Raw genomic sequence first — 230,686 nt, 5'->3', positions numbered from 1 at the left:
TGTACGTTCAACGGTTTGTCCAAGGCGTACCGCGTGTGTGGTTACCGCGCCGGCTGGATGGTCATCACGGGCCCGCGCCGCCGCGCCACCGGCTTCATCGCAGGCCTCGACCTGCTGGCGGGAACGCGCCTGTGCGCGAATGTTCCGGGCCAGCACGCCATCCAGGTCGCACTCGGCGGCCGCCAGTCGATTTACGCCCTGACGGGTGAGGGCGGACGTTTGAAGAAGCAGCGCGACATCACAGTGAAGAAGCTCCGGGAGATTCCGGGCGTATCCGTTGTCGAACCGAAGGGCGCGATGTACGCGTTCCCGAAGCTCGATCTGGACATGTACCAGATTCACGACGACGAGCGCTTCATGCTCGATCTTCTCAAGAGCGAGAAGATCCTCATGGTCGGCGGCTCCGGCTTCAACTACCCGACCCCAGACCACTTCCGCGTAGTCACCCTGCCGTGGGCATCGCAGCTGGAGAACGCCATCGAGCGCCTCGGCAACTTCCTCTCCGACTACCACCAGCACTAGCGCGGCATTCCGGCTGCGGCCCCGTCCGGGCCCGATCGGGGCGGGCTCAGCCCACCAGCCCAGCGCGCTTTTCGCTTATCGACGCAAACACCACCCCTTCCCCGCGCGGGGAAGGGGTGGTGTTGTTGTGTGACCGGCGGCCGGTCAGCCTCAGTGAATGCTACTTGCTGGAGCCCTCACCGCTGCTGGGCTGGTCACGCCTGGACGACTGCGGTTCACCGCCAGTCGGCCGGGTCACCGTGCCGTTGCTGGAGCCTGAGCCGAGTCCTCCGATGGCGGTCTTGGCCTGGCCCGGCTCATTGAAGCACCAGTCGTAGAGCACAGCGCCTGCGGCGACGAACGCGAGGATCACGCCCGCGCCCTTGCCGATCTGCTGGACCATCGGGTCGTTAGCGACTTGCTGCAGCTGGGCGTTCGCCGCATTCACGCGGGACATGAGCTCGTTGTACTGATCGTTGTCGTGGCCCCCGCTGCCGAAGCCGAAGTCCGGCGTGCGCTTGCGGATTTCGCGCTGGATCTCAGCGTTCATCTCGTTCAGCTGCGCCTGGTACTGGCCGATGTACGGCTGGACGAACTTTCCGCCCACCTGGCCGAGGATAGCCAGCGGCAGCACCCACAGGATCGGCGAGCGCACCGCGTTGCCGAAGCAGCGCTTGATGATCTCGTCGCCGTTGGAAGACCCACCTCCCGGCACCTTCTCGGTCGTGGTGGTCGTCTCCGTCGCCTTTTCGGTCTCGGTGGACTTCTCAGTCTCGGTCGCGGTCGCTGTTGCAGTCTCCGTCTCAGTGACCGGCGGCAGAGCGCCTTCGATGTACGTGCCCTGGATCCGGATCAGCGTTTCCACGATCGCGCCGTCGGTGCGTGCGTAATCAAGCTCGACCGGGGTGACGTCACCGACGAAGTCGGGCTCCGGGATGAACGCGACAGTGCCGTTTTCCAGAACCTTCCATTCGCCCTGGCCCGGAACGGTGAGCGTCTTGCCGTCCTCGGAGAGCTCCGCAACGGTGAGTGTGCCGCCGTCGACCGGGTTTCCTTGAGCATCAAGGAGCTGGAATTTCACCGGGCTATCCGCCTGGCCATACCAATCCGCGGGCAGGCTCGGGAACATCTCGGCGGTAGTGCGGCCGAGGTCGCTGGCGTCCTTGTCGGTGCTGTTCTGCGTCGAACCCTGCGGGCCGACGGTGGATGCCGGAACAATGGTAGCAGTCGGGTACGTGATGGTCACGAATCCGGTGCCTGTGGCCGGTGCACCACTCGTCGTGTTCGCGACGTACGACACCTGTGCCGGGCTGCCCACGAATCCGGGGACTGGGGTAAAGGTGAATTCGCCCGTCGTCGGGTTCACCGTCCAGGTGCCCTGGCCGTCGATGACCAATTCCTTGCCCGCGGGGTTGCGGCGCATCGATGACCTGTACAGTCGTCAGAACCAGGATCGGCACGGTAGCGGCACTCATGGCGCTCTTGGAGATCGAGACGGTGAAGCGCGGGCGCGTAGATGTGGATCCCAAGGGTAAGTCAATCCTTGAAGTTGTTTTACTAGCAAAACATGCAACAGAATTGTGCCCAGCGGGTAGTCTCTTTCCTGTGAGGGCACCCCCCGCACACAGGCCTGTTCTCACAGGTAGTCGCAATACTTGACTGGGGCCAGGTGCGCAGGCGGGAAGGATTTTCCAGGTCGCGCCACTACCTTTTGGGGCTAGTGTCCAAGAAATCCGGGCACAAGAGCCCTTACAGAGAGCGACCGAGAGCCCACACCTCCCAACCAGCTGAGCGCCAGTCGTCCACGGTGAGGACATTGCGGCCGTCGATAAGCTTCTTGTCGGCGACGAGCTCGCCTGCATGGGTGGGGTCGAGCTTCTTGAACTCGTCCCATTCCGTAGCGAGGATCATCAGCTCGGCGTTGGTGAGGGCATCATCGAGCGAGACCGCGTAATCCAGAGTCGGGAAAACCTTGCGTGCGTTCTCCATGCCCTGCGGGTCGTAGACGCGCACCGCCGCACCAGCGAGACTCAGCTGGCCGGCCACGGCGAGAGCGGGCGAATCGCGCACGTCGTCGGAATTCGGCTTGAACGCGGCACCCAGCACGGTGATCCGGCGTCCGATCAGGGAACCGAGAATCTCCCGCGACAAATCGGTGACGCGCTGGCGGCGGCGCATATTGATCGCGTCGACTTCGCGCAGGAAGGTCAGCGCCTGGTCAGCACCAACCTCGCCGGCGCGGGCCATAAATGCGCGGATGTCCTTCGGCAGGCAGCCGCCGCCGAACCCGAGACCGGCACCGAGGAACTTGCGGCCGATGCGGTCGTCGTAGCCGATTGCGTCGGCAAGCTGGGTGACATCGGCCCCGACGATCTCGCAGACTTCGGAGACGGCGTTGATGAAGCTGATCTTGGTGGCCAGGAATGCATTGGCGGAGACCTTCACAAGCTCGGCGGTCTGCAGGTCAGTAACGATGAACGGGGTACCACTGTCCAGCGGGGTGGCGTAGATTTCGCGCGCGGTCTCCTCGGCGCGGGAATTCTCCCCGCGGGTGCCCAGCACAATGCGGTCGGGTTCGATGGTGTCCTTGACGGCGTACCCCTCGCGGAGGAACTCAGGGTTCCACGCGATCTCGACGCTTGCCCCCTTGCCGGCCTTCTCCGCCGCGGCGTCGGCGCGTTCCTGCAACGCACGTGCGGTGCCGACCGGGACGGTGGACTTACCCAAAATGAGGTGCTCACCCTCGAGGTGCGGCACGAGGCTGTCGATCGCGGCTTCGACGTACGTGGTGTCGGCGGCGTACGAGCCACGCTGCTGCGGGGTGCCCACGCCGATGAAGTGCACGTTCGCGAATGCCGCGGCCTCTTCATAATCGGTGGTGAAGCCCAGGCGGCCGGATTCGATATTGCGCTTGAGAACCTCGGGCAGACCCGGCTCGTAGAACGGCACGTCCCCGTTCTTCAAAGCGTCGATTTTCGCCTGGTCAACGTCAATGCCGAGCACCTCGTGCCCCAGCTCCGCCATGCAGGCGGCGTGCGTTGCTCCAAGGTATCCGGTGCCAATCACAGTCATGCGCATACCGGACATTATGCAAGGTTTGGGATTGTCCGTAACGACAACGCGGTTAAGGTCAGCCTAATTGGGAATGAACAAAGCGGGCACGCCGCTGGGCGCGCCCGCTTTTCGCTCTGGAGCTCTAGTGCGCGTGGCCGCAGCCGCAGTCCGCCTTCTCCTTGACCTCGTGCGGCTCGCACTCACACTCGCCCTTTTCGTGGTGGTGCTCGTGGCCGTGCTCAGCGCAGTGCCCGTGGCCCTGGCCTTCCTTGCATCCGCACTCGCACTCGCTTCCTGCGCAGTCGCACGTCATGTGGTGACCGCACTGGCAGTGGCCCGACTCGCAGTTGCACTGTGCACCGGCATCGGTGGCGTGAACATCCTTGAGGCCGAGATCGTTCTTGTCGGTGTGGCCACCGCAGCAGCCTTGGTGAGAGGTCTCGTTGGGAGTGGTCATGGTGACTCCTTGTCAGTTAGGGGTACGGAAACCGTCGCTTTGGTGAAAACGCTTTCCGTTAATGAAAACTTGTTGAAAATCAGCCTAATCAACAAAGCGCCTTCGCGCCCAAATGCACCGCGGCCGCAGGGGTGTGGGTTACCCCCGCAGGCTACTCGCGGAAGTTCAGATACGCCTTCGAAGGTGTCGGCCCGCGCTGTCCCTGGTACTTGGAACCGACGGCGGAGGAGCCGTAGGGGTTCTCAGCCGGGGAAGACATCTGGAACAACGCCAACTGCCCCACTTTCATCTCCGGCCAGAGTGTGATCGGCAGGTTGGCCACGTTGGACAGTTCCAGAGTGATGTGGCCCGTGAAGCCGGGATCGATGAAGCCGGCGGTGGAGTGGGTGACCAACCCCAGGCGGCCCAGCGAGCTCTTGCCCTCCAGGCGGCCTGCGAGGTCCGCAGGCAGCGTGAATTTCTCCAGGGTCGCGGCGAGCACGAACTCACCTGGGTGCAGGACGAACGGCTCACCTTCGGGAACTTCGACCTCGGTGGTCAGCTCCGGCATCTCCTTCTTCGGGTCGATGTGCGTGTACTTGGAGTTGTTGAACACGCGGAAGAAGCGGTCGATGCGAACGTCCACACTGGACGGCTGAACCAGGTCCGGTCTGAACGGGTCAATGCTCAGACGGCCGGAGTCGATGGCGGAACGAATGTCGCGGTCAGAAAGAAGCACGGCTTCATCTTACGGTGCCGCCCCCGGTGCGGGGCTGGCAGGGTTTTTCAGTGTCCGGCACGTGCGGTGCTACGATAATCTGCGCTGCTTTCAACCAGCCAGGCCGGCGTAGTTTAGTGGTAGAACATCAGCTTCCCAAGCTGAGAGTGCGAGTTCGATTCTCGTCGCCGGCTCCATTTGTCCTCAGTCGCGACATCGTTGACAGATCAGTCGCGACATGGTGGACAAACCGGTGTCTTGGTTTTTATTTTTCCAAGGCGCCGGTTTTGGTTTTCAGGTCAGTGGGGGTTGGCCTTTTCGCCAGTAGGCTTTTTGGTAATTGCGGGATGTGTCGATGTAGTGCTCGGCGATGGGTTCGCCGGTTTCTTTTAGTGATGTTGTGATGTGGTTGTCGGTGATGACCATCAGGACTTCTTCGCCGTAGTAGGCGCGTCCGATTCCTAGGCTGTAGAGCCTGCCGGCGTAGCGGATGGTGACTTTGCCGCTGGGGGCGACGACATCGTTGCGGACGCGCCATTCTTCTTCGGGGGTGTGGTTGGGTTCGGCCTTGGGTCCTGTTGTGTATGCCTGTTGTGGGGTGCGCCGCCCAAGTGATCTGTGGGGGCGTTCGGTGTTGTAGTAGGCGGCGAATTCGTTGAGTTGTCGTTGAAGGTGGGGGATGGTTTCGGCGGGTGGTTGGGCGTTGATCCAGCGTTTGAGTGTTTGGTGGAAGCGTTCGATTTTGCCTTGAGTTTGTGGGTGTCCTGGCCGGCCGTTTTTCTGTTGGATGCAGTTGTCGGTGAGGACTTTCTCAAAAGCGTTGCGGCCGCCTTTTCGTCCGGCTAACCGGGCGGTGAACACCAGCCCGTTGTCAGTGAGCGTGGATGCCGGTGGGCCGTAGGTGTCGATGAGGCGTTGGAGTTCTGCTGCGACTGCTGGGCCTGTAAATGCTGGCCGGGCGGTGATTGATAGCAGGTAGCGGGAGTGGTCGTCGATGAAGTCGAGGACTTCTACGCGTCTGCCGTCGATGAGGAAGAGGTAGGTGATGTCGGCTTGCCAGCATTCGTTGGGCATGGCGGCTTCAAACCTGATGTAGGAGCTGCGTGGTTTCTTTTGTGGTTGCGGGTCGACGAGTCCGGCGTCAGTGATGATGCGGCGGATCGTTGATGTTGACGGGGTGCGAAGCCCCTGCCTGTCTAGGTGGAAGGCGATGGTGTCTGGGCCTGCGTCGAGTCCTGCTTTGGTGAGTTCTTTGCGCATGTCGATGATGTAGTTGCGCAAGCTGTCCGGCACGGCATTTGGGTGGGTGTGCGGTGCGCGGGATTTCGGGGCGATGGCCTCTGCGCCGCCGGCGTCGAACTCGGCAAGAATCTTGTAGACGCGCTGGCGGGAGATGCCGAAGCGTTTGGCGACTTTGATGACTGGTTCACCTTGATCACGGACGGCTTTGACGATGGCAAGGTTGCGGTTCGGGCTGTTCATTTGTCAACGATGTCCCGACTGATCCCCGCATCGGCACCAGACGCGCGGGGGTAGCGGAAGGTGCCAACGATGTCGCGACTGAGGTGTCAACCATCACCCCAGAATGTTTCCGCCCCCTAAGTGTCAACCATGTCGCGACTGACCTGTCAACCATCAGGAATGATGTCCCAGGCACGCCGTGTCAACTATGTCATGACTTCAGACATCGTCGCCGGCTCCATTCACTCCGCCCCGTAGCTTGCAGTTTCGCAGACGCCGAGGCGTTTTGCGCGCACGGCCCTATGCTGTGGTGGTGTGAGTGTGACACAGCGCATCGGAGAAATCGTGGCCACGGCCGCCATCAGTGCACGGGCGACGGTGTCCCGCTGGAGAGAGCCCATCTTCAACATCCCCACTTTCACACCGGAGCACGACACCCCGGTGTTGTACGTGCACGGGATTCATAGTCGGGCGAGCGGTTTCCGCCGCAACGCCCGGTACTTGCGCGACCACGGCTACTGGGTGTGGGGCTACAACTACGGAAAAATGTTCTTGCCCGGCTTGTACGGCACGGGACAGCTCGAGGATTCGCTGGATGAGCTGCGTGCGGATGTCGATAGGGTCCTCGCTGTGACCGGCGCCGAGCAGGTGGACATCGTCGCACACTCGCAGGGCGGGTTGCTGACCAAGCTCTTCATCGCCACTGGCGGCGCAGACAAGGTGCGCCGAGTAGTCGCCATGGGCGCCAATTTCCACGGCACGGATATGGAGGGTGCCGCGCCGCGCATGCTCCGGAGGTTCGAGCGGCACCCGAAACTGACCAAACTCCTGCTCAGCCCTAGTGTCCCGCAGCAGCTGGCTGGCTCACCCTGGATGCGCGAACACGCCGATCCCCTGCCGGACACCGACCCGTCGGTGGTCTACACCGCGCTGTACTCCACACGCGACACCTTGGTCACGCCGAACAGCGCGTCGACACTCGAATCGGTGGACGGCGCGGATGTGGTGAACAAGGAGATTCCCGGCGCGCCGATCCACCAATTGATGATGCGGGACGCCGAGATCATGGAGCTGACCCTGTGGGGGCTGGAGCGCCCAGCCACCGCGGGCCGCTAATTAGCCACACTGCACGATCGGCTGCGGGTTGTACACCGTGGTCTGGGTCTCGCGGGAGATTTCTTTGCCGGACAGGTCGCGGACGATGCGGGTGTCGGAAGTGGTGAATCCCTGGGCGCCACCGGACGGGATGCATTCGCCGCCGGAGACGGTCTTGGGGCTCGGGGAAGTGTAGGCCCAGCGCCCGCCGTTGATGGACTCGACTTCGCGGTCCTTGACACCTTTGAGGCGGACGGTGATCTCGCCGCCGCCGAAACTGGTTTCGATCTTGACGGGATGCGGGGTGTCATTCTTGAACGCCAGGTCAATCGCGCCTTCGTAGACGGTGGCCTCACGGCCGGCCGGGTAGCGGGAAATGTAATAGGAGTGCGGCGTGTGGTCGACGTCCGTCATGCCCGCGAAGTAGGAGGCGTTGTACAGGGTGGTGGCGAACTGGGAAATGCCGCCGCCGACGGCGTTACCGGCGCGGCCGTCGATGATGATGCCGGAGGAGACGTAACCCTGGGCCGTGCCGCGGGGACCGGTGTAGCCGTTGAGGGAGAAAGTCTCGCCGGGGCTGACCACCGCGCCGTTGACGGTGTCGGCGACGATCGAGATGTTGGTGCCGGAGGCGGAGCTGTAGCCGCCGGTGGTGAACTCGCCGACAATGTCGTCGAAGGTCGCGTTCTTCGCCTGTTCTGTGGTGAAGGTAGCGGGAACCTCTTTGTACTGGGCCTCCCACGTGCGGGGCTGGTCGCCGAGGACGCGGTCGCCGAAGCCCCTCATGGTCTCCTCCCAGCGAATCTCGTTGCCGTCGACGGACGGGCTGACCTCGCCGGAGGCGGAGATAGTGGCGTTTTTGCCTTCCTTCACGGTGTCTTTGAGCTGCTCGGCGAAGATGCCCTGCGCAGCTTCGGTGTTGACCTCGGGCACGATGCGGCGCTGTTTGGGGTCGTTGCGGAAGGTGACCACTTCGCCCATCTTCTCACCGTCGATCACTGCGTCAGTCTCTTTCTGGCCTTTCAGCGTCAGTGGACCGTCGAGCGCACGGGCGACAGGACCGTCGACGGTTTCCTTGACGAGGTCCTCGCCGATGGCGGGCTCGGTGACCTCCGGCTCGATTTCGACGCCGGCGGGGTTGAGCCAGTTGGCGCTCATGGCGCGCTTGAGCTCGTCGGTGTCGATGTCCTGGCCCAGCTTGGGGTCGGTGACCTTGGGTTCACCACCTTCGATGGCGACGGCACCGTCGGCGGGTTCGACGGTGAGGTCCTTAGCCACACGCTCGACGGTGGGCGCCAGCGCGGAGTCGTCGGAGGTGGAAACGATGTCGACTTCATTGGTGCGGAACAACCCCAGCAGCCGGGTGACGGGGTTGAACGATTCTGTTCCCGCGGCATCCACGGTTGCCTGCCAGTCGGGGCCGAGACCCGCGCTGGCCGGAACGAACTCGGTCTTCTCCTCCGCAGCGGTGACGGTCACCGGCTTGTCGTTGACGTCACCGAGTTCGCTGCCGAGCTTCTCCACGGCTGCCGCGGGCGCCATCCCGCCGACCTCGACTCCGCCGACGGCGGTGCCGCGCGGGACATTGCCGCGGTTGAACGCGATGTCCGCCAGGTACAGCCCCAGCAGGATCACGATCAGGCCGATGAGGAAGCCGACGGCGACCTTCACGCCGCGGGACCCGCCGGTCCCGCGTCTAGCTTGCACACTACTCACGGGACTTAAGGGTAACGGACACAGCGGAAATGGGAGGCAATACGGCTACCGGGGGCCGTCGATAAGCTGCAGCTGGACCCGGCGAGCGGCTTCGTCGATGCGCGCGGAGGGAATCTCCCCGGCCTCCACGGCGGCGACAGTGCCGTCGATGGCTTCGCGCAGGCCGTCGCCGGAGGACCACAGCGCTTGGTCGGCACCTGCGGCGATGGCGCTGCGGACGGCATCGGGGGTGGGCATGAGGTCGGTGACCGCGCGCATGCCGGACAAGTCGTCGGTGACGGCGACACCTTCGAACGGAGCGCCGCCCGGGTAGTCGCCGGTACGCAGCATGCGGTAGACGTTCGGGTTGAGCGACGACGGGCTCTTCCCATCGCCGACACCGGGCACCACGATGTGCCCCACCATCACGGACGCGTGCGGGAATTTGGGCAGGACCGCCGCGTAGGGGGCGAGGTCGAAGACGTTGAGATCCTGGATCGGCGGAGTCTGCGCGAGCGTGTGGTGTGTGTCGCCGCTGGCACGTCCGTGGCCGGGGAAGTGCTTAAAGGTGGGCGTCACTCCGGCATCGGCGAGCCCCTGCGCGAAGAGCACAGCGACTTCGGCGACGCGCTCCGGAGAGGAGCCAAACGCGCGGTCGCCCACGACGTCGAGCCCGGCCGCGTCCACGTCGAGAAGCGGGGCGTAGTCGACATTGATCCCGTATCTCGCCAGCGCACGGCCCACATCGTAGCCGCTGCCGCGGATCACTTCCGGGGATTGTTGCGCGAGCTCGCGCGGCGGCGGGAAGGAGCCGATCACGTCCGCGTGGCGCTGCACCCGCCCGCCCTCGAAGTCGATTCCGACGGTGAACGGGCGGTTGAATTCTTTCCGCAGGGCGTTGATGTTGCGCCCTTCCTCGGTGAGCAGTGCGGGGTCTGACCAGCTGGGCAGGAACAGCCCGCCTGCGCCTTGCTCGAGCGCGGCGCGCGCCTCATCGTAATTCTTCACTCCGACGACCATCAGCGAGGCGACCCGTTCGCGCAGATCAGCAGGCAGTTCCGGCGGCGGGGTCACGGTCACCGTGTGCGTTTCGGTCTCCTCAACCGTCACCCGCGCCGGTTCGGGCCCCGCGCACGCCGCTACGAACATACAGGTCAGCGCACCGAGGGCGACAGTCGCGGACACAGTGACAGTGCGCATCGCGGTCTCCCCCTTCGTTTGCTCGCTTGCCGACGTCTCCTTCAAATCCTATCCCCCTGGTAACCTCAAGTCCCATGACCTCCGTGATCCGCACCAGCCGCTCAGACCAGTCTTGGTCCCGCCGCACGCTCGGGCCTGTGCTGGCCAGTTCGGTCACCGGTATCGTGCTCGGTGTCGTCGGTGTGGTGGGCATCGCATCTTTCTCCGGCCAGAACCAGGTGCCGTCGGGCAACGCCGTCCCGGCCGATGAAGCGGTGCTCGGCGGGCCGGAGTACGGCTCCCGGCAGTAGATGCCAGCTCTGCGCACCCTCGCCGCACGCCGCCAGCACCTGCTCGGCTGGATTGCGCTGACCCTGCTGTCGTTCCTGCAGGCCCCCGGGCGGACGGCAGCGGACACCAAATTCGACCTCACCGCCGATCCCGGCGCGTTCCTCAGCGCCGCGACGCACGCCTACACCGACCGCTTCACACTGGGGCAGATCCAGAACCAGGCGTACGGCTACCTTTTCCCCCACGGAGCATTCTTCTGGCTTACGGAGCCGCTGCCGGATTGGGTGGCGCAGCGCATGTGGTGGGCGATCGTCATGGGCACCGCGTTCTCGGGCACGGTGGTGCTGGGGCGCAGGCTGGGGTTGCGGGGGGCGTCGTCAAGCCTCGCCGCGGTGCTGTACGCGCTGAGCCCGCGCGTGCTGACGACATTGACGGCGATCTCCTCTGAAGCGTGGCCTGTCGCGCTAGTGCCGTGGACGCTCGCTCCCCTGTTCGCGCCGCAACTCCGGCGGGGCGATGTGGCTGCGGCTGTGCTCCCGGTGGCGCTGATGGGCGCGGTGAACGCGACGGCCACGATGATGGCGTGCCTGCCCGCTTTCCTTCTGCTCATCTACCGCACGGCGTGGAAACCGCTCGCTGGTTGGCTGCTCGGCGTAGCGCTCGTGTCCGCATGGTGGATCGGGCCCCTTTTGGTGCTCGGCCGCTATTCACCCCCGTTCACGGACTTCATCGAGTCCGCGTACGTGACCACGCGGTGGACGAATCTGGCCGAGGTGCTGCGCGGCACGACGTCATGGTCGCCGTTCGTCGACACGGAGCGCACCGCCGGTTTCCTGCTGGTCAACGAACCCGTTTTCGTGCTGGTCACGCTCGCTGTCGCCGCCTTCGGGCTGGCTGGTCTCGCGCTGCGGGGCATGCCGTGGCGCGGCTACCTCGCCGTGCTGCTGTGCTGCGGGGTCGCTCTGCTCGCCGCGGCGCACGGCCCGTTGGGAGGCGCGTGGCTCTCCTTTCTCGACGGCCCCGGTGCCCCTTTCCGCAACCTGCACAAACTCGACCCACTGGTGCGCCTCCCGCTGGCTCTCGGCGCCGGGTACGTGATGACCCGCGCGCGTACCCCCGTGCTGGTTGCCGGTGTGCTCGCGACCGTGCTGGCGACATCGCCGGCGTGGACGCTGCGGCTCGCTCCGGAAGGCACGTGGACTGCGGTGTCCCCGGATTGGCAGGCCGCCGCCGCATTCATCGATGCCAACGCCGCCGGCACCCGCACCCTCGTCGTCCCACAGGCGCAATTCGCGCGGCAGACCTGGGGCTGGACCCGCGACGAACCAATCCAGGGCCTGACTTCCACCCGCTTCGCCGCCCGCGACGCCGTGCCGCTCGTGGATCCTGAAGCGGTCCGCGGACTCGACGGGCAGCTCGCCGCCCTCAGCCCCGAGGCGCTCCGCGCGATCGGCGTCGGCGCCGTCGTGGTGCGCGGTGACTTGGCCTCGGGCCTGCAGCCGCCGGAGCTCAGCGATGCATTCGGAAAACCTGCCGCGTTCGGGGATGTCTCCGTCTACCTCGTTGAACCGGACCGGGACATGATGATCGCGGACGCCGGCTCCGCCCTTCCCACTGTCGCCGGCGGCGGCGAGGTCCTGCCCCTGCTGGACGCTGAATTCGGCTACTCCCCGCGCACTATCACCGCCGGTGCCGGGCAGGCCGATATCGTCACCGACACCCCCGCTCTAGCCAAGCGCAATTACGGCACCCTTATCGGCCCGACCTCCGCGCACCTGCGCGACATGAGCGAAGGCGGCGCGGTGCGCAACCGCGTCCCCGACTACCCCTCCGACGGCCGGCGTGTGCGGGTGGCGGAGACCGGCGGCACGGTCCGCGCTTCCTCGTCCGCCGCCGACGCGACCTCTTTTGGCGGCGCGAAACCCGCCGGGTCACTCACCGCCGCCGTCGACGGGCTCGACGACACCGCCTGGCACCCCACTCCCGGCGATGAGTCCCCGTGGCTCGAAGTCGCGCCCGACTCCCCCGTCAGCGAGGTCACCGTCACCGCCACCGAATCCGTGTCCGCCACAGTGAGCTGGGACGGGGGATCGCGCGAAGTCTCGTTCAAGAAAGACACACCCCTCACCGTCGACGTCGGCGCCGGCGTCAACTCGGACGCGGTCCGCGTCACGCTGGATGAGCCGGCCGGGATCAGCGAATTCGCCGCTGGCGTGGACCGCATAGTCACCGTGACCGGCACGGGCGACACCTATTTCTTCCAGCGCCTTCTTCCCGCCGACGACGTCATCCGCCGGGCCTTCACCACCAATCGCGCCGGGAAGTGGACGCTCTCGCACGCAGCGGAAATCGACGGCGAGCATTACGAGGCAGGCACCGTGGAGCTAAAGGCCGGCACGCACACCATCATCACGGACACCGAGACAGTCTCGTTGAGTCGCGGCATGCGCGGCACGGACTGGTCGCCTTTCGACGGCACCGCCGCCCCCGCCGACTCCGACCGCCTCATCCTGACCACGCGCGCCTTCAACTCAGGTCTGCGCGGAACTATCGACGGACCCGGCGGCCGCACCGAGCTGGAACCCGTCCGCGTCGACTCCGGCATGCAGGCCTTCCGCGTCCCCGCCGGCGAGTCGGGCACGTTCACCATGTCTTTCGCGGGCGAGACTTTCTTCCGCGCCAGCCTCATCTTCGGCGGCGCACTGAGCCTGCTCGCACTCGGACTGTGCGTGCTGTGGAGCTCCTCCCCACGCACCGCCTCAAGGAAACGCGGCGGCGATGCCTCATCACCAGTCACGCTCGCGGCCGCTGCCGCCGTCACCGCCGCCGGAGGCCCGGTCGGCGCAGCCGCCTTCGCTGCGACCCTGCTGATCCGCCGCTTCACACTCATTCCCCCATGGGCGCTCGCCGCCGGCTCCGCCACGGTCATGGGCCTGTGGCTGGCGCGGGCTCCGTGGCCGGCCGCGAATTACGCGGGCGACTCTGTGGCGGTGACGGTCGCAGGCTGTGTCGCGGTGAGCTGCCTCGCAGCCAGCGCATGGCGGGGACCTCGACCACCTCGTAACTGATGTAGCTCACCGCCGCCGACACCGCGACAGTGAAGGCGAGTACCAGCACGAAATCGGTGCCCCTGCCGGTGAAAAGATCCACGCCGAGCACCGGGAAAGCGATCTCCAACACCGCCACATGCCACAGGAAAATCGAGTAGGACCACCGGCCCAGCGCCCGCATGGCCGGGGCAGCGAACACCCCGTCGCTCTGAGGCGCCAGTGCGAAAGGCACGAGGAACAGCGCCGCGAAAACAGTGCCCAGAATGATCCGGGCGTTGAATTCCGCCGGGTCCGGATGCGCCAGTCCACGCGGCCCCACCCATTCTTGGCCGGCCAACCACGCGACACCGAGGGCCAGCACCGGGAACACCCACCGCGCCGGGCCACTGAAACGCAAGCCCAGCCGCACCCCAGCGCGTTCCAGCTCAGCGCAGCCCAGCCCCACCGCGAACCAGGGGGCGTAGGAGGGCGGGAAGATCTGCCAGTTCACCTGCGTGGCCTCGTCAATACCCGAGATCAGCCACGGCCAGGCCAGCCCGGCGAGCACGGCCGCGGCGAGGACTACCCCCCGCCCGCGCTGCCCCAGCACCAGGTATGCGGGCAGCACGATGTAGAACGCCACCTCGATGCACAACGACCACATCTGCGTGAGCCCGGGGATGAGCCCGTCAGGGACGTAAATCTGCACCAGGAACAGGTTGGCCAGGGCCTGCCGCAGGTTCAGGTCCGCCAGGCTCGGCAGCGCCGCCATGATGGCGCACACGCACACCAGATACGCGGGGGCGATGCGGGCGAAGCGGTTGAGAAAGTACGTCGATAAGCGTTGCGTACCTCCTCTAGCCAGCAAGAATGCGGACAGAGCGAAGAAGACGGCGACGAAATAGTCGAAGCGGGCGAATAGCGCGCTGCCCATGCCTGTCTGGAAGGAAACGTGCGTGACCACGATCCCGAGGGCGGCGACTGCGCGCAGGCCCTCGAGTTCCGGAAGGATCGTGCTGTGCTGCTTGCTAGGGTTCGAGATACTGCAAGTGTAAAGGAGGGCCATGAAGCGGCTGTACTGGTGCGTCGCCGTGTTCATCATCGGCATGGCCCTGGGGACGATGATCGCCCCGCCCATCACGTTGGCGATGAAACCGCTGGACAACGGCATCACCACGTTGACCTGGGACGGTCCCGGTGGCCCCGTCACCCAGGAGATCGAGGTCAGAGGCGCGAAGAAGGACGCCGCCGTCACGGTGCGTTCGCCGGGCGGCGAATTCAGCGACGAGATCTCCCGCTACACCGCCGAAACGTCGCGCGGCCTGGTGTTCCTTTTTCCGTTCCAGCCGGACCGGCGCAGCTTCCGCTTCTACGATCCGGCCAGCGATACGCAGGGCACCGTCGACTACGTCGGCCCGAGCCAGCTCGACGGCCTGCGCACGTACACCTACCACGGCACTTTCGACGGTGCGGACGGGGGAAAGCGCTCCGAGCGCACCCTCGAGGTGGACCGCCGCACCGGCACGCTGCTCCGCGCGACGTGGGAGACACCTGAGGGCACGTACACGCTTGACGACGCCACCGCCGCCGCCCAGCTCGCCCACGCCCACGACCGGGTCCGTGTGCTGAAGATCCTGCAGGTCCTCGCGTGGCTGGGAAAGTTCACCGCGTTTTGCGCCGCGGTCGCGGGAGTGGTGATCTTTGCGCGGCGCTAATGCCGCCCGCACCGCGCTCACCGCGTGGGGCGTGTTCCTCGTCGGCGCGCTGACCTGGCCGTTCCTGCTCGCTTTCGTCTCGCCGGGCGCCGCGTTCGCCCTGCGCGACATGATGGTCCTGCCGCACCCGGCGCTCACTCATGCCTCCCTGGGCTTCGGAGATCTCCCGGCGCGGAGTGCGCCGCAGGACGGGGTGCTGGCGGTCGTCGGCACGCTCATGCCCGCGACCTGGTTCGTCGCTCTCTTCATGGTCGCCTCGGCGAGCGCGGCAGCGTGGGTCGCCGCGCGGGTGGGCACGCACCCGTGGACGAAAGCAGCTGCGATGGCGGTCGCGGTGTGGAACCCGTTCGTCGTGGAGCGCATGCTGCAGGGCCAGTGGTCGCTGGCCGCCGCCGCGTGGCTGCTCCCCGCCGTCGCGCTGTGCCGCGGACCGGGGCAGTTGCTTGCGGTCTGGGGGGCATCACTGACACCGACAGGCGGGCTTTTCTCACTGCTCACAGGCTTATCGACGTCCCGCCGCCCCCACCTCCCCCTCTTCTCCCTCGCCTGCTGCGCGCCGTGGCTATTCCCTGCGCTGCTGGGTGGACTGGGCAGCGGCACCGCGACTGCTGAGTCTGCCTCCACGTTCGCACCGCGCGCGGAAACCCACGCGGGGACTCTCGGTTCCTTAGTCGGCCTGGGCGGGATCTGGAATGCCTCTGCCGTCCCCGCCTCCCGTTCCGCCGGCTTCGCTCTCGCCGGAATCGTGCTGTTCGCGGTCCTGTGTTTAGCCTGGCGCCACATTCCGCGCCCCCTACTGGTTCTGGCCGGCATCGGTTTCGCCGTCCCGCTCGTCTCGTGGCTCCTGCCCGGGCTGATGGCCTGGTTCGTGTCCACCGTCCCCGGCGCGGGACTATTCCGCGACGCCCAGAAATTCGTCGCATTAGCCCTGCCGGCATTCGTAGTCGCCGTCGGCCGCCTCGACCGCGTCGACCCGCGCCTGCCCATCGTGGCTCTTCTTCTCGCCTTGGCTCAAGTCCCCGACGCGCCGCGAGCCGTCGCCGCCCTGGCACCTATGCACGTAGCCGTCCCCAGCATTGACCATCAGGGGCGCGACGTGTTTTTCGACGGCCGCCCTTACCTCCTCACCCGCCCCGACGGCGCCCCCATCGTCGATCCCGCAACCAAAGCCATGAACGTCGTCGAGTCCGGCGAGCTCGTCGTCGACGGCGTGACAGTCGACGCGCCCTCCCCGCGCTGGCGAGTCGCGCAGGACATCTTCGGCACTACGCCCCGCCCGGAGCTCCCCTCCGATGCGGACTTTTCGGTACAGCTTTATTATTCGAACCCCCAGGTCGCGCTCGTCGTGCACCCCGACGGCACGGTCGAGGACACCGGCTACCCCGCCCGCGCTCTGCCCCGCACCGGCATCGCGCTGTTGGTGTTGTGGTTCCTGCTGCCGCTTTTCGCGTTCGCGCCGTTCTTCGCGCACCGTTCTTCGCGCACCGGCACCGCAGATCACCGCAGATGTGAACCCTAAAACTTAGTTACCCCAGGTCGCGGTTTGAGAGTCATTTTTGCCGACCTGGGGAAACTAAGTTTTGGGGTTAACATCCTGGCTAGCCGACGACTCGGCGAAGCAGTGAGGCGAATTTCCGGCCGGTTTCCGGCCAGGAGTAGTGGGCGGCGCGGGAACGGGCCGCGTCGCCAAGCGATGCGCGGCGGGCAGCGTCCTCGACGAGGGCACGGACGGCAGCGCGGAACTCGGCTTCGTCGTCGACGAGGATGCCGGTCTCGCCGTCGACGATGGAATCGCGCAGGCCGCCAGCTTCGCGGTAGCCCACGGTAGGCACGCCGTGCTGGCCGGCCTCGACGACGGCAATGCCCCACCCTTCCTTCGCTGACGGCATGAGGTGCAGGTCGGACCGGGCGAGCAGGGCGTGTTTGAGGTCGTCGCCGACGTGGCCGTGGAAGATCACGCGGTCACCGAGGTCGGCAGCATACGTGCGTAGCTGATCCTCCCACCAGCCGGAACCGACGATATCGAGCACGACGCCGGGCAGGTCGCGGACGGTATCGATGGCCTGCTCGATGCGCTTGTGCGGCACAAGGCGTGACAGCACGACGAGGTGAGTTTTGCCGTCGGGCTGCAAAGCAGGAAGGTCGGCGGGGACGGGGTCGACGCCGTTTTCAATGATTGCGATGTCGTCGCGGTTCACGCCGAGCGCGACTAAGTCCGCACGCGACGCTTCCGACACAGTCACGTATTGCGCACCGCGGTACACCCAGGGCGCCAGCTTCGACTCAAGGAACCAGCCCAATCGCCCGATCACGGGGCCAGCGACGGGCCATTGCTCCTTGTGGCAATGGTGGGTGAGCAGCACGACGGGTCTGCGCGTGAATAGCCGCGCGAAGAACGGAATTCCGTTTTGCGTATCGACGACCACGTCCGCCCCACTCCCCCACACCGCGAAAGGAGCACGCAGATAGACCGTGTATTTGCCGCCGAAGCGTTGGAAACGGATGCCGTCGCGAAGCGAGCGGTGCGGCGCGTCTGTGTGGCTGGCGCTGCGGTAGATCACCTCGTGCCCCTGACTGGCCAAGTACGCGCCGACGCGCTCTAGGTAGCGTTCGCTGCCACCGCCTTGAGGGTGGGTGGTGTCGCGCCAGCACAGCAAGAGGATCTTCATCCCGGCTGATCTTACGCGGGCAGGTGTTAGTGTCACTGGAATGGACATCCGGCTGGAACGCACGCGCAACTTAGCCACGTTGGAGCGCGCGGTGGATCTGTTGCGGTCGTTTCGCCTCGAGCAGACACGCCCGGACATCTTCTACCGCGAGCTCGCGGAAGACACGCATGCGCTTATCGACGCGCTAAGCCGCGACATCACCCGCACCGGCCTCACCGACAAACGGATCTTGGATGTCGGCGGAGGGCCAGGCTATTTCGCGGAGGCGTTCGGGGATAGCTGGTATGTGGGGCTGGAACCGTCGATAAGCGAAATGTCGGCGGCTGGTTTGAGCGGTTACGGCGCAGTGCGCGGCGACGGCTCAGCGCTGCCCTTCACAGATGGCGCGTTCGATGTGACGTACTCGTCGAATGTGGTCGAGCATGTGGCGGACCCGCAGGCATTGTGCGACGAAATGCTGCGCGTCACCGCCCCCGGGGGGCTCGTGGTGGTCAGCTACACCGTGTGGCTCGGGCCCTTCGGCGGGCACGAGACGGGCCTGTGGCCGCACTATGTTGGCGGCGATTTCGCGCGGCGGCGCTATGAGCGCATTCACGGGCGTCCGCCGAAGAATGTGTGGGGCGAATCGCTGTTCGCGGTCTCCGCGAAATGGGGTCTGGACTGGGCGGACAACGCGGAAAAAGCCGGCGCGACAAAAATCACCGCGTTCCCCCGCTACCACCCGGGGTGGGCCTGGTGGCTCACTTCGGTGCCGGTGCTGCGGGAGTTCGCGGTGTCGAACCTGGTGCTGGTTCTCCAGGCGTGAGACTCGGTTAGATCATCGAGCGGGACTTCTCCAGCTCGTCGAAGATCTCCTGCGGGACGCGGTCGCCGAGAGTGCCCAGGTACTCCTTGCCCTCCTCGAAGTCGGCGGCGAATTCCTCCGGGTTCACGGCGAGTGCTTCGCGGACGTCCTCGATCGGCGTGTCCAGGCCTTCGAGGTCGAGGTCCTCGGCGCGGGCGACATTGCCGGCGACTGTCTCGTCGGCCTCGACGCGGCCCTCAATGCGGTCGACGACCCACTTGAGCACGCGGGAGTTCTCGCCGAAGCCCGGCCACAGGAAGCGGCCGTCATCGCCGCGGCGGAACCAGTTGACCAGGAAGATCGACGGCATGCGGTCGCCGCCTTCATTGCCGCGGTCGATCCAGTTCTGGAAGTAGTCGCCCACGTTGTAGCCGATGAACGGAAGCATCGCCATCGGGTCGTGGCGCAGGGAACCGACCTTCGCCTCCAGGGATGCGGCGGTCTGGCCGGAAGAGAGCAGGGAGCCGATCATGGTGCCGTGGTTCCAGTCGCGGGCCTCGGTGACCAGCGGGATGGTGGACGGGCGGCGGCCGCCAAAGAGGATCGCGTCGACCTTCACGCCGCGCCAGTCGTCGAATTCCTCAGCCGCAGACGGGCACTGGGTAATGGGAACGCAGTAGCGGGAGTTCGGGTGGGCCGCCGGAGTCGTGGCCTCCGGAGTCCAGTCGTTGCCCTGCCAGTCGATGAGGTGCTCCGGCGTCTCGCCGTCCATGCCTTCCCACCAGACATCGCCGTCGTCGGTGAGCGCGACGTTGGTGAACAGGGTGTTACCCGGCTCCATGGAACGCATCGCGTTCGGGTTGGAGGCGTAGTTCGTGCCCGGTGCGACACCGAAGAAACCGTTCTCCGGGTTGACCGCGTACAGGCCGTCGTCGCGCAGCTTCAGCCACGCGATGTCGTCGCCGACGACCTCGGCCTTCCAGCCCGGGATGGTCGGGGTGATCATGGCCAGGTTGGTCTTGCCGCAGGCGGACGGGAAAGCACCGGTGACGTGGTAAGCCTTGCCCTCTGGGTCGATGAGCTTGAGGATGAGCATGTGCTCGGCCATCCAGCCCTCTTCCTTCGCCATCACGGACGCGATGCGCAGGGCGTAGCACTTCTTCGCCAGGATGGCGTTGCCGCCGTAGCCGGAGCCGTAGGACCAGATCTCCTTGGTCTCCGGGAACTGGGAGATGTACTTGGTGTCGTTGCACGGCCACGCGACATCTTCCTCGCCCGGCTCGAGCGGCGCGCCGACGGAGTGCAGGCAGTGCACAAAATCGCCGTCTTTGCCGATCTTGTCCAGGGCCTCCTGGCCCATGCGCGTCATGATGCGCATGGACATGACCACGTAAGCGGAATCCGTCAGCTGCACACCAAGCTTCGGATCCGGGTCGGAGATCGGGCCCATGCAGAACGGCACGACGTACATGGTGCGGCCCTTCATCGCACCACGGAAGCGCTCGGTCATCTCGGCTTTGAGCTCGTCCGGGGCGACCCAGTTATTGGTGGGGCCGGCGCCGTCGGCGGTCTCGGTGGCGATGAAGGTGCGGGATTCCACACGCGCCACATCGGACGGGTGGGAGCGGGCGAGGAAGCTGTTCGGACGCTTCTCCTCGTTGAGCTTGATCAGCGTGCCCTTCTCCACCAGCTCGGCGGCGAGACGGTCCCACTCTTCCTGGGAGCCGTCAGCGAAGACCACCTTGTCCGGCTGGAACAACTCGACTGCTTCGTTGATCCACTCGATCAACTGCTCGTTCTCGGTGGGGGCCTGCCCCTCCAACCCCTTCACTGCAGCGGTCATTGCTTCTCCTCTGTTTCGTCGGCGGTTCCTTAATTCAGCGTATCGGAGTAGCGCCGTGTCTTGCCCCAACTCATCAACCTCCCATTTAAGCGCCTTGAAACTACAGCCGAGCCACCCCCAAAAGAGTGTGGGTCGATCCCCACTATCGGACACTGTTCTCGCCATTAAGCTGCCTTTACTTAGGCGAGCTTCTCTTTACGCGGGGGTTGTGTGAACGTCCCCCGGCCGCTCATGCGAGGTTCCTTTTGCTTCCCCTAAGCGGGGGGCATCGCGCACAGGAATGTGAGCTGTTGGACAATAACATCGTGAACGAAAACGATCGCAGCACCGAAGGCAGCACCGGAAGGGACGGCATCGGCGAGCTTCCGTCCGGCCGCCCGCCGCAGACCGAGTTCGACACCGGCCTGGATTACCCGCGCCTGGGGTCCGTCACGTTCCGCCGCGGCACGCTGACCGACAACCAGCAGGCGCTTTTCGACGAGAACTGGCCCCGCCTCGGCAAAGTCCTTTCCACCGACGAGGCCGACCAGACCATCGATTACGACGAATGGTTCGGTCGCGCCGGCCACCCGACGATCGTGGAGATCGGCTCCGGCACGGGCACGTCGACGGCGGCGATGGCGCCGCTGGAGGCGGACACCAACATCATCGCTGTGGAGCTGTACAAGCCGGGGCTGGCGAAACTACTGGGCTCCGTGGTGCGCGGGGACATCGGTAACGTGCGCATGGTCCGCGGCGACGGCGTGGAGGTGCTGGCCCGCATGATTGCGCCGGAGTCCCTCGACGGCGTGCGCATCTTCTTCCCCGACCCGTGGCCGAAGGCCCGCCACCACAAGCGCCGCATCATCCAGTCGGGCACGCTCAACCTCATCGCCACCCGTTTGAAGGCGGGCGGTGTGCTGCACGTCGCCACCGACCACGCCGACTACGCCGAGTGGATCGACGAACTCGTCGAGGTGGAGCCGATGCTGGAGTACAAGGGCTGGCCCTGGGATGAGGCCCCGATTCTGACCGACCGCCAAGTGATCACGAAATTCGAGGGCAAAGGCCTCGATAAAGAGCACGTGATCCGCGAATACCTGTGGGTGAAGAAATGACCGATCTGCACACGACCACGCACCCCTACACCGCCGGGGCCGAACCCGGGCCGGACAACCTGCTGCTCGTGTGGGACGCACCGAACCTGGACATGGGGCTCGGAGCGATCCTGGGCGGGCGCCCGACCGCGGCCTACCGCCCGCGTTTCGACGCGATCGGCCGCTGGCTAGCCATGCGCGCCGCCGAACTCGGCGGGGAGACCGGCACCACAGTCGAACCAGAAGCCACCGTGTTCACCAATGTCGCCCCCGGCAGCGCCGATGTCGTGCGCCCGTGGGTGGAGGCGCTGCGGAACGTCGGTTTCGCCGTCTTCGCGAAACCCAAGGCCGACGAGGACTCGGACGTGGACTCCGACATGGTGGAGCACATCCGCCGCCGTCAAGCGGAAGGCGTTCTCCGCGGCGTCGTCGTGGCCTCCGCCGACGGGCAGAATTTCCACGAGCTGCTCGACGAGCTCGCCAGCGACGGTCTGCCCGTCACCGTCCTCGGATTCCACGAACACGCCAGCTGGGCAGTGACCTCACCGACTATTTCGTTCGTAGACTTGGAGGACATCCCCGGGGTGTTCCGCGAGCCGCTGCCGCGCGTCAACCTGGACCAGTTGCCGGAGGAGGGCGCATGGTTGCAGCCCTTCCGCCCATTGTCTGTGCTGCTCAACAAAGGCTAGAGCGCCAGGAGTCGAAGAAGAGGAGGGCCCGTGTTCTATAAGTGGGGCCAGTTTGCCTACCGCCACCGCCGGATCATTCCGGTGGTGGTCATCGCCATCATTCTGCTCATGCAGGTGCTGTGGGGCTCCAAATTGGGCGACCGGCTCTCCCAGGAGGGCTGGGAGGACCCGGGCGCAGACTCCACCACCGCCGCGCAGGTGGAGGAAGAGGTCTTCGGCCGCGACAGCAACGGCGACATCATCATCCTCGTCAGCGGCAACATCAACGACCAAACGGTGATGGCCGAAGCGAACCGGCAGATCACCGCGCTCAAGGAGCAGTACCCGGAGCAGATCGACCACATCAACAGCTACTTCGAAAAGCCGAATCCGCAGCTGCGCTCCGCGGACGGCACGAAGGCTTTCGCGGCGATCGGCCTGAAGGGCGACGGGGAGCAGACGCTGAAAGACTACCGCGCCATCGAGGACGCCCTCAACGACATCACATTGCCGGAGGGCGCAGACGTGCAGATCGCTGGCGCCACCGCCATCGCGGACGCGCTTGATCAGGGCATGGCCGACGACATCGCCCGGGCGGAGAAAATCGGCCTGATTTTCGTTGCTGTCATCTTGCTCTTCGTCTTCGGCGGCGTGGTCGCAGCGGCGATGCCGCTGGTGGTAGGCATCTTGTCCATCCTCGGCTCCCTGTCCGCTTTGTCGCTGCTCGCGCAGGTGCAACAGGTCAATGTCTTCTCACAGTCGGTGATCACGCTGCTGGGTCTGGGCTTGGCCATCGACTACGGCTTGTTCATGGTCTCCCGCTTCCGCGAAGAGTTGGACCAGCGCGGGGATTCCCCGGAAGATATCGAGGCGGCTGTCGCGGAGACCACCACCACAGCGGGAAAGACAGTGTTCTTCTCCGCGCTCATGATCGGTGTGGCCCTGTCGGGCCTGCTGATGTTCCCGCAGGCCTTCCTCAAATCGGTAGCGTACGGCGCGATCAGCGCAGTGGTGCTCGCGGCGATCATCTCGGTGGCGGTGCTGCCGGCGCTGTTCAGCATGTTGGGCCGCAACATCGACAAGTTCTCCGTGCGGCGGACTAGCCGGAAGGCCCGCCGCATCGAGAACACCGTCTGGTACAAGATTCCCGCGTGGGCGATGCGCCACTCCAAGCCGGTCATCGTCAGTGTTGCGGGTGCCCTGCTGCTGCTCACACTGCCGATCGTGGGCATCACCTTCGGCGGCATCAACGAGTCCTACCTGCCGCCGTCCAACGCGGTGCGACAAGCGCAGGACGATTTCAACGAGACGTTTCCCGCCTACCGCACCGATCCGGTGAAGCTCGTCGTGAAGGGTGCCAACAACGACCAGTTCGTGGACATTCTCTGGCAGACCCGCAGCGTGACCGGTTTGGCGTCGCCGATGGAGAAGACCAAGTCCACCCCCGACGGAACATTCGTCATGGCGGGCACGCTGGCTGACAGGAACGGCGGAGAAGACGTCGTCAAGCAACTGCGCGCGATCGACGTGCCGGACGGCGTGGAAGTGTACGTCGGCGGCACCCCGGCGATGGAGGTCGAGTCGATCGAGGCCCTGCTTGAGCGCCTGCCGTGGATGGCTGTGTACATGGTGCTGGCCACGTTCCTGCTGATGGCGGTGCTGTTCGGCTCGATGATTCTGCCGGTGAAGGCGGTGCTGATGAATATCCTGGGCATCGGCGCCACCCTGGGCTTCCTCACCCTCGTCTTCGTCGACGGGCTGGGTGCGGGCGTCCTCGGCTTCACCCCGGGCCCGCTCATGAGTCCGGTGCTGGTGCTCATCATCGCGATTCTGTACGGCTTGTCCACGGACTACGAGGTCTTCCTCGTCTCCCGCATGGTCGAGGCGCGCAACAAGGGCGCGGACACGGACCAGGCGATCAAGTACGGCACGGCGCACACGGGCTCGATCATCACGGCCGCGGCGCTGATCATGATCGTCGTCGCCGCGGCATTCGCGATGAGCGAGATCGTGATGATGAAGTACATCTCCTACGGCCTCATCATTTCGCTGGCGCTCGACGCCACGCTGATCCGCCTGCTCCTCGTCCCCGCCATCATGCACGAGCTGCGCGAGGACAACTGGTGGGCGCCGCGTTGGATCAAGCGCACCGCGGAATCGTTCGGGGAGGGCGGCGACACGAAAAAGCAGCAACAGCAGCAGCTTATCGACGTCCAGTCCCACCCCCGCACCGGCGACATACCCGTCGGGGAGACCGTGCTGGCGAGCCAGCACGCCCGCTCCGGTGTCTCCGCGGACGAGGACACGCAGCTCATCCCGTTCGACGAGCTCATGCGCCGGCTGAACGGGTAGCCCACACACCATGACGAACGCCCGCGCGTGGATCCGCTGGCTGGCACCGCTTGTTGTGCTGGCACTCGTCGCCGTCGCGTTCCGCGACCAGCTGCCGTTTCTGGGTGAGGCATTCGCCGCCCTGCGCGAAGCCTCTCCCGCTCCCGTCGCGGCAGCGGTGCTGTGCGCGACGCTGTCCATCCTGGCGATGGCGGTGGTGATGCGTATCCTGCTCACCAGCGACGGCGTGCGCGTGAACATGGGCAACGCCAGCGCCATCACCCTAGCCAGCAACGCCTGGTCCACCACAGTCCCGGGCGGCCCGGCGATTTCCGCGTGGCTGACCTTCAAAGTGCACCGCTCCTGGGGCGCGTCAGTGGGCCTGTGTGGCTGGTTCTTCGTCATCTCCGGAGCGATGTCGACAGTGTGGCTGGTGGTCATCGGCATCGCCGCCGTGATTTTCCTCGGCGCCCGGTTATCGGTGTGGGCGCTCATCGGCTCGCTCATTGTCGCTCTCGCCGCGATCACGGGGTTGTTCTGGGCAATCTACAACCCGCACATCCTCCGCCGCTGGGTCCGCTACCTGCCGCAGAAGGTACGCGACAAAGTCGCCGACTTCGTCGACCAGCTCGCCGCGATCCGCATGACGCCGGGCGCTTTCCTCGCCGCGGCGACGTTCTCCTTGCTCAACCGGCTCATCGACGCCACCACCCTCTACTTCTCCACCGCCGCCGTCACCGGGACACTTCCCGGCCTCACCGCAGGCCTGAACGAGACGACAGTGCAGGGCGTGGCGTTGGCGTTCATCATGACCAAGCTCGCCGGCTCAGCTCAGGTCACCCCGGGCGGCATCGGCACCGTCGAACCCGTTGCCACCGCATCACTCGTCGCGTCGGGCCTGACGCTTGTCGATGCCACCGCAGCTACCCTCATCTACCGCATCATCTCCTTCGCCCTGATCACCGCCATCGGCTGGGTCATCTACCTCTTCGCCTACGCCGGGAAGGGCTTCATGATCGGCCGTGCCGAACAGGGGGAAGGCACCGAACCCCTGCCAAATTGATCAATCAGGTCTAACGTGGCCTTATATGAACGCATTGGGTCGCAGTGTGGACTGGCAACAGGTGACTCCGGTGGGGTGGCATGCCCATCACCAAGGCGTCGATAAGCTGTTGAGCTCTTTCAACGCCGTGCCGAAGGGGCAGCGCGTGCGGTTAGCGAAGACAACGTCGAACCTCTTCCGCTCCCGTGCTGGCGGCGGGGCAGGGTTGGATGTGAGCGGACTCGGCGGGGTGATTGAAATCGACCCGGTCGACAGGACAGCGGACGTGCAGGGCATGTGCACCTACGAGGACTTGGTGGACGCGACACTGCCCTTCGGCCTCGCTCCCCTTGTCATCCCGCAGCTGAAAACGATCACGCTCGGCGGTGCCGTCTCCGGAATGGGCGTGGAATCCACCAGCTTCCGCAACGGTCTACCGCACGAATCGGTGCTGGAAATGGATGTGCTGGTCGGCACCGGCGAGATCATCACCTGCTCACGCGAAGAAAACGTGGAACTATTCCGCGCATTCCCCAATTCCTACGGTTCACTGGGCTACGCGGTGCGACTGAAGATCGAGCTGGAAGAGGTCGCGGACTTCATCGAGCTCGCCCACGTTCGGTACAGCGACCTCGCCGAATTCCAGGATGGTCTGGCACAGGCCGCAGCCGACCGAACATGGGAAGGCCGCCCCATTCACGGCCTCGACGCCGTGGCATTTTCCCCCGACGAGCAGTACATCGTGCTCGCCTTCCAGACGGATGAGGCACCAGGGGTGTCCGACTACACCCGCGACGCGATCTACTACCGCTCCCTGCAACACCCGGCAGGAATCAAACACGACTTCGTGACCATCCGGGATTACATCTGGCGCTGGGACACCGACTGGTTCTGGTGCTCCCGTGCATTCGCGGCCCAAGAGCCGACGGTGCGCAAGATGTGGCCGCGGCAACTTCGCCGCAGCTCCTTCTACTGGAAGCTGGTTGGGCTGGACAAGAAATACGACCTGGAATACCGGTTTTTGAAGAAACCGAAGAACCTGCCCCGCACAGAACGCGTCGTGCAGGACATCGAGGTCACCGATGCCCACCTCGCAGAATTTCTGCAATGGTTCTTCGACGCCAGCGACATCGAACCGGTGTGGCTGTGCCCGATCCGTCTCCGTGACGGTGTCGACGAACTCGCCGGACGTGGTCTACCCCAGTCCGAGCCGTGGCCGCTTTACCCTTTGAAACCGGGCACTACCTGGATCAACGTTGGCTTCTGGTCCGGCGTCCCAGCCGACCACGTCTCACCGGCGCAGGAGCCGGGTGCCTTCAACAAGATCATTGAGGCGAAGGTCTCCGACCTTGGAGGTCACAAATCCCTCTACTCGGAGGCTTTCTACAGCCGGACTGAATTCGAGAATCTCTACGGAGGCCGCTTACCGGAACAAATGAAAGACCGGTACGACCCCCAGCGCCGGTTCCCAGGCCTGTACGAGAAGACAGTGGAAAACGCCTAGAGCTACGTCACACCGCACCCTGAGGAGGACACAGCATGATTGCTGGCAACTTGAACAAGAATTTCACGCCCATGACCGTCGCCGAGATCGTGGACACGCTCTTTCCCGCCGGCAGCCCGTTCCGCTGGGAGGCCTTCGACGGGTCCGCCACCGGCCCCGAGGACGCTGAGCACACCGTGCGTGTGACCAGCCCGGCGGGCCTGTCCTACATCGCTACCGCACCCGGCGACCTAGGGCTCGCGCGCGCCTGGGTCACAGACGGTCTCGTCGTCGAGGGTGAGCATCTGGCTCACCCATACGGGATCTTCGACCACTTGCGCACCCTGTACGACAACTACTCCCGCCCGGATATCGCCACCGGCCTGCGCATCGCGCGGTCCCTGCGGTCCATGGGAGCGATTCAGATCCAGCCGGTCCCGGAGGCGGAACAGGCATCATGGCTGGAACGCCGTCTGCGCCAAGGCCTTTCCCGCCACTCGAAAGAGCGTGACGCCGATGTCATCTCTTCCCATTATGATGTCGGAAACGATTTCTACGAGCTGTTCCTCGGCGAATCCATGGCGTACACCTGCGCCTACTACCCCGCCCCGGACGCCAGCCTCGACGAGGCGCAGGAGAATAAGTTCCGGCTCGTATACGAGAAATTGAACCTGCAGCCGGGCGACCGCCATCTGGACATCGGCTGCGGTTGGGGTTCCATGGTGCGCTACGCTGCGCGGCGCGGCGTGAAATCCCTTGGCGTGACCCTGTCGAAAGAGCAGGCTGATTGGGCGCAGGCGAAGATCGAGGAAGAGGGACTAGCGGACCTCGCGGAGGTTCGCCACCTCGACTACCGGGACGTGGTCGAGTCTGATTTCGACGCGATCTCCTCTATCGGCCTCCTAGAACACATCGGCGTGGACAACTATGCCTCCTACTTCGAATTCCTCGCCGGCAAACTCCGTCCGGGAGGAGTCATGGTCAACCACTGCATCACCTATCCGGACAACCACAAGACCAAGAGTGGCGACTTCATCGACCGCTACATCTTCCCCGACGGGGAGCTCACCGGCTCCGGCACCGTGGTCAAGAACATGCAGGACCACGGCTTCGAAGTCTTCCACGAGGAGAATCTGCGCTTCGACTACATGCGCACCCTGCACGACTGGTGCGAAAACTTGAAGGTCAACTGGGACCGCGCAGTTGAGCTGGTCGGAGAGAACACCGCCAAACTTTGGGGCATGTACATGGCCGGTTCCGAGTGGGGTTTCGAGCACGATGTGGTCGAGCTGCACCAAGTCGTGGGCATCAAGCTCGACGAGAACGGCTCCCGCGCCGGTACCCCCGAGCGGCGCTGGTGGAACGACTCCGTTTTCTAGAATGGGGCGTATGAAGATCTCCAGGACCACCGCCATCGCCATGGACACCCTCGCCATCGCTGTCTTCGCGCTGCTTGCCCGCATCGCGCACCAGACCGACGAGATGCCGTTGAATTTCACCGGCTGGCTGTCGACGTTGTGGCCGTTCCTGGTCGGTGTGGCACTCGCCTGGGTGATCGTCACGTTCGCCGGGAAGGCGGAGGGTGCGCGCAGCGGGGTGCTCATCTGGCTGGTAACGGTCGCCACCGGCCTGATCATCTGGGGCATGAAAAATCAGCAGCTGCCGCACTGGTCCTTCATTGTCGTGGCCAGCGTGATGTCGGCGCTGCTGATGTTGGGGTGGCGCGGCGTTGCGCGCCTGATCAAGCGTTAACGCTTAGAACGGCATCTGGCCGTTGAACGGCATCTGGCCGTTTTGGATCGAGCGGACGATCCACACGATGTAGTTGATGAGCTCGGAACCGAGATCCAGAACGCTGCTGAGCATGTTTCCTCCTGCGTAGGTAGTCGGGAAATTCTGTTTCTTCCCCGACTATCGCGGCCGGCCCCGGCAGCGTTACACAACCGTTACGGATCCGGCTACAGCGGGTGAATATTGTGCTTCTTCGGCAGGTCGGCGTCGTACTTGGTGGACAGCTGGCGTAGCGCACGGCGCAGCATCAGGCGCGTCTCCGAGGGCTGGATCATGCCGTCGAGGTAGCCGCGTTCCGTGGCCACGTACGGGGAGGTCATATTCTCCTCGTAGAAGTCCATGAACATCTTCTTCATCGCGTTGCGCTGCGCTTCGTCCTCGATGGCGGCGAGTTGCTTACCTTGGATCATCACAGCCGCCGCGGCGGAGCCCATCACGGCGATCTGCGCGGTGGGCCACGCGAAATTCAGGTCGCCGGAGAGGTTCTTCGAGCCCATCACGGCGTAGGCACCACCGTAGGCCTTACGGACGATCAGGGAGATCTTCGGCACCGTCGACTGCACCACGGAGAACGCCAGCTTGGCGCCGCGGTGGATCAGACCGACCTTCTCCTGGTCCACGCCCGGCAGGTAGCCCGGCGTGTCCACGACGAAGATCAGGGGCAGGTTGTACGCGTCGCAGATCTGGATGAAGCGCGCGCCCTTGTCGGCGGCGTCGGCATCGATGCAGCCGGCGAAGTGCATGGGGTTGTTGGCCACGAAGCCGACGGGTCGGCCGTCGATACGCCCAATGGCGCAGATCAGGTTCGGAGCGTAATTCTCCTGGATCTCGAGGATTTCTTCGTCGTCGCCGAGCTGGACCAGAAGGTCCATCATGTCGTAACCGGCGTTGGTGTCGTCCGGCATGAAGCTGTCGAGCGCGGAATCGTCCAGGTCCTCGTCGGACGGGGCCCACGCCACCGGCGGCTCGTCGAATGCGCTGGTGGGCAGGTGGCCGAGCAGGTCGCGGACGAACTCGAAGGCCTCCTCCTCGCTCGGGACGGTGACGGAGACGTTACCGTTCTGCTCCTGCTGCATCGCGCCGCCGAGCTCCGCCGAGGAGACATCCTCACCGGTGACCTCGCGGATGACGGCGGGGCCGGTTACGTACATTTCAGCTTGGCCGTCGACCGCCACAATGAAGTCGGTGGTCACCGGGGCGTACACGGCGCCGCCGGCGGACTTGCCCAGCATGATGGAGATCTGCGGGGAGCGGCCCGATAGCGGCAGCTGGCGGCGGGCGATTTCCGAGTACATCGCCAGCGAGGTCACCGCGTCCTGGATGCGGGCGCCGCCGGAGTCCTGGATGCCGATGACGGGGCAGCCGACCTTGATGGCCAGCTCCATCACGTCGACCACTTTGCGGCCGAAGGTCACACCGACGGAACCGCCGTAGACGGTCTTGTCGTGGGCGTAGATGGCCACCGGCCGGCCGTCGATACGCCCGTAGCCGGTGACCACGCCGTCGGAATAGACCGCGTCGTCGTCGCCGGGGGTGCGGGCGAGCGCACCGGTTTCGACGAACGACCCTTCATCGAGAAGCGCGTTGATGCGCTGGCGGGGCGTGGTCTGCCCGGCATCGTCGCGGCGCTTGCGCGCCCGCTCGGAGCCCGGGTCCTGTGCACGCTCCAGGCGGTCGCGCAGGTCGGCGAGTTTCTCAGCGGTCGTCATCGGCATCGTCATTGTCTTAATCCACCTCGGCGATCCATTCGGCGATGTGCTTGCCCACGATCCCCACCGCGGGTTCATCCACAACTGCCAGGTGGTCGCCCGGCAGCTGCACGATAGTCAGGTCCTCCACGATAGCGGCCCAGCCACCGTCCGGGTCGATCTCCTCGTAAGCCGGCTCAAGCATGATCGCGCCGTCGTGCATGCGCTCCGCGCGGAAGAGCAGCACGGGCAGATCCACGTCGGCCCAGTCCTGCATGTCCACCTTGGCCAGGATCTGGTTGTCCACGAAGGACGCGCGCTGGTGCTCCAGCACACCCGCAGCCAAACCGTGCTCGGAAGCATCGGTGGTGGCGAGGAAATCAGCGAGCATCTGCAGCATCGCGTCCTCACCCGCGGTCTCGAGCAGCTCATACGGCACCTCGAAGTCAAGGCCGTAGGTGTCTTTCGCGAATGCGGCGTAACGCTCCCAGCGCTTCTTCGTCTCCTCAGGGGTGTCCGGCGTCGGGTTCGACGGCTGGGTGGTGTCCAGAAGGGCGATGAATTTCACCGGGATTTCAGCGTCGGTTCCCTTGCGGCTCTGCAGCTGGTGCGCGACCTCGTAAGCCAGGGCACCGCCGAAGGACCAGCCGGCGAGCACGATCGGCTGGCCGGCGGCAAGGCGCTCGATATCCGCGATATAAGCCGCGGCACGGTCTTCCAAGGTGCCTTCAAGACGCTCGATGCCATAGACCGGCACGTTATCGGGCAAGCGGCGGGTCAGCGGCTGGTAGACCACGCTGGATCCGCCGGCCGGGTGGAAGACGAAGAGGGACGGTGTGGTCTCGTCAGTGCGCTCGCGCATGACGCGGATATTGCCCTCGACCGGGCTCTCCAGACCTTCACGCACGGTGTTAGCCAGCGGCTCGAGGGTCTCGGCGGCCAGCACATCGTCGGCGCTGACCTCGATGCCGGAGCGCTCCGTCAGGTGCGCGGCGATCTGCTCGGCCTGCCCGCGGGCGATCTCCGGCAGCGGGGAGGTCACACCTGCGGCTGCCTGGCCGGCGTACTTGGCCCAGGCGCCGAAGACCATGCGCTCGGAGGCGTCGCGCGGGGCGACGCCGACGCCGGCTCCGGCATCCTTTGCCTTCTCTACGGCGTGCGCCGGGTCGCGGTGCGGGTCGTTTTCCGCCATCGGCTGGGCGCCATCGGCGTTGCCGGCGACGGCTTCCTCCACCATGGCGATGACGTCGGCGACAGACGCCTCGCGGAGCGCCTGCACCTGCAGCGGCGGGATCTGGAAGTCGTTCTCGACACGGTTCTTGATGCGCATGCCCATCAGGGAGTCGAGCCCGAGGTCGATCAGCGGAAGTTCGTCGGGCAAGTCGTCGACGTCGTAGCCCATCGATTCGGACACGATCGCGCGGAGACGCTCCTCAACGGTCTCGGTCGCCGGGTCCCACCGCACGACATCGATGTCGTCGGTGGCGCCGCGGATCAGCTGCTCGCGGGCGGCCTTCACCTCCGGCGCCGGCTGCGGTGCTTCGGTCACGCCCGGAAGCGTCGCCTGGCCCAGGTCCAGCGTGGAGGCGAAGCCTTCCGCAACGAGGATCGCGCCGTTGTAGACAGTGATGGTCAACCCGCCCAAGCCACGGCGGACCATGGTGGTCAGTTCGCCGGCTGCGGGCAGCGGCGCACGCTCCTCGACCGCGACGACGTTGGCCTTCGCATCGACCTCGGCGGCGGCGAGCTCCACGATCTGCATCGCGGAGAAGATCTGGTCGGCCGGCGCCGCGTAGACGATCGTGCCGTCCGGCAGGGTCACCTTCGCGCCGAGCGGGCCGGAGCCGGAGGAGCTCGGGCGCGCGGATGTCCACAGTTCGTTGCGGTGCAGCGGCGTGTGTGGAACGTCGGCGCGGGCACCGTCGCCGGCGAGCGCGGCGAAGTCCACCGGCATGCCGGAAACGTAGAGCTTGGCGGCGAGATCGAGCAGCGTGCCTGGCTCGCTCTCCTTGCGCTTGAGGGCGAAGAGCAGCTGGGTGTCGGGCTTGCCCACGGTGAACGCCGTGTTCATCATGCCCATGATCGCCACCGGGTTCGGGGAGATCTCCACCAGGATCGTGTGGCCCGCGGCGAGCGCGGCCTCGGTGGCGTCCTGGAACAGCACCGGCTGGCGCGTCATGCGGATCCAGTAGTCCACGTCATGGATCGTCTCGCCGACACGGTGAGTGCCGTCGACGGAGCCGAAGTGCGGGATCCGGAGCGGTTTCGGTTCGATGCCCGCGATGTCGCCGGCGAGCTCGCCGAGAATCGGGTCGAGCATGCTCGTGTGGCCCGCGCCGCGAACATTCAACTTGCGCGCGAACTTGCTCTCCTCTTCGAGCGCCGCGACCAGGTAGTCCACGGCCTTTCCGGGGCCACCCACCGTGGTCATGCCCGGGCCCGCGTAGACGGCGGGCTCGACACCGGCAGCTTCCGGGTGCTTATCGACGAAGCCCTCAAGCTCCTCCCGCGACAACTCCACCACGGCCATCGCGCCTTCCTGCTCGGTGCCCTCGACGGTCTTCTCACCCTCGCCCATCAGGCGAGCGCGGGTGCAGGCGATCAGCATGGCGTCCTCGGCGCTCAAGCCGTCGGCAGCATATGCCGCGGCAATCTCGCCCATGGACATTCCCATGGTGGCGGCCGGGGTGATGCCGTAGCTGGCCAGCAAGTCCGTCAGCGCAATCTGAATGGCGGTGACGGTGACCTGGCCGGTTTCCGTGTCGTAGGTCTGCTCGTCGTCGAGAATGATGTCCAGCATCGACCAGCCGGATTCGAACTCAACGACCTTGTCCAGTTCCTGGATCCGGGCGCGGAACGCCGGTGATAGCTCCACCAGCGGCTTGACCATCTTGCGGTGCTGGGAGCCGAAACCGGAGTAGACGAAGACCGGGCCAGCGGGCGACGGCGCATCCGCCGCCGCCACGCCCTGGGTGACCTTGCCCTCAGCGACGTAGCCGAGACGCTTGCGCGCTTCCTCCACGGTGGAGGCGGTGACCACCGCGCGGGAACGGCCGTGGTTGCGGCCGGCCAGGGTGCGGGCGACGGCGCGCAGGTCGGTGCCATCGGTCAGGGATTCCGCCACAGCGGCGGCCAACTCACGGCGGCGCGACGGCAGCAACCCCGAGACCGGCAGCAGCACCGTGTCCGGGTTGGCCGGGTCGACCAGGCCGGCAGACGGCACGCGGGCGGGAACATCGTATTCCGCCGGGTCGAAGTCGCTGACCACGATGTGGGCGTTGGTGCCGCCGAAACCGAAGCCGGACACGCCGGCAATGCGGCGGCCGGAGTACTCGGGCCACTCACGGGGATCCTCGACGACCTCAATCTTCGTCGCGTCGAAGTCGATGAACTTGTTGCCGGTGGTGAAATTCGCCGTCGGAGGAACTGTGCTGCGGGTCAGGGCCTCGATCACCTTGATCATGGCCACCACGCCAGCAGCGGACTCGGAGTGGCCGATATTCGACTTCGCCGAGCCGAGCAGCAACGGATCCGCATCGGCACGCCCCGCACCGAGCACCTGGCCGAGCGCAGTCGCCTCGATCGGGTCGCCGAGCGCCGTGCCGGTGCCGTGCGCCTCCACCAGGTCCACCGCAGCCGGGTCGATGCCCGCATCGGCGTAGGCGCGGCGCAGCACGTCCACCTGGGCCTCCGGGTTGGGGGCGGTGAGACCGTTGGAGTGGCCGTCGGAATTGGTCGCCGAGCCCTTGATCACGGCGAGGACCTCGTCGCCGTCGGCAATTGCATCCTCAACGCGCTTGAGCACGATGAATCCCGCCGCCTCCGCGCGGACGAAGCCGTCGGCATCGTCGGAAAACGCGCTGATCTTCCCGGACGGGCTGATCACGCCGAGTTCAGCGAAGGCAGTGGAGATGAACGGGGAGGCGAGGATATTCACGCCGCCGGCCAGGGCCACGTCGGATTCGCCGCCGCGCAGCGCGCGCACGGCGTGGTGGACCGATACCAGGGACGACGAGCAGGCCGTGTCCACATTCATCGACGGCCCGCGGAAATCGAAAGCGTAGGAAATACGGTTCGGGATCACCGCGCTCGACGTGCCGGTCAGCGCGTACGGGTGCGCCGAAGCCGGGTCGGAGGTGATCAGCATGCCGTAGTCGTTCGAGGACGACCCCACGAACACACCGACGGACTCCCCGCGCAGCCGGTTAGCCGGGATGTGCGCGTCCTCGAGCGCCTCCCACGCCAGCTCCAGCATGATGCGCTGCTGCGGGTCCATGTTCTCCGCCTCAAGCGGGGACAGGCCGAAGAATTCGTTGTCGAAGGTGCGGATGTCGTCCAGGTAGCCGCCCTGGATATTCTGCTCGCGCATCTTCGCCGACATCACCGGGTCCTGCGAGTATTCGGTCCAGCGGCCCTCCGGCAACGGTCCGGTGACCGACTGGCCGGAGACGAGCAGATCCCAGAATTCGTCGACATTCTGCGCACCCGGGAAACGGCCGGCGCGGCCGACGATGGCGATGTCGCCGGAGCCCAGGCCGGCTGTGCGCTGGGCGGGAAAGGCGGGACCGGACGTCGACAAGCGCTGTGCACCGGTTGCCGTCGGAGCGAGCAGGCCGTGCGCGAGTGCTTCCACCGTCGGGTACTGGTACGCGACCGTCGGGTCGAGCTTGATGTCCAGGAGCCGCTCGAGCTCGCCGGACAGCACGACCACGTCGCGCGAGGAAAGACCGAGGTTATCCAGCGGAACAGACGGATCGACAGTGTCAGCCCCCGTCGCATCGGAGATCCACGACTGCAACCAGGTGGTGAGCTCGCTTTCCGTCATGGCTTAAGCCTCACGCCCCTTCTCTCGTTCTTTCGCTGTAAATTCTTACGGCCTACTTATCGGCCTGTAAGTCCCACGCGTTAACGTCCTAGTTTTCCCGCAGGAACTTTGCGCGGTTGACCACGCGGGCAATCTTGCCAGAGCTAGAGCGCGCGATCTCGTTCGGCGCGTAGAAACGCACGATTTCCGGACTGATGCCGTGCTTGTTCGTCACCGCCGCGCGGATCGCGTCCTCGGCGAGCGCGTCGGAGGCCTCTTCCGCGCCCTCCACGCGTTCCACGAGGAGCACGAGCTTTTCGGCATCCTCCCCCGGCACCGCGAACGCCGCCACCGAATCCGGGCGGACATGGTCGGACGCCTCCATGACCGTGGCCTCAATATCCTGCGGGTAGTGGTTGCGCCCGGCGATGACCACCAGGTCCTTCAAACGTCCGGTGATGTAGAGGTGGCCCTGGTGGAAAGCGACGAGATCGCCCGTGGCCAGCCAACCGCCCTCCCCGCGCAGCGTGTTGCCGAAGGTCTTCTTCGTGTCGTCCTCGCGCCCTTCGTAGCCGGCGGCGACGTTGTCGCCCTGCAGCCACAGCTCGCCGATGGTCCCTTCTTCGACCTCCTCGTGGGTCTCCGGGTCGACGATGGCGAAGCGCATGTCTGGGACCGGCTGGCCGTTGGAGGCGAAGGGGATTCCGTCCTCGGCCTCCACAACGCGGCCGGCACCGACCTGCTCGCGGTCGAAGGTCTTGAAGAACGGACGCTCGTGAGTCTGCGGAGTGGAGACGATCAGCGTGGCCTCCGCCAGACCGTACGACGGACGGAGCACCTGCGGGTCGAGCTTCGACGGGCCGAAGGTCTCCACGAACGCATCCACCGCGGCCTTGGTCACCGGCTCGGAGCCGATGAGGAGCCCGTCCAGCGCGGAAAGATCGTAGTCACCGGGGTTCTCCGGCGCGGCATAGCGGGATGCCAAATCCAGTGCGAAGTTGGGCACGACGGTGTAGACGAACGTCTCGTCGTCGTCCTCGCGACGGTTGATCTGGTCGAGCCAACGCTTCGGCTGCTGGATGAAGTCGCGCGGCCCCATAAGCTCGAATTCAATGCCCATGATGGTGACGAAGACGGTGAGAATGATGCCCATGTCGTGGTGCAGCGGCAACCACGTGGACAGTCGCAGCGGCATCTTCAGCTCGACCGCGTCGTAGATCTGCAGCACATTCGTCAAAATCGCGCGGTGAGTCAGCACCACGCCGGCCGGCAGACGGGTGGAGCCGGAGGTGTACTGCAGGAATGCGACCTCGTCGACAGCGTCCAACTCCGTCGGCTCCGCCGGCGCGGTCCAGGACTCCGCGAGCGAATCCGGCAGCGCGTCGACGACCAGGATGCGCGGACGCTCCGCGCGCGGCACCTCGGCGAAGAACTCGCGGACCGCCTTGGCACCGGCGTTGTTGGTCAGCACCGCCGCCGCCTTCGAATCCGCCAGCACCGCGGTGAGCTGCTCGCCGTGACCCGGCTCATTCGGGTCGTACAGCGGCACAGGCACCTGGCCGGCGTAGATCGCGCCCATGAACGCGAATAGGTACTCGGGCGAATTCGCCGCCATGATGGCTACGCGGTTGCCCGGCTGGCCGGTCTGCTGCAGGCGCGCGGCGACCGCCTTAATGCGGGTGATCACTTCGTCGCGGGTGTAATCCACGGCCACGCCTTCGCGGTCCTCCGAGAAGTCCCAGTACCGCAGCTGGTGCACCTCACCGGTGCCCATTTCCTTGCTGCCCTGGTAGAGCATCTCGCACAACTGGAACAGGGACAGCTCCGGCGGCAAGGCGATCTTGTCGTCGTCGTAGAACTGGTACAGCAGCTGTTCGAGATCCATGGGGCTCCTTGGTTGTGAAAATTAGTTTTTGTTGTCGATAGTTCCGCGAATCCACTCTACGGACCATTCGCTCGCTGTGGTGCCAGGAATCACATTCGGATTTGTCGCGTACATCGCGTGCACGCCGTTCGCTGCGACGAGTTCACGCGCCCGGCCGAGCGCATCCCCGACATCCTGCGGCGCGTCGCACACCGAATCATCGGGCGCGCAGATCTCCACCGCCCGGTCGTTGAGCGCGCCGAAGCCACCGTCGCGGGCTCCCCGCATGGTCGCGCCGGGCACAACCGTCTGGACGACACGGTTCAACGGCTGTAGCGCGATCTCCGCGCCGATGCCGCCCACCGGGTTGCCCGGGTTGATGCCCACGCCGTTTTCGCGGCGTCCGTCAGCAATCATCACTGCCCCGCGCACCTTTTCCGGCGGGATCACGCCCCGCTCGTTGCCGATGTCGCTGGCGATATCGCCCACGATCACCGCGCCCTGGGAGAACCCCGCGAGCACGAAATCTGTGGACGGGCACGTCTCGTGAATGAAGCGCAGCTCCGCGTTCAGGCGGCCGGTGCCTTCGTTGCGGGAATCGTCGTAGCTCATCTCCGCGCGGCCGTGCGCCGTCTGGATGTTCTTGAACTGGGCGGTGTACGGCAACGTCCACACTCGGACATGGTTGATGTCGTACTGCTGCTGCAGCGGGTTCGTGATCGACAACATGAAGCTGTACGGATTCGCCTTCGGCGCGAACGGGTCGTCATCCTTCGACGACTCCCACGTGCCCGGGGCAGAGATGACCTCCACCTCTGGGCACCAGTCCGGCTCCGCCGCCTTGGTGGGGCCGGGTTCCGGTTTGAACGGCTGCACCGGGTCTTCGCCCGGGCCGAGCCACTGGGCCGCCCCGAACGCGATGACGCCGATGACGGCGAGAGCGGCGATGATCGTGAGAATTCTGCGGGTGCGCACGGGCGTGCGGCCCTCCTTCTAGCTTTCTAGCAGAGGTTGTCGCGTGCCGCGGATTCGATGAGCTTGGACAGCTCCTCCACCTTCAATTGCGTCGCCTGCTGCTCAATGAGCTGGCCGGCCACGGCATCACGCGTGACGGTACTTCCGCCGCAAATCGTACGACCCGTACCTATCAGTTGCTCCTCATTTCCCTCGACGTTCACTCCGCCTTGGCGTAGAGCTTCCAGGTACGCCTGGTCTTTCTCCGGACGCATGGGCGCCGCGTCCGGGGTGTTCTCCACCTCGCTGGCCGCGCCTTCACCGGCAGCCGGGTCGTCGGCGGGAGCTGCCGGCGCCGCCGCTGCCGAGCTGGACTCGGTGGCCGTTTCGGTCCCCGTTGTCTCCGTAGCCGATTCCGTGGCCGGCGCGGAGCTGGACGGCGTAGCGGTTACATCGTCGCTTTCCACGGTCGCGCCCCCGCACGCGGCGAGACTCAGCCCCGCCGCGGCGAGTACCGCCGCCATAGCTGTTTTCCGCATACTGCTCAGCTCTTCCACCTAGTTCTTGCGCTCGCGGACCTGGCCGAAGACGAGGTCCAGCGTGCCGTTCTGGAAGGAGATGGTCTTTCCGCCAGTCGGGATGTCCTTCATGTCCGTGGTCGGCCAGCCGAACTTGCCCTGCTCCCAGCCGTTCTTGCCCCAGTGGTCGAAGATCTCGCCGTAGTAGATCACGTGCGCACCGGAAGCCGGGGACCAGTAGATGTTGCCGTGCTCGAACTCCTGGAAGAAGCCGCCGTTGACCTTCTTCTCGTTGCCGGTCGGGAAGCCGAGGTCGGAGCGGGCGCCGCCCAACTCGCCGTACTTCGCGCCGATGGCGCCGTAGACCATGAAGTGGTCGGTCTTGCCGTCCTTCTCCGGGTTGCGGGAAAGGTAGCCCTTCTCGAACTTCTGCACGTAGCCGCCTCCGGCCGCCTGCGCCTCCTGCACCGGGTAACCGAGCGGGCCGCGCTCGTAGCCGGAAGCGCCCCACGCCGCGAACATGTCACCCGGGATCGCCTGGGCCCCGGTGTTCGGGGTCCAGTAGACGGAGCCGTGCTCGAAGTGGACGTAGCGTCCCTTGCCGTCCGGGGTCTTCAGCTCGCCCGTCTTCGGGAAGCCGAGCCAGCCAGCCGGGCCGCCCAGCTCGTTGTACTTAGCCAGGATGGCGCCGAACACGATCTGCGCGCCGGTCCCCGGGGACCAGAATGCGGTGCCGCCGCGGAATTCCTCAGCCTTGCCCTTGCCGCCGGCGACGTCGTATTCATTGGTCACGCAGCTGCCGATGACACCGCTCTTGGTGGCCTCAGCGATCGCACCGACCGGGGTGCAGTCGGCGCCGCGGTCCGCTTCGGAGACCTCGAGGGCATCCGCGATGTGCGGCCACGCCTGGGTCATCTCGAACTGCCAGTAGTCCCACGCGTGGACACCGGACGGGCGGTAGCGGGTGATGATGGGCACGCCCGCCTGCTTGGCGTAGCGCTCGAAGGTCTGGGAGGACATGCGGGAGATGACCTCCAGGCCCACACCGGCCGGAACTGCCGGGCCGGTGGCCACGGAACCGGGCTTGCCGTAGTCGTCCTGGCCAGAGCCGGCGGAAACGTAGACGGTCTTGCCCTTGAGGTTCTCGATTCCCAGCTTCGGGTCGTGGTCAATCCAGTCCTGGGAGCCCAGCGGACCCCACATCGCCTCCGAGTCGTAGCCGCCAGCGTCCTTCTGTGCGGCCTTGATGGCCAGCGGCATACCGGAGGTGGTGGTGTCCAAGTAGCCGGAGAAAGAACCCACGAAGTTGAACAGGTGCGGGTTGCGCTCCGCCAAGTTGACTGCGGCGGTGCCACCCATGGACAGGCCGACGACAGCGCGCTTCCCGTTGGAGCGGTATTTCTCGTTCAGCAGCGGGACGAGCTCCTTGGTCAGGAAGGTCTCCCACTTGTAGTTCTTGCCATTGTTCGGCTTCTGCCAGTCCGAGTAGAAGGAGGACTCGCCGCCCACCGGCATGATCACGTTGACGTTCTTGTCCGCGTAGAACTGCTCGATGTTGGTCTCGATGGTCCAGCCGCTCTCGTCGTCACGCGCGCGCAGACCGTCAAGCGCCCACACCTCAGGGAACTTGGCCTGCGGGTTGGAGTGCCAGTCGCGCGCCAGCAGGATCTGCACCTGGATCGGCTGCTCCGGCATCGACGGAGAGTTGATGAACACAGCGACGCGGCGTTGCGTCAGCCACTCGATGCGGTCCACGGACACGCCTTCCGGCAGGCCCGGGATCTGCGGGTGCTCATCGACCTCGATCGGGGTGCGCGGCGGCGGATCGGAAGGACGCAGACCGTCAGAGATGCCGCGGCCAGAGGACAGGGAGCTGGACAAACCAGAAGAGCTGTTCTGCGCGACAGCCGGCACGACGGCTACCCCGACAGCGAGTGCTGTGGGAACTGCGGCGACTGCGAGCAACTGGCCCTTGGTGACCTTGCGGGGAGAACGTCGGGGTGAAAAGCGCATGTTAGAGCCTTTGGTTAGTTGACGGTACAGCGGACTAACGGGCGCTCCGCCCTGGGGGTTCCCCTCCCCCAGGCCGGGCCCGGTCTTCGTGATGAAGTTTAAGTTTCACTTGAGACTTTACAGGACGACACGCCGTGAACACAGAAAAACCCTGGGAAACAATGACCTCAATTGTGTCTGAAGTCACCGTTCACCAGGGTTTCAGGCGCTCACTCTTACCAAGCGTTCATGTGCGTGAGCACACGGCCCTTCGTCTTGTTCAGCTGGTAACCGAACTGGTCCCAGTTGTGCAGACCCTGCGCCGGATAGTCGGAGGTGACGCGGAGGCCCTGGGCACGGGCCTTCGCCTCCCAGACGCGGCTGGAGATCATTGCGCCGAACTCGAGCGCTGCGCCGGCTGCCTGGTGCTCCGGCAGGTACTTCGCGTCGGCTGGGCCAGGAACGCCGGAACCGGCGGAGATATAAACATCACTGTTGCGCAGCCCCTGCATATTCAGGAACGGGTCATTGGCGAAACGGTTCGGGTTGATCATGGAACCGTACATCGCGTTCAGGTTGTAGCCGCCGGCATCCAGCAGCGCCAGGCGCAGCATCGTCTGCATACCCGGCAACGTGGTGGTCAGGTAGCCGGAGAAGGACAGCACCTGGCGGAACTGGTTCGGGTGCTTCGCGGCCAGGTTCATCGCGCCGGTGCCGCCCATGGACAGGCCGATGATGGAGTTGTTGTTCGGCGCGACACCGAAGTGCCGCTGTAGGTAGCCCGGCAGCTCACGGGTCAGGAACGTCTCCCACTTGTAAGGCTTGCCGTCGCCGTACTTCGGGTCGTTCGCCCAGTCGGCGTAGAAGGATGCCTCGCCGCCGATCGGCATGACCAGTGTGATATTCGAGCCTCCGTACACGGCGGCCGCGTTGACGTCCTTGACCCACGCGTTGGTGCGCTCCGTGGCGCGCAGACCATCGAGGAGGTACAGGCCCGCGTTGCCGCCGCGTGCGGCCGGAACAATCTGGACCGGGATGTTGCGGCCCATGGCCGGGGAATAAACATCGCATCGCTGAACCCAGTACTTCACCGGGTCCCAGGTGCAGTGACCCGTCGCATCAGGGCGTAGCCAGCCACGGTTATCTGCTGCCTCCGCGTCACCGGGAGCAGCCATCATGAGCGTCATCGCCGCGGCGACTGCCACGACGAGAGCGATCAGCGTGCGGCGCACGGAAGAAATCGCGTTCATGTGTCCACCAATCAGATAGGTCAGGAATTTTTCGGATTACACACAGGTGTATCGCAAAGCGTTACGGTGATGTTATCAACGGCTGAATTTTGGTTCCAGCTATTGAACTGGCCAGGCGATACGCTGACCGGACAAACCTACGTCTTCACCACCCTCAATGCGCGCGAGGGTCTCGTCGTCGAGGTACACCGCCGGGTCTTCGGCGATCTCCAAGGTCCGCCCTTTTGTTAACGCGAACCTCATGTTCTCGGCGAACCGGCGGGGACTCATCGGTTCACGGGAGGTGGCCAGCAACTCCGCAATCTCCGGGGTGCGCAGCGCGGCGCGCGCTTCCCGCACTTTCTGCGCGTCGATGTCGCCCAGCAGCGCCCCAGTGTCCGCAGCCGTGTCGGCGAATTTCCAGTGGCCGGGAAGGTGCTTGTCGTGGCCGATCCGGCCGCCCTCGATGCGGGGCTGGCGCGCGGCGAGAGGGGTGGCCAACCCGACGTCGTCGAGCACGCGCATATTCAGATCCGAGTTCGCGCTGACCATGCCCAAGTTGATCAGGTAGGCCGTAGGTGCGAGGTTCTGCAGGTCCGAGTCCTTGGACACGCGGTCCAGCGGAAGCCAGTCGTAGACGAACGGGTCCTTCTGCTTGAGGATGATCGCGAGCGCGCCAGAGTTCTCCTCCTCCGCTTGAGCCACGCCGTCTGTCCACCCGTTCATCAGGTCGCTGGTTAAGAAATCCTCGGCGTACCGCGGCGGGTTGCCGGATTCGCGCAGCAGCACCGCCGTCCAGAATTCGCGCTCGTCGACGATGGTGAGGTTCTCCGGGCCGTCCTCGAAAGGCTCGAAGCCCAAGTCGTGGCCACGCGCGACAACGATGCCCGCCCACAGAGCCGCCGCCGCGGCGCAGATGCCGCCCACCAGCGTCAGCGGCACCGCGGCGACCGGCAGCAGCATGGCGAACAACGGCAGGAGCACCATGCGCCCGTGCATGAAGTCGCCGCCCACGCGCACCACGTAGAGCAGGTGCAGCAGCCCGCAGCCGACCGCGACGGCCGCCACGAGCTTCTCCCGCGACGACAGGCGCAGCGCCCAGTAGATGCCGAGCGCCGCCGCGACGAGCACCGGAGCCCACAGCGCGTACGGGCTGACCGTGTCCCACACGTAGCGCGCACCTGTCCCCCAGTACGCTCCCGATGCCGACTTCGCCACCGCGGTGTGCGGGGTGAGCAGGCCGTAGTAGCCCATGCGGAAGATCTCGTAGCCCGCCGGCACCGGCAGCGCCGCCGCCAGAATCAGCCCGATCTGCTTCCAGTCGCGCCGGTTGGCCGCCAGCAGGACAATCCCGGTGATGCCGCCGTACAGCGCCAGTTCCGGTCGGACCAGCCACGACAGGCCAGCCCAGAACGCCAGCCACAGCTGCGCCCGCCCGTCAGCCGACCACCTGACCAGAAGCGCCCACCACACGCCGATCCAGGTCAGGGACAGCCCCCACTCCAGGCCGGAGGTGGCGAAATCCCGCGCAGGCGGCAGTGCCAGATAGATGAGCACACCGAACGGTGCGACGAGACCCGGGTGCACGCGCTGCCACAGCTTTCCCGACCCCATTGTCGCCGCGACCACGCCGACCACGGTCAAGATGAGCGCCAGCCACATGGCCACGTCTTCCAGCCGCATGCCGGGCACCCAGCTGAACGCCACGATGAGGTACTGCCAAAGCGTCGAGGTGTTCGTCTCCACGCGCTCGCCGATATTAAAGACAGGCCCGTTGCCCGCCAAAATATTGCGCACGGTGCGCAGGACGATCAGGCCGTCGTCACTGATCCAGCGGCGTGCCCACCCGCCTGAAAATGCGAGTACGCCCGCTAGCGCTGCCGAAACAAGCAGCGATATGCGGGCGCGTTTTTCCATGCGCGACATATTAGCCCATGGCGGGCGCAACATAGACAGCCATCACGATGGCGAGGATCCACAGCAGGGCGAGTGCCTGCAGGACGCGGTCCTCGAGCGCGATCTCATCCGGGGCGCCGCCGTTGCCGCTGTCGACTTCTGCGGCGTAGCGCAGGATGGCGATGATGAACGGCACCATCGAAATTTGGTACCAGAGTCCCTGGCCTTCATCGACGCCGTCGCTAAGCGTGAAGCCCCACAGCGCGTAGGACATGACCACCGCCGTTGCGGACAGCGTCCACACGAAACGCAGGTAGGTCTGCGTGTAGCCCTGCAACGACTTGCGGATTTTCGCGCCCGTGCGCTCGGCGAGCAGCAGCTCCGCGTAGCGCTTGCCGGAGGCCATGAACAGCGATCCGAACGCCGCGACCAGCAGGAACCACTGCGAGAGATCGATTCCAGCCGCGACACCGCCGGCCATCGCGCGGAGCATGAAGCCCGAAGAAACCAGCGCAATGTCGATCACCGGGATGTGCTTCCAGCCGAAGCAATAACCCAGCTGCAGCGCGATGTACACGCCGACGACCGTCGCCAGCGCCGGACCATCCGTGGCCAGGAACGACAGTCCGATCGCCAGCGCGATGAGCACCACCGACATGACGTACGCCAGGTTGATCGGCAGCATCCCCGAGGCGATCGGGCGGAAACGCTTCGTGGGGTGCTCACGGTCCGCTTCCACGTCGCGGGCGTCGTTGACCAAGTAGATCGAGGACGCGCCGAAGCAGAAGACGACGAATGCGAGTGCGATGTCGATGAAGGTGCGCGAGGTGAACGAATCCGCCCCCGCCGCCAACGGCGCGGCGAGAACGAGGACGTTCTTGACCCACTGCTTCGGGCGCAGACCCTTGATCATCGCGTCCGGCAGGTTCTTCGGCGGATTCTTTTTCCGGTTGTACTCGACGCCCTCGGTGTGGGGCTCGGATTTCAGAAACGGCTCGTCTACAGGCTGCGTCACGCTGTTCGCCTCTCAATGTTGATTGCGGCTCGTGCCACCCCGATGCCGAGCAGCGCGCCGGCCAGGGTGTCCGTGGGGTAGTGCACCCCCAGGACCATGCGGGAGGTCATCATAATTGGAATTCCGGCGTACGGGAGTTTCGACCCAGTGATGTCGGCCAAGTGGACCATCGCGGCGCTTGTCGACGTCGCGTGCGAGGACGGGAAGCTCATCTTCGACGGGGTTCCCACACCGATCCTCACGCTCGGGTCGTCCGGGCGACGGCGACGGACAATGCGCTTGAGCACCACCGACGCCGCGTGCGCCGTGAACGCGCCCGCCCCCATGGCCAGCCACTTGCGGCGGCGCCGCCTATCGACGGCCGCCCCCGCCCCAGCGATCCCCATCCATCCGAGGGCGTGTTCGCCGAAAAAGCTCATGCCGCGTGCCGCGGGCAGGACCCCGGGGGCGTCGAAAAGCACGCCCTGGAGCTCGTGCAGGATGCGCACCTCCGCGGAGGTCAGGGAGTTGCTATTGCTCATTGAAGATTTTCTCCCAGTTCTCGTGGCTGGTCAGCTCTGGCTTGGCTTCGCGGTATGCGCGGGTGAGCCCCGGCCACTGCTCCTTGATCTGCTTGTGCAGCGCCTTCGTCTCCTCCAGCAAGTCGCTGGCCAGCTGCTTATCGCGCTTACGGAAGGCCACGCCCGTGCCGCCGGCGGTGGACACCGTCGCGGAATCGACGCGGGACAGCGTGTACCAGCGCGCCTCCTCGGCCGTGAGGTTGAGCTGTGGCGCCTCCCAGTGCGCGCGGTCCTCGGCCTTGGTCAGGTGGCGCAGGGACTTGATGGCCCACGGGATCTTCTTAATCTTGGCCAAGCGCCCACCGATGACATGCGTGGGTACGCCCGGCGCGCCCGTCGGCGCGGGCAGGTCGGACGCGGACTCGATGACCTGAGCGTCGCTGTAGTCCTTGCGGATGCCCTGGATGCGCGGCAGCGAGGACTCGAGAATGTCGAAGAGTTGATCCGGGCCAGCGAGGAAGTCCTTCATGGCCTCGATCTGGATCGCCAGCGTCGAGTACTCCATACACATGATGTGCTTGTAGCTCGACTTCAGCATGGACTTGAGCAGGCCATTCGGGTCGCCGTCGTGGTACATCGACGCCACGATGAGGCGGTTGCGCAGGTGGAAATACGCCTGCCAGTCGATCGCGTCGTCCTTGTCCGCCCAGGCCATGTGCCAGATGGCGGCGCCCGGCCAGGTGACCGTCGGAAAGCCCGCTTTCCCTGCGCGCAATGAGTACTCGGTGTCGTCCCACTTGATGAACAGCGGCAGCGGCAGCCCCATCCGCTCCGCGACGACGCGCGGGAAGAGGCACATCCACCAGCCGTTGAACTCGACGTCGATACGCCTGTGCAACGCGCGCGACGTGATCTTACGCGGGTCGAGCTCTTCTTCCTGGGTGCCCAGGTAGCCCAGCGGATACTTGGCAAAGTCGTGGTCGTACACCGCGTGCGGCGCCGCGCCCCACATGAAGTCGGCGCGGTTGACCTGCTCGCCGGAGGTGCGCAGCTGGCTGCGATCCTGCAGGTTGAGCATCTGACCGCCCACCAGGATCGGACTTTTCGCATACCGTGCCGCCTGTACCGCGCGCAGAATCGAGTCTGGCTCGATGGCAATATCGTCGTCCATGTACAAGATGAACGGCGCATCCGTCTGGTGCAGCGCCTCGTACATGATGCGGGAGTAGCCGCCGGATCCGCCTAGGTTGCCCTGACTGAAAATCTTCAACCGGCCGCCGAGCTTATCCTCCGCCTCCGCGAAGTCCGGCTCATCCGCCGGGTGCTGGTTGCCCTGGTCCGGCATGAGCACATCCGTGATTGCCCCCAGGACCAGCGGGTCCTCCGCCAGCGCATGCAGCGCATTGACCGCGTCGCGCGGGCGGTTGAAAGTGGGGATGCCCACGGCGACCTTCTTCTCTGCAGGCGCGATCGTCGTGCCGTCCGGCAGCGTCTGTTCGCCCGGCGCGCACGGCGCGTACCAGCCAGCATTGCTTATCGACGTCTCCCCCTGCCCCGTCTCCGTCGTCACATCGAACCAGAGCCAGCCGCCGTCCTCGAAATTGCGCAGCGGCAACGGAATCTCCACCCGCTCATCGGCCGCATCGACGTTGAGCACCGAGATGCGGGTGCCGTCGTGCTTTGAGCGGTACACCGAGATCGTCGCCGCGCCTTCCACATCCATGGCCAGCACCACCGTGTCCAGCTGTGACCAGCGCCGCCAATAGGAGGCGGGGAACGCGTTGAAGTAGGTCTGGAACGAGACCTCTGCGCCTTCCGGCACACTCACACGCGAACGGTCCGGCCAGCTCACACGCTGTGTGTTCTGCTCCGACTCGATCAGGTAGAGCATTCGCACATCGTGCGGCTCACCCTTCCGGGGCAGCAGAATGCGTTGCAGGACATCGACAGCTTTCATGTCATTCACGGCCTCAAGCGTAATAGCTGCCACCGACATGCCATTCCCCGGCGCGCGGGGCCAGGACCGTAATACACGCTGAAAACCGCAGGAACTATGCAGCGCATAGCGCGCATGCTTATCGACGACACGTGCACCTGATTTCAGCGCCCCTTACCGCTATCACCTCCACCACCCGCAAAAGCGCAGGAACTATGCAGCGCATAGTGTCCGGCCCATCGTCGAAGGAGTTATCCACAGGACGAAAGGTCCGACCAGGTTCCATGGTTCACCCCGTTTTGTACAGTTCATTCAACCACCAAAACAAACCACAAAACGGCAGGTAGATACATGCGTACTCTCAAATATGATAAAGACGTAATCCTCCTCGTCGACCGAATCCGATATCTCGTGCAGTCGCTAACTAAGAGCAAGGCTGAGCTGCTCCAACTGATCTACGACTTTGATGTCAATGAATTCGCCAAGACCTTCGGCGCTTCCTCCACTTCGTCCTGGCTCGTCCGCGAATTCGGCATCGCCTTCTCCACCGCTTACGAATGGCTGCGCGTCGCCAAACAGGCCGTGCATTTCACCTTCCTCATGGACGCATTCCGCGCCGCTGAGATCGATTACTCCACGGTCCGCCTGCTGCTGAAGTACCTCACCACCGACAACGAGGTTGAACTCGTCGAACTGGCCAAGGAACTCGGCCACGAACAGATGAAGAAGTATCTCGCCGGCCACGACGCTAAGGAGCCTAAAGAGGAGCAACCCGAGCGCTACCTGCGCGTCAAGGACCTCCCCAATGGCGACGTGGCCGTTGAAGGGGTCATGAGCGGGACGGAGGGAAGCTGCTTCAAAGCCGCACTGAAGATCGGAGAAATGGCCTATTACGAGCAGGATCACGCCGAGCAGCAGGCCGCCGCCGAAGAAACCCGGCCCGCCCGCCAGACGGTGTCCGGCTACGGCATGCCGATCGGCCGTTCGCTCCTGCAGTCCTTCATGGGCATCGTGAACATGGTGCGCACCAAGGCGACGAACACGCTGCGCACTCCTGGCGCGCACGTCAACATCGTGCTGAACGCAGACGGCCACGCCTACATGCCGGCGGCGCCGAAGGTTCCTTCCGCGGCGCTGGCGAACCTCGTCGCCAATGGCATGAGCCGCCTCAACGTCTGTGATAGCTCCGGACTCATCCTCAACGTCGGCCGCGCACAGCGTTTCGCCACTGACGCGCAGGTCAACGCGCTGATGACGATGTGGGGCCACCAGTGTGCAATGCCCGGCTGCACGCACACCCGCTTCATTGAAATCCACCACATGAAGGAATGGGCAGACGGTGGAAAGACTGACTTGGACAATCTGATCCCTTTGTGCAGCGCATGTCATTCGCTAGTCACGGACGGCTGGGCACTCATCGAGCGGCATGGCAAGCAGATCTGCTTCTTCATGGGCGACGGTTCCGCCTATATTTCGGATAACCACTCCATGACGCGGCGCGATGATTCGCTGATCCCCCGCCCGCCCGTCGAGGACTGGGCGGACACCGATAACTTCGCTGATTCCCGCGAACCAGTAAAGGCATAGAGAGCAAAAAGTGAAGCGTCCTGGTTTTCGTTCCGCTTATTTAACGCCCAACGTTTGAGCGCCTGATCGTTGATAGTAAGCGTCCTCCATCTCCTGTGGAGTGATATATCCTAGGGATTGATGAAGTCGCTGGTTGTTCCACCAGTGCACCCAGCGAAGGGTGGCAATCTCGACTTCACCGACCGATGCCCACGGCCGGTGGGGATAAATCAGCTCTGTTTTGTAGAGCCCGTTGACCGTTTCAGCCAACGCGTTGTCATAGGAGTCGCCAACGGTGCCGACAGACGGATCGATACCGGCCTGGGCGAGCGCTTCACCGTAACGGATCGACACATACTGCGAGCCGCGGTCACTGTGGTGGACAAGCCCTTCTGAGCGAAGATCACCAGCGTGATACAGGGCGTGCTCAAAGGCCTCCAGCGGCAGTTCATCGGTACGCATGCTCGCCCGGGTCGCGACACCGACGATCTTTCTGGAGTACACATCGGTGATAAACGCGGTGTAGGCAAAACCAGACAAGGTGCGTACATAGGTAATGTCAGCGACCCACAACCGGTGCGGTGCGGGGGCAGTGAAATCACGGTTGACCAGGTCAGGGCGGCAATCTGGCACGTTGGCCCGAAGCGTTGTCATCGGTGTGCGGCCACGCCTGCGGCCGTAAATGCCAGCTTGCTTCATCAAACGCGCGGTCTGATCACGACCGATGTTCCAGCCGGCGCGCTGCATGGCCTTCCACATCTTGCGGATCCCGTAGACGCTGAAGTTGTCCTCGTAGACCCTCACCAATTCAGGAATAAGCAGCGCATCTGACAAACTTCTCGCCGACGGTGCTCGTGTTTTCGCTGCTCGGTAACCGCGAGAGGTGATGAACCCACATTCTGTCTTTTTCAATGTGCGACAGATAGCCTCGACCCCGAAGCGATCGCGATACGCATCGATGTATTCGATCATCTTCTGGTGGGACGGTCGAGTTCCGCCGCGAAAAAAGCTGACGCGGTTTTCAAGATCTCATTAGCCCTGCGTAGCTCCTTAATCTCTTTCCGCAGCCGCTTCAGTTCGTCAGCCGTTGACTCGCCGGCGCCAATCTCAACATCGGATGAGACCATATTCGGCTTCAGCCAATCGTTGAGCGTGTGCGCTGGAATGCCGAGCTTTTCACCGATCTCTACGGCTGCACCCCATTTCGAACACCCTTCGAGCTCAACGAGGTCCTCAGCCAAACGCACTGCCTTGGCCTTGAACTCGTCACTGTACTTCCTTGGCATGATTCCAATCCTTCTCTAGAAATGATCGGAACTAAACCCAGGACACTTCAAAGCCCCGCACCAGGACACTCCTGGGGCGGGGCAGATTCGGACCGCGTTATGCGGCAATCAGAGACCCGGAGATTTCACCGGAATCGAGGGTGCCGTCTGCGAAGCGCGCGAGCTTTTCAGCTGCGTCGCGGCCGGCGAGAACAGGAACCCAATCGGTAACGTCCGCCCGCTGCAGGTGCTCGCTCAAGATGTCGCGGAAGATCGTCTCGACGACGTGTGCGCCGAGCTCCTCATCGAACCGAGCGTGCAGGTCCTTGGAAATATTGTTGATTGCGATCATGGCATCCTCCTTTCGTGTTTCTGATTGCCATGAAATTGAAGGTGCGCCCGAGGGGTACCCCGGGGCAAGGTTTCAAGCTTTCGCTTGTTGTTAACCTGGAGTTAACTTTATCAGATAGTTGGTGAACAACAAGTATTGGCCTTTCTTGAATAAGTATGACCCGTTTGAGCAGCTCTTTCTGCATGAATATAATTAGCAAGAACGCGACCCCGGAACCTAGGTTCACAGTTCGTTAACTTTAGCGCCATTAAGCGAACGCTGCTGTTAACCTTACGGTCATTTTTTCTCGGCCGGCCGCGCCGTTTTGACGTGCTAATCTCCCGGCTGTGTTTATCGACGACTCCCCACGAAGCGGCGCTCCACCACGGCCGCGGCCAACCCGGTCCGTCGAGAAGCAATCCCGCTGCTCTACACGCTGATGGGTTTTGTCCTGCTCCGTTCGGCGTTCATGTTCCCGCTAGAGAACCCGGAAACGGACTTCACGCCGATCTGGAGCGCTGCAAACAAGTACTTCGCGAGCGAACCGGTCTTCAACTCGGACTACACGATCGACATGCCGCACTATCTCTACAGTCCGGCAGGCACCGTCCTGATCTCACCGGTAGCGCTGTTCCCCACCGAGTCCATGGCCCGTGCCGTGATGGCGTACTTGGGCGCGGCATCGATCATCGGCGCGATCGCATTGGCGTCGTGGATGGTCTCCCGCCGCTGGTTCCACGTCGCGTTTCCGCTTACCGTGTCCTTCTTCTTCATCACCCCGGAGCCGGTCCAGTGGACGTTAGCGCTGACCAATATCAACGGTTTCATGCTGCTGCTCGAGGTGTTGTTCGTGTGGTTTTCACTGCGACTGCGTGAAAAAGGTGTCGGCTGGAGGGGCCACTTCAACCGCCCGGAGGCGTGCGCCGCCGGAATCATCGCAGGTATCGCGGTGTCGATCAAGCCCCAGTTCGGTGTGCTGTTCATCGTGTCGCTGGCGTTCGCCCAAGTCGCCGTCGTCGCTGTGGCGGCGCTGGTCGCCATCGTCACATTCGCCATCGGCTGGTTCACCATCGACGAGCCCGAACTGTTTTTCACCAACCTCGTCCCCTATTTGAGCGAACCCCGTCCCCGGTTCAACGATTCCATTGGCGGGCTCGCCATCGTGCACGGCTGGTCAGATGCGACGGTGACGGCACTGACGGTGTTGACGCTCATGGGGACACTGGCGGCCGTCGTCACGCTCTAACGCTGGAAGGAAATCGACCCGGTGATGTTCAGCTTCACGGCGATCGCCGTGTGCTTCGCCGGCGGCTTCATGGTCAGCGGGCTGATGCAGAACTACTACGCGATCTGGTTCATCCCCTTCGTTCTCACTGTGCGCCGCCCACACTCCCCCATGCATTGGCCGCTCACCGTCCTGGCACTGCTCTTCACTGTGGCAAACCCGACATGGCCCGCTACCGGCAACGCTACGATCGACGAAATGGTCAAGCACATGCCGGGCTTCATGTTCATGGCCCTGCCGTTCATCATCACTGCATGGGGTCTCGCCGGGCGATCATCTGCCCCGGAGACGCGAAAGCGTCCCGCTCACTCGCGATGACCATCCGGTCGATCTCGTCGAGCACGGCATCCACGTCCGCGGGGTTGTAGCGCCGCTCCCGGCGGGCTTGCTGCATCTCCGCGGTTGCCGCCTCAAGCGCAACGCGTTGCATATCAGCGGCAGCCTGCCGAGCTTGAGCAAACGCTTTTCGACGCTCCTTCGACCCCTCCGGATCCACATGCCGCTTCTCCGCCATTAGATTCAGCCACTCTTGGACCATGTCGTAGGCTTCGGGCGCGTACTCGGAGCCATGTTGCTGCACAGCTTTTCGGGCGGCCACGTACACCCGCCGATTGAGTTCGGCGTTGACCCGGTCGCCTTGCGCGTCCGGTCCGGAGTCTAGGTCGAGTTTGCCCACCAGCCAGGGCAGAAGTAGACCGGGGATGACCATTGTGAAGGTGAGCACGCTGAGCGCAATGACGGAGAATTCGTGGTGGTACAGGGTTGTTCCGGCGGGAATCGATAGAACGAGCGCCAAGGTGACCAAGCCGCGCATGCCCGCCCAGGTCATAAGCAGCACTTCCTGCAACCGCAGCGGGGCAACGTCAGTCCGTTTCATCCGTTTCTTGAACTGGTAGAGCACCCACATGCAGGCGAAACGCACAACGAACGCGACGGCGGAGAGCGCGAGTCCGATGAGGATAGCTTCCATGACTTTGGTCCCGGCAGTGTCAATCGCGTCGCGCACACTCATCCCGATGAGTCCGAAAGCGACACCGGTGAACAGCAATTCCACCGTCTCCCAGAACGACTGACCGGAGAGGCGGTCCTCGGCGGTGAACGATGCACGTGATGACATTTCAACCGCGGCGATCACGATTGCGATAACACCCGATGCATGAATTTCCTCGGCGGCGACGAAGATTGCGAAGGGAAGCACCCACGTGAAAGCAGTCCGAATGACTGAATCGGGAACGGTGTTGACAAACATTGCCGCCAAACGGCCTGCCAATAGCCCGATAATCACGGCGGCGGCAGCAGAGTAGAGGAATTTAAGGAACCCTTCGCCGAAATCGACCTCGCCCCCAGCGACTAGGGCGCCGAGCGCCACGTTGAATGCGACGATGGAGGCCGCGTCATTGAACAGGCCTTCTGTCTGCAAAGTGCCGGTGATGCGTTTGGGAATGCCCGCAGGCCCCGCCACCGCGTCAACAGCCACTGGGTCGGGCGGGGCAATCGCCGCCGCTAGAACCATCGCCCCTGCAAGACCAATACCGGGCATGAGCCACATCGCCGTCGCCGTCAATGCCGCGACAGTGAGAAAGACCAGCACCACCGACATCACAAGCACGACGTGTACTTGAGCACGGATCATGGCCCAACTCGTGCGGCGGGCCAAAGACCACAACAAGGGCGGCAGGAACACCGGCAGGATCAGCTCAGTGTCCAAGCTCACCGTCTCGATGCCTGGGATGAACAGCACCGGGGCGACCACGATGGTGAGCAGTGCAGACCACGGCAAGCCCGTCCGTTCGCCGATCGCGGCGACAAGAGTGGTGGCAAGGAGGAGGCCGATAACGACAAGGAAGATTGTCACGCAGTCATGGTAGCGGAGCGGGCGTGACCAAGTCCCCCCGCAGGTTTAGCCCCTAGTGCCCGCGCGGCTGGTCGATGGGCTTGCCGTCCTCGAAGTAGGTGCGCACGTGGTTGTCGAAAACGGACAGGGCGGCGCCGATGGCCATGTGCATGTCCAGGTACTGGTAGGTGCCCAGACGGCCGCCGAAGAGCACCTTGTTGTCGCGGGATTCGGCGGCGGCGAGACGTCGATAAGCCTCGAGCTTCGAGCGGTCCTCGGGGGTGTTGATCGGGTAGTAGACCTCGTCGTCATCCTCGGCGAAGCGGGAGTACTCCTTGACGATGACGGTCTTGTCGTCGCCGTAATCGCGCTCCGGGTGGAAGTGGCGGAACTCGTGGATGCGGGTGTAGGGGACGTCCGCGTCGTTGTAGTTCATCACCGGGGTGCCTTGGAAGTCGCCGGTGTCGAGGACCTCCTGCTCGAAGTCGAGGGTGCGCCAGCCGAGGCGGCCCTCGGAGTAGTCGAAGTAGCGGTCGAGCGGGCCGGTGTAGACGACTGGCGCGTCGGGGCTCGCGGCGCGCAGCTCGTCGCGGACGTCGAACCAGTCGGTGTCGAGCTTGACATCGATGAGCTCGGACGAGGCCATCTTCTCCAGCCAGGCTGCGTAGCCGTCGACGGGCAGGCCCTCGTATTTATCGTTGAAGTATCGGTTGTTGAAGGTGTAGCGCACTGGCAGGCGGGAGATGATCTCCGGTGGCAGGTCGGTCGGGTCGGTCTGCCACTGCTTGGCGGTGTAGTGCTTGACAAATGCCTCGTAAAGCGGCTTGCCGATCAAGGCGATGCCGCGCTCCTCCAGGTTCGTGGCCTCAGCCGGGTCCTTGCCTTCGCGCTGTTCTTCGATGAGCGCCTTGGCTTCGTCGGGGCTGTAGTAGCGGCCGAAGAACTGGTTGATCAGGCCGAGCCCCATCGGGAATTGGTACGCCGTGCCGTTGTGCATGGCGAAGACGCGGTGCTGGTAGTCGGTGAAACCAGTGAAGCGGTTGACGTACTCCCACACGCGGTCGTTGGAGGTGTGGAACAGATGGGCGCCGTATTTATGCACCTCAATGCCTGTTTCGGGTTCCGGTTCGGAATATGCGTTGCCGCCGATGTGGGCACGCTTCTCAACGACAAGCACACGCTTGCCCAGTTCACTTGCTGCTTGCTCTGCGATGGTGAGGCCGAAGAAACCGGATCCGACGACGATGAGGTCATAAGTCATGCCTTAAAGGCTAGCGGTGAATCCCCTGCGCACCGGGCCCGCGACACGCCGAAATCACATTAACCACAGTTGTCACATACGTAGCTTAGGATCTAGATTAGTCACAGCTGTCACTATCAAATCAGGAGCGATCACCGTGAAACAACGACGTCGGCTGAATCCGTCTTCTGCCAGGAAGACTCCGGTCCTCGCGGCCGTCACCTCCGTCGCGCTCGTCGCCGCAGGCGCGTTCGGCGGCAACGAGATCCTCAAGACCCAGGACGTGAGCGGAGGCGAGGTGAATGTCACCAGTTCCACCGCTTCCTTCGGCGACGGCGAGAACGTGGTCGTCGACGATGCCGCAATCGCCGCCCAAGGCGAGGGCGACGAGAACCGCACGGTGAAGGAATTCACCCGCGACGAGGAATTCTCCATCTTCGGCCTCACCTGGACCGGCGAGCGCGACATCGCCGCCTACGTCCGCGCGCAGCGTGCCGACGGCACGTGGTCGGAGTGGTACCGCATGCAGCCAGAACCCGGTCCGGAAGGCTCGGAGATCCAGGGCACCGAGCCGATCTACGTCGAGCCGACGAAGAAGATCCAGGTGTCCACCGCCAATGTGGATCTCGGGGAGACCAACCTCGACACCGCTGAAACCGTGACTGACCAGGACGCCATCCCGGAGGTTCCGGAAGAGTCCCTGCCCAGCTCCGATGTCGTCGACGTGCCGAACGTGCCCGACTCTGCCGCCCCGGCATCGATCGGTGACCTGCCGCGCGCACTCCCGTCCAACCTCGGCGATATCGCGCCGGTGGCCGACGTCGAGGAGCTCGGCGGGGAAGCAAGCGAGGAAGCACCGGCTCCCGCTGGAGCCGGCACCAGCGCCAACGACCTGGAGGCTGTGTTCATCGACGGCGGCGAAGGCACGGCCGACGGCGGGATCGCCCCGGCGCAGTCCAACACCAACGGCATGCCGCGCGTCGTGTCCCGCTCCTCGTGGGGTGCCGGAAGCAGCAGCAACCCGACCTACACCGAGCCGGTGAAGGCGGCGACGGTCCACCACACTGCGGGCTCCAACAACTACTCCGCCGCACAGGCACCGGGCGTGGTCCGCGGTATCTGGCAGTACCACGCCGTCACCCGCGGCTGGGGCGACATCGGCTACAACGCGCTCGTCGACAAGTACGGGAACATCTACGAAGGTCGCGCCGGCGGTCTGGACCGCGCCGTGGAGGGCGCGCACGTGGGTGCGTTCAACCAGCACACCTTCGGTGTGTCCATGATGGGCGACTACAGCACGGCCAGCCCGTCGAACGAGGCGCTCCGCGCCATGGGCGAAATCATCGGCTGGAAGGCCGCGGTGGCCAAGTTCGACCCGAAGGGCAGCTCCTACCTCGAGGCGAACTTCAACTTCAGCGGATCCAAGTTCCGCGCAGGCCAGGGCAAGGAATTCCCGAACATCAACGCCCACCGCGACTTCCACTACAACGACTGCCCGGGCGACAACCTCTACGCACAGATGGACACCATCCGCAACTACGCGAAGAGCAAGTACGACCAGATCAACGGTGGAAACACCTCTGTGTGGCAGCCGTCCACGCCGAAGCAGGACGACAACACGAATACGGCTGACACGACGGGCACGACTGGCACAACCGGTGACTCGGGCAGGACTGGCACAACCGGCACTGTCGGAAACAACGACGGCACAACAACCACGATCAACAACCTGGCCAACACGTCGAGCCAGATCTCCTTCGAGAAGGTGCTTTCCGGCGACCCCGCCGCGATCGCCGCCGCTGCCGGCACGGTCGCTGGTGCGCTGCTGCTGGCAGCCGCCTCGAACGGCATGATCCCCTCCCAGGTCGCGCACATCGCGAACCTGGAGGTCCTGCCGGGCATGACGCTGAGCAGCATGCGGCCGCTGATCGGCCAGGCTATCAACCTGGTGGGCAGCGACGAAGCCAAGGAGACCTGGGGCAAGCTCGAGCCGACTCTGGGGCAGCTCGACGGAGTGCTGCAGGGTGTCGGCGGCGACCAGTACGCCATCTTCGAGAAGGGCATCGCCATCCTCACCGGCGAGGGCGAAGAAATCGTCATGCCGGAGAAGATCGCGGATGCCTGGCTGAAGCAGGGCATGGACCTAGGCCCGCTGGGTCGCCCGGTGAAGAGCGATGACGCCGCGAATAACGGCGACGTCCGAGTCGAGTTCCAGCGCGGTTCAATCTTCTACACCGCGAACACGGGCAACGTGGACGTCAACGTCGACAAGTAAAAGAGCGGCAACTAGGCGAGGTTGAGGGAGCGCTCAACCGCTTCCTCCCACCGCGCAATGAGCCGGTCCCGGTCGGGGCCGGCCATTTTGCTTTCCCAGGTGGTTTCACCGCCGAGGGTCAGCGGCGCGTCGGCCAGGCCGGCACCGACGCAGGCCGCGCTCGCCGCACCCATGACGGTTGTCTCCATGTTGTCTGGGCGGACGACATCCGCGCCGAGAACATCGGCCTGCATCTGCATGAGCAGATCGTTGCCGGTCATGCCGCCGTCAACACGCAAGGCGTCCACGGTGATGCCGGAATCGGCCTCCATGGCGCGAACTACCTCGACGGTTTGCAGGCAGGTGGCGTCGAGGGCGGCGCGGGCGATGTGGCGGCGGTCGGTGAAACGTGTGATACCGGTGATCACCCCGCGCGCGTCGGGGCGCCAGCGCGGCGCGAACAGTCCGGAGAAGGCCGGCACGATGACCACTCCCGCGGCGTCGTCGACTTGGGCGGCGAGCGTCTCCGATTCCGCTGCGGAACTGAGGATGCCAAGTTGGTCGCGCAACCACTGGATCAGCGACCCGCCGACGGCCACGGACCCCTCCAACGCGTAGACCGGCGGCTTCCCCGCCTGCTGGTATGCGACGGTGGTGAGCAGACCGTGATCGGAGAACTGCGCCTCATCACCGGTATTCAGCAGCATGAACAGCCCGGTGCCGTAGGTCATCTTGGCCTCGCCCTCGCGCAGGCAGCCCTGGCCGAAGAGCGCGGACTGCTGATCCCCCAGCACGCCCGTGATGGGAACGTCGCGGTTCCCCTTCTTACGGCGCATCGCACCGAAGGAGCCGAAGCTGGGGCGGATCTCCGGCAGAATCGAGCGCGGAACACCGATCTCTTTGCACAGGTCCTCGTCCCAGTCGAGCGTCTCTAAATCCATGAGCAAGGTGCGTGACGCGTTGGTCACATCCGTGACGTGCTGGACGCGACTGCGGGTAGTGAACAGGTCGAGCATGCCGCCCTTTTTCCCGCCGTGCGCACCGCCGGTCAGCTTCCAGATCAGCCACGTGTCGACGGTGCCGGCGAGCAGCTCGCCCTTCTCCGCACGCTCTCGGGCGTCCTCGACGTTGTCCAGAATCCATGCCCACTTCGGACCCGCCGGGTACGAATTGGCAAGCAAGCCGGTCTTGCGCATGTAGCGGTCTTTCCGCGCCCCGTCGGGCCCGAAGTCCTCTGTTCGGGTGTCCTGCCAGCAAATCGCGTTGTAAATCGGGCGGCCGGTGCGCTTGTCCCAGATCACCGCCGTTTCGCGCTGGTTGGTCAGACCGACGGCGCTGACGTCCTCGAGCTCCAAGTCGGCGTCGACAAGCGCCTCAGAGAGCGCGCGACGGGTGTTGCGCCAGATCTGCATCGGGTCGTGCTCGACCCAGCCTTCGCGGGGCATGATCTGCTCGTGCTCGAACTGCGCGGTGCCCACGACATCCCCGTCCGCGGTGGTGATGTAGCAACGGGTAGAGGTGGTGCCTTGGTCGATTGCGGCGATGAACGGCATGGGGGTTATTAAACCCTACGGCCTAGAACCATTGCTCGATGACTCGTGCGACACCGAAATCATCGTTCGAGGTGGTGGTCAGATCGGCGGCATCGTGCACGATCGGGGCGGAATCCGCCATGGCCACGCCGAGACCGGCCCAGGAGAGCATCTCGATGTCGTTGGGCATGTCGCCGAACGCGACCACCTCCGACGGGTCGACGCCCATGCCGGCGGCGATGACGGACACACCCGCGGCCTTGTTGATGCCGGGTGCGCTGACCTCGATCAACCCGTCGTTCATCGAATACGTGACGTGCGCGCGGGCGGGGTCGACGGCGGGGGCGATGACATCGAAAAGCTCGGCGGACGTCATCGCTTTGTGCCGCACGAGAATCTTCGCGGCGGGCACGGACACGAGCTCGTCCACGGTGACGACGCCGTAGCCGATGTCCCACAGATCCGTGCTGTAACCGGAAGTGATGAGGAAGCACTCGTCTTCCGGGTCGAAAGCGGAATCGCCGACCCGCTCCACACCGAAACCGAATTCGCCGCGGCCTTCGAGTGCATCCGTCGCCGTCCCCGCGATCTCCGCCAGGGTCTCCGGGTCCAGCTCGTGGCGGTGAAGCACCTCGTCGTGCGAGGGATCGTAGACCACCGCCCCATTCGCGCACACGCACATCGGGGTGAACGGCAGCTGGTCCAACACCGGAGCCAGCCAACGGTGCGGGCGCCCCGTGGCCAGCGCGACCTTCGTCCCGCCGCGGACCGCTCGAGCGAGGGTGTCGCGGAGACGCGGGCTCACTCGTCCGTTGCTGTCCAGCAACGTTCCGTCGATATCGCTCACAATCAGCTTCGGCGCCAAGGTCTACCTCCCATTTTCCAGTTCGGCGTAGCGCACACGGGCGTCGATAAGCAGCTTATCGACGTCTCCACTCAACCTCTCCGTCACCTCATCCACCGTGCCCGCTGTGTCCACCGGTTCACCGACAACGGTGACTACGGGAAGGTGCGCGCGCCCCATCTTTTTCCGGCCGCTTTTGACCCAGAAGTGCTGCGTTCCCCAGGTTGCGGTGGGGATGAGTGGTGCAGCGGAGGCTTGGGCGATGCGTGCCGCACCCGTCTTGAAGCGGGTCAACTCGAGCGTTTCCGACAGTGTTCCTTCGGGGAAGATGCCGATCAGTTCGCCTTCGCGCAGACGCTTGACCGCCTCGTCGATGCTGCTTGCCCCCAGCGACCGGTCGACCTCCACGTGGCCGACTGCCCGGGAAATGGGGCCCATGAGCCAGCGGTCGAAGAGCTCCTTTTTCGCCATGTAGCGCGTGGGACGGCGACCACACAACAGGCCCGGAAGGGCACCGGAGATGAAGTCGTAGTAGCCGATGTGGTTGCCCGCCACAATCGCCGGACCCTCCGCCGGGACGTTCTCGAGACCGTGGACGTAGAAGCGCGCGCCCTGAATGCGCAGCACCGTTGCAACGGTGCTTTTGATCGTCCGATACATGTACTCGCGCCGCCACCCGGGCTGGACCGGCGTGACTGGGGCGTCCTCCGGGATGAGGAAGACGTGGCTGTCGGCGCGGTAGCCCTCGGGCACGGACATCAGGAACCGTCCTTGGCTTTCTTTGCCTCCCGGGCCCTGCGCTTCTCCTCGCGTTCGCGGGCGAGAATCTCGTTGGCCTCGTCGAGCGTGGGTGCGGCGCCACCGAGGGATGCTGGCATCCAATCCAGGCCATCTGGGAACGGGCCGAAACGCTCGGCGTATTCCTCACGGTTGGCGGTGAGAAGCTCCTGCATGGCGGCCTTGACGCGCTTGGTGTCGCGCTCCGGGTCGCCGGTGGTCCTCACCGGTTCGCCGTAGGAGATGATGATCGGGGTTCGGGACCTGCCGAGGTTCTTCTTCAGCCCCTTGGTCAACAGGCGCTGGGAACCCCAGATCACTGTCGGGATGACGGGCACTCCGGCTTCGTCGGCGATACGCGCCGCACCGGTCTTGAACTCGGCCAGCTCGAAGGAACGCGAGATCGTGGACTCCGGGAAGATACCCACGAATCCGCCGCTGCGCAGCCACTTCACCGCTTCAGCGATGGAGGCGGCGCCAGCTGCGCGGTCCACCGGGACATGCTTCATGCCGCGCATGAGCGCGCCCACGACCTTCATGTCGAAGACCTCTTTCTTCGCCATGAAGCGCACCAGACGGTTGCCGCGCAAGTGCGGGCCGATACCGGCGATGATGAAGTCGTAGTAACCGGTGTGGTTGATCACGAACAGGGCTCCGCCGTCCACGGGGACGTTCTCGGCGCCGTTGACGTAGAACTGCAGCCCCTGGGCCTGCATGATCTTCTTGAAGCCGCCGATGATGCCCTGGTAGAACCGCTCTTTCGATTCCACCGGGTGCGGTGCGGGACGCTCGAAATCGTCCGGGACGTTGAACAGACGGTGGAACCTGCGCATGATGCTTCTACCCCTTTTCCGGCGTCAGGATGTCTTTGCCCACCCACGGGCGGAGCGCCTCAGGGACGACCACGGAGCCGTCCGCGCGCTGGTTGTTCTCCAAGATGGCCACGAGCCAACGCGTGGTTGCGAGCGTGCCGTTGAGCGTCGCTGCGGTCTGGGTCTTGCCGTCGGCGTCGCGGTAGCGGGTGCCCAGGCGGCGGCCCTGGAAGGTCGTGCAGTTCGACGTGGAAGTCAGCTCGCGGTAGGTGCCCTGGGACGGAACCCACGCCTCCGTGTCGTATTTGCGTGCGGCCGACGAGCCGAGGTCACCGGCGGCGACGTCGATAACGCGGTACGGCACCTCCACGGCAGCGAGCATCTCGCGCTCGAGGCCGAGGAGCTTCTGGTGCATCTCCTCCGCTTCTTCCGGCTTGCAGTAGGCGAACATCTCGAGCTTGTCGAACTGGTGGACGCGCAGGATACCCTTCGTGTCCTTGCCGTAGGAGCCGGCCTCGCGGCGGAAGCACGAGGACCAACCGGCATACAGCAGCGGACCGTCAGACAGGTCGATGATCTCGTCCTTGTGGTAGCCGGCCAGCGCCACCTCGGAGGTGCCCACCAGATACATGTCGTCGCGCTCGAGGTAGTAGATCTCCTCGTCGTGCGCGTCGAGGAAGCCGGTGCCCGCCATGATCTCGGGGCGCACCAGCACCGGCGGAACGACGACTGTGAAGCCGGCCTCGCGCGCCTTCTGTGCCGCTAGCATCAGCATGCCCAGCTGCATCCAGGCGCCGTCGCCGACGAGGTAGTAGAAGCGTGCGCCGCCGACTTTCGTGCCGCGCTTCATGTCGATAATGCCGAGGGCATCTCCGAGATCCAGGTGGTCCTTGACCTCGAAATCGAATTCCGGGACCTCACCGACGTGCTCGAGCACGATGAAATCTTCCTCACCGCCGGCCGGGGCACCTTCCACGACATTCGCGATGCGGTACTGCAGCGTTTCGACGTTCCCTTCCGCCGCCTTCTGCGCTTCCTCCGCTTCCTTGACCTTCTCCTTCAGCTCGTTGGAACCCTCCAGGAGTGCGGGGCGGTCTTCGGGAGCGGCCTGTCCGATCTTCTTGCCGAAAGCCTTCTGCTCGCCGCGCAGCTCATCCGCTTTCTGGATACTGGCGCGGCGCTCCTCATCGGCGGCCAGCAGCTGGTCCACCAGCGCCGGGTCTTCGCCACGGGCCTGCTGGGAGGCGCGGACAACATCAGGGTTTTCACGCAGAAACTTCAGATCGATCACGGCTACCAACCCTACCCCGTGGGATTAGCTCGTGGCCCCACATAAGGCATGATGGAAGGCATGGCTGCACAGAAATCCTCTCTGAGCACATCCGGCCTGCGCTCCATCCTGGTGGCCACGCTGGCTGGAGCTCTTAGCGTGGGCACCTACGCCGCCTCGACCGGCTACGCCGTCGACGACCAGGCAGGCGGCACCCCGGCGAACCCCACCCCGCAGACCGGCGCGACCGCGTCGGAGGAGCCCAACCCCTCCTTCACCACCGCCGATAAAGGCACGTGCCTGACGTGGGATGTCTCCCCGGATGGCTCTGTCACGGGATTCACGGAGACGGACTGCGCCAACGAGCACCGCTTCGAGGTGACCTCCCGCGAGGACCTGAACACCTACCCCACCGCCGAGTTCGGCCCGGAGGCGGAGGCACCGAACCCGACCCGCCAGGCGCAGTTGCGCGAGGAGCTGTGCCAAACAGCCTCGATCCGCTACCTCAACGGGCGCTATGACCCGGCCGGGCGCTACTCCATCGCCCCGATCCTGCCCCCTGCGGACGCATGGGCGGACGGTGACCGCACAATGCTGTGCGGCCTGCAGGAGACCGACACCGACGGAACCCCCATCCTCACCACCGGCCACGCCGCCGAGCAGGACCAGGCCCGCGTCGCCAAGCCGGGCACCTGCGAGGCCACCGACGAAGCGAATAACTTGCGCGAAGTCGACTGCGCCGAGCCGCACCACATCGAGGTCACCGACGTCGTCGACCTGGCTCCAGTCTTCGCCGACCGGACCCCGTCGCCGGAAGACCAGGACAAGCACCTCGGCGCCGTGTGCGCCAAGGCCGCCGAGAATTACCTGGGCAACGAGGAGAACTTGTACCAGTCCACCCTGCAGGTCTACTGGGGCACGATCTCCACTCAGGCCTGGGACGGCGGCAGCCGTTCCGTCAACTGCGGCCTAGTTTCCCCGAAGGACGGCAAATTCGCCTCCATCACCGGGTCGGCCAAAAACGGCCGCGAAGCGCTCAAGGTCGACGGCCAGACCCCGAAGGCCCCGCCGGAGCGCCGCCCGCTGCGCGAGGACCAGAAGCGCCAGCAAGAAGCGCAGAACGCAGGCGGTAACCCCAGCCCGGCAGCCCAGCCATGATGGAGCCGGTCAGCGACGAGGTCTTCGAGGGAATGATCAACGACGCCCTCGACGACATCCCCGAGGATGTCGCCCGCCACATGACCAACATGGTCGTGCTTGCCCGCCCCCACAACGAGGACAACCCCGAACTCCTCGGCCTCTTCGAGGGTGTGCCGCTGACGGAACAGCACTCCAACCACACCGGGTTCCTGCCCGACGCGGTGTTCATCTACAAAGACGCCCTCGAGAACATGTGCGCCGACGTGGACGAACTACGCCACGAGGTGAAAGTGACCGTCTTCCACGAGGTCGGCCACTATTTCGGACTCGAGGAGCACGAGCTTCACCACCTGGGCTGGGGCTAGCCCGACGCTCCCGGCAGCGGGTACTCCGCCCAGCGGACCACGCGCCACCGTCCGAAATCCGCGGCGGGGTCGCCCGTCGGGCCCGCGGTGGGATCGACCACCACGTACTGGCAGTTGGGCAGGTAGCTCGCCTCGGCGAAGTCCGGGTCGATCTCGCAGGCATTCGCGGCGAACGCGCGGATCGCCCCGCCGTGGGACACCGCAACGGTGGTCCCCTCCTGCGCGGCGTACGGGAGGAGTCCGCCCTTGTAGCGGGAGAGGAAGATGTCGAGGGTGTCGCCGCCGTCGATAAGCGCCTCAAGCTGGCGGCGGTAGAAACCGCGGAACGCTCCCAGGTACGCCTCGTGCGCTTCGCGCGAATTGTGCATCTCCCAACGGCCAGCGTGGACTTCATGAATGCCATCCACGGCGGGAATGTCGCTGAACCGCTCGCCGAAACCGATCTGGGCCGTCTGCTTCGCGCGCGTTGCACGCGAGGAGATCACGCGGTCGACCTCGTAGCTGTCCAGGATCTCCGCGCCCGCGCTCTTCGCCTGCTCACGCCCCAATTCTGTGAGCTCGGCGCCGGGGAGGACGGTGTCCAGCTTGTGGTCCACGTTCGAGGTGGTCTGGCCGTGACGCAGCAAGATCAGCATGATGTTCCTTCCCGGGCCGCGCGGACCCACTGTTCAGCCTGGTCGATACGATCCGGATCGACCATATGCTCCTCGCCCCCGCCGCCGAACCGCGGCCACGAACCGAGGAACGCGATGGTGGTGGTGCGCAGCCAGAGGGAGCGCAGCGCCTCCGCGACCGGCACGTCGTCGATGTGCCCGACTAGATCCACGTAGAAGTTGTACGTGTTCGCCTTCTCGCGTGTCGGGCGCGACTCGATGCGGGTGAGATCCACTCCGCGGTAAGCGAATTCCTGCAGCGCACCCACCAGTGTCCCAGGCTCGTTGGGCAATTGGAAAACCACCGAGGTGCGGTCGTTGCCGGTGCGCTGTGTGGGCACGCCGGCGCGTCCGGCGAGCACGAACCGGGTGCGCGCCTCACTCATATCCGCGATCCCCTCCGCATGCACGTCGAGCCCGAACAGGTCCGCGGCCCGGCGCGGGGCGGCCGCGACATCGGCCTCCCCGTCGGCGACAGCTTTCGCTGCGGCGGCATTCGAGGAGGCCGCCGCGAACGGCACTCCGGGCAAGTTGTCTTCCAGCCACTGGCGGACTTGGCGGTGGGCGACCGGATGCGTCGAAAAGCGGGTAGCTTCACGCAGCTGGAAGCCAGGACGGGTCATGATGGCGAAGCTGATGGGTAACTCCACCTCGCGGTAGATCATCATCCCGCCGCCCTCAACGAACGCGTCGGACGTGCTGGTCACCGCGCCGTCCACGGAATTCTCGATCGCCACAACGGCGAACTGCGCACGGCCGTCACGCACCGCGTTCAACGCGGCGGACGGCGACTCAACGGGCAACGGCGTGATCTCGCCCGGAATGTGGTCGCGGAACAGCCACAAGGCTTCCTCAGTGAAAGTCCCGGCAGGCCCCAGGTAGGCAACGCTCGTCGTGCTCATGCTCTCCCAGCCTACAGTTGACCCATGACCATCGACCGGCGCCGCCTCACACTCGAGGTTCTCCTTGTCCTCGCCGTCACTTTTGGCATGTCCGGCGTGCGCGCGGCGCTCAAGCTTATCGACGCCGCCCTGTCCCCCACCCCGCTCAACCAACAGCGCACAGTGCTTAACGACGCCACGTCGTCCCTTTCCTGGCTCGACGCCGCATTGCAACTCGCCTCAGCCGCGACCCTGCTGGCCTGGGGCGGCCTGGCCCTGTACCTGCTCGGCGCGCATCTGCCCTGGCCCCGCTGGCGCGACTGGGTATGGGGTGCCGGGTTGGCGGCGCTGATCGGCATTCCCGGCCTCGTCCTCTACGTGATGTCCCTGCAGATGGGGTGGACCAAAGAGGTCGTACCCGCGACCGACGCCGCCAAGGTGCCCCTGCTGCTTCTCTGGTCCGCCGCGAACGCCTTCGCCGAGGAGACCGTCGTGGTCATGTGGCTTCTCACACGCCTCAAGCAGCTGCGGGTTCCTGTGTGGGGCGCGATCGCCGCCTCCGCCGTCCTGCGCGGCACCTACCACCTTTACCAGGGCTTTTCTGCCGGTGCGGGGAATATCGCCATGGGTGTTATCTTCGCCTTCTACTTCCACCGCACCGGGAAAGTCTGGCCGCTCATCCTGGCCCACTTCCTCATTGACGCGGTGGCCTACCTCGGTTACCTGTTCCTCGACGTGAGTTGGCTCGGGCTGTGAACGGGTCTCCTGCCCCGCGGGTGTCGCGCGGCTGCCCCTCTACAGTGCGGTGCGGTCACAGTACTGTCCGCCTTCGCCCCGCCCACCACAGACCATAGCCACATATGTTGCACGTGTTAATGCTGTGGCGTGTGGGATCGGCGTTTAAGATGTTTTCCATGTCGCACACCCCGCACTCCAACGACCCCCGGGACAACCCCGGGGATTTCCTCGTAGGCAAGGACGGGAAACCCCTGATCGACAGGTACGGGCGCCCGATCCGGAAGCGCTCGGCAAACCAGCCAGCCCCGAGCCCCCGGCGAGAGACTGAGCGGCCCGTCAGGGAATCTGGGCGGGGGCCTGTTCGGGAACCCGTCAGGGAGACGGTACGCCCGCGCCAGCAGATGCCTCGGGAGACCAGGTACGAAGCGCCACGGCGTGAGGCTCAACGCTACGAGCCGCGCCGGACTCCGCTGGCTGACAGGGGAAACGGGGTGCGCCGTGAGGCGCCGCGGCGGGAACGCTGGGAACCGCAGCTGGAACTCTCGCCCGAGCGGCGCGTGCGCCCTGCACGCCGAGAAACTCCTCGGCGCCCCCGGCCGCGCATTCCGCGCCCCCGCGCCGGCTGCATCCCGACACTGCTGTCGCTGCTCATCGTCTTCGTGGTCGTCGGCACGCTCTTCGCCGATGCGCGTTTGACCCGGGTGGATGCGTTCCCGGACAACCCGATCGGGAACACCTCCGGCACGAACTGGCTGATCGTCGGCTCCGACTCGCGCGAGGGACTCACCGAGAAGGACGTCGAGCGCCTGGGCACCGGCGGCGACATAGGCACTGGCCGCACCGACACGATCATGCTCATGCACATTCCCAACGGCAGGAAGGCGACGCTGCTGTCCATCCCGCGCGACTCCTATGTGGAGATTCCCGGCTACGGCATGGACAAGATCAACGCCGCCTTCGCCTTCGGCGGACCCAAGCTGCTTGCGGAGACCGTGGAAAATGCCACGCACCTCCACATCGACCACTACGCCGAGGTGGGGATGGGCGGACTCGCCAAGATCACGGACGCGGTGGGCGGGGTGCAACTGTGCCCGACCGAGCCCATCGACGACCCGCTAGCCAACCTCAATATCCAGGCGGGCTGCCAGAAAATGGACGGTCCGACGGCGCTCGGCTACGTGCGCACCCGCGCCACCGCCATGGGCGACCTCGACCGTGTGCAGCGCCAGCGCGAATTCGTCGGCGCGCTGATGAAGAAAGCCCTGTCGCCGTCCGTGCTGCTCAATCCGTTCCGCCTCATTCCCCTGGTGATGCGCGGCAGCAGCATGTTCATCGTGGGTGAGGGTGACCACGTGTGGCACCTGGCACGCATGGCATTCGCGCTGCGCGGCGGGGTCAACACGGAAACGGTGCCCATCGGCGACTTCATCGACACAGAGGTCGGCAGTGTGCTCGTGTGGGATGATGCGGCCGCGGAGCAGCTCTTCGCGGGGATGCGCTAGCTGCTTTCCCGGCCGCCCCGCTAGTTGCGCGAGGTTTCAATCCCGAGCTCCGGCTCTGGGAGCTTGTGCCGGCCGGTGATGAAGTACAGCGCCACAGTGATCACGCTGAACGCGAGGCCGACGACGAAGGCGACGCGGAAGTCCGGCAACCACACCATGATGCCGAAGGTGAAGAGGATGAAGGCGATCGCGAAGTACTGGCCGTACGGGTACAGCGGAGTCTTGTAGTCGAGGGCTGCCACCTCCTCCGGCGTCATCTGGCGGCGCGAGGCGAGGTGCGCCAGCAGGATCATCAGCCACACGAAAATCGTGGCGAAGGTGGCCAGGGAAGCAATGGTGTCGAAGATGCGGTCCGGAACGAGCGTGTTGGCGACAACGCCGACCACGAGAACCAGCAGCAAAATCACCGTGGTCATGACCGGCACGTCGCGGATGGTGCGGGCCATCACGCGCGGTGCGTAGTTCTGTTTGGCCAAGCCGGTGAGCACGCGGCCCGCACCGAAGAGGTCCGCGTTGATGGCGGACAACGCGGCGGTGATGACCACGAAGTTCAGTAGACCAGCGGCCCAGTTGACGCCCAGGGTGGAGAAGATCTGCACGAAGGGCGACTCATCGCCGGTGATGGTGCGCCACGGATTGATCATCAAGATGACCAGGATGGACAGCACGTAGAACAGCAGGATACGCACAGGGACGGTGTTGACCGCCTTCGGCACAGCCGCTTTCGGGTCGGATGCCTCGCTGCCCGCCACACCGATGATCTCCGTGCCACCGAATGCGAAGAGCACGAGGATGAAGGAAGCGACCATGCCGGTGAGGCCGTTGGGGAAGAACCCGCCGTCGTTGACGAGGTTGACCGGGCCCGTGGTCTCCGCCGTGGACAGGCCGAAGACTAAAACGGCGGCACCAGCGAGAATCATGGCGATGACCGCGCCGACTTTGACCACTGTGAACCAGAATTCCAGCTCGCCGAAGGCCTTCGCACTGGCCACATTGGCGGCGCCGACGACGAGCAAGGCCGCGACGATCCACACCCACCGTGAGACATCGGGAAACCAAAATCCCATGTAAATGCCAATTGCCGTGAGGTCCGCCAACGCCACGATCACCATTTCGAAGGCGAACATCCAACCGGTCAAGTATCCGGCGGCGCCGCCCAGGTAAGCGCGGGTGTATTCGGCGAAAGAGCCGGTGACTGGGTGGTGCACCGACATCTCGCCGAGGGCACGGAGGAGGAAGTACACCACCGCGCCGCCGAGGAGGTAGACCAGCAGGACTGACGGTCCCGCCGCCTGGATCGCCCCGGCGGAGCCGTAGAACAGGCCGGTGCCGATCGCGGATCCGAGTGCGATGAAATTGAGGTGGCGCGTGCTCAATCCACTACGCCCACTACGTGCCGTCCCAGATGCCATGACCCCACCGCAGCCTAAATGGTGACCTGGCGCGACTTGATGTTCTCCAGCTGCTTACGTTCATCAGCGTTGAGCTGGGCATCGTTGTCGTACTCAGCGGCGATAGCCTCGTCGACCTTCTTGAGGGCGTCGCCGTAGGAGTCGGCGGCGACGGCCGGGTCGAGGTCGAAGACCGGGACGAGCAGACCGTGGGTGCGGAAAGCGCCGGCGAATTTGGTGTTCTCTCCGAGGTTGAGCTCACCGCGGGCGGCGATGCGGGCGAGGGCGTCGAGCATCTTGCGCTCGTCGTCCTCCGGGCGGATCCAGCGAATGTGGGCCTTGCCGCCGCCGGGGTTGACCCACCAGATGGAGCCCGGCAGGTCGGCATCGACCTCGACGGACGGGATCACCGCGCCGTTCGCGCGTGCCAGCGCCTGCTGGACCTGCGGGTTGGAGACTGCGGACTCGGTGAACCACCAGTTGAAGTCGTCGTGGGTGGTGATGTCCAGCTCAGCGGACTCGCTGATCAGGGTGTTCAGCTCGGGCTGGGAGCCGTCGGCGGCGGTGGAGTTCAGCGTCGCGCCCGGTTCGGCCTCGAGCACCCAGCTCAGGGCGTAAGCGAGGTCGCGGTTCGGGTTCTGGGAGTGGGACTGGACTTGCAGAGCGACGAAGCGCTCGCCGCCGTCCTCCTCCGGACGGCGCAGGGCGGCTCCCGCACCAGGCAGAACGGTGACGATATTCACCGGGGTGCCCTTGACATCCACCTTCGCGACGGCGGAGGGAACGAACTCCTGGAGCGCGACCAAATCGGTCTCAGCCTTCAGGCCCTTGTACGGGCGCGGGTCTTTCTGCAGTGCTTCGCGCTCGGCGGCACGGGCAGCCAGCTTCGCCTGGCGGCGGCTCATGCCCTCGGGCAGGTCTTCCTTCTTGCGGTTCTTCTTGGCCATGCCGACCAATCTACCGTGGTCAGATCAGTTCACAGTGCCTGGGGTGCGGAATGTCTCCACCGCGAGGTGCGGGTTGTCGGTGGCGAAGACATCCACGCCCTTGTCCCGGCACCAGCGCATGTGCTCGGGCTCGTTGACTGTCCACGTGTACGTCTTCAACCCGCGGTAGCCGAGCAGCTTCGGCATGCCGCGCAGGTGCACGAGAGCCGGGCCGACACCGTATGGGCGGGAGAACATCGTGCTCGTCGGGTTCCATTTCTTCTCGCGCAAACGAAACAGGTAGAAAGTCTCCAGTTCCGGGACGACGTGGGTGAAAAAGCGCATCGCGGAGTGGGAGAAAGAGATGAGGTGGACGCGGGGATCCTCCTTCATCCCGCGGTACCAGAGGGTGCGCACTGTCTGCTCGTCCACTTCGGGGCCGAAGCGGGTGGGGTGCTTCGTTTCGATGTAGATGTGCTTGTCGGGGTAGTCCTGCATGAGGTCCAGAAGTTCGTCGAGAAGCAGGAGCTGCTGCGGGTCGTCCTCGGTGCCGTAATTGAATTGGCGCAGGTCCGCGAAGTCCATCTTGGCGATGCGGCCGGCGCCATCGGAAGTGCGGTTGATCAGTGCGTCGTGGTGGACGACGAGACGGCCGTCGCGGGTGAGGCGCACATCGCACTCGATCCCGTGCACGCCGTCCATCTTCAGCGCCTCGTCGAATGCGCGGAGCGTGGATTCCGGGTGGAGCCCCGACGCGCCACGATGGGCGACGATGAGCGGGTGGGTGCCGGGTACCGAAACCTGGGCGGAGGTGGCGATGGTCATGCCTGCGAAGTCTCCCCAAAAAGCGCGTGCAACTTAATGCTCGACATTAGGTGCGCGGCGGGGGATCGAAAAGCGCTGGACGAGGAAGATACGCAAGTATCACGCGAAAATAACGCTGCGTTCACCTCTCGTTGGTTTAGGGCCGTGCACAGCGGTTCCACCCCACCGCCGCAGCCAATTTTTGCCACAATAGGGCGCATGCTCTTTACGCCGCTCGACCCTTCGTACCGCTCGTTCCGCACGCGCGTAAGCGAAGCGGCGGAGAATATGAAGGACACAGTGACCCGTCTGTGGCCGCGCCGCACTCATGCGGTCCGCGCCCCGCTCTACGCAGTGGAGTTGCTCGCGGATTTGACGCCTGTCGTGCGCATGTCGGGTTTGCGCAGGCTCCCGGATGATTTCGCGGGCGGCATTCTGGGCGCGGAGGTTGCGACGTGGAGCGCGATTTCGCCCTCGCTGCTACCCCACCCGTGGTGGGTGACCACGGCGAATGTGGCGATCTGCCAGGCTGCGGGCCACTCGGTGGGCGTGGGCGCGACGAAGGCTTTCGGCACTGTCGCGGACGCGCGGCAGTGGAAGTACCCGCGCGCTTTCCGACGCAAGGCGGCGGTCCCCGTGCAGATCGCCATGGGTGCAGTCACGGTGGCCACGTATATCTCAGCTGCTTTACGACGTTCCGAGCACGAGCGTCTCGTCGAGGACCCCACCCGGCTCGGCCCGCTGCAAACACTGGCGGGAATTGGATTGGGCTCCATCGGTTACGGTGCTCTCCTGCTGGCCGGGGAGGGAATCCAGGTCACTGCCGACCGCTTCAATTCCGAGTTGCGCCGCTGGATGCCGCCGTTGGTGTCGTGGCCGCTGGCGATCCTGGGGCTTAGCGCCCTCGGTGCCGTGCTGACCGACAAGGTGGTCGTGCGGCAGATCCTCAACACCGCCTACCGCAACGCCGACGAGCTCAACCGCGAATTCCTGCCCGGCGCGAATAAGCCGCGGGAACCAGAGCGTTCCGGGTCGCCGGACTCGCTCGAGCGGTGGAGGTACCTCGGCCGTCAGGGTCGCGCAGTGGTGGCGGGCGGACCCCGGAAGGCGGATATCGAGAAGGTGCGCGGCGGCGAGGCCAAGGAACCGATCCGAGTGTTCATCGGGCTGAAGGACCGTAGCCCAGAAGAGCAGGCGCAAATGGTGCTGCACGAGATGGACCGCACAGATGCGTGGTCGCGCAGAAACATCGCCGTGCTGTCCTCGGCGGGCACCGGGTGGATCAACGACTTCCACACCTCAGGCTTCGAATTCCTGAACCGGGGCGACTGCGCGATCGTGGCCATGCAGTACTCCTTCATGCCGTCGGCGTACTCCTACGCCTCGGACCGCGAGGTGCCTGTGCGCAGCTCCAAGGTTCTGATTTCCGCGATCAAGGAGCGCCTCGCCGGGATGCCGGAAGACGACCGGCCGCGGCTCTATGTCGGCGGGGAGTCGCTCGGCGCTTACGGCGTCGCCGACTCCTTCGAGAGCGTCGAAGCCCTGCTTGACGGCGTCGACGGCGGCGTGTTCACCGGAGCCCCCGGATTCACCAAACGCCATATTGAACTGACCAAGAGACGCGACCACGGCACTCCGGAACGTCTCCCAGTCGTCGACGGCGGACGCCACGTGCGCTTCACCGCGCACCCCGACCATTTGGTGAACACCTATGACGGCAGCGGTTACGAGCAAGATTGGGAATTCCCACGCGCAGTGTTCGCCCAGCACGCCTCCGACCCGGTGGTGTGGTGGGATTGGAAGCTCTTCGTTCGCAAACCGGACTGGCTGCGCGAACCGGGCTCGCGCGGGGTGAAAGCACCTGCAGCGCAGCATGTAGATGTGCTGCAGAACATGCGGTGGGTCCCGTTCATCACCGGCTGGCAGGTCGGCGTGGACCAGTTGACCTCGCAGCAACAGCCGGGCGGCCACGGCCACCAGTACCACGACGAGACCGTCGCCTATTGGAATGCGGTGCTGGATGCCGGTGCCGGCGACGAAGAAGTCGCGAAGATCTCCGAGTGGATCCATGCGGATTCCACACGCATCCGTGCCACCGCCGCGTCCGCTGCGAAGGAATCCGCGCAGAGCACCTTCAACCGGTCCGACACCTAAATCCCGCAGGCCACGCCCGTGGAGTGGATCGGGCAGTAGCCGTGCGGCACCTTGTGCAGGTACTGCTGGTGCTCGTCCTCGGCCAAGTAGTAGTCAACGCCTACCCGCACCTCGGTGGTGGTGGGGCCGAAGCCGGCGTCGATAAGCGACTGGCCGTAATCGCGCACCCAGCCGCGAATGAGCTCGGCCTCGTCCTCGCTGTCGGTGAAGAACGCGGAGCGGTACTGAGTGCCCACGTCGTTGCCCTGGCGGAAGCCCTGCGTCGGGTCATGCGCCTCGAGCGCGGCGCGGACCAATTCTTTCAGGCTGATTTCATTTGGGTCGTAGACGACCTCGACGAGCTCCACGTGGTTCGTCTGGCCGGAGCACACCTCGCGGTAGGTGGGGTTGGGTGTGACGCCGCCGCCGTAGCCGACCGATGTGGATTCGACTCCGTCCATGTTCCAGTACATTTTCTCCGCTCCCCAAAAGCAACCGATGCCGATGAGCAGGCGTTTCTGGCCCTCGCGCCACGGGCCGGTGAGCGGTGTGCCCAGCACGGCGTGCGGGCGCGGGTTCGGCAGGACCGGTTCACTGCGGCCGGACAGGGCGCGGTCCGGATCGACGAGTTGCGGGGAACGTCCGAAGAAGAATTCCATACTTCCCATAACTACTGCGCTGAGGCGGAGATTCCCACCGGGCCACGGCCCCGAAGCGCAAACTTCCCTATCATGGGCGGGGTACGGCGCTGAACCAGCGCGAACGAAATAGAAAGGACACAGATCATGGCTGTTTACGAGCTTCCTGACCTTCCCTACGCATACGACGCACTCGAGCCGCACATTTCGGCCGAGATTATGGAGCTGCACCACGACAAGCACCACGCGACCTACGTCAAGGGCGCGAATGCTGCCCTCGAGGCGCTCGAGGCCGAGCGCAACGGAGAGGCGAACCCGGACAAGCTGCGCGCACTGTCCAAGAACCTGGCCTTCAACCTGGGCGGCCACACCAACCACTCCATCTTCTGGAAGAACATGAGCCCGAACGGCGGCGGCGAGCCGGCCGGCGAGCTGGCTGAGGCCATTAACCGCGACTTCGGCTCCTTCGAGGGCTTCCAGAAGCAGTTCGAGGGTGTCGCCACCTCCCTGCAGGGCTCCGGCTGGGCAGTCTTGGGCTACGACCACATCGCTGGTCGTCTGATCATCCAGCAGCTGACCGACCAGCAGGGCAATATCTCCGTGGACTTCACCCCAGTGCTCATGCTGGACATGTGGGAGCACGCTTACTACCTGCAGTACAAGAACGTGAAGGCTGATTACGCCAAGGCGTTCTGGAACGTCGTCAACTGGGACGATGTCGCTGAGCGCTTCGCTAAGGCTTCTGCCTAAGCGCTTCGCTTGAACGCAGAGAACGCATCAAAGAGGACCGCGCACTGACCCAGAAAACAGTGCGCGGTCCTCTTTTCCGCTTCCCCGGGGCTGGAGGAACCCGGAGCCGGCGGTACCTGATTTTCGCAACGAGATCCGGTAATTCCGGTCCCGAAACTGATCGTAGGTTAGGCTCCCCTTACCGCACAAGGGGGTCCCGCTGTGGCCCGCGTCACGGCCGCATGCTTGGATGGTTAAGTATGGAGGAACAGACGCGGGAAGGAATCCGCAAAGGCACCGCCGAATACCGGCGGGCGAGCACTGCACTTCTCTTCGCCGGTCTAGCTATCTTCAATTCGCTGTACGCCACGCAGGCCCTCCTGCCCACGCTGACTGATGCGCTGGGTATGACTGAGGGTGAGGCGGCGCTCACCGTTTCCGCCACCACCGGCGGGTTGGCGCTGTGTGTGGTGCCGGCATCAATCCTCTCCGAGCGCTTCGGGCGGGGCCGGGTGCTGATCATCTCGGCGCTCCTGGCCACCACACTGGGCTTGTGCCTGCCGCTGGCGCAGACTGGCGGGCAGCTCATCGCCATGCGCTTCGTGCAGGGCTGCCTCATCGCCGGCACCCCGGCAGTGGCGATGACATGGATCTCCGAGGAGATCGAAGCGGATGACGCCGCCGGCGCGATGGGTCTCTATATTGCCGGCAACTCCATCGGCGGTTTGATCGGCCGCCTGGTTCCGGCATTCATGCTCGAAGTGGCCAGTTGGCGCTGGGCGTTGCTCGGCGGTGCAGTGACGGCCCTGACCTTCGCCGTGATCATGTGCATGCTCCTTCCCCCGCAGCGCCGCTTCGCGGCGAAGGCTCTCAAACCGGGCAACGAACTCGCGGCGATGCTGCGCCACCTCACCGACTGGCGGCTGGTCGGTCTGTACGCCACGGCGTTCTTCGGCATGGGCATGTTCGTCTCCGTGTACAACATGTTCGGTTTCCGGGCTGTCGACCACTTTGGCCTGCCTCCGGCCCTGGCGGGGCTCGTTTACCTGATGTACCTGTCCGGCACGTGGTCGTCGGCACGTGCCGGCGTGTACGTGAAGCAGGCCGGCCGCGGACGCGTGCTGGTCGTCGCCGCGGGCTTCATGCTGCTCGGTGCCATCACTCTCGTCAGCAGCAACCTGTGGTTCACTCTGGTGGGCCTGCTGCTGTTCACGGCCAGCTTCTTCGCCATGCATTCGGTGGCCTCCGGCTGGGTCGGCCAAGTGGCCACCCGCGACCGTGCGGAGGCCTCCAGCTCGTACGTGTTTTTCTACTACATCGGCTCCTCGGCGCTTGGCGCACTGACCGGCTGGCTGTTCCAGTTCACCGGCTGGGCCGGCTTCATCGGCATTGTCGCCGGCTTCCTGGTCGCCCTGGTGTGCATCGCCGGATGGCTGGCGCTCACTGTGAAGAAGACGCAGTGAAAAGGACGCAGTGACAATGTCGCGGCACCAGAGACAGAGCCGGATTCAGCGTAACAATCAGAACTCGGAAAGCCGAGGGATGCCCGGCGCCCCGGCGCTGAGGAACCGGCGCACGGCGGCGGTGGCGCGGCAGTCGTCGCCGTTGTAACGGATGAGCATTTCGCGAGCCTCGGCGCTACCCAGGCGCGCCTCGCGGCGGAGAGCCACGGATCGTTCGCCGTCGACATCATCGTCGTCCCAGGCAAAGCCCGCGACGGGGGCCACGATCTTCAGCCCGAGCCCCTCCGTGCCGACGAGGTGGCGGCGGACGTGGGAGAACACGTCGACCCACTCGTCGGAGGCGATGAAGGCGTGGACTTCTGCCTCGTCGACAGAATCGAAACGGCGCGCGGATGAGGTCAGCCAGTGGTTCTCCCCGCCCGCGGCATAGCAGTACGCCCGGAACGACTTGCCCTGCTCGCTGGCCTGTGCGCGGACTGTCCGCAGCCACGTCCAAAAGGCCACGAAATTCTCCTCCTCGGCGGGGTTATCCGCCCCGCCGACATCCTCCCAAGTGGCGAAGGCGCGGTATTGTTTCCCGTCGTAAGCGCCCCACAGGTACGCCCCCTGGTCGAGGTAGGCCTCCATGTCCACGTCCACCTCGACATCGGCGCGCAGATCGGGCGAGGGCTCGACGTCCGCCCGCGCCACCACCGGAATCCCTTCCCGCCAGGCACGGGCGATCTTGCTGGACTCCCCCAGGCCGGCGGCGATGGTCTCCCCCACCGTGGTGATTCCGCGCTCGCGCAGGGGGCGGGCCTTCTGGCCGGGAAAGACCAGGGAAATATCGTCCATCGCCCGCAACTCCGGCTCGCACAGCGCCCAGTAGCGGCAGCTCGCGCACTGCTTCAGCCGCAGTGGACGGGTGGGCGTGGGCTGCGCCAACGCCTCGCGGAGAGCCGGCACATAGCGGTCTCCTTCGCCCAGGTAGGCGCGTTCGCGGTCCTGGCCGACCACAGCGCCGCGGCCGTAAGCGAGGCCGGCTTCCTCCAGCAGGAGGTGGGCCAGGGCGATGCGGTAGCCGTCCACAGTGTGATGCCGGGCCTTCGCCTTCGTTTCCAGCGGTTTGCCCAGTCCCAGCCGGCGGGTGGGAATGAACTGCATCCACGACGACTGGCTGGCACGCGCGACGCGGTGGTTGGACACGATCACCGGCAAATACATGCCATCTTCCTGGCGGGCGAGAATGTCGATCTCAGCCAGCACCGGCACATCGTCGACCTCACCGGTCAAGGCCCCGTCGACGATCAAGGTGGTGCGGTCCTTCATCGCTTTGCGGGTGGCGGTCTCGCGCTCAGCCACCGGCATCGCCGGGTCGATGAAGAGGCGGGAGAAGGGCTTGCGACGGCCGTCGCCGAGCGCTCTTTGCGTAGGCAGCAACCCGATGGCGGCCGCACGCCCGGCGTCGACCTGCGGCTGGCGCTCCAGCGCATCCGGAAGCGGCGGAATGTCGGGATGGTTCAGACGTTGGCGGAGCCGGTACCTGCACCCCACGAGGTCGCTCGCCCGCACCAACGAAACGTCGCCACTTCCCATTTCTTTCACCGGGACCAAGCCTAATGGCTCGAGATAGGTAAAGTTGAACGGGACAAACAGCGACAAAGCACGACTAATCCAGGAGTACCGACCATGGGACTGTTCGAGACCATCCGCGCTTCCCGCGCAAAGACCAAGGCCGAGATCAAGGCTGCGGAGGCCCGCGCGCGCCAGCTGGCCAAGGACGAGGCCAAGCACGACAAGCGCACCGCGAAGCTCCTCGATAAGGCGGAGAAGCGGCTGCTGAAGGAAGAGAAGAAGGGCCTGAAGAACAAGCAGAAGCACGAGAAGCAGCTGGCCAAGACCGAGCTGCAGAAGATCCAGGAGGCCGGCCTGACCAAGAAGAAGGCCAAGCAGTGGGTCGGTGCTTCCCGCATTCTGCTGCCCGTCCTGATTCCGCTGGTGTACCGCGCGCTGACCGCCTACCAGGAGCGCCAGGTCAACGACCGCGCCCGCGCCGCGGGCCTGACCGCGAATGACATCGCGCGTTTCTCAAGCCAGGGCGCGGAGCTCAAGGGCCGTGTGCAGACGATCCGCCGCGAGGTCGACGGCAACGACGCGCTGGACAACAAGTTCCGCCGCGATGCCAAGGTGCGTCTCGACGAGCTGGACGCGGCCGTCAACAACGTCGAGCAGATGAACGACGCCCAGCGTCGCCTGGCGCACGAGACGATCGACCGCGACATCAACAAGCTCACCGCCGAAATCCAGGAAAAGACCCTGCGAAAGTAGTTTCCGGCTTCCTCACTCCCGAAATGCACGGCAGTTCCGCACCAGGTTTCGGTCTGAAGTTTGGACCAGCTAGTATGTTTTTACAAGTAAGTAACATGTGAAACCTTTTCGGGAAAGGGACTCATTATGGCTCGGCGTGAGGTGACCCAGTTTTACGACGACCTCGACGGTTCGGCGTTGTCGGAGTCTGAGCACCAGGCAGTTCACTTCAGCTTCAACGGCACCGATTATGTGCTCGACCTCTCCAAGGAGAACGTCCAGCGATTCCACGAGGCACTCATGCCGTTCATCGCGGCGGCGCGTGAGGTGCCGGCTGATCCGCGGACCCGCGTCGATGCCTCCCAGATCCGCGCGTGGGCGCGCAAGACGGGCATGAAGGTGGCTCAGCGCGGGAAGATTCCGTTCGAGGTCATTGACGCTTACCGTCGCGCGAACGCGTAAGTCACGCGTTCCGGCGCTTCCTTCAAGGCGTGCTGTGAATTCCGCACCGAGCGGGTTTACAGCACGCCTTGTTCGCGCGCCGAGGCCACAGCGGAGGTGCGGGAGCGCACACCGAGCTTGTCGTAGATGTGCACGAGGTGGGATTTCACGGTCGCTTCGGAGAGCATGAGCTGCTGGCCGATCTCGCGGTTGGAGGAGCCACCGGCGACGAGCTGCAGGACCTCGAGTTCGCGCGGGGTCAGCGAGGAACGAGGGCTGCGGTCGCGGGTCTGCAGGCGGCTGCGCACCACCGGCGACATCGCCTGATCGCCTTTCGCTGTTGAGCGCACCGCGGCGAGCAGGTCCGCCGGCGGAGCGTCCTTGAGCAGGTAACCGACGGCGCCCGCCTCGATCGCGCCGAGAATGTCCGCGTCGGTGTCGTAATTCGTCACCACCAGCACCTTCGGCGGATTCGCCATGGTGGCGCGGATCTGCGCGGTCGCTTCCGCACCAGTGGTCACCCGCGCGCCCTGTGCGCCGGCACCGAAGCGGAGATCCATGAGGATCACGTCGATTCCGCCTGCTTGAGCTGTCGCAATGGCCCCTTCTGCGGTGGCCACTTCCCCGACGACGATGATGTCGTCGGCGGCCTCCAGCACAGAGCGAAGGCCGAGGCGGACGATCTCGTGATCGTCGGCAAGCAAGACGCGAATCATTCTTCCTCCTCAATCTTTCGGTTGATCCTACCCTCCCCGCCGGCAGGTGCGTCCACCGGCACGGCGACGGACACCGCGGTGGGACCTCCCGGCGCGGATTCGACGATGAACTCACCGCCGAGCTCCCGCGCGCGTGTCCGCATCGCGTCCAGCCCCAAGTGCCCGAGGCCGACGGGCTTTCCCGGTTGAGCCTCGGCATCGAAGCCACGGCCGTTGTCCACAACATCGAGGCGCACCTCGCCGGGGGCGAAGGTCAAGGTCACGCGCGCACGCGAGGCGCCGGAATGCTTGACGACGTTGCCCACCGCCCCCTGCGCGATCCGCAACAGACCGGCCTCCACCCTCATCGGCAGCTTCTGGGCCGCACCGTCCACCTCGACTTCGATGTCCAACTCTCCCGCCTGGGCGAAAGAGTCGGCGATGCGCTGCAACGCCTCCGGCAACGAGGTCTCCGACAGCGGAGCCGGAGTGAGAGCGGCGATCATGGCGCGGGTCTCGGAGAGGTTGTCCGCGGCCGAGTGCCGCGCCACCTCAATGCGCTCCAGCGGGGCTTTCAGCTCCTCGTCGGACAGGCGGGTCGCCCGCAAATCGCGCTCCGCAGCGTGCAGCAGCATTTGGATGCTCGAAAGGGACTGCGCCACCGTGTCGTGAATCTCGTGGGCGAGACGCTGCCGCTCCTGGGCCACGCCTGCTTCGCGCTCGGAGGCTGCGAGGCGGTCCTGGGTGCTGACGAGCTCGTCGATAAGCGCCGCGCGTTCCGCGCTCACGCGCACGATGACCTTGAACGCGTACGTGATCATGACGACGACCAGTGCGGAGACAGCCGGTCCCATGACCCCGCCGAGGGTGAGGCCGTGAGGCACCTGCATGAGCACGGCGATGCTCAGCACAAGGAGCACACCGACTATGCCGATCCAGTTGTCGGCCGAGCGCATGAACAGGAAGAACAGAGTGAACACCCAGTACACGGCGACCGGGGTGAACATCATCGCCACGATCCACACACCGGTCAGGCCCAGCAGCCACACGAATCGCCCAACGGTGTTCCAGTGCGGCATGTTCAGCGCGCCGAAGGAGTAGACAAAACCAAAAACGACGATAAGCAGGACCAGCACCGCTCCCTGTTCCAGCGACGCCCCGACGACTCCGCCAAAAGAGACCAGCAGCAGGGAGACCGTCAGCAACGCGATGCCCACGTCGAGTGCGCGCGTGCCGGGGGCTTCGGCCCCGTTGTCCCCCGCCGGTAGCATGGCTGTCATGCAGAAAAGCGTACCCGTCCGCCCACGCACAGCCGCAGGTGCCCTTGCCTGCGCGGTAGCCGTGAGCGCCCTGACCGGGTGCTCGCCCGCCGCCGAGGAGGAGACCGGCGCGGCCCCTGCCTCCAGCGCTAGCTCCGGCCCAAACTCCAGCCCCGCTTCCAGCACAGACTCCGGCCTACCTGCCGACGCCGCACCGGAGGTGGCACGCGAAGGCATGACGGACTGCCCGTATCTGGACACCCGGTTTGTCGCGGAGACGAACGGGCAGAAGGTCTCCGCTTCCGGCACGGACACCCGTTTCGACACACCCGCTTGCGTGTACTGGTCCTACCCCGAAGAACCCCAACTGCAGGTCATCGTCCGCCATGCCGCCAGCGAGCAGGACGCCCGCGCTGTGGTCGACTGGGCTGCACCTGTGGATGTGACCGATCCGGCTGGTCAGCCCAGCGGGTGGAACGGCGGCCGCGCCGGCGGCGGGGTCGTGCCCGGCCGCGACGGTGCCGTCTACGCCGTGGCGAAAGGCACCACCGCGGTGGTGGTGCTGACCAACCAGAAAGAGTCGGTGAAGGCCCAGCTCATCGCGGAGCAAGCAATAGCGAATCTCTCGCTTTAGTATGTGAGGCATGCGCCCCTGCCTCCGTCCACCGTGGAACCGTCTCCGCGCCGCCGCTGTCCCGGCTGTGGCGCTGACAGTGGTGCTCGCACTTGCCGGCTGCGGTTCGCAGGGTGAATCGGAACGCGTCACCGTCGAGGTGCCCACGACCGTCACGGTCACCGCGGACCCCAAGGATTTGCCGTCGTCTTTCGATCTCTACGTCGCACTCGGCGATTCCTACGCGGCAATGGGCTCGGCCTCCGGCCCTTTCGACGGGCCGGAATTCTGCGCCCGCAGCACAGACAACTATCCGCATGAGCTGGCGGAGATCTACCCGGGCATCAACGAAAAACGCGGTTTCGTCGACGCGACATGCCAGGGCGCGACCACCGAGCACATCTACAACGAGCGCCACATCGACGATTCCCTGGGCGCCGAAGAAGCCGTCGAGAAAGAAGCATCCAGCCCCTCCGCAACTAGCACCTCCACGACCAGCAGACCGGAGAGCGAAAAGCTTGGCGAGAAGCTCAGGGTGCTGGGCGCTCAGATCGACGCGTTGGAGCCGGACACCGACCTGATCACGCTGTCCATCGGCGGCAACGACATCAGCTTCGGGCCGTGGAGCCGCTGCGTCAGCGGCATGCTCGAGGACCGCGGTGAAGAGGATTGCGACGACGGGCTGTACGAGGAATCCGCCCGCTCGCTTCTCGACCTCCCCGCGCGTCTCGACGACATCTACCGCCGCATCCACGAGAAAGCGCCCGACGCGACCATCATCACCACCGGCTATATGCCGATCGCCTCGCTCCAGGACGAATGCGAGGCCACCGCGGGTCTCCCCAGCGGATCCTTGAACTGGGCCGCCGGGCTGACCGTGACCATGAACGCCATGGTGCGCGACGCCGCCACCCGCAACGGCGCGCTCTACGTGCTGCCCGCCAACGCGGACTTCCACTCCGTGTGCGCACCAGTGAGCGAACGGTGGACCGACCCCACAGGCGAGGAGACGAATTCCTTCCCCGCGCACCCCACACCCGCCGGCCAGAAGGCGATGGCGGAGGCGATCGTGGACGTGCTCAAGAAACTCTGACGCCTTCGCCCACCGAGGGGGTGCCTAAACTGCGACATCGTTATAGGGCATCAGCGGTGACAACCACGGGAAAACCACGTCCATCAGCAGGAAAAACACTGCCACCAGGAGCGCGACGACGATGAGCGTCTTCACCGGCGCCGGTCCGGGCAGCGCGTGCCAGAATGCTCGGTACATGACTATTTCCCCTCTCCGCTCTGCGTTCCACCGCCGCCAGTCAGTGCCGGTGGTGGACCGGCCGATTTAACGCGCGCGTCAGTCTGCACGGCGTGAATGATCATGCGCTCCGCGTTGGAGAACTGCGGGTAGCAGGTCGTCAACGTGATCACGCGGCCCAGCTTATCCTTCTCACCCGCGGCCGCAGCCCCACTTTCAGGTGCTTCAGGCAGCGGCGCGAGCACCGAGGTGTCGGTCGGCAGCGTGATGTGGCGGCCGAGGACGTGGGCGTAACGGCCGCGCGCGACATCGTTGAGAAGCGGGCCGCGCAAACAGCTTTACGACACCGCCGTGCGCCTCTCAGCACCCTCCTCCATCGGCAAGACACGGTAGGTGAACCACTGGTTCTGGGCCTCCGCCACAATTGCGTCGCAAACGTTCAGGTGGCCCAAGTCATTGAACGGCGCTCCCTTACCCACGCGGTGTCCGGCCAGGGCGAAATTCCCCGGCTCATCCGGCATCTGCGAGTCGGTGTAGTGGCCCAGCCCAGCCAGCAGCGTGTCGTCGTCCGTTCCCTCCAGCACGGCATAGCTGTAGTCTGAGCCGAAAGCGGGAATATAGAGCTGCGCAAATGCCTCGCCCATTCCGGGGAGGTGCGTGGTACGGGGGTTGCGCCATTCGTCGTCAAGCTGCTGCTGCGCTTCCTGCTGCAATTCACCCGAGGTGATGTTGGTCTAGAATGCCTCGTAAAACGCGAAAAGCAGGAGAAGAACACCGAGGGTGATGTAGACTTCGCCGGTCACTTCCCACACGGTGACCGGGGCGCGTTCCGGGTTACCTCGCGCCCCGCGTTCCGAGATTTCCGCAGTGGAAGACACGGCATAACATTAACCCACAGTCCGCCGCACACACCTGGAGAGGAGTTCACCGCGCCCATGCTGCTCGAAGCATTTGTCTGGCCCGTTTCCGCGGTGATGAAAATCTGGCACTGGCTGCTCGCGCAGGCTTTGCACATCGCCCCCGATACCGCATGGGTGCTGTCCATCCTGCTACTCGTAGTCACCGTGCGCGGCTTCCTCGTCCCCTTCAATTGGTCCATGTACCGCTCTACTCGCGTGATGCTGATGATGCGGCCCGAGCAGGAAAAGCTCGAGGAACGCTATGGCCAATCCACTGAGCCCGAAGATGTCATCGCGCACGACAAAGCGCTCAAGAACCTGAACAAGGAATACGGGTATAACCCGATGACGGGCTGTATCCCGCCGCTCGTGCAGATCCCCTTCATCCTCGGCCTTTACCGCCTGCTCATGTGGATGTCCGTGCCGGAGAACGGACGCACGAATAGCGACATCGGACTGCTCACCCCGGACGACATCGCCAGCTTCCTGGATGCCTCCTTCATGGGCGTGCCGCTGCCGGCATACGTGTCCATGAGCGCCGAGCAATTCGCCGCTCTCGGCACCACCAGCGACGATGTGCGCGCGGTGGCCATCCCGCTGCTCATCTGCGCGCTCACCTTCACCACCATCAACACCGTTGTTTCGCAGTTGCGCACCCGCGTGCACCTGGACTGGAACAAGACGATGTCCCGCACCATGTACCGGTGGCTGTGGTCGCTGGTGGTCGTGGTGCCTGTCATGCTCGGTTTCGTGGGCATGACTGGTCTTATCCCTGTCGCGTTGCTGATGTACTGGTTCCTGGGGAACCTATGGACGCTGTCGCAGAGCGTGATCATGTGGATCCTGCTGGCTAAGAAATACCCGCTGCGCGAGGTGCATAAGGAACAGATCCACAACTCGCGCACAAAAGTCCTGGGCGAGATGCGCGAAGCAAAGCAGACCAAGAAAGCGGCGAAGCGCTCATGGCGGCGAAAGAAGCTCACCGCGCTGGTCCGCCCCTCCACCATCCCCCAGGTGCGCCGTGAGATCGAGGCCGAGAAGACTGCTCTGAAGGACGAGCGCAAAGAAGCGAAATCCGAGAAGCAGTCGCTGAAGAAAGCCCGCGACAAAGTGCGCTCCGACAACCGCAAGGCGGAGATGGAAAAACGCCTCGAAGAGCGCAAGAAGAAGAAAAACGAGAAGAAAGGTCAGGTCGAAGACCCGGCCGAGCAGTCAGATCAGATGGAATAATCCGCCGGCGGGGCGGACAGCATCTGCCGCGCCAGCTCCTTGGCCGTGAGCAGAGGCCCCTCATCGCGGCTGATCCGCGCACCGGTCATCCCGCCGTCGAGGAAGATCAGCAGCTGGCTGGCCTGCGTACCGGACGGGTAGCCGTTCTTCTTGTCCAAAAGCTCCGTTATCGTGGCGTGCATCCAGTCGCGGTGATCAACGCACGCGGCGACGATGTTGCGCTCCGAATCAGTTTCCGGGCGCGGGTACTCGGTGGCGGCGTTGACGAAGGGGCAGCCGCGGAAATCTTTCGTCGGCTCCTCGTCGATGGCCATGTCGAAAAACGCGAGGATTTTCGCGTCCGCGTCAGTCATGGAGGAAGTCCGTTCGGCCCACCGGGCGCGGTACTCGCCGTCGAGGCGCTGCAGGTACGCGATGACGAGGTTGTCTTTGGAACCGAGCAGCGAGTACAGCGAGGCCTTGGCCACGTCGGCTTCGCGAAGAATTCGGTCGATACCGATGACGCGGATGCCTTCCTCAGTGAAGAGCTTCGTCGCGGCATCCAGCAGGCGCTGGCGCGGCGCAGGCCTGTTCCGGCGGCGCGACGCCGGCTTCTTCTTCGGGGTGGCGGCGGTGTCCCGGGTCACCACATCTCTCCTTCCAGAGGTTTTGCACTCCACCACATAATAGACAAACCGGTTCGTTCACACAACGCCAGCGCATGCCACTGGCGCATGAAAAAACTCCCGCCCTCCATGAGTGGAAGAAACGGGAGCTCTCTATTTAATCCGCGCGCTTAGCGGCGGCGGCCTGTGATCATGTTCACGATCCACAGAACGATCACTGCGCCGAGGATGCAGGTAAGGAAGCTGAAGATCAGGCCCTTACCCGCCAAGTCGTCGAAGAAGAGGCTTAGTACCCATCCACCGACGAGACCACCGACGATACCGCAAGCGATATTGGCGAAGATGCCCATAGAAGCGTCGCGGTTCATGATCATGGACGCGATCCAACCAGCGATGCCGCCGAGGACGATCCAGCCAAGGAAGCCACCCAAAGAAATCATTTTGTAGTCCTCTCTTTAAAACTCACTCTTTTTACCCAACCCATTATGCCTGATTAATGTGTCACGCGGAAAAACGAACAGACCACGGCTAGATAACATTTCATCTAACCGTGGGAGCCGTTTTCATGATCTCGCCTACTTCGGCAGGCGCTCCGGGCGGACGACCATCATCGGGCACGGAGCCGCCTGCAACAGAGCGCGGGACGTGGAGCCCAGCAGCATGCCCTTGAAGCCGCCGCGGCCGTGGGAACCGGTGATCAGCAACTGAGCGTTCGCCGCCTGCTCCACCAGAGCACGGACCGGACGGTCGCGGGTGACCACCTTGGTCACCTTCACGTCCGGGAACTTCTCCACCAGCGGCGCGAGCTTCTCATCGAGCTTCGCCTGCCGCTCCTCCTCAAATTGCTTCCACTGCTCGTCACCGAGGATCGCACCGGCGACAGGATCGTGCACCTGGTTCTCCATGTAGGTGTGCACGGCTATCAGTTCGGCACCGCGGGCCTTAGCCTCCTCGAATGCGACCTCTGTCGCTTTGACCGAGACATCGGAACCGTCCACACCGACTACCACCGGCCCGTACTTCGTCTCGTCAGTAACGGAGTTGTCCTCGCGGACGACAACGACCGGGCACGCGGCGTGAGCCACAACGGCAGCGGAGACCGATCCCAGCACCATGCCGGACAGACCGCCGAGGCCGCGCGAACCCATCACGATCATGGTGGCGTCCTTGGACAGGTCCAGGAGCATGTCGATCGGCGAGCCCTCGGCAACCGTGTGGCCGATCTCCAGGCCCGGGGCGACTTCCTGCGCCACTTCGCGCGCTGCCTCGATCGTCTTCAGGCACTCGTTCTGGAGGTCGTCGAAAAGCTCCTGCGGCGGGACCATGCCCTCGGCATACAGGAATTGCGGCATCGTGTACGACGACGCCAAGCGCAGCGGAACGCCCCGTTTCTGCGCCGTATTGGCGGCCCAGCGGACAGCGTTGTTCGACGCCTCGCCGCCGTCGACAGCGACAATGACCAAGTCTTGGTGGCTCATGAGGAAGTGCCTTTCCGTAACCTACGACGTGACGCGCCTAGAGGTGGTGGTCACCTGACACTTCCATTGTAGCCCCGATTACACGGGGTCTGGGAGAGCTTAACGCGGGATATCGATCGGGCGGGCGGCCTCGGCATTCGCCGGGAACAGCACGGTGTAGATTGCCCAGAAAGCGTCTGCGATCGACTTACCGATCCCGGTGCTGAAGAAATCGGTGAGCTGGGTAACAATTGCGTCAAGGTTCATGCGTCCTAAATTAATACATATGACTCGATCTCGGAAACGCCGGCGCCAACCGCCCCTACCCCCGCGGGATGGATTGGGGGCCACACGCGCCCGTGTCCCCGACGGCGAATTCATCACCGCACAGGACTTCATCTGGCACCTCGTCTCATCACAGCGGCACAGGCACCCGGAAGACGACGAGAATGCCGTGATCGAAAGGTTCGAGCGCCACGAGGTAGTGCTTAGCGACGCCACCCCGCTCACCCCCGCCGACACCCTGGGCCCGGACACTGACGTGTATTTCTACCGCCGTCCCGCACCCGAGGAACGAGTGCCCTACGAGGTTTCGACGGTCTACGAGGACGCGAACATCATGGTGGTGAAAAAGCCGCCTTTTTTAGCGACCATGCCGCGGGCATCCCACATCACCGAAAATGTCACGGTCCGTCTGCGCCGTGCCACCGGCAACGAAGAGCTCACGCCGGCACACCGGCTCGACCGGGTGACCTCCGGTCTCATTCTGCTCACTAAGAAGGCTGAACTAAGGGGCGCCTACCAGGAACTCTTCGCCCGTCGGCAGGTAGAAAAGATCTACGAAGCAGTCGCACCCGATGTGGGGCTTCGGGCTCCACTCGTCTGGGAGCACCACATTGAGAAGAAAGAGGGGATCCTCGCCGCGCGCATTGTCCCCGGCGAAGAACCCAACGCATGCACGCATGTCGCGGAAATCACGCCTCTAACAGATAGACCGGGCTACGCGCGCTACGTGCTCAAGCCGGTAACAGGACGGACGCATCAGCTCCGAGTGCAAATGCTCGCCGCCGGCGCACCCATTGTCCACGACCCCGTCTACCCGGTTCTGTTGCCTGCCGAAGCCGAGGACTACTCGCGACCGATGCAGCTCGCCTCAACCGGGCTCTCCTTCACGGACCCATTGAGCGGAGCACACCGCAGCTTCACGACGGATGGCTGGTCGGGGCTGCCCACATAACGCGCTCGAATGCGAAAACCCCCGGGGGTTGGTTCGTTTGTTGAACTGGGCCTCGGGGGTTTGTTGTTGAGTTTTTGGTCGGCGGTAACTTACTCTCCCACACCCTCCCGGGTGCAGTACCATCAGCGCGGGTGGGCTTAGCTTCCGGGTTCGGAATGGGACCGGGCGTTTCCCCACCGCTATCAACCACCGACACACCTATTGGGGTGTCTGTCATGGTCGCAACATGGTGGTGTTGCGGGTATTGAGTTATCTGTTGTTGGCCACACACACCGGTGGTGTGTGGTGTGTCAGATACTGCATAGTGGACGCGGCATTTTTTGTTGTTGTTGTTTGTTGTTGTGTTCCCGACGATTATTTGTCGTGGTGGGTTCAACTATTGGTGTTTGTTGGTTGGTGTATTAGTACCAGTCACCTTCGCACATTGCGGTGCGTCCAGATCTGGCCTATCAACCCCATCGTCTATAGGGAACCTATGAAACCTCATCTTGAAACAGGCTTCCCGCTTAGATGCTTTCAGCGGTTATCCCTTCCGTACGTAGCCAACCAGCGGTGCTCCTGGCGGAACAACTGGCACACCAGAGGTACGTCCGTCCCGGTCCTCTCGTACTGGGGACAGCCTTTCTCAAGTTTCTGCGCGCGCGGCGGATAGAGACCGAACTGTCTCACGACGTTCTGAACCCAGCTCGCGTGCCGCTTTAATGGGCGAACAGCCCAACCCTTGGGACCTACTCCAGCCCCAGGATGCGACGAGCCGACATCGAGGTGCCAAACCATCCCGTCGATATGGACTCTTGGGGAAGATCAGCCTGTTATCCCCGGGGTACCTTTTATCCGTTGAGCGACACCACATCCACAAGTAGGTGCCGGATCACTAGTCCCGACTTTCGTCCCTGCTCGACTAGTAAGTCTCGCAGTCAAGCTCCCTTGTGCACTTACACTCTAAACACCTGATTGCCAACCAGGCTGAGGGAACCTTTGGGCGCCTCCGTTACTCTTTGGGAGGCAACCGCCCCAGTTAAACTACCCACCAGGCACTGTCCCCAACCCAGATCATGGGCCAAGGTTAAGACATCCACTACGGTCAGAGTGGTATTTCACGTGCCGACTCCACACCCACTAGCGTGAGCGCTTCACAGTCTCCCACCTATGCTACACAAACCGCAGTAAACACCAATACCAAGCTATAGTGAAGGTCCCGGGGTCTTTTCGTCCTGCCGCGCGAAACGAGCATCTTTACTCGTAGTGCAATTTCACCGGGCCTGTGGTTGAGACAGCAGGGAAGTCGTTACGCCATTCGTGCAGGTCGGAACTTACCCGACAAGGAATTTCGCTACCTTAGGATGGTTATAGTTACCACCGCCGTTTACTGGGGCTTAAATTCTCCGCTTCGAACACAAAGTCCTAACAGGTCCTCTTAACCTTCCAGCACCGGGCAGGCGTCAGTCCGTATACATCAACTTAACCGTCTTCGCACGGACCTGTGTTTTTGATAAACAGTCGCTTCCCTCTCTTTTCTGCGACCCCAACCAGCTCACCAACGCATGGGTGGATCACCGGTTGTGGCCCCCCTTCTCCCGAAGTTACGGGGGCAATTTGCCGAGTTCCTTAACCACAGTTCACCCGACCGCCTGAGTATGTTCTACTTGACTACCTGTGTCGGTTTCGGGTACGGGCCGTACACATACATCGCTAGAGGCTTTTCTCGACAGCATAGGATCACTACCATCACCCAATTCGGGTTACGCATCACGCCTCGCACACATGGCACCCGCATTTAACTAGGTGCCGTGCCGCACGCTTGCACCACAATCCACTAAGTGGCGTAGCTACCAATCTGTGTCACCCCATCACTTGACTACTACAGATCAGGCCCCACGCATCACACCCACCTGATGATCAAAGATCACCTTGGCAGATGGTCAGGGTGGTTAGTATCACCGGTTCATCATTGGGCGCATGTATACGGGTACGGGAATATCAACCCGTTGACCATCGACTACGCCTGTCGGCCTCGCCTTAGGACCCGACTCACCCTGGGAAGACGAACTTGACCCAGGAACCCTTAGTCATTCGGCGGATACGATTCTCACGTATCATTCGTTACTCATGCCTGCATTCTCACTCGCATGCAGTCCACACGCCCTTACGATCGTGCTTCACCCCACATACGACGCTCCCCTACCCAGTACAAAAATACTGCCGCGGCTTCGGCGGTGTACTTGAGCCCCACTGAATTGTCGGCGCGCAACCACTCGACCAGTGAGCTATTACGCACTCTTTCAAGGGTGGCTGCTTCTAAGCCAACCTCCTGGCTGTCTTCGCGATTACACATCCTTTTCCACTTAGTACACCCTTAGGGGCCTTAACCGGCGATCTGGGCTGTTTCCCTCTCGACTATGAAGCTTATCCCCCACAGTCTCACTGCCGCGCACACATGTCACCGGCATTCGGAGTTTGGCTGACATTGCTAAGATGATAGTCCCGCTCAACCAACCAGTAGCTCTACCTCCGGCACACCTACGCGACGCTGCACCTAAATGCATTTCGGGGAGAACCAGCTATCACGGAGTTTGATTGGCCTTTCACCCCTACCCACAGCTCATCCCCGCAGTTTTCAACCTACGTGGGTTCGCGCCTCCACAACCTCTTACAGCTGCTTCACACTGGCCATGGGTAGATCACCCCGCTTCGGGTCCAGGACATGCCACTAAAAACACACAATTAGCATTCGCTTTCGCTACGACTACCCCACACGGGTTAACCTCGCGACATGCCGCTGACTCGCAGGCTCATTCTTCAAAAGGCACGCCATCACACACTTTGAGGTGCTCTGACGGATTGTAGGCACACAGTTTCAGGAACTATTTCACTCCCCTCCCGGGGTACTTTTCACCATTCCCTCACGGTACTAAATCCACTATCGGTCACACTGAGTATTTAGGCTTACCGGGTGGTCCCGGCTGATTCACAGCAGATTCCACGAGCCCGCTGCTACTCGGGGCAAACATAGCCACCACAGGCACATGCACATTCACGTACAGGACTCTCACCTACTCCGGTGGGCCATCCCAGACCACTTCCGCTTACACACACACCACATGGACGTATCTGGCAGAACACGACCAGCTACACCCCACAACACCGCACACGCAACCCCTGCCAGGTATCACACGCACACGGTTTAGCCTCATCCACGTTCGCTCGCCGCTACTAGCAGAATCATTATTATTTTCCTCTCCTGCCGGTACTGAGATGTTTCACTTCCCGGCGTCACCCCCTGCCAGCTATGCATTCACTAACAGGTAACCGCACATAACCACGGCCAGGTTTCCCCATTCGGACACCCTCGGATCAACGCTTTGTTGACAACTCCCCGAGGCTTAACGCAGTCTCACACGTCCTTCATCGGCTCAGCATGCCAAGGCATCCACCATGCGCCCTTGAACAACAAACACACACACGAATAACCCAACACACAAACAATCAAAAAACACACACAAACAAAAAAACAAGATGCTCGCGTCCACTATACAGTTCTCACACACCACACCCACCACCACCAACCAGCCACAACGACCAGCCAGCAACCAGTGAGCCAACCAGGAACAACCACCCACACCACACACAAACGCATACAGTGCGGGCACCATGTGCTGCCCCAGACACCCAACAGTGCACCAACAATCACCATTTTTTGCTCAGCCACAACAGGTTCATGCAACCAACACACCCCACACACGCATCCACGCGCGCGGTGTGCATCCACCTGGATTTATCAAAAAAACGTCAGCAGCACCACACACGGGCACTCAACCAACAAAAAATGGGCCTACAACTGTAAACCACACAAAAAGCTCCTTAGAAAGGAGGTGATCCAGCCGCACCTTCCGGTACGGCTACCTTGTTACGACTTCGTCCCAATCGCCAATCCCACCTTCGACAGCTCCCTAACACGTTTGGGCCACTGGCTTCGGGTGTTACCAACTTTCATGACGTGACGGGCGGTGTGTACAAGGCCCGGGAACGTATTCACCGCAGCGTTGCTGATCTGCGATTACTAGCGACTCCGACTTCATGGGGTCGAGTTGCAGACCCCAATCCGAACTAAGACCGGCTTTCAGCGATTAGCTCCACCTCACAGTGTCGCTGCGCGTTGTACCGACCATTGTAGCATGTGTGAAGCCCTGGACATAAGGGGCATGATGATTTGACGTCATCCCCACCTTCCTCCGAGTTAACCCCGGCAGTCTCTCATGAGTCCCCAACCAAATGCTGGCAACATAAGACAAGGGTTGCGCTCGTTGCGGGACTTAACCCAACATCTCACGACACGAGCTGACGACAACCATGCACCACCTGTACACCAGCCACAAGGGAAACTACATCTCTGCAGCGATCCGGTGTATGTCAAGCCCAGGTAAGGTTCTTCGCGTTGCATCGAATTAATCCACATGCTCCGCCGCTTGTGCGGGCCCCCGTCAATTCCTTTGAGTTTTAGCCTTGCGGCCGTACTCCCCAGGCGGGGCGCTTAATGCGTTAGCTACGGCACGAACCCCGTGGAAGGGACTCACACCTAGCGCCCACCGTTTACGGCATGGACTACCAGGGTATCTAATCCTGTTCGCTACCCATGCTTTCGCTCCTCAGCGTCAGTTACTGCCCAGAGACCTGCCTTCGCCATCGGTGTTCCTCCTGATATCTGCGCATTCCACCGCTACACCAGGAATTCCAGTCTCCCCTACAGCACTCAAGTTATGCCCGTATCGCCTGCAACCCCGCAGTTAAGCTGCGGTATTCCACAAACGACGCGACAAACCACCTACGAGCTCTTTACGCCCAGTAATTCCGGACAACGCTCGCACCCTACGTATTACCGCGGCTGCTGGCACGTAGTTAGCCGGTGCTTCTTATCCAGGTACCGTCACTTTCGCTTCGTCCCTGACGAAAGGAGTTTACAACCCGAAGGCCGTCATCCCCCACGCGGCGTCGCTGCATCAGGCTTGCGCCCATTGTGCAATATTCCCCACTGCTGCCTCCCGTAGGAGTCTGGGCCGTATCTCAGTCCCAATGTGGCCGTACACCCTCTCAGGCCGGCTACCCGTCGACGCCTTGGTAGGCCATTACCCCACCAACAAGCTGATAGGCCGCGAGCTCATCCCACACCGAAAAAACTTTCCACCACCGACACTAAACGATGGTCCTATCCGGTATTAGACCCAGTTTCCCAGGCTTATCCCGAAGTGCAGGGCAGATCACCCACGTGTTACTCACCCGTTCGCCACTCGAGTACCCCTGCAAGCAAGGGCCTTTCCGTTCGACTTGCATGTGTTAAGCACGCCGCCAGCGTTCATCCTGAGCCAGGATCAAACTCTCCACAAAAACACCCACCAAAAAAGCGAGCATCAATCAGTAAAAGATTACTGAGCCGTGAAAAGCCCAAAACCCAACCAAAACAAACCACACCACACACCAACACAGCATGCGGCCTGGCAATCCAAAAATTACAAAAACAAACCCAAAAAAGGTTCATCAACCATTGCTGCCCCTCCGACGAGGAGAAAAGACAACAACAAAAATCCAATCAGTCATGCAACCAACCAGACGAACAACACCCCATCAATGGTTCAGGCATCATCCGACCAGCACACACCAAAAAAGGCGCATCAGCCACACAAACCAACCAAACAAAAATCATTGGCACACTATCGAGTTCTCACACAACACACGCACACCCAAACACACCCCAAAAACAAGGCCCGTTCAAAGCGGCTTAACCGACCCTACACACACCCACACAACAAACAAAACCGCCTGCCATGCAAAGCAAATGAAAGGATCCACCAGCGCTCGTTTTCCTACCGCCATCTCACCAGAACCACCGTCCGGCGGGGCGTTGTCGGTCACGCTGACTCACATAAAGCTACACACACCCAACCAACAACACAAACCAGCAGGTTATTACAGCTTTTCAAGCCTTTTGATTTGTGTGTTTCGGGTTGATCAGACCCATGAGATACCGGGCCTGAATGACAGTGCCGACAAGCGCGATGATTCCAGCTACCACCAGCGCGAAAATGACGCTAGCGTCGTGGAAGCTTTGTGCATCCGATGCCCCATTAGCGATGAAGAACATCATGTAGCCGGGAAGAATCCCCAGTTCAGTGCGCCAGATTTTCACTGCGGAACCGATAACGGCACTGGCGAGACCACCGATACCGACGGTGATCGTTGCAGCCCAGGAAAATTCAGACGGCGATGCTAGGCCCGCCACGGCGATATACGCCGCCACCGAACCCACTGCTGACACCCATGACCGCGCCAGCCACCGCCAGCGCGGCACGCCGTAGCCCGCGCCGGTTGCCGCACCGGGTATACCGAGCCCCGGCATGCAGTACGCGGAGTACCAGACAATGATCGGGAAACCGCCGAAAAGCTGGCGGAAAGTGTGGTTGCCGACGAAGTTTGACAGGTACAGAAATATGCAATGCGCAATGGCCACACCGAGAGCCCACAGCAGCTGCGGTTTGAAGATCAATTCGAATTCGAAGCTGCCACGGCCAATGTGCGAACCTGCCTTTTGGTCACTCACCACTGCATCGCCGGTTATGAATTTCCCGCCGAAGAGCACGCCTGACACCAGCGCCACGAGTGCACCGGTGATGCCGACCCAGTCCGGGCGCGCGAGTAGCGCGATGGCCGCACTGAGCACCACTGCGGGAACGACGGCCATGGCAGTGAGCTTCATGGTCCGGGACTTTGGCATCCCGTATGCCGTGTAGGCGGTGTCCTCCAACGACAGCGCACCGATCATGAATACCGTCAGCATCATCGGGCCAAAGATGACAGCCATAGGCGAATCACGGGTGACATAAAGCACCCCGAATGCAAGCATCGCAAGTATCGGGATCATCCAGATCAAACGTGTCAGCGGCGCCGCGACAAATTGATGGCGGAAATATCCGAGCAGACTTGTGTTCATCTAGGACACCTCCAAATAATGCTCGATCAGGTCGTCGAACGTGGCAGCGCGGGAATGACGCGGGGCGTCACTGATCGGCACGAGTTCCGGGCCCGCGACAGCGAATTCATCGGCGTCTTCAGGGACGCATCGCTTGACGACGACCCCGCCCCTCCCCAGAATCACCGCATCATCCAGCACTTTTGCCGCGTCGTCGATGTGGTGCGTGGCCATCACGATCGTGCGTCCTGTATCCGCCTGCTCAAGAAGGCGGCGGTAGAACACCCCCGTGTTGTGGGTGTCTAGGCCGACATAGGGTTCGTCGAGTAGCAAAACCTCCGTGCTCGACGCCAGACCGATGATGATGGAGACCATGGCGCGCTGACCGCGGGATAGTCGGCCATAGCGGGTTGCCAGGGCATCCCCCAAGACGAAATCCGCGATGAGCTCATCAGCGAGCGCACGGTCCCACGAGCGGTAACGAAGGCTGGCTCCCTTGATCACATCTTTGCCTGACCAGGAGTCCGGATATGCGGTATCGACGCCGGTCAGGCACGTGTTGTCCATGACGCGTGCGTTGTCGAAGGGGCGCTGCCCGAAGACCTCGACGGTGCCTGAGTCAGGTTTGAGCTGGCCACCGATGATCTGCAGAAGGGTGGACTTGCCCACGCCGTTGCGGCCGAGCAGACCGTGAATGCCTGGGCCGAAGTCCAGGTCGACACCCTGCAGTACATCTTTTTTGCCGAAGCTATGGGCCAAGCCCGATACATGAATTGTCATTGGTACATTCCTCTGCTTTCTGCGACGCGGTCGATGAGGTCGTGGAGATCAGCGCGGGCATAACCCAGGCGCAAGGCTTCGTCGATAAGCGGTGCGATGTAGTTGCCCGCGAAATCCTCGCGGCGCTTGCCGACGATGCGTTCCCGTGCCCCTTCCGTGACGAACATTCCGATACCGCGGCGTTTTTCTAAGACTCCTGTTTCCACGAGCAATGTCAGCCCTTTGCGCGCTGTGGCCGGATTGATGCTGTGAAATGCGGCGAGCTCGTTCATGGACGGGGCCCGCTCGCCAGGCTCGAGTTCGCCGTCCATGATCTGGTCCTGAATTAGGCGTGCGATCTGAAGGAACAGCGGTTCTGTGTCATTGCCCACCTTTCACCTCCGGTTAGTTAGTTATGTAACTAACCGTATAACCGTCGGAAGTTTTCGGCAACGCTCTACGTTGAACTGCACAGAACCTATCCCCCTCCTGCGGATTATTGCTGTTCAACGGAGAGCTGCAGCGAGACTGAAGCAAAACAGGCAGACTGGGGGGACGACAAAACGTCTTAGCTATATGAATAGATACGGATTTAGGAGCCATGCTTGAACGCACACTTGTCTTCGTCGACACGTCATACCTGCTCGCGAGCTTTTACAACTCGTGGGAGACAGGAGCGCGGTCGCAACTAGAAATCGACCTGCCTGAGGTGGTGAACGACCTTTCAGGCATGATCATCCAGCAACTCAATCAGCCGATCCACCGGCAGTTCTGGTACGACGGCATTCCTGATTCGGGTCCGCACCGCTACCAGCGCGCCCTCCGCACCTGCGACGGGGTGCAACTCCGCACCGGCCAGCTCATCGAGTGGGGTGAGCGCCGCACGCAGAAAGGCGTGGACACCCGTCTTGTCGCCGACATCGTGGTCAACGCGATGCGCGGCCAGTGCACCGATTTCGTCCTGGTCAGCGGCGATGCTGACATGATTCCCGGTGTCGAGGAAGCCACGAACGCGGGCATTCGCGTGCATCTTTACGGCTTCGGGTGGGACTCCATGTCCTCCGCCCTGCGCCACGCCTGCGACACCACGACGATCCTCGACCCCCGCGAGGACTTCGCGGAGGCCATGCAACTGCAGGTCCTCGAAGGCCCCCTGCCCCCGACCATCCGGGAGCGCCCGATGGACGACGGGGGCTTCGAGGAGGCCGAGGGCATGTGCGGCGTGCCCCGACCCGACGGCGGGAACCCGCTATCCGCGGACAGCGCCGCGGATGCCGAAAGCAGCGAAGATGCCGCAGGGAGCGGGACTCCGGGCAGCGCTTCGCCCACCGAGTGCGTGGAGACTGCCGGCGGCGACCAGGCCCCCGAGGCAGATGACCTCGCGGGCATCGAGGCGGAGGAACCCTCCGAATCCGAGACCGCGGAGCCGTCCGCCACGAAGCACCCTGGCCCGCCGTCGCCGGCGCAGGTCGCTGCCGCTACTCCGCGGACAATGCCGAAGCCGTCGATGATGGCACCGCGCCGCAAGCTCCGTTCGCGCTACGTGCCGCTGCCGGAAGAGGTGTGGACCTCGTCCGGATTCCAGACGCCGTTCGATGTGGGCCAGCAGTACGCGACCTGGTGGTACGACAACGCTGCCTCCTCCGAACAGCGCGACAAAGCGCACATGCTCTCCGGTGGCGGTCTCCCACCTGAGATCGACCGCCCGCTGTTGCAGTTCGCCTGCGAGACGCTGCACGAGTACACGCTGAGTGAGCACCAGCGCGTCAACCTCCGCGACGGTTTCCACTCCGGCATCCGCGGAGTACTGATCAACATCCGCCGGACGCAGAGCTAAAGATTCGGGTTAAGGATCAAGCGCGCGGCGACTCCCCGTCGAAACGATCGAGGCTCTCCTCGGAGGGCTCGCCGTCGGTGGCGCGGGTGTCGTTCGTGCCGGCGGTGAGCTCGCCCGCCTTCTCTGCGTCGAGTGAGGCACGGATCTCGGCGAGCTTCGAGCTGGCGGCCACGTCGGTTTGGCCGGACTCGATCTCCGCCATCACTCCGTCCACACCGGATTCGGCGAGCTCCTGCTGGCCAAGGGCAGTGGCATAGCGGCGCTCGATCTTCTCGCGGACACCGTCGAGCGTGGGCACCGAATCGTCCTCGCGAAACTGACCGATGGTGTCCATTGTCTGGGCGGTGTGCTCCTGCATTTTCGCCTGGTCCACCTGTGCGCGCAGACGGTTGACCTCGTTCATCTGCTCCTGCAGGCGCGCCTCCGATTGCTTCTGCTGCTGCTCGGCCTGCGCGGCGGCTTGCTCGGCGGCGGAGTACTGCGTTGACAAGTCCTGCAGTTCTTGCTCCACCGTGACCAGTTGCGCAGCGAGGGTTTCAGCGGTGGTGTTGAACTGGGACGCCTTCGCGGTGTCCCCCTCAGCGGTGGCCTTGTCCGCCATCTGCAGCGCGGTCTTTGTCTTGTCCTGCAGCTCCGCCTGCTTCTCGCGTTGACGGTTGATCTTGAGCTCAAGCTGCTTCTTCGACCCGATGATCTCTGCGGCCTGGCGAGTGATCGCGTTGTGCTGCTCCTTCGCAGCAGCTGCTGCCTGCTCAATTTGGACCTTCGGATCGGCGTTCTCGTCGATCTTGGAGTCGAACGACTGCATGAGATACTTCCAGCCCTTGCTGAACGGGTTAGCCATGAGTGCGGATCCTTCACTTCCGTAGTGGTTCATCGAGATTTTTCGTTTCCCGAGTCTACGTGCCTTCCCGTGCCACTGTCAGGACATGAACCGAGGAGGATTCAGCCGGCAAAACGCCCCCGGGCACTCCACAAAAAGGGTGACCGGGGGCGGAATCAACGTCGATAAGCTGCGCTTTAAGCCTCACTCTCCTGCGCGTTCTGCGCCGCGATATCGCGGTGCACTTCCTCCATGTCCACATCGCGGATCGCCTGGATGAACTCCTCAAGGTCAGCCGGCGGCATCGCTCCGGAAGTCTGGCCGAGTGCAATGCCCTCGCGGAAGACGAACAGAGTGGGAATCGTCTGGATCTGCAGAGCAGCTGCCAGCCCCTCGTTCGCCTCCGTGTCCAGCTTGGCAAAGACGATGTCGTCGTGCTTTTCAGAAGCTTTCTCGAATGTCGGAGCGAACGCCTTGCAGGGCCCGCACCAGTCCGCCCATGCGTCGACGATGACGATGTCGTTATTCTCAATCGTCTGGGTGAACGTGTCCTCAGTTACATTGACGGTACTCATGCTTCATCTCCTATGACTGCTTTAGTATTCTCATACTTAGGGCATTCCCCGTGTTCCTGGGGTCTGTGTTGGTTCAACCCTATCAACGCCGCCTGCATTCCCTTTGGGGTGTGAGCAGTAGTTTTAAGGAGATCACGTGACTAAGAACTACCGGTTCGAAGGCCCGACGGACGAGACATCCGTGGCACGCTTGAAGGATGAGGTGGGCCAAGTCCTGGGCACCCAAGGTGTCAAGGTTGAAGTCGAGGAAGGCATCCTTCGCGTGCGCGGAGAGAACTTCACCGACGACCAGATCTCGCTCGCTGTGGAGTATGCGGGCTTTTCGCTTATCGACGAATAAGGAGTAGTGAGCACCATGGCAGACGAATCCAACGTCACCGAATACACCGTCGACGGCATGACCTGCGCACACTGCGAAGCCAGTGTGAAGGAGGAAATTAGCGAGGTCCCAGGCGTGACCGGCGTAACTGCCGACCACACGACCGGTGCCGTGACTGTCACCGGTGATGGCTTTTCGCGCGATCAGATCGCCGCCGCTGTTAAGGAGGCCGGCTACACGCTGGTGTAAGGCTGTCAGGGTAAACGCCGAGAGCAAGAACCGGCGTTTTCATATCGCGACATCACGGGCCCAGTGGTTCCCAATTCCGGGAATCTCTGGGCCCTTTTCCGTGTTCTGGTTAGTGGACACTGAAAAAACGGCGCATTGGCGACAACGCAGAGGAAGGATGAGTTCCCAGTGAGCACCCCGCTGCCGGCGACGGCTTCGAAGCAGCTCGAACACCTTGACTTGGGGGTGACGGGGATGACCTGCACCTCCTGCTCGTCGCGGGTGCAGCGCAAGCTGAACAAGGTCGACGGGGTGGATGCCAGTGTCAACTTCTCCACCGAGACCGCTTCCGTTGATTTCGACCCGAAGAAGACCGACCGCGCTTCACTCGTCCAGGTGATCCGCGATGCCGGCTACGATGCCTTCGCCATGTCCGCCGCAGGGCCGGCAGAAAGCGATGACGCTGGGCGAACCGACGGCGTGAGCGGTATCGACAGCATTGAGCTCGCACGCGAGAACGAAGCAGAGAAACTCAAGCGCACCGTGATCTGGTCCGCCATTCTCGCCGTCCCGATCATGCTGATATCAATGATCCCCGCTCTACAGTTCACCTACTGGCAGTGGGCGGTGTTCACCCTGACCACGCTCGTCTACGTCGTGGCGGGTGCGCCTTTCCACCGCGCCACCTGGACGAACCTCCGCCATGGAGCGGTGACCATGGACACCCTGATCACTTTGGGCACCACGGCCGCCTATTTGTGGTCGGTGTGGGCGCTCTTCCTGGGCACTGCCGGCGAACCCGGCATGACGATGAAGATGCACCCCTTCTCCCCTGCCGGTCATGGTGGTAGCGCAGATGAGATCTACCTTGAGACTGTTGCTGTTGTGATCACGTTCCTGCTGCTGGGACGCTGGTTTGAAACCAAAGCGAAGGGAAGGTCATCGGAAGCGCTGCGCAATTTGGCCACGATGGGTGCCAAGGACGCAGCTGTGATCCGGGATGGCCAGGAAGTGCGCGTACCGGTCTCTCAAGTGGCCGTGGGTGACCGCTTCGTGGTCCGCCCGGGAGAGAAGATCGCCACCGACGGCCGCGTGGTCGCCGGCGCCTCTGCAGTGGACAACTCCATGCTCACCGGTGAATCTGTTCCGGTGGAGGTGTCGGAGGGCTCGACAGTCACCGGTGCCACAGTCAACCAGACCGGTCGTCTCGTCGTAGAGGCCACCCGGGTCGGTGGGGAGACCACGCTGTCCCGCATGAGTGAGCTCGTGCGCCAAGCGCAGGCCGGGCAGGCCCCGGTGGAAAAGCTCGTCGACCGCATCTCCCGCGTCTTCGTGCCGGCCGTCATCGCAATCGCTGTGGTCACCCTCATTGTCCACCTCGCACTGGGCAACCCAGTTCCGGAGGCGTTCTCGGCGGCGGTGGCGGTGCTGATCATCGCGTGCCCGTGTGCGCTCGGGCTAGCCACCCCCACAGCCATTCTGGTTGGTACCGGCCGCGGCGCGCAGATGGGCCTGTTGATCAAGGGGCCGGAGATCCTCGAATCGACCCGGCGCGTAGACACGATCGTTCTGGATAAGACCGGCACGGTGACGACCGGGGAAATGTCCGTCGATGCTGTTGAGCCTGCTGACCCGTTCAGCACCGACGAGGTGCTGTCGCTGGCTGCCGCAGTGGAGGCCGGCTCCGAGCACCCCATTGCCCGGGCGATTACCGCCGCCGCCGGCGAGCGGGCGCTCCGTCCTGCGTCGGCGTCCGACTTCTCCAGTACTACGGGAAAGGGAGTGCGCGCCGTCGTGGATGGCGCCACCGTCACTGTCGGCCGCGGCACCGGGGATCAAGCCCGGGCGCTCGAGGAGAGCGGCGCGACCGCGGTGACCGTCACCGTCAACGGCGAGCCTGCCGGTGTGATCGCAGTGCGCGACACCGCGAAGGACACTTCGGCGCAGGCCATTGCCGACCTGCGGGAACTGGGGTTGACGCCGTATCTGCTCACCGGCGACAACCCCGGTGCCGCCCGCGCGGCGGCGAGGGCTGTGGGGATCGACGCTGACAAAGTGACGGCGTCGGTGATGCCGGAGGAGAAGGTGGGCGTCGTCGAAAAGCTCCGCGAGGAAGGCAAGGTCGTCGCGATGGTCGGCGACGGTGTCAACGACGCGGCTGCCCTGGCCACCGCCGACCTCGGCTTGGCGATGGGCTCGGGCACCGATGTCGCCATCGAGGCCGCCGACATCACCCTGATGGGCGACGATCTCCGCTCCGCGGCGGACGCGATCCGGCTCTCCCGGGCGACGCTGCGCACGATCAAGGGGAATCTGTTCTGGGCATTCGCCTATAATGTGATTCTCGTTCCCGTCGCCGCGACCGGTCTGCTCAACCCGATGCTCGCGGGGATCGCGATGGCATTCTCCTCGGTCTTCGTGGTCTCTAACTCGCTGCGACTCAACCGGTTCCGTGCGCTCCACGGTGAATAGATTTCCCTTTAAGGCTTCTGTTCACCGATTGCATCTGGCTATGCTTTCAGCGCATGAGCACGACTGCCAGCCAAAACACACTTTCCCGAAATGAACGGCTCGAACGGCTCCCCGTGACGGGCAAGCACAAGCGCCTGCTCCTCGGCTCCGGAATCGGCTGGGCACTCGACGCGATGGATGTCGGACTGGTGTCGTTCATCATCGCCGCGCTGAAAGTGCATTGGGAGCTAGATAAGACCACCACCTCCTGGATTGCGTCGATCGGCTTCATCGGAATGGCGATCGGCGCTTCGCTCGGCGGTCTACTCGCCGACAAAATCGGGCGCCGGCAAGTCTTCGCCGCGACCCTCCTGCTCTACGGTCTCGCCACCGGCGCTTCCGCGCTGGCATGGTCCGTGGGCGCGCTCATGATCTTCCGTTTCCTCGTCGGGCTCGGCCTGGGTGCTGAGCTTCCCGTCGCGTCAACGCTGATCAGCGAGTTCTCTCCGCGTAAGGTGCGCGGCCGGATGGTCGTTCTGCTCGAGGCCTTCTGGGCGGTGGGTTGGATCCTGGCCGCTGTGATCGGCACATTCGTGGTGTCCCAGGGCGAGAACGGGTGGCGCTGGGGCTTCGCCCTGGGCACGGTCCCCGCACTCTACGCGATCTACGTGCGGCTCGGACTGCCTGAATCCGTGCGCTTCCTGGAATCCGTCGGGCGCCACGAAGAGGCGGAGGAGATCGTGCGTTCCTTCGAGGCTGCCGCCAATCTGGAAAATGTGGACCGCTCCCCTGCCCCGGAAACTGACGTTGCCGAGTCCTCCGCGCACGGTGGAATCTGGGGGCAGGAGATGCGCCGCCGCACCGCCGCATTCTGGGCTGTCTGGTTCGGGGTCTCCCTGTCCTATTACGGCGCCTTCATCTGGATCCCGTCGCTGCTGGTGGACCAAGGATTCACGCTCGTGAAATCGTTCACGTTCACGCTCATCATCACCATCGCGCAGCTGCCCGGCTACTCCGCCGCCGGGTGGCTGATCGAGGTCTGGGGCCGCCGCAAGACCCTCTCGGCATTTTTGGCCGGTTCCGCGTTGGCCGCAATCCTCTACGGCTTCGCGGCTGCACCGTGGCAGATCATCGCTACCGGGTGCCTGCTCTCTTTCTTCAATCTCGGTGCCTGGGGTGCCTTGTACGCCATCGGGCCGGAGCTCTACCCCACCTCCATCCGCGCCACCGGTACCGGGGCGGGCGCCGCTTTCGGGCGCATCGGTTCGATCATCGCCCCGCTCATCGTCCCGCCGGTGCTCGCCTTCGGCGGCCCCGGGGCAGTCTTCGGGATTTTCGCCGCTGCTTTCGCCCTGGCTTGTGTCGCGGCGTTCACTTTGCCGGAGCAGCTCGGAAAGGCACTGAGCTAGCTTCTCGATGCCACATTCTCCCGATCAGCCGCGCGCCATGTTCACGAATCGGGAGTAGTGCAGCTGGTGCGCCACGGCGATCGTGTCGATCGGACCGCCGCGGTGCTTCGCGATAATGATGTCGGCCTCGCCAGCGCGCTCGTTGTCGCGGTCTTGGGAGTCCGGCCGGTACAGCAGCATCACGATATCCGCGTCTTGCTCCAGCGAACCGGACTCACGGAGATCCGCCAGCTGAGGGCGTTTGTCAGTGCGGGCTTCCGGGCCACGGTTGAGCTGCGAGATAGCGATGACGGGGACTTCGAGCTCCTTGGCCAACAGCTTGAGCTGCCGGGAGAATTCCGAGACCTCCTGCTGACGGGATTCGACCTTGCGGCCGGAGCTCATCAGCTGCATGTAGTCGAGCACCACGAGGTCGAGGCCGTGCTGCTGCTTTAGGCGACGGGCCTTGGACCGGATCTCCATCATGGTCAGGTTCGGGGAATCATCAATGAAGATCGGTGCCGCCTGGATCTCGCGGAGGCGGTGGGTGAGCTTTTCCCAGTCGGATTCCTCCATCTGGCCCGAGCGCATCGCCGACAGCTTGATCTCCGTCTCGGCGGACAAAAGACGCATGACGATCTCGGAGGCGCTCATCTCTAGCGAGAAAATCACGGAGGTCAGACCGTTGTGGATGGAGCACGAGCGCACGAAATCCATGGCCAGTGTCGACTTGCCCACACCAGGGCGGGCGGCGATGATGATCATCTGTCCGGCGTGAAGACCGTTAGTCAGGCGGTCCAGGTCGATGAAGCCGGTGGGCACTCCGGCCGCGAGGCCGCCGTCCTTCTCGTAGGCCGCCAACTCGTCCACGGTGGGCTTGAGCAGGTCAGCCAGCGCGCGGTAGTCCTCCCCTGTCTTCTGCTGTGCGACCGCGAACACTTCCTGCTGGGCCCGGTCGACCAGCGACTCGATCTCCATGCCCTCCGCACCGTCGTAACCCAGCTGCGCCACACGGGTACCGGCATCCACCAGCTGCCGCAGCGTAGACTTCTCCGCCACGATATCCGCGTAGTAGCGGGCGTTTGCCGAGGTGGGCACCTCGGAGATCAGCGTGTGCAGGTACGGTGCCCCACCCGCCCGTTCCAGCTGGTTCAGACGGTCGAGACGGCCACTGACGATGAGCACATCCACCTCAGACCCCTGCGAGTAGAGGTCGAGGATAGCCTGGTAGATCAGCTGGTGGGCCGGAAAATAGAAATCCTCGACGCGCAGCAGCTCGATCACGTCGATCACTGTCGTCGGACTAAGAAGCATAGCGCCGAGAACGCCCTGCTCCGCCTTCCTGTCGTGCGGGGGCTGACGGTACTCGGACAGGTCAGAGCGGTCTTGGGTGAATCCCTTGCGGCCCCGGTAGCGGGACGACCCACCACGGTATTCCTCCGGTCCGTCACTTGGTTCCGGGGGCAGAGGCACCGCCTCGTCGGCGAAGCTATCCCCGTTGTATCCCCCGTCCTGCGGCGAGCTTCCGCCCGCTGTCCCCGATGCCATATTCTCGCGCTCCTTCACGTTGTCGACTCCTTCGAAATGTTACCCGCCGCTTTCACCCACACTGCCGTCGAGCAGGCCCTGCAATGCCTTGAAATCGCAGTTATCCACAGGGGCATGTGAATAAGTTCCACATTGCCCATGATTTTTTCCACACCCCCACCACCTCATCTGTGGATAACTTGTGGACAACTCGCTCTGCTATCCCCAGAATTCACGATTATCCCAGCTGAGCTCTTTATTATTCATTCGAGACAGGCCGCACATTCGGTGAATAAATCCACAACCAGTGGGTTTGACAAGTCCAAAATGACATCTAATAAGTGAACAAACTGTCTCGAATCATCTGCTTTCGCCCTGTGAACTGCTAGTTTTGCACCGAGTTATCCACAGGAGCTGTGCGCAACCCCAGCTCAGCGCGTCATACCCAACGGCCCACTTATTTCTGGTTCTTCACCGCACACAAAAAGAGCGTGGGCCCCACTCCTCACAAGTGGGACCCACGCTCAAAGCTGTTGTCGTTGGATCGCTGAAGCGATCGCCGTGGAAGCGCTGCTGTTAAGCGTTCACGACCTCGAAGTTCACCTTGCCCTCCACGTCATCGTGGAGTCGGACCTTGACCTGGTAACCGCCGGTGCTGGTCACGAGACCCTTCGGCACGTTGATGCGGCGCTTGTCCAGGTTCGGGCCGCCTGCTGCCAGAACGGCGTCGGCGATGTCGGCCGGCTTGACCGAACCGAAGATCTTGCCGTTGTTGGCGGTGCGCACCTTCACGGTGACGCCCTGCAGCTGGTCGAGCTGGTCACGCAGTTCCTTAGCGTGGTCCAGATCGCGCACTTCGCGTTCCTGCTGGGTGCGCTTGATGTCCTCAATCTGCTTCTCTGCGCCGCGGGTGGCCACGATGGCCAGGCCGCGCGGAAGCAGAAGGTTACGTCCGTAGCCGTCCTTGACCTCGACAATGTCGCCGGGTTCACCAAGGTTCTCAACGGCAGCGGTGAGGATCAGCTTCATAATCCTTACCTTTCCTTCTGAAAGTTGATGGTGTTTTGTCGATGTGCTTTAGAACGGGGGCTCGTCGTCCATGCCGCCGAAACCTCCGGCGGGAGGAGCAGAGTTCCACGGGTCGTTCGCGGGCTGGTTGTTTTGCTGGTTGTTCTGGCCAGACTGACCACCCTGGTTGCCCTGGTTGCCGCCACCGAATCCACCGGTGGACTGGCCGCCCTGGTTGCCACCGAAGCCGCCGCCGGAGCGGCCGGAGTTTCCGTCGCGGGAATTCCGGTTCACGCTGGCTGTAGCGTACTTCAGGGACGGACCGACCTCGTCGGCCTCAACCTCGAACACCGTGCGGTTTTCACCTTCACGGTTCTGGTAGGAGCGCTGCTTCAGGCGGCCATTGACAATGACGCGCATGCCCTTGGTCAGCGACTCCGCAACGTTTTCCGCAGCCTCACGCCACACGTTGCAGGTCAGGAACAAAGCTTCGCCGTCTTCCCACTGACCGGAGTCACGGTTGTACACGCGCGGGGTGGACGCGATGCGGAAATTCGCCACCGCGAGCCCTGTGGGCGTGAAACGCAGTTCCGGGTCGGCAACCAGGTTGCCTACGACAGTGATGGGGGTATCGCCTTGTGCCATTTTTCGTCCTTACCTTTTGACCTTGTGAACAGAGTGCTGATTCGACGTTGATTTGTCGTTGTGCAAGCCAGTGTATAGCCCGCACTGAACACAGCCCTTGCGCTGGGGTTTCACTCCCTGGCGCGCCGTTCTTTAAGTTCAGCGCTTACTTGTTGTCGGTGCGCAGAACCTTGGTTCGAATGACAGAGTCGTTCAGGTTCAGACGGCGGTCGAGCTCCTGCACGGTCTCGGACGCGCAATCCAGGGTGACTACTGCGTAGACGCCCTCTTCCTTCTTGTCGATGGGGTACGCAAGACGGCGCTTGCCCCACACATCAACGTTCTCCACCGTGCCGTTATCCTTGCGGACAATCTCAAGGTACTTGTCCAGGGACGGGGCAACAGTGCGCTCATCCTGACTCGGGTCAAGAATGATCATTACTTCGTAGTGACGCACGGACCTCATCACCTCCTATGGTCTGTTTGGTTTCGGCCACCGCCCTTGTGGCGATGGCAGGAGGGTCGCTTACGTCAAGCAACCCGTCAAGCGTACCGCAGGCCACGAGCAGGGAGAAATCGCTTATCGACGCCTTCCGCGCCCCGACATCCAGCTAATCGTCGCGGACCAGACCTTCGGGATCAATGTCGATTTCGATGTCCCCGAATTCAATTTCCCAGTAGCCGTCATCCCACTCGATCTCAACGCCGGCTTCGTTATTCCTGGCCGCAGCGAGGGCGCCCTCGACGTCGGAGTCAGAGACGCCTTCCTCGGACTTCTCGGCTTCAGCCTCGGCGGTGTAGCCGGTCACCTCGGCAGGCAGAACGTCCTGGTCGTCATCCTGTTCACTCTGGCCATCATCGTCAGAAGCGGTCGGCGTGGTGGGGGTCGCCGTGACTTCTTCGGTGATGGCTTCTGGCGCGGCGTCTTCGCCACTATCGCTGCAAGCGACAACGGAGAAGGAGAGAGCAGGTACAGCGATCAACGTCGTTAGTTTGTTCTTGCTCACGGTTCCCACCGTACGGATGCCTGGAAAATATTCTAGGTAGAAAATAATTCTCCAGCGCACGCCGTGAATCTCGGCTGCGGCGGACTACTGGCCCGAATTCGGCGCGACAACGAAGACGGCTAGAAAGACCGGCACGAAAGTCATGAAGATGAACGCCGCCAAACCCAGCCCGACCGACAGCGCGGCGGGCTTTTTGTTCACTACTGTCCAGTAGCAGGCGGTGAAGAGTAAGAACGCGAGCACGATGGAGCAGATGCCGAGGACTGTCGCGGTTCCCATGTGCGTTTCGCCTCCTCCCAATCGTCCGGGGTGGTCATGAGCGGGTCGCAGCCGAAGTGGGCTTCGCGGACCTTGTCGCGGCGGCGGCCGTACATCTGCTGGACTACGAGCACCATGATCGCCACGATGAACGCATCGCGCGCGAGCACGATTATGTTGAGCGCCCCGTCGGGCAGGCCGAGATTGTCGGTGCCCAGCATGTGCCACATCAAGATAGGCCACACCATCATGTCCACGGTCATCCACGTCAGCAGCAAGCGCCAGTAGGGGAGAGCGAGCACTGCCGGCACGATGAACCACAGTGAGTACTGGGGGCTCCACACCTTGTTGAACAGCAGGAAGAAGCCGACAATCAGCACCACGAGTTCGGCGATGCGCGGCTCCTCCGGCGCTTTGAGGCCCGCAACCAAAACGAACAAGCATCCGAGCAGAAAGAGCACGAGGGTCACAGTATTCAGGATCACCGGGGCACCCTCGCCCGCGTCGAACCCGGTCCAGCCTGTGATGCGGGAGATCACCGCGTAGATCGTGGTCCATTCCCAACCGCGCTCCGTGTTCAGGCGCTGGAATTCGTGCCAAGAATCGTAGTTGCGCAGCATCAGCGGCACGTTGACCGCCAACCACGTGCCGGCGGCACCGACGGCCAACTTCACCCACGGCATCATGTCGCGGCGGCGCAGGAATACGACTAGGTAGGCGCCCAGCAGGAAAACGGGCCACATCTTGAATGCGGTGCCAGCACCGATGAGCACGCCGGCGAGCCAGAAACGCTTGTTGCGCGCGGCCAGCATCGCGCCGACAGCGAACGCGATCGACGGAATGTCCCAGTTCGTGAACGCGTGCATGATCAGCAGGGGAGAGGCAACCACGAGAATCGTGTCCCAGATTCGGTTGCCGGCCAATTCCGCGACCATGCGCGCAGTGGCCACCCAGATCAGGGCCATCACAAAAGCGGTCAGGTAGAAGTACCAGCCGGAATCAGGGAGCAGCTTATCGACGACCGGATACGTCGTCCTGGCAATCCACCCCATCAGGCCCTGGAACAGGCCGCCCAGGACTGGGTACTCCATGTACCGGGTGAGGTCGCCCTCCGCCCACGAATAGTCGTAGACAAAGCCTGGCTGGTCGAGCCCGCGCCCGCCGTAGAGCGGGACGATGTCGTTGTAGCAGAACGAGGTGTATTGGCGGTTGCCGTCCCAGTTGAGCTGCATGGCGCCGTCGACAAGCTTGCCCCGCGCGCAGTTCGACTTCGACAGTGCGCCGAGAGCGAGGAAGGTCCACGCGACATCGATGATGGTGCGCAGGGGCGTCCACCAGCGGCCGCGACCGATTTGCGCGAAACGGCCCATGGCGCCGCCGAGGAACCGCATGGTCCCGGCGGCGGCCGGCTCTGTCTTTCCGGGCTGGATACGATCGGCCGGGTCCGGCCAACGCGCACCGCCGGGGCGGGATACCCGCTGCTTCGTGGTCACGTTATTCGACCAATTCGTCGATCAGGCCGCCGATATCCACCTCGGGCTGGCGCTGGGCCGGCGGTTCGGGTGCGGGTGCCGGGGCGGGAGCCGGCGCGGGTGCGGGTGCCGGCGCCGGCGCGGGTGCCGGAGCCTCCGCTGCCGGAGCGGAAGCTTCCGGCACCTGGGAGTTCTGCGACTCTGCCGGCTGTTGCTGGCTGTAGTCGTAGCCGTAACTCTGGTAGCTCGGCGACGTGCCGCCGCCGTACTTGCCGCCGGAGTAGGGGTTGATCCCCCAGTTGATCGGCTTCGCCTGCGGGAACTCCTCGTAGTCCTGGCCTTCGAGCACACCGTCGAGCACACCCTTCCAGATCGCGCCCGGCGACATGGAGCCGTACATGTTGCCGCCCCACTGGTTGAAGATGGGGGAGGTGTTGTCCGCGGTGCCCACCCACACAGCGACAGCAAGCTGCGGGGTGCCGCCGACCATCCAGGCGTCCTTGTTGTTGCCGGTGTCGCCCATCTGGGCAGTACCGGTCTTGGCGATGGAGGGCCGGCCGCCCGCCAGGGACTTGTTAGACCACCCGGCGATCGGCTGCATCGCCTCAACCACGTTGTCTGCGACTTGGCTGTTCACGCGGCGTTCCTTGTACTCCGGATCGAATTCGTAGAGTACCTCGCCGTCGGCCGTGGTGACCCGGTCGACGAAGTGCGGCGGGTGCCAGACACCGCGGTTGATCAGGGTGGCCACGCCGGTGGCCATGTCCAGCACGCGGGACTGGTACTGGCCCAGGATGATGCCGTCGTAAGGCATCTCGCCGTTCTCCGTCAACGTGTGTGGGATATTCGGCAGCTCGCGGGCCACACCCAGAGCATGCGCCATGTCGGCCGTATCCTGTGCGCCGTTGTCCAAATCGGACTGCATGCGGATGAACGAGGTGTTGTAGGAATTCTTCAGCGCATCCGCCAGGGTGGTCACGCCACCGCTGACACCGGAGTCGTTGTTGATGGTCCTGTCGCCCACGGTGACGGGGCCGGAATCGTAGTAGGCCGACAACGGGATGCCCTGCTGGAGTGCCGCCGCGAGACCGAAGATCTTGAACGAGGACCCAGTCTGCAGACCTGCGTTCGCGTAGTCCCAGCCGCTGGGATCGTCACCGCCGTAGTAGCCCTTGATGGCACCGGTGGCCGGGTCCATGGCGACGACACCGGTGCGGGCATCCTCCTGGAGGAGACTCATCTGCTCCTCGGAGGTTTTGAGCACCTGGTCCTGGGTGGACTGGTCGATCGTGGTGGTGATCTGCAGGCCGCGGTTGGTCACGTCGGCCTCACTGATACCCACTTGGGCCAGCTCCGCGATGACCTGGTTCTTGATCAGGCCGTTGGGGCCGGTCGCCTCGGTGTAGGCGGAGTAGGTCTGCGGGTCGCGCGTGTCCGGGAATTTGGCCCCGGCGCGCTGCTCCGGCGTGATCGCTCCCATCTGCACCATGCCGTCGAGCACGTAGTTCCAGCGGTTCATGGAATCCTGCTCGTTGTTCCACGGATCCAGCTGGCTAGGCAACTGAATGAGGCTGGCCAGCACCGCGCCTTCCTCGATGGTGAGCTCAGAGGCGGGCTTATTGAAGTAGGCGTTGGCCGCGGCCTGGATCCCGTACGCGTTGCGGCCGAAGTAGATGGTGTTCAGGTAACCGGCGAGGATTTCTTCCTTCGACCAATTGCGGGTCATCTTGATCGAGTAGACCAGCTCGTTGAACTTGCGCTGGTAGGAACGCTCGTTGCCCACAATCGTGTTCTTGACGTACTGCTGGGTGATCGTGGAGCCGCCGCCGGCGGAGGAGTCTCCCGTGATCTGGCCGAGCAGCGCGCGGCCGAAGCCAGTGAAGGAGAAGCCCGAGTTCTCCCAGAAGTCGCGGTCCTCGGCGGCGAGAACGGCGTCCTGCACGTGTTTGGGCACTTCGTCGAGCGGGATCTGCTCGCGGTTGCCCTCGGCGGGGACAATGCGGGCGAGCTGGGTCGTGCCGTCGTTGGCGAAGATGGTGGACACCTGCGCCGTCTCGATCTCGCCCGGCTCAGGCAGGTCCGCTTGGCTGTACTTCACACCGAAGATTGCCAGCGGCACCGCCATGATGAGGACGAGAGCCAGCACGAAAGCGGCCAGCCACTGGCCCTTCCGGCTCTTCTTCTTTTTCGCCGTCGCGCTCGAGCCCTTCGTGGCCTTCGCGTCCTTATCGCCCTTGTCGCCCTTCGCCAATGTCTTGCCTTTGCCGCTCGGACTGTCGTCCTTGCGGTTTTTGGGGCTGGAGGTGTTCTGCGACGTGTTCTTCGCTGTGTCGTGGCGCGGTGCAGCGGGCTTCTTGCCCGGACCGCTGCCGGAGTCAGTTTCTCGTGCCAATGAAGTATTCCTGCCTACTCGATTCCTCTAGATAGAGTACTTCCTCCGGCGCTGAATGACTGAACCGGAACGGCCTCGGCGGTGAGCAAAAGATGGTTCCAGCGGCAGAAGCCGCATACTTCGACGGTGTGGACGGTGAACGGGCCAACTTCGTCGATAAGCTCCGCGATTTCCTGCCCGCCGCGGGCCGACCCGGAGCGCCGGCCCAGGTTGTCCCCGTAGACCCAGAAGACGTTGCGCATCGGTGTGCCGCAAATGGGGCAGTCGCGCCCGGAGTCCACCCCGTGATGCTCCGCGGCGGCGCGGAGTAGGAAGTCGGCGTCGCACACCTCCTCGCGGCTCTTCTTTCCCGCGCGAAATTCGCGCAGAGCGGCGCGCCGTTCCCACTCGTGGGACACGGAATGAATCTGTTGAAACATCGCAACCAGCGTACTCGCTGACGCATGTCCGCGGAGCTGGACAATAGTTCTATGGTGGAAAATTCGATCCAGCTTCTTAATTTCTGTGGTTAACAACTACACTTAGTGCCATGTCACAAGATCCAACTGAGGATGCGTACGAAGTCGCGCGCGAGATCCGTCCATTTTTAACAAAGCTTTATGTCGCTTATTTCCGCATCTCCGAGCAATCGGATATTACGGGCCCGCAGCTTTCCATCATGGAGCGCCTCATTGAGAAGGGCCCGATGCGTATTAGCCAACTCGCTCAGGAGGAGGGTATCCGCATGCCCACCGCCTCGAACACTCTGCACCAGCTCGAGCAGCGTGACCTTGTGCGCCGTGTCCGCGACGAAACGGACCGCCGCGGGGTGAAGGTGGAGATCACCGACAAGGGCATCGAAGAGCACAACCGCGTCGCCGATGAGCGCACGCGCTATGTCGCCGAGATGGTAGCCACCCTCGACGCGGACTCCCTTCAGCAGCTCAAGGAGGCCACCCCGGCGCTGGCCGCACTAGCGACGTCCTACAACACCGGCAATATCGAATAGCTCCATCCCGCACGGACCCTCGGTGGTTTAAGGGTGAATTGTCCGCACCGCGTTTTCCGTTATAAAATTGCCAACGAAAAATTAAAGTTTTGTTGGTCTTCTCGTAACACGCGCGCCACATGAATAATTACCCCCTTACTCCGGAGCTCCTCCCGCATGTCGGCGAGGAGCGTCCTTTACGCATCCTCGTGGGGTGGGACCAGTCGGGCGAGGAAGCACTCGACTTCGCCTCGTGGCTCGCGCGCACCGCACCGTGCTCGATCCGCGTGGTCAGCACCGCGCCGCGCCCGTGGACCTCATTGCGCGGCAAGAAAAGCAAGAAATTCAAGAAGTGGTTCAAGCAGACCGAAAATAAGCGCCGCTCCGCGATCCGCTCCACGCTCAAGGACCAGGTTCCGCGCGAAGCCTGGGACAAGGATTGGGCGGTATTCCGCGACGGCTCACCGCGCCACGAGCTCATTTCCGCCGAGGCCCGGGAATTTCAGGCGGACCTCATCTTGCTCGGCTCGAAGTCGAAAGCAAAGAAAGGCCGTTTTTTGGCCACCTCGACAGCCGATGCGATGATGCATTATTCGCCGGTTTCCGTCGGCTTGGCGCCGCGCGCGGTCAAGCTGTCGAAGAAGGGCATCACCCGCGTCAACTACGTCTTCCTCGAGGACCGCAAAGAAGCGTCCATACGCGGCATGAAGGTGGCGGCGACGGTGGCCATGCTTCTCGACGTCGACCTGCGCATCATGGCCTTCTCCCCGAGGGAGACCTACAGCTACGAGGCGGAATTCGAGGCGGACGCGCCGCTTATCGACGAATGGAACGAATCCTCCCTCGCCCTGCTCGACCGCGCCCGCGACTGCGTCAGCGACACCGCCGCAACACTAGGTATTCCGGAGCCGAAGAATTTCGAGGTGGAGACCTGCGTCAGTTCCGGCGACGGCTGGAAGCGCGTGGTGGACTCCCAAAAGTGGAAGAAGGGCGACATCCTCTTCCTCGACTCGCAGCCGACAGAGCGCGCCCGCGTGCTCACCAACGCCCGCACCGAGGACTTCCTCGCCCACGCGCCTGTGCCGGTGGTCATTTTCCCGTAGCCTTTTGCCCGCACCTACAGCCGTATCGGTGCCCGCACCCGCGGGGGAGCGTTCCGCGGCGGGGATAGACTGGCAGTCATGTCCACCCACGATCCACGAGCGGGTTTACGCCGCGACACTCCCGAGCACCCGGAGAACGACCTGCACGGCGGCACCGACTACTACAACAAGGTGCCGCCGGAGCCGCGCGATTTCGACGAGCTCGCGGACCAGCCCGATCCGGTGGAGCTCAACGAGCGGAACCGCGCCTCCACGCGCCAGGCCATCATCTACGGGGCAGCGTCCGTTGCGGTCACGCTGCTGGTCGGAGGAGTGCTGGCGCTCATTGCCCGAATGGCAGGGGGTCCGCTGTGCGATGCGGGCAAGGCGGCGTGGCTATGCAGCAACGGCTGGCGCACCACGTGGGCGGTGGTCTCCTCCATCCCGCCGGTGGTGGCCCTGCTCGGCTGTGCGGTGATCATGGTGCGCAAGCTGAACCGCTATGAGCGCTGGGTGCCCTGGATGGGCGTGTTCTGGTTGCCGCTGGTGCCGTTCACCATGGCCTGGCTGATCGTCACCGTGGGAATGCTCGCCCGCGGCAGCGTCTAGCTGCAGGCGGGGCAATAAGGCGTTTTCTCCCGGCACGCCTCGCAGCTGACGTACTGCTGCCGGCAGTGAGGCTCATTGGCGCAGTTGTAGTGCTGGTTCGATGCTTCACCGCAGTGCACGCAGTGGCCGACTTGGACGAAGTCCTCGTCGCTCTCGGGGCCGAATTCGGTGTGCATGCGTTTGTCGAAGACGTAGAGTGAACCTTCCCACAGGCCCTGATTACCGAATTTCTCACCGTAGCGGACGATGCCGCCATCAATCTGGTAGACCTCTTCGAACCCGCGGTTGATCATCAACGACGACAGGATCTCGCAACGGATGCCACCGGTGCAGTAGGAGATGACCGGTTTGTCCTTCATCCAGTCGTACTTGCCGGATTCGAGCTCCGAAATGAAGTCGTGGGTGGTGTTCACGTCCGGCACGACGGCGTTCTTGAACTTTCCGATCTCAGCCTCGTAAGCGTTGCGCCCGTCGAAGAAAACCACGTCGTCGCGGCTGGCCGCCAGCTCGTTGACCTGCTCCGGCGAGAGGTGGGTGCCGCCGCCGACGACACCGCGGTCGTCGACACGCAATTCCTCCGGCGTGCCGAAAGAGACGATCTCGTCGCGCACCTTCACGCTGAGCTTCGGAAAATCGTCGGCTCCGCCTTCGGACCACTTGAACTCGATCCCGCGGAAATACTCCTTGGTCTTGCGCACGTACGCCTTGCAGGCATCCATGTCGCCGCCGACGGTGCCGTTGATCCCGTCGGGGGAGATGATGATGCGGCCGTTGAGCCCGAGCCCCTCACACAGGTCTCGCTGCCACAGACGGACCGCTTCAGGGTCCGGGATCGGGCGGAACTGGTAGTAGAGCAGAATTTTGCTGGGCATGGATACCCAGTCTACCGCCGGTGGTAGAGCGCCTTTCGCCAGTACTCGGGCTCCGTCGTGGCCAGCACGCCGAGCGAGCGGAAGATGCCCTCATCGACCGAACCGAGGATGGTGGTGATGTGGGCATCGCATCCGCGCAGGGACTGCAGCTGCTCGAGAGCGAGCCGCGCGTTGTTGTCCGCCGATGCGGATGCCGACAGAGCGATGAGCACCTCGTCGGTGTGCAGGCGCGGGTTCCGGGACCCCAGGTAGCGCGTCTTCAGCGTCTGGATCGGTTCGATGGAATCGGGCGAGAGCAAGTGCACTTCGTCGTCGATGCCGGCGAGCTTCTTCAGCGCGTTGAGCAGCACAGCCGCCGACGGCCCCAGCAGGTCGGAGGTCTTGCCTGTGACAATCTCGCCGTCCGGCAGTTCAAGCGCTGCACCCGGGTTGCCGGTGCGTTCCGCGACGGCCAGAGCGGGACCGACCACCGGACGGTCCCCGACCTTCAGCCCGGCCTTCCGCATGACGTTCGCGGCGCGGTCCGGATCATCGGGGGCTGCATCACCCCGGCGCGCGTCCACCTGCGCGGCCAGGAAACGGCGGATGATCTCTTGATTCGCCGCGTACCGGCACGCCTCATCGTCAGAAATGCAGTAGCCGGCCATGTTCACGCCCATGTCCGTGGGGGACTGGTAGGGCTCGGTGCCCGTGGCCTCACGCAGCAGCGCCTTGAGCAGCGGGAAGACGTCGATGTCCCGGTTGTAGGAGGAAACTTGCTCACCGTAGGCGGCCAAGTGGTATTGATCGATGACATTGATGTCGTCGAGGTCCACTGTCGCGGCCTCGTACGCCAAGTTCACCGGGTGCGACAAAGGCAGGTTCCAGATGGGGAAGGTCTCGAATTTGGCGTACCCCGCCTGGATTCCACGCTGATTGTCCAAGTAGACCTGGCTCAGGCACGTGGCGAGCTTGCCGGAACCCGGGCCGGGCGCGGTCATCACCACGACATCGCGGGAGGTCTCAACATAGTCGTTGCGGCCGAAGCCCTGCTCGGAAACGATCGTGGAGATGTCGTTCGGATAACCCGGGATGACGTGGTGCAGGCTCACGGTGACACCGAGGCTCTCCAGTTTGTCCCGGAACGCATCAGCCTGCTCGGAGCCCTTTTCGTACTGGGTGATCACCACGTTGTCGACGAGGAATCCGCGCTCACGGAAGACGTCGATAAGCCGCAAAACCTCGTCTTCGTACGTGATGCCCAGATCCGCGCGCACCTTCTGGCGCACGAGGTCCCCGGCGCCGACGCAGACAATGATCTCCACCTCTTCCTTGATGCGCTCCAGCATCGCGATCTTATTGTCGGGCGTGAAGCCCGGCAGAACGCGGGAGGCGTGGTGGTCGTCGAAAAGCTTGCCACCCATCTCGAGGTAGAGCTTTCCGCCGATTTCTTTGCGGCGCTCCGAAATGTGCGCCGACTGCATTTCAATATATTTCTCGCGGTCAAAACCGATGCTGTACACCACTATGTTCCCCGTGCTCCTTCGCTTGGATACCTTGCGAGAATACGCCCGCCTGACCCCATAAGGAAGCGCACCACGCCCGGAAACCCGGGTGCGGTGCGCTTGCCTTCTCTGCTTACTGTCGGCTTTCTACCTGGTCAGACTCCTAAGCGAGACCGTGAGCCGCCTTGAACTCGCGGCGCTTGGCGTGCAGGATCGGCTCGGTGTATCCGGCCGGGGACTCGGTGCCCTTGAAGATGAGGTCCTTCGCCGCCTGAAAGCCGATGGACTTGTCGTAGTCCTTGGCCATCGGCAGGTAGTTCGGGTCGCCGGCGTTCTGCTCGTCGACCTTGACCGCCATGCGCTCGAGGGAGTCGAGGACCTGTTGCTCGGTGACCACGCCGTGAAGGATCCAGTTGGCCAGGATCTGGGAAGAAATGCGCAGAGTAGCGCGGTCCTCCATCAGGTCCACATCGTGGATGTCCGGCACCTTGGAGCAGCCCACGCCCTGCTCGACCCAACGGACCACGTAGCCCAAGATGGACTGGCAGTTGTTGTCCAGCTCCTCGGCCTTCTCCTCGTCGGACCAGTTGTCGCCCGCGGTGTTGACCGGAACGGTGAGCAGGTCCTTCAAGGAATCGCGGCGGCCCGCCGCGCGCAGCTCGTCCTGCACCTCGTGGACGTCGACCTGGTGGTAGTGGGTGACGTGCAGCGTCGCACCGGTCGGGGAGGGGACCCACGCGGTGTTGGCGCCCTCGCGCGGCTGGCCGATCTTCTTCTCCAGCATCTTGGCCATGTGCTCGGTCTCTGCCCACATGCCCTTACCGATCTGGGCGCGGCCCGGAAGATCGTGCGCGAGACCTGCGTCGACATTGTGGTTCTCGTAGGCCTGCTTCCACGGCGCGGTCTGCATATCCGCCTTGCGCACCATCGGGCCGGCGTGCATGGAGGTGTGGATCTCGTCGCCGGTACGGTCCAGGAAGCCGGTGTTGATGAACACGAGGCGCTCGGCGGCTTCCATGATGCAGGCATCCAGGTTCACGGAGGTGCGGCGCTCCTCGTCCATGACGCCCACCTTGACGGTGTTCTTCGGCAGGCCCAGGATTTCCTCCACACGGTCGAAGATCTCGTTGGTGAAGGCGACCTCCTCCGGACCGTGCTGCTTCGGCTTCACGATGTACATCGACCCGGTGCGGGAGTTGCGGTGCGGGTTGTCCTCGCGCAGGCCCGGGATCGCGGCGGCTACCGTGATCAAGCCGTCAAGCAGGCCTTCCGGCACCTCTTCGCCGTCGACGAGGATCGCCGGGTTAGTCATCAGGTGGCCGACGTTGCGGCACAGCATCATCGCGCGGCCGTGCAGCGTCTCCTCGGCACCGTCCTTGGTGGTGTAGACGAGGTCATCGACCTGGGTGCGCTCAAAGCTCTTGTCGCCCTTTGTCACCGTCTCGGAAATATCGCCCTTGTTCAGACCGAACCAGGTCTCGTACGCGGCGGCCTTATCAGTGCCGTCGACAGCCGCTGCGGAGTCCTCGAAGTCCATGATCGCGGAGACCGCGGACTCCAGCAGGACGTCGGCGACGCCGGCGCGGTCGGTCTTGCCCACCGGGTGCTCGCGGTCGATCTGGATGATCAGGTGCAGGTTGTTGTTGCGCAGCACGATGCCGGACGGATCGTTCTTGTCGCCCTGGTAACCGAGGTAAGCCTCCGGGTTCTTCAGCGCGACCTCATTGCCCCCGGCGGTGATCTTCAGGGCGCCGTCTTCAGTGACCTCGTAAGAGTCGACATCGGCGTGGGATGCGCCCTCGAGCGGGACAGCCTCATCGAGGAAGGTGCGAGCCCACTCGATAACGCGGTCGCCGCGGACCGGGTTGTAGCCCTTGCCCGGCTCGGCCCCACCGTCAGTGGGGATGACATCGGTGCCGTACAGCGCGTCGTAAAGCGAACCGTAACGCGCGTTAGCTGCGTTGATGGCAAAACGGGCGTTGGTGATGGGAACGACCAGCTGCGGCCCCGCGACGTCGGCGAATTCCGCGTCGACGTTCTCCGTGCGAATCGCGCCATCGAGCGGCTGGTCCACCAGATAGCCGATGGAACGCAGATACTCCTCGTGCGCGGCCGGATCGGGCTGGCCCGGGTTCTCGCGGTAGTACTGGTCCATCTGCTCCTGCAGCTCGTCGCGGCGGGCGAGCAGCGCCTTATTCTTCGGAGTCAGGTCCGCGAAATAGGAAGCGGTGTCAGCCCAGAACTTCTCGGCGTCGATGTCGATCTCCGGCAGAAGCTTCTCCGTCACAAAATCGTAGAGCGGTCGGGCGACCTGCAGCCCTGCGGCCTCAACGCGCTCGGTGCGGTCCTCGAATTGCGGCGTAGTCATCGAATGAGATCCTTTCAGCCTGTTGAAATGTATGACTCCAGTCTAGTGGGGCCAATGCGCGCACCACACCACATTCATGTGTCAGTGTTAGGTGGACGTTGCTGGCAAGGTTAAGTGATTACGGTCACCAGTGGTTAACTTTCGCGTTACCGGGGCGCGGAACTACCCCCGAAATCGTGAATCACCGTGCCCCCTCATGCCCGCTCAGGGCTTGCCGCACTTTCAGGGTGAAATAATCATTCGTGCAGGATTAAGGGCTTTCCGCTTATCGACGCCCCCACGTTTCGGGGGGACATCCCCGCCCGTAGGGGCGGACTCAGGCCAGTCAACTCACCCCCTTAAACCAGCGTGAAACGGGTCACTGTTGACGTTTCGCATGACGCTTGGGAATACTGAACATGAACGCAAGAGCGTGGCTCACTTCACTTTATTGTTGTGAGAGTCTTCCATCACACACCCACTGAAAGGGGACAAGCACTATGACCACCACTGGACAGGCTCGTACTGCTCAGGAAATCCAGAAGGACTGGGACGAGAACCCCCGCTGGAAGGGCGTGACCCGCGATTACACCGCAGAGCAGGTCGCTGAGCTGCAGGGCACCGTCGTCGAGGAGCAGACCCTCGCACGTCGCGGTTCCGAGATCCTCTGGGAAGGCATCACCAAGGGTGACGGTTCCTACATCCACGCTCTGGGCGCCCTGACCGGTAACCAGGCTGTGCAGCAGGTGCGTGCTGGCCTGCAGGCTGTCTACCTCTCCGGCTGGCAGGTCGCAGGTGACGCAAACCTCTCCGGCAACACCTACCCGGACCAGTCCCTGTACCCGGCTAACTCCGTCCCGAACGTTGTGCGCCGCATCAACAACGCTCTGACCCGCGCAGACCAGGTCTCCCGCGTCGAAGGTGACACCTCCGTGGACAACTGGCTCGTCCCGATCGTCGCTGACGGCGAGGCCGGCTTCGGTGGCGCCCTCAACGTCTACGAGCTGCAGCGTGCAATGATCCAGGCCGGTGCCGCTGGTACCCACTGGGAGGACCAGCTCGCTTCCGAGAAGAAGTGCGGCCACCTGGGCGGCAAGGTCCTCATCCCGACCCAGCAGCACATCCGCACCCTGTCCTCTGCCCGTCTGGCAGCTGACGTTCTCAACGTCCCGACCGTCGTCATCGGCCGTACCGACGCTGAGGCCGCAACCCTGCTGACCTCGGACGTCGACGAGCGCGACGCGAAGTTCCTGACCGGTGAGCGTTCCGCTGAGGGCTACTACTACGTCAAGAACGGCGTCGAGCCTTGCATCGACCGTGCGAAGTCCTACGCTCCGTACGCCGACCTGATCTGGATGGAGACCGGTACTCCGGACCTCGAGCTGGCGAAGAAGTTCGCCGACGGCGTCCACGAGGAGTTCCCGGACCAGCTCCTGGCCTACAACTGCTCCCCGTCCTTCAACTGGGCTTCCCACCTGGACGAGGAAGAGATCGCCAAGTTCCAGAAGGAGCTGGGCAAAATGGGCTTCGTGTTCCAGTTCATCACCCTGGCTGGCTTCCACGCCCTCAACTACTCCATGTTCGACCTGGCTCACGGCTACGCTCGCGAGGGCATGCCGGCGTTCGTCGACCTGCAGAACCGCGAGTTCAAGGCTGCTTCCGAGCGCGGCTTCACCGCTGTGAAGCACCAGCGCGAGGTCGGCGCAGGCTACTTCGACCGCGTCGCCACCACCGTCGACCCGAACTCCTCCACCACCGCCCTGAAGGGCTCCACCGAGGAGGGCCAGTTCTAAATAGGACTGCCGCAGCCGGCTAACCCCGGCTAACAGATGAAGAGCCAAGGGACCTGCCCCGCGCAGGTCCCTTTCTCGTTCCCGCACCGGGCCTCCGTCCGCCACGTAGACTCGGGCCAAACATCCAGCTGAACATCATTAATCAACACCAGACACCCAAACTTCCAGACACCGAGGAGTGACCATGGCCGACATCCAGTTCATTGCCACCGCCGACATCGCCGACATCCACGACACCGAAGTGCGCAGCTGCGACATCCAGTTCCGCGACCTCGGCGGCAACACGGAGTTCTGCGGTGAGATCCACACCATCTCCTGCTTCCAGGACAACGGCCTGGTCAAAAAGACGCTGAATTCGCCGGGGGAGGGCAAGGTGCTCGTCGTCGACGGCCACGGCAGCATGCACACCGCCCTCATGGGCGACATGATCGCCGCGGCCGGCGTGGAGAACGGCTGGGCCGGCGTGATCATCAACGGCCCGATCCGCGACTCCGCCGAAGTGGCCACGATGAACTTCGGCTGCAAGGCGTTGGGCACGAACCCGCGCAAGTCGAAAAAGGACGCCGTGGGCGAGGAGAATATCGTCCTGCGCCTCGGCGGAGTCGACTTCGTGCCCGGCCAGTACGTCTACGCCGATTCCGACGGTGTCGTCGTCTCCGAATCCCCCGTCGAACCGAAATAGAACCTCCCTTGTAACCTGGAGGAATGCCTGAAGGTCACGTTCTCCACCGCCTCGCCCGCACCCTCAACGCAGACTTCCGCTCGGGCCCGGTGGAGGTGACCAGCCCGCAAGGCAGGTTCGCGGAAGAGGCGGCGCTTATCGACGGCTCCCTTCTCACCCGCGCCACCGCCCACGGCAAGCACCTGTTCATCTCCTTCCGAAATGAACAGACCGGACACGACCACACCGTGTACATCCACCTGGGGCTGATCGGCTCACTCCGCTTTGAACCCGCGGAGGAGGAGTGGGGCCAGATGCGGCTGCACATCTCCAACGGTGAGACAGCCGCGAACCTGCGCGGCCCGCAGAAATGCGAGTTGATGACGGAAGGGGAGGCGGCTGCGATCGTCGATAAGTCCGGCTTCGACCCCATCGTCGACGTGCACCCGCCCGAGGCTCTGTGGGAATGCGTGCACCGCTCGAAGCGCGGAATCGGCTCCCAGCTGATGGACCAGAAGCTCTTCGCCGGCGTGGGCAATATCTACCGTGCTGAAGTCCTGTTCCGGCACGGAATCGACCCTGTGCTGCCGGGCAACCAGCTCGACCACAGCCAATTCGACGCCATCTGGACCGATCTCTCCGAGCTGATGGCGTACGGCGTTGAACACGGCCGCATCGACACTGTGCGTCCCGAGCACACTCCCGAGGCCATGGGACGTGCCCCCCGCAAGGACGATCACGGCGGCGAAGTCTACGTCTACCGCCGCGCCGCCGACCCCTGCTATGTCTGCGGCACCCCGATCGAGACGAAGGTGGTCGAGGGCCGCAAGCTGTACTGGTGCCCCGGCTGCCAGTAGTCGAACAAGCCAAATACCCCGCAGGCGGCGGGGGCGCTGGGCGACGCTCGTCTGAGGCTAGCCCTGGCGCACGTGGCCGTCGGAGACCTCGATGACGCGGTCGCCGTCGCCGATCAACTCGGTCTCGTGGGTGACGATGAGGCAAGCCGGCCCCAGTTCCTCGGTGACATTGCGGAGTAGCTTGATGATCTCCTGGGAACGGTTGGTGTCCAAGGCGGCGGTGGGCTCGTCGGCAAGCAGGAGGCTCGGTGTGCCCATGAGTGCGCGGGCGATGCCGACGCGCTGGCGCTGCCCGCCGGAAAGCTGCTGCATGCGGCGGTCGCCCAGGCCAGCGAGTCCCACGAGCTCGAGCAGCTGGTCGGCGTGGGCTGCCTTCTCCTTGAGCGCCTTGCCGCGCACACCGCGGATGTGCTCGGTGACCAGCAGCTGGTCGCGCACGGTGAGGGAGGCGATCAGGTTCGGCTGCTGGAAGACCATTCCGATGCGGTTGAGGCGGACCTCGTCGCTGATCGGCTCGCCGGCCACTTCGACGGAGCCGGAATCGGGAGTGAGTAGGCCCGCGGCGGCGGACAACAGCGTGGACTTGCCGGAGCCGGAAGCGCCGACGACGAACGTGACGGTGCCCGGGTCAGCGGACAGGGTGGCGTTGTCCAGCGCGGTGATGCGGCCGTCGCCGTCGGGGAAGGTGACGGTGACATCCTTCATCGCCAGGGAAGGCACGGCGCTGGTGGTGGACTGGGACGGGCCGCGGAGATCAGTAGCGGTAGTCATTTAAGCTGCACCTCCAAGTGCGAGTTGCGGGTCAACGCGGGAGATAGAACGGGTGGCGAGTGCGGCGCCGCCCATGCCGAGGATCCAGATGGCCACGGCCGGAAGGATGACGCTGGCGGGAGTGAGAACGAACGGAGCTGCCTTCGCGGCCAGAAGGCCCAGACCAGCCGCGGCCGCGGTGCCGATGAGCGCGCCGATAGCGAGGATGACGGCCGCCTGACCAATGCTGTCCTTAAGCAGGTAACGGTTGGACGCGCCGATGGCTTTGAGGATGGACAGGTCGCGGGTGCGCTGTGCTGTCCACACGCTCAGGAAGGCGACGGTGACCAGGGCGGAAATCAGGTACAGGAAGCCCTGGATCATCTTCAGCGAGCCCTGCTCGGACGAGTATGCGGGAAGCGCGGAGAAGGAGCCCGACACAGAGGTGGAACCCTCCGGCGCAGTGTCCTTGTTCTCCGACAGCTCGACCGTGCCCACTGCATCGGTGTGCATGGCGGCCTGCCAGGTCTCAGTCGGAACCCACAGCACAGGGGAGTGGGAGAAGTACAAGTCTTGAGCCTGGGCATCCACCGTGACGGGGGCACCGCCGATAGTGATGGACTCGCCGTCGGAAAGCTTCAGCGACTCAGACGCGATGGCGTGGTCGCCTAGGACCTGCCCAGTCGGCAGCTCGGTGCCGGAAGGAAGGCCGAGGATAGCGACAGAATCCTCCGAGCCGTCAGCACGCGTCATCAGCGTCTGACCGGTGCCCAGCGGGATAGTTCCTTCATCGGCGTGGGCGATGCGGGAGGTGGTGTAGGACGGGTTCTCCGGGTCCTCGAAGGTCACGGCGGCGGGGTCCAAGGCTTCAAGCGCAGATGTGTTCTGCTTGCCCAGTCCGGCGGTGAGCCCGGTGAGCATGACCACGAGGAAAGTCACCAGCGCGACGACGCCGGCGATAAGGCCGAACCGCCCTTTGGCATTCAGCAAATCTCTCAGTGCAACAAACATGACCTTATTTTGACGTCTACGCAGGTCAAAGCACATCGGGTGAGTGGGCGATTTACCGGTCAACCGATCGGTTGATTGGGGGGTGCACCAATGCGTGAATGCGTGCGGCGGAGGTTGGTCCGGCCTGCGTTATACGGTGAGTAGCTGTGAAGACCACCAGCCGTATCCTCGCTTTCTTCCGTGTCAGCCTGCACGTGCTCGTCGCAGTGCTGCTCGCCGTGGGCTTGTTCAGCATCCAGGACTCGCGCGTTCCGGCGCTGACGATTTGCCTCGCCGCAGTTTTCGCGGGGCTGTACCTCGCCGGAACGGTACTGCACCACCGCGGCAAGGAATTCCCGCGCACAGCCGGCTGGGCGTGGCTCGCCGTTGTCGGCGCGCTCTGGATGGCGTTGGTGTGGTCGTCCACGACCTTTGCCTGGCTGGAGTTCCCGCTGGTCATGCTGGCGTGCTACCTTCTGCCCGCGCCGGTCGGGATCCTGGTCTCACTGGCGGCCGGGGCGTTCACGGTGTTCGTCATGGCACCGGAGTCGGACGTTGCGGGCATCATCGGTCCGACCATCGGCACCCTCGTCGCGGTGGTAGCCAGCTTCGCCTACCAGGCTCTGCGCGCGGAGGCGCAGCACTACCGGCAACTTGCCGCGCGCCTCGAGGCCACGCAGATGGAGTTGGCGGAGAGCCAGTACCAGGCAGGCGCCCTGCAGGAGCGCACGCGTCTCGCGCGCGAGGTGCACGACACCATGGCGCAGGGGCTGAGCAGCATTGTCCTGTTCGGCCGCGTAGCAGCGGGACACCTCGAGTCGGGCGACCCGGCGCGGAAGGGCAAGGCGCAGGAGATTCTGTGCACCATCGTCGACACCGCCAGCGAGAATCTGGCGGAGGCCCGACGCTTCGTCGCCGCGAATTCGCCGGAGGCTGCTCCACTGGGGGAGCGGCTGGAGGCAGTGGCGGCGTCGGCACGCAGCAGGCAGAAAGCTGTCGACGCACCGTTTGACCTCACCCTGGTCGCCAATAGCGCGGACCAGATCACGGGCGCGGCCGCCGACGTGGTCGAGCGTGTCGTGCGCGAGGGCCTCAGCAACATCGTGCGGCATTCCCACGCGGACAAAGCTGTCGTCACGGTGGAGAAACTCGGTACTGTCGCCACCGTGGACGTGTTCGACGACGGCAGTGGTGTCAAGCGCCCGGAGGGCCACGGGTTGACCGGCCTGCGCGCCCGCGTCGCCGAAGTCGGGGGCACGCTCGAACTCGAAAGCTCGCCGCGCGGCACCGTGCTCGCGGCACGAATCCCGCTGGAGGACTGATGGTCCGCATCATGCTTATCGACGATCACCCGGTCGTCCGCGCCGGCTTGCGCGCCGTGCTGGAAAGTGACGGCCAAATCGAGGTGGTCGCCCAAGGTTCCGACGGCACTGCCATCGAGGACCTTCCCGAGGATGTCGACGTCGTGGTGACGGATATCCAGATGCCCACGATGAATGGCATCGAGGTGGCCCAAAGACTGCAGGCGGCCGGCGGTCCGCCAGTGCTCATCCTGACCACCTACGACACCCAGGCCGATGTCGTGGGCGCGATGGAGGCCGGCGCGCTGGGGTACGTGCTCAAGGACGCCCCCGAGGAGGATCTGCGGGCCGCGGTCCTCGCCGCCGCGAAGGGCGAGCGCACCTTGTCCCCGCAGGTGGCGAACGTGCTGGCGGAGCGCCTGACCCGCCCCGATGTGGCACTCAGCGCCCGCGAGATCGAGATCCTCGAAGCCCTGGCCACCGGCGCTTCCAACCGGGATATCGCCGCCCAGCTCTTCATATCCGCCGCGACAGTGAAGACTCACCTGGTGCACATCTACAGCAAGCTCGGGGTGGACAACCGCACCGCTGCCATCGCCGCGGCACGTCAGAAGCGCATCATCCAGTAGCTCACAGCTTGTCCCACTACCGTGGGAAGCATGGTTTACGCGTACACAGCCGAACAGATCCTCGCAGCCGAAAAACCCCTGCTGGATGCTCAGGTCAGCACCGATGAGCTGATGAAGTCCGCCGCCCACGCCGTCTTCGAAGCCGCCGAGGCGATGCTCGCCTGGCCCGACCCCCTGGCGGACTTCCAGCAACACCGGAAGACACTCCTCTTGGTCGGCAAGGGTGGAAACGGCGGGGACGCGCTCTACGCCGGTGCTGAGCTCGCCCTATCCGGCCACACCGTCGACGCGTGGCTGGCGTGGGGGAGCGCCCACGAACCGGCACTGGAAGCCTTCCGCAACGCCGGCGGCACGGTGCTCACAGAATTACCCGACGACGTGCGCGAATACCGCTTCGCCATTGACGGTCTCACTGGTCTTGGGGGCGCCGGCAGCCTCGACGAGCAGAGCGGCCGCGTCATTCAGGGCCTTGCCGACTGGTACTCCCACGTGCTTGCCGTCGACGTCCCCTCCGGCATCGATGCGGACACGGGCGAAAAGGGCGAGTTCCACGTCACCGCCGATGCCACCGTCACTTTCGGCGGCTGGCGCCTGGCCCACGGTCTTGCCCCCGAGTGCGGCATCCAGCTGCTCGCCGACCCACACCTCGCCGACGGCCGGTCCATCAGCGATAACCTCTCACCGCTGGCTGCCCCCGCCATGCTCCACCGCGCGGTCAGCGATGAACACGAGTGGCCCGAGGGCCTCGCACAACTCAGCGCGACCAATGTGCCGGATATGGAGCCACGCTTCCACGACGACAAGTACACCGGCGGCGTCGTGGGCATCCGCGCTGGCAGTGACACGTATCCCGGCGCGGCGGTCCTGTGCGTTAAAGGCGCCGTGCACGCCACCCCGTCGATGGTCCGCTACGCCGGCCCCCAGGCACTCGAGGTGGTGCGGGCGCTGCCAGAGGTCGTCGTCACGCCCAATCTGGAAGACGCCGGCCGCGTCCAAGCGTGGGTCTTCGGCCCCGGCACGGGCACCGACAGCATCGCGCGCAGCGAGCTCGCGTATTTGCTCGGCCGCGACGAGGCATTGCTTATCGACGCCGACGGCCTCACCCTTCTCTCCCTCGACCCCGAGCTGCGTGATCTGCTCCGTAATCGCAATGCTCAGACGATGCTGACCCCGCACGACGGCGAATTCGCCCGGCTCCGCAACGCGGAGGGCATCGCCGAGTCCGACCGGCTGGCAGAGACCCGCGCGGTGGCCGAATCATTCAATTGCATGGTTCTGCGCAAGGGGCGCACCACGGTCCTGTGCAACCCCCGCCACGAATCCGCGGACTCCGTCATCGATGCCGGCACCTCGTGGGCGGCCACACCCGGCTCCGGCGACGTGCTCTCCGGAATCACCGGCGCGCACCTCGCTCAGACAGTCGCACGCTGGGGTAACGATGCCTTCCTGAGTGATACTCAGCCCGTGGTCATCCACGCCGTCGCTAGCGCACTCGCATCCCAAACCCCGTTCGGTCCCGCACCCGCCCGCGCCTCTGCCATCGCGGAAGCCGTGCCCGCCGCGACGGCGAAGCTGCACCAGTTCAGCGGTCTGCCGGCAGCTTCCACACAGCGGTAAGCAGCGCGAAGACGCCAATCACGCCTGGGCCGACAATGGCCAGGTACCAAGGCCAACGCCCGAAGAGATTCAACGGCGACCACCCGCGCGGGTGGTCGGCGACGAACATGTAATTGCCGCCGGTGAATTTGTTCATCGTCGCGGCGAATGCGCCCCATGCCAGGGTCACGCCCGTGATCATGCGCCAGTCTTTCCAGCTCGGACGGTACCCCAGCCCGAAGGTGAGCACGACCGGCACGACACTGGCCGCCATGTGGAAGTACCAGTAGGCGACCTCCTGCAGCACCTTGTTGTCCTGGACGAACGCCATGTCCGGGAAGAACAGCGCCATCGGGTTGAGGAAAAGGCCCCAGTAGTAGCTGATGGCCGTCGCCGTCGGGTTGCCGGTGCCCAGTGCCAGGGGAGTGATCACGCGCAGTGCGTCGGTGATGTGGAAAGGAGCAGTCTCATCCCACACGAGCCGCTTCGGATTGAGCACCCAGAGGTAGTACGCCAGGGTGATGATGCCCATGATCGCCCCGGCCACCTTGCGCGAGGCCTTCACGACCGAACCTGGCAGTCTCTTCACCGCCACCACGAGGATCCCGCAGAGCATGATGAAAAACACCATGAGCACCAGATGCTTCTGGTCGTACTGCGTGATCGTGGGGTAGGTCTTGCCCGTGTGCTTCGACGTCCACGGTGCGGGTTGATAGGGCATTACTTCTCCGTTTAGCGACTGAATCTTCTAAAGTTGTACCACTTAAGCGGAACACTTGAATGGAAAACTGAATGCTCTGTTAGCAACGTGGTCGAAAGCCGTTTAGCGTGTCGGTGTGACTACCAATTCCGCGCGACCTTTCCCGTATATTCCGCTTTCCGCGATGGGCTTCGCGGCCTTCGTGTACGTGACCTTCGAGATGTTCTCGGTCGGTCTGATCACCCCGATGGCCCGGGACCTCGGTGTGAGCGAAGGCCAGGTGGGCCTGTTGATGACTGCCTACGCCACCATCGTCGCCGTGGTGACTATCCCTCTGATGGAGGTCACCCGGAAGTTCGACCGGAAACCGGTGTTCATGGCCACCCTGGTTTTCCTGCTCGGCGGCATCGCGTTGCAGGCGAGCGCGGCCAATTACTGGGTGCTCGCCGCCGGGCGGATTTGCGCCGCTGTGACGCACGGCCTGTTCTGGTCGTTGGTCAACCCCATGGCCGCCCGCCTGGCGCCGCGGGGCATGACAGGCAAAGCCGTCGCCGTGGTCTCTCTCGGCTCCACCATGGCGCTCGTGGCCGGCTCGCCGCTGACCACGCTGATCGGTAACGCTCTGGGCTGGCGCACGGCAACGTGGGTGCTGGGAATTCTGGTGGCTCTCGCATTCACCTTGCTGCTGTTCTTCCTCCCTTCCATGCCCGCGGTACCGCCGGAAGGCAGGCCGGAGGGGGAGCAGCAGCGTTCGGCATTGCCTGCCCTGGTGCTCTACCTGGCACTGGTCATCACGGCGCTGTTCTGCACGTACACCTACCTGGGCCTCTTCCTGCTGCACACGGCCGGGCAGCAGTTCGTCGCCTTGGGTCTGGCCGCCTACGGCCTGTTCGGCATCGCCGGGGTTATCGCAGCGGGTCGGCGTGCAGACCGCCGCATGATCCGCATGAACATCCTCGGCACCGGTCTCATCGTGCTCGCGGGGCTCACGGGCGTGCTCGCACTCGCTGTCAGCGGCGGTTCCTACGCCCTCGGCTTAGCTCTCGCCGTCGGCGTCGTCGGTTTCCTCGGACTGGCCGGCGGCGGCCTACCCACCGTTGCCACCACGATCTTCCTCTTCGCGGGCAGCGCGAATCAAAACCGCGCCTCGTCAATCTACGTGGTCACGTTCCAGGTCGGCATCGCCAGCGGATCCGCGATCGGATCCTTGCCCGTGGACGCGGGCTTCTTGCCGGGCACACTCCTCATCACCGCAGTCCTCGGCGCCCTCGCCTCCGTGGAGTTGAGCCTGCGCGCCCGCCCGCTGCTGCGTTAGCTCATGTAGCCTTTGCCCCATGACCACCCCAGAGGAACGCCGCCCAGGTGCGGCAGACGTGGATGTGCGCCCGTTGCCGTTGAGCAGCCCGACAGGCCCCGGAGCATGGCACTCTGTGGGCACCCTCCCCGGAGAAGGGGCAACCGCGATCACGTGGGAGCTTTCCGACGGCCAGGCCCCTGGCGTTCTTTACCCCGGCGCAGTGAACACCGAGCGTAAAAGTGTTTTGTTAGGCATTGATCTGCACGACAATGGGTTCACCCCAGAATTTGAGAAAGTTGAGCCGGAAGCGTTCACGCTGACCGGATTCAACACTTCCAAGGCGGGCGAAGCCCGTGTCTTCGCCGGCTCCCTTTTCGGCAAGACATCCCCGGCTGATCTTCCCGGCGGTGTCGTCGGTGCGGAATTACGAATCGACCCTCACGAAGAATTCGTCTTCGTCGTCGACCATGATTTCGCGCATGCGCTTCTCGCCGTCAGCGGTGACGTGTACCTCGAGGATATTTCATTGGCTCCCGAGACAATGGGTTTTGTCAATAAAGGCGAAAAGACTCTCCACATCATCAACGCGGGAGACGACATTGCTGTTGCGCTGCTGCTCGGAGCCAACGTCGACTGAAGTGGACATTCTCCACTGTTTCCGGCGCGCAACCACAGTCCTGTGCCCCTAGACTTGCAACCATGATCCTCACGCTGCTCATGACCATGGAGGGCTCCCGCCCGGAGATCTCACGGCTGATCAACGTCGAAGATGATGTCCATCTGGGCGAATTCGCGCCCATTATCGACGCCGCGTTCGGCTTCACTGGCACCGCGTCGCACCTGTACATGGGCAGCACCGGGGGAGAGACCGCGGTCTTCTCCGCGAATCCCAGTGGTGGGGAACACCAGGAATCCGAATTCACTCTTGGCGACATCGACGCGATGACGTACGTCTACGACCCGGCGGCGAACTGGAATATCAAGCTCGAGATCTTGGGTGTCTCGGACATCGAGTCGCCGTCGCCCATGCTTATCGACGCCTTGGGTCCCGATGTCGTAGAACCCTGCGGCGGCCCCGACCTGATGACGGCGTTCCACACCGAAGCTCGCCGCCTCGCCTCCGGTCTCGGCCCCGACATGAAGGTATCGCCGCTCTTGCTCAGCTTCATGCCGGTGATGAGTCCCGAACGCCTCGTTCAGCGCTTGTCCCACGCCGACCACACCACGGTCGCCGAGCGCATTGCGTTCACCGCCGAGACCGTATTCGACGAACCTGAGGACGGCGTCTCTGACGACTCCCACACACCGGAGCTGTCCGAGGAATTCGACTCTTTCATGGAGACCCGCCCTGACCTGCAGCAAATCCTCGCTCTTGACCCAAACCCGGAGCGGAACCCGACGCTGATCGCCGCCATATCCGAATTTTTCTCCGACCATTCGCCGGCGTTGATGGAGGACAACCTCTACCCGTTCACGCGCATCGTCGCCAATATCCGCGCTTTTATCTACCACTGCGCGGAACCAATCCGCCTGACACCGAAAGGCACGTTGCGCTCGCCGGACGTGCGCTCGCTTGCCGACACCCTCAGCCTGGACGTAGGACCCGGCAACCACCGCGAAGAAGCTGTCCCCGCTCTCGGCGCCCTGCGCACCTTCCTACAGTTCGCAGACCTTCTCGTCACTCATGACGGCATGCTCGAATCCAACGAGGAGGCCCTCGAACTGGCAACGAACGCCGAGTCGGTGCTCTACATGTTCGAGGAGGAGTTCTTCCGCTTCTGCGCCGTCAACCAGGATGACGACGGCGAGCACGTTCTCACATGGGCCGCGAACGTGGCTGGCCTCGGCGGTCCCGCTGCCTTTCTCACTCCGCCGAAAGATCCGGTGTTCACCGTGAATCTGCTCATTGCCCTCGGTATTTATGAGCCGGCGTCGCCTGTAGCCGCACCTGTTCTCACCGAACCGGGTAGGGGAGTGCTGACGATCCTCCTCGACTTGGACTAGCTGCTCACCACCAGGTACAGCCCTAGCCCTCCGAGAACTGTCATGCCGGTCGTGACGGCGAAGACCCCGAAAACATTCGCGTCGACTCGTTCGTCGCTCAGCCCCCGCGCCTCGGAGCGGTACTCCGCCCGGTTGCGGGCGATGATCACCAACGAGAGCACCGCAAGTACGCCTATCGCTCCGAACACCAGCGAAGAATAGGTCTCTGACCAGCGCAGAAGCGTGAGTGAGCAGACCATCATCGCCAATGCCGTCCGCGTCCATGCAAGAGCGGTCCGCTCCGGCTGCAGTCCGGCATCCGCTACAGGAATGGACGGTCGAGCCATCTTGAAGCCTCCTTTGCTTACAGGCACACGAACTGGACGCTAGAACAGGGCTATGAGGACCACGATGCTGGCCAAACCAACTCCCAGCCCTAAGACCGGGACGATGCCGGGGGCGGGGAGGGGACGATCGTGCCGCAGGGAGCGCTCAATGCGCACCCACCGGATGGCCGAACCGAGAGAAATAGCCGCGCCCACGAGAATCAGGACGACAGAGGCGGCGGTGCGCCACCGCTCGTCGACACCGGGGAGCGCGAAGGCCTCGAGGGCGATTCCTCCGGCTAGGAAAGCTAGCGCGGTGCGCGTCCACGCTAGAAAAGTGCGTTCGTTGGCGAGTGTGAAGCGCGGGTCGGGCTCGTTGCCCGTCGGGAACACGGTGCGTGTAAACCAGCCACGATCGCTCATAGCCCACAGTCTAGAGCCGCTCTAGAGCTGCTTCACCTTGCTCGGGTCTCCGAGACTGTCACCTGCGGCGACGAGGCCCAGGAAAACTGCGACAGCCGCGAATGTCAACGTGATCCACAGGCGGTGGAGTCTCGGCCCGCACCACCGCGCAATAGTCGCGCCGACGAAGGCGCCGAGGGTGTTCATTATGAAATCGTCGATATCCGTGTAGCCCAGGTGCGCGAAGAATTGGGTCGCCTCAATCGCCAAGCTGAAGAGGCCGCCGACGATTGTCGCCCATTTCACCCGGTCGAAGATGATGTAGAGCATCAACCCGACCGGCACGAAGAACGCCAAATTTCCGCAGTACCCGAAGAGCGGCCCGAACCACGACGACGCGGTGAACACCTCGTGGAACGGAATGAAGGAGTGCCCGACAAACGGTTGTTTCGCTGGGTCCCACAGGTATCCGATGCGGAAGAACTGCTTCAGCATCGTCAGCGAGACGACTACGCCCGAGTAGGCGAAGAGAGCGCCGATGGCGGCTCCCCGGGTGGCCCGCTGTTTCCCCTGCACCGGCTACTTCACCACCAGGTTCACCATTCGGCTGGGCACGACAATGGTCTTGACCACGTTCTTTCCCTCAATGAGGCCGGCAACGCGCTCGTCGGCAAGCGCAATGCCCTCAATCTCATCCTTCGACGCCTCAGCCGGAACGTCGACGCGCGCGCGGACCTTTCCGTTGATCTGGACGGGGATCTCCACGGTGTCGTCGACAAGCAAGCTCTCATCGAAGGTCGGGAAGTCCTCGAATGTGATCGTGTCGTCGTGCCCGAGCAGCTTCCACAGCTCTTCGGCGATGTGCGGCGCAACGGGGGAGACCATCTGGACGAGCGGCTCCACTGTTTCACGTGAAACATTCACGCCGTCCTTGCTCTCGCGAGCCTTGGTCAGATAGTTGACGTACTCGATGAGCTTCGCCACGACCGTGTTATCGCGCAGGTGCTCGTAGTCGTCCCGCACTCCGGCGATCGTGCGGTGAAGCTGCTTCGCGTCGTCGTCGCTCATCGGCTCGTCGGTGACGGTGACCTCCCCGGTCTCTTCGTCGACGACAAGGCGCCACAGACGCTGGAGGAAACGGTGCGCACCGACGACATCCTTCGTCGCCCACGGGCGGGACGTGTCCAGCGGACCCATCGACATCTCGTAAACACGCAGCGTATCTGCACCGAAGTCGCGCGCGATGTCATCCGGTGCCACGGCATTCTTCAGGGACTTGCCCATTTTGCCGTACTCCTGGTTGACCTTTTCGCCGTTGTGGAAGAACTTTCCCTCCTTTTCCTCGACCTCGGCGGCCGGGACATAGACTCCGCGCGAGTCCGTGTAGGCGTACGCCTGGATGTAGCCCTGGTTGTACAGGCGGCGGTAGGGCTCCTTGGAGGTGACGTGACCCAGGTCGAAGAGCACCTTGTGCCAGAAACGGGAGTACAGGAGGTGCAAGACTGCGTGCTCGACACCGCCGACATAGAGGTCCACGCCGCCCGGATCGTTCGCGCCGTGCTTCTCCGGCTGCGGGCCTGTCCAATAGCGCTCGTTCTCAATATCGCAGAAGACCTCGGCATTCGTCGGGTCGATGTACCTCAGCTGGTACCACGAAGAACCCGCCCACTGAGGCATCACATTGGTGTCGCGTGTGTACTGCTTCTCGCCGTCGCCGAGGTCCAGCGTCACATTGACCCAATCGGTGGCCTTGGCCAGCGGGGGAGAGGGCTCCGAGTCGGCGTCGTCTGGGTCGAAGGACACCGGGTTGTAGTCCTCCACCTCCGGCAACTCGACCGGCAGCATGGATTCCGGCAGAGCGTGCGCCACGCCGTTCTCGTCGTACACGATCGGGAAAGGCTCACCCCAGTAGCGCTGACGGGCAAACAGCCAATCGCGCAGTTTGTACTGGATGCGCTCAACGCCGGCTTGCTTATCGACGATCCACTCAATCGCCTTCTCGATCGCCTCGCCTTTGCCCAGACCGTTCAGGTCCAGACCGTCTTCATTGGACGAGTTGATGTGCGGACCGTCCTCCGTATACGCGGCTTCCTCAATATTTCCCCCATCGAGAACGGGGACGATGGGCAAGCCGAAAACCTTTGCGAATTCGTAGTCGCGCTCGTCGTGCGCCGGCACCGACATGACCGCGCCCGTGCCGTAGCCGGTGAGCACGTAGTCGGCGATGAACACCGGCACTTGCTTCCCGTTGACGGGGTTAGTGGCGTTCGCGCCGAGAAAGACACCGGTCTTCTCCTTGTTCTCCTGGCGCTCGACGTCGGACTTCGCCGCGATCGCACGCTTGTAGGCCGCCACAGCCTCCTTCGGCGTCGTCTCACCGTAGGTCCACCGCTTATCGACGTCCGCCGCGTACTCCTCCGCCACGAGCCCATCGACGAGGTCGTGCTCGGGCGCGAGAACCATGAAGGTCGCGCCGAACAGAGTGTCCGGACGGGTAGTGAAGACGTCGATCGCGTGCTCAGCGCCGTCGTTGCCCACCGCCTGGAAGGTGACCTCCGCACCGCGGGAGCGGCCGATCCAATTGCGCTGCATGGCCTTGACCTTCTCAGGCCAGTCCAACAGTTCAAGGTCGTCGAGCAAGCGGTCCGAATAGGCGGTGATGCGCATCATCCACTGGCGGAGGCGCTTACGGAAGACCGGGTAGTTGCCGCGCTCCGAGCGACCCTCTGCGGTGACCTCCTCGTTCGCGAGCACCGTACCCAGGCCCGGGCACCAGTTGACCATGGAGTCGGAGAGGTAGACGAGACGGAATTCATCGACCGCTTGCTGCTTTTCTGCCGGCTCAAGCTCGCCGTAGACGCGTCCGTCTTTAGTGGTGCGTTCACCGGATTCCAGCTCGTCGATCAATTCCGCGATCGGCCGGGCTTTCTGCTGCTCCTCGTCGAACCAGGAATTGAAGATCTGCAGGAAGATCCACTGCGTCCACTTGTAGAACTCCGGGTCCGTCGTGGCCACGGAGCGCCGGCGGTCGTGACCCAGGCCGAGAGCGTCGAGCTGGCGGGTCATGTTCTCAATGTTCGCCATCGTCGTTGTGCGGGGGTGTGTTCCCGTCTGGATGGCGTATTGCTCGGCCGGCAGTCCGAAGGCGTCATAGCCGAGGGTGTGCAGGACGTTCTTGCCCAGCATGCGGTTGTAGCGCGCGAAAACGTCCGTGGCGATGTAGCCCAACGGGTGGCCGACATGCAGGCCCGCACCTGAGGGGTAGGGGAACATGTCCTGGACGTTGAGCTTGTCTGCCCGAAGCGGGTCCCCGCCCGTCGACGGCGCTAGGGGACCGACGGGGTTCGGAGCGTTGAACGTCCCGTTGTCGATCCAGTACTTCTGCCATTTTTGTTCGATCTCGTTGGCAAGGCCCGCCGAGTAGCGGAACGCCGGTCCAGTAGCGCTAGTCATGCTTAGCCAGTGTAGTAGGCCACGCCGGCGAGCACACCGGCCGGAGGGCTTAACGATGTTTCACGTGAAACACCTTCCGGTGGCTTAGCTCTCCAGCCACTCCACGATCTCGTCGATCCTGCTTAGGTCGACGCGGTCAATGCCTTCACCGAAGGTATCGATCAGCATCTGATCGTTCACCGACGGCTCATCCAGCTCCCTCTTCTTGTCGATGCGGGACTCCAAAATGGCATAGTGCTCGGGCTCGAGTTCCGAATAGTTGATGCGGCCGGGGAGATACACGCGCTTCACGTGGTCGGCCAGATCACCGAGGATGCTGCCGGCCTGGTCGAGTTCCGCGTTCACGCCGTCGAGCGCCATGCCGACTGCTGCGAGGCACACCTTCCGCTTTTCGACGACATCCGCACCCAACTCGTTCAGGAATTTCGCCCCGCGGACGAAGGAGCCGTGGACAGGGGAGAAGACGACGATGGGGTCGGACGACGCGGCATCGATAAGCTCGGCGCTGTTCTCGTTGATCTCGTGGGCCTCGACACCCAGTCGATCCGCGAGCGCTTCCGCGTACTGCTTAGTGGAACCATAGAGCGTGGCGTAAAAGATAGTGGTCATATCTCTACGCTAACCGCGTTTCCGCGGTCTTACCATGTGTGATTGCCCACCCACTGGACAATCGGCTCGATCCGTGAGAGATCGACCCGGTCGACGTCCTTGCCGTAGGTGTCAACGATCATCTTCTCGTTCTCACCCTTAGCGCCCGTGAGCTTAAGCCCGAACACGATACCCTCCATAATCTTGTGGTGCTTTTTGCTCAGCTCGGAGTAGTTCAAGCGCCCCGGCAAGTAGAACCGGGAGACCCACTGTGCGCGGTCGCCCAGCAGCTTGCCCGCGGGGTCTTGGGACTGCGCGACGTGGTCCAGAGTCATTCCGACCGTTGCCAGGGCGACGGGGCGGTAGCGGAGCACATCCTCCGAGAGTGCCTTGATGAGCTTCACCCCTGGGTGCGCCGGGCCGTGGACAGGGGAGAGGATGATGAGGGGGTCGGGTGAGGCGGCGCTGATTAGTGCGGCCGTATCATCCGTGATCTCCTCCGCGCTCTTTCCGAAGTGCTCGGCGAGCGCATCCGCGTATTGCTTTGTGGAGCCGTAGAAGGTGGCGTAGAAAATGGAGACCATGCATCCATGTTACGGCTAACGCGCTCCGGAAAAGCAGAGTTGAGAATGACGAGCGCTAAAAGGACGAAGAGCTGCCGGCGGCGGTAAATCCGGACGATGCGACTCCCGGGGACGTTCCGCCGGAGGAGCTGTGGCTCTCGTGGGTCTGAACATTGCTGTCATGCCAGTCGTTCATGACGATGAACGGCACATAGCCGTAGTAGTTGTAACCACTGTCGTAAATAGCGGGTTTACGCAGGGGCTCGTATTCCTTCACGTCGGAGAACTCGCGTCGCTTCACTTCACCCAAGAGCAAGCGGTAATCGCCAAGCACGCGGACGAACTCGTCCACGAAGCCGGGAGCGGCCGGGTCCGCGTCGAGGGCACCGATGCGCTGCTCGAGGCTAACCAAGTCGGATTTGAGTTGCCCGTCTTTCACCTTGTGCTTGGCCAGGATCACATCCTCCCGGATGTCCGTCAGCGCCGCCCGCCGGGACGCAGGATCGCCCCGTTCGATCTCGAAGAGACGGTTGATGTTGTCTTCGGCGTTGGAGACGTGCTCCACTGACGTCGCGGCCTCACGCAGTTTCTTGTGGTTGCGCAACGCTTCCTTGTCGTCGTCGATCTTGATGTCGCCGATTCCGCCGGTTCCGCTGACCGCATCGTGGTAGCTGAAGAACGTGTCGCGGACTTCGTTCCACTGCTTACGCAGCTCCGCGTCCGCGAAGGAGGAGGATACGGAGTTCGCGCGGATATCGATTTGGTCGAGCCGGCCAGCGAGTTCCGCGTATTCCGTGGTGACGGATTCATAGTCTTCACGCGCCTGGGCGATCTTCTTCCGACGGCTGTTCGTTACACCGATGGCAATGGCGCTACCCGCTGTTCCCAATCCGAGCCCGGCAGCGCCGAGACCGAGCGCCGTCCCGACCCGGTCATCCTGTGCACTCTCCACGTCATAGTTGGCGGCAGCCTGCGTGTCCATCGCTGTCCGGGCCGCGGCGAAGAGTCCTGCGGGGATGTTGCCGTCCTCCACTCCCGGCTTCATGGCATCGAGAACCTGCTCGTCGCGCTGGCCGTAGTCGACGCGGAGTTGAGCCGCGACGTCATCGCCGTAGTATCCAAAGGCTCGGCGGGGGTCGAGGCCCACACCGATGATCATGGTGCCGTCGGCGAAGCGAACATCTTGGTTGTCCGCATTGCCGATCATCTCGGGGTAGGTATCGCGGACAAACTCCTCGACCGTGTCGAGAACGTTCTCGCGGTTCTCCGCGAACACCATGTAGTGCAGATCCTTCACCACTGCCGGGCGGTCGAGGCGCTCCGCATCCTTCACCATGCGGGCCTCATCCTCGGGAGAGAGAACGTCATCGGGGTCGTCAATCGTCACCTGCGGGGCGGCACCTTGCTCGACCGCAATCGAGCCGGACTCTGGCACATCCGTGATGGCGTAGCCCGCCGCGCCGCCAGCAACCGCCAACGCCGCCGTGATTCCGAGTGCTCCTGCGATCTGCTTTCCGTTCATGAGCACATCTTAACGCCCTGAATGGAATTCGATCCCAAAGAAAAACCGGCTGATGTTTCACGTGAAACATCAGCCGGCGGGGGTGCGGAAGGGGAGGGGCTAAGCGACGGTGGCGTCGTCAAGCTCCTCGCGCTTCGCGCTGTGGCCCTCGATCTTGCCCGCAGCGAAGCGATTGAGCACGAGCGCGATCGCGCCGTCACCCGTGACATTCGCCGCGGTGCCGAAGGAATCGATCACGATGTAGGCGGCGATCATCAGCGCGACCATGTCGTCGTTGAAGCCGAGCATGGAGGCGAGGAGGCCGGTGGCCGCCATGATCGCTCCGCCGGGAACACCCGGTGCCGCGATCATCATGATTCCCAGCAGGAGGATGAAACCGAGGGAAAGGCCCCACGGAACATCCATGCCGCCCATGTAAATCACCGCGAAGGCGTAAAGCCCGATCTTCATCATCGAGCCAGACAGGTGGATCGTGGCGCAAAGCGGCACAACGAAACCGGCGACGTTCTCGTCCACCTTGTTGTTCAGCGTGGAACGCAACGTGACCGGGATCGTCGCCGCCGACGAGGACGTGCCCAGCGCAGTGAAGTACGCGGGCAACATGTTGCGCAGCGCGGTGAACGGATTCACTCCGGCGACAGCACCGGCTATAAGGTACTGCACCACCAGGAGCACGATCGTCATAATCACCGACAGCACCAGCACCTTGCCGAACGCCGCCATCGTGGCACCGAGGTTCTCGTTCATGCCCAGGTTGAGGAAGATGCCGAAGATGAACAGCGGCAACAGCGGGATGACGAATGATGTGACCACCTTCATGATCACGTTCTCGAGCTCCGTGGCCACCTTGTACATGGTGTCGGACTTGACAGCCGTCATGGCGAGACCGATGCAGAATGCGAGCACCAAAGCAGTCATCACCTCGAACGGCGCAGGAATCTCCACCTCGAAGAACGGGGCGAGCGCCCCTTCTTCCACGTCGTCCACATCCGTGACCAACTGCTGGTCGCCGAGCAGCCACGGATACAGCACCGCAGACAGTGCCCAGGCGATCAGGCCGGAGATCACTGTGGAGCCATAAGCGATACCGGCAGTGATTCCCAACCACTTGCCGGCACCGCGGCCCAGACCGGCGATCGCCGGGGTGATCAGCGCGAAGATGAGGACAGGAACGAAGAATCCCAGGAAATTGGCGAAGAGCCCGTTGAACGTGATGAATATACGGGCGAGCCATTCGGGGAAGAAGAAGCTGCAGCAGACGCCGAGCACGATGGCCACGACGATCCAGAACAGCAGCGACCTCGTGATCGACTTGGTGTTCATGTTTTACCCTTTGCTCGGTTTGCCTTGGTTCAGGCGGGGAACGGGAAATGAATAAGGCGACACTGCGCTTTATTATTTTCTATTCTTCCCGACGGCACCCTACAGATGAAATCTGGTGTTTCCGCAGGACCCCCGAACACGTGCCCCGAGTCACACGAAAGTAGACTCTGAAATTATGACTGGTGTCGCAATCGGTGTCGTTTTCATTGTCTTCGCACTCGCCCTTCTCATCCCGGGTCTGCTCGCTGCCCTGGGCCGTCTGCCCGGCAACAACGTTGTGGGCCTCCACGTTCCGGAAGTGCGTAAGGACGAAGAGATTTGGGTGCAGGCGCACAAGGTGGCGGGACCGTATTTGATCCTCGGCGGCCTCGCTCTCGCGTTCGGCGCTGCATTTGCATTCATCGCCGACGGCTGGCTCTGGGCAGGCCCGGTGGTCCTCGCACTCGTGGGCATCGCGGCTGTCGCCGCCGCCGGAAACCAGGGCGCCCGCGCAGCGAAGCTCTTTGCCCAGGCGAAAGATGCAGAAAACGGCGCTGAAGCCGCAACCGCCCATCCCGCTCCTCAGGTGGATCTCGGGGCGCTGCGAAACGCCGCCCGCCGCGCGGACGACAGGTAGTCTCAACAGCAGAAAGGAGGCAGCCGTGAGCAAGTTCCGCCCGCAGGTGACGCACATGGACGTGCGCTACCACGCTGACGCGTCGAGCCTGTTCGCATCCATAGGCGGCACGGACATGACGGACACCGTGCTTTTGGAGAGTGCCGACATCACGACGAAGTCCGGACTGCAATCGGTCGCGGTCCTCGGCGCATCGCTGCGCGTCACGTGTAACGGCCCCGACGTGGCAGTGGAGACGCTCAGCCCCGACGGGGAGGCGATCGCCGACCAGCTGCACGAGCGGCTCGGCAATTTCGCCACGGGAAAGCGCACATTCAGCTTCCCGGTCTCGGACACAGCCGACGAGCGTGAACGTCTCATTGCCCCGAGTTCCGCGGATGTTCTGCGCGCACTGACCACCGAGGCTGGCTACGCCGACACTGAGCACGGCACGCTGCCCATGCTCGCCGGGGGTTTCGCCTTCGACTACCTCGCCACCTTCGAGCAGCTCCCGGACGTCGCCGAGAGCACCAACACGTACCCCGATTACCAATTCATTCTCGCCGATATCGTCCTCACGATCGACCACCGCGCGAACACGGCGCGGCTTACGGCGGTCGACGGGGGAGCGGGAGACGTCGATAAGCGAATGCGCGAGATCGCCGCGCGTATCGACGCCGCCGAGCCCCCAGCCCCCCGACCCTCCAGCGCCGGAGGACCTTTGCGCGTAGAGGCGAGCGTCGACGACGCAGAGTTCCGGCGCGACGTGGAAAAGCTCAAAGGCAATATTTATGACGGCGACATCTACCAGGTGGTGCCGGCCCGCTCTTTCACCGCGGAGTGCCCCGGCGCGTTTGCCGCGTACCAGTGCCTGCGGGAGACGAACCCGTCGCCGTACATGTTCTACGCACGGGGCTTGGACCGTAATGGCGAGCCTTACGAACTCTTCGGCGCCTCCCCGGAATCGAACCTCAAGTACGATTCCACCACACGCGAGGTGCAGTTGTACCCAATTGCCGGAACGCGGCCCCGCGGCGAGACCCACGAGCTGGACACCCGGATGGAACTCGAGCTCCGCACGGACGCGAAGGAGATCGCCGAGCACACGATGCTCGTCGATCTCGCGCGCAACGACATGGCCCGCGTCGCGGAGCCCGGAACCCGGCAGGTGCGCGAGCTCTTGCAGGTGGACCGCTATTCCCGCGTCATGCACCTCGTTTCGCGCGTCACTGCGACCCTCGCCCACGATCTCGATGCACTCGACGCGTACCGTGCTTCAATGAACATGGGCACGTTGACAGGAGCCCCGAAACTGCGGGCCACCGAATTGCTCCGCGAGCTCGAAGGCAAGCGCCGCGGCTCGTACGGCGGAGCAGTCGGCTACCTGCGCGGCAACGGGGACTTCGACACCTGCATCGTCATCCGCTCGGCCTATGTGCACGGGGGAGTGGCCACCGTGCAGGCCGGAGCAGGGGTCGTGCGCGACTCCGTGCCGCAGGCCGAGGCCGATGAAACCCTGCATAAGGCATACGCCGTGCTCAACGCCCTAGCAATGGCCTCCGGCCGCGAAGTGGAGGTGGTCCGATGACCGCGCGCATTGTTCTGCTGGATAACCGTGACTCTTTCGTCTACAACCTCGTCGACGCGTTGTCGACGCTTCCGGAGGCCGAGTTCACGGTCTTCCGCAACACCGTCAGTGCCGACCACATCTTAGCCGCCGACCCTGACGTCATCATTCTCTCGCCCGGCCCCGGGTATCCCGCCGATGCCGGCTGCATGATGGAACTCATCGAGCGCGTTCAGGGGCGAATTCCGCTTTTGGGCATCTGCCTCGGATACCAAGCGCTGATCGAGCATTTCGGGGGCCGCGTCACTCCTTGCGGGCCAGTGCACGGCATCAGCGAGGCAATGCAGCTTACCGACGAAGGCATCAACCACCCCCTCTTCGCTGGCCTGACCACCGACTCAGGTCCCCAGCATGGCGGTGTTCCGGGGCGGCGTGTGCCGGTGGCGCGGTACCACTCCCTCGGAACCGTTGACATCCCCAACGGAATGGTCGCTTTGGCGCGAACCCCCACCGACATCGGGGAAGTAGTCATGGCGGCTGAATCGACGGACAAGATGTCGATCGGCCTTCAGTTCCACCCCGAATCGATACTGACACCCAAGGGACCTGTGCTTTTACAACGCTGCGTGGATCAATTGTTGGTATGCGCCAAGAAAGGTGATCACAATGGCTAAGCAAACCTCACTAAAAACGCTCAGAGAATTCCTTGACAACAGGAACCCGACCCTGGACGAAGCAACCGCTGCTTTCGTCCCGCTTACAGTGGGTGACTACGACGATGTGCACATCGCCGCGCTACTGGCCACCGTGCGCACCCGCGGCGAGACATTCGCGGACATCGCCGGGGCCGCCAAGGCCTTCCTCGCCGCCGGCCGACCATTTCCAATCACGGGCAAAGGCCTCATGGACACGGCCGGCACCGGCGGCGACGGCAAGAACACAATCAACATCACCACCGCCGCCTCCCTCGTCGCCGCCGCCGGGGGAGTGAAGATGATCAAGTGCGGCAACCGTTCAGTGTCCTCGAAGTCTGGGTCGGCAGACGTCCTCGAGGCGCTGAATATTCCTCTTGACCTGGATCCGGACCGCGCCGTCCGCCAGTTCGACGCTTCCAATTTCACGTTCCTTTTCGCACCTGCGTATAACCCGGCTATCGCCCATGTCCAGCCGGTTCGAAAGTCTTTGGGTATCCCCACCTTGTTCAATACCCTGGGCCCACTGCTTTCCCCCGGCCGTCCCGAATACCAGATTATGGGTATCGCGAACCCGGACCTTGGCCAGACAATCGCCGAGACCATGCGGGAGCTTGGCCGCGGCCGTGCCATGATCGTTCACGGCGCCGGCACCGATGAACTGGCAGTTCACGGCGAAACCCTCGTGTGGGAGCTCGACCGCGAAGGGAATATCGAGCACTACACCATCTCGCCCGAAGACATGGGTCTTCCCACCTATGCCCTCGAGGAGCTCGAAGGTGGCGACGGCGAAGAAAACGCCGCCGCTATCCGAGCGATTTTCGACGGCACGGCCCCCGACGCGCACCGGGATGCCGTCGCCGCGACCGCGGGTGCGATTTTCTACCTCTACGAGCTCGACCCCGACATCAAGACCGGTGTCGAGCGCGCAAAGAGTTTGCTTGCCGACGGCTCCGTCCGCCAGTGGCTCGCCACCCACGAAGGAGCCGATTACAGTGGCTGAGTTCCAGGCTCCTGACCAGCATGGATTCGATCCTCGCCATGCTCAGGGATTACCGACTGTCCTCGAGGACATCGTTACGTCGCGAAAACGTCACATTGACGAAATTCGGGCACGGATCTCGCACGTGAATCCTTCGCAGCTTCCGCGCTCCGAACGTTCACTCTACGAATCGCTGGCCCGCCCTGGCACCCGGTTCATCATGGAGTGCAAATCATCTTCGCCATCCCTCGGCATGATTCGCGAGCACTATTTGCCGGGTGAAATCGCCTCCACCTATTCACGCTACGCCGCCGGCATTTCGGTTCTTTGCGAACCGGAGCGCTTCGGGGGAGATTACGACCACCTCGCCACCGTAGCCGCGACCACTCATTTGCCGGTACTGTGCAAGGATTTCATCATTGATCCCGTGCAAATTCACGCGGCACGGTACTTCGGCGCAGATGCCATCCTGCTCATGCTCAGCGTTCTCGACGACGAAGAATACGCCGAACTCTCCGCCGAGGCCCACCGCTTGGGCATGGACGTGCTCACCGAGGTCATCAATGAGGAAGAGGCAGCGCGCGCTACGAAGCTCGGCGCCAAGATTTTCGGAATCAACCACCGGAATCTCCACGACCTCACCATCGACCTCGATCGTTCCGCACGCCTGGCTCCTTTAGCCCCCGAGGGCGCACTCATCGTCTCCGAATCCGGTATCCGCGATGTAGAGACTGTCCGCAGCCTAGGGGGACACTCCGACGGTTTCCTCGTCGGCTCTCACCTCACTGGCACCCCGGACATTGATTGGGCAGCGCGAATGTTGGTGTACGGACCGAATAAGGTCTGTGGCCTCACTTCTCCCACCGCAGCTCAGGCCGCACGCGCAGTCGGCGCCGTCTACGGCGGACTCATCTTCGAGGAGGCCAGTTCCCGCAATGTTTCACGTGAAACAGCGAAGAAAATCATCGCGAATGAGACCGGTCTCCACTACGTGGCAGTGAGCCGCCGCACCGACGGATGGGAGGATCTCGTCTTCCCTGGTATACGCGCACTCCAAATCCACTCGCCATTCCAGGGATCGTTGGAAGCCGAGCGCGAATTCATCGAGTCGGTCCGAGACACCGTTCGCGCACTCGATCCCGACATTGAAATCTGGCGCGCCGTCTCCATGTCCGATCCTGACGGTCCGGCGGTCGCGGAAGGGCTGGCAGGAGACGTCGATAAGCTCGTCCTCGACGCAAAGGACGGGGGCTCCGGAACCGGTTTCGACTGGGCCGCAATCCCCGATAGCGTGCGCGGACACTCCCTCCTGGCCGGGGGACTGGGTCCGGAAAACATCCAGGATGCGCTGGCCGTCGGATGCTTGGGCGTCGACCTCAACTCCGGCGTCGAGTATCCGTCCGGAGCCGGCCAATGGTCCGGCCACAAGGACGCGGGGGCGTTGCGCACCACCTTCAACCGAATCAAGAACTTCCACTACTAAACCCAACTAGCCATACCAACAAGGACTCAACATGACTGACTCCACAGATGCACGCGCCGGCGGAAACACCATTCTGCCTGCGTACTTCGGTGAATTCGGCGGGCAATTCGTCGCCGAATCTCTACTTCCGGCGCTCGACCAGCTCGAGAAAGCGTTCGTCGATGCCTGGAACGACGAGGAGTTCATGACCGAGTACCGCGGACTGCTGCGCGACTACCTGGGCCGGCCGACGCCCCTGACCGAGGCGAAGAACCTGACCAAGGACAACGACTACGCCCGGATCTTCCTCAAACGCGAGGACCTCGTGCACGGGGGAGCGCACAAGACGAACCAGGTGATCGGGCAGGCATTGCTGGCGAAGAAGATGGGCAAGAAACGCATCATCGCAGAAACTGGCGCGGGTCAGCACGGTACCGCCACAGCGCTGGCCTGCGCGCTTATGGATCTGGATTGCGTGATCTACATGGGCGCCAAGGACATGGATCGGCAAGCCCCCAATGTGTACCGGATGCGTCTCATGGGAGCCGAGGTTATCGGCGTCGATTCCGGTTCCGGCACGCTCAAGGATGCCGTCAATGAGGCCCTGCGCGACTGGACCGCGACCTTCCACGACTCGCACTACCTGCTCGGCACCGCTGCCGGCCCCCACCCGTTCCCGACGTTGGTTCGCGAGTTCCACAAGGTCATTTCGGAGGAGGCGAAGGCCCAGATCAAGGAACGCACAGGGGGACTTCCGGATGTCGTCGTCGCGTGTGTCGGTGGTGGATCCAACGCGATCGGAATGTTCGCGGACTTCATTGAGGAGCAGTCCGTCGAACTCATCGGTGCCGAACCGGGCGGTGAAGGCATGGACACGGGCAAGCACGGCGCAGCCATCGCTGCAGGTACCGTAGGCATTCTGCACGGAACCAAGTCCTACCTCATGCGGGATTCCGACGGACAAATCAAGGAGTCCTACTCAATTTCGGCGGGCCTCGACTACCCGGCCGTCGGCCCACAGCACGCCCACCTGGCGAAGACCGGCCGCGCCAAGTACGTGCCCGTCACCGACGGCGACGCCCTGCGCGCATTCCAGATGTTGTCCCGCCATGAGGGCATCATTCCCGCGCTCGAGTCCTCCCACGCTCTCGCGTACGCACTGCAGCGCGCCGAGGAGGCGAAGGCCAAGAGAACGCCGACGACTATTCTCGTCTCACTGTCCGGCCGCGGCGACAAGGACGTCGCCCACGTCCAGCAGACGCTCGAAGCCCACCCGGAATACGTTTTGAACACCTCGGAGGAGAAATGATGTCCCGCTTCAGCACGCTATTCCAGGCCCTCGAGGCCAAGAACGAAGGTGCATTCGTCCCTTTCGTCATGCTCGGTGACCCGTCCGCGACCGACGCCGTGGAAATCATCAGCACGCTTGTCGACGCCGGCGCCGACGCCCTCGAGCTCGGCATCCCCTTCTCCGACCCTGCAGCTGACGGCCCGACCATCCAGAAATCGCACTTGCGGGGGTTGGACGGAGGCGCGAACGTCGATAAGTGCTTCGAGCAGATCCGCGAAATCCGCAACCGCTACCCGGAGATCCCGATCGGAATGCTGGTCTACGCGAATGTGCCGTACGTGCGCGGGCTGGACAAATTTTACGGCGAGCTTCACGACGCCGGCGCCGACGCAGTGCTCATTCCCGATGTCCCCGTCCGCGAGGGCGCGCCATTCATTGAGGCCGCCACCGCCGCAGGGATCGATCCGGTGTTCATCGCCCCGGCACAGGCGCGCCCCGAAGTGCTCGAAGGTGTCGCCGCGCAGTCCCGCGGTTACATTTACGCGGTCTCGCGCGACGGTGTCACCGGCGCAGAGAAGGAATCGCAGACGCAGGGGCTTGCCGACGTCGTCGCCAACATCTCCTCCTACGACGGCGCCCCCGTGCTGCTCGGGTTTGGCATATCCACCCCACAGCACGTCTCCGACGCCATCGCCGCCGGTGCGGCAGGCGCGATCACGGGGTCGGCGATTGCCAAGATCATCGACACCCACATCGATTACGCGCACCCGAACCCTGGCACCGTCCGCGACATGGAGGCGCTGAGATCCGAGCTGCGCGAGTACACCGCCACCATGAAGCAGGCTACGATCAAATCATGACCGAATTCTCCTGCTCCCGCCGCGCGCTCCTACTCGGCACCGCGACGACATTCGCCGGTGCCTTCCTCGCCGCCTGCGGTAAGGAGCCCTCGGCTGAAGTCGCCGCGACCCAGGTTCCCGTGGGAAGCGCCGTGATCGTGGACAACGTCATCATCGCCCAGCCCAATGAGGGCGAGTTCGTCGCTTATTCCACGAAGTGCCCGCACCAGGGAAGCCCCATCACGCAGGTGGACGGCGACACGGTGCGCTGTCCGTCGCACGGTTCCGTGTTCAACATTGCCACGGGCGAGCCCGTTTCCGGCCCGGCGGCGACCGGTATGACCACTGTCCCTGTAAGAGACGACAACGGCACCGTCATCGCGGGCGAGGCATAGACACGGCAAGTACTTCAGACCAGAAAAACAGGGATTTTTTCGATGCGCCTTTTCGTGAAGACAATCTTCACCGCCCCCGACGGATCCGGCTTGGTCAATGTCGCCGAACTCGAAGAAATCGACGACACCCGCACCACGTGCCGCATGCTCCGCATGATCGAACTGACTCCTGACAACACGATCGTCGGTGCGTTCGTCGACGGCCAGGTGCACGGCAGCGCTAACACACCTCTCGACGTCGTCCCGCACCCCGACAAGCTTGCCGGTTTCGAGGACATCGACCACCAGATTCTCGACGCGCACGACTTCGCCGGTCTCTGGGCTGAAGCACAGACACTGTTTCCGAGCCTGCCCTGACACTTGCTTCCCGACGGGCCTGAGCTCTGCACCGCGGTTTCGGATCTCTAGAACGGCGGCTTGCCCTCTTTTGCCTGCTTGACCTGCGATTCTCCATCCACCTCCTCAAGCCGATCAGGGCGGAAGGGGAATTCCAGCCCGTAGTATTTCTCCAGTTCGGCGATCGCCTCGAGACACTCTTCGAAGGTGATGGGGGAGAGATCGCCGGTTTCGGTGTTGTCCTCAGTGTTCTTTACAGTGTTCTTGACGGAGGGGTGGGGTTCGCGGTTCTCGTAAGCGTCGATAAGCGTGTGGCCCTTCGCGAAAAAATGGGCCTTTTTTCTCTTGCTGCGCAGAATGTCTTCGGTTGAGGCCCGCCATCGCGGTGCGGTAGGGGTGACCTGGGTGCCGATGAAGCCTTCGGGTTCGGTTCGGGCGTAGGTTCCGTCGTCGAAAAGCCAAATGATTTCGCCGGTGACCGGGTCGGGGACGTAGAAGGCGCGTCGATCGGTCTTCATGTTGTGATGGTGTGCACAAAGGCAGTAGAGATTAGCCGCATTGGTCTGGCCGCCGTCATCGTAGGGGATGCGGTGATCCAGCTGACAGCTCCACGCGGAACGGGTGCAACCAGGGAAGATGCACTTTCCGTCGCGCCCGCGGACATACGCTTTGACCTTGTCGGGGGCGACGTAACCGGCGACCGTATGATGCTTGGCTTCCTCCAAGTCGATGATCCGGTCCACCATGCAGTGGAAGGCCTCCGTCGCCGCGGCCGTGGTCCAGCCGAAGCCGGGGATGAAGACACTCTTGGTCGGATCGGGCACACCGTTGACCAAGGGCACGTAGCCGTAGATGGTTGCGGAAGTGGGCTCGGCTTTTCCAAAAATAAGCAGGTCAAGCGCCTCCCACTGGGACACGCCGAGCTCACGCGCGGTGGCGTTGATCTCGGCGCGCATGGCGGCGACCTTCGCCTTGTCTCCCGCGACGTTCATATAAGCGTTTCCGGGTTCACCCGAGCCGGACGGAGGAACGTCGAAGGAGATGGCGCCTTCTCCCGGACCGAAGGGGTCGGTCTTTTCCTCTCTTTCCTTCCGCTTCTTCAGGTCGTAACCGGCTTCGGAGTCGAAGTCGGCGATCATCACGTTGATCCGGCGGGTGATGGCGGTGATGGTGGGGAGCTGCTGGCCCATCTTGGTGGGGGTGAACAACGCCGTCAGCATGTCGTCAAACTTGTCGTAGACTTCGTCGAGCACGTTCAGCCCCAAGTCAGCGAGCCCGTCGCTCACCGCGGCGAGCCGCTCGATATCCAAGCGATGGTGTTCGAGCTGCAATTCGCGCAGCTTTGGCAGGTTGCGCAAGCCCATATACGCCGTGATTGCAGTGTCCACGCGGGACTTGCTCATTCCCGTCTGCGTGCTCACCTGGGCGATTTCACGGTCATGGTCGCGCGAGTAGAAGCTCTCAATCGGTTCGGAATAGCGGGCGAAGATCGCGGTCTGCTCCCGGCAGATAGCCATGCCGGCGCGACAGATCGAATCCTCCAGGTTCTCGGTGGCAAAAAATGCAGGTTTTTTCGAGTCCTGCTCATTGGTGCTGGCAGAAGAGGTGTCAGGATTAGTCGGGGAGTAGGTCGGGTCGCGGTCAGTCTTTCTATTTTCGGGTGGTCTCGCTGTAGTCATTGCGGTGGCCTTCAGTGAGTGTTTGTTCGGTTGTATAGAACACTCTTTCATACTGTCCGGACACAGCCTGCAGACAAATGTCACCGTTTAGCTCACTTGTTCGACTCCCAATGCGAACGCCCAGCTCACCCCTGTGGATAACTTTTGTATTCGAACGCGATCCGCGCGACTAACGCGGCAGATTCGCCTCAAGCTGGGCGCGCACGTCGCCTCCGAACTGCGCAATATTCGCTTGAGCATCAGCCTGCAAACGCGAAATGTCAGCGGCAGTGGGGAATTGGATCAACCCCGCCTGGTCAGCGGCCACAACCCCGCCAAGAAGACCAGCCAGCACACCGGCAGCGATCCACCAATTCAGTGCCGTGCCCAGCTGCTGACCACGCGCCGCGTCCCACTTCAGGGAGCTACCGAGGACAGTGTTCGCGGAGCCATTGCTCTCGTACTTGGCCACATTGTCGTCGACAGCCGCCGTCCGCTCATCGAGATCGTCCCGAATATTCAGACCGTAGATCGACTCGATAATCGGCGAGAAGAACCCCTTACGCGTCGCCTCGGCCCATTCGGTGCGCAGCTCCTCATCCGTCGCCATGCTGGAATGCTCGGAGCTGTGGGCGGGGGAGCTTAGCTCAAGAAGCGGCTTGATCGAGCTGCGCTGATCGACGGGACGCTCCACACCAGCATGCGCAGGCACAGCACCCCCAACAAGTGCGACGGACAGGGCGGCAGCGACGGCGCGGCGCTTCATTAAATGCTCCTTAACAGCAAGATTCTGGCACAGCAAGCATAGAACCTACGCGCCGTACCAGCAGCACGTTCACGGAGAATTCACCCGAGGAGCAAGAAGCATTTGCTTATCGACGCCTCACCCTAGGCGGCAGACCACCTCCTAGAAAACCAGGTTGACCAGTGCCATGTAAGTCAGTGTGCCAGCGAGAATGGACAGGCCTGCGCGCCGTTTCCAGGCATGCAGCACGAGAGTGAACACCGCGGCGATGAGGCCGGCCCCGATCCCACCTGGGTTCTCGCGGGAAGAGGACAGGCAATAGACAACCAAAACCGTCATCACGCCCACAGGCATTGTGGCCCCCAGGAATTGAATGACCGGGCTGTCCTTGAGCAGGCGCAGGAATGAAAAGGGCAATGCGCGCAGCAAAACGGTGACAATGCCCACCGGAATAAGGACGGCGGCCACCATGCTGAGGGAAACACCAGCGGGAAGGCCCATGTTCACCGGCCCCCTTTGGAATGCATCCGCAGCTCGACAGCCCGGTCGAGATCCGGCCGGGCATAGCGCAGTAAGAGAACGAGGAAGTACACGGTAAGGGCGACCATCAACAGCCAGTTCGGGGCGACGAGCGCTACCACGGCGGCGATGACGGCGGCCGTCAAAGGCAGCGAGAAGTCCCGGTTAGAGGTGAACGCCTCGTAGGCCAACACCACAAAGAGAGCGGTGAGGGCGAAGTCCATACCCTGCACCTCCGGGGGAATGACGACTCCGAGGAGGGCACCAACGATGCCGGGGATCACCCACAGCAACTGGCAGACAATCTGCACCGTGAGGATGCGGGTGCCGGTGGGCTGAGCCGAATCAGCGCCGATGGGCTGTGTGGGGGTGTGGGCGGAGATGACGGCGTAGGTTTCGTCGGTAAGCGCGTAGGTGGAGTACGCGCGGCCGAGAGGCGAGGAAATACGGTGGCGGGGAAAGGTGAGGCCGTAGAAAATGTGGCGGAAATTCACCATGAAGCCGGTGACCGCAGCCGATAGTGGACCGACGCCGGCGGAAACGAGCTGCACAGCGAGGAACTCCATCGACCCCGCATAGATGACGACAGAGAAAATGGGCGTCCACCACCACGCGAAGCCAGCTTGGGTCATGACCAGGCCGAATGCGAGGCCGAGGGGAATCAGCCCAAGGCCGACCACCCACAGGTCTTTGAGGGCGGCGCGGATCTCGTGGCGGTTCTCGTGGGTCATGGACGAAAGGCTAATTGTCCTCGAGGTCGGCGGGGAAGGTCGAGAAGAGGGGCAGGGGCATCGGCTGGCGGCGCATCACGTCGCTGTACAGGTCGGCGGCAGCGGGGGCCACGACATCGGTGGGGAGGGCGGGTGCGACGTACCAGTCGCCGCGTTCGATTTCCTCGTCTAGCTGCCCCGGGGCCCACTCGGCGTAGCCGGAGAAAATGCGCATGCCCTCGAGAAGCCCGTCGACGTCCGCAGGGTCCTTGCGGAGATTGACGTGCACGAGGCGGTTGGCCAGACGGGTGAACTGCGGATGGTCCTCGATGACCGTGCCGGTAGAGGTCATGCCGACGGCGACAGCGGCTTGCGGGTTGACGGGACCGCCGATATACAGGGCCTGCGGCTTTGCCACGTGGGGCAGCCAGTCGGGAAGGACGGAGTGCACGGCCACCTCGGAGCGGCGGTTGAGGATGACGCCGAAGGTGGCGTGGGGGGAGACGTCGATAAGCAAAATGACCGTGCGGGAGAACTCGTCGGTGAGCATGCCTGGGGCGGAAACGAGCAGCATGCCCGGCGCGGGCGTTTCGCGCTCGAGCGCGGTGAACAAGCGGTCCGCGTAAAAGAACTCAGCCATTTTCCTTCTCCCACCAAGCCTTGAGCTCCGCGACGGCTTCGTCGTGGTCGAGCTCGCCGCGCTCGAGGCGCAGGTCCTTCATATACTTCCAGGCTTTGCCCACTTCGGGGCCCGGTTCGAGGCCGAGAATCTGCATGATCTCGTTGCCGTCGAGGTCGGGGCGGACGCGGGCGAGGTCCTCCTTGGCGGAGAGGTCGTCGATACGCGCGAGCAGCTCGTCGTACGTGCGGCGGAGACGCGCGGCCTTCTTCGGGTTGCGCGTGGTGCAGTCGGCGCGGACGAGGTTGTGCAGGCGGGGGAGGAGGTCACCGGCGTCCGTGACATAACGGCGCACGGCCGAATCGGTCCACTGCCCCTCGCCGAAGCCGTGGAAGCGCATGTGCAGGTAGACGAGCTGACCGACATCCTCGATGACGTGCTTCGGGTACTTGAGCTTGCGCATGCGCTTGCGAGTCATTTTCGCACCCACAACCTCGTGGTGGTGGAAGGAGACACCCCCGCCCGGCTTCAGCTCGCGCGTGTCCGGCTTGCCGATGTCGTGCATCAACGCAGCCCACCGCAACTTCAAGTCGGGCCCGTCCTCCTCGAGCTCCGTGGCCTGGCGGAGCACAGTGAGCGAGTGGGCGTAGACGTCCTTGTGCTGCATGTGCTCGTCGCGCTCGAGTTTGAGGGCGGGAATCTCGGGAAGGATATGGTCAGCCAGGCCGGTATCCACCAGCAGGTCAATGCCCTCCCACGGCTGCAGGCCCAGCATGAGCTTGTCCAGCTCGGCCTGGACGCGCTCGACGGTGATGCGGCCTATCTCCTCGGCCATGTCCGTCATCGCACGCTTCACCCGCGGGCTGACGGAAAAGCCCAGCTGGGAGACAAAACGGGCAGCACGCAGCATACGGAGCGGGTCGTCGCGGAAGCTCACCTCCGGCTCCTGCGGAGTGTCCAACGTGCGGCCCAGCAGGTCCTTCAGCCCGTCGACGGGATCGTGGAAATCGAAGGTCACGGTCGCGGAACCATCGCTGGCGGGGATTAACTCGATCGCCATGGCGTTGGCGCGGAAATCGCGGCGTACCAGGTCGCCCTCAATCGTGTCGCCGAAGGTCACTTCTGGGTTGCGGGTCACGCCGTCGTACAGGTCGGCGCGGAAAGTGGTCACCTCCACCTGCTGCCCCTGCTTCACCGTGGAAACAGTGCCGAACTCGATGCCGGTGTCCCACACGGCCTCGCCCCATTCGGAGAGAATCTTCTTGATCGTCTCCGGACGGGCCGAGGTGGTGAAGTCCAAGTCGTGGCCGAGGCGCCCCAGCATCGCATCGCGCACCGGGCCGCCCACGAGGTACAAGGACTCACCCTCCGCCGCGAACGCTGCCGCGAGCGGTCCCAACAGGTCAGCCAGCTTGCCGACGGCTCCCTCAGCCCTCGCCAACAGCGCGATGAACGCCGTCGGATCCCCCTTCTCCGGCAGGTCGAACAGTTCCACCGGGTCAGTGGAATTCTTCTGGCTGCTCATCGGGTTAGTCACCCGCCCAACCTTACAGCCCCGCGCAAACCACGGATGCAGGGTCTCAAGTACCACATGGGCACCACGGACCGATACCATTTAGGAGATGGCTCAGAATACTCCCGGCGACTCCAGTACGCCGCAGAACAACCCGCGCAGGCGCAAACGGCGCCGGCGCGCGTCGAGCCATGCCCAGAGCCCAGGCGGGGAGAACCGCCCGAACAAGCAGGATGGCAAGCCGAAAGAAGGCGGCAGGCCGAACGAGGGGGCCAAGGGCAACAAGAGCTCCCGCAACCGCCGCCGCAAACGCCGCCAGGGAGGCAACCAGCGCGGTAGCCAGCGAAACAACCAGCGCAAACGAGGTGGCGGCGGCAACCGGTACCGCCGTGGGGCGTCGAATAGCGCGCAGCACGCCTCGGCGAACATGGAGACCCGCGACGAGACGAGCGCAGGCGGCCTCGTCGTCTCCGGCATGGCGGAGGCCGTGGGGGCGGACGGTTCCGTGGACCTGTCACATATCTATGTCGCGCTCATCGGCCGCCTCGACCGCCGCGGGCGCCTGCTGTGGTCCATGCCGAAGGGGCACGTCGAGGAAGGCGAGCACCAGTGGGAGACCGCGCGCCGCGAGGTGTGGGAGGAAACCGGCATCGATGGTGAGCCGTTCGCGGAGCTGGGCATCATCGATTACTGGTTCGTTTCGGACGGGGTGCGCATCCACAAGACCGTCCACCACAACCTACTGCGCTATGTCGACGGCGTGCTCAACGACGAAGACCCGGAGGTCACCGAGGTCTCCTGGGTTCCGGTCAGCGAATTGATCGAGCATCTGGCGTACGCAGACGAGCGCAAGCTGGCGCGCATCGCCTTCGACAAGATGCCGGACCTAGCGCGCGCGGAGAAAGAAGCGGGAAGGACCACGCCCCGGTGATGGGTCGGCGCACACAGGGGGCCGCCGCGGTTCTCGCCGTGGCTGCGCTCGCATGCGCCGGCACGCCGACCACCGGACACGCGCAACCAGTCCCGGTCGACCCGAACCAGCCGGCCGTCGCGCAACAGTGGGTCAACCCGCAGATACGTCCCGACGACGGGCAGCAAGGACTCACGCTTTCGCTTGTCGACGCCCCCGCCACCGTCCCCTCCGGCAAACCCCTCTCCGTCACCGTACGTGTCCGGAACGACTCCGAATCCGCGGTCTCCGGCCTGACGGTCGCGCCCCTGCGCGGACCGGCCTCCGGCTCAGTGGCAGATGCGCGGGCGGCGACCGTGGCAGCAACGTCCGAGTACACCTCCGCCGGCGACGAGGTGACAGTCCCCGAACTGAACAGCGGCGAAGAGACTGAAATAAAGGTCTCCATCCCCACGGAAAAGCAGCCGTTCACCAGTAGTTCCCCCATGATGCTGGTGCTGGGGCAGAACGGCGCCACACTGGACACGGAACGCTGGCACATGGCCGTCACCGGCACGCCGGGAACGGAAACTGAAGCGGCTGGGTCCGCAGGGGAGACGACTGCCGCGGGCATGACCGTGCTGTACCCGATCTCCGCGCCGGTGGACATCGTGCCGGGGGAGACCGGCGAAGCACCGAGCCGCGCGCCCCTGATCCTCTCCTCGGAGCAGCTGGCGGAACAACTCGCGCCGGGCGGCCGCCTCGACGAGCTCGTGAACGTCTACGACGAGGCGAACGACGACTCCGGAGTGCGCGACGCGACCTGCCTGGCAGTGGATCCGGCTCTGCTGGACACGGTGGAGCGCATGGCCCAGGGGTACACGGTTGACGACGACCGACCCTCGCCCGGACTCAACCGCAAGCGTCTCCGGGATTCGTGGGGGAATGAAGACTCCACCGCCAACTCGGAACCCGGGAAAGGCAGCGAAGACGCGGTCGCCTGGCTGACAAAGTTGCGGGGCGCCGCGAAAGACAATTGCGCGGTGGCGCTGCCCTGGGCCAATGCAGACCTGAACGCAGTGGCGCGCACAGGCGACAAATGGCTCATGCGCGAAGCCATCGAACGCGGGCCGTTCACAGTAGAGCGGGTGCTGCAGACGCCTGCCCTGCGCAACGTGGTCGTCCCCGGCGCGGGATACCTCAACCCGGAAACCGCGCCGGGCATGGGCTGGGCTGACCTGAGCCGCTCCACACTGCCGGAAACCGGCATGCACACCCAGTGGGAGAACGACCAGGCTGTCCAAGAGAAAAACGCCGGGGCCCCCGGGGGCCGCATCGAAGGGGAGCAGCACAGCAACCTCGACAACCCGACGATGCCGAGCGCCGCCAATGCCGCAGCTCCCGCGCCGGAGCAGCCGGTGCGGGTGCTCGTGGCCGACAACACGGTGAACACTCCGGAACCGGCACCAGAGGGTGAGACACGGTTCGCGGGGCTCACTCCAGGCGTGACGGCGGTGACCTTCGACAATGCGCTGGCGTCCACGCTGGCGGCGACGGGGCCGCGGCCGGAAACACCTGGGTATTCGGACGAGTATCTGCGCTACGACTTCACCCTGGATTCGGTGGAGGCGCGCGACCTCACCGCGGCTACGGTTGTGCGCACCGCGGCGCAGGCGGCGGCGTCCGCCGGGCCGGTGCCGGAGGGGAGTCCCGCGCCCGACCCGAATCTGGTGAACCCGCCGGCAACATGGGAGGCGTCCACAGCCGAAGCCGTCATGGACACAGTGGCAGCACTGTACAAGGAAAGGGCTGCAGCGCCGATGGCGCTGGAGGATTACGTGGGGTTGCCGGGAAATGTGGTGCAGGGGGACGTCGATAAGCTCGGCGTCCCCGAATCCGACCCTGCCGTGCTCACGGACACCGAGGTGCTCAACGCGGCCCAGCAATCGCGCTTCATCAACGACCTGACGGCGCTGCTGGCGAACGATAACGCGATCGCGCTGACGCGGTACGGGTACACGCTGCCGCTGCGGACCGACCTGCTGACGGCACTGTCCGTGACGGAACGCCGGGCATATACGCGCTATTCCGAGGCGGAGAAGCGCACGCGCGCACGGCTGAACCAGGACCGCGACACCCTATCGGCGCTCCGGTCGTCGATCGCGCTCATCCCGCCGGGCAACGTGTACACCCGCACATCCGAGTCGTCGCCGCTGCTCATCGTCGCGCAGAACGGACTGCCGCTGCCCGTGGACGCGACGATCCTCTACCGCGGCCCGGACGGGGCGGCGCTGAACACCCCCGCCCAATTCCGCATCCCGGCGCGCGGGTCGCTGACGCTGCAGATGACAGCGGACCTGCCGTCGGACAAAGAACGCACGGACCTCCAACTCTTCCTGGCCACCCCGCAAAACCAGCCGATTTCGAATCCGGTGGAAATCGGCGTGCAGACGGCGGGAGCGTCGATAAGCAATTGGGTGGTCATCTCCCTGCTCGGCGGGCTCTTCCTTCTGGCCCTCGGCGCGCAGGTGGGGAAACGCCGACGAGGTAAATCGAGATAGAGAATCGCGGCTGGCCGACTAACATACCCTTGACCCAGATTTCTGGCCCTGAATTCTTAGGGCGCATTAAGAATCACAGAAACCCACAAGCCCAGAAACCCAGATCAAGGTGAGCATGTCATGGTGGACCAGCCCGTAGCGGCGGCGGAGGAAAAGAAGACGACGAGCGACAACAGCGTCGTCCGCTCCACCGGATCCATGGCCGTGGCGACATTGATGTCGCGCATCACCGGGTTCATCCGCACGGTGATGATCACCTCGGCGCTCGGCGGCGCAGTGGCATCGGCTTTCAACACGGCGAACACGCTGCCCAACATGATCACCGAGATCGTTCTGGGCTCCGTGCTCACCGCGCTAGTGGTGCCCGTGCTCGTGCGCGCCGAGAAGGAAGACCCCGACCGGGGCGCGGCCTTCATCCGGCGACTGTTCACGCTGACGGTCACGCTGCTGACTGCGGTCACGCTGCTCACGGTCGTCGGCGCGCCGTCGCTGACCGAACTGATGCTTGACGAAGACGGGCACGTCAACCTCGTCCAAGCGACGTCGTTCGCCTACCTGCTGCTCCCGCAAATCATGTTCTACGGCCTGTTCTCCCTGTTCATGGCCATCTTGAACACGAAGGAGGTGTTCCGCCCCGGAGCGTGGGCGCCGGTGGCGAACAACCTGGTCTCCATCGGCGTCATGGTGCTGTACATGATCCTGCCGGGGCAGCTCGACCCCAAGGAGCACACAGGGGTCACCGACCCGCACATCCTCCTACTCGGCCTGGGCACCACCCTCGGTGTCGCGGTGCAGTGCCTGATCATGCTGCCCGCGCTCCGGCGGCTGAAGATCGACCTACGCCCGCTGTGGGGCATCGACGAACGCCTCAAGCAGTTCGGCGGGATGGCCCTGGCGATCGTGACGTATGTGGCGATCTCGCAGGCCGGCTACATCATCAACAACCGCATCGCCTCGGGCGTGGACGGCTCCGCCCCGGTGATCTACATGCAGCACTGGCAGCTGCTCCAGGTGCCGTACGGCATCGTCGGCGTGACCCTGCTGACGGCGATCATGCCACGCCTGTCCCGCAACGCCGCCGACGGCGACGACGAGGCCGTGGTCCGCGACCTGACATTGGGCACGAAGCTGACGTTCATCGCGCTGATCCCCATCATCATCTTCATGACGGCGCTGGGCCCCGACATCGGCAACGCCCTGTTCGGCTACGGCAACTTCACCAACCAGGAAGCGCGCACCCTGGGCCTGACGCTCAGCTTCAGCGCGTTCACGCTCATCCCTTACGCTCTGGTGATGCTGCACCTGCGCGTGTTCTACGCCCGGGAGGAAGCGTGGACGCCGACATTCATCATCGCCGGCATTACGCTGACCAAGGTCGTGCTGGCCATCCTGGCGCCCACAATGGCCTCCCGCCCCGACCAGGTGGTGGTGCTGCTCGGCGCAGCCAACGGCTTCGGCTTCGTGGCTGGTGCGGTGATCGGTGCCTACCTGCTGCGCCGGAAGCTGGGCTCACTGAATTCCGGCTCCGTCCTGCACACCTCCGTGTGGGCCGCCGCCGCGGGCCTGGTGGGCGTGGCCACCGCCATGCTCGTGCGTTTCCTGCTGCGCTTCATCCCCGGAGGCATGCCGGGCCTCGCCGTGGCGCTGGGCCGACGCGACTCCTTCGGGTTGCTGCTGGAGATCCTGATTCTCGGCGTGGTGTTCGTCATCGCGACCGGCGTTGCCCTGTCGTTCTCCAAACTGCCGGAGGTGCGCAACCTGGGGGCCGCCCTCGCACGCATTCCGGGCCTGGGAAGCATCGTGCACACCAGCCCCGCGGACCAAATCCCGGCTGGCGAGGTCGATCCGCAGGAGGCGTCCTCCCAGATCTTCGTTGACGACACGTTCAACGCATCCCCGATCCCGCCGCCAATGTCCGCCGGCGTTGTGCGCGGCCCCCGCCTGGTGCCCGGCGCGGCGGTTTCCGACGGCCGTTTCCGCCTACTGCGCGACTACGGCGCGAGCGCATCCGCCCGCTTCTGGCAGGCCCGCGAGCAGGCCACCGGCCGCATGGTCGCCCTCACCTTCGTGGACACCTGCGGCGCCGCACCGCTGGCCCCAGTGTCTCCACGTCAGGCCGCCATCGACGCGGCGGGAATCTGCCACCGCACGAACCAGCTCGCCGCGCTCAACTTGCCGGCGATCGCGCCCGTCATCGAGACGGTCCGCTACCGCACCGGTTGCGTCGTCGTCGCCGAGTGGGTGCCGGGCTCGGACCTCAAGACGGTCGCGGATTCGGGCGCAACGCTTCTCGACGAAGCCGTCGCTTCCGCCATGCTCCCCCTCACCGAGACCATGGCGCAGGCGCACGAGCGCGGCGTGGCCCTCGGCCTGGACAACCGCAACCGCATGCGGGTGAGCGACAACGGCACGGTCGTCCTGGCCTTCCCGGCCGTTCTGCCCGACGCTGACATCGATGCCGACGTCTCCGCGTACGCCTCCGCCCTCGAGTTGCTCGCCGGTTCCGCAGAGACCGACGCCCTCGACAGCGCGGTTCTCAGTGCACGCAACACGGGCGGCGACACCGGCAACGAGCTTCCCGACTACCGTGCGATCGGGCAGCAACTGGCGGCTATCTCCGGTGCAGGCGGCCCTGAGGGCACCCCGGCACCCGCCCGCCTGACAAGCCAGCAGCCGCACCAGCTCGACCAGCTCGGCCAGCTCGAGCAAGAGGATTCCGGGCACACGGCCCGACGCGGCGGCTTCGGCGAGCGCGGCCTGGGCACGCTGGGCACCGCGGGGCTCGTCGCGGTGGCGATCACGGCAGTCGTCCTCGTCGCCACGCTGACTGTCTACCTCGTGGGCATGTTCAGCACCAGGCCGGATTCCCCGATCACCAACGAATCCGCGCGCGACGGTGCCGAGCAGGTCTCCGAAGGCATCGAGAACGCCCCCGCCGGGAAACTGCCCGTCATCATCGCCCCGCTCAACGCTTCAACGTGGGGCGAAAGCCGCGACGACAGCAGCAGGAGCACAGATTTCGCCGCGCTCGTCGACGGCAACGACACCACCGCCGCCTCCGCCGCCGCGGGGGAGAAGATCCTGATCACCGCGGGAACGGAAACGGGTGACGGGGCCGGGGGCAACGCCGCGTTCATTCCGGAAGAGCTGATCATCGATACAGCCACAGCGACAACAACGGCCGACACCAGTGGCGGGCTGAACTACACCGTCTACGGCATCAACGAGCCGACCGGGGACGCCACCGCCACCGACATCAACCACCTGCCCGTTCTCTCCGACGGGACGCTGAAGAACGGCCGGACGGACATCGAGATCGGGAAAGAGAACCAGGGCAACGCCGCACCGGTCACCGGTCTCGTCATCTCCTTCAGCGCACCTGTCGGCGACGAGAACTGGGACGGTTCCGCAGCTGTCATCCGCGGCGTCACCGTCGTGGGCACGCGCATGCGCTAGAACCCCCCTGCCCCTGAACTGGCCCCAGCATTGCGCACTGTAATGCGCAACCGCCGCGAGCGTCCCGGCCCAGCGCGGGGCACAATGGGTTACGCACCACACATATCGGGGAGGACTTGTTCGGGGGGGACAGGGACACATGACGCTCACTAACGGGCACACGCAAGACAAGACACACAGCCACGGCCGCCTTGCGCGGAGCTACAGGCTCAACGCCCAACGCAAACAGCAGCAGCAGAGAAAGACAGACAAGGCACTGGTCAAGGACTACGTCGCGGGGGACCACCGGGCATTCGCGCTGATCGTCGAAAGGCATCGGCAGCGCATGATGGCGGTGGCCAGGAAATACGCGCGCAACGAGCACGACGCGCAGGACATCGTGCAGGACGCGCTGTTCAAGGCGTCTCGCAACATGCACACCTTCCGCTCGGAGTCCGCGCTCACCACATGGCTGCACCGGCTGGTCCTCAACGCGGGCTACGACCATGCCAAACGCGCCGACAATAAGCGCCAGCACACCAGCCTCGACGACGAGGAGAAGCTCACCCAGGACGCGAACCGCTACCTCGCGCACGACCCGCTGGGCAACCTCGACCGCCTCGTCGCGCTCCGCCAAGCCGTGCTCAAACTTCCGGCCGCGCAGCAGCGGGCGTTGATGCTTATCGACGTCGCCGGTCACTCCATCAACTCCGCCGCCTCCCATTTGGGCGTGCGTCCCGGCACCGTGAAATCACGCCGGAACCGTGCCCGGCAGGCGCTGACGGAGACCTTGACGGGATAACTACACTGGAGCCCATGACAGAGACAGGGTCCAACGCGCCGAAGAGCGCAACACCGCAATTCCCCTCCGCCAATGTGCTGGGCGGCTTCACATCCGCGCCGGAGACTGCACCGACCGAACCGATGAAGGAAGCTGCTGCGCAAGCGGGCACTGACGCAGGGGACGCGACCATCCACGATGTGATCGTCGTCGGTTCCGGCCCGGCCGGGTACACCGCCGCGCTGTACACGGCGCGCGCCGACCTGAAGCCCCTGGTCTTCGAGGGCTACGAGTACGGCGGCGAGCTGATGAACACCACCGAGGTGGAGAACTTCCCCGGTTTCCAAAACGGCATCATGGGCCCGGACCTGATGATGGAGATGCGGGCCCAGGCCGAGCGTTTCGGCGCCGACCTGCGCGCTGACCAGGTGGACCGGGTGGAGCTGGAAGGCGACATCAAGAAGGTGTTCGTCGGCGACGACGAGTTCCGTGCCCGCTCGATCATCCTCGCCACCGGTGCTGCCCCGCGCCACCTCGGCATTCCGGGGGAGCAGGAGCTCACCGGCCGCGGCGTGTCCACCTGCGCGACGTGCGACGGGTTCTTCTTCAAAGACCACCACATCGCCGTTGTCGGCGGCGGCGACTCCGCGATGGAGGAGGCCACCTTCCTCACCCGCTTCGGCTCCAAGGTGACCATCATTCACCGCCGCGAGGAATTCCGCGCCTCCCAGATCATGCTGGACCGCGCCAAGGAGAACGAGAAGATCGAATTCCTCACCAACTCGGTCGTCGAGGAAGTGCTCGAGGACGGCGGCAGCGGCAGCGTTGGTGGTCTGCGCATCAAGAACACCGCAACGGGGGAGGAGTCCACCCTGGACGCCACTGCACTGTTCGTCGCCATCGGCCATGACCCGCGCTCCGGCTTCCTCGACGGCCAGGTGGTCACCGATGCGGAGGGCTACGTCACCGTCGAGCAGCCGAGCACGAAGACGTCGGTCCCGGGTGTGTTCGCCGCTGGCGACTTGGTGGACAACTACTACCGCCAGGCCATCACCGCAGCGGGCTCGGGCTGCCGCGCCGCCATCGACGCGGAGCACTACCTCGAGGCGCTGTAAACCCAAGTCACAGCAAAACCCCAGGTGAAAAAACGCCGGTTTTTTGCATCCATGCACGTAAACTCGGTTTTTCACCGTGGGTCCCAACACCATGGTCGTGAACCCGCGGTTGAACAAAGCCGTGAAGACGGAGCTAACCGAAGGAAGTAGGAGCGTATGAGCAAAGTCGTCGACGTCACGCAGGACACCTTCAAATCGGAAGTCATTGAGTCGAATATCCCGGTTCTCGTCGATTTCTGGGCGGAATGGTGCGGCCCGTGCCAGAAGCTGTCGCCGATTCTGAATGAGGTTGCTGAGGAACTCGATGGACGGGTGAAGATCGCCAAGGTGAACATGGACGATGAGCGCACCCTGGGCGCGCTCTACCAGGTGTTGACCATTCCGACGGTGATCATCTTCAAGGACGGCCAGAAGGTCGACGAATTCAACAGCCTGCGCCCGAAGGGCGAGATTCTCTCCCGCGTGCAGCCCCACATCTGAGAAGCCGGCTGACACAACAGCACTCAAGCATGGCATTCGTCTAATGCTGGTGGGGTGCCAGTAAGATGAAAGCGATCCTCAAGGCTGACGGTCAGGAAGGTGACTTGTGTTAGGTACGTATCGAGTGGGCGACTCCAGCGCGCGCGTCGCTGAAGTCCGCTCGACCCTCGCACGACTCGGGTTGCTGGACGACTTCCAGGGCGATGTGGGGGAGTGGAACCGCCGCCGTTTCTCCCAGTCGGAGATGTATTTCGACGAGGAACTGGCCACGACGCTGAAGGCATTCCAGCAGTCCCGCGGCATTCTCCCTTCCGGCGAGATCGACGACATCACCTTGCGTGAACTGCGCCAGGCGTCCTACACGTTGGGCGCCCGCGCGCTGTCGTACCAGCCCAACCAGATCCTCGTCGGCGACGACGTGAGCCAGCTGCAGAAGCAGCTGCAGGAGCTCGGTTTCTACTCGGGGCGTATCGACGGGCACTTCGGACCCGACACCCACGAAGCACTGTCCACCTACCAGCTGAACTACGGCATCCAGGATGACGGTGTGTGCGGTCCTGAGACACTGCACGCTCTGAGCCTGCTGGGCCGCCGTATCACGGGCGGTTCCCCCCAAGCCATCCGGGAGCGGGAAGTGGTGCGCATGGCTGGCCCGCGCCTGACCGGCAAGCGGGTGGTCATCGACCCGAATTTCAATCCGCAAGACATGGCGTCGATCAAAGGACCCTACGGCGAGATCACCGAGGAGGAGATTCTGTGGGATCTGGCCTCCCGGGTCGAGGCCCGCATGATCGCCGCAGGCATGGAGACCATCATGTCGGGGCCGCGCGGCGACTGCCCGCCAGCGAAGACCCGCGCTGATTTGGCGAACAGCTTCGAGGCCGACCTGCTGATCTCCCTGCAGCTGGACCGCTACCAGAACGAGAAGGCCAACGGTGTAGCCACGTTCTACTTCGGTTCGGAGCTCGGTGCGTCGTCCATGACGGGCGAGATGCTCTCCGGCTTCATCCAGCGCGAGATCGTCGCCCGCACGGAGCTGGGCAACTGCTACAACCACGGACGCACGTGGGAGCTTCTGCGCATGACGCAGATGCCGTCGGTGGAAGTCGTACTGGGCTACGTAACCAACGCCCACGACATGGCGATCGTCACGGACCCGACGCAGCGCGACGCGATCGCCGAGGCCATCGTTGTAGCAGTGAAGCGCCTGTACCTGCTCGAGCAGGACAACCAGCCCACCGGCACCTACTCCTTCACGGAACTGCTGCGCCAGGAACGCGCCTAGCCCTCTAGCTCTCAGGGGCACAGGGGCCGCTAGCGCCCTCCTACTGGGACAGCGGCGAGGAGCTCTGCGATCTCGCGCTCGGTGAGCAGGCCGTGCGCGGGCGGCAGCTCAAGCCGAAGCCGCGGAATGGCTGGGTGGTCGGCCACCACCTTGAACCCCGCTGATTCGAGAACATCGACATCCATCAGGCCGATCAAGGTCCGCTGGTCCACCAGCCGCCGGCACATCGGAGTCAGCTCTTCCGGACGATCGGAGCGCACACCGAACGCCTCGACGGCGGAGATGGACTGCTGGGTGAGTGAGGCGACGGCGGCGTCGATAAGCACTGCCTCCCAGCCGATCCCCGCGACGGCGGCATCGATGTGCAGGCTAGTCAGGCAAAATGCGTCAGCGGAAAACGGGGCGGTGGGCATGCGCACAGCGCCGGGCGCCGCGGACGGCGGGCACATGAGGACCGTCGCATGCGCGCCGGACGTGGCCGCGGGGTCGACGATGGAAAAGCCCACCGCGGGCTGCTCGTAGGTGCGCGAGAGGAGCCAAGCCGCCTTATCGACGTCCGAGTCCGTGCCGCCGAACGCATCACCGAGCGGGTCCAGCTCCCAGAACACGCTCCGGGCCGCGGTGCGGTGAATGCGGTCCACGGTGACCGCGTCCAGCGGAATCACCCGGGCGTGTCGCAGCGGCATGGCCCTTTGGCTAGTCCGTGCCCTCGATGAGCGCCATGATGCGCTCGAAATCGTCGCGGTCGCCGAACTCAACGACGATCTTCCCCTTGCGCTTACCCATGGTCACCGAGACCTTGGTGTCCCACTCGTCGGCGAGACGGTCGGCGGCCTGCGTGAGGAACTCGGGCTGCGGCACCGGCTCACGCTTCGGCTTGTCAGGCAGGGCACCCTGGCGGTTGAGCAACGTCACCGCCTCTTCGGTCGCGCGGACGGACAAGCCCTCGGCGACAATGCGGTCGGCGAGCTGCTCCTGGGCCTCCGGGCCGACCTTGACGCCAAGAAGGGCGCGGGCATGGCCGGCGCTCAGCACACCAGCGGCGACGCGGCGCTGCACCGGTACCGGGAGGTTGAGCAGACGGATCGAGTTGGTAATCACTGGACGGGAGCGGCCGAGACGGTCGGCGAGCTGCTCCTGGGTGACCCCGAATTCGTCGAGAAGCTGCTGGTAGGCGGCAGCCTCTTCCAGCGGGTTGAGCTGCACGCGGTGGATATTCTCCAGCAACGCGTCGCGCAGCATGTCCTCGTCGGAGGTTTCGCGGACGATCGCCGGAATGCGCTTCAGGCCCGCCTTGGAGGAAGCACGCCAGCGGCGCTCACCCATGATGAGCTCGTAGCCGTCCTTCGCCGGACGGACCACGATCGGCTGCAGGAGGCCGAATTCCTTGACGGAGTGGACCAGCTCAGCCAGCTCCTCCTCATCGAAGGTGGTGCGCGGCTGCTTCGCGTTCGGGAAAATATCCCCAATGGGGATCTCCTGGTAGGAGGCGCCGAAAGAATCGGCGGCGCCGCCAGCGTCCGCCGCAGCACCCGTCACCATCGCGGCCGGGACGGAGGAAGAGCGGCCGACCGACGGTGCGCCCGGAATCGTCGGGGCACCTTTGACTTGCTTCTTCTTTTTGGGCGCGTTGTTCTCGTCGCGGGCGCCCTTGCTGCCGCCGATGATGACATCCGCCGCGCCGTCCCCGAGCGGGCCCGTCTTCTGGTGGTGGTCCGGGTTCGACGGAATCAGCGCCGCCAACCCACGGCCTAGACCGCCTTTGCGTTGCTCTGCCATTGCTCTACTCGTCCTCCTCGCCCAGCTGGGCGAAAATCTCCGGGCTCACACCGATCGGCCCGGTCGTCTCGTGCGGCTGGTAATCGCCGCGGGTGGCCAGTTCGCGCGCGGCGTCGAAATACGCCAACGCGCCACGGGAGCCCGGGTCGTACTCGATCACGGTCTGGCCGTAACCCGGCGCTTCCGATACCTTGACTGAGCGCGGGATCATGTTGCGCATCACCACGTCGCCGAACTGGCCGCGGACTTCCTCGGCCACCTGCTCGGAAAGCTTCGTGCGTGCGTCGTACATCGTCAGCAGCACAGCAGAGATGTGCAGATTCGGGTTCAGGGCACCGCGGATCATCGTAATGTTGTTCAGAAGCTGGCCCACGCCCTCGAGCGCGTAGTACTCGCACTGGATCGGAATGAGCACCTCGTCGACAGCATTCATCGCGTTGATGGTGAGCAGGCCCAACGACGGCGGACAGTCGACGAAAACATAGTCGAAGCCGTGCTCGTCGAGGAATCCCCCGCGCAGCGCGTCCGCCAGGCGGTACTCGCGGCGGACCAGGCTGACCAACTCGATCTCCGCTCCGGCCAAGTCGATCGTGGCAGGAATGCACCACAGATTGTCGTTGTCCCCGGAGCGCTGCAGCGCCTCCTCCGCAGTGGCCTCACCGATGAGGAGCTCATAGCTGGACGTCTCCCCGTCGCGGTGGCCCGCACCCAGCGCGGTGGATGCGTTGCCCTGCGGGTCCAAGTCCACGACAAGCACCTTGCGGCCCAGCTTGGCCAGCGACGCCGCCAGATTCACGGACGTGGTGGTCTTGCCCACACCGCCCTTCTGGTTCGCCACTGTGATCAGGCGCGGCTGCTCCGGCTTAGGCACCGTCGCCTTCCCGCTATTCATCTGCGCCGCACGGCGAGCCGCCGCAGCAATCGGGGTGTCATCCCACTGCTGGTCGTCCACGTGGCCTCCCGTCACGGTTCAGTATCGATCACTATCGATCAGTATCAATCAGCAAAAACTAGTCAGTGCCAGATTAGTAGAGCACCCGGACATCCGTTAGCCAGCCCGCACAATGCGGATCAACGTGGTCGGTTGTTCCAGCAAGCCCTCACCAACGGTGAGGATCTCAGCGTCAGTGCCGCCGGCCTTGGTTATCTGGGTGGCATCACGCTCTAGTTCCTCGGCCACGCTCGCGCCCTTCATCGCAGTCATGGAACCGCCTGGGCAGACCAGGGGAAGGGACCAGCCGGCCAATTTGCCCAGGGGAGCGACGGCGCGGGAGGTGGTGACGTCGAAAAGCTTCTTTTTCTGCTCCTCGGCGCGGCCGCGCACGACCGTGACGTTGCTGAGACCGAGCTCCCTGGTGATCTCGCCCAGGTAGGTAGAGCGCTTCAGCAGGGGCTCGATAAGCGTGACCTGCAGGTCGGGGCGGGCAATCGCCAGCGGAATGCCAGGCAGGCCCGCGCCGGAACCGATGTCGGCGACGCTAAGGCCCTCGTCGAAGGCCTCCGCGATGACGGCGCAGTTGAGCACGTGGCGGCTCCACAGGCGGCTGACTTCCTTCGGTCCGATGAAACCGCGCTCGGCGGCGGTGGTGGCTAGGGAGTCGTGGTAGGCCTGCGCGAGCGGCAGCCGGTCACCGAAGATCTCTGCGGCTGCGACGGGCGCATCCTCCCTCTGGGGCATTGAGTCAGGCATCTGCCTACTTACCCTTCTTCTTTTTCTTCTTGCCCTTCTTTGGGTTGTCCGGCTTGGCGCCGGGCTTGGGCTTCAGACCGATATTCGGGTCAGTTCCGGAAGAATCCGTCTCCGTCTTCGCTCGGTCTTTCGCCGCATCGTTGATCGCGTCGTTCTCCGGGTGGGCGTTGTTGGCGCGTTGCTTCGCAGCATCGCGCTGACGCTGTTTCTTGGAACGGTTGTCCACGGTCCGCGCACCAGCCACGGGGGCGGAAGCGCGCTTCGCTTCGCGCTTAGCCTCTTCCTCTTCCGCCTCTTCCTTATCCATCTTGGCGTAGACGAGCTTGGTCTGGAAGAAGGTCCACACGTTGTTGGACAGCATGTAGGTCAACAGGCCGATGTGCCACAGGAAGCCGGTGAACAACAGGGTTGCCGGGAGGAACCACAGCATCATGCCGTTCATGGTCTTCATCTGCATTTCCATCATTTCCGGCGAACCCGGACCGGTCTGATCCGGCTTCTTGCCGGCGGCCGCCTGCTCAGCCTTGCGCTTGGCCATGCGCTCGCGCTGGCGGCTCATGGACATGCGCGCGTTGAAGTGGGTCAGCAGCACACAGGCGATGACCATCGGCAGGGCCACCATGATGATTTCAGTGCGGGTGAAGTCCGCCGGGGCGAACGCCGCGAACTGCTCTTCCGGCATGGACATGTACGACGACAGCGGAACCCCGAAGACACGGGCATCCAGGAAGGACTGGACATCTTCCGGGGAGAAGATGTAGTTCGCGGTGTTGCGGTTCTCCTCCACGGTCATGCCCAAACCGCCGCCGGAGGTGCCTGTGCGGTTGAAGGAGCGCAGCACGTGCAACAGGCCAATGAACACCGGCATCTGCACCAGCGGCACAATGCAGCTGGCCAGCGGGTTCATGTTGGCTTCCTTGTACAGGCGCTGCATTTCCTGCGCCTGTTTCTGCTGGTCCTTGGCGTATTTGGTGCGGATCTCCTGCATCTTCGGCTGGAGTTCCTGCATCTTGCGGCCGGAGCGCAGCTGGTTCACCATCGGCTTGACCAGGAAGATACGGATGGTGAAGGTCAGGAACACGATCGCCAAGAGCCACGCCACACCGGAATCCGGCGAGAAAATGTAGCCGAAGACCTTGTGCCAGAACCACAGCACCGCGGAAATGGGCCAATAGATGAAATTCAGCACCGGTTGTCTAACTCCTGTTCATAGGTACGGGGTCGTAGCCGCCGGGATGCCAAGGCCCGCACTTGGCTAGGCGCACAAGCGCGAGGAGGCCACCGCGGGCTGCTCCATGCCGGGACACCGCTTCTAGCGCGTACGCGCTGCAGGTCGGCTCGAAGCGGCACGTCGATCCCATCTTAAGGGGTGAGAAATGTTTTTGGTAAAGCCGCACGCCCCGCACCACAGCCGCACCTATGGGGCCGGAAGGTGCGGGGATGCGCTCGCCGTCCGAGTTGAAGTAGTCCATTTGGACACCGCCTTAGCTTTTCGACGCCTTCTTGCGCCCCCGCTCGATCCCCGAAGAGGTGTCTTTGCACAGAACATCGCTGCTGGCGTTGGCGCTCGCCGGAAGGGCGCGGATGACGATATCCACGTCCCGGTCGAGCGAGCGTGCCAACTCCATGCAGATATGGCGCAACTGGCGGGACACGCGGTGGCGGACGACGGCGTTGCCCACCTGTTTAGACACAATTAACCCGAACCGTGGACCGCCGGAAATGACGGTGTCGGTTCGGGTGTAATAGTGCACCACGACGGTGCGGGAGCCCGCGCGCCCACCTTGAGAGATCACGCGGCGGAATTCCGCCGAAGAAGTGAGCTTATGGGCGCGGGGCAGCACAGCGCGCTAGACGACTAGGCGGTGAGCTTGTTGCGGCCCTTGCGGCGGCGCGCGGAAACGATGGCGCGGCCAGCACGGGTGTTCATGCGGGTACGGAAGCCGTGCTTGCGTGCGCGACGGCGGTTATTGGGCTGAAAAGTCCGCTTAGACATGGCGGTGACTCCTTGAGATCTATGCGGCGGCCAACGGCGGGCACCAGAGATGGGACTCCGGCGCCGGCACCTTCCCGGGACGAGGCAGCCATTTTCAAAACATGTGAGTGAGATGCTCTAACAGCGTGAAAACCGCTGGTGGCATGCGTCATCGGCGCTGACTCGCCAACAAGGCGGCCCGGTGCTCGGCACTGATGATGCTCTCACGCACACCCTGAACACTGCGGTCGCTGTGGATTCGCAGAGGTAACAGAGTGCGACAGACCATGCCAGGATACGTGATCGGCGTCGCACCGGCCAAATCGACGCGCGGGGGTAGCGACCCCAGAATTTGTTCACCCCCGAAATTACAACAATGTGTTTTTCCGCAGGTCAAACACGACACGCCGACGTAGCCTGCGCGGGTCTGGAGAGGTCTCGAACGTGCATTCTGATCCGGGCTCCGCGACGCCCGGGGTGCGGCCGTGCCACCTAGACAGTCCGCGGCGGAGCAGGGTAAGAAAGCTGTAACACCACAACTTCACAGGAATTGTTCCACTGCCACTGTGGATAAACCTCAATATGACCTTGAGGCTTTACCATTCCAAGCGGCATAAACCGAGGTCAAAGGCGATAATTTGGCATCAATCGTTTATCCACAGCATGATGATTGTCTTGTGGATAACCTACACAGGAACTCCATCAACACCTGTGGATAAAGTTGTGGATTCACATGTTCAGGGCAATGTTCACGTTGTTCACAAGGTTCACAAGCTCGTAACCGGCGAGCGGTAAGTGAGCGGCCCGCGGCAGCAACGCCATCTCGGCGCCGCGGGCGAGCAACGGGATTCGGATAGGGAAAGCGGGCTTTCATGGCACACGATCAACAGAGTTTGAATGCTCTGTGGCAGGACATCGTCGCCGAACTGCTCAACCTGTCCGAACGCCCGAATTCGCACGTGCCCACGTTCTCCCCGGGCGACCGGGCCTACCTGCAGCTGGTCAAGCCCGTCATGCTTGTCGACGGCTACTGCATCCTTTCCGCACCCCACACCGCGGCCAAGAATGTGGTGGAGAACAATCTCGGCCCCTACATCGTGGAGCTCCTCAGCCACCACATGGGCCAGCCCTGCAACCTCGCCGTTTCAGTGAACACCCCGGCGGCTTCCGAACAGCAGGTGCCGGCACACTCCCCAGTCCAGGCGCAAAACCAGGTCCAAGCCCCAGCCCAGCCCCAGCGCACCGACAGTTCCGCAGACGACTGGTACAGCACCTACTCTGAACCGGCGTTCCCGACTGCGGCGCAGCAGCAACCCCCGACCCGCCCGGCGAATCCGTCGCCGCTGGCGGGGGAACAGCTGCCCATGGGACTCGATGAGCTGGCGCGCATTCACTCGCAGCAGCAGGAGAACTCTGTCGAGGAATCCTCCCGCCAGCAGTCGAGCCACCCGATCGTTCCGGCGCCGCAGCGCATTCCGCGCGAGAAGCCGGCGCATGACCCGGACCGCGACATCAGCCTGAACCCGAAATACACCTTCGAGAACTTTGTCATCGGCTCCTCCAACCGTTTCGCCAACGGCGCCGCGGTGGCTGTCGCGGAGAATCCGGCGCGCGCCTACAACCCGCTATTCATCTGGGGCGGCTCCGGCCTGGGCAAGACGCACCTGCTGCACGCCGCGGGCAACTACGCCCAGGTGCTGCAACCGGACCTGCGCATCAAGTACGTCTCCTCTGAGGAGTTCACGAACGACTACATCAACTCCGTGCGCGATGACCGGCAGGAATCTTTCAAGCGGCGCTACCGCGACCTGGACATTCTCATGGTCGACGACATCCAGTTCCTCGAGGGCAAAGAAGGGACGCAGGAAGAGTTCTTCCACACCTTCAACGCCCTGCACCAGTCGAATAAGCAGATTATTTTGTCCTCCGACCGTCCGCCGAAACAGCTGACCACGCTGGAGGACCGCCTGCGCACACGCTTCGAGGGCGGCCTGATCACGGATATTCAGCCGCCGGACCTGGAAACGCGCATCGCGATTCTGATGAAGAAGGCCGCCGCTGACGGCACCCGCGTCGACGAGGACGTTCTCGAACTCATCGCCTCGCAATTCGAATCGTCGATCCGCGAGCTCGAGGGCGCCCTCATCAGGGTTTCCGCATATTCTTCGCTGATCAACGAGCCGATCACCCTCGATGTCGCCCAGGTCGCGCTCCGCGACATTCTCCCGGACGAGGGGGATGTGACGATCACGGCCGAGACCATCAAGGAGGCGGCCGCCGAGTACTTCCGAGTGCCCATGGACAAGCTCACCGGCGCCGGCAAGACCCGCGTGGTCGCGCACGCCCGCCAGATCGCCATGTACCTGTGCCGCGAGTTGACCGATTTGTCGTTGCCGAAGATCGGCCAGGAATTCGGCGGCAAAGACCACACCACGGTCATGTACGCCGACCGTAAGATCCGCGGGGAGATGACAGAGAACCGCGCGACCTACGACGAAATCCAGGAGCTCACCCAAGACATCAAGAACCGGGTCCGCGCCCGCTGACGCGCACCGCTTAACGACGCCCACCTACGCCACCGAGGAAGGCTTCCTCGGTGGCTTTTGTTTATCCACAGGCTTATTCACACCTGTGTAATTCCACCGTTGTAATTAAGTGGCATTGGTCACGTAACGGTTATCCACAGCGCGAAAGTGCTGTCCACAGGGGCGGGAGAAAGATGTGATTTGGCGGTGGAATTAGACGCGGAGGCTGTGGGGAACAAAGTGGCCGAAGAAGTTATCCACAACCAATGCGAGTTATCCACAAGAATTGCACACCGATGGCCCACAGGCGACACGCCGAGACGACATGGTGCGATGGACTGTGTTCCACAGACTGCACAGCACCTACTGTTTCTCCCAGTCTTTTTCCTAGTATGAATTCCAAGAGAAAGAGAGCGTGGGGACAACTCGGCCGGGCGTGCGCACTTCAATGGGCAGGCTGGCGTTGAGGCGAATCTGCGCACCGCTTAAGGTGAGTTGAAAGTGAGCTCACCTATCCGGCAGCCGAAATAAGGAGCGACGAGGACCATGGACGACAACAACGTGTCATTCCGCGTGCACAAAGACGATCTCTCGGATGCCGTCGCGTGGGTCGCGCGCAATCTGCCCACGAAGAACACGCAGCCGGTGCTCCGCGCTGTGGTAATCACGGCGGATGACAACGGCCTGGAACTGGCGGGCTTCGACTACGAGGTTTCCACTCAGGTGCGCATCAGCGCCGAGGTCAATCAGCCGGGCCGCGTCGCCGTGGCAGGCAAGCTCATGGCGGACATCGTGTCCAACATGCCGGCCAAGCCCGTCGAGGTGTCCGTGGACAATTCCCGCATGCTGTTGCAGGGCGGGGCCGCCCGCTTCGAGCTACCGCTTATGCCGCTGGACGATTATCCGCAGCTGCCCAAGCTGCCGGAGGTCACCGGCACGTTGGACACCTCCACTTTCGTCAACGCGATCACTCAGGTGGCATCCGCCGCCGGGCGCGATGACACGCTGCCCATGCTGACAGGTGTGCACATGGAGATTTCGGGCAACAGCGTCCAGCTGGCCGCCACCGACCGTTTCCGTCTGGCGCTACGGTCGCTGGAGTGGGAGCCTGTCAACGCTGATGTGCAGGCGAAGCTGCTCATTCCGGCAAAAACGCTGTTGGACAACGCCCGCACTCTGGCCTCCCACCTCGAGGAGCCGGTCGAGATTGCTGTGGGCACCGGCGAGAACGTTGGTGGCGACGGCCTGTTCGGTCTCCACTCGCAGAACCGCGAGACCACGACGCGCATGCTGGACGCAGAATTCCCGAATATTCAGCCGCTGCTGCCGAAATCGCACACTTCCATGGCATCGGTTGAAATCGCTCCGCTGGTCGAGGCCATCCGCCGCGTGAGCCTGGTCGCCGACCGTAACGCGCAGCTGCGCATGCACTTCAAGCCGGGCGAGGTCACTCTCTATGCCTCCGGCGCTGATTCCGGGGAGGCGAGCGAATCCCTCCAGTGCGCGTTCACGGGTGCCGATGAGCTGCTCATCGCCTTCAACTCCGGCTACCTGCGCGACGGTTTGAGTGTCATTCCGACCAAGCGTGTTGTTTTCGGCTTCACCGAGGCATCGCGGCCGGCCATCATGATCCCGGAACCGGAGGAGATGCCGGAGGCGGGCGCGGACGGTTCCTTCGACACCCCGGCGACCGACTTCACCTACCTGCTGATGCCGGTGCGCCTGCCGGGTTAAGCGGCGTGATCCGTGTTTGTCCGTGAACTCGATCTGCGTGATTTCCGCTCCTGGCCCGAGCTGAACCTCGAGCTGGACCAAGGAGTCACAGTATTCTCCGGCCGCAACGGCCACGGGAAGACCAACATCGTCGAGGCGGTCATCTACTCGGCGACGTTGAGCAGTCACCGTGTCTCCAAGGATCAACCGCTGGTGCGCGCCGGTGCGCAGAACGCGCGGGTGTCGGTCACCACGGTCAACGAGGGCCGGGAACTGACAACACACCTGCTGATCAAGCCGAAGGAAGCCAACCAGGCGCAGATCAACCGGACACGGTTGAAATCCCCGCGCGAGATGCTCGGTGTGCTGCGGACGGTGGTTTTCGCGCCTGAGGATCTGGCGCTCGTGGTGGGTGAGCCGGGGGAGCGGCGGCGCTTTCTCGACGGGTTGGCCAGCATCCGCACCCCACGATTCGGCGGGGCGAAAGCGGATTACGACAAGGTGCTGCGTCAGCGCAACGCGCTTTTGCGCTCGCAGAATATGCTGCTGCGGCGCGGTTACAACGACGACCAGGGTGCCAGCGCGCTGAGCACCCTCGATGCCTGGGACATGCAGTTGGCTTCACTCGGCGCGCAAGTGATCGCAGGGCGCAAGAAACTTGTCGCCGAGCTGTCCCAACCGGTTCACGACGCATACGCCTCAGTCGCCCCGGAATCGCGACCGGCGGGGATCGGGTACAGCTCGACGGTGGACCGGGGCGTCGAAAAGCTCGCTGATGCGGATACCCACGACCCGGCGATTATTGAGGCCGCGTTTCTCACGGAGCTCTCGCGGCGCCGCAAGGAGGAAATCGACCGTGGGACGACGTTGGTCGGTCCGCACCGGGACGATCTCGTGCTGATGCTCGGCGACCACCCGGCGAAAGGATACGCGAGCCACGGGGAAACCTGGTCGTTCGCGCTCGCCTTGCACCTGGCGGAGTATGCGCTGCTCTCGTCCGACGGTGTGGAACCGGTGCTGATTCTGGACGATGTATTCGCGGAACTGGACGCCAAACGGCGCCGTCGCCTCGTCGCCGTGGCGGAGAAGGCTGAGCAGGTGCTCATCACCGCCGCGGTCGGCGACGATCTGCCGGCGAACCTCGATGACCATGTTTCCGCGCGCTACGGCGTGGTCATGAAAGATAGCGGCGACGGACGCGTGTCCACTATCGAGGCGATCTCGTGACTGAGCCGCAAGACCTGGTCAGCGCCACATTCGAAAATCTCCGGGCCACAGCGAAGCGGCGCGGAAGAAAGGTGCCGCGGCTCGCGGGCCAGGGCCAAAATGTCGTTCCGCGCCGGTCCGTGGGCAAACTCGCCGCGGCGATGGGCACGGAAGAATCGGCGACACCGGAGATCTCCGTGCCGGGCCTGGACCTCGCCCCGGAGAAGACTGCCCCCGGCACAACAGCGAAGAACCGTCCGCACATGGGTCGGCCGACGGGTGCTGACGGGCGGCCGCTGCGGAGAAGCTACCAGGTCGCCGGTTTCGGCTCGTTGCTGAAGAAGGAGATTCAACAGCGCGACTGGACAGAACCCATCGCCCACGGCTGGGTAATGGGCAACTGGGAATCCCTGGTGGGGGAGAAGATCGCGCAGCACACCGAAGTGAGCATGATCAAAAACGGGGAGCTGTTCATCTCCTGCGACCAGACCGCCTGGGCCACGAACCTGAAGTACATGCAGTCCACCGTGCTGTCCCAGATCGCGGAGAAAATCGGGCCGGGCGTGATCACGAAACTGCACGTCTACCCGCCCAAGACCAAGAACTGGCGGTATGGGCCGCTTCATGTCAAGGGCCGCGGGCCGCGGGATACGTACGGGTAAAACGCGCGTGAAACACCCTGTCGCTGGCGTCGGCGGTGCGTCTGTGGGGGACCTCAACCGTGTAAGATGACATGGGTTAAAGACGTATTTACGCCGTGACAGGAGAGTTTCGGGAAAGTGGCCGAGCAACAACCGCATTATGACGCGTCATCGATCACCATCCTTGAGGGGTTGGAGGCCGTGCGTAAGCGCCCCGGCATGTACATCGGCTCCACCGGTGTGCGCGGCCTGCACCACTTGGTGTGGGAGGTCGTGGACAACTCCGTCGACGAGGCTATGGCCGGCTTCGCCGACAAGGTCGAGGTGACGCTGTTGAAAGACGGCGGTGTCCAGGTCGTGGATAACGGCCGCGGCATCCCGGTGGAAATGCACCCGTCGGGTGCGCCGACCGTCCAGGTGGTCATGACTCAGCTGCACGCCGGCGGCAAATTCGACTCCGAGTCTTACGCAGTCTCGGGCGGCCTCCACGGTGTGGGTATTTCCGTGGTGAACGCGCTGTCCACCCGCGTTGAGGCGGACATCAAGCGCGACGGCAAGCACTGGTACCAGAAGTTCACCAACGCGATCCCTGAGGATTTGGTGGAGGGCGACAACGCCCGCGGCACCGGTACGACGATCCGATTCTGGCCGGACCCGGAGATCTTTGAGTCGGTCGATTTCGACTACGACACGATTTCCCGTCGCCTGCAGGAAATGGCCTTCCTGAATAAGGGCCTGACCATCACCCTGAAGGACGAGCGCGTCTCCGAGGAAGAGCTGGAGCTCGAGGCAATCGCCGAGGAAGGCGACACAGCCCAGGTCATCGAAGGCGATTCCTTCGACGATGCCGAGGGTACCGGTGACACTGAGGGCACCGAGCGCACCGGCGAAACGGAGAAGACTGAGGACAGCGACGATGAGACAGGCGTCGCGCCGGACACGAAGAGGAAGCGCGAAAAGAAAGTCACGTTCTTCTACCCGAACGGTCTGATCGACTATGTGAACTACTTGAACCGCAACAAGACGGCGATTCACCCGACGGTGGTCGGCTTCGACGTGAAGGGCCAAGACCACGAACTCGAGATCGCCATGCAGTGGAACGGCGGGTTCAAGGAGTCGGTGCACACCTTCGCCAACACCATCAACACGCACGAGGGCGGCACGCACGAGGAAGGTTTCCGTGCGGCGCTCACGAGTTTGATGAACCGCTACGCGCGCGAACATAAGCTGATCAAGGACAAGGATCCGAACCTCACCGGCGACGACTGCCGCGAAGGCCTGTCCGCGGTCGTGTCCGTGCGCGTGGGTGACCCGCAGTTTGAGGGCCAGACGAAGACGAAGTTGGGCAACTCGGAGATCAAGGGCTTTGTTCAGCGCTCAGTCAATGAGCACCTCAACGACTGGTTCGATGCGAACCCGGCTGAGGCGAAGGTCATCATCAAAAAGGCCGTGTCCTCTTCGCAAGCGCGCGAAGCTGCGCGGAAGGCGCGCGAATCCGTGCGCCGCAAGTCCGCGACGGATCTTGGCGGTCTGCCGGGCAAGCTGGCGGACTGCCGCTCGAAGGACCCGGTCGTCTCCGAGCTGTTCATCGTGGAGGGTGACTCTGCTGGCGGCTCCGCGAAACAGGGCCGCGATTCGATGTACCAAGCGATTCTTCCGCTCCGCGGCAAGATCCTGAATGTGGAGAAGGCCCGCCTCGACCGTGTGCTAAACAACAACGAGGTCCAGGCGATCATTACGGCGCTGGGCACGGGCATCAACGACGAGTTCGACATCTCCAAGCTCCGCTACCACAAGATCGTCCTCATGGCTGATGCGGACGTGGACGGCCAGCACATTGCAACGCTGCTGCTCACGTTGCTCTACCGCCTCATGCCGGACCTGATCGCCAACGGTCACGTGTATCTCGCTAACCCGCCGTTGTACAAGCTGAAGTGGGCCAAGGGCGATCCGGGTTACGCGTACTCGGATGCTGAGCGCGACGCCGAGCTCGAGGCCGGCTTGAACGAGGGCCGCAAGATCAACACGGACGACGGCATTCAGCGCTACAAGGGTCTCGGCGAGATGAACGCGGGCGAGCTGTGGGAGACCACCCTGGACAAGGAGCACCGCGTCCTGCGCCGCGTCGACCTCGAGGACGCCCAGCGCGCCGACGAGCTCTTCTCCGTACTCATGGGCGACGATGTCGCCGCCCGCCGTTCGTTCATCACCCGCAAGGCAAAGGACGTCCGCTTCCTCGACGTCTAAGGACGCATTTTCGCTTATCGACGAGTGTGATCTGGCACACTATCTTCATGAGCGAAAAGAAAAGTCCGAACCAGTACACCTTCGTCAACGCTGATGTGGAACTGCCGAGTGGGGACGTCTCACCGGTCTATGTCTTTCCCGCTCAAGGGGAGCGCAGTGGACAAGCGGACCCGGGCACCGCACCGGCGCCGCTGGTGGCGATCTGGCCGGGTTTCGGTATGGGGGCCCGCTATTTCCGGCCAACGGCGCAGGAACTGGCAGACCGCGGCTACCCGGTCGTGATCGGTGAGTTGCGCGGCCAGGGTCGCAGTACAGCTCGCGCGACACGGAAAGCGCGGTGGGGCTACCACGACACCGCCTCGGAGGATTACCCTAGGACGATCCGTGCCGCGAAAGAGGAGCTGGGTCTTCCGGCAGACCACCCGACGGTGCTGCTGACGCACTCAATGGGCGGGCAAGTGGCGTCGCTGTTCCTTGCGCGCCCGGAGGCGAAGGAGCTCAATGTGGTGGGCATGATGGGCGTGGGCACCGGAAGCCCGTACAAGGAGAGCTTCGTGGGGGCGGACCGGCGTCGTGTAGCGCTGGGGAGCCTGTTCATGACGGCCGTGTCCAAGGTCGTCGGCTACTGGCCGGCAGGACGGTTGGACCTGGCGGGCTACGGCCGGCAATCTGATGTGCACGTGAGGGAATGGACGCGTTTCGCGCACACGAATTCGCTGGCGGACCTGAAGGGTCAAGACATCGATTACGAGGCGGGGATGAAGAACGTCACCGTACCGATTCTGCTGACGCGTTTCACTGACGACGATGACTGCACATTGGCATCTGCGGCGTATCTGGCAGATAAATTCGACCCCGACAACGTTCATGTTGAACAGTTGATCGGGGGACTGGGGCACACGAAGTGGGCGCGTAAGCCGGAGCGGGTCGCCGATCGACTGGAGAAATTCGTGGCCTCGCTCTAAGTCGGGGTGGCCCGGGTAGGTCGGGCTCAGAACCTAGCGTTCCAGCCACTCCGAGCGGAGAATCCCGTGGCGTGAGCAGATAGCCTCCCAAGCCACAGGGTTCATTTTCACGACCATCCGGCGCTCGCACAACGGGCAGATTCGAGGTGCGTCATAGGGTCGCGCCGGGTCAAAAGGTAATTGGAGCTCGCCGCTCAACACTGCGTCGGCCAATTCCGTTGAATCGGGGATTCTCACTAGAGCGACTTCAACGTGCTGTACAGGATGCCGTGATCGGTGCGCTGTTTCTGTCCGACGGGTGTGATGGGAAGGTTTCGCGGGGAATCCATGGCGCGGTCGATCGCATCACGGTCCTTTTCGATCGGCCGGCCGAATGTCGTCAGGTAGTTGCCGCCGATGATGGCGTTAGCCCCGCCAAGGAGGCCAGTTTCTGTGCCGTCATCCCCGAGCGCAAGCTCAGTACCGCCGGCGAACCGCAGCTGTGTCGAGGGCATAGCCAGTCGGAGAGCGGCGACCGCGCGCAAGGCCTCGCCTTGGGGAACCAAGGGACGGTTAGCGAACGGGGTCCCGGGGCGGGGATCGAGGAAGTTGATCGGTGTTTCGTGCGGGTTGATTTGAGCGAGCTGAGCGGCGAACTCGGCGCGCTGCTCAAGACTTTCGCCGAGACCGATGATCCCGCCGGAGCAGGTCTCCATTCCTTCCGCCAAGACATTCTCCAAGGTGTCCCTACGTTCCTGCCACGTGTGTGTGGTGACGACGTTGGGGAAGAACGACTTCGCGGTCTCCAGGTTGTGGTTGTAGCGTATGACACCCATTTGCGAGAGCCGGTGGGCATCCTTGCGGGTCAGTGTGCCGAGGGAGGCGGAGATAGAAATGTCCACCTCGTTGTTGATTGCGACGATCGCCTGAGCGACTTGGTCGAGCAGGGAGTCAGTCGGGCTCTTCACAGCGGCAACGATGCAGAACTCGCTCGCGCCCATCTTCTCGGATTGCTTCGCGGCCTCGACTAGTTCTGCTGTGTCAAGAGTGACAGAGCGGACGGGGGATTCAAACAGCCCGGACTGGGAGCAGAAGCTACAGTCCTCCGGGCACCCGCCGGTCTTCAGGGAAATGATGCCCTCGAGAGAGATCTCGACACCGCAGTGCTTGATCCGGACCTGGTGGGCGAGATCGAGTAGTTCCTGTAACCGTTCATCCTCGATGGTGAGAGCTCGGTAGATCTCAGCTTCGGAGAGTCCTTCGCCGTTTTCCAGGCATTTCTCTCGCGCGATGTCGAGGATGTCGGGTTCGTTCACTGAAGCGGGTGTAGCCATAGTGATAAATGTAGATCACTCACCGTCAAATAGCAGCATGAAGCAGGTTTTGAACGGTGTTCAACAGTGCTTGGCCGGGTAGGGGGTGAGTTAGCTGTCGAGCGCCTGCTGCCAGAAGTCGGCTTCCAGGCGGGTTGCCGTGCGGAAAATGTCCAGCAGGCGCTCGAAACGCTTCGTGCCCTTGATCTCCTCGGCGGGCACCCCCAGTAGGTCGTCGAGAAGCTTCGTCATGGCTACCGCCTGATTCTGGAAATCGTCGCCGGCGTATTCCTGGATCCACTCCGCGTACGGGTGCTCAGCGTTCTCCTTAAGCTTCGGCTCCAAATAGGTGCCGATCTCCGCATAACCGATCTGACACGGCGCAAGCGCGATCTGCAGCTCCAGCAGGTCGCCCGCCATGCCGGTGTCGAGCACGTAGCGCGTGTAGGCGACTGTGGTTTGCTTCTCCGGCGCACGGTCGAGGTCGTCGCCCGTGATACCCCAGCGCTCCGTCAGCCGTCGGTGCAGCTCGGTCTCCGTGATGGTGGCAGACAGCCCTTGCGCCGCCGCTTCTACCTCGCCGAGGGTGCGTGACTTGTAGGCTCCGAGCGCGTTCGCGCGGGCGTACTGGACCAGGAACAGATAGTCCTGCACCAGGTAGTCCTGGAAGATCGGCAGCGGGAGAGTGCCTTCGCCCAGGTCCTCAACGAATGCGTGGTGGATGTACGGGTCCCACTCCGGGGCGGATTCTTTGAGAAGCGAAAAAAGGCCCATTTTTTACACCTCCAGTGGTTGCTCGTAGGAATTGTCGAAGAAGTCCAGCTCCAGCGTGACTGCTCTGCCGAAGAAATCGTTGATGATGGCGCGGTCTTCCTCGCTGCGCTCACCGATGCGGTCGACCTCGCCGCGCAGGAACTCGACGAGCGTGTGGAATTCCGGGTAGTCGTGCAGCTCGATCCACTCGTTGTGCACGAAGCTCTCCGGACGCTCTTCTGGGGCATTCGTGGCCCAATCGAGGTACAGCCACTCCGCCACGACGAGCACGCCCAGGGCGGCGGCGTAGGAGCGGGTCTCGGCTGCCTCGCGCATCAGGCCGGTGAAGCCGGTGCATGCTGTGGTGTCCGGGGTGTTGTCGCGCTGCTCGTCGCTCACACCGAGCTCCTTGAAGGAGCGGAGGAAGTACGTGTTCTCGTCGCCCGCGACCTCGCCGATGAACTGGGAGAGACGCAGACGCGGTGCGAGTTCGTCCGCGGTGGCCACTGCCGCGCCGAGGAGCTGCAAGAAGCTGTCCAAGAAGCGGTAGTCCTGCACGAGGTAGCCGGCCATGACACCGTCGTCGATCGTGCCGTCGAAAAGTTCTTGCACGAAACGGTGACCCACTGCGGCGTCCCACTTCTCGCGGTGGGTGTCGCGCAGCTCGTCGCTGAATCTAGTCAATGTTGTGTCCTTCCAGTTGACGTGGAACTAGCGGACACGGGGCCGTTGCAAGACAATCCCTCCGCGAAGATGGCTTCGATCAGGTTCGGCGGGTGTGATCTCAGCCCTGCTTGAGCAGGGCACCCCGTGTCTTGCCTGCCCACGCTACCAATTTCTGTGAACGGCGGCCTGGGCGCGGGTGTAGCGCGCGTTTGCTACTTCGCGTGGCGCTCGATGATGTCGCCGAACTCCGGCAGCGCTGGGGCGACGATCTTGCCAACCTTGCCGCGCATGGAGGAGTACACCTTCTGCACCGGGGCGGGTGCGCGGTCGGCGAAAGAATCGCCGATCTTCAGCACGGACTCGGTGACGCTGTCCTCGTTGTCGGCGAGATGGGCGCCGAAGCTGGACTTGCCGGAACCCTCGTAAGACTCCCAGTGGGGTGTGAGCTCCTCGACGATGCTCGGCATGAGCTGGTTGATGCCCTTGCTCAGCGCGTCCGCGTCCGCTTTCTTCGCGGCGCCGACAGCGGACTTCAATGCCATGCCGGTCAGGCCCGACTGGTTGGCGATGGTTGTGTCCGCCAGTGTGGTCAGGGCGGCGACGACCTCGGTGCGGGTGGGGGCATTCAGGAGAGTTTTCAAGTCAGTCACGCGGGCCATCTTAACTGCCTTGTGATCTGCGAACTGGTCCGGAAACAGGGACACGGCCCCGCGCGTTCACCCTTGTTGGTGCTCGCGGGACCGCTGATTCCCATTCAAGTTGCAGTTCTTCCGCCACAGGTTCACATGAATCACTGCAACCACAACAGCCACAAATGTAACAAACGTTCCGATGCGACGCTACATAATGTGGGGGAGTATCGCTTTTGTGGCTGTTGGCAGGCGGGTTACTGACCCTGACGCTGCTGGTTGGACTGCTGATTCTGGTTTTGCTGCGGCAGGGGAATGTACTTACACAGCTCGTCCATTGCCTGGCGCTGAATGGCCATCCACTGCGCGTTAGCCTTCTGCAGTTCCTTCTGACGGAAACTGGGTGCATCAATCGCGCTCGCACCAGCGCAGATAGATCTCCGCGGCGGTGTCGGCGAAGGGCGGATTGAAATCGGTCAGCGGTTCGAGGCGCTCAATGCCGCGGGCAAGGGCGTCGGCCGCGGCGGCGGGGGAGTCGAATACAGGGAGGCCGTCCAGCTTCGCGCCGGGAATCGCCGCGGCGGCGCAGATCGCGGAATAACTGCGCACAGCGGCGGAAGGGCCCCACTTCGCGCAGCACTCGTCCGCAATGATGAGCAGCTGTTCAGGGCTTAAAGGTTTCATGCAGCGGATTCGGCGGTGTTAATCCGCCTCGTTGGGCCGAGCGCGGCGGATGCGGGCGGCCAACGCGGCACGGCCGGGGACGGTGTCGTGGGCAAGGGAGGCCACGGCGGCGTCGTCAAGCAGTCTGCTTGCGGAGATGACCACCGCGCGCGTGGCTGCTTCGTGTTTGCTGCACCCCCATGCGCTGGCGAGCAAGACGAGCGCGCGATCCTCCTCGGCGGAGAGCCTAAGCGTCATAGCCATGATCGTGATGGTATCACTCTGATACCGCATGGGAGCGGGGGAATGATTCTCGCGGCGCGTAAACTGCTGTGTGAACTGTCTCTAACTGAAAGGCATTGAAGCTTGAGTGACGATATTTTCGGTGGTGGTAGCGAAGGCGACCGCATCCTCCCCATTGACATCAACGAGGAGATGCAGACCAGCTACATCGACTACGCCATGAGCGTCATCGTCGGCCGTGCACTGCCTGACGTGCGCGACGGCATGAAGCCCGTGCACCGCCGCATTGTCTACGCGATGTACGACTCCGGCTACCGCCCGGAGCGCTCGTACGTGAAGTCCGCGCGCCCGGTCTCTGACGCGATGGGTCAATTCCACCCGCACGGCGACTCCGCTATTTACGACACCCTGGTGCGTCTCGCGCAGCCGTGGGTCATGCGGTACCCGCTGGTGGACGGCCAGGGCAACTTCGGCTCCCGCGGTAACGACGGCCCAGCGGCCATGCGTTACACGGAGTGCAAGATGACGCCGCTGTCCATGGAGATGGTGCGCGACATCCGTGAAAACGCTGTGGATTTCGTGCCCAACTACGACGGCAAGGCCCAAGAGCCGGTCGTGCTCCCGTCGCGTGTGCCGAACCTGCTGCTCAACGGCTCTTCCGGTATCGCCGTGGGCATGGCCACCAACATCCCGCCGCACAACCTCGGCGAGCTGGCCGAAGCGATCTACTGGATCCTGGACAACCACGACGCGGACGACAAGACCACGCTTGACGCGTGCATGGAACGTGTGAAGGGACCGGACTTCCCGACCGCCGGCATGATCGTCGGCGACCAGGGCATCAAGGATGCCTACACCACCGGCCGCGGTTCCATCCGCATGCGCGGTGTCACCGAGATTGAGGAAGTGGGCACCCGCCAGGTCATCGTGATCACGGAGCTGCCGTACAACGTCAACCCGGACAACTTCATCTCCGGCATCGCGGAGCAGGTCGCCGCGGGCAAGATGACCGGCATCTCCAAGATCGAGGACGAGTCCTCCGACCGCGTGGGAATGCGCATCGTCATCACGCTCAAGCGTGACGCCGTGCCGCGCGTCGTGCTGAACAACCTGTACAAGCACTCGCCGCTGGAGTCGAACTTCAGCGCCAACATGCTCTCGCTTGTCGACGGAGTGCCGCGCACCCTTCGCCTCGACCAGATGCTCCGCTACTACGTGGCCCACCAGATCGAGGTCATCGTCAGGCGCACCCAGTACCGCCTCGACGAAGCCGAAAAGCGCGCCCACATCCTGCGCGGCCTGGTCAAGGCCCTGGACATGCTCGACGAGGTCATCGCGCTCATCCGCCGTTCTCCGACGGTCGACGAAGCGCGCACGGGCTTGATGGAGCTTCTCGACGTCGACGAGATCCAGGCCGACGCCATCCTCGCCATGCAGCTGCGCCGTCTGGCCGCTCTCGAGCGCCAGAAGATCGTCGACGATCTGGCCGCCATCGAGGCCGAGATCGCCGACTACAAGGACATCCTGGCCAAGCCGGAGCGTCAGCGCGCGATTGTGGCGGAAGAGCTGAAGGAAGTCGTGGAAAAGCACGGCGACGAGCGCCGCACCCGCCTCGTCGCAGCCACCGGCGACGTCACCGAGGAAGACCTCATTGCCCGCGAAAACGTCGTGGTCACCATCACCGCGACCGGATACGCCAAGCGCACCAAGGTTGACGCCTACAAGTCCCAGAAACGCGGCGGCAAGGGTGTCCGCGGTGCGGAACTGAAGCAGGACGATGTGGTGAAGAACTTCTTCGTCTGCTCCACGCACGACTGGATCCTCTTCTTCACCAACTTCGGCCGCGTCTACCGCCTCAAGGCCTACGAGTTGCCGGAGGCCGGCCGAACCGCACGCGGACAGCACGTGGCGAACCTGCTGGAATTCCAGCCGGAAGAGAAGATCGCCCAGGTCATCCAGATCCAGACCTACCAGGACGCCCCCTACCTGGTGCTGGCTACCCGCGACGGCCGCGTGAAGAAGTCCCGCCTGACCGACTACGAGTCCGCCCGCTCCGCCGGCCTGATCGCCATCAACCTCAACGAGGGCGACGCCCTCATCGGCGCATCCCTAGTCAGCGCGGACGACGATATCCTGCTCGTCTCCGAGCAGGGCCAGTCCATCCGCTTCACCGCCGACGACGAGCAGCTCCGCCCGATGGGTCGCGCCACTGCCGGCGTGAAGGGCATGCGCTTCCGCGGCGACGACCAGCTGCTGGCCATGACCACGGTGAAGGAAGATGACTTCCTCCTCGTGGCCACCTCCGGCGGCTACGGCAAGCGCACCCCTATCTCTGAGTACAACCCGCAGGGGCGCGGTGGCATGGGCGTGATGACGTTCAAGTACACCCCGAAGCGCGGCAAGCTCATCGGCGCACTCGCGGTGGAGGAAGACGACCAGATCTTCGCCATCACGTCCGCCGGTGGCGTCATCCGCACCGAGGTCAACCAGATCCGGCCGTCCTCGCGCGCCACCATGGGCGTCCGACTCGTGGACCTTGCTGAGGGCAACGAACTGCTGGCCATCGATGTCAACGTCGAGGACGAAGGCGAGCAGGAAGCCACCGCCGTGGCCAAGGGCGAGAAGACTCTCGACCAGGGCGCTGACCCGGCGAACGTCAACTCCGTCGAGACCGACGGGAAGGAGTAGAGCATGGCAGCACGCAATGTCACCGTCACTCGCATCCGCCCGGGGAGCGCTTTCAAAGTTGGCATCCTCATGGCGCTCATCGGGTTCGCCGCGTGGCTGCTTGCGGTGTCCGTGCTCTACTTCGCCGTCGATGCCGCCGGTGTCGTGGAGTCCATCAACTCCCTCATCGGCGGCGTGGGCGGGGAGACCATCATCGACTTCCCGCTCGTCATCGCTCTTGCCGCCCTAGCCGGCGCCATCGGTGTCGTGGCCGTGGCCATCATGGCCCCGCTCACCGCATTCATCTACAACGAGCTGGCTGACCTGGTCGGCGGCCTCGGTCTCGAGCTGACCGACTACCGTTAGGCCTGCACGCCGAGGGGGCGTTGCCACGGCGCGTGCAGTGCGATGGTTTTGGCCGCTTGCGCGACGATCGCCGTGTTTGCAGGGTAGGCCTTGAGGGTGCAGTCGTCGTACGACGTTTCTCTAATGCGCTCGGCGATGCGGTGCGTGCGCTGCGGGTCCGCGCTGAACGTCTCGCCCGCGAAGACTACGGACGATGGGTCGATGACCTGAACTGCGATATTGATGACCGAGGCGAGAATATCCGCACGGTGGTCGAGCAAGGCGGCTAACGAGTCATCGTCGCGCGCGGCTTCGACCAGTCCAGCCAGACTGGATGCCGCGTGGCCGCGCTCGGCGGCGGCGTCGAGAAGCGCAGTGACACTGAGCGGGTCAATGCCGCGGCGTTGCGCGGGTTCGAGGAGCGGGGAGTCCGAGAGCAGGCGTGCCACCAAGGGATTTTGGTGCCCGAGGCGGGGCCGGTGGATCGCGCCGTGGACGATCCAGGCGTAGCCCAAAACCTCACGCGCGTACACGTAGAGCGAAGAGGCCGCAGCCGTGTTGTTGTTCACGGCGAGGTCGGTGTAGGCCAGCTCATGGGCGGCCATCGCGGCGACACCAGTGCTCACCTCCACAGTGAACTGCGGCGTGAAGTTCGCGGCCGGGGCTGCGTTATGCAGGGCAGCGGAAACTTCTGCGTGGGCCGGGACGCGGTCCCACCCGTAGGTGGCGCTGGTGATGGTGCAGTCGGGGCTGAGATCGGCGGAAAATGCGACGCCGACGTGGCGCACCGGGTGCGGCGAGCTGCGCGAAAGGTGGGCGAGGCGCCACGCTATCGCCTCAAGCGTTTCTCTCGCGGTGGTGGTGCTCACATCGTGGGGCACCAGCTCTTGGGCCACAACGGCGCCGCTGAAATCCGTGAGCACGATGTGAGTCTCCCTTTTCCCGACATGCGCCCCCGCCGCGACAAGGTCAGCACCATGCACATAGATGCCCGCGCTCGGGCGGCCGACGGAGGCGCATTCACCCTGCGGAGCCCCAAGGCTGACAAGGCCCGCCGTTTCTAACCGGGTGATGAGGCGGGTGGTGGTTGGCTGGGTCAGGCCCAGATCGGCCTGGAGCTGCCGGCGGGTGATGCCGGGGTGGATCCGCGCCTGCTGCAGGCAACGTGCGGCGGTGTCTCCCGGGAGGCGGAAGTGGACCGGGCGGGTGTCACTGGGAGTGGTGGCGGGCGTGGGCGTGAGCATAGCGCTAGCCTACCCACTCAAGACCGAGCGGTCTGGAGTTTCGTCATAGCAATGCGGATCCACGCGTAGATTCTTGTGCCCTTCTACCTGCGTTTTATTCAGCGTGAATCATTCGGTGGAACGAGAATGGACCGCCTGGTCTACTTTCTGACATGGCACATTCACAGCACAAGAAAGCAACTCTTCACTGGTTTCTACCCACCTACGGCGACTCCCGAACGATCATGTCGGGCGGACACGGAGCGGGGCTGCACACCGGCCAACGCGAGGCGGATCTGACGTACCTCACCCAGATCGCGCTCGCGGCGGAACACAACGGCTTCGAGTCCGTGCTCACCCCGACGGGGCAATGGTGCGAAGACGCATGGATCGCCACCGCAGCTCTCATCGGGGCGACCAGCAAGCTGAAGTTCCTCGTCGCGCTGCGCCCCGGACTCGTCTCCCCGCTGCTGCTGGCCCAGCAAGCCGCCACGTACCAGGCGCTCTCCGACAACCGCCTGCTGCTCAACGTCGTCGTCGGCGGAGAGGACCACGAGCAACGAGCCTACGGCGACACTTTGAGCAAGCCCGAGCGCTACGCCCGCGCCGGGGAGGTGCTCGACATCACCCGCCACCTCTGGAGCTCGCCGGAGCCGATCGACTACGCGGGAAAGTACGCCACTGCCGACAATGCGAGCCTGGCCAAGCGGCCGCAGACAAGCCCGCCTATCTACCTCGGTGGTTCGAGCGCGGGCGCGGTCGACGTCGCCTCCCGCCATGCCGATGTCTTCCTGACCTGGGGCGAGACACCCAGCGCGGCGGGAGAAAAGCGCACAAGTGTTGCGAGCGCGGCGGCCGACCTCGGCCGGGAACTCGACTACGGCATCCGCTTCCACGTCATCGCCCGGCCGACGAGCGAGGAGGCGTGGGCCGAGGCTGCTCGTCTGCAGTCCGGCATCAGCCCTGAGGACGTCGAGAAAATCCAGCGCGGCCTGGCCAGGTCGCAATCGGAGAGCCAGCGCCGCATGACGGAGCTGCACGGGCAGGGACGCGCATTTCGCTCCGGGCAGGACCCGCACGACCTGGAGATTTACCCCGGGCTGTGGGCGGGCATCGGGCTCGTGCGCGGCGGGGCGGGAACGGCGCTTGTCGGCTCGTACGCCGAGGTGGCGGCATTGATCAAGGAGTACATCGACGAAGGTTTCGGCCACTTCATCCTCTCCGGCTACCCGCACCTGGAAGAAACCTTCCACGTCGGGGAAGGGGTCGTGCCCGAATTGCAGCGGCTCGGTGTCGAGGTGGCGAACCACGGTCCGGCCGCCACCTGCGCTCAGCCGCAGCAGGTGCCGTTCGCTCCCCAGTCCGCCTAGAACATCACAGCCATCACAGAAACCACCACGGAAACCACGGAAGGACTTCTCCATGACTGCCAGGATTTCAACCCCGACGGACATCGACATCTCCGACACCCGCTCACTGCGCGGCGCGCTCGCGCTCGCCCCGACACCCCTGGCCACAGCCGCGGCGCTTGTCGACGGCCAGCCGTCCGGCATGATCATCGGCAGCTTCGTCGGGCACAGCCTCGACCCAGCGCTGGTCAGCATCAGCATCCAGAAGACCTCGACCACCTGGCCTCTCTTGCGCCGCGCCGAGCGCATCGGGCTGAGCATTCTCTCCGAGTTCAACCGCGGTGACGTGGAGAATTTCTACCGCACTTCAGCGCAGCGATTCCACGGCCTGGACTTTGACACCGACGGCGACGCGATTCTGCTGCCGGGTGCCGCGTTGCGCGCGACAACGCAGCTTATCGAAGAGGTCGACGTCGGCGACCACATCCTCGCCATCGCCCGGATTGAAAGCGCTGTCACCGACGACGATCACCGTCCGCTCGTCTTCCACCGCTCGCTCGTGACCACCACCGTTTAATACATTCCAAGGACCCTTTTCATGACCACTTCTCGTATCGCCGACGACCTCTCCTTCGCCTACTGGGTGCCGAATGTCTCAGGGGGGTTAGTCACCTCGACCGTCGAACAACGCACCGATTGGGGCATCGAGTACAACCGGCAGCTCGCCCGCCACGCGGAGGAAGCCGGCTTCGACTACGCCCTGACGCAGGTGCGCTACCTCTCGAGCTACTCGGCTGAATTCCAGCACGAATCCGTGAGCTTCTCGCTCGCCCTGCTCGAGGCCACCGAGCGGCTCAAAGTCATTGCCGCCGTCCATCCGGGCCTGTGGCAGCCGGGAGTGCTGGCTAATCTTGCGGCTACCGCGAGCGAGCTGTACGACGGCCGTTTCGCCCTCAACGTGGTCTCCGGGTGGCTGCGCGACGAATTCCGCGCCCTGGGCGAGCCCTGGCTCGACCACGACGAGCGCTACCGCCGCTCCGCGGAGTTCCTGCAAGTTTTGCGCGCCCTGTTCACGCAGGATGACCTGGATTTCGCCGGCGATTTCTACCGTATCCGCGACTACACCCTCAAGCCGCGACCCTTCAAGGCCCCCGAGCTATTCCAGGGTGGCACGTCCACGGCCGCGCGTTCCAACGGCGGGAGGTACGCCGACTGGTATTTCACCAACGGCGGCAGTGTCGAGGAGCTTCGCGACCAGATCGCCGAGGTGCGCTCCCACGCCGAGGCTGCAGGGCGAGAGACCAAGATCGGCGTCAATGCCTTCGTCATTGTGGGCGACACCGAGGCAGAGGCGCAGGACCGCCTGCGCGACATCGTCGCTCATGCCGACACGGCATCTGTCAAGGCGTTCCAGAAGTCGGTGCGCGACGCCGGTGCAGCGACGAAAGACGGCAAGGGCATGTGGGCTAATTCCTCGTTAGAAGACCTCGTCCAGTACAACGACGGGTTCAAGACAGGGCTGATCGGCACCGCCGAGCAGATCCACGAGCGGCTTGAGGAACTGCGCGCCATCGGTGTCGACCTGGTCTTGTGCGGCTTCCTCCACGTCGACGAGGAGGTGCAGCGATTCGGCCGCGAGATCATTGCGCCGCTGCGTGCCCGTGCGGAGTTGGCACATGCCTGACGCGCACGATGTCATGGCCGCCGCGGATCGCGCCGCCGACGTGCTCACCGAGGCAGAGGCGCGGGGCGCTGACCGCCGGGAGGCAGTACGCCTGGCATGCGAGGAGCTCAAGTCTGGAGCCGCGCTCAACGTGGGCGACCTGCCATTATCCACGGGAGTCGAATTGGTGCGCCGCCTGGCTCGCGTCGACGGGTCGCTCGCCCAGATCCCGCAGAGCCACTTCGTCTTCGCCAGGCGTTTTCCCGGGGTCCCCAGCGGAGCGTTGGTGGCCAACGCGCAAGTCGACGGCAACCCGGCGACGCGCATTTCGGATGGCGTGCTGTCCGGGGAAAAGCGGTTCTGCACCGGGTCGGACTACGCCGATCTGCTGGCGGTGACCGTCAGCACAGAGCCCGCGGTGGCTGTACTGATTCCATCCGACGCTCCCGGTGTGGAGATTACCGGTGACTGGGAGGCGATGGGTCAGGCTTTCACCGCCAGCTCCACGGTGCGCTTCCACGACGTCGACGTATCGCGGGCACCGCGTTCGCTGCGTAGCGGCGCCCTCGCTTTGCCCCACTACGGCGCCTATGCGCAGGCCCTCCACGCCGGCATCGACCTCGGCCTGTTCGAAGGGGCGGTACGCGCCACCTACCAGCGAGCGGGATTCCCGCGTGACGGCGGGGGAGAGGACTATCTGCTCAGCGCACTAGTCGGCGAGGTGGAGGTCGCGCTGTTCGCGGCGCGGGCGTCGTTAAGCAGCATGCTCCACGCGCTTGACGACGCGGCAGCCGATGCAGACGACGTCGCTGCGACCGTCATTGCGGCAAAGCTTGCGATCCACGAAGCGGCCCTGGGCACGGTTCAGCGGTTGTTCGAGGTGACCGGTACCGCGGGTGCGGCTGGTCCGGACCCCCTCGACAGGTGGTGGCGCGACCTGCGCACGCACACGCTCCACGACAAGCGCCGCACGAAGCTGGCCATTCTCGGCAAGCGCGTCACAGCGGGGGAGCGGATCCCGCAGGACGAAAAGCTCGGCGTATGAGCAACGAAGAAACAGAGAAGAGTGGATACATGCAAATACGAAATAAATGGAGCCTGCGGGCGCTTCAGGTGGCAGTCTTCGCTGGTCTGATCGTGCTGTGGTGGGCTGTGACCCGGTTTACGTCCATCAACCCGGTGATCCTGCCTTCCCCACAGGACGTCGGCCGCCAACTGGTGGACACGAATATCTGTCGCTCGATGGGGGAGGGAAGTGCGCGCCGCGCCTGTGGCGTGCAAGGATACTTTCTCTGGCAGCACCTCTTGGCGACCATGCAGCGTCTCGCGGTCGGCCTGGGGGCGGGCATAATCGTCGGCGTGGCCCTCGGCTGGCTGCTGGCAAGCTACCGCGCAGTTCGTTCGGTGGTTGAGCCGTACATCAGCTTTATGCGCGCACTCCCGCCCCTCGGTTACATCGGTCTGCTCATTGTCTGGTTCGGCATTGGGGACACGTCGAAGGTCATCTTGCTGTTCTTGGCGACCTTTCCTGCCGTCACGGTGGCCACTGTCAGCGGCGTGCTCGGTGTGAGGCAGGACTGGGTGCGGGCCGCTCAATCCCTGGGGGCGAGCCGCTTCGACATCATTCGGCGGGTGAGTATTCCCGGGGCACTGCCCGAAATCTTGAGCGGCGTTCGGTTGGCCAACGGCATGGCGTGGTCCGCCATTATCGCGGCGGAGCTCAACGACGGTGTGCCAGGTATCGGCGGGCTGGCGTTCATCTCCGGAACGCAGCTCAATACCTCCCTAACTATCGCCTGCATCATCGTGATCGGTGTGACCGCGGTGGCGATGGATCAGATTTTCTTGCTAGTCGAGCGCCGTTGGGCTCCATGGCGCGGGAAAGGATAAAAAGACATGGCATTTCCTCAAACAACACGGTGCGGCGCGACGCTCGTCGCTCTAGCCACTGTCCTCTCGTGCGCAGCCTGCGTCGGTAAGCCTGCCAGCGAATACGAGCAACAGGTGGACGCACAGTGCCCTATCGAACCGACACAAGCGTCCGGGGAGATCAAGATCGGGTACCAAGTCATTCTCGGAACCGAGCTCTACACCCGCGACCGCGGGCTGGCCGAGGCGTGCATGCCGAACGCCAACGTGGACTGGATACGGTTTCCCACCGGCCAAGACGTGGTCAAGGCAATGGCCTCGGAGTCCATCGATTTGGGATTCCTCGGCTCGACTCCCACCGCGAAAGCGCTCAGCGCCCCGCTCAACCTTGACGTTGTAGTCACCAGAGTCAATACCGTTATCGGATCGTCCGAGGCCCTGGTGGCAAAGGATCCGAATGTCGCTAGCGCATCCGACCTGCGGGGCGCGCGCATTGCGGTTCCTTTCTCGTCGACCGCACACTATTCCCTCCTCAACGCGCTGCGAACCGCCGGGCTCGACCCCGCCCACGACGTCGAATTAGTCAACCTCTCCCCGGACAGCCTGCCCGCCGCATGGCAGTCGGACAGTATCGACGCCACCTACGTGTGGGACCCGGTGCTCAGTGAGGTTGCGGAATCCGGACACGTGGTGTTGACAAGCACCGACGTCGCTGAGTCCGGAGCTCCGACGTACAACTTTTCACTGGCTTCCCGCCCGTGGGTGGACACGAACCCCGAACTCGTTGCGACATGGTCGAGGCTCCAGGAATGGGTGGCACAGCTCGCGGCTTCAGACCCTGACGAATTCGCTCAAGGCAATGCCAACCAAGCTGAGCTCAGTCTGGAAGAGACTGAGCGGCAGTTGGGAGGCGTATCGATCGTGAGCGGAGAGGAACAAGATGAGCGCATGAGGGGTGCCGCCCAGGTGCTGGTGGACACCTCAGAATTTCTCTCAAGCGAAGGGGAAGTGGACGCTCCCCTTTCACCGGAGGACGCGGCGCGAGCCGTGGTGGATGTGGAAGAGGCAAGGACGGAAAAGGTGCAGTAATGATCAAGATCAAAAACGTGTCACACGTCTACGAGACGCAGCGGGGCGAGAGCGTCCGCGCCCTAGAGGACATTTCGCTAGAGATCCCGGATTCGGAACGTGTGTGCATTGTCGGACCCTCGGGCTGCGGCAAGTCCACACTTCTGCGGTTGATCGCCGGGTTTCTCAACGCCTCCACCGGAGAGATATCTGTTGACAACCAGCGCGTCAACGGGCCGGGCGATCACTGCGGGGTGGTGTTTCAACAACCCAACCTCTTTCCCTGGCTCAGCGTCCGGGACAACATTCACTTTGGGGCGGACATATCCAAAAACCCAGACTACGACGAAGCGGCAGAAGCGCTGACCCGCACGGTCGGCCTTTCAGGAGCGGAAGAACGCTATCCCCATGAGCTATCAGGTGGAATGCAGCAGCGCGCGCAGATTGCGCGGGTGCTGGCAGTGAAGCCCCGGGTGGTGCTTATGGACGAGCCGTTCGGAGCCCTCGACCCTTTCACCCGCGAACAGCTTCAGGCCGATTTGCTCACCATTTGGACTGCCCGCAGGCCGAGCATCATATTCATCACCCACTCTGTCGATGAAGCGCTCCTGCTGGGCCAGCGCGTCGTCGTCATGGGTACGAACCCGGGGAGGATTATTGATGTGCTCGAAACCCCGGATTTTTATGGCGAACGGGATGAACCGTGGGGAGTGGACGACCTTTCCACGGTGCTGGATGACCCGGAATTCCTTGCGCTGCGCCGCAAGGTGAAGAAGGCCATCGGGCCGTACTCCGCCGCAGGCGAGACGCGTGAAGCCTAACCGCTTGCATGACTTTGCATGAACATGAATGACCACATGACCAGGCGATTTGGTTTTAGACCAGTCGCCTGGGTAATGTTCTAACAGTTCCGAGCGGGCCTATAGCTCAGTCGGTTAGAGCGCATCGCTGATAACGATGAGGTCGCAAGTTCGATTCTTGCTAGGCCCACCAGTTCGGAACAAAGGGGCATTAGCTCAATTGGTAGAGCGCCTCCCTTGCAAGGAGGAGGTCAGGAGTTCGATTCTCCTATGCTCCACACCCCGAAGTGCTCCGGCCGGAAAAGGCCGGAGCACTTTTCTTTTGACCACCCATCCAATCCCAGTTTGTGCGCTTGAGGGCGCGTTGCAATTTTCAGGCCGCGGTTACATCTGCGGCCAACGACGGGGGCCCGAGCGGGTGTGCACGAAAGTCCATTTGCCGTGCGGGCGAGCGCATGACCGAAAGGACCACCCGTTCGCCTACTGCCCAGCACATCTGGTGATTCCCGGATCATCGCGGGGGATACTTTGGTGCAGACATCTCTCTCGGCACATAAACGCGCTGGTGAGGGCATGTTTCAGCCCTTAGCATTTCTTCATGGAGCTCAGGGAGCACCGTCCGTACGCAAGACCCCACCCACACCCGAGAAAGGGCACACCATGAAGAAGTTCACCAACGCCGCCGCAGCATCTGTCCTCGCAGGTGCTCTGGTCCTAGCGGCTGCACCGGCCAACGCTGCGACCACCGCCACCGCCGTTCCCGCCGAGACTGCCACCACTGCAACTGCGGCACCGAAGGCCGAGAAGGCTGAGAAGGCCCAGAAAGAGAAGCTGACGTGGGAAGAGAAGCAGAAGCGCGACCGCGCTCAGATCGAGATCACTGACGCACGCCTGGATAACGCAAAGAAGGGTCTCGAAGTCACCGGCGGCATCATCAAAAGCGCAGGCGACATCAAGGACCTGTTCACCCCGTCCTTCCTGAAGGGTGACGGTGCTTCCTCCCTGATCAAGGGCATCGCCAAGATCGTGGGCAAGATCATCCTCTAAACCTGGCTCTCCGTTGACCCGCACATCCCGTCCGCCATCTGTGGTGGGCGGGATTTTCCAGTTCGCATCCCGTGAATCTCCGCGGGTTACCACGGGGTCGGTGGGGCGCTCTAGCTGGGGGTAGTGCCGTCGATGAACACGAAGCGGTGCCCTGTGTCCCGCATCTGCTCGAGGGCGGTGCGTACACCCGCTGCGGTGCCGGAGGCTGGGTGGTTCATGTGGGCGAGGACAATGGCGCCGTCGTGGGCGTCCCTGATGGCCGCGGCAACCTGGTTCGCGGGAGCGGTGGCACCGTAGTCGCCGTTGACTGAAAAACCGGCGATTCTGATGCCGCGTTCGTGAGCGATCTGCACGGCCACATCGTCGTAGTGCGCGGTGCCGGAGCGGAACCAGTCGGACTGGACCCCGTAGGAGCGCAGGAGCGCCCGGTTGTCCTCAATCTCAGCGATCGCCGCTGCCGCATCCTGGGTCCCGGCAATTCCGTAGGCGGATTGGCCGGTCACAGATAAAGGGGCATGCTGGGTGCCGTGGTTCTGGATGAGGAACAGGGGGTCGTCGATAAGCATCTGCGTTGCGTGCGCATTCGCCTCGATCCACCGGGAGTTGAGGAAGAGCGTTGCGGGGACGCCGAATTCGCGGAGCGTATCGACGAGCCCCTGATCCACCTCTGAACCCGCCGGCCCGCCGCACGCGTCGAAAGTCAGGGCGATTGTCGTCGTGCCCGGTGTGGTGGGGACTGTCTCCACGATGCCGGCCATGTGTGTGCCGAAGACCTGCGGGACGCGCTGCGCGTAGACCTCCGGCGGCGGGGGAGTAGCGGTCGAGCTCCCAGTGGTTGCGGTGGCGCTGCGAGGCGGTGTGCCCGGGGTGCTCGTGGGGGCCGGCTCGCTCGACGGGGCGCAACCGCCCAGCGCCGCAGAACCGGCAGCGAGAAGAGCGCCGGTGAGGAACTGAGCACGACTGATCTGGTGGTCCACCCGAGTATCGTCGCCCTCCTCGCACCGCGACGCAACAGATGGTGCCCCCGAATTCTAGTTACCGCCGTACAACTGGGATTTTGGCGGCCGTGTGCCGGGAGCGTAACGTGGCTCCATGGTCCCCAAGGGGCATTAGCTCAGTTGGTAGAGCGTCGCGTTCGCAATGCGAAGGTCAGGGGTTCGATTCCCCTATGCTCCACGCACTTTTTCACGCCCTTTAGTCTTTCTTCAGGGAAGCTTTCATCAAGCTGGGTAGACCCCTGGTATACCTTGAAAGCGTGACACGGGGTGCCCCGGAGCCATACGGGCCGGGGCTGAGATGACACCCGTCGAACCTGATCCAGTTAGCACTGGCGGAGGGATGGTCGCGGCAATCGTGCGCGCCTGTGCCCGTCCGCCCGGAGAAAGGCCGAGGTACATGGGCATCAGCAAGAAAATCGCCGTTTTTCTGGCAGCGCTCGCATCCACGATGATGCTGGCGGCGTGCGGCGGCAGCGCGGGCGAGGATGGGACGACCAAGATCCGCTTCGCGCTGGACTGGACGCCCAACACCAACCACACCGGCCTGTACGTGGCAATGAACAAGGGCTACTTCAAGGAAGCCGGTCTGGACGTCGAGGTTGTGCCGTACAACGACAGCAACCCGATCCTGCTCACTGACTCCGGCAATGCGGAATTCGCTGCCGACACGCAGGACCGCATGACGATGGCCAAGGCTGCGGGCGCGGACGTGCGCTCCGTGCTGGCGATCGAGCAGACCTGGACCACGGAGGTCAGTGTCCTGGCTGACCGCGACGACATCAAAAGCCCGGCTGACCTGGACGGAAAGACGTTCGGCGGCTTCGGCTCACCAGCAGACCATGCGATTTTGAAGGGTGTCATCCGCGGCGCCGGCGGCAAGGGCGAATTCGAGGAAGTCACGCTGGGCACCTCCGCCTACGAGGCGCTTTACTCCAAGGAGGTCGACTTCACCGTGCCCTACGTCGCATGGGAGGGCATCGAGGCCGAAGACCGCGGCGTGAAGCTCAAGAACTTCGCCTACACCGACTACGGCTTCCCGGATTGTTACCAGATGCTCGTCGTGGGCGGCAATAAGTGGATGGAGGAGCACCCGGAGGAGACCAAGAAGTTCGTCCAGGCCATCCAGCGTGGCTTCCAGGACGCAGTGGACAACCCAGACGAGGCCGCGGAGATCCTGCAGAAGGAGAACCCGGACGTCCTCACCGACCTCGAGTTTTTGAAGAAGAGCCAGCGCATGCTTTCCGAGAAATACATGCTCGACGACGAGGGTAAATTCGGCCGCCAGACTGAGAAGCAGTGGGCTGACCTGGGCCAGTTCCTCTTCGACAACGAGCTGCTTGTCGACGAGGCGAATAACCCCTTGAGCGAAGCCCCCGACTGGAATACTTATTTCACTAATGAGTACATCTCCGAATAGTCCCGCCGCCGGGGGTGCCGCTGACCGGACGCGTGGACTGAGCAGCAACCTCTGGGTCCCGGTGATCTTCGTGCTCGCCGGCCTGGCCGTGTGGGAAATCCTCGTGCGCGTCACCGGTGTGCGCCCGCAGGTGCTGCCGGCGCCGTCGCAGGTGGCCCGCTCCGGATGGGCGCAGCGGGAGATCCTGGGCACCCACGCCGCCGCCACGCTTCAAGTCACCCTCATCGGCTTCGCCCTGTCGCTGGTGTGTGCGTGGTTGCTGGCCATCGCGATCGATTTCTCCCCGATGCTCAAGCGCGGCCTCACACCGCTGCTCGTGGCGTCCCAGACTATTCCGGTGGTGGCGATCGCCCCGTTGATGATCATCTGGTTCGGTTTCGGCCTGCTGCCCAAAACACTGGTGGTGGCGCTGGTGACGTTCTTCCCCATCTCCATCGGCCTGATCGAGGGGTTCGCTCGCACGGACCGCGAAGCTTCGAACCTGCTGCGCAGCATGGGGGCCTCCCGCTGGCGCGAGTTCTGGATGGTCCGGCTGCCGTCCGCCATGCCCGAGTTCTTCACCGCCCTGCGCATCGGCATCACCTACGCGGTCACCGGTGCGATCTTCGCCGAGTACGTCGGCGCGAAGAAGGGGCTGGGCATCTACATGTCGGTGCAGAAGAACGCTTTCCGCACCGACCTTGTGCTCGCCGCGGTGGTGGTCACCGCGGTGATCAGCGTTCTGCTCTACCTGTCCACATACCTCATCGAGCGCGCGGTGATTCCGTGGCACATCAAGGAAAGGAAGGCCGAGCGTGCTTGAGCTCAAAGACATCAGCCGCGCATTCGACGGCCGGCAGGTGCTCGACCGCGTCAGCTTCGATGTAGCCCCAGGCGAGTTCGTCTCCCTGATCGGACCCTCGGGTGCCGGCAAGTCGACGTTGTTCAACATCATCGCTGGTCTGGACACACCCGATTCCGGCGAGGTGCGTTTCGACGGCACCACCGCCTACATGCCCCAGAAAGACCTGCTGTTCCCCTGGCGCACCATTGAGGCGAACGCCGCCCTCGGTCTTGAGGTCCAAGGTGTGCCCAAAAAGGAAGCCCGGGCGCGGGCACGCGAGTGGTTCCCCCAATTCGGGCTCGAGGGATTCGAGAAGGCCCTGCCTTTCCAGCTTTCCGGCGGCATGCGCCAGCGCGCCGCGCTGTTGCGCACCGTTGTGCAGGAAAAGAGCACATTGCTTCTCGACGAACCTTTCGGAGCTCTCGACTCCCTCACCCGCTCCGAACTGCAGACGTGGCTGCAGGGCATGTGGGCCGAGCATGACTGGACCGCCATGCTGATCACCCACGACGTGCGTGAGGCGATCATGCTCTCTGACCGGATCGTCGTGCTCAACCCCCGGCCCGCCAGCGTCCGCGAGATCATCACCGTGGACCTGCCCCGCCCGCGCGGCACCGAGGTGCTTAGCTCTCCGGCGTTCGGTGAGCTGGAGCGGCGCATCCTCGAACACCTGCAGCGCCAGTAGCTGGGCCGATAGCCCAGACTGGGCCAGCTAGACGTTCAGCTGCGGGTGGATGTCCTTCTCCATGAGCACGCGCTCTTTCCAGAATCCGAGCATGGCCAGCAGGAACGCTGCCACGCCCACGCACCCCAGCACCGTCATGGCGATGTGCACGCGGTTGTCGCCCGGCAGGGTGCCGAACAGCGTGTGGCGCATCAGGTCCACGGAGTAGCGCATCGGGTCCCAGGAGTGGACCCACTGGATGAACTTCGGCTGCACCTCCGGTGGGTAAAGGCCGTTGGATGCCACCAGCTGCAGGGACATCAAAACCATCGTGATCAGGCGGCCGACAGACGGGCCGAACAGGGCGTAAATGGCCAGGATCGCCGTGTTGAACACCGCAGCGATGAAGCCCAGGGCCAAAAGCATCTGGAACGGGTGGACCGGATCTACCTTGAGCACGAAGTCCTGCACGACCCACAGGTTGAAGGCCTGCACCAAGCCCACCAGGACGGCCGGGATCCACGAGCCCATGACCACGCGCTTGAAGCGCTGGCGCGGGGAGGTCGGCTTACCGTCCATAACGATCTCGCCGCCCTTGGGGCGGTAGCGGCCGGCGAGGGCCATGTTAAGGGTCGACGCACCGGACTCGCGCTCGGTGATGAGGAGCGTGAGTCCGTCAGTGACATCGAAGTTCAATGGTGCGTCTCCCCGGCGAACAACCAGGTCGCGGACGCTGAGGATAGTTTCCACTGGGGTACCCCTTGTTTAAGTGGAGGTTAGACTATCGTTTATTCCTAGCGTATGGTCCCCCTTGAAAAGCCATTAGTCAAGGCGGGAATCATGAGAGCAGATGCGAAACTCCGGCGCGAGCGCATCATTGACGCTGCATGCGACTTAATGCGCACGACACCCGAGTCCGCTGTGACACTCGAGGCGGTGGCTGCCCGCGCCGAGGTCGGCATTGCCACTCTCTACCGCAATTTTCCTACCCGCACCGACCTCGATGTCGCCTGCGGGTTGCGGTTGCTGGGAATCTTGGGGGAGAGGATCGAAACAACGCGCTCGCTTTTCGACGGCGACCCCCGCACCCACTGGGACAACCTCGTCTGGGGCCTCCTCGACTACGGCGTCGGCCCCTCGTCAACGCCATCACCCTCGACTACTGGCACGACGACGCCGAACTGGCCGCGAAACGCGAAGAGACCATCGTGGCCTTTCAGGACGTCCTGGATAGGGCAGCGCCGGCCGGTCTCGTTCCCGCGGACTTGAAGCCCCTCGACTTCGCCGCCGAGGTCTTCGTGGTCACACGCCCCTTGGACGGCAAGCTCGTCCAGCACGACCCGGAGGTGCAGCGCCGCCTGCTCGGCCGCCTGCTCACCGCCTGGCGGCGGGAGAGCTAGCGGTTGCCGGCGTCAGCGCCCTTCTCGTCCTCGTCGAGCGTGTCCAGCGAGGACAACTGCTCATCGATGGAGCTCAGCAGCTCCTCGTCGCGCTCCGCCGGTTCTTCGCTCAACGGGCCGTGGTCCGTCCCGGTCGAGCCCGTTGTCGGCGGCTGAGTGTGCAGCACGGTCGGCTTCGCCGCCTGCTTTGGGGCGGGAGCCTTCTTAACCGGAGCCTTTTTAGCCGGTGCCGTGGAGTCGCCGCCGAAGATGAAGTAGTAGACCGCACCCGCAATCGCCGCGAGCAGCGCCAGAATGAGGGTGCCGACGGCGATACCCTTCCGCTTGCCCTTCTTGGCGTCCTTCTCCTGCTTCTTCAGGGCCTTCTCCAGCTCTTTCTTCTCCTTCTTGTCCAGCTGCTCCGCCTCGAACTGCGCGCGGCGGCGGTCGAGGCGTGCGTGGGCGGCGCGCGTGATGTCGCCGGCCTGCAGACGGGCGGCGCTGAAGGTGGAGGTGTCCTCTGCGGTGTCCCCGGTAGAGCCGTCGTCAGCCGTGCCGTTGCTATCTGTGCCGTCGTTGTCCGCGCCGTTGTCGCCGCGGGCCATCAGGCGCACAGCTTCGTACACGTCGCGCTGCTGCTCGTTGTTCAGCTCGCGGTACCGGTTGACCAAGGTGCCCGCCACCTTGGAGGCGAGGCGGATATTGCGGAGATTCATGGGATCTTCAGGCCTTTCGTCGTGTGGGCAACGCTTCGTGCTTCTCCACAGTAGTGAAGTCGGCCGACCCCGTCCGGGACTTTCGAACTACACACGCAAAAGTGGACAGCTCGGTTCATTTTCGGCGAATTTTCGCGCTTTATATTCATGCGCGGAACGGCCGTGAACTGCTCAAAGAGCGCTCAAAACGAAAGAGGTGATTGAACCTTTAAACGCGGCCGGGTTACATTCCAACCAGTTTCCAAGTGCTGAGCCCAGCCAGCCGGACACACCACGTGCCCGGCACAACGAACACCTGAACCGACGAGACGAAAGGACTCCTTCGTTGACTGAAGGACACTTTTCGTCGAGGCTGTCGGCGTCTGCGCCCTTGGACCACCTCGACGAAGCACCCGACAGCGGTGTCTTGACCGCCGCACGGCGCGAACCGAGAACCGCTCTGAGCTTCGAGCTCATCCCGCCCCGCCACGACGCGGACGAAGCGAAGCTCAAGGAACTGATCACCGGCCTCGCCACCTACAACCCCGACTACGTGGCCGTGACCAGCTCGCGGCGATCCGGCTGGCTGGAAGGCACCGCCGACTTCATCTCGCGCCTGAACGAGTGCACCAACCTGCGCACCATCGCGCACTTGGCGTGCACCGCCGGCCCAGCCGACGAGCTCGCGGACTGGATCCGCACACTCATCGACTCCGGCGTTCGCGGCTTTTTGGCCCTGCGCGGCGACCTTCCGGAAGGGGAGACCAGCCTGCCCGACGGCTACCTGCAGTACGCCACTGAGCTGCTCACCCTCATCCAGGAGATCGAGGAGGAAAACGCCTTCCACCTCGCCGCCGGCAAACTCGCCCTGTCCGTGGCGTGCTACCCGTCGGGCCACGCCGAGTCGCCCACACCCGACCTGGACTTGGATGTCCTGCTGTCGAAGCAGCGGCTCGGCGCCGACTTCGCCATCACCCAGTTGTTCTTCGAGGCGGAGGACTACCTGCGCTTCGCAGAGCAGTCTCGGATGGCGGGCGTCCGCATCCCCCTGATCCCCGGCATCATGCCTATGACGAGCCTGAAGCGGGCCCAGCGCATGGGCGTGCTGTCGGGGATCGAGGTGCCGCAGCGTGTCGTCGACAAGCTTGCGTCGGCCAGCAGCCCGGACGAGGAATACGAGGTGGGCATGCAGCTCACCGCGGAACTCGCGGGCACGCTTCTCGACGCCGGCGTGGGCGGCCTGCACATCTACACCCACAACAACCTGGCGGTGACGCAAGACCTGCTGTCGCGGCTCGGAATAGAACCCAAACAGTGAACCAACAAGGAGATAAAGTGAGCACTTTCCCCAAGGCCACGATCGAGGGCTACCCCCGCATCGGCGCCAACCGCGAACTCAAGCGCGCCCTCGAGTCCTACTGGGCCGGACGCATCGACGCCGACACCTTCCGCACCACGACCCGTGCCCTGCGGATTGACACCTACAACCACCTCCGCGACCTCGGCCTCACCGAGGATTACGCCATCCCGGCGGACGTCGCCTACTATGACCAGGTGCTGGAGACCGGCCTGACCGTCGGCCTGATCGCCGGCGGCACCGACCTCGACGAGGAGTTCGCCCTCGCCCGCGGCAACGACACCCGCGTGCCGCTCGAGATGACCAAGTGGTTCGACACCAACTACCACTACCTCGTGCCCGAGGTCGAGGCCGGCCAGGACATCACCCCGGCGCCGGAGCGCATCGTCCGCCTCGTCGAGGAGGCACGCGAGGCTGGCCACACCGTCCGCCCGGCACTCGTCGGCCCGGTCACCCTGCTCGCCCTGTCCAAGCCGGTGGAATGGTCCCTGCTGGACAAGCTCGTCGATGCCTACGCCGCCGTCTTCGCCGCCCTCAAGGACGCCGGCGTCGAGTGGGTCCAGGTCGCCGAGCCCGCCCTGGTCGCCGATCTGTCCACCCCGGATACCGAGCTGACCAAGTACACCGAGCAGGCATGGTCCAAGCTCCTGGCCGCGGAGAACCGCCCGAACGTCTACGTCACCACCCCGTACGGCTCCGCCCGCGAGGGCCTGAACGCCCTGGCCAAGGTTGCCCCGGAGGCTGTCCACGTCGACCTGTCCCCGTGGACCCTCGACGCCGACGCCGACTACCCGGCACGCGTCGCTGCCGCCTTCGAAGGCACCGACACCACCCTGGTGGCCGGCCTCATCGACGGCCGCAACGTCTGGGCCGCCAACCTGCGCGAAAAGGCAGAGGTGCTGGGCAAGCTGGGCACCGCCGACGCACCGCACGTGTCCACCTCCACGTCCCTGCAGCACGTGCCGCACACCCTCAACGCGGAGAAGAACATCCCGGTCGACGTCGCACCGTGGCTGAGCTTCGCCGACGAGAAGATCGAGGAAATCACCGCGCTCGTCGCCGGCGAGGAGAACGCACCGGAGGCCTTCGGCCGCTCCGACCGCGCCGTTCGCACCCGCGCCGAGTCCACCCGCATCCACAACGCCGCAGTCACCGACCGTGTGGCTAAGCTGCCGGAAGGCGCAGTTCAGCGCCAGCCCGAATTCCCGGCACGCCAGGAAGCCCAGAAGGAGCTCGGGCTGCCCACGCTTCCGACCACCACGATCGGTTCGTTCCCGCAGACCACCGAGATCCGCAAGGCCCGCGCCGACCACCGCAACGGTGAACTGACCGACGAGCAGTACAACGAGGCGCTCAAGACCGAGATCAAGAACGTCATCGAGCTCCAGGAACGCCTCGGCCTCGACGTGCTCGTCCACGGCGAGCCGGAGCGCAACGACATGGTCCAGTACTTCGCCGAGCTTCTCGACGGCTTCGTCGTCACCGAGAACGGCTGGGTCCAGTCCTACGGCTCCCGCTGCACCCGTCCGCCGATCGTCGTCGGCGACGTCTCCCGCCCGGAGGCCATGACCACCGAGTGGTCCGCTTTCGCGCAGTCCCTGTCCGAGAAGCCGGTCAAGGGCATGCTCACCGGCCCGGTCACCATTCTGGCCTGGTCCTTCAAGCGTGACGACGTGCCCCTGTCCGTCTCCGCCGACCAGATCGGTGTCGCACTCGCCGACGAGGTCGCCGACCTGGAGAAGGCTGGAATCAAGGTCATCCAGATCGACGAGCCCGCCCTCCGCGAGCTCCTGCCGCTGCGTGCCGACGACCGCCCCTCCTACCTCGACTGGGCCGTCCGCGCCTTCCGCCTCGTCGCTCTGGAGGCGCAGCCGACCACGCAGATCCACACCCACCTCTGCTACTCCGAGTTCGGCCAGATCATCGATGCCGTTGCCGGCCTGGATGCCGACGTCACCTCCATCGAGGCCGCACGTTCCAAGATGGAGCTGCTCGAGGACATCGACGAGACCTTCCACGCCGAGATCGGCCCGGGTGTCTACGACATTCACTCCCCGCGCGTCCCGTCGAAGGAGGAGATGGTCGAACTGATTAAGGCCGCCCTGGACAACGTCCCGGCCGACCGTCTCTGGGTCAACCCGGACTGCGGCCTGAAGACCCGCGGCTACGCCGAGGTCGAGCCGGCCCTGACCAACATGGTCGCCGCCCGCGACGAGGTCGTCGAAGGCCTCTAAGGCTTCTAAGACTCACACCCTCGAAACGACTCACCCCCGGCAACCACGTGGATGGTTGCCGGGGGTTTCGTCGATAGGTGAGTGCTCGGTCCCGAGAACTTGGTCCCGAGATAAACATCCAGCTACTTGGATCCAGCTATTCGCCTAAAAGGGGCAACTAGCTGGATCCAAGTAGCTGGTTTTTGTGTGCGTAGGGTCCGGCAGTGCTGGTTAGGCCCGCGCTCGGCGGGCAAGGGTGTTGCCGATGGACTGGATGGCCTGGACGATGATGATGAGGAGCACCACCGTCGTGAGCATCGCGATCGAGTCGAACTGCTGGTAGCCGTACGAGATCGCAAGGTCGCCGACGCCGCCGCCGCCGATCGTGCCGGCCATCGCCGTGGCGGAGATCAGGCCGATCGTTGCCGTGGTGACGGCGAGAATGATGGATGACTTCGCCTCCGGCAGCAGGAAGTACCTGATGGTCTGGAAGAGACTGGCGCCCATGGAATCGGCAGCCTCGGTGATGCCGGGGTTGACCTCCAGCAGGGACTGCTCGATGAGGCGGGCGATGAACGGGGCGATATACAAGGTCAGCGGGACGAGCGCCGCGGTGGTGCCGATGGCGGTCCCCGCAATGACGCGGGTGAACGGCGTGATCGCCACTAGCAGGATGATGAACGGCAGCGAACGGATGATGTTCACGACCACATTGAGAACGCCGTAGATGAACTTGTTGGGCTTCAAGCCCCCCGGCCGGGTGATCACGAAAGCAAGCGCCAGCGGGATGCCCAACAATGCGCCGAGGAACAGGGAAATGCCCACCATGTAGAGGGTCTCGCCGAAGGAGTCGAGGTACATCTCCGGAGTGACGCGGGAGCCGGTGGTGTCGCGCCACCACGTGTTGAGCTGGTTCATGCTGTTACACCTCGCTGTTCTTCACCAGTGCGCGGGAGAGAGCCTCACGCGCGGTGTCATCGAGTTCGGGCGGGATTACGGTGTCCACGAATTTCTGGGTCAATTCGTGCTGCGGGTCCGCGAAGACGTGTGCCACTGGGCCGGATTCCACAAGACGGCCCTCGGAGAGCACCGCCACATTGTCGGCCAGGCGGGCAATCACGTCGATCTGGTGGGTGATGATCAAGATCGTCACGCCGAGTTCTTCGTTGATATTGCGGAGCAGATCGAGGATCTGGGAAGTGGTGATGGGGTCGAGGGCGGAGGTCGGCTCGTCGCAAAGCAGCATCGTGGGCTCCGTGACAAGCGCACGGGCGATGCCCACGCGCTGCCGCTGTCCGCCGGAGAGCTGCCGCGGCTTGTGCTGGGCGCGGACGGTGAGCCCGACCAACTCGAGCACCTCAGCGGTGCGGCGTTCAATCTCACTCTTCGGCGTCTTGGTCAGCTTCAACGGCGTGGCCACGTTCTCGGCGACCGTTTTCGTTTCCAGGAGATTGACGCTCTGGAAGACCATGGCGACTTTCCGGCGGAGCTCACGCAGCTCGGACGTGCTCAAGGAAGCCGGCTGCTGCCCGTGCACGGTGACAGCGCCGGAGCTCGGGGTCTCCAGACCGTTCACCATCCGGATCAGCGTGGATTTGCCGGCACCCGAGGTGCCCACGACACCGGTGACACTGCCTTCGGGGACAGTGAAGCTGATGTCGTCGAGGGCGGCGAAGGAACTATCCCGCGTCGGGAACACCTTGCCGACATGGTCGAATACGACAGCGTCAGTCATGGAAGCCAGTTCGTTTATTTCAGGGAGTCGGGCAGGAACCAGTAGTTGTTCTCATTCTGGGAGTTGAAGTACTCCTTAAACTCGTCAGAACGATACGCCTCAGCGACAGCCTTCGCCCACGGAGCGTCCTTCTTGTCCTCGGTAGTGACCGCGACGAGGATCAGCTCAGGGCGCAGTTCTTCCTGGAAGAGCTGCAGGTTCGGGTCGAGCTTGGCGGAGTAGCTCATCGAGCCCGGGATGACGGCCCAGTCGAGGTCGGGGAGGGAGCGCGACAGGTTCGCGGAGTCCATCGGTTTGATCTCGAGGTTGTGCGGGTTCTCGGCGATGTCCGACTCTGCGAGCAGCGCCTCGTCGGCGTCGTCGCGGAGGGTGATCCAGCCGGCGTCGACAAGCACGTGCAGTGCGCGCGACTTATTCGAGCCGTCGAGCGGGATGCCGACCGTCTGGCCGTCAGCGACCTCGTCCAGGGACTTGTGTTTCTCCGAGTACAGGCCCGCCGGCACCGTCGGAACTTCGGTGATAGAGGTGAGGTTCGCACCTTTCTCCTCGTTGAACACGTTCATCCACGCGGTGTGCTGCTCGACGTTGAGGTCGGCGGAGCCCTCCGCGAGAGCCGTGTCGGCCTGGGTGAGGTCGGTGAAGTTCTGGACGTCGACCTTGTAGCCCTCTTCTTCCAGAATGGGCGCAACACCGTCCTGGAAGAGCTCAGAGTACGGGCCCGGGGAGGTGGCGACGCGAATGGTCTTGTCGTCGCCCGCATCGGTGCTCTCGCTGGATCCGCATGCGGTGAGGCCAAGAACGAGGGAGCCAGCTGCCACGGCGGCCGCGATCTTCTTGAACATTCTGGGGTCCTTTCACGTTTCTACTAGTGCTGTATCTGAATGTTAATACTAAACCGTACGGTATGCCTAAAGCAGACAGAGGGGTCTGCTTTGGTGCTGGCACGAACGCCCGCGTTGACGCGTATCCTGGACCGCATGACTCAGAAGACTCAGACCATCACCTTCCACACCAACCACGGCGACATCGCCGTCGACCTGTTCGGCAACCACGCGCCGAAGACCGTCGAGGTCATCACCGGCCTGGCAAAGGGCACCCAGGAGTACTCCACGAAGAACGCGTCCGGCACTACCGAGGGCCCGTTCTACGATGGCGCGATCTTCCACCGCATCATCCCGGGCTTCATGATCCAGGGCGGCGACCCGACCGGCACCGGCACCGGTGGCCCGGGGTTCCAGTTCGCCGACGAGTTCCACCCGGAGCTCCAGTTCGACCGTCCGTACCTCCTGGCCATGGCTAACGCCGGCCCGGCAACCAACGGCTCCCAGTTCTTCATCACCGTTGCGCAGACCCCGCACCTGAACAACCGCCACACCATCTTCGGCGAGGTCACGGACGAGGCCTCCAAGAAGGTCGTCGACGAGATTGCGAACGTGCAAACTGGCCGCATGGACCGCCCGGTCGAGGATGTCGTGATCAAGTCCGTCACGGTGTCCGATTAATTGAACCGCGTCCTCTACGGCGCCCCCGCCACTGTGACCATCGCGTCGCTGTGCGTGGGGGCGTTCCTCGTCGCGGCGCTCGACGCGCATTCGCTTATCGACGTCATCTGGTCCTCCCGCCTCGGCACCTTCACCGTCTTGTGGGGTCCTTTCGTCGAAAGTGAGCGATTTGGGTTGCTGCGTGCGGTGACTTCCGGGTTCATGCACCTGGACATCACCCACCTGACGGTGAATGTGCTGATGCTCGTTGTCGTGGGCGCCGCTGTTGAACGTGCTGTGGGCACGGGTCCGTTCGTGCTGGCCTACCTGGCAGGCGTTCTCGGTGGGTCGGCGGCGGTGCTGTGGTTCGGTTTCGACCAGCCCACCGCCGGGGCGTCCGGTGCGTTGTATGCCCTGATGGCCTTGATCGTCGCCATTGCCGCTCGGAAGCACGCCGACCTGCGGGCGCCGCTCGTCCTGGTCGGCGGCAACGTGATCTTCACACTGATCACGCCGAACGTGAGCCTGTGGGGCCACCTCGGCGGCCTACTTGCCGGTGCGCTCATGGCCGGCCCGCTGACCTCGGAGGATATGCGCGCCCGGTGGGGCGGGGCAGCGTCGGCGGTGGCGGTTGCGGCCGCGGCGACCACCGTTCCCCTCTGGGCATAAATAAAAATTTATAGCGTGGCACCCGCAGCGTCCGTACCGTGGCGTACATGGCGAAAAAGTTCCGAGTACAGAATCCGAAAACGAACGAATTTGTCGAAAGCTTCGACTTCATTACCGACGATGAGTTAGAGCAGGCACTCACCACCGCGAACGACACCTTCAAGCAGTGGCGCGCGAAGAGCTTTGAGGAGCGGGCTGAGGTGCTCCACAAGGTAGCATCGCTTTTCGACGAGCAGCGTGACGAGCTCTCCCGCATCATCGCCGAGGAAATGGGCAAGTCCGTGACCGAGGGCGACGGGGAGATCGACGACGTCGTCGAGATCTTCAATTACTACGCCGACAACGGTTCCCGCTTCGGCGCCGACGAGGAGATCCCGAACAACCAGGGCGGGACCTCTGTCATGCGCAAGGTCCCGCTCGGAATCATCGTGGGCATCATGCCGTGGAACTTCCCCTACTACCAGGTCGCCCGATTCGCGGCGCCGGCGCTCATGGCCGGCAACGTCGTCATGGTCAAGCACGCGGAGATCTGCCCGCGATCCGCTGCGGCGATTGAGAAGATCTTCGACCAAGCCGGGGCACCAAAGGGGTTGTACACGAATGTGTACGCCCAGCACTCGCAGATCTCCACGATGATCCAAGACGACCGTGTGCAGGGAGTGTCCCTGACGGGTTCTGAGGCCGCTGGCCGCGCGATCGCATCCCAGGCCGGGCAGGCGCTGAAGAAGTGCGTGCTCGAACTCGGCGGCACCGACGCATACGTGGTGCTGGACTCTTCCGATGTCAAGGCCGCGGCGAAGACGGCGTGGGAGAAGCGCGTCGGCAACGTCGGCCAGGCGTGCACGGCGAACAAGCGCATCATCGTCATGGAAGACATTTACGACGAGTTCGTGCAGTCGCTGGTCGGGCTCGCGTCCTCCTATAGCGAAGGCGACCCGCTGAACCCAGGCGAGGGAAACGAGTACTACCCGCTGTCCTCCCGCGACGCCGCGGAAATGCTCGCCCAGCAGCTGAAGCTTGCGGTCGAGGAAGGCGCAAACCTGCGCATCGGCGGTGACGTCACCGGCAAGGGTGCCTACATCACCCCGGCTGTGATCACCGACATCCCGGTCGGCTCCGATTCCTACTACGAGGAGTTCTTCGGCCCGGTGGCCGAGGTCTACAAGGTCTCCTCCGACGAGGAGGCGATCGAGCTGGCCAACGACTCCCGCTACGGCCTCGGCGGCGCCGTGATGTCGGAGGATGAGGAGCGCGCGAAGAAGGTGGCGGCCAAGATCGACACCGGCATGATCCACGTGAACATCCCGCAGGCCCGCGGTGCGGAGCTGCCGTTCGGCGGCGTGAAAGCATCTGGTCTGGGCCGCGAGCTCGGCCCGTTGGGCATGGATGAGTTCGTGAACAAGCAGCGTTACTACGTCGCAGGCTCCGACTCAAAGATCTAAAAGTTTCCCCGAGGTTCAACCCCGGGTCGCCCACCTCATTGCGGTGGCGGCACGGGGTTTTCGTGTGCGCGGACGTGTGCGTTTGGTTTCACACTGCGCGGGAACGAAGTTATCCACAGGGTGTGGAAGAACCTGTGAATAAGTCACTTCCGTCCCACTTTGCACACCGTGTGGATAAACGGAAATCATAGTGTTGACCAGCGGTATCCACATTGATGCCAGCGCTTTATTCACATTCTGTGGGGAACTGACCTGCGAGTTTCACCCTGGGGATAACTGTGGATAACTCCGTGAATAACACGCCGCGATTTCCACACGCTCCACATTGCGCAGGCCATCTCGTCCTCTCGGCCGCACACGTGTGGCGCGCGGCGGTGTGTGGCGCGCGGCGGTGTGTGGCGGCACAGCACGCACGAAAAAACCAGCGGGGACGTTGTCCACGCTGGTTCGCTAGTGTTCGTCGGGGCTTAGCGCCAGCCCATGGTCATGAGCAGGCCGATGATGAGCCCGCTGAAGCCGATGGCGTAGTTCCACGGGCCGAGCTCGTTCATAAACGGGATCTGCGGGCCGGCGAGATAGTTGACCACGAGCCACAACAGGCCGACGATCATGAAGCCGAACATTAGGATCTTGTACCACAGCGGGGTGCCGCCGGTGTTGATCTTCACCGGGGTGCGGTTGACTCCGGTGGAGGTGGTGGTCGACGGGGTGCTGACGGTGTCCTTAGTGACCTTTGCCTTAGGCATGTTGCACGTCCTTCATCGTGCGCTCCTCCACTCAGGGCCGTTAAGGCCCGTCGGGCAGTGCAGGGGAGCGGTATCAGTTTCTACAGGTTTCTTCTGTGCGGTGACTTTACCAGCACGGAGCCGTTGCTCCTACAGGCACCGCAGGTCCTACGGGCCCTGGAGCAGACTATCCAGATTGTCCACGCCTTCCCGGACGGGGTTCTTCCAAATATCGACAGTGATGTCCGCGTCCTTGCGGATCTCCTCGCCCTCTGCCGGGCGGTGGCCGGCGATGAGGCCGTGGTCGTTGATGTCCGGGGTGTCCACCGGGCTGCCGGTCTTGAGCTTGCCGGTCCAGCCCTGGCTACGCAGTGTGGACTCAGCCTGGCTCGGGGACTGGCGGACCAGCTTCGGCATCTTCATCAGCATGCCGTTGGAGACACGCAGCTCGATGGTGGTGCCGCGGTCCACCTCCTCGCCCTGGCCGGCGACAGCGAGAACCTCGTCCTTCGGCTTCAAGGAATCCACCTCGACCCGGGTCGCCTTCAGGCCCAGGGAGGTGAGGACAGATTCGGCCTGACCCACATTCATGCCCGTCAGGGACGGAACCTGAATCTTCTCGCGGCCGTCGGAGACAGTCACGCTCACCTTCGAACCCTTCGACAACTGGGAGCCGGCGGCGGGCTGCTGAGACATGATCACGCCCTCGGGGACGGTGTCGGAGTGCTCGCGCTTGATGTCGTCGTCAAGCTTGAGGCCGGCCTTCTCGAGCTCGGCCGCCGCGTCCTGCGGGCTCATATCGCTGACATCCGGCACATCCGTGACTTCGCGGCCCGAAGAAACCGTCACGGTGATATTCGTTCCCTTTTGGAGCTGCGACCCCTCCGTCGGGTTCGTGCTGAGCACCTGGCCGCGCGGAACCTCCGGATGCGGCGCCTCGTTCACCGTGACCTGCAGACCGAGCTTCTCCAGCTCCTGGACGGCCTCTTCGCGCTTCTTGCCCACGACCTTCGGCACGAAGACCATGTCTTTCGCGGCCTCCTGCTCACGGTCGTTGCGGACCTTGTTGAACGCGAACGCGCCGCCGCCGAGCAGCATCACCGCCGCCATCAAAATGGCGAGGACCTTCATGCCCGTGTTGTTCTTGTCCTTCTGGGTTTCCTGGCGGTGCTGCTCATAACGGCTCTGCTCAGCAGGACCAGCCGCGAAGTCGTCCTCCAGTTCCGACTCGGAGAGATGGTTGCGCGCAGCCTCCGTCACCGCACCGCGCTCGAGGCGCTGCAAGTCGTCGGCCATCTCCGACGCCGTCTGGTAGCGGTCCGCCGGGTGCTTCGCCATTGCGGTGAGAATGACCGCGTCGACGTTGACCGCCTCCGCGTCCGTCAGGTCCGGGATACGCAGACTCGGCGCCTCCGGATCCTCCTGCACGTGCTGGTACGCCACCGCGAAAGGCGTCTCGCCCTCGAAGGGCGGGGTGCCGGTGACCGCCTCGTACATCACGCAGCCCAGCGCGTAAATGTCGCTGCGGTTATCCGCGCTCTTGCCGCGGGCCTGTTCCGGCGACAAGTACTGGGCCGTGCCGATTACAGCGGAAGTCTGCGTCATCGCCGCCGTCGAATCGTCCAGCGCGCGGGCGATGCCGAAGTCCATCACCTTCACCTCGCCGGTGCTGGTGACCATGATGTTCGCGGGTTTCACATCGCGGTGGATAATCCCGGAATCATGGCTGGCCTGCAGCGCGAGCGTCACCGGGTAGAGCAGCGCCGCCGCCTCTTCCGGGCGCAGCGGTCCTTCCGCGCGCACAATGTCGCGCAAATTCCGGCCTTTGACGTGCTCCATCACGATGTACGGGATGGAAATACCCCCCACGACCGTCTCGCCCGTGTCGTACACCGCCACGATATTCGGGTGGTTCAGGCGCGCGGAATTCTGCGCCTCCTTGCGGAACCGCTCACGGAAATTCTCATCCCGCGCCATGTCGATCTTGAGCATCTTGACTGCCACTTCGCGGCCAAGAAGCGTGTCCGTAGCCACGTAGACGTCGGACATGCCGCCGGTGCCGATGGAATTACCGAGCTGGTAACGGTCGCCGATGAGAGTCATGTGTCGAAAGTCCTTATGGGGTTATGGGTTGGGCAGTCCTGGGATATCCAGGTCCGGAATCGGGTTGTCGTTCGCCGTCGGCTGGGATTGTGTCGCCGACGGCTTGTTCGACGGCTGGGCGCTCGGCTGCTGCGGCTGACGGGTCGGCTGCTGCTGCGACGGTTTCGGCTCCCGCTCCGACGGGCGCTCGGTTTCCGGCGAATTGTACAGCGTCGACGGCGGGGCCTGGGTCGGACGCTCGTGAGTCTTCGAGGACTGTTTCGCTGTCTCAGTTTCCGTGACGGTTTCCGTCGGGGGCTCGGACTTGGTTTCCGGTGCCGACGACGTGGTGGCAGCGGTGGTGCTGGAGGTGGAGTCGTTGCCGGTGATGCCGTCGAAAAGCCCGCTTGTGTAGGCCCACACAGCGGCGACGCCGGCGAGAACAACCAGGAGGGCAACGAGCACGCCGGTGGCGAAGCCTCCGCCCTTCTTGGTCTTCTGGGTCTGCTCGGACTGCTGCGCCTGCCGGTTCTGCCGCGGGGCCGGCTGCTGCGGGCGGGGCCGCGGCGCGGGGGGTGAATCCACGAGCGGCGCCTCCGGGTGCATGGTGGTCGCCTCTGTCACGGCAGCGAGCTGGGCGGTGGATTCCTGCGGGGAGGGTTCCACCGCGACCTTCTTCGTCGTCGTGGTGATGGGGCGGTTACCTGCGCGGGCGTCCGCGATCGCGTGCTGGAATTCGGTGCCGTCCGCGAACCGCGTGTTCGGATCCTTACGCAGGGCAATGCCGATCAGCTCCCGCGTCGGCGCGGAGATCGACGTCGACATCGGCGGGACCTCGTTGGACACGTGGGCCAGCGCGACGGACACCGACGAGTCGCCGGTGAACGGGCGCTGCCCGGTGAGCAGTTCGTAGCCGACGACAGCCAGGGAGTACACGTCGGACGCCGAGGTCACCTCGAGGCCCTGCGCCTGCTCCGGGGAGACGTACTGGGCGGTGCCCACCACCATGCCAGTCCGGGTCAGGGGCACGGCAGCGGCAGCCTTAGCGATGCCGAAGTCCGTAATTTTCACCTTGCCGTTCTGGGTGATCATGAGGTTTCCCGGCTTGATGTCGCGGTGCACGAGACCCAGCTGGTGAATGACAGCCAGACCGTGGGCGGCCTGCTCGAGAACGTCGAGGGCGACGGACTCCTCCAGCTTGCCTTCGCGCGCGATCAGATCGGCCAGGGATTCGCCGCGAACATACTCCATGACGATGAAGCAGACATTGAAGCCTTCGCGGGTGGGGATTTCCCGGTAGTCGTAGGTAGCCACGACATTCGCCGAGTTGATGCCCTGGGCGGCGTGCGCTTCGTTGCGGAAGCGGGTGAGGAATTCCTCGGTGCCGGCAAATTCGGGGCGAAGCACCTTGACGGCTACTTCGCGGTCGTTGGCGGGGTCGTCGGCAAGCCACACGGTGGACATGCCGCCGTGCCCGATGATCCACTGGAGCTGGTAATCGGAACCGATGAGCTCCTGGAGTTCAGCGCGGTTGTCGGTGTGCATTACTCAGCGCCTCCTGCGGGTTTCTTGTCTTGCTTGTCGTCCTGCTTCGGTGCCGGGGCGGTGTTCAGGATGGTGCGGCCCACCGGTGCTGCGACCTGGCCGCCCGTGGCGCTCTCGCCCAATCCGCCGCCGTCTTTGACCACAACGGCCACAGCGACGTCCTTGTCCGGGTCGAAAGCGACGTACCAAGTGTGCGGCGGAAGTCCTTCACCGTGCTCGGCGGTGCCGGTCTTGGATGCGAACCCGTTGCCGTTGTAGCCGTAGGTGTTGCGCTCGGAGGCGTACATGAGGTCGGTGATGGTCTCCGCCTCCTCCTTGGTCAGGGCCTCGGCGGCCTGGCGTGGGCGGATCTGGCGGACGGTCTTCATCTCGGGGCTGACCACGCGGGAAACCACGTGTGGATCCATGCGGCGGCCTTCGTTGGCAACGGTCGCGGCCATGACTGCGGCCTGCAGCGCGGTCATGGTGACGTCGCGCTGGCCGATGGCGGACATGCCCACGGCGGCGAGGTCTTCCAGTCCGCCGAGGGAGCCAGCGGCGTTGGGTAGACCGAGGTCGTAGTTCTGGCCGACGCCGAAGGCGTTGGCGGTATCGCGCAACGGGGCGTCGCCAAGCTCGGTGGCCATCTGCACGAAGGCGGTGTTGCACGAGAGCATGAACGCGGTGCGCAGGGTGGTGGTGCCTCCGCCGGCGCAGGCGCGGCCGCCGTAGTTGGTCAGCTGCACCTCTGTGCCCGGCAGCGTGATTGCGGCGTCGCCCGTCAGCGGGGAATCGGGCGTGTAGCCGTTCTTCAGGCCCGCGGCGGTGGTGATGATCTTGAAAATCGAGCCGGGCGGCAGCTGCTCCTGCGTCGCGTGGTTGAGCAGCGGCTGGCCGGAGGCCTCGTTGAGTTTCTCCCAGGTCGCCTCGGCGGTGTCGTCGTTCACGACCTCGTTCGGGTCGTAGGACGGGTTCGACGCCATCGCGAGCACCTCGCCTGTCGACGGCCGCAGCGCCACCACCGCGCCGCTGTATCCGCGGCTCTCCAGCTGGTCGTACGCTGTTGCCTGCGTCTTCGGGTCGAGGGTCAGCTCAACGGAATCACCCACGCGGCCCTCCAGCGACGTGCGGAGGAAACGGTTGCCCTTGGCGCTGGACTCGCCGTTCAGATCGGCGTTGAAGCCCGACTCCACGCCGGCGGCGCCGTAGCGGTCCGAGAGGTAGCCCACGACAGGGGCGAAAGAGTACGGCATGTTCGGGTAGCTGCGTGTGAAGAACCCGTCGCCCGCCGGGGAGGACTCGGCGAGGATCTGGCCGCCGGCGCTGATCTGGCCACGCTCGACCTTCTTCGCCTCGATGAAGTTGCGGTTGTTCAGCGGGTTGCGCGCGTACTCCTCCTCGTGGAAGGCCTGCACCCACGTGAAGTTCGCGAGCAGCAGCACCGTCAGCAGGATGGAACCGAAAGCTCCCCAGCGTATCGACGTATTCATTTACCGCACCCCCACAAGTCCCGGTGCACCAGCATCGGCGTCCGATGCCGCGCCGGTGTCCTCGACGGGGCGGTTGGCGTTGTTGGAGATGCGCAGCAGCAACCCCAGAAGAATGTAGTTGGCCATGATGGCGGAACCTCCAGCCGACATGAACGGCGTGGTCAAACCCGTCATGGGCAGCATGGCGGACACGCCGCCGGCGACGACGAAGATCTGCACCGCGATGGTGAGCGCCAGGCCAGAAGCGACCAGCTTGCCGTAGGTGTCGCGCACCGCGAGGGCGGTGCGGAAACCACGGGTGATGAGGATGGCGAAGATGATGAGCACCGCTGCCAGGCCCACGAGGCCCAGCTCCTCGCCGATGGCGGCGAGAATATAGTCGGCGTGCGCCACCGGCACCATCTGCGGGTGCCCGAAGCCGAGGCCGGTGCCGGTCACGCCGCCCCAGCTCAGGCCGAACAGGGCCTGGGAGGGCTGGTAGCCGGTGGTGTCGTAGTTGGACAGTGGGTCGAGGAAATTGGCCACGCGGTCCTGGATCTTCGCGGAGACCTTGTACACGGCCAGGCCGCCCACGGCGACGAGGCCGAGCCCGATGACCAGCCAGCTGGTGCGGCCCGTGGCGAAGTAGACCATTCCCAGCACCGTGGCGAAGAGCAGCAGCGCCGGGCCGAAGTCGTTGGAGATGCCCATGATGACGATCGCGATGGCCCACACCATCAGGATCGGCGCGAGGTCGCGCAGACGCGGGAAGGTCATGCCCAGGAACCGGTAGCCGGCGACAGTGAACAGGGAGCGCTTCTGCGCCAGCAGCTGCGCGAAGAAGAGCAGCAGGAGAATCTTCGAGAATTCGCCGGGCTGGATTGAAAACGGGCCGAGCCAGATCCAGATGCGGGCCTCAGCGTCGGGCGGCTGCGGCCACACGAGCGGCAGCGCGAGCAGGATGATGCCCAGCAGTCCCAGCAGGTAGGAGAAGCGGGTGAGCTCGCGGTGGTCGCGCACGACGAGCAGCGTGGCCACGAGGAACAGGATGCCCACAAGAGACCACATCATCTGGCGGGGTGACAGTCCGAAGTCCGTCTCCAGGTCGAGGCGGTAAATCACCACCAGGCCGATTGCGTTCAGTGTCGCAGCCAGCGGCAGCATCACTTGGTCGGCGTACGGCGCGGCGTAGCACATGGCCACGTGGGCGATGGCGTAAACGCCGATGAAGCCGCCTACGAGCCACAGCATGTCGACTGTCAGGGCGTTGCCCTGCGACAATTCCAGACCGACGAGCATGAGCAGCAGCAGGGCTGCCGACAGCACGAGAAGGAAGAGTTCCAGTCCGCGGGAGAACAGCCGTCGCATTTACTTCACCTCCCGGCAGGTGCCGTCGCCGGCATTGGAGTCGTCGACGCAGGCGGGGAGGGCTTCGTCGGCAAGCCGGTTGAGTTGATCCGTGACTTCCGCGTACGACCCAGTGCCGAGGTTATGCACGCGGCCCTGGGTCGATTCGGAGAGGTCCGACAGCGCGAACAGGTGGCAGTCCCCGGGAACGCTGTTCGTGTCCACGAGCCGGATCTGGTTGTCGTCGTTGATGCAGACGTTCTGTACGGGTTTGTGCATTTCACGGCCGAAAACGGAGGACTTCAGGCCCTGTTCGATGACGAATTCATCGCGGTCGTTAGTGGCCACGAAGTACGTGTCGTTGCGCGCGCTGTCGAACCACCACAGTCCGCCGAGCCCGAGCAGCGCGACGGCGAGCACGCCGATCACCCACGGCCACAAAGTGCGGCTGCCGCGTTGGTGATCCTCCTCGTCGTCGGAGGCGGGTTCCTCTTTTTTGCTTGTCGACGTCCCCTTGTCCCCCCGTTGCGCCCCCATCAGCTTCGCGGCACGGCCCGCGGCGGTGTCCGGGTGGGTCGGTTCTTCGCCGGTGACGAGGGCGCCAGCCATCGCCGCCGCGGTGGGCAGCTCCGGGCTGTTGGCATCGTCGGTGTCGACGACGTCGGCGACAACCACTGTGACGTTATCCGGGCCGCCGGAGCGCAGGGCCAGCTCGATGAGCCGGGCCGCCGCCTGCTTCGGGGTGCCTTCCGCCAGGGTGGTCTCCATCGTGGAGTGCGTGACTGGGTCCGACAAGCCGTCGGAGCACAGCATGAAGCGGTCGCCGGCCCTGACAGGCAGAAGTTCGAGGTGCGGCTCCACCGGGCGGCCGGTGTACGCCTTCAGGATCAGTGATTTCTGCGGGTGGGAGGAGACATCCTCCTGCTTCAGCTTGCCTTCGTTCACCAGGGACTGGACAAAGGTGTCGTCTTCGGTGATCTGGGTGAGCTCGCCGTCGCGCAGGCGGTAGCCGCGTGAATCGCCGACGTGGATGAGACCCATGTTCTCCCCGTTGAACATCAGCGCGGTGAGAGTGGTGCCCATCCCGTCCTGCTCCGGGTGCTCCTTGATGGAGCCCGAAATGGCCGCGTTCGCATCGTCCGCCGCACCGCCGAGCAACGCCAGGATGTCCGCGTCCTGCGGATCGCGGTCGAGGTGCTCCATGTGCTCGACCATGAGCTGGGAGGCGACCTCGCCGGCCGCGTGGCCGCCCATGCCGTCGGCGAGCAACAGCAGGTGCGGACCCGCGTACGCCGAATCCTCGTTGTTGCCGCGCACCAGCCCGCGGTCGGAGGCGGCGTGGAAGTTGAGCTTCAGGTTCGTCATGGCATCAACCTCACAATCGTGCGCCCCATTTTGATGTCGGTACCCACCTGGACGCGCTCAGGTTGGTCGATGCGGATGCCGCCGACGAAAGTGCCGTTGCGGGAATCCAAGTCTTCCACGAACCAGTCCGATCCGCGGCGGAATAGGCGGGCGTGGCGCGAAGACGCGAAATCATCGCCGAGCACGAAGTCGTTGTCGTCGGCGCGCCCCAAAGTGAGGTCCTCCACCGTGGAGATATTCATGTGGGAGCCCCGCAGGGGGCCTTCAACCACGACCACCTCGTGCGCCTTTTCGCGGCGTGCGGAAGCGGGAGCTGGCGCGCCGGACGTGCGGCGCTGCGCCACCTCGGCCGTCTTGATATCGCGGCGCTGGACAGCCAGCACCACGAAGATGAACAGCCACAGAAGAATAAGGAGGCCGAAGCGGGCCCCGAGCATCAATGCAGAATCCATGAGTTAGATAGCCACCTTACTGTCCGGCCGTGCCGTCTGGGCCCGGATAAGGGCGCGTGCCCGCGATCCGGACCTCGATATTCGAGTGGCCGACGGTGATCACGTCGCCGTCCGCGAGCTCCCAGTTCTCCACCGGCTGGTCGTTGACCGTGGTGCCGTTGGTGGACTGCAGGTCCACCAGGAACGCGGCCGTGCCGTCCCAGATGATCTCCGCGTGCTGGCGGGACACGCCCGTGTCCGGCAGGCGGAAATCGCAGTCGTTGGAGCGGCCCAGGATGTTGGAGCCCTCGTGCACCGGGTAGGTGCGCGAGGTGCCGTCCAGCAGGAGCAGGCTCACAGCGGCGCTGGCAGCGTCGTGGGGCTGGGTCTGGGTCTGGGTCACTGGTGCCTCCTGGGAGTGGGGTGAGCGGTCCGACAAAATCGCGTCGAAGCCGCTTTCGACGTCCGGTTCCTCATCGACATACGACGACACGCGGAGTTGCCCGGTGCGCAGACCGGATTCCTCCGCGACTCGCACGACGACAGGCCCGTACAGGCCGATGTTCTGGTTGCGGATGAAGCGGGTGAGCTGGCCGGCGAGGTCGGTGGGCAGATCCGGGTCCTGCGAGAGGTTCTCCAAATCCTTGCTGGACACTCCGATCGCGAACACGTTCGGTGTGATCAACTCGTCGTATTCGTTGGTGAACAGCCCGTCCTGGGTTTCCTGCTTCAGCAGCTCCTCCAGCTCCGCCGGCACAACGCGCCCGCCGAAGACAGCGGCGAATCCGTTGTCCAGTCCGCGCTGCAGCGAACTGTCCACTTTGGCCAAACGGTCCATCAGTCCCATCCGCCCACACCTCCTCTCAGCGTGCACTCCCAGCAGTAATGTTTCGACAGATAGTATAGGGTTCCAGGTTCCAACAACATAGCTGCGAAGCCGAAAATTGCCCTCAGCCAGTCAATTTGGAGTTTGTTGGAGTGCGCGTGCTATGTTTACTTAGTCGCCCGCCCGGGTGGCGGAATTGGCAGACGCGCTGGCTTCAGGTGCCAGTGTTCGCAAGAACGTGGGGGTTCAAGTCCCCCCCCGGGCACGAACGCACGGCCCGTCGATAAGCAAAATGCTCTTATCGGCGGGCCTTTCGCTTTACACTAGCGCGCATGCCGAACACCCCGATCCCCGGATATTTGAACACCATCCTCGACGAGGTCCGCGACATCACCGATGGTGAGAACGCCGACTACATCGAGACGCTGCGCAACGCCGACCCCGACAAGCTCGCGCTCGCGTTGTGCACCCGCAGCGGCAACCTCTACTCCGTGGGGGATGACGATTACGAATTCTCCATCCAGTCCATCTCCAAGCCGTTCGTCTACGCGATCGCGCTGGACCAGGGCGGGGTGGAAAATGTCCACAGCGTGGTGGGCATGGAGCCGTCCGGCGAAGCATTCAACGAACTTTCGCTCGACGACGACACGAAACGCCCCACCAACCCCATGATCAACGCTGGGGCCATCGCCGTGAACCAGCTGGTGGCGGGGACGGATGCGACCGTCGAAAAGCGTTGCTCCATGGTCCTGGACGTGTTCTCCCGTCTTGCGGGGCGCCAACTGCGTTTTGACGAAGACATCATCGACGCCGAGCTCGAAACCGCCGACCGCAACATGGCCCTGGCCCACATGCTGCGGGTGTACGGGATTATCGAGGACGATGTCGACGACGCTGTGACCAGCTACATCCGGCAGTGCTCCATCCTGGTCACCGTCAAGGACCTGGCCGTCATGGCCGCCACCCTAGCCAACGGCGGCGTGCAGCCCGTCACGGGGGAGCGCGTGCTCAGCTCGCAGGCCTGCCGCCTCACCCAGTCCGTCATGGCGTCGGCCGGCATGTACGACGGCTCCGGCAAGTGGATGAGCACCGTCGGCATCCCCGCCAAGTCCGGCGTGGCCGGCGGGCTGATCGGGACCTTGCCCGGCCAGCTCGGCGCCGCGTCGCTGTCCCCGCGCCTGAATGAGAAAGGCAATTCCGTGCGCGGCGTGGAGATCTTCCGCCGCCTGTCCAAGAGCCTCGGCCTCCACATGATGGGCTCCCACTACTACTCCGCGCCGGGCATCCGGTCGGTGCGCCGCGAGGGCGAGACCAACGTCGTGCGCCTGCAGGGCATGATCAACTTCACCGCCGCCGAGCAGATCCTTCATGAGCTCGTTGAGCGCGAACTTGTCGGCGACGAGCTCGTCCTCGACTTCTCCCACGTGACCTCGTTCAATTTAGCCGGCCGCCGCCTGATCAAGGAAGGACTGCGCCAATTCCGCGAAGACGGTTTCGATGTCGCCGTCTACGACCCCGAATCCGCCATGCCGGACTACGAGTTCTCCGACGGCACCCACGTCGAGTCCATCCAGGACTTCACCGACTCCTTCACAGTCACAGCCTCCCGGAAGGATGCCTACAGCGTCGTGTGCAAACCCCAGGAGTGGTGGGAAGAGGACACGCCCGGCGAGCTCACCGTCGACAGGAGCGACGACGGCCAGCGCGTCGTCGTGCACGACGAACCGACCGGGGACGACTACATCTTCGATATCGACGAAGATGAGGACGGCAGCACCCGCGTCAACCTCACGCACCGCGGTCTGCGCCCCAATCTGGAAGAGTCCGCCGAGCACTGGCACAACCGGATCCGTCAACGCCTCGAGCCGCTCATCAACCGCGGGGACTAGCCCCGAGCGCGCCCAAGCCACCCCGGGGAGAGCACTAACATCGAGGTGGAACACGTCGATGCCGTTATTGAGCCGGGCAAAGCGCGGCTTCGATACAGCTACAGGCAGGAGGAATCATGCTCGACAGCACGATCTGGTGGCACATCTACCCCCTCGGCGCCACCGGCGCCCCGATCCGCGACCGTGGTGATGAGGGCGCCGACGCCGCGCCGCGCCTCCGCTCCCTCGAGCCGTGGCTCGACTACCTCATCGAACTCGGCTGCGACGGCCTGCTGCTCGCCCCCATCTTCGAGTCCGTCGGGCACGGTTACGACACACTCGACCACTACCGCATCGACTCCCGTCTGGGCACCAACGAGGACTTCGACTGGCTCATGGACGCCTGCCGCACGCGCGGCATCACAGTGATGCTCGACGGAGTATTCAACCACGTCGCCGCGACCCACCCCGCCGTCGCCGAGGGGCTCGCCGGCAACACCAACTGGGAGGGGCACGACGAACTGGCCACGCTCCACCACGATGACGAGCGCGTCAAGGAGATGGTCGCCGACATCATGAAGTTCTGGCTGGCCCGCGGCATCGCCGGGTGGCGTCTCGATGTCGCCTACTCCGTCCCGCCTGCCTTCTGGTCCGACGTGCTCGCCCGGGTGCGCGCCGAATACCCCGATGCCCTCTTCCTCGGTGAGGTCATCCACGGCGACTACGCCCAAATCGCCCATGACGGCACCCTCGATGCCGTCACCCAGTACGAGCTGTGGAAAGCCATCTGGAGCTCGCTTCACGACGCCAACTTCTGGGAACTCGACCACGCCCTGTCCCGCCACCGCGATATCTCCCGCGGGCTGCTCACCAACACCTTCATCGGTAACCACGACGTCGACCGCATCGCCAGCAAAGTCGGTCAGGACAAGTCGATCCTGGCCCTCGCGATCCTGCTGACGCTGCCAGGCATGCCCAGCATCTACTACGGCGACGAACAAGGCTTTGAAGGCATCCGCGGTGAAGGCTTCAGCGCAGACGATGCCGTCCGCCCGCCCCTGCCCGCGACGCCTGACGAGCTTTCCGAGCTCGGCGTCTGGATCTTCCGCGAGCACCAAGCCCTCATTGGTCTGCGCCGCCGCCACCCGTGGCTCACCCACGCCGACATTGAGGTCCTCGACAAAACCAACGAGACAATCAGCTACCGCGTCTTCAACGGCACCGAGCATTTGCTTATCGACGCCTGGCTCAACCCCGCCCCCGGTATCCGCATCCGCTCCGCCGACGAGACGCTCTACGAGTGGGTGCCCTGACCCCGCACCCCGCACCCCGCACGGGTGGGGTCCTGACTCGACACCAGGAAGAGCGCCGAGAAACCGATCGACCACGCAGCCGACTCGTCGAAGGCCGCGGAGAGGCTTTCCACGACGGCATCCCGTGCGTCGCCAAGCTGGCTTGTCATGGGGTTGCCGGACCGCTCGACTGCTGATACGGCGATCCCGCGAAACACCACGCAGGACCGCCGATCAAGCACGCCCGAAAACATGAGGCAAGAAAAATCCGGCCGGATAGCGGAGGCGAACAGGTTTAGCGCATGAGTTCGCGTCCGTACTTCAGGGCGAAGGTCAGCGCCTGCGCCCATTTCTCGGGCGCGAGGCCGTCGGGCCCGGCGATGGGAACAATGCGCTGTTCGGAGACGGTGCGGGACTCGGTGTACTTGAGCAGACCGCCGTCGCCATGGCGACGGCCGACACCGGAGCGCTTCCAGCCGCCCATGGGTGCACCGATGGAGGACCAGCCAGCGCCGTAGCCCTCGTTGATGTTCACGGTGCCCGCCTGCAATTGGGAAGCGATCTCCTGGGCGGTGGACGGCTTGCCGAAAACGGAGGCGTTCAGGCCGTACTCGGTGTCGTTGGCTTTCCGGATGGCTTCCTCGTGGGAGTCGACGACCTCGATGTAGACGACGGGGCCGAAGACCTCGTCGCGGTACAGCTTCGCGTCTTCGGGAACGTTGAGCAGCACGGTCGGGGCGTAGAAGGCTGGCCCGAGGTTGGGCAGCCGCTTCCCGCCGGTGGCGACGGTCGCGCCCTTGGCCACGGCGTCCTCGACGAATTCGGCGACAGTGTCAGCCTGGTCCTCGCTGATGAGGGAACCCATGTCGATGTTCCAGTCGTGGCCGCCGCCGATGCGCATCTTCTCGACGCAGCGCACGAACGCCGGAATGAACTCATCCGCCACGTCGCGGTGGACGTACATGCGCTCGATGGAAATGCACAGCTGGCCCGTGTTGGAGAAGCAGGCGTGGCGGATGCCGCTGACGACCTTGTCCACGTCGGCATCGGCGGTGACGATGAGCGGGTTCTTGCCACCGAGTTCACCGGAGAAGCCGATGAGGCGTTCACCGGCCTGCGCGGCCAGCTTCGCGCCGGTGGCGGAGGAGCCGGTGAACATGAGGTAGTCGGTCTCCTGCACGAGCAGCTGCCCGACTTCGCGGCCGGAGCCCGGAACGACGTTGAGGACATCCTTCGGCAGGCCGGCCTCAGCGAAGAGTTCGGCGGCGCGTAGTGCAGTCAGCGGGGTGGAGGAGTCGGGCTTGAGCACCACGGTGTTGCCGGCGAGCATGGCGGGGATGGCGTCGGAAAGGCTGAGCACCAGCGGGTAGTTCCACGGCGCGATGATGCCCACCACGCCGACGGGGGCGTGCTCGACACGGGTTTTCGTCGCGATCGGAAGCGCGACCTTGGCGCGTTCGTCCTTGAGCAGCTTGCCGGCTCGGTACGCGTAGTGGCGAGCGGTCAGGGCGCTGTCGAGCACTTCCTCGAAGGCGGAGCGGCGGTTTTTGCCGTTCTCGTCCTGGATGAGGTCGAGAAGCTCTTTTTGGTGCTTGAGCACGAGGTCGTGGTAGCGCAGCATGATCTTCTTGCGCTCTTTGACGGGGGTGGCGGCCCATTCGGGCTGCTTGGCGCGGGCACGCTGGATGTATTCGCGGGCGGTGTCCGCGGAGTGGTAGTTGGTCGTGCCGACGATGGATCCGTCAGCTGGGTTCTTGATGGTCTTGGTCGAGTTTTCCTGGGTCAGCTGCGTCGTCATACCCCACAAAGATAGTGCACAGCGGGGGTGCCGCACATGTGGTTTGGTAAGAAAAATCAAACGACCAGGAAGCGCCGCACAAGGCTGCGGTACGCGCGCGCGGTCAGCTCGACATCCTCGACGTGGACGAATTCGTCGTGGGAGTGGAGTTGGTCGAGCACCTCGCCAAACCCGCGTCCGGCGGCGTGGAGGGCGAAGCCGTAGCCGACTCCGCCGAGGCGCCGCCCGAAGCGGAGGTCGGAGCCGCCGGCTGCGATGGTGGGCACGACATCGGCGTGGGGGAAGAACTCGTGGAAGGTGTCGACGATAGCGTCGTAAAGCGGCCCGGACGCGGGGGAGACGGTCGCATCTTCGGTGATCAGGTGCTCGATCTCGACGCGTTCGGCCAGGTCGCCGAGGGAATCGAGCAAGAGCTTATCGACGTCCCCCTGTTCCTGCCCCGGCAACGGCCTAATGTCGAGCTCCACGTATGCCGTGGAGGGAAGCACATTGATGGCGCCGCCGGCGCGGAGCACGGTGGGGGAGACGGTGAGGTGGCTCATGGCGTGCGAGTAGCGGGCCAGCGGGCCGAAAGCCTCGTAGTTCCCACCGGCGATGAGCGCCGCTTCGGTCTCCGGGTCGAAGCGGAAGGAGCGGACGTAGCCCTGCCAGAGGTCGTCGGATTTGACGTCTGGTTCGATTGCGGCGAGACGTCGCGCGACTTCGCCGATGAGCCCGACGGTGAGCTCCCGGCCGTAGGGGGCTGACCCGTGGCCGGCATCCCCGTGGATGGTGATGCGGCGCTGCGCTGCGCCCTTCTCCCCGACGACCACCACGAGTGCGTCGGCATCCGCGTCTTCGTCCTGGACCGGGATGTGCGAGCCGCCGGTTTCGGACAGGCAGTTGCGCCAGCTGAACGCTTCGGGTTCGTTCTCGGCCATCCACCCCGCGCCCAGTCCTCCGCGGGCTTCCTCGTCGGCGCAGGCCACGAAGGTGAGGGTGCCGCGCGGCGGGGTGCCGTTCTGCGCGGCGACGGCGACTTCCCTGGTCACCGCTGCCATTGCGGCGGTGATGAAGAGCATGTCGGTGGCACCGCGGCCGTAAATGCGGGCACCGTCCTCGGATTGGACGACCTCGGCACCGAAAGGCTTCTGCGTCCATTTGTCCTCGTCGACGGGAACGACATCGGTATGTCCGAGGAGGGTCAGAGGTTCGGCGGACGGCTCGCTACCGGGGATGGTGAAAGCGACGGAGACGCGACCGGGGTGGGGCTCGAAGCGGCGGACCTGCACATCAGTGCCCGCGAAGAACTCTTCGAGGGTCTCCGCGTTGCGGACCTCTTCACCGGAGTCGGCGGTGAGGTCGTTGACGCATGCGTTGCGGATCAGCTGCTTCAGCAGGTCGATAGTTGTTTCTTCGAGAGTCATGGATGCAGTCCTCCCAGTCGCTTGTTCATCCGTCTGTTATCCGTCATCCCCGTTCTACTCCTCGGGGGAGGAGGGGGATTAGGGCTTCCAGGTCATCGCAGGCATGTCGGGCATGTGCGGCAGCTCGGAGCCCTGCGGCAGCTCGGGTGCGGACTGCGGGCTCTGCGCGAGGTCTTGCTCGGCGGGCTGCCCGCTCTTCAGGTGCAGCTGCCTGGAGGAATCGGCGAGCAGGGCGGCCAGCTCTGTCAGGGCGTCCTGGCAGTCCTGCTCGGAGCCGAGGATGGAGCGGGCGGCGATGGCGACACCGTAGTCGGTGCCGTCGATAGTGAAGAAGCCGAGCTGACGGACGTGGAAGGACGCATCCGGGGCATCGGACCAACCGCCTTTGAACGGCAGATCAGCGATGGTGCCTAGGCCGTAGCTGTGCTCGGCGTCGATTTTGTGCATCTCCTGGATGACGGGGTTGTCGGCCGGAACGGTCACCAGGTGCTGGGCGTAGCGGGCCTGTGCGGGGGTGGGCCAGGAGGTGGTGCCGAAGGCGGGTTCCACGTGCACCGACACCCCAGCGGAAGCGATTTCGTCGCCGACGATCTGGCTGGCTTCCTCGTCGGAGCCCAGGCAGCGCCACAGGGCGTAGGCGGCGTCGTTGTCGGACCACTCGATGGCGGCGGTGGTCTGCTCTCTGACGAACTCCTTGTCTTCGCAGTGCTCCCAGGCGGACAGGGCAATGGGCACCTTGATGGTGGACCACGCGGGCAGGGTGCCGCCGGAGCCGGCGTTGGTGGCGGTGGTGCCGTCGAAAAGCGAGAAGCTCGCTTGGGTATTGGTCTTCTCTTCGATTGCGGCGATTTTCTCCTCGAGGCCGTCGAGGGTGAGGCCTGCAGCGGGAACGTCGGGCGCGCTGGAGTCTGACGCGGCGGGAGCTTGAGTGGGCTCGGGGCCGGAAGATTTCTCGGAGCACGAAGTCACAGCCAGGGGCAGCAGGCACAGCACCGCGGCGAGGCGGAGCTTCCGTTTGGAGGGGTGGGTCACAGCATTGCACTTTAGCCCGTCGGTTTCGGGGTTTCAGTAGGGTTGGGCGCATGGGAGCGTTAGAGGTTGTGGGAAGCGTTGACGGGGCCGTCGATAAGCTGATCGAGCTTTACTCCGCTGCCTGCGATATTGCGCGCGACGGAGGGGATTACTCGCAGGTGCGTTACCCGAAGATCGCCGTGGAGATCAAGGAATGGAAGCCGATCGACCGCTCCGAACCCTTCGGCTACGTCGATGAGGCGGGCGTGTACTCCGCGGCGGTGTCGCGCCCGGACCTGATGTCGGGCTACCTCCGCCACCAGCTGCGCTGCCTGACGGAGAACTACGACGCCGAGATCTCCGTCGGGTACTCCGACATCGGGATCGCACCCGAGTACATCCGCGGCGCACAGCGCGGATCGAACGCGACGGCGCCGCGCCCCACGCTCGACGACGTCCACGATGCGATCATCGACGGCGACTGGGACGCCTTCCACGGCCCCGAGAAACCCCTGTTCCACTTCGGCCCGCAGCGTTTCGACATCGCGTGCGCCCGCATCGAGCACTACACCGGCATCGAAGTCGACTCGGTGCAGAAATTCATCCTGTTCACCAACTACGAGATGCACACGCGCGAGTTCGTGAAATTCGGGCTGAGCCAGCTTGCCGACGACACCACGCGCTACCACGCCCTCGTCCTTCCCAACGGCACGCGGATCGAGCGCGGAGATGTCGACGGCGTCGACGCTTTGGCCATGGACCTCGCCTCGAAGTACCAGATGCCGCGCTTCGACCTCGTGGCCGACGGGAACAACGGCGTGACCATGATCAATATCGGCGTCGGTCCGTCGAACGCGAAGACGATCACGGACTGCCTTGCTGTGCTGCGCCCCGAGTGCTGGATCATGATCGGCCACTGTGCCGGCTTGGATGCCCGCATGCGCATCGGCGACCTCATCCTGGGCAACGCCTACGAGCGCCGTGATCACGTGCTGCACAGCCACATCGACCCCGAGACCCCGATCCCCGCGGTGCCGGAAATCCAGCGCACGTTGGAGAAATCCGTGAAGAAGATCTACGGGGAGGAAGAGCAGTCCCTCATGCGCACCGGAACAGTCCTGTCCACTGACGACCGAAACTGGGAGTGGCAGGCGCCGCGCGACCTGTGGGAGTGGCTGCGCAATTCCACGGCGGCAGCGGTGGACATGGAGTCGTCCACCATCGCGGCGAACGGTTACCGCTACCGCGTCCCGTACGGGACCCTGCTCGCCGTGTCCGACCTGCCTCTGCATGCCGTGCCGAAGCTGCCGGCCGCCGCGCAGGCCTTCTACTCCAATTCCAAGGAAGCCCACGTGATGTGCGCGGTGCGCACCATGGAGCGCCTGGCCAAGAACCCCGAGCGCCTGCGCACCCGCAAACTGCGCCGCGCGCAGGGCGAAGTTCCGTTCCGGTAGCGCGGGTGACGCACATGGCCTTCCCCGAACCGGAATTCACCGATCCGGCCGTCGAACTCGCCCACCGCAGCGCGATCCGCTCCATCGAGCGGGTGGTGCATGAGACTGCGGAGCCGACACCGCCGGAACAGGCGCTCGCCGACATCGTCGCCCTTCTGCGCAACGGTCCCGCGCTGGTTATCACTGGCGCGGGCGTGTCCACGGAGTCCGGCATCCCCGATTACCGCTCCCCAGGCGGCCGCCTGTCCAAGGGCCGCCCGATGACGTACCAGGAGTTCTCGCACTCTCCGTCCGCGGTGCGCCGTTATTGGGCCCGCGCGTTCGTGGGCATCCGCCAGATGCGCGCGACGTCGCCCAACCGCGCGCACTACGCTCTCGTGGAGCTGGAGCGCGCCGGGCTGATCAGCGGCATCATCACGCAGAATGTCGACGGGCTCCACCTGGCGGCCGGCTCCCGCAACGTCATTGCGCTCCACGGGGACATGGAGCACGTCGTCTGCCTCGATTGCGGCGCGCGCGAAAACAGAACGCTTTTCGACGCCCGGCTCAATGCCGCCAACCCCGGCTACCTGCAAACAGTCCTGGTGGACGAGTCCATGATCAACCCCGACGGCGACGTCGAACTGCCCGAGGAGGCGGTGCAGGCATTCACCATGGTCAAGTGCGCGCAGTGCGGGGGATGGCGCATGAAACCGGACGTGGTGTACTTCGGGGAGAATGTGCCGAGGGGGCGCCGAGAAGCGGCCGGGAAGTGGCTGGAGGCGTCGACGTCCCTGATTGCCGTGGGCACCTCCCTGGCGGTGATGAGCGGGTACCGGCTGGTGCTCGACGCGCGGGCCGCCGGTAAACCCGTCGCTGTGATCAACGGCGGGCCCGGGCGCGCGGACACTAAAGCCGCCGCCCTGTGGCGCACCGGCGTCGGCGAGGCCCTCGACGCGGTGCTCGACGCCCTCGAGCTGTAGCGCCCTGTGTAGCGCCGCGCCCCCTGCCGATCGCCCCCGTCGGGCGTTGCGGCCCCGCAAACCCGCTACCCCGCGGGTACCGTTCAGGGGGTGAAACAACTGGCGGGACGAACGACCGTGATCGCGAGCCTTGGCGTGCTTGTGGTTCTGATCGTGTCGCGGTACCTGGTCAACCCGCTGAACCTCAACAATGTGTTCCACACCGACATTCCCCTCGACCTGTGGATCTACATGCGCGGAGGGGAGCGCGTCACCGCCGGCGCCAACCTGTACGAAGGCAATATTTTCAACGACTTGCCGTTCACCTACCCGCCGTTCGCCGGCATCATCTTCGCGTGGGTGAGCGCGCTCGACGACGCCTCCGTCACCGCCATCTGGCACACCACCACCGCCGCCAGTGTCATCGTGGTGGTCTGGCTGTGCCTGCGGCGCATGCGCATCGACGTCAACCCCATGTCGTTCCTGCTCATCCTGCCGCTCCTCGCCGCGTTCTTCCTGTTCGGGACTGAGCCTTTGCACGCGACACTGTTCTGGGGGCAGATCAACGTCGTGCTCATGCTGCTCGTGTGCCTCGATTTCCTGCCGCTCAAATACCGCCTGCCCGGCATCGGTGTGGGGCTGGCCGCCGGGGTGAAGCTGACACCGGCCTTTTTCGGGATCCTCTTCCTCATCCAGCGGCGGTGGTGGGCCGCGGCCGGCAGCTTCCTCACATTCCTGGTCACGGTGCTGCTCGGCTTCGTCGTGGTGCCCGATGCCAAGGCGTTCTGGACCGACGCCATCTTCAAATCCAGCCGCGTCGGCGACCACCTCAACCCGGGCGCCCAGTCCCTGAAGTCGGTGCTCGTGCGCAATCTCGGTATCGAGTCCGACTCGACATGGCTGTTGCTGCTGCTCGCCGCTGTCGTCGTGTGCGCTTTCGCCGCCTGGTTGGCGGTGCGTCTGGACTGCATGCCCGTCGCTGTCGGCGTGACCGGCTATGGTGCGTGCCTGGTCTCCCCGTTCACCTGGTACCACCACTGGGTGTGGATTGTGCCCGTTGGTGTGGCTGTTTTCGCCGCGGCGAACGGCGCCGCCGCCCGGTTCGCCGACGGTAACCCGGTGCGCTGGCAGTTCGCGGGGTTGCTCTCCGTCGGCGCGATGATCGCCGTGTGCGCTCCTTTTGTCGCGGCGAATGTCGGTGCCGGACTGCTGTGGGAGTACCACCCGGAGCGCGGCTTCACCTGGATGTACGTGCCCGGCGCGGTAGCGTTCCTGGCCGGGTTCATCCTGTATGCGCTTTTGGAGCTCCGCAAGAAGGAGATCCTCTCCCGCCGGCGCTGGCTGCGCGAGCAGAAGGACTGGCTGCGTTTCCAGCGCGCGGAACGGCTAGGGCAGCTGGGTTAGCGCAGCTGACCTAAGGCAGCGGCGCTAGGGTAGCGTCACTCCGAGGGGTTCCCGCAGC

Annotated in this window: 204 protein-coding genes, 5 tRNA genes, 3 rRNA genes, 4 pseudogenes and 2 riboswitches (2 of these 218 only partly in view); of the genes and pseudogenes, 101 read left to right on the top strand and 115 right to left on the bottom strand. The window is 63.9% G+C overall.

Features of this window, described 5'->3' with window-relative positions:
* Positions 1-522, top strand: the 3' portion of a protein-coding gene (locus tag QYR03_RS08935; protein ID WP_301713279.1) for a pyridoxal phosphate-dependent aminotransferase. 786 nt of this gene lie to the left of the window's left edge; only the last 522 of its 1,308 coding nucleotides appear in the window; its start codon lies off the left edge, out of view; the stop codon is at positions 520-522.
* Between the two features lie 160 nt (positions 523-682).
* On the opposite strand, the gene QYR03_RS08930 is transcribed toward QYR03_RS08935, so the two are convergent.
* The 4 genes from QYR03_RS08930 to dcd all read right to left on the bottom strand — a co-directional run bounded on the left by QYR03_RS08930 (position 683) and on the right by dcd (position 4,730).
* On the bottom strand, positions 683-1,924 hold the full coding sequence (locus tag QYR03_RS08930) for a hypothetical protein (protein ID WP_301713278.1): 1,242 nt from the start codon (positions 1,922-1,924) through the stop codon (positions 683-685).
* A gap of 326 nt (positions 1,925-2,250) precedes the next feature.
* On the bottom strand, positions 2,251-3,579 hold the full coding sequence (locus tag QYR03_RS08925; RefSeq protein ID WP_301713277.1) for a UDP-glucose/GDP-mannose dehydrogenase family protein: 1,329 nt from the start codon (positions 3,577-3,579) through the stop codon (positions 2,251-2,253).
* Positions 3,580-3,697: 118 nt separating this feature from the next.
* Positions 3,698-4,012, bottom strand: coding sequence for a hypothetical protein (locus tag QYR03_RS08920; protein ID WP_301713276.1), 315 nt, complete (start codon positions 4,010-4,012; stop codon positions 3,698-3,700).
* A gap of 151 nt (positions 4,013-4,163) precedes the next feature.
* Positions 4,164-4,730: a dCTP deaminase gene (dcd, locus tag QYR03_RS08915; protein WP_301713274.1), complete on the bottom strand. Its 567-nt coding sequence runs from the start codon at positions 4,728-4,730 to the stop codon at positions 4,164-4,166.
* A 102-nt stretch (positions 4,731-4,832) separates the two neighbouring features.
* Here dcd and QYR03_RS08910 point away from each other — a divergent pair.
* A tRNA-Gly gene (locus tag QYR03_RS08910) sits at positions 4,833-4,906 on the top strand.
* A 97-nt stretch (positions 4,907-5,003) separates the two neighbouring features.
* Here QYR03_RS08910 and QYR03_RS08905 read toward each other — a convergent pair.
* Positions 5,004-6,191, bottom strand: coding sequence for an IS481 family transposase (locus QYR03_RS08905; RefSeq protein WP_301713561.1), 1,188 nt, complete (start codon positions 6,189-6,191; stop codon positions 5,004-5,006).
* Between the two features lie 294 nt (positions 6,192-6,485).
* Here QYR03_RS08905 and QYR03_RS08900 point away from each other — a divergent pair, with 294 nt between their 5' ends.
* Positions 6,486-7,286 (top strand): triacylglycerol lipase, encoded by an 801-nt coding sequence (locus tag QYR03_RS08900; RefSeq protein WP_301713396.1) that lies wholly within the window; start codon positions 6,486-6,488, stop codon positions 7,284-7,286.
* On the opposite strand, the gene QYR03_RS08895 is transcribed toward QYR03_RS08900, so the two are convergent.
* On the bottom strand, positions 7,287-8,972 hold the full coding sequence (locus QYR03_RS08895; protein ID WP_301713397.1) for a VanW family protein: 1,686 nt from the start codon (positions 8,970-8,972) through the stop codon (positions 7,287-7,289). It abuts the gene before it with no gap.
* A 54-nt stretch (positions 8,973-9,026) separates the two neighbouring features.
* Complete coding sequence (locus QYR03_RS08890) at positions 9,027-10,160, bottom strand: glycoside hydrolase family 3 N-terminal domain-containing protein (RefSeq protein WP_301713398.1); 1,134 nt, start codon at positions 10,158-10,160, stop codon at positions 9,027-9,029.
* Between the two features lie 74 nt (positions 10,161-10,234).
* Between QYR03_RS08890 and QYR03_RS08885 the strand changes: the two genes are divergently transcribed.
* Together QYR03_RS08885 and QYR03_RS08880 are read left to right on the top strand one after the other, a co-directional pair.
* Positions 10,235-10,450 carry a DUF2613 domain-containing protein gene (locus tag QYR03_RS08885; protein WP_301713399.1) on the top strand — a complete coding sequence of 72 codons (216 nt, stop codon included), beginning with the start codon at positions 10,235-10,237 and terminating at the stop codon, positions 10,448-10,450.
* A complete protein-coding gene (locus tag QYR03_RS08880) occupies positions 10,451-13,498 on the top strand; it encodes an alpha-(1->3)-arabinofuranosyltransferase family protein (protein WP_301713400.1) in 3,048 nt (1,015 codons plus the stop codon).
* A gap of 64 nt (positions 13,499-13,562) precedes the next feature.
* Here QYR03_RS08880 and QYR03_RS08875 read toward each other — a convergent pair.
* Positions 13,563-14,525, bottom strand: a pseudogene (locus QYR03_RS08875) (acyltransferase family protein); the annotation flags it as partial.
* On the opposite strand from QYR03_RS08875, the gene QYR03_RS08870 reads away from it, so the two are divergent.
* Both QYR03_RS08870 and QYR03_RS08865 read left to right on the top strand, forming a co-directional pair.
* The gene (locus tag QYR03_RS08870) at positions 14,524-15,174 is read left to right on the top strand and encodes a porin PorA family protein (protein ID WP_301713401.1); all 651 of its coding nucleotides are present in this window, start codon (positions 14,524-14,526) and stop codon (positions 15,172-15,174) included. The pseudogene QYR03_RS08875 and the gene QYR03_RS08870 overlap by 2 nt on opposite strands.
* A complete protein-coding gene (locus tag QYR03_RS08865; RefSeq protein WP_301713402.1) occupies positions 15,161-16,693 on the top strand; it encodes a hypothetical protein in 1,533 nt (510 codons plus the stop codon). The genes QYR03_RS08870 and QYR03_RS08865 overlap by 14 nt, the downstream gene beginning before the upstream one ends.
* Positions 16,694-16,772: 79 nt before the next feature.
* On the opposite strand, the gene QYR03_RS08860 is transcribed toward QYR03_RS08865, so the two are convergent.
* Positions 16,773-17,843, bottom strand: a complete 1,071-nt coding sequence (locus QYR03_RS08860) for a glycosyltransferase family 4 protein (RefSeq protein WP_259851616.1) — start codon at positions 17,841-17,843, stop codon at positions 16,773-16,775.
* Positions 17,844-17,883: 40 nt separating this feature from the next.
* On the opposite strand from QYR03_RS08860, the gene QYR03_RS08855 reads away from it, so the two are divergent.
* A complete protein-coding gene (locus tag QYR03_RS08855) occupies positions 17,884-18,648 on the top strand; it encodes a methyltransferase domain-containing protein (protein ID WP_259851617.1) in 765 nt (254 codons plus the stop codon).
* Positions 18,649-18,655: 7 nt separating this feature from the next.
* Here the strand turns inward: QYR03_RS08855 and QYR03_RS08850 are convergent, their stop codons facing one another.
* Entirely contained in the window at positions 18,656-20,470 is a 1,815-nt protein-coding gene (locus QYR03_RS08850) for a phosphoenolpyruvate carboxykinase (GTP) (protein ID WP_259851618.1), read from the bottom strand.
* Positions 20,471-20,775: 305 nt separating this feature from the next.
* Here QYR03_RS08850 and trmB point away from each other — a divergent pair, with 305 nt between their 5' ends.
* The 7 genes from trmB to QYR03_RS08815 are packed head-to-tail and all read left to right on the top strand — an operon-like array spanning position 20,776 to position 28,822.
* Positions 20,776-21,567 (top strand): tRNA (guanosine(46)-N7)-methyltransferase TrmB, encoded by a 792-nt coding sequence (gene trmB, locus QYR03_RS08845; RefSeq protein WP_259851619.1) that lies wholly within the window; start codon positions 20,776-20,778, stop codon positions 21,565-21,567.
* On the top strand, positions 21,564-22,235 hold the full coding sequence (locus QYR03_RS08840) for an NYN domain-containing protein (RefSeq protein ID WP_301713403.1): 672 nt from the start codon (positions 21,564-21,566) through the stop codon (positions 22,233-22,235). The genes trmB and QYR03_RS08840 overlap by 4 nt, the downstream gene beginning before the upstream one ends.
* 30 nt (positions 22,236-22,265) lie before the next feature.
* Positions 22,266-24,566, top strand: coding sequence for an MMPL family transporter (locus tag QYR03_RS08835; RefSeq protein WP_301713404.1), 2,301 nt, complete (start codon positions 22,266-22,268; stop codon positions 24,564-24,566).
* A gap of 10 nt (positions 24,567-24,576) precedes the next feature.
* Positions 24,577-25,608 (top strand): YbhN family protein, encoded by a 1,032-nt coding sequence (locus QYR03_RS08830; protein ID WP_301713405.1) that lies wholly within the window; start codon positions 24,577-24,579, stop codon positions 25,606-25,608.
* A gap of 25 nt (positions 25,609-25,633) precedes the next feature.
* Complete coding sequence (locus tag QYR03_RS08825) at positions 25,634-27,091, top strand: FAD-binding oxidoreductase (protein WP_301713406.1); 1,458 nt, start codon at positions 25,634-25,636, stop codon at positions 27,089-27,091.
* 35 nt (positions 27,092-27,126) lie between these two features.
* Entirely contained in the window at positions 27,127-28,449 is a 1,323-nt protein-coding gene (locus QYR03_RS08820) for a cyclopropane-fatty-acyl-phospholipid synthase family protein (RefSeq protein ID WP_301713407.1), read from the top strand.
* Between the two features lie 10 nt (positions 28,450-28,459).
* Positions 28,460-28,822, top strand: a complete 363-nt coding sequence (locus tag QYR03_RS08815; RefSeq protein ID WP_259851625.1) for a DUF3054 domain-containing protein — start codon at positions 28,460-28,462, stop codon at positions 28,820-28,822.
* Between the two features lie 206 nt (positions 28,823-29,028).
* Here QYR03_RS08815 and QYR03_RS08810 read toward each other — a convergent pair whose 3' ends face one another.
* The 11 genes from QYR03_RS08810 to QYR03_RS08760 all read right to left on the bottom strand — a co-directional run bounded on the left by QYR03_RS08810 (position 29,029) and on the right by QYR03_RS08760 (position 47,278).
* Entirely contained in the window at positions 29,029-30,570 is a 1,542-nt protein-coding gene (locus tag QYR03_RS08810) for an acyl-CoA carboxylase subunit beta (RefSeq protein ID WP_301713415.1), read from the bottom strand.
* 16 nt (positions 30,571-30,586) lie between these two features.
* Positions 30,587-35,374, bottom strand: coding sequence for a polyketide synthase Pks13 (pks13, locus tag QYR03_RS08805; RefSeq protein ID WP_301713408.1), 4,788 nt, complete (start codon positions 35,372-35,374; stop codon positions 30,587-30,589).
* A gap of 88 nt (positions 35,375-35,462) precedes the next feature.
* Positions 35,463-37,238, bottom strand: coding sequence for a FadD32-like long-chain-fatty-acid--AMP ligase (locus QYR03_RS08800; RefSeq protein ID WP_301713409.1), 1,776 nt, complete (start codon positions 37,236-37,238; stop codon positions 35,463-35,465).
* Positions 37,239-37,259: 21 nt separating this feature from the next.
* A complete protein-coding gene (locus QYR03_RS08795) occupies positions 37,260-38,192 on the bottom strand; it encodes a cutinase family protein (RefSeq protein WP_301713410.1) in 933 nt (310 codons plus the stop codon).
* A 26-nt stretch (positions 38,193-38,218) separates the two neighbouring features.
* Positions 38,219-38,710: a DUF732 domain-containing protein gene (locus tag QYR03_RS08790; RefSeq protein WP_301713411.1), complete on the bottom strand. Its 492-nt coding sequence runs from the start codon at positions 38,708-38,710 to the stop codon at positions 38,219-38,221.
* Between the two features lie 18 nt (positions 38,711-38,728).
* Entirely contained in the window at positions 38,729-40,702 is a 1,974-nt protein-coding gene (locus tag QYR03_RS08785; RefSeq protein ID WP_301713412.1) for an alpha/beta hydrolase-fold protein, read from the bottom strand.
* Between the two features lie 215 nt (positions 40,703-40,917).
* The gene (locus QYR03_RS08780) at positions 40,918-41,931 is read right to left on the bottom strand and encodes an alpha/beta hydrolase family protein (protein ID WP_259851631.1); all 1,014 of its coding nucleotides are present in this window, start codon (positions 41,929-41,931) and stop codon (positions 40,918-40,920) included.
* Positions 41,932-42,030: 99 nt separating this feature from the next.
* Positions 42,031-43,827, bottom strand: a complete 1,797-nt coding sequence (locus tag QYR03_RS08775; protein WP_259851632.1) for a hypothetical protein — start codon at positions 43,825-43,827, stop codon at positions 42,031-42,033.
* A gap of 10 nt (positions 43,828-43,837) precedes the next feature.
* The gene (locus QYR03_RS08770; RefSeq protein WP_259851633.1) at positions 43,838-44,821 is read right to left on the bottom strand and encodes a decaprenyl-phosphate phosphoribosyltransferase; all 984 of its coding nucleotides are present in this window, start codon (positions 44,819-44,821) and stop codon (positions 43,838-43,840) included.
* On the bottom strand, positions 44,818-45,342 hold the full coding sequence (locus tag QYR03_RS08765) for a phosphatase PAP2 family protein (RefSeq protein ID WP_301713413.1): 525 nt from the start codon (positions 45,340-45,342) through the stop codon (positions 44,818-44,820). The genes QYR03_RS08770 and QYR03_RS08765 overlap by 4 nt, the downstream gene beginning before the upstream one ends.
* Positions 45,332-47,278 carry a glycosyltransferase gene (locus QYR03_RS08760; protein WP_301713416.1) on the bottom strand — a complete coding sequence of 649 codons (1,947 nt, stop codon included), beginning with the start codon at positions 47,276-47,278 and terminating at the stop codon, positions 45,332-45,334. Before QYR03_RS08760 ends, QYR03_RS08765 begins: the two co-directional genes overlap by 11 nt.
* 330 nt (positions 47,279-47,608) lie before the next feature.
* On the opposite strand from QYR03_RS08760, the gene QYR03_RS08755 reads away from it, so the two are divergent.
* Positions 47,609-48,844 (top strand): HNH endonuclease signature motif containing protein, encoded by a 1,236-nt coding sequence (locus QYR03_RS08755; protein WP_301713414.1) that lies wholly within the window; start codon positions 47,609-47,611, stop codon positions 48,842-48,844.
* A gap of 36 nt (positions 48,845-48,880) precedes the next feature.
* On the opposite strand, the gene QYR03_RS08750 is transcribed toward QYR03_RS08755, so the two are convergent.
* Both QYR03_RS08750 and QYR03_RS08745 read right to left on the bottom strand, forming a co-directional pair.
* Positions 48,881-50,109 (bottom strand): IS3 family transposase gene (locus tag QYR03_RS08750; protein WP_301978559.1). Its coding sequence is split into 2 segments (ribosomal slippage): positions 48,881-49,836 and positions 49,836-50,109, totalling 1,230 coding nucleotides; the frame shifts between segments, so codons are not numbered across the junction.
* Between the two features lie 97 nt (positions 50,110-50,206).
* Positions 50,207-50,440: a three-helix bundle dimerization domain-containing protein gene (locus QYR03_RS08745; protein WP_301713479.1), complete on the bottom strand. Its 234-nt coding sequence runs from the start codon at positions 50,438-50,440 to the stop codon at positions 50,207-50,209.
* Between the two features lie 418 nt (positions 50,441-50,858).
* On the opposite strand from QYR03_RS08745, the gene QYR03_RS08740 reads away from it, so the two are divergent.
* Positions 50,859-51,665, top strand: coding sequence for a glycosyltransferase family 87 protein (locus QYR03_RS08740; protein WP_301713478.1), 807 nt, complete (start codon positions 50,859-50,861; stop codon positions 51,663-51,665).
* A 24-nt stretch (positions 51,666-51,689) separates the two neighbouring features.
* Positions 51,690-52,022 carry a hypothetical protein gene (locus tag QYR03_RS08735; protein ID WP_301713477.1) on the top strand — a complete coding sequence of 111 codons (333 nt, stop codon included), beginning with the start codon at positions 51,690-51,692 and terminating at the stop codon, positions 52,020-52,022.
* On the opposite strand, the gene QYR03_RS08730 is transcribed toward QYR03_RS08735, so the two are convergent.
* Together QYR03_RS08730 and glf are read right to left on the bottom strand one after the other, a co-directional pair.
* Positions 51,952-53,559, bottom strand: coding sequence for a sodium:proton antiporter (locus QYR03_RS08730; RefSeq protein ID WP_301713476.1), 1,608 nt, complete (start codon positions 53,557-53,559; stop codon positions 51,952-51,954). The two genes, QYR03_RS08735 and QYR03_RS08730, sit on opposite strands and share 71 nt — an antisense overlap.
* A gap of 52 nt (positions 53,560-53,611) precedes the next feature.
* Positions 53,612-54,799: a UDP-galactopyranose mutase gene (glf, locus tag QYR03_RS08725; RefSeq protein WP_259851640.1), complete on the bottom strand. Its 1,188-nt coding sequence runs from the start codon at positions 54,797-54,799 to the stop codon at positions 53,612-53,614.
* Between the two features lie 136 nt (positions 54,800-54,935).
* Between glf and QYR03_RS08720 the strand changes: the two genes are divergently transcribed.
* Positions 54,936-57,053, top strand: coding sequence for an N-acetylmuramoyl-L-alanine amidase (locus QYR03_RS08720; protein WP_301713475.1), 2,118 nt, complete (start codon positions 54,936-54,938; stop codon positions 57,051-57,053).
* An 11-nt stretch (positions 57,054-57,064) separates the two neighbouring features.
* On the opposite strand, the gene glpK is transcribed toward QYR03_RS08720, so the two are convergent.
* The 5 genes from glpK to serS are packed head-to-tail and all read right to left on the bottom strand — an operon-like array spanning position 57,065 to position 62,288.
* Entirely contained in the window at positions 57,065-58,585 is a 1,521-nt protein-coding gene (glpK, locus tag QYR03_RS08715) for a glycerol kinase GlpK (protein ID WP_301713474.1), read from the bottom strand.
* Positions 58,586-58,607: 22 nt separating this feature from the next.
* On the bottom strand, positions 58,608-59,429 hold the full coding sequence (locus QYR03_RS08710) for an HAD family hydrolase (protein WP_301713473.1): 822 nt from the start codon (positions 59,427-59,429) through the stop codon (positions 58,608-58,610).
* 3 nt (positions 59,430-59,432) lie between these two features.
* Complete coding sequence (locus QYR03_RS08705; RefSeq protein WP_301713472.1) at positions 59,433-60,167, bottom strand: 1-acyl-sn-glycerol-3-phosphate acyltransferase; 735 nt, start codon at positions 60,165-60,167, stop codon at positions 59,433-59,435.
* Positions 60,167-61,018, bottom strand: coding sequence for a 1-acyl-sn-glycerol-3-phosphate acyltransferase (locus QYR03_RS08700; RefSeq protein ID WP_259851645.1), 852 nt, complete (start codon positions 61,016-61,018; stop codon positions 60,167-60,169). The genes QYR03_RS08705 and QYR03_RS08700 overlap by 1 nt, the downstream gene beginning before the upstream one ends.
* A gap of 7 nt (positions 61,019-61,025) precedes the next feature.
* The gene (serS, locus tag QYR03_RS08695) at positions 61,026-62,288 is read right to left on the bottom strand and encodes a serine--tRNA ligase (protein WP_259851646.1); all 1,263 of its coding nucleotides are present in this window, start codon (positions 62,286-62,288) and stop codon (positions 61,026-61,028) included.
* Positions 62,289-62,348: 60 nt separating this feature from the next.
* On the opposite strand from serS, the gene QYR03_RS08690 reads away from it, so the two are divergent.
* Both QYR03_RS08690 and QYR03_RS08685 read left to right on the top strand, forming a co-directional pair.
* Positions 62,349-63,425: a septum formation family protein gene (locus QYR03_RS08690; protein ID WP_301713471.1), complete on the top strand. Its 1,077-nt coding sequence runs from the start codon at positions 62,349-62,351 to the stop codon at positions 63,423-63,425.
* A complete protein-coding gene (locus tag QYR03_RS08685; protein ID WP_259851673.1) occupies positions 63,425-63,772 on the top strand; it encodes a metallopeptidase family protein in 348 nt (115 codons plus the stop codon). The genes QYR03_RS08690 and QYR03_RS08685 overlap by 1 nt, the downstream gene beginning before the upstream one ends.
* Here QYR03_RS08685 and QYR03_RS08680 read toward each other — a convergent pair.
* Positions 63,769-64,407 carry a histidine phosphatase family protein gene (locus QYR03_RS08680; protein ID WP_259851648.1) on the bottom strand — a complete coding sequence of 213 codons (639 nt, stop codon included), beginning with the start codon at positions 64,405-64,407 and terminating at the stop codon, positions 63,769-63,771. The genes QYR03_RS08685 and QYR03_RS08680 overlap by 4 nt on opposite strands.
* Entirely contained in the window at positions 64,401-65,327 is a 927-nt protein-coding gene (gene pheA / locus QYR03_RS08675) for a prephenate dehydratase (RefSeq protein WP_259851649.1), read from the bottom strand. Before pheA ends, QYR03_RS08680 begins: the two co-directional genes overlap by 7 nt.
* A gap of 24 nt (positions 65,328-65,351) precedes the next feature.
* Between pheA and QYR03_RS08670 the strand changes: the two genes are divergently transcribed.
* Positions 65,352-66,062: a CPBP family intramembrane glutamic endopeptidase gene (locus QYR03_RS08670; RefSeq protein WP_259851650.1), complete on the top strand. Its 711-nt coding sequence runs from the start codon at positions 65,352-65,354 to the stop codon at positions 66,060-66,062.
* 158 nt (positions 66,063-66,220) lie between these two features.
* On the top strand, positions 66,221-67,546 hold the full coding sequence (locus tag QYR03_RS08665; RefSeq protein ID WP_301713470.1) for an LCP family protein: 1,326 nt from the start codon (positions 66,221-66,223) through the stop codon (positions 67,544-67,546).
* 20 nt (positions 67,547-67,566) lie between these two features.
* Here the strand turns inward: QYR03_RS08665 and QYR03_RS08660 are convergent, their stop codons facing one another.
* Genes QYR03_RS08660 through QYR03_RS08650 form a run of 3 tightly spaced genes read right to left on the bottom strand, consistent with a single transcriptional unit; the run spans position 67,567 to position 70,688 of the window.
* Positions 67,567-68,958 (bottom strand): amino acid permease, encoded by a 1,392-nt coding sequence (locus QYR03_RS08660; RefSeq protein ID WP_259851652.1) that lies wholly within the window; start codon positions 68,956-68,958, stop codon positions 67,567-67,569.
* A gap of 14 nt (positions 68,959-68,972) precedes the next feature.
* On the bottom strand, positions 68,973-69,884 hold the full coding sequence (locus QYR03_RS08655) for a DUF5926 family protein (protein ID WP_259851653.1): 912 nt from the start codon (positions 69,882-69,884) through the stop codon (positions 68,973-68,975).
* A 24-nt stretch (positions 69,885-69,908) separates the two neighbouring features.
* Positions 69,909-70,688 (bottom strand): glycerophosphodiester phosphodiesterase family protein, encoded by a 780-nt coding sequence (locus QYR03_RS08650; protein WP_301713469.1) that lies wholly within the window; start codon positions 70,686-70,688, stop codon positions 69,909-69,911.
* Between the two features lie 198 nt (positions 70,689-70,886).
* Here QYR03_RS08650 and QYR03_RS08645 point away from each other — a divergent pair, with 198 nt between their 5' ends.
* Positions 70,887-72,821 (top strand): alpha/beta-hydrolase family protein, encoded by a 1,935-nt coding sequence (locus QYR03_RS08645; RefSeq protein ID WP_301713468.1) that lies wholly within the window; start codon positions 70,887-70,889, stop codon positions 72,819-72,821.
* Here QYR03_RS08645 and msrA read toward each other — a convergent pair.
* Positions 72,818-73,459, bottom strand: a complete 642-nt coding sequence (gene msrA / locus QYR03_RS08640; protein ID WP_259851656.1) for a peptide-methionine (S)-S-oxide reductase MsrA — start codon at positions 73,457-73,459, stop codon at positions 72,818-72,820. The genes QYR03_RS08645 and msrA overlap by 4 nt on opposite strands.
* A gap of 126 nt (positions 73,460-73,585) precedes the next feature.
* Between msrA and QYR03_RS08635 the strand changes: the two genes are divergently transcribed.
* Together QYR03_RS08635 and QYR03_RS08630 are read left to right on the top strand one after the other, a co-directional pair.
* Positions 73,586-74,188, top strand: coding sequence for a superoxide dismutase (locus QYR03_RS08635; protein ID WP_259851657.1), 603 nt, complete (start codon positions 73,586-73,588; stop codon positions 74,186-74,188).
* A gap of 239 nt (positions 74,189-74,427) precedes the next feature.
* Complete coding sequence (locus tag QYR03_RS08630) at positions 74,428-75,630, top strand: MFS transporter (protein ID WP_259851658.1); 1,203 nt, start codon at positions 74,428-74,430, stop codon at positions 75,628-75,630.
* Between the two features lie 57 nt (positions 75,631-75,687).
* On the opposite strand, the gene QYR03_RS08625 is transcribed toward QYR03_RS08630, so the two are convergent.
* The gene (locus tag QYR03_RS08625) at positions 75,688-77,205 is read right to left on the bottom strand and encodes a TM0106 family RecB-like putative nuclease (RefSeq protein ID WP_301713481.1); all 1,518 of its coding nucleotides are present in this window, start codon (positions 77,203-77,205) and stop codon (positions 75,688-75,690) included.
* Positions 77,206-77,298: 93 nt separating this feature from the next.
* On the opposite strand from QYR03_RS08625, the gene QYR03_RS08620 reads away from it, so the two are divergent.
* Positions 77,299-77,937 carry a DUF6474 family protein gene (locus QYR03_RS08620; protein ID WP_301713467.1) on the top strand — a complete coding sequence of 213 codons (639 nt, stop codon included), beginning with the start codon at positions 77,299-77,301 and terminating at the stop codon, positions 77,935-77,937.
* Positions 77,938-78,063: 126 nt separating this feature from the next.
* Complete coding sequence (locus QYR03_RS08615) at positions 78,064-78,378, top strand: Lsr2 family protein (protein WP_301713466.1); 315 nt, start codon at positions 78,064-78,066, stop codon at positions 78,376-78,378.
* Between the two features lie 56 nt (positions 78,379-78,434).
* On the opposite strand, the gene QYR03_RS08610 is transcribed toward QYR03_RS08615, so the two are convergent.
* Together QYR03_RS08610 and QYR03_RS08605 are read right to left on the bottom strand one after the other, a co-directional pair.
* Complete coding sequence (locus QYR03_RS08610; RefSeq protein WP_259851661.1) at positions 78,435-79,073, bottom strand: response regulator transcription factor; 639 nt, start codon at positions 79,071-79,073, stop codon at positions 78,435-78,437.
* Positions 79,070-80,332 (bottom strand): sensor histidine kinase, encoded by a 1,263-nt coding sequence (locus tag QYR03_RS08605; RefSeq protein WP_259851662.1) that lies wholly within the window; start codon positions 80,330-80,332, stop codon positions 79,070-79,072. The genes QYR03_RS08610 and QYR03_RS08605 overlap by 4 nt, the downstream gene beginning before the upstream one ends.
* Between QYR03_RS08605 and QYR03_RS08600 the strand changes: the two genes are divergently transcribed.
* Together QYR03_RS08600 and QYR03_RS08595 are read left to right on the top strand one after the other, a co-directional pair.
* Positions 80,331-80,945 (top strand): DUF2020 domain-containing protein, encoded by a 615-nt coding sequence (locus QYR03_RS08600; protein WP_301713465.1) that lies wholly within the window; start codon positions 80,331-80,333, stop codon positions 80,943-80,945. The genes QYR03_RS08605 and QYR03_RS08600 overlap by 2 nt on opposite strands.
* Positions 80,946-80,955: 10 nt before the next feature.
* Positions 80,956-82,017: an SGNH/GDSL hydrolase family protein gene (locus QYR03_RS08595; protein ID WP_301713464.1), complete on the top strand. Its 1,062-nt coding sequence runs from the start codon at positions 80,956-80,958 to the stop codon at positions 82,015-82,017.
* A 24-nt stretch (positions 82,018-82,041) separates the two neighbouring features.
* Here the strand turns inward: QYR03_RS08595 and QYR03_RS08590 are convergent, their stop codons facing one another.
* Together QYR03_RS08590 and QYR03_RS08585 are read right to left on the bottom strand one after the other, a co-directional pair.
* A complete protein-coding gene (locus tag QYR03_RS08590) occupies positions 82,042-82,194 on the bottom strand; it encodes a hypothetical protein (protein ID WP_259851665.1) in 153 nt (50 codons plus the stop codon).
* Between the two features lie 2 nt (positions 82,195-82,196).
* A pseudogene (locus QYR03_RS08585) lies at positions 82,197-82,985 on the bottom strand (class E sortase).
* A gap of 123 nt (positions 82,986-83,108) precedes the next feature.
* Between QYR03_RS08585 and yidC (QYR03_RS08580) the strand changes: the two are divergent.
* On the top strand, positions 83,109-84,302 hold the full coding sequence (gene yidC / locus QYR03_RS08580; RefSeq protein ID WP_301713463.1) for a membrane protein insertase YidC: 1,194 nt from the start codon (positions 83,109-83,111) through the stop codon (positions 84,300-84,302).
* Here the strand turns inward: yidC (QYR03_RS08580) and QYR03_RS08575 are convergent.
* The 4 genes from QYR03_RS08575 to QYR03_RS08560 all read right to left on the bottom strand — a co-directional run bounded on the left by QYR03_RS08575 (position 84,290) and on the right by QYR03_RS08560 (position 86,631).
* Positions 84,290-84,928 (bottom strand): TetR/AcrR family transcriptional regulator, encoded by a 639-nt coding sequence (locus QYR03_RS08575; RefSeq protein WP_259851667.1) that lies wholly within the window; start codon positions 84,926-84,928, stop codon positions 84,290-84,292. The two genes, yidC (QYR03_RS08580) and QYR03_RS08575, sit on opposite strands and share 13 nt — an antisense overlap.
* 149 nt (positions 84,929-85,077) lie before the next feature.
* Positions 85,078-85,347, bottom strand: coding sequence for a GlsB/YeaQ/YmgE family stress response membrane protein (locus tag QYR03_RS08570; protein WP_259851668.1), 270 nt, complete (start codon positions 85,345-85,347; stop codon positions 85,078-85,080).
* A 135-nt stretch (positions 85,348-85,482) separates the two neighbouring features.
* On the bottom strand, positions 85,483-86,385 hold the full coding sequence (locus tag QYR03_RS08565; RefSeq protein ID WP_301713462.1) for a universal stress protein: 903 nt from the start codon (positions 86,383-86,385) through the stop codon (positions 85,483-85,485).
* Positions 86,386-86,484: 99 nt separating this feature from the next.
* Positions 86,485-86,631: a hypothetical protein gene (locus QYR03_RS08560; protein WP_301713461.1), complete on the bottom strand. Its 147-nt coding sequence runs from the start codon at positions 86,629-86,631 to the stop codon at positions 86,485-86,487.
* Here QYR03_RS08560 and QYR03_RS08555 point away from each other — a divergent pair.
* Positions 86,567-87,601 carry a pseudouridine synthase gene (locus tag QYR03_RS08555; protein WP_301713480.1) on the top strand — a complete coding sequence of 345 codons (1,035 nt, stop codon included), beginning with the start codon at positions 86,567-86,569 and terminating at the stop codon, positions 87,599-87,601. The two genes, QYR03_RS08560 and QYR03_RS08555, sit on opposite strands and share 65 nt — an antisense overlap.
* A gap of 76 nt (positions 87,602-87,677) precedes the next feature.
* On the opposite strand, the gene rrf is transcribed toward QYR03_RS08555, so the two are convergent.
* The 3 genes from rrf to QYR03_RS08540 all read right to left on the bottom strand — a co-directional run bounded on the left by rrf (position 87,678) and on the right by QYR03_RS08540 (position 92,983).
* Positions 87,678-87,795 (bottom strand): 5S ribosomal RNA (rrf, locus tag QYR03_RS08550).
* A gap of 187 nt (positions 87,796-87,982) precedes the next feature.
* A 23S ribosomal RNA gene (locus QYR03_RS08545) occupies positions 87,983-91,058 on the bottom strand.
* 408 nt (positions 91,059-91,466) lie between these two features.
* A 16S ribosomal RNA gene (locus tag QYR03_RS08540) occupies positions 91,467-92,983 on the bottom strand.
* The 16S, 23S and 5S rRNA genes sit together here, the layout of an rRNA operon.
* A gap of 48 nt (positions 92,984-93,031) precedes the next feature.
* Between QYR03_RS08540 and QYR03_RS08535 the strand changes: the two genes are divergently transcribed.
* Entirely contained in the window at positions 93,032-93,604 is a 573-nt protein-coding gene (locus QYR03_RS08535; protein ID WP_301978547.1) for a hypothetical protein, read from the top strand.
* Here QYR03_RS08535 and QYR03_RS08530 read toward each other — a convergent pair.
* From QYR03_RS08530 to QYR03_RS08520, 3 genes are read right to left on the bottom strand one after another with little or no spacing between them, the layout of a single operon-like run.
* Positions 93,573-94,583 carry a hypothetical protein gene (locus QYR03_RS08530; protein ID WP_301712629.1) on the bottom strand — a complete coding sequence of 337 codons (1,011 nt, stop codon included), beginning with the start codon at positions 94,581-94,583 and terminating at the stop codon, positions 93,573-93,575. The genes QYR03_RS08535 and QYR03_RS08530 overlap by 32 nt on opposite strands.
* On the bottom strand, positions 94,584-95,342 hold the full coding sequence (locus QYR03_RS08525) for an ATP-binding cassette domain-containing protein (RefSeq protein WP_301712630.1): 759 nt from the start codon (positions 95,340-95,342) through the stop codon (positions 94,584-94,586).
* A complete protein-coding gene (locus QYR03_RS08520; protein ID WP_259849477.1) occupies positions 95,339-95,713 on the bottom strand; it encodes a GntR family transcriptional regulator in 375 nt (124 codons plus the stop codon). Before QYR03_RS08520 ends, QYR03_RS08525 begins: the two co-directional genes overlap by 4 nt.
* Before the next feature lie 209 nt (positions 95,714-95,922).
* Between QYR03_RS08520 and QYR03_RS08515 the strand changes: the two genes are divergently transcribed.
* Positions 95,923-97,158 (top strand): NYN domain-containing protein, encoded by a 1,236-nt coding sequence (locus tag QYR03_RS08515; protein ID WP_301712631.1) that lies wholly within the window; start codon positions 95,923-95,925, stop codon positions 97,156-97,158.
* A 16-nt stretch (positions 97,159-97,174) separates the two neighbouring features.
* Here QYR03_RS08515 and QYR03_RS08510 read toward each other — a convergent pair whose 3' ends face one another.
* Together QYR03_RS08510 and trxA (QYR03_RS08505) are read right to left on the bottom strand one after the other, a co-directional pair.
* Positions 97,175-98,002, bottom strand: coding sequence for a PspA/IM30 family protein (locus QYR03_RS08510; RefSeq protein WP_259849472.1), 828 nt, complete (start codon positions 98,000-98,002; stop codon positions 97,175-97,177).
* A gap of 176 nt (positions 98,003-98,178) precedes the next feature.
* Positions 98,179-98,556, bottom strand: a complete 378-nt coding sequence (gene trxA / locus QYR03_RS08505) for a thioredoxin (RefSeq protein WP_301712632.1) — start codon at positions 98,554-98,556, stop codon at positions 98,179-98,181.
* Positions 98,557-98,692: 136 nt separating this feature from the next.
* Between trxA (QYR03_RS08505) and QYR03_RS08500 the strand changes: the two genes are divergently transcribed.
* The 4 genes from QYR03_RS08500 to QYR03_RS08485 all read left to right on the top strand — a co-directional run bounded on the left by QYR03_RS08500 (position 98,693) and on the right by QYR03_RS08485 (position 102,963).
* Positions 98,693-98,896 (top strand): transporter, encoded by a 204-nt coding sequence (locus QYR03_RS08500; protein ID WP_259849468.1) that lies wholly within the window; start codon positions 98,693-98,695, stop codon positions 98,894-98,896.
* 15 nt (positions 98,897-98,911) lie between these two features.
* Complete coding sequence (locus QYR03_RS08495; RefSeq protein WP_301712751.1) at positions 98,912-99,124, top strand: heavy-metal-associated domain-containing protein; 213 nt, start codon at positions 98,912-98,914, stop codon at positions 99,122-99,124.
* Positions 99,125-99,358: 234 nt separating this feature from the next.
* Positions 99,359-101,575 carry a cation-translocating P-type ATPase gene (locus QYR03_RS08490; RefSeq protein WP_301712752.1) on the top strand — a complete coding sequence of 739 codons (2,217 nt, stop codon included), beginning with the start codon at positions 99,359-99,361 and terminating at the stop codon, positions 101,573-101,575.
* A 53-nt stretch (positions 101,576-101,628) separates the two neighbouring features.
* Positions 101,629-102,963 (top strand): MFS transporter, encoded by a 1,335-nt coding sequence (locus QYR03_RS08485; protein WP_259849466.1) that lies wholly within the window; start codon positions 101,629-101,631, stop codon positions 102,961-102,963.
* 24 nt (positions 102,964-102,987) lie between these two features.
* Here QYR03_RS08485 and dnaB read toward each other — a convergent pair whose 3' ends face one another.
* The 8 genes from dnaB to QYR03_RS08445 form a co-directional block, all read right to left on the bottom strand.
* Entirely contained in the window at positions 102,988-104,490 is a 1,503-nt protein-coding gene (gene dnaB, locus QYR03_RS08480) for a replicative DNA helicase (RefSeq protein WP_259849529.1), read from the bottom strand.
* 555 nt (positions 104,491-105,045) lie between these two features.
* Positions 105,046-105,498, bottom strand: coding sequence for a 50S ribosomal protein L9 (gene rplI, locus QYR03_RS08475; RefSeq protein WP_301712633.1), 453 nt, complete (start codon positions 105,496-105,498; stop codon positions 105,046-105,048).
* Between the two features lie 48 nt (positions 105,499-105,546).
* A complete protein-coding gene (locus tag QYR03_RS08470) occupies positions 105,547-106,122 on the bottom strand; it encodes a single-stranded DNA-binding protein (RefSeq protein ID WP_301712634.1) in 576 nt (191 codons plus the stop codon).
* Positions 106,123-106,267: 145 nt separating this feature from the next.
* Positions 106,268-106,558 carry a 30S ribosomal protein S6 gene (rpsF, locus tag QYR03_RS08465; RefSeq protein ID WP_259849460.1) on the bottom strand — a complete coding sequence of 97 codons (291 nt, stop codon included), beginning with the start codon at positions 106,556-106,558 and terminating at the stop codon, positions 106,268-106,270.
* 154 nt (positions 106,559-106,712) lie between these two features.
* Positions 106,713-107,108 carry a hypothetical protein gene (locus QYR03_RS08460; protein WP_301712635.1) on the bottom strand — a complete coding sequence of 132 codons (396 nt, stop codon included), beginning with the start codon at positions 107,106-107,108 and terminating at the stop codon, positions 106,713-106,715.
* A 200-nt stretch (positions 107,109-107,308) separates the two neighbouring features.
* Positions 107,309-108,757 carry a glycosyltransferase family 87 protein gene (locus QYR03_RS08455; RefSeq protein ID WP_259849526.1) on the bottom strand — a complete coding sequence of 483 codons (1,449 nt, stop codon included), beginning with the start codon at positions 108,755-108,757 and terminating at the stop codon, positions 107,309-107,311.
* 103 nt (positions 108,758-108,860) lie between these two features.
* Complete coding sequence (locus tag QYR03_RS08450) at positions 108,861-111,230, bottom strand: transglycosylase domain-containing protein (RefSeq protein ID WP_301712636.1); 2,370 nt, start codon at positions 111,228-111,230, stop codon at positions 108,861-108,863.
* A gap of 14 nt (positions 111,231-111,244) precedes the next feature.
* A complete protein-coding gene (locus QYR03_RS08445; protein WP_259849454.1) occupies positions 111,245-111,649 on the bottom strand; it encodes a DUF5318 domain-containing protein in 405 nt (134 codons plus the stop codon).
* Between the two features lie 110 nt (positions 111,650-111,759).
* On the opposite strand from QYR03_RS08445, the gene QYR03_RS08440 reads away from it, so the two are divergent.
* From QYR03_RS08440 to QYR03_RS08430, 3 genes are all read left to right on the top strand, one after another.
* On the top strand, positions 111,760-112,218 hold the full coding sequence (locus QYR03_RS08440; protein ID WP_259849452.1) for a MarR family winged helix-turn-helix transcriptional regulator: 459 nt from the start codon (positions 111,760-111,762) through the stop codon (positions 112,216-112,218).
* Positions 112,219-112,337: 119 nt separating this feature from the next.
* On the top strand, positions 112,338-113,300 hold the full coding sequence (locus tag QYR03_RS08435; protein ID WP_301712637.1) for a universal stress protein: 963 nt from the start codon (positions 112,338-112,340) through the stop codon (positions 113,298-113,300).
* 78 nt (positions 113,301-113,378) lie between these two features.
* Positions 113,379-113,888, top strand: a complete 510-nt coding sequence (locus tag QYR03_RS08430; protein WP_301712638.1) for a hypothetical protein — start codon at positions 113,379-113,381, stop codon at positions 113,886-113,888.
* Here the strand turns inward: QYR03_RS08430 and QYR03_RS08425 are convergent.
* From QYR03_RS08425 to QYR03_RS08415, 3 genes are all read right to left on the bottom strand, one after another.
* Positions 113,885-114,760, bottom strand: coding sequence for a rhodanese-related sulfurtransferase (locus QYR03_RS08425; RefSeq protein WP_301712639.1), 876 nt, complete (start codon positions 114,758-114,760; stop codon positions 113,885-113,887). The two genes, QYR03_RS08430 and QYR03_RS08425, sit on opposite strands and share 4 nt — an antisense overlap.
* Positions 114,761-114,771: 11 nt before the next feature.
* Positions 114,772-116,265, bottom strand: a complete 1,494-nt coding sequence (locus QYR03_RS08420) for a DUF1846 domain-containing protein (RefSeq protein WP_301712640.1) — start codon at positions 116,263-116,265, stop codon at positions 114,772-114,774.
* Positions 116,266-116,407: 142 nt separating this feature from the next.
* Complete coding sequence (locus tag QYR03_RS08415; RefSeq protein ID WP_301712641.1) at positions 116,408-118,612, bottom strand: malate synthase G; 2,205 nt, start codon at positions 118,610-118,612, stop codon at positions 116,408-116,410.
* A 479-nt stretch (positions 118,613-119,091) separates the two neighbouring features.
* Between QYR03_RS08415 and aceA the strand changes: the two genes are divergently transcribed.
* The 3 genes from aceA to QYR03_RS08400 all read left to right on the top strand — a co-directional run bounded on the left by aceA (position 119,092) and on the right by QYR03_RS08400 (position 121,902).
* Positions 119,092-120,384, top strand: coding sequence for an isocitrate lyase (aceA, locus tag QYR03_RS08410; RefSeq protein WP_259849435.1), 1,293 nt, complete (start codon positions 119,092-119,094; stop codon positions 120,382-120,384).
* A gap of 184 nt (positions 120,385-120,568) precedes the next feature.
* Positions 120,569-121,066, top strand: coding sequence for a ribonuclease E activity regulator RraA (rraA, locus tag QYR03_RS08405; protein WP_301712642.1), 498 nt, complete (start codon positions 120,569-120,571; stop codon positions 121,064-121,066).
* Between the two features lie 23 nt (positions 121,067-121,089).
* Positions 121,090-121,902, top strand: coding sequence for an Fpg/Nei family DNA glycosylase (locus QYR03_RS08400; RefSeq protein ID WP_301712643.1), 813 nt, complete (start codon positions 121,090-121,092; stop codon positions 121,900-121,902).
* 57 nt (positions 121,903-121,959) lie between these two features.
* On the opposite strand, the gene QYR03_RS08395 is transcribed toward QYR03_RS08400, so the two are convergent.
* Complete coding sequence (locus QYR03_RS08395; RefSeq protein WP_301712644.1) at positions 121,960-122,673, bottom strand: ABC transporter ATP-binding protein; 714 nt, start codon at positions 122,671-122,673, stop codon at positions 121,960-121,962.
* On the bottom strand, positions 122,674-123,663 hold the full coding sequence (locus QYR03_RS08390) for an ABC transporter permease (protein ID WP_301712645.1): 990 nt from the start codon (positions 123,661-123,663) through the stop codon (positions 122,674-122,676). It lies immediately after the preceding gene.
* 146 nt (positions 123,664-123,809) lie between these two features.
* On the opposite strand from QYR03_RS08390, the gene QYR03_RS08385 reads away from it, so the two are divergent.
* The 3 genes from QYR03_RS08385 to QYR03_RS08375 are packed head-to-tail and all read left to right on the top strand — an operon-like array spanning position 123,810 to position 127,189.
* The gene (locus tag QYR03_RS08385; protein WP_301712646.1) at positions 123,810-124,964 is read left to right on the top strand and encodes a histidine kinase; all 1,155 of its coding nucleotides are present in this window, start codon (positions 123,810-123,812) and stop codon (positions 124,962-124,964) included.
* Positions 124,964-125,572: a response regulator transcription factor gene (locus tag QYR03_RS08380; protein ID WP_301712647.1), complete on the top strand. Its 609-nt coding sequence runs from the start codon at positions 124,964-124,966 to the stop codon at positions 125,570-125,572. The genes QYR03_RS08385 and QYR03_RS08380 overlap by 1 nt, the downstream gene beginning before the upstream one ends.
* Positions 125,573-125,602: 30 nt before the next feature.
* Positions 125,603-127,189, top strand: coding sequence for a bifunctional ADP-dependent NAD(P)H-hydrate dehydratase/NAD(P)H-hydrate epimerase (locus QYR03_RS08375; RefSeq protein WP_301712648.1), 1,587 nt, complete (start codon positions 125,603-125,605; stop codon positions 127,187-127,189).
* Here QYR03_RS08375 and QYR03_RS08370 read toward each other — a convergent pair.
* Positions 127,155-127,889 carry a TIGR02206 family membrane protein gene (locus QYR03_RS08370; protein ID WP_301712649.1) on the bottom strand — a complete coding sequence of 245 codons (735 nt, stop codon included), beginning with the start codon at positions 127,887-127,889 and terminating at the stop codon, positions 127,155-127,157. The two genes, QYR03_RS08375 and QYR03_RS08370, sit on opposite strands and share 35 nt — an antisense overlap.
* Before the next feature lie 163 nt (positions 127,890-128,052).
* Between QYR03_RS08370 and QYR03_RS08365 the strand changes: the two genes are divergently transcribed.
* The 3 genes from QYR03_RS08365 (at position 128,053) to QYR03_RS08355 (ending at position 131,169) form a co-directional block, all read left to right on the top strand.
* Complete coding sequence (locus QYR03_RS08365; protein ID WP_301712753.1) at positions 128,053-129,183, top strand: MFS transporter; 1,131 nt, start codon at positions 128,053-128,055, stop codon at positions 129,181-129,183.
* 19 nt (positions 129,184-129,202) lie between these two features.
* The gene (locus tag QYR03_RS08360; RefSeq protein WP_259849405.1) at positions 129,203-129,802 is read left to right on the top strand and encodes a hypothetical protein; all 600 of its coding nucleotides are present in this window, start codon (positions 129,203-129,205) and stop codon (positions 129,800-129,802) included.
* 62 nt (positions 129,803-129,864) lie between these two features.
* Entirely contained in the window at positions 129,865-131,169 is a 1,305-nt protein-coding gene (locus QYR03_RS08355) for a hypothetical protein (protein WP_301712650.1), read from the top strand.
* On the opposite strand, the gene QYR03_RS08350 is transcribed toward QYR03_RS08355, so the two are convergent.
* The 8 genes from QYR03_RS08350 to QYR03_RS08315 all read right to left on the bottom strand — a co-directional run bounded on the left by QYR03_RS08350 (position 131,166) and on the right by QYR03_RS08315 (position 139,325).
* Positions 131,166-131,495 (bottom strand): DUF202 domain-containing protein, encoded by a 330-nt coding sequence (locus tag QYR03_RS08350; RefSeq protein ID WP_259849401.1) that lies wholly within the window; start codon positions 131,493-131,495, stop codon positions 131,166-131,168. The two genes, QYR03_RS08355 and QYR03_RS08350, sit on opposite strands and share 4 nt — an antisense overlap.
* A 39-nt stretch (positions 131,496-131,534) precedes the next feature.
* Positions 131,535-131,897, bottom strand: a complete 363-nt coding sequence (locus QYR03_RS08345; RefSeq protein WP_301712651.1) for a YidH family protein — start codon at positions 131,895-131,897, stop codon at positions 131,535-131,537.
* 21 nt (positions 131,898-131,918) lie between these two features.
* Positions 131,919-132,452 carry a VanZ family protein gene (locus QYR03_RS08340; protein WP_301712652.1) on the bottom strand — a complete coding sequence of 178 codons (534 nt, stop codon included), beginning with the start codon at positions 132,450-132,452 and terminating at the stop codon, positions 131,919-131,921.
* 3 nt (positions 132,453-132,455) lie between these two features.
* Positions 132,456-135,329 (bottom strand): leucine--tRNA ligase, encoded by a 2,874-nt coding sequence (gene leuS, locus QYR03_RS08335; protein ID WP_301712653.1) that lies wholly within the window; start codon positions 135,327-135,329, stop codon positions 132,456-132,458.
* An 84-nt stretch (positions 135,330-135,413) separates the two neighbouring features.
* Complete coding sequence (locus tag QYR03_RS08330) at positions 135,414-135,938, bottom strand: flavodoxin domain-containing protein (protein WP_301712654.1); 525 nt, start codon at positions 135,936-135,938, stop codon at positions 135,414-135,416.
* Positions 135,939-135,967: 29 nt separating this feature from the next.
* The gene (locus tag QYR03_RS08325; protein WP_301712655.1) at positions 135,968-136,501 is read right to left on the bottom strand and encodes a flavodoxin domain-containing protein; all 534 of its coding nucleotides are present in this window, start codon (positions 136,499-136,501) and stop codon (positions 135,968-135,970) included.
* 55 nt (positions 136,502-136,556) lie between these two features.
* On the bottom strand, positions 136,557-138,002 hold the full coding sequence (locus QYR03_RS08320; protein WP_301712656.1) for a DUF5129 domain-containing protein: 1,446 nt from the start codon (positions 138,000-138,002) through the stop codon (positions 136,557-136,559).
* A 99-nt stretch (positions 138,003-138,101) separates the two neighbouring features.
* Positions 138,102-139,325, bottom strand: a complete 1,224-nt coding sequence (locus tag QYR03_RS08315; RefSeq protein ID WP_301712657.1) for a dicarboxylate/amino acid:cation symporter — start codon at positions 139,323-139,325, stop codon at positions 138,102-138,104.
* Between the two features lie 175 nt (positions 139,326-139,500).
* Between QYR03_RS08315 and QYR03_RS08310 the strand changes: the two genes are divergently transcribed.
* From QYR03_RS08310 to QYR03_RS08270, 9 genes are read left to right on the top strand one after another with little or no spacing between them, the layout of a single operon-like run.
* Positions 139,501-139,941 carry an SdpI family protein gene (locus QYR03_RS08310; protein WP_301712658.1) on the top strand — a complete coding sequence of 147 codons (441 nt, stop codon included), beginning with the start codon at positions 139,501-139,503 and terminating at the stop codon, positions 139,939-139,941.
* Positions 139,942-139,996: 55 nt separating this feature from the next.
* Positions 139,997-141,508 (top strand): anthranilate synthase component 1, encoded by a 1,512-nt coding sequence (locus QYR03_RS08305; protein WP_301979030.1) that lies wholly within the window; start codon positions 139,997-139,999, stop codon positions 141,506-141,508.
* Positions 141,505-142,161 (top strand): anthranilate synthase component II, encoded by a 657-nt coding sequence (locus QYR03_RS08300; RefSeq protein ID WP_301712660.1) that lies wholly within the window; start codon positions 141,505-141,507, stop codon positions 142,159-142,161. The genes QYR03_RS08305 and QYR03_RS08300 overlap by 4 nt, the downstream gene beginning before the upstream one ends.
* Positions 142,154-143,182, top strand: coding sequence for an anthranilate phosphoribosyltransferase (gene trpD, locus QYR03_RS08295; RefSeq protein WP_301712661.1), 1,029 nt, complete (start codon positions 142,154-142,156; stop codon positions 143,180-143,182). The genes QYR03_RS08300 and trpD overlap by 8 nt, the downstream gene beginning before the upstream one ends.
* A complete protein-coding gene (gene trpCF / locus QYR03_RS08290; protein ID WP_301712662.1) occupies positions 143,175-144,644 on the top strand; it encodes a bifunctional indole-3-glycerol-phosphate synthase TrpC/phosphoribosylanthranilate isomerase TrpF in 1,470 nt (489 codons plus the stop codon). Before trpD ends, trpCF begins: the two co-directional genes overlap by 8 nt.
* A gap of 31 nt (positions 144,645-144,675) precedes the next feature.
* On the top strand, positions 144,676-145,932 hold the full coding sequence (gene trpB / locus QYR03_RS08285) for a tryptophan synthase subunit beta (protein ID WP_301712663.1): 1,257 nt from the start codon (positions 144,676-144,678) through the stop codon (positions 145,930-145,932).
* Positions 145,932-146,774 carry a tryptophan synthase subunit alpha gene (trpA, locus tag QYR03_RS08280; RefSeq protein ID WP_301712754.1) on the top strand — a complete coding sequence of 281 codons (843 nt, stop codon included), beginning with the start codon at positions 145,932-145,934 and terminating at the stop codon, positions 146,772-146,774. The genes trpB and trpA overlap by 1 nt, the downstream gene beginning before the upstream one ends.
* Entirely contained in the window at positions 146,771-147,148 is a 378-nt protein-coding gene (locus QYR03_RS08275; protein WP_259849361.1) for a Rieske (2Fe-2S) protein, read from the top strand. The genes trpA and QYR03_RS08275 overlap by 4 nt, the downstream gene beginning before the upstream one ends.
* 42 nt (positions 147,149-147,190) lie before the next feature.
* On the top strand, positions 147,191-147,505 hold the full coding sequence (locus QYR03_RS08270; RefSeq protein WP_301712664.1) for a hypothetical protein: 315 nt from the start codon (positions 147,191-147,193) through the stop codon (positions 147,503-147,505).
* A gap of 47 nt (positions 147,506-147,552) precedes the next feature.
* On the opposite strand, the gene QYR03_RS08265 is transcribed toward QYR03_RS08270, so the two are convergent.
* The 6 genes from QYR03_RS08265 to QYR03_RS08240 all read right to left on the bottom strand — a co-directional run bounded on the left by QYR03_RS08265 (position 147,553) and on the right by QYR03_RS08240 (position 153,260).
* Entirely contained in the window at positions 147,553-149,163 is a 1,611-nt protein-coding gene (locus tag QYR03_RS08265) for an HNH endonuclease signature motif containing protein (RefSeq protein ID WP_301712665.1), read from the bottom strand.
* Positions 149,164-149,332: 169 nt separating this feature from the next.
* Positions 149,333-149,908, bottom strand: a complete 576-nt coding sequence (locus tag QYR03_RS08260) for a hypothetical protein (RefSeq protein WP_301712666.1) — start codon at positions 149,906-149,908, stop codon at positions 149,333-149,335.
* 141 nt (positions 149,909-150,049) lie between these two features.
* Positions 150,050-150,388 (bottom strand): branched-chain amino acid transporter permease, encoded by a 339-nt coding sequence (locus QYR03_RS08255; protein WP_259849350.1) that lies wholly within the window; start codon positions 150,386-150,388, stop codon positions 150,050-150,052.
* 2 nt (positions 150,389-150,390) lie between these two features.
* On the bottom strand, positions 150,391-151,137 hold the full coding sequence (locus QYR03_RS08250; RefSeq protein ID WP_259849349.1) for an AzlC family ABC transporter permease: 747 nt from the start codon (positions 151,135-151,137) through the stop codon (positions 150,391-150,393).
* A gap of 10 nt (positions 151,138-151,147) precedes the next feature.
* Complete coding sequence (locus tag QYR03_RS08245) at positions 151,148-151,756, bottom strand: YqgE/AlgH family protein (protein WP_259849347.1); 609 nt, start codon at positions 151,754-151,756, stop codon at positions 151,148-151,150.
* Entirely contained in the window at positions 151,749-153,260 is a 1,512-nt protein-coding gene (locus QYR03_RS08240; protein ID WP_259849516.1) for a CCA tRNA nucleotidyltransferase, read from the bottom strand. Before QYR03_RS08240 ends, QYR03_RS08245 begins: the two co-directional genes overlap by 8 nt.
* Before the next feature lie 97 nt (positions 153,261-153,357).
* Between QYR03_RS08240 and QYR03_RS08235 the strand changes: the two genes are divergently transcribed.
* The 7 genes from QYR03_RS08235 to QYR03_RS08205 all read left to right on the top strand — a co-directional run bounded on the left by QYR03_RS08235 (position 153,358) and on the right by QYR03_RS08205 (position 163,794).
* On the top strand, positions 153,358-154,179 hold the full coding sequence (locus QYR03_RS08235) for an NUDIX hydrolase (protein WP_301712667.1): 822 nt from the start codon (positions 153,358-153,360) through the stop codon (positions 154,177-154,179).
* The gene (locus QYR03_RS08230) at positions 154,179-156,698 is read left to right on the top strand and encodes a hypothetical protein (RefSeq protein WP_301712668.1); all 2,520 of its coding nucleotides are present in this window, start codon (positions 154,179-154,181) and stop codon (positions 156,696-156,698) included. Before QYR03_RS08235 ends, QYR03_RS08230 begins: the two co-directional genes overlap by 1 nt.
* 120 nt (positions 156,699-156,818) lie before the next feature.
* On the top strand, positions 156,819-160,154 hold the full coding sequence (gene murJ, locus QYR03_RS08225; protein WP_301712669.1) for a murein biosynthesis integral membrane protein MurJ: 3,336 nt from the start codon (positions 156,819-156,821) through the stop codon (positions 160,152-160,154).
* A 139-nt stretch (positions 160,155-160,293) separates the two neighbouring features.
* Positions 160,294-160,935, top strand: a complete 642-nt coding sequence (locus QYR03_RS08220) for a sigma-70 family RNA polymerase sigma factor (protein WP_301712670.1) — start codon at positions 160,294-160,296, stop codon at positions 160,933-160,935.
* 122 nt (positions 160,936-161,057) lie between these two features.
* Positions 161,058-162,029, top strand: coding sequence for a thioredoxin-disulfide reductase (trxB, locus tag QYR03_RS08215; RefSeq protein WP_301712755.1), 972 nt, complete (start codon positions 161,058-161,060; stop codon positions 162,027-162,029).
* A 156-nt stretch (positions 162,030-162,185) separates the two neighbouring features.
* Entirely contained in the window at positions 162,186-162,509 is a 324-nt protein-coding gene (gene trxA, locus QYR03_RS08210; RefSeq protein WP_301712671.1) for a thioredoxin, read from the top strand.
* Positions 162,510-162,615: 106 nt separating this feature from the next.
* Entirely contained in the window at positions 162,616-163,794 is a 1,179-nt protein-coding gene (locus tag QYR03_RS08205; protein ID WP_301712672.1) for an N-acetylmuramoyl-L-alanine amidase, read from the top strand.
* Between the two features lie 29 nt (positions 163,795-163,823).
* Here QYR03_RS08205 and QYR03_RS08200 read toward each other — a convergent pair whose 3' ends face one another.
* The 8 genes from QYR03_RS08200 to rpmH form a co-directional block, all read right to left on the bottom strand.
* Positions 163,824-164,480 carry a hypothetical protein gene (locus QYR03_RS08200; RefSeq protein ID WP_259849327.1) on the bottom strand — a complete coding sequence of 219 codons (657 nt, stop codon included), beginning with the start codon at positions 164,478-164,480 and terminating at the stop codon, positions 163,824-163,826.
* A 10-nt stretch (positions 164,481-164,490) separates the two neighbouring features.
* Complete coding sequence (locus QYR03_RS08195; protein WP_259849322.1) at positions 164,491-165,573, bottom strand: ParB/RepB/Spo0J family partition protein; 1,083 nt, start codon at positions 165,571-165,573, stop codon at positions 164,491-164,493.
* A 4-nt stretch (positions 165,574-165,577) separates the two neighbouring features.
* Positions 165,578-166,525, bottom strand: a complete 948-nt coding sequence (locus tag QYR03_RS08190) for a ParA family protein (protein ID WP_301712756.1) — start codon at positions 166,523-166,525, stop codon at positions 165,578-165,580.
* Positions 166,526-166,621: 96 nt separating this feature from the next.
* Positions 166,622-167,263 carry a 16S rRNA (guanine(527)-N(7))-methyltransferase RsmG gene (gene rsmG, locus QYR03_RS08185; RefSeq protein WP_301712673.1) on the bottom strand — a complete coding sequence of 214 codons (642 nt, stop codon included), beginning with the start codon at positions 167,261-167,263 and terminating at the stop codon, positions 166,622-166,624.
* A gap of 4 nt (positions 167,264-167,267) precedes the next feature.
* Positions 167,268-168,452 carry a membrane protein insertase YidC gene (yidC, locus tag QYR03_RS08180; protein WP_259849313.1) on the bottom strand — a complete coding sequence of 395 codons (1,185 nt, stop codon included), beginning with the start codon at positions 168,450-168,452 and terminating at the stop codon, positions 167,268-167,270.
* A gap of 7 nt (positions 168,453-168,459) precedes the next feature.
* Positions 168,460-168,735 carry a membrane protein insertion efficiency factor YidD gene (gene yidD / locus QYR03_RS08175; protein ID WP_259849311.1) on the bottom strand — a complete coding sequence of 92 codons (276 nt, stop codon included), beginning with the start codon at positions 168,733-168,735 and terminating at the stop codon, positions 168,460-168,462.
* A gap of 12 nt (positions 168,736-168,747) precedes the next feature.
* A complete protein-coding gene (rnpA, locus tag QYR03_RS08170; RefSeq protein ID WP_259849309.1) occupies positions 168,748-169,107 on the bottom strand; it encodes a ribonuclease P protein component in 360 nt (119 codons plus the stop codon).
* A 14-nt stretch (positions 169,108-169,121) separates the two neighbouring features.
* A complete protein-coding gene (gene rpmH / locus QYR03_RS08165) occupies positions 169,122-169,259 on the bottom strand; it encodes a 50S ribosomal protein L34 (protein WP_259849306.1) in 138 nt (45 codons plus the stop codon).
* 851 nt (positions 169,260-170,110) lie between these two features.
* Here rpmH and dnaA point away from each other — a divergent pair.
* The 6 genes from dnaA (at position 170,111) to QYR03_RS08135 (ending at position 178,535) form a co-directional block, all read left to right on the top strand.
* On the top strand, positions 170,111-171,784 hold the full coding sequence (gene dnaA / locus QYR03_RS08160; protein WP_301712674.1) for a chromosomal replication initiator protein DnaA: 1,674 nt from the start codon (positions 170,111-170,113) through the stop codon (positions 171,782-171,784).
* Between the two features lie 525 nt (positions 171,785-172,309).
* On the top strand, positions 172,310-173,497 hold the full coding sequence (gene dnaN, locus QYR03_RS08155; RefSeq protein ID WP_301712675.1) for a DNA polymerase III subunit beta: 1,188 nt from the start codon (positions 172,310-172,312) through the stop codon (positions 173,495-173,497).
* 12 nt (positions 173,498-173,509) lie between these two features.
* Positions 173,510-174,703, top strand: a complete 1,194-nt coding sequence (gene recF, locus QYR03_RS08150; protein ID WP_301712676.1) for a DNA replication/repair protein RecF — start codon at positions 173,510-173,512, stop codon at positions 174,701-174,703.
* Positions 174,700-175,344 carry a DciA family protein gene (locus tag QYR03_RS08145; RefSeq protein WP_301712677.1) on the top strand — a complete coding sequence of 215 codons (645 nt, stop codon included), beginning with the start codon at positions 174,700-174,702 and terminating at the stop codon, positions 175,342-175,344. The genes recF and QYR03_RS08145 overlap by 4 nt, the downstream gene beginning before the upstream one ends.
* A gap of 117 nt (positions 175,345-175,461) precedes the next feature.
* Positions 175,462-177,570 (top strand): DNA topoisomerase (ATP-hydrolyzing) subunit B, encoded by a 2,109-nt coding sequence (gene gyrB, locus QYR03_RS08140; RefSeq protein ID WP_301712678.1) that lies wholly within the window; start codon positions 175,462-175,464, stop codon positions 177,568-177,570.
* 47 nt (positions 177,571-177,617) lie between these two features.
* Positions 177,618-178,535: an alpha/beta fold hydrolase gene (locus QYR03_RS08135; protein ID WP_301712679.1), complete on the top strand. Its 918-nt coding sequence runs from the start codon at positions 177,618-177,620 to the stop codon at positions 178,533-178,535.
* Between the two features lie 236 nt (positions 178,536-178,771).
* On the opposite strand, the gene bioB is transcribed toward QYR03_RS08135, so the two are convergent.
* The 6 genes from bioB to QYR03_RS08105 all read right to left on the bottom strand — a co-directional run bounded on the left by bioB (position 178,772) and on the right by QYR03_RS08105 (position 182,802).
* Positions 178,772-179,848, bottom strand: a complete 1,077-nt coding sequence (bioB, locus tag QYR03_RS08130; RefSeq protein ID WP_301712680.1) for a biotin synthase BioB — start codon at positions 179,846-179,848, stop codon at positions 178,772-178,774.
* 90 nt (positions 179,849-179,938) lie between these two features.
* Positions 179,939-180,601, bottom strand: a complete 663-nt coding sequence (tenA, locus tag QYR03_RS08125) for a thiaminase II (protein WP_301712681.1) — start codon at positions 180,599-180,601, stop codon at positions 179,939-179,941.
* Between the two features lie 3 nt (positions 180,602-180,604).
* Positions 180,605-181,264, bottom strand: a complete 660-nt coding sequence (locus QYR03_RS08120; RefSeq protein ID WP_301712682.1) for a TenA family protein — start codon at positions 181,262-181,264, stop codon at positions 180,605-180,607.
* A gap of 38 nt (positions 181,265-181,302) precedes the next feature.
* Positions 181,303-181,401: riboswitch (TPP riboswitch) on the bottom strand.
* A gap of 57 nt (positions 181,402-181,458) precedes the next feature.
* A complete protein-coding gene (locus tag QYR03_RS08115) occupies positions 181,459-181,905 on the bottom strand; it encodes a hypothetical protein (protein WP_301712683.1) in 447 nt (148 codons plus the stop codon).
* A 378-nt stretch (positions 181,906-182,283) separates the two neighbouring features.
* Positions 182,284-182,559, bottom strand: a complete 276-nt coding sequence (locus QYR03_RS08110) for a TetR family transcriptional regulator (protein WP_259849277.1) — start codon at positions 182,557-182,559, stop codon at positions 182,284-182,286.
* A gap of 18 nt (positions 182,560-182,577) precedes the next feature.
* On the bottom strand, positions 182,578-182,802 hold the full coding sequence (locus QYR03_RS08105) for a CopG family transcriptional regulator (RefSeq protein ID WP_259849275.1): 225 nt from the start codon (positions 182,800-182,802) through the stop codon (positions 182,578-182,580).
* Positions 182,803-182,973: 171 nt separating this feature from the next.
* On the opposite strand from QYR03_RS08105, the gene gyrA reads away from it, so the two are divergent.
* Positions 182,974-185,469, top strand: coding sequence for a DNA gyrase subunit A (gene gyrA, locus QYR03_RS08100; protein WP_301979027.1), 2,496 nt, complete (start codon positions 182,974-182,976; stop codon positions 185,467-185,469).
* Between the two features lie 3 nt (positions 185,470-185,472).
* Positions 185,473-185,814 (top strand): DUF3566 domain-containing protein, encoded by a 342-nt coding sequence (locus QYR03_RS08095; RefSeq protein ID WP_301712685.1) that lies wholly within the window; start codon positions 185,473-185,475, stop codon positions 185,812-185,814.
* Here QYR03_RS08095 and QYR03_RS08090 read toward each other — a convergent pair.
* Positions 185,811-187,037, bottom strand: a complete 1,227-nt coding sequence (locus tag QYR03_RS08090; protein ID WP_301712686.1) for a MarR family transcriptional regulator — start codon at positions 187,035-187,037, stop codon at positions 185,811-185,813. The genes QYR03_RS08095 and QYR03_RS08090 overlap by 4 nt on opposite strands.
* A gap of 152 nt (positions 187,038-187,189) precedes the next feature.
* Here QYR03_RS08090 and QYR03_RS08085 point away from each other — a divergent pair, with 152 nt between their 5' ends.
* The 10 genes from QYR03_RS08085 to QYR03_RS08040 all read left to right on the top strand — a co-directional run bounded on the left by QYR03_RS08085 (position 187,190) and on the right by QYR03_RS08040 (position 194,812).
* Entirely contained in the window at positions 187,190-188,386 is a 1,197-nt protein-coding gene (locus QYR03_RS08085) for an LLM class flavin-dependent oxidoreductase (RefSeq protein WP_301712687.1), read from the top strand.
* Between the two features lie 52 nt (positions 188,387-188,438).
* A complete protein-coding gene (locus tag QYR03_RS08080; RefSeq protein WP_301712688.1) occupies positions 188,439-188,942 on the top strand; it encodes a flavin reductase family protein in 504 nt (167 codons plus the stop codon).
* A 21-nt stretch (positions 188,943-188,963) separates the two neighbouring features.
* Positions 188,964-190,049 (top strand): dimethylsulfone monooxygenase SfnG, encoded by a 1,086-nt coding sequence (sfnG, locus tag QYR03_RS08075; protein ID WP_301712689.1) that lies wholly within the window; start codon positions 188,964-188,966, stop codon positions 190,047-190,049.
* A complete protein-coding gene (locus QYR03_RS08070) occupies positions 190,042-191,073 on the top strand; it encodes an acyl-CoA dehydrogenase family protein (RefSeq protein WP_301712690.1) in 1,032 nt (343 codons plus the stop codon). Before sfnG ends, QYR03_RS08070 begins: the two co-directional genes overlap by 8 nt.
* A complete protein-coding gene (locus QYR03_RS08065; protein ID WP_301712691.1) occupies positions 191,070-191,918 on the top strand; it encodes an ABC transporter permease in 849 nt (282 codons plus the stop codon). Before QYR03_RS08070 ends, QYR03_RS08065 begins: the two co-directional genes overlap by 4 nt.
* 6 nt (positions 191,919-191,924) lie before the next feature.
* On the top strand, positions 191,925-192,986 hold the full coding sequence (locus QYR03_RS08060) for an ABC transporter substrate-binding protein (RefSeq protein WP_301712692.1): 1,062 nt from the start codon (positions 191,925-191,927) through the stop codon (positions 192,984-192,986).
* Positions 192,986-193,786 (top strand): ABC transporter ATP-binding protein, encoded by an 801-nt coding sequence (locus tag QYR03_RS08055; protein ID WP_301712693.1) that lies wholly within the window; start codon positions 192,986-192,988, stop codon positions 193,784-193,786. Before QYR03_RS08060 ends, QYR03_RS08055 begins: the two co-directional genes overlap by 1 nt.
* A 95-nt stretch (positions 193,787-193,881) precedes the next feature.
* Positions 193,882-193,958: transfer RNA gene (locus tag QYR03_RS08050), tRNA-Ile, on the top strand.
* 12 nt (positions 193,959-193,970) lie between these two features.
* Positions 193,971-194,043: transfer RNA gene (locus QYR03_RS08045), tRNA-Ala, on the top strand.
* A gap of 382 nt (positions 194,044-194,425) precedes the next feature.
* On the top strand, positions 194,426-194,812 hold the full coding sequence (locus QYR03_RS08040; protein ID WP_301712694.1) for a hypothetical protein: 387 nt from the start codon (positions 194,426-194,428) through the stop codon (positions 194,810-194,812).
* A 110-nt stretch (positions 194,813-194,922) separates the two neighbouring features.
* Here QYR03_RS08040 and QYR03_RS08035 read toward each other — a convergent pair whose 3' ends face one another.
* A complete protein-coding gene (locus QYR03_RS08035) occupies positions 194,923-195,789 on the bottom strand; it encodes a polysaccharide deacetylase family protein (protein WP_301712695.1) in 867 nt (288 codons plus the stop codon).
* 126 nt (positions 195,790-195,915) lie between these two features.
* Between QYR03_RS08035 and QYR03_RS08030 the strand changes: the two genes are divergently transcribed.
* The 4 genes from QYR03_RS08030 to QYR03_RS08015 all read left to right on the top strand — a co-directional run bounded on the left by QYR03_RS08030 (position 195,916) and on the right by QYR03_RS08015 (position 198,735).
* Positions 195,916-195,988, top strand: a tRNA-Ala gene (locus QYR03_RS08030).
* Positions 195,989-196,063: 75 nt separating this feature from the next.
* Positions 196,064-196,169, top strand: a riboswitch (TPP riboswitch).
* Between the two features lie 38 nt (positions 196,170-196,207).
* Positions 196,208-197,227 carry an ABC transporter substrate-binding protein gene (locus QYR03_RS08025; protein ID WP_301712696.1) on the top strand — a complete coding sequence of 340 codons (1,020 nt, stop codon included), beginning with the start codon at positions 196,208-196,210 and terminating at the stop codon, positions 197,225-197,227.
* Positions 197,208-198,029 carry an ABC transporter permease gene (locus QYR03_RS08020; protein WP_301712697.1) on the top strand — a complete coding sequence of 274 codons (822 nt, stop codon included), beginning with the start codon at positions 197,208-197,210 and terminating at the stop codon, positions 198,027-198,029. The genes QYR03_RS08025 and QYR03_RS08020 overlap by 20 nt, the downstream gene beginning before the upstream one ends.
* The gene (locus QYR03_RS08015; RefSeq protein ID WP_301712698.1) at positions 198,022-198,735 is read left to right on the top strand and encodes an ABC transporter ATP-binding protein; all 714 of its coding nucleotides are present in this window, start codon (positions 198,022-198,024) and stop codon (positions 198,733-198,735) included. Before QYR03_RS08020 ends, QYR03_RS08015 begins: the two co-directional genes overlap by 8 nt.
* A 27-nt stretch (positions 198,736-198,762) precedes the next feature.
* Here QYR03_RS08015 and QYR03_RS08010 read toward each other — a convergent pair whose 3' ends face one another.
* Positions 198,763-199,464, bottom strand: a complete 702-nt coding sequence (locus QYR03_RS08010; RefSeq protein WP_301712699.1) for a YhgE/Pip family protein — start codon at positions 199,462-199,464, stop codon at positions 198,763-198,765.
* Between the two features lie 90 nt (positions 199,465-199,554).
* Between QYR03_RS08010 and QYR03_RS08005 the strand changes: the two genes are divergently transcribed.
* The gene (locus tag QYR03_RS08005) at positions 199,555-199,983 is read left to right on the top strand and encodes a TetR/AcrR family transcriptional regulator (RefSeq protein WP_301712700.1); all 429 of its coding nucleotides are present in this window, start codon (positions 199,555-199,557) and stop codon (positions 199,981-199,983) included.
* Positions 199,980-200,114 (top strand): hypothetical protein, encoded by a 135-nt coding sequence (locus QYR03_RS08000; RefSeq protein ID WP_301712701.1) that lies wholly within the window; start codon positions 199,980-199,982, stop codon positions 200,112-200,114. Before QYR03_RS08005 ends, QYR03_RS08000 begins: the two co-directional genes overlap by 4 nt.
* Here the strand turns inward: QYR03_RS08000 and QYR03_RS07995 are convergent.
* The gene (locus QYR03_RS07995) at positions 200,111-200,809 is read right to left on the bottom strand and encodes a hypothetical protein (RefSeq protein ID WP_301712702.1); all 699 of its coding nucleotides are present in this window, start codon (positions 200,807-200,809) and stop codon (positions 200,111-200,113) included. The two genes, QYR03_RS08000 and QYR03_RS07995, sit on opposite strands and share 4 nt — an antisense overlap.
* A gap of 325 nt (positions 200,810-201,134) precedes the next feature.
* On the opposite strand from QYR03_RS07995, the gene QYR03_RS07990 reads away from it, so the two are divergent.
* Positions 201,135-202,106 carry a methylenetetrahydrofolate reductase gene (locus tag QYR03_RS07990; protein WP_301712703.1) on the top strand — a complete coding sequence of 324 codons (972 nt, stop codon included), beginning with the start codon at positions 201,135-201,137 and terminating at the stop codon, positions 202,104-202,106.
* 17 nt (positions 202,107-202,123) lie between these two features.
* A complete protein-coding gene (gene metE, locus QYR03_RS07985; RefSeq protein ID WP_301712704.1) occupies positions 202,124-204,379 on the top strand; it encodes a 5-methyltetrahydropteroyltriglutamate--homocysteine S-methyltransferase in 2,256 nt (751 codons plus the stop codon).
* A gap of 210 nt (positions 204,380-204,589) precedes the next feature.
* On the opposite strand, the gene QYR03_RS07980 is transcribed toward metE, so the two are convergent.
* The 3 genes and pseudogenes from QYR03_RS07980 to QYR03_RS07970 form a co-directional block, all read right to left on the bottom strand.
* Positions 204,590-205,276 (bottom strand): methionine ABC transporter permease, encoded by a 687-nt coding sequence (locus tag QYR03_RS07980; RefSeq protein ID WP_301712705.1) that lies wholly within the window; start codon positions 205,274-205,276, stop codon positions 204,590-204,592.
* Between the two features lie 70 nt (positions 205,277-205,346).
* Positions 205,347-206,093, bottom strand: a pseudogene (locus QYR03_RS07975) (methionine ABC transporter ATP-binding protein); the annotation flags it as partial.
* Positions 206,094-206,107: 14 nt separating this feature from the next.
* Positions 206,108-206,935, bottom strand: coding sequence for a MetQ/NlpA family ABC transporter substrate-binding protein (locus tag QYR03_RS07970; RefSeq protein WP_301712706.1), 828 nt, complete (start codon positions 206,933-206,935; stop codon positions 206,108-206,110).
* 135 nt (positions 206,936-207,070) lie between these two features.
* Between QYR03_RS07970 and QYR03_RS07965 the strand changes: the two genes are divergently transcribed.
* The 3 genes from QYR03_RS07965 to QYR03_RS07955 are packed head-to-tail and all read left to right on the top strand — an operon-like array spanning position 207,071 to position 209,685.
* Positions 207,071-207,595 (top strand): peptidylprolyl isomerase, encoded by a 525-nt coding sequence (locus tag QYR03_RS07965; protein WP_301712707.1) that lies wholly within the window; start codon positions 207,071-207,073, stop codon positions 207,593-207,595.
* Positions 207,596-208,243, top strand: a complete 648-nt coding sequence (locus QYR03_RS07960; RefSeq protein WP_301712708.1) for a rhomboid family intramembrane serine protease — start codon at positions 207,596-207,598, stop codon at positions 208,241-208,243. It abuts the gene before it with no gap.
* 47 nt (positions 208,244-208,290) lie between these two features.
* Positions 208,291-209,685, top strand: a complete 1,395-nt coding sequence (locus tag QYR03_RS07955) for an NAD-dependent succinate-semialdehyde dehydrogenase (RefSeq protein ID WP_301712709.1) — start codon at positions 208,291-208,293, stop codon at positions 209,683-209,685.
* A 467-nt stretch (positions 209,686-210,152) separates the two neighbouring features.
* Here the strand turns inward: QYR03_RS07955 and crgA are convergent, their stop codons facing one another.
* From crgA to QYR03_RS07915, 8 genes are all read right to left on the bottom strand, one after another.
* Positions 210,153-210,431 carry a cell division protein CrgA gene (crgA, locus tag QYR03_RS07950; RefSeq protein WP_259849216.1) on the bottom strand — a complete coding sequence of 93 codons (279 nt, stop codon included), beginning with the start codon at positions 210,429-210,431 and terminating at the stop codon, positions 210,153-210,155.
* A 147-nt stretch (positions 210,432-210,578) separates the two neighbouring features.
* Positions 210,579-212,513 carry a Stk1 family PASTA domain-containing Ser/Thr kinase gene (gene pknB / locus QYR03_RS07945; protein ID WP_301712710.1) on the bottom strand — a complete coding sequence of 645 codons (1,935 nt, stop codon included), beginning with the start codon at positions 212,511-212,513 and terminating at the stop codon, positions 210,579-210,581.
* A gap of 21 nt (positions 212,514-212,534) precedes the next feature.
* A complete protein-coding gene (locus QYR03_RS07940; protein ID WP_301712711.1) occupies positions 212,535-214,037 on the bottom strand; it encodes a serine/threonine-protein kinase in 1,503 nt (500 codons plus the stop codon).
* Positions 214,037-215,506: a penicillin-binding transpeptidase domain-containing protein gene (locus QYR03_RS07935; RefSeq protein ID WP_301712712.1), complete on the bottom strand. Its 1,470-nt coding sequence runs from the start codon at positions 215,504-215,506 to the stop codon at positions 214,037-214,039. The genes QYR03_RS07940 and QYR03_RS07935 overlap by 1 nt, the downstream gene beginning before the upstream one ends.
* Positions 215,507-216,853 (bottom strand): FtsW/RodA/SpoVE family cell cycle protein, encoded by a 1,347-nt coding sequence (locus QYR03_RS07930; protein WP_301712713.1) that lies wholly within the window; start codon positions 216,851-216,853, stop codon positions 215,507-215,509.
* The gene (locus tag QYR03_RS07925; protein ID WP_301712714.1) at positions 216,854-218,197 is read right to left on the bottom strand and encodes a PP2C family serine/threonine-protein phosphatase; all 1,344 of its coding nucleotides are present in this window, start codon (positions 218,195-218,197) and stop codon (positions 216,854-216,856) included. It abuts the gene before it with no gap.
* Positions 218,194-218,649 (bottom strand): FHA domain-containing protein, encoded by a 456-nt coding sequence (locus tag QYR03_RS07920; protein ID WP_301712715.1) that lies wholly within the window; start codon positions 218,647-218,649, stop codon positions 218,194-218,196. Before QYR03_RS07920 ends, QYR03_RS07925 begins: the two co-directional genes overlap by 4 nt.
* Positions 218,650-218,665: 16 nt before the next feature.
* Positions 218,666-219,475 (bottom strand): DUF3662 and FHA domain-containing protein, encoded by an 810-nt coding sequence (locus QYR03_RS07915; protein ID WP_301712716.1) that lies wholly within the window; start codon positions 219,473-219,475, stop codon positions 218,666-218,668.
* Positions 219,476-219,635: 160 nt separating this feature from the next.
* On the opposite strand from QYR03_RS07915, the gene QYR03_RS07910 reads away from it, so the two are divergent.
* The 3 genes and pseudogenes from QYR03_RS07910 to QYR03_RS07900 all read left to right on the top strand — a co-directional run bounded on the left by QYR03_RS07910 (position 219,636) and on the right by QYR03_RS07900 (position 222,635).
* Positions 219,636-219,719: transfer RNA gene (locus tag QYR03_RS07910), tRNA-Leu, on the top strand.
* A gap of 67 nt (positions 219,720-219,786) precedes the next feature.
* A pseudogene (locus QYR03_RS07905) lies at positions 219,787-221,010 on the top strand (glutaminase); the annotation flags it as partial.
* 449 nt (positions 221,011-221,459) lie between these two features.
* Positions 221,460-222,635, top strand: coding sequence for an alpha-amylase family protein (locus QYR03_RS07900; RefSeq protein WP_301712718.1), 1,176 nt, complete (start codon positions 221,460-221,462; stop codon positions 222,633-222,635).
* On the opposite strand, the gene QYR03_RS07895 is transcribed toward QYR03_RS07900, so the two are convergent.
* The 4 genes from QYR03_RS07895 to QYR03_RS07880 form a co-directional block, all read right to left on the bottom strand.
* Positions 222,617-222,784, bottom strand: coding sequence for a hypothetical protein (locus tag QYR03_RS07895; RefSeq protein WP_301712719.1), 168 nt, complete (start codon positions 222,782-222,784; stop codon positions 222,617-222,619). The genes QYR03_RS07900 and QYR03_RS07895 overlap by 19 nt on opposite strands.
* A 125-nt stretch (positions 222,785-222,909) precedes the next feature.
* The gene (locus tag QYR03_RS07890) at positions 222,910-224,412 is read right to left on the bottom strand and encodes a succinic semialdehyde dehydrogenase (protein ID WP_301712720.1); all 1,503 of its coding nucleotides are present in this window, start codon (positions 224,410-224,412) and stop codon (positions 222,910-222,912) included.
* A 56-nt stretch (positions 224,413-224,468) separates the two neighbouring features.
* Entirely contained in the window at positions 224,469-225,818 is a 1,350-nt protein-coding gene (locus tag QYR03_RS07885) for a M20/M25/M40 family metallo-hydrolase (RefSeq protein ID WP_301712721.1), read from the bottom strand.
* 78 nt (positions 225,819-225,896) lie between these two features.
* Positions 225,897-226,850 (bottom strand): hypothetical protein, encoded by a 954-nt coding sequence (locus QYR03_RS07880; RefSeq protein ID WP_301712722.1) that lies wholly within the window; start codon positions 226,848-226,850, stop codon positions 225,897-225,899.
* Positions 226,851-226,900: 50 nt separating this feature from the next.
* Here QYR03_RS07880 and amn point away from each other — a divergent pair, with 50 nt between their 5' ends.
* From amn to QYR03_RS07865, 3 genes are all read left to right on the top strand, one after another.
* On the top strand, positions 226,901-228,283 hold the full coding sequence (amn, locus tag QYR03_RS07875) for an AMP nucleosidase (protein ID WP_301712723.1): 1,383 nt from the start codon (positions 226,901-226,903) through the stop codon (positions 228,281-228,283).
* A 14-nt stretch (positions 228,284-228,297) separates the two neighbouring features.
* Positions 228,298-229,245 carry a Sir2 family NAD-dependent protein deacetylase gene (locus QYR03_RS07870; protein ID WP_301712724.1) on the top strand — a complete coding sequence of 316 codons (948 nt, stop codon included), beginning with the start codon at positions 228,298-228,300 and terminating at the stop codon, positions 229,243-229,245.
* A gap of 90 nt (positions 229,246-229,335) precedes the next feature.
* Positions 229,336-230,628 (top strand): glycosyltransferase 87 family protein, encoded by a 1,293-nt coding sequence (locus QYR03_RS07865; RefSeq protein ID WP_301712725.1) that lies wholly within the window; start codon positions 229,336-229,338, stop codon positions 230,626-230,628.
* A 24-nt stretch (positions 230,629-230,652) separates the two neighbouring features.
* On the opposite strand, the gene QYR03_RS07860 is transcribed toward QYR03_RS07865, so the two are convergent.
* Positions 230,653-230,686 carry the end of an ROK family protein gene (locus QYR03_RS07860; protein WP_259849159.1) on the bottom strand. 1,046 nt of this gene lie beyond the right edge of the window, so the window shows 34 of its 1,080 coding nt (coding positions 1,047-1,080); its start codon lies beyond the right edge, outside the window — the gene reads right to left on this strand; it ends in the stop codon at positions 230,653-230,655.

Source organism: Corynebacterium sp. P4-C1, assembly GCF_030503595.1.
GTDB lineage: Bacteria > Actinomycetota > Actinomycetes > Mycobacteriales > Mycobacteriaceae > Corynebacterium.
This window is presented reverse-complemented; position numbering and strand designations above follow the sequence as displayed.

Coding starts and splice junctions, on each gene's coding strand:
- QYR03_RS08365 (WP_301712753.1), top strand. CDS start 128,053: ATGGGCTTCGCGGCCTTCGTGTACGTGACCTTCGAGATGTTCTCGGTC.
- QYR03_RS08920 (WP_301713276.1), bottom strand. CDS start 4,012: ATGACCACTCCCAACGAGACCTCTCACCAAGGCTGCTGCGGTGGCCAC.
- QYR03_RS08400 (WP_301712643.1), top strand. CDS start 121,090: ATGCCTGAAGGTCACGTTCTCCACCGCCTCGCCCGCACCCTCAACGCA.
- QYR03_RS08360 (WP_259849405.1), top strand. CDS start 129,203: ATGACCACCCCAGAGGAACGCCGCCCAGGTGCGGCAGACGTGGATGTG.
- QYR03_RS08430 (WP_301712638.1), top strand. CDS start 113,379: ATGTCCACCCACGATCCACGAGCGGGTTTACGCCGCGACACTCCCGAG.
- dnaA (WP_301712674.1), top strand. CDS start 170,111: ATGGCACACGATCAACAGAGTTTGAATGCTCTGTGGCAGGACATCGTC.
- QYR03_RS08355 (WP_301712650.1), top strand. CDS start 129,865: ATGATCCTCACGCTGCTCATGACCATGGAGGGCTCCCGCCCGGAGATC.
- QYR03_RS08880 (WP_301713400.1), top strand. CDS start 10,451: ATGCCAGCTCTGCGCACCCTCGCCGCACGCCGCCAGCACCTGCTCGGC.
- QYR03_RS08080 (WP_301712688.1), top strand. CDS start 188,439: ATGACTGCCAGGATTTCAACCCCGACGGACATCGACATCTCCGACACC.
- leuS (WP_301712653.1), bottom strand. CDS start 135,329: ATGACTAGCGCTACTGGACCGGCGTTCCGCTACTCGGCGGGCCTTGCC.
- QYR03_RS08060 (WP_301712692.1), top strand. CDS start 191,925: ATGGCATTTCCTCAAACAACACGGTGCGGCGCGACGCTCGTCGCTCTA.
- QYR03_RS08735 (WP_301713477.1), top strand. CDS start 51,690: ATGTTCAGCTTCACGGCGATCGCCGTGTGCTTCGCCGGCGGCTTCATG.
- QYR03_RS08435 (WP_301712637.1), top strand. CDS start 112,338: ATGAATAATTACCCCCTTACTCCGGAGCTCCTCCCGCATGTCGGCGAG.
- QYR03_RS08700 (WP_259851645.1), bottom strand. CDS start 61,018: ATGCGCAGGTTCCACCGTCTGTTCAACGTCCCGGACGATTTCGAGCGT.
- QYR03_RS08930 (WP_301713278.1), bottom strand. CDS start 1,924: ATGCGCCGCAACCCCGCGGGCAAGGAATTGGTCATCGACGGCCAGGGC.
- rplI (WP_301712633.1), bottom strand. CDS start 105,498: ATGAAGCTGATCCTCACCGCTGCCGTTGAGAACCTTGGTGAACCCGGC.
- QYR03_RS08260 (WP_301712666.1), bottom strand. CDS start 149,908: ATGAAGCGCCGCGCCGTCGCTGCCGCCCTGTCCGTCGCACTTGTTGGG.
- trxA (WP_301712671.1), top strand. CDS start 162,186: ATGAGCAAAGTCGTCGACGTCACGCAGGACACCTTCAAATCGGAAGTC.
- QYR03_RS08660 (WP_259851652.1), bottom strand. CDS start 68,958: ATGGCATCTGGGACGGCACGTAGTGGGCGTAGTGGATTGAGCACGCGC.
- QYR03_RS08425 (WP_301712639.1), bottom strand. CDS start 114,760: ATGCCCAGCAAAATTCTGCTCTACTACCAGTTCCGCCCGATCCCGGAC.
- QYR03_RS08890 (WP_301713398.1), bottom strand. CDS start 10,160: ATGCGCACTGTCACTGTGTCCGCGACTGTCGCCCTCGGTGCGCTGACC.
- QYR03_RS08375 (WP_301712648.1), top strand. CDS start 125,603: ATGGTTTACGCGTACACAGCCGAACAGATCCTCGCAGCCGAAAAACCC.
- QYR03_RS08395 (WP_301712644.1), bottom strand. CDS start 122,673: ATGACTACCGCTACTGATCTCCGCGGCCCGTCCCAGTCCACCACCAGC.
- QYR03_RS08755 (WP_301713414.1), top strand. CDS start 47,609: ATGCGTACTCTCAAATATGATAAAGACGTAATCCTCCTCGTCGACCGA.
- QYR03_RS08745 (WP_301713479.1), bottom strand. CDS start 50,440: ATGATCGCAATCAACAATATTTCCAAGGACCTGCACGCTCGGTTCGAT.
- QYR03_RS08235 (WP_301712667.1), top strand. CDS start 153,358: ATGGCTCAGAATACTCCCGGCGACTCCAGTACGCCGCAGAACAACCCG.
- QYR03_RS08825 (WP_301713406.1), top strand. CDS start 25,634: ATGAACGCATTGGGTCGCAGTGTGGACTGGCAACAGGTGACTCCGGTG.
- QYR03_RS08055 (WP_301712693.1), top strand. CDS start 192,986: ATGATCAAGATCAAAAACGTGTCACACGTCTACGAGACGCAGCGGGGC.
- QYR03_RS07995 (WP_301712702.1), bottom strand. CDS start 200,809: ATGAATCTCCGCAATATCCGCCTCGCCTCCAAGGTGGCGGGCACCTTG.
- QYR03_RS08680 (WP_259851648.1), bottom strand. CDS start 64,407: ATGCTGATCTTGCTGCGTCACGGCCAGACCACCTCGAACGTGGACCAC.
- QYR03_RS08325 (WP_301712655.1), bottom strand. CDS start 136,501: ATGGTCTCCATTTTCTACGCCACCTTCTACGGCTCCACAAAGCAATAC.
- QYR03_RS08760 (WP_301713416.1), bottom strand. CDS start 47,278: ATGAAAGCTGTCGATGTCCTGCAACGCATTCTGCTGCCCCGGAAGGGT.
- QYR03_RS08530 (WP_301712629.1), bottom strand. CDS start 94,583: ATGAACACAAGTCTGCTCGGATATTTCCGCCATCAATTTGTCGCGGCG.
- QYR03_RS08740 (WP_301713478.1), top strand. CDS start 50,859: ATGGGTTTTGTCCTGCTCCGTTCGGCGTTCATGTTCCCGCTAGAGAAC.
- murJ (WP_301712669.1), top strand. CDS start 156,819: ATGGTGGACCAGCCCGTAGCGGCGGCGGAGGAAAAGAAGACGACGAGC.
- QYR03_RS08570 (WP_259851668.1), bottom strand. CDS start 85,347: ATGATTTCTTTGGGTGGCTTCCTTGGCTGGATCGTCCTCGGCGGCATC.
- QYR03_RS08005 (WP_301712700.1), top strand. CDS start 199,555: ATGAGAGCAGATGCGAAACTCCGGCGCGAGCGCATCATTGACGCTGCA.
- QYR03_RS08200 (WP_259849327.1), bottom strand. CDS start 164,480: ATGCCGCTGCGACACGCCCGGGTGATTCCGCTGGACGCGGTCACCGTG.
- QYR03_RS08780 (WP_259851631.1), bottom strand. CDS start 41,931: ATGAACGCGATTTCTTCCGTGCGCCGCACGCTGATCGCTCTCGTCGTG.
- QYR03_RS08870 (WP_301713401.1), top strand. CDS start 14,524: ATGAAGCGGCTGTACTGGTGCGTCGCCGTGTTCATCATCGGCATGGCC.
- QYR03_RS07925 (WP_301712714.1), bottom strand. CDS start 218,197: ATGACGAACCTGAAGCTCAACTTCCACGCCGCCTCCGACCGCGGGCTG.
- QYR03_RS08635 (WP_259851657.1), top strand. CDS start 73,586: ATGGCTGTTTACGAGCTTCCTGACCTTCCCTACGCATACGACGCACTC.
- trpA (WP_301712754.1), top strand. CDS start 145,932: ATGTCCCGCTTCAGCACGCTATTCCAGGCCCTCGAGGCCAAGAACGAA.
- glf (WP_259851640.1), bottom strand. CDS start 54,799: ATGACTTATGACCTCATCGTCGTCGGATCCGGTTTCTTCGGCCTCACC.
- QYR03_RS08095 (WP_301712685.1), top strand. CDS start 185,473: ATGGCAGCACGCAATGTCACCGTCACTCGCATCCGCCCGGGGAGCGCT.
- amn (WP_301712723.1), top strand. CDS start 226,901: ATGGGAGCGTTAGAGGTTGTGGGAAGCGTTGACGGGGCCGTCGATAAG.
- trxB (WP_301712755.1), top strand. CDS start 161,058: ATGAAGGAAGCTGCTGCGCAAGCGGGCACTGACGCAGGGGACGCGACC.
- QYR03_RS08595 (WP_301713464.1), top strand. CDS start 80,956: ATGCGCCCCTGCCTCCGTCCACCGTGGAACCGTCTCCGCGCCGCCGCT.
- QYR03_RS08250 (WP_259849349.1), bottom strand. CDS start 151,137: ATGACCCACGAGAACCGCCACGAGATCCGCGCCGCCCTCAAAGACCTG.
- QYR03_RS07940 (WP_301712711.1), bottom strand. CDS start 214,037: ATGCACACCGACAACCGCGCTGAACTCCAGGAGCTCATCGGTTCCGAT.
- QYR03_RS08070 (WP_301712690.1), top strand. CDS start 190,042: ATGCCTGACGCGCACGATGTCATGGCCGCCGCGGATCGCGCCGCCGAC.
- QYR03_RS08320 (WP_301712656.1), bottom strand. CDS start 138,002: ATGAACGGAAAGCAGATCGCAGGAGCACTCGGAATCACGGCGGCGTTG.
- QYR03_RS08525 (WP_301712630.1), bottom strand. CDS start 95,342: ATGACAATTCATGTATCGGGCTTGGCCCATAGCTTCGGCAAAAAAGAT.
- QYR03_RS08685 (WP_259851673.1), top strand. CDS start 63,425: ATGGAGCCGGTCAGCGACGAGGTCTTCGAGGGAATGATCAACGACGCC.
- trpD (WP_301712661.1), top strand. CDS start 142,154: ATGGCTAAGCAAACCTCACTAAAAACGCTCAGAGAATTCCTTGACAAC.
- QYR03_RS08110 (WP_259849277.1), bottom strand. CDS start 182,559: ATGAAACCTTTAAGCCCTGAACAGCTGCTCATCATTGCGGACGAGTGC.
- QYR03_RS08390 (WP_301712645.1), bottom strand. CDS start 123,663: ATGTTTGTTGCACTGAGAGATTTGCTGAATGCCAAAGGGCGGTTCGGC.
- QYR03_RS08485 (WP_259849466.1), top strand. CDS start 101,629: ATGAGCACGACTGCCAGCCAAAACACACTTTCCCGAAATGAACGGCTC.
- QYR03_RS08240 (WP_259849516.1), bottom strand. CDS start 153,260: ATGAGCAGCCAGAAGAATTCCACTGACCCGGTGGAACTGTTCGACCTG.
- QYR03_RS08620 (WP_301713467.1), top strand. CDS start 77,299: ATGGGACTGTTCGAGACCATCCGCGCTTCCCGCGCAAAGACCAAGGCC.
- QYR03_RS08020 (WP_301712697.1), top strand. CDS start 197,208: ATGAGTACATCTCCGAATAGTCCCGCCGCCGGGGGTGCCGCTGACCGG.
- bioB (WP_301712680.1), bottom strand. CDS start 179,848: ATGGCTACACCCGCTTCAGTGAACGAACCCGACATCCTCGACATCGCG.
- QYR03_RS08025 (WP_301712696.1), top strand. CDS start 196,208: ATGGGCATCAGCAAGAAAATCGCCGTTTTTCTGGCAGCGCTCGCATCC.
- gyrA (WP_301979027.1), top strand. CDS start 182,974: ATGCAGACCAGCTACATCGACTACGCCATGAGCGTCATCGTCGGCCGT.
- QYR03_RS08265 (WP_301712665.1), bottom strand. CDS start 149,163: ATGACTACAGCGAGACCACCCGAAAATAGAAAGACTGACCGCGACCCG.
- QYR03_RS08415 (WP_301712641.1), bottom strand. CDS start 118,612: ATGACTACGCCGCAATTCGAGGACCGCACCGAGCGCGTTGAGGCCGCA.
- trpB (WP_301712663.1), top strand. CDS start 144,676: ATGACTGACTCCACAGATGCACGCGCCGGCGGAAACACCATTCTGCCT.
- QYR03_RS08815 (WP_259851625.1), top strand. CDS start 28,460: ATGAAGATCTCCAGGACCACCGCCATCGCCATGGACACCCTCGCCATC.
- QYR03_RS08470 (WP_301712634.1), bottom strand. CDS start 106,122: ATGGCACAAGGCGATACCCCCATCACTGTCGTAGGCAACCTGGTTGCC.
- QYR03_RS08800 (WP_301713409.1), bottom strand. CDS start 37,238: ATGGATCTCGAACAGCTGCTGTACCAGTTCTACGACGACGACAAGATC.
- crgA (WP_259849216.1), bottom strand. CDS start 210,431: ATGCCTAAGGCAAAGGTCACTAAGGACACCGTCAGCACCCCGTCGACC.
- dnaB (WP_259849529.1), bottom strand. CDS start 104,490: ATGGCATCGGGGACAGCGGGCGGAAGCTCGCCGCAGGACGGGGGATAC.
- QYR03_RS08105 (WP_259849275.1), bottom strand. CDS start 182,802: ATGGCTATGACGCTTAGGCTCTCCGCCGAGGAGGATCGCGCGCTCGTC.
- QYR03_RS08370 (WP_301712649.1), bottom strand. CDS start 127,889: ATGCCCTATCAACCCGCACCGTGGACGTCGAAGCACACGGGCAAGACC.
- QYR03_RS08630 (WP_259851658.1), top strand. CDS start 74,428: ATGGAGGAACAGACGCGGGAAGGAATCCGCAAAGGCACCGCCGAATAC.
- QYR03_RS08495 (WP_301712751.1), top strand. CDS start 98,912: ATGGCAGACGAATCCAACGTCACCGAATACACCGTCGACGGCATGACC.
- QYR03_RS08925 (WP_301713277.1), bottom strand. CDS start 3,579: ATGCGCATGACTGTGATTGGCACCGGATACCTTGGAGCAACGCACGCC.
- QYR03_RS07895 (WP_301712719.1), bottom strand. CDS start 222,784: ATGACAAGCCAGCTTGGCGACGCACGGGATGCCGTCGTGGAAAGCCTC.
- glpK (WP_301713474.1), bottom strand. CDS start 58,585: ATGCCGTTCATCGCCGCAATCGACCAAGGCACCACCTCTACCCGTTGC.
- QYR03_RS08840 (WP_301713403.1), top strand. CDS start 21,564: ATGACCGATCTGCACACGACCACGCACCCCTACACCGCCGGGGCCGAA.
- QYR03_RS08655 (WP_259851653.1), bottom strand. CDS start 69,884: ATGGCCAAGAAGAACCGCAAGAAGGAAGACCTGCCCGAGGGCATGAGC.
- QYR03_RS07935 (WP_301712712.1), bottom strand. CDS start 215,506: ATGAATACGTCGATACGCTGGGGAGCTTTCGGTTCCATCCTGCTGACG.
- QYR03_RS08645 (WP_301713468.1), top strand. CDS start 70,887: ATGCTCTTTACGCCGCTCGACCCTTCGTACCGCTCGTTCCGCACGCGC.
- QYR03_RS08085 (WP_301712687.1), top strand. CDS start 187,190: ATGGCACATTCACAGCACAAGAAAGCAACTCTTCACTGGTTTCTACCC.
- QYR03_RS08785 (WP_301713412.1), bottom strand. CDS start 40,702: ATGCGCTTTTCACCCCGACGTTCTCCCCGCAAGGTCACCAAGGGCCAG.
- QYR03_RS08590 (WP_259851665.1), bottom strand. CDS start 82,194: ATGTACCGAGCATTCTGGCACGCGCTGCCCGGACCGGCGCCGGTGAAG.
- QYR03_RS08565 (WP_301713462.1), bottom strand. CDS start 86,385: ATGAGCCACCAAGACTTGGTCATTGTCGCTGTCGACGGCGGCGAGGCG.
- QYR03_RS07920 (WP_301712715.1), bottom strand. CDS start 218,649: ATGGATTCTGCATTGATGCTCGGGGCCCGCTTCGGCCTCCTTATTCTT.
- QYR03_RS08790 (WP_301713411.1), bottom strand. CDS start 38,710: ATGCGGAAAACAGCTATGGCGGCGGTACTCGCCGCGGCGGGGCTGAGT.
- QYR03_RS07930 (WP_301712713.1), bottom strand. CDS start 216,853: ATGCGACGGCTGTTCTCCCGCGGACTGGAACTCTTCCTTCTCGTGCTG.
- QYR03_RS08510 (WP_259849472.1), bottom strand. CDS start 98,002: ATGGCTAACCCGTTCAGCAAGGGCTGGAAGTATCTCATGCAGTCGTTC.
- QYR03_RS08885 (WP_301713399.1), top strand. CDS start 10,235: ATGACCTCCGTGATCCGCACCAGCCGCTCAGACCAGTCTTGGTCCCGC.
- QYR03_RS08830 (WP_301713405.1), top strand. CDS start 24,577: ATGACGAACGCCCGCGCGTGGATCCGCTGGCTGGCACCGCTTGTTGTG.
- rraA (WP_301712642.1), top strand. CDS start 120,569: ATGGCCGACATCCAGTTCATTGCCACCGCCGACATCGCCGACATCCAC.
- QYR03_RS07965 (WP_301712707.1), top strand. CDS start 207,071: ATGACTCAGAAGACTCAGACCATCACCTTCCACACCAACCACGGCGAC.
- trxA (WP_301712632.1), bottom strand. CDS start 98,556: ATGAGTACCGTCAATGTAACTGAGGACACGTTCACCCAGACGATTGAG.
- QYR03_RS08275 (WP_259849361.1), top strand. CDS start 146,771: ATGACCGAATTCTCCTGCTCCCGCCGCGCGCTCCTACTCGGCACCGCG.
- sfnG (WP_301712689.1), top strand. CDS start 188,964: ATGACCACTTCTCGTATCGCCGACGACCTCTCCTTCGCCTACTGGGTG.
- QYR03_RS08855 (WP_259851617.1), top strand. CDS start 17,884: ATGGACATCCGGCTGGAACGCACGCGCAACTTAGCCACGTTGGAGCGC.
- QYR03_RS08195 (WP_259849322.1), bottom strand. CDS start 165,573: ATGGCAGAGCAACGCAAAGGCGGTCTAGGCCGTGGGTTGGCGGCGCTG.
- QYR03_RS08090 (WP_301712686.1), bottom strand. CDS start 187,037: ATGCTCACGCCCACGCCCGCCACCACTCCCAGTGACACCCGCCCGGTC.
- pks13 (WP_301713408.1), bottom strand. CDS start 35,374: ATGACGGAAAGCGAGCTCACCACCTGGTTGCAGTCGTGGATCTCCGAT.
- QYR03_RS07970 (WP_301712706.1), bottom strand. CDS start 206,935: ATGTTCAAGAAGATCGCGGCCGCCGTGGCAGCTGGCTCCCTCGTTCTT.
- QYR03_RS08810 (WP_301713415.1), bottom strand. CDS start 30,570: ATGACGACCGCTGAGAAACTCGCCGACCTGCGCGACCGCCTGGAGCGT.
- QYR03_RS08315 (WP_301712657.1), bottom strand. CDS start 139,325: ATGAACACCAAGTCGATCACGAGGTCGCTGCTGTTCTGGATCGTCGTG.
- QYR03_RS08305 (WP_301979030.1), top strand. CDS start 139,997: ATGGACGTGCGCTACCACGCTGACGCGTCGAGCCTGTTCGCATCCATA.
- QYR03_RS07915 (WP_301712716.1), bottom strand. CDS start 219,475: ATGGGACTGATGGACCGTTTGGCCAAAGTGGACAGTTCGCTGCAGCGC.
- QYR03_RS08230 (WP_301712668.1), top strand. CDS start 154,179: ATGGGTCGGCGCACACAGGGGGCCGCCGCGGTTCTCGCCGTGGCTGCG.
- QYR03_RS08245 (WP_259849347.1), bottom strand. CDS start 151,756: ATGGCTGAGTTCTTTTACGCGGACCGCTTGTTCACCGCGCTCGAGCGC.
- QYR03_RS08115 (WP_301712683.1), bottom strand. CDS start 181,905: ATGGCCCGCGTGACTGACTTGAAAACTCTCCTGAATGCCCCCACCCGC.
- QYR03_RS08670 (WP_259851650.1), top strand. CDS start 65,352: ATGACCATCGACCGGCGCCGCCTCACACTCGAGGTTCTCCTTGTCCTC.
- QYR03_RS08380 (WP_301712647.1), top strand. CDS start 124,964: ATGGTCCGCATCATGCTTATCGACGATCACCCGGTCGTCCGCGCCGGC.
- QYR03_RS08515 (WP_301712631.1), top strand. CDS start 95,923: ATGCTTGAACGCACACTTGTCTTCGTCGACACGTCATACCTGCTCGCG.
- QYR03_RS08600 (WP_301713465.1), top strand. CDS start 80,331: ATGCAGAAAAGCGTACCCGTCCGCCCACGCACAGCCGCAGGTGCCCTT.
- QYR03_RS08255 (WP_259849350.1), bottom strand. CDS start 150,388: ATGGGCCTTCCCGCTGGTGTTTCCCTCAGCATGGTGGCCGCCGTCCTT.
- QYR03_RS08350 (WP_259849401.1), bottom strand. CDS start 131,495: ATGGCTCGACCGTCCATTCCTGTAGCGGATGCCGGACTGCAGCCGGAG.
- dnaN (WP_301712675.1), top strand. CDS start 172,310: ATGGACGACAACAACGTGTCATTCCGCGTGCACAAAGACGATCTCTCG.
- QYR03_RS08345 (WP_301712651.1), bottom strand. CDS start 131,897: ATGAGCGATCGTGGCTGGTTTACACGCACCGTGTTCCCGACGGGCAAC.
- pheA (WP_259851649.1), bottom strand. CDS start 65,327: ATGAGCACGACGAGCGTTGCCTACCTGGGGCCTGCCGGGACTTTCACT.
- tenA (WP_301712681.1), bottom strand. CDS start 180,601: ATGGGCCTTTTTTCGCTTCTCAAAGAATCCGCCCCGGAGTGGGACCCG.
- yidD (WP_259849311.1), bottom strand. CDS start 168,735: ATGGACTACTTCAACTCGGACGGCGAGCGCATCCCCGCACCTTCCGGC.
- aceA (WP_259849435.1), top strand. CDS start 119,092: ATGACCACCACTGGACAGGCTCGTACTGCTCAGGAAATCCAGAAGGAC.
- QYR03_RS08040 (WP_301712694.1), top strand. CDS start 194,426: ATGAAGAAGTTCACCAACGCCGCCGCAGCATCTGTCCTCGCAGGTGCT.
- QYR03_RS08065 (WP_301712691.1), top strand. CDS start 191,070: ATGAGCAACGAAGAAACAGAGAAGAGTGGATACATGCAAATACGAAAT.
- yidC (WP_301713463.1), top strand. CDS start 83,109: ATGCTGCTCGAAGCATTTGTCTGGCCCGTTTCCGCGGTGATGAAAATC.
- QYR03_RS08310 (WP_301712658.1), top strand. CDS start 139,501: ATGACTGGTGTCGCAATCGGTGTCGTTTTCATTGTCTTCGCACTCGCC.
- QYR03_RS08135 (WP_301712679.1), top strand. CDS start 177,618: ATGAGCGAAAAGAAAAGTCCGAACCAGTACACCTTCGTCAACGCTGAT.
- QYR03_RS08765 (WP_301713413.1), bottom strand. CDS start 45,342: ATGAGCAATAGCAACTCCCTGACCTCCGCGGAGGTGCGCATCCTGCAC.
- QYR03_RS08905 (WP_301713561.1), bottom strand. CDS start 6,191: ATGAACAGCCCGAACCGCAACCTTGCCATCGTCAAAGCCGTCCGTGAT.
- QYR03_RS08705 (WP_301713472.1), bottom strand. CDS start 60,167: ATGTCCGTGCCCGAGGGCTACCGCGCCGACAGCCACGTCTTCCTCATC.
- QYR03_RS08455 (WP_259849526.1), bottom strand. CDS start 108,757: ATGCGGTTCCTCGGCGGCGCCATGGGCCGTTTCGCGCAAATCGGTCGC.
- QYR03_RS08560 (WP_301713461.1), bottom strand. CDS start 86,631: ATGAACCTTGACGCAATTGTTACCCAGCTCACCGATTTCTTCAGCACC.
- QYR03_RS08775 (WP_259851632.1), bottom strand. CDS start 43,827: ATGGAAAAACGCGCCCGCATATCGCTGCTTGTTTCGGCAGCGCTAGCG.
- QYR03_RS08820 (WP_301713407.1), top strand. CDS start 27,127: ATGATTGCTGGCAACTTGAACAAGAATTTCACGCCCATGACCGTCGCC.
- QYR03_RS08605 (WP_259851662.1), bottom strand. CDS start 80,332: ATGACAGCCATGCTACCGGCGGGGGACAACGGGGCCGAAGCCCCCGGC.
- QYR03_RS08615 (WP_301713466.1), top strand. CDS start 78,064: ATGGCTCGGCGTGAGGTGACCCAGTTTTACGACGACCTCGACGGTTCG.
- QYR03_RS07980 (WP_301712705.1), bottom strand. CDS start 205,276: ATGAACCAGCTCAACACGTGGTGGCGCGACACCACCGGCTCCCGCGTC.
- QYR03_RS08445 (WP_259849454.1), bottom strand. CDS start 111,649: ATGTTTCAACAGATTCATTCCGTGTCCCACGAGTGGGAACGGCGCGCC.
- QYR03_RS08665 (WP_301713470.1), top strand. CDS start 66,221: ATGTCGCACACCCCGCACTCCAACGACCCCCGGGACAACCCCGGGGAT.
- pknB (WP_301712710.1), bottom strand. CDS start 212,513: ATGACTCTCATCGGCGACCGTTACCAGCTCGGTAATTCCATCGGCACC.
- QYR03_RS08610 (WP_259851661.1), bottom strand. CDS start 79,073: ATGATTCGCGTCTTGCTTGCCGACGATCACGAGATCGTCCGCCTCGGC.
- QYR03_RS08300 (WP_301712660.1), top strand. CDS start 141,505: ATGACCGCGCGCATTGTTCTGCTGGATAACCGTGACTCTTTCGTCTAC.
- QYR03_RS08220 (WP_301712670.1), top strand. CDS start 160,294: ATGACGCTCACTAACGGGCACACGCAAGACAAGACACACAGCCACGGC.
- msrA (WP_259851656.1), bottom strand. CDS start 73,459: ATGGAATTCTTCTTCGGACGTTCCCCGCAACTCGTCGATCCGGACCGC.
- QYR03_RS07870 (WP_301712724.1), top strand. CDS start 228,298: ATGGCCTTCCCCGAACCGGAATTCACCGATCCGGCCGTCGAACTCGCC.
- rsmG (WP_301712673.1), bottom strand. CDS start 167,263: ATGCCTGACTCAATGCCCCAGAGGGAGGATGCGCCCGTCGCAGCCGCA.
- QYR03_RS07890 (WP_301712720.1), bottom strand. CDS start 224,412: ATGACGACGCAGCTGACCCAGGAAAACTCGACCAAGACCATCAAGAAC.
- QYR03_RS08625 (WP_301713481.1), bottom strand. CDS start 77,205: ATGGGAAGTGGCGACGTTTCGTTGGTGCGGGCGAGCGACCTCGTGGGG.
- QYR03_RS08270 (WP_301712664.1), top strand. CDS start 147,191: ATGCGCCTTTTCGTGAAGACAATCTTCACCGCCCCCGACGGATCCGGC.
- rpmH (WP_259849306.1), bottom strand. CDS start 169,259: ATGTCTAAGCGGACTTTTCAGCCCAATAACCGCCGTCGCGCACGCAAG.
- QYR03_RS08690 (WP_301713471.1), top strand. CDS start 62,349: ATGGCTGCACAGAAATCCTCTCTGAGCACATCCGGCCTGCGCTCCATC.
- QYR03_RS07900 (WP_301712718.1), top strand. CDS start 221,460: ATGCTCGACAGCACGATCTGGTGGCACATCTACCCCCTCGGCGCCACC.
- QYR03_RS08490 (WP_301712752.1), top strand. CDS start 99,359: ATGACCTGCACCTCCTGCTCGTCGCGGGTGCAGCGCAAGCTGAACAAG.
- QYR03_RS08650 (WP_301713469.1), bottom strand. CDS start 70,688: ATGACCATCGCCACCTCCGCCCAGGTTTCGGTACCCGGCACCCACCCG.
- QYR03_RS08860 (WP_259851616.1), bottom strand. CDS start 17,843: ATGAAGATCCTCTTGCTGTGCTGGCGCGACACCACCCACCCTCAAGGC.
- QYR03_RS08330 (WP_301712654.1), bottom strand. CDS start 135,938: ATGACCACTATCTTTTACGCCACGCTCTATGGTTCCACTAAGCAGTAC.
- QYR03_RS07885 (WP_301712721.1), bottom strand. CDS start 225,818: ATGACTCTCGAAGAAACAACTATCGACCTGCTGAAGCAGCTGATCCGC.
- QYR03_RS08440 (WP_259849452.1), top strand. CDS start 111,760: ATGTCACAAGATCCAACTGAGGATGCGTACGAAGTCGCGCGCGAGATC.
- QYR03_RS07955 (WP_301712709.1), top strand. CDS start 208,291: ATGGCGAAAAAGTTCCGAGTACAGAATCCGAAAACGAACGAATTTGTC.
- QYR03_RS08850 (WP_259851618.1), bottom strand. CDS start 20,470: ATGACCGCTGCAGTGAAGGGGTTGGAGGGGCAGGCCCCCACCGAGAAC.